The organism is Streptomyces sp. NPDC007088 (assembly GCF_042869355.1).
Classification (GTDB): domain Bacteria; phylum Actinomycetota; class Actinomycetes; order Streptomycetales; family Streptomycetaceae; genus Streptomyces.
The window spans coordinates 1-168744 of sequence record NZ_JBIAFO010000015.1 but is presented as its reverse complement, the minus strand read 5'-3'; the positions used below and the strand labels follow the sequence as shown (position 1 = coordinate 168744).

The window sequence follows — 168744 nt, the reverse complement described above, 5'->3', positions numbered from 1 at the left end:
TGGCGGGCGCGCGACGACAGCTGCGGCACCTCGCCGCGTTGCCGAAACGCCCGAATCGCTCCGCGATGAGGGCGCTCCGGTGCCTTGCGACGCACCACATCTGACGCCGCGCGCTGATCCACCGGGGATTACGGGGCAGCCCTTAGCCGCGCCCGCACGCGGACATGGTGTGGCAATGCGCATACCCTGCACGCACTCTGTTGTCCGGTTCCTCCGTGGCCAGGAGTGGCGGCGTACGCCAGGATCGTCGGCATGGACCTCCTGAACACGCTGGTGGGCAAGGGGCTGCGGCGCGAGCTGCCGACCCGTGAGGAAGCGCTCGCCGTGCTGGCCACGTCGGACGACGATCTGCTCGAAGTGGTGGCGGCGGCCGGCAGGGTGCGCCGTCAGTGGTTCGGGAGGCGGGTGAAGCTGAACTACCTCGTCAACCTCAAGTCCGGTCTGTGCCCCGAGGACTGCTCCTACTGCTCGCAGCGGCTGGGGTCGACGGCCGACATCCTGAAGTACACCTGGCTGAAGCCCGACGAGGCGTCGAGGGCGGCGGCCGCCGGGGTGGCGGGCGGGGCCAAGCGGGTCTGCCTGGTGGCGAGCGGGCGCGGGCCGAGCGACCGCGACGTCGACCGGGTCTCGCGGACCATCGAGGCGATCAAGGAGCAGAACGAGGGTGTCGAGGTGTGCGCCTGCCTCGGGCTGCTCCGCGGCGGCCAGGCCGAACGGCTCCGGTCGGCGGGCGCGGACGCCTACAACCACAACCTCAACACGTCCGAGGCCACTTACGGCCACATCACCACCACCCACACGTACGCGGACCGGGTGGAGACCGTGCACCAGGCGCGGACGGCGGGGCTCTCGGCGTGCTCCGGGCTGATCGCGGGCATGGGCGAGAGCGACGCCGATCTGGTCGACGTGGTCTTCTCGCTGCGCGACCTGGACCCGGACTCGGTGCCGGTCAACTTCCTCATCCCGTTCGAGGGGACGCCGCTCGCCAAGGAGTGGAACCTCACGCCGCAGCGCTGCCTGCGGATTCTGGCGATGGTCCGGTTCGTCTGCCCGGACGTGGAGGTGCGGCTGGCCGGCGGGCGGGAGGTCCATCTGCGCTCGATGCAGCCGCTCGCCCTGCATCTGGTCAACTCGATCTTCCTGGGCGACTACCTGACGAGTGAGGGACAGGCGGGGCAGGCCGACCTCGACATGATCGCGGACGCCGGTTTCGAGGTGGAGGGCGCGGGCACGCCGACGCTCCCCGCGCACCGGGCGGGCGCTCAGGACGCTCCGGACGCTCCGGCCGGTCCCGTTGTTCCGGACGCTCCGGCCGGTCCCGTTGCTCCCGACGCTTCGGCGGATGCGCGCGGTGCCTGCGGCTCGCCGGTCCGGGACGCCGGTGGCCCGGCCGCCACGGACGCTCCGGAGGGGGCGGCCGGGGCGCCGGGCCCCCGGACGGATCTGGTGGCGGTGCGCCGCCGCGGCGCGGGGACGGACCTCGCCCCCAATGCCTGAGCCGCTCTCCCCGGCAGAGCTGCTGGCCCTGGACCGGTCGCACGTCTGGCATCCGTACGGCCCCATGCCGGGCCGGCCGGAGCCGCTCCTCGTGGAGTCCGCCTCCGGGGTACGGCTCCGGCTCGCCGAACCGGCGCATGGACATCGCGAGTTGGTGGACGGCATGTCGTCCTGGTGGTCGGCGGTGCACGGCTACAACCACCCGGTGCTGAACGAGGCGGCGCGCGGTCAGCTCGACCGGATGAGCCATGTGATGTTCGGCGGGCTCACCCACGAGCCCGCCGTGCGCCTGGCGTCCCTGCTGGTCGGGATCACCCCGGAGCCGCTGCGCCACGTCTTCCTGGCCGACTCGGGTTCGGTGTCGGTCGAGGTCGCGGTGAAGATGTGCCTCCAGTACTGGCGTTCGGCCGGGCGGCCGGGCAAGCGACGGCTGATGACCTGGCGCGGCGGCTACCACGGGGACACCTGGCAGCCGATGTCGGTGTGCGATCCCGAGGGCGGGATGCACGAGCTGTGGTCGGGCGCCCTGCCCCGGCAGGTCTTCGCGGACGAGCCGCCCGCCGGTTTCGACGCGGAGCCGGACCCCCGTTACGTGGCCCACCTGTGGGATCTGGTCGAGCGGCACGCCGACGAGCTGGCCGCCGTGATCGTGGAGCCGGTGGTGCAGGGCGCGGGCGGGATGCGGTTCCACTCCCCGGCCCTTCTGCGGGTGCTGCGTGAGGCGTGCGACGCGCACGACGTGCTGCTGGTGTTCGACGAGATCGCCACCGGTTTCGGGCGTACGGGGGAGCTGTTCGCCGCCGGCCACGCCGGGGTCAGCCCCGATGTGATGTGCGTCGGCAAGGCGCTGACCGGCGGGTACCTGACGATGGCGGCGACCCTGTGCACCGGGCGGGTGGCCGGAGGGATCTCCCGGGGCGAGGTGCCGGTGCTGGCGCACGGGCCGACGTTCATGGGCAATCCGCTCGCCGCCGCGGTGGCGTGCGCCTCGATCGGCCTGCTGCTCGGCCAGGACTGGCGTCAGGAGGTCACGCGGATCGGCGCGGGGCTGCGCGCGGGCCTGGCGGCGGCCGCCGGAGAACCCGGGGTGCGGGACGTACGGGTGCTCGGGGCGATCGGCGTCGTCCAGCTCGACCACGAGGTGGACATGGCGGCGGCGACCCGGGCGGCGGTGCGCGAGGGCGTGTGGCTGCGGCCGTTCCGCGACCTCGTGTACACGATGCCGCCGTACGTGACCGGGGACGACGACGTGGAACGGATCTGCCGCGCGGTGCGCGCGGCGGCGCGGGAGGGCTGAGATGACGGTTCGGGTGGTGACCGGTACCGGTACGGAGATCGGCAAGACGGTGGTGACGGCGGCCGTCGCGGCGGCCACCACGGGCCGCCGGGTGGCGGTGCTCAAACCGGCGCAGACGGGGCTGGAGCCGGGCGAGCCCGGAGACGCGGCGGAGGTGGCCCGGCTGGCGGGCGGTCAGGTGACGGCCGTCGAACTGGCCCGCTACCCGGAGCCCCTGGCCCCTGCCACGGCCGCCCGGCGCGCGGGTCTGCCGCCGGTGCGCCCGTACGAGATCGCGGAGGCGGCGGGGAAGCTCGCGGCCGACCACGATCTGGTGCTCGTCGAGGGCGCGGGCGGACTGCTCGTACGGTTCGACGACGACGGCGCGACCCTCGCGGACGCCGCCCGGCTGCTGGCCGCGCCGGTCCTGGTGGTGGCGCCCGCGGGGCTCGGCACGCTGAACTCGACGGCGCTGACCTCGGAAGCCCTGGCCGCCCGGGGGCTGGCGTGCCTCGGTGTCGTGGTGGGCAGCATGCCCGCCGAGCCGGATCTCGCGGCGCGCTGCAACCTCGTCGATCTCCCGGTCGCGGCGGGTGCGCCCCTGCTGGGCGCGGTGCCCGCCGGGGCCGGGTCGCTCGCGCCCGCGGACTTCCGCGCGCGGGCCGGGGACTGGCTGGCGCCGGAGCTGGGCGGGCGATGGGCCGCCGGCCGGGCGGCTGGGACCGGAGGCTGAAAACGGGACGGCCGACGGTCCGCGCTCTGGGCGCAGGCCGTCGGCCGTCGTGAGCGGATGCGCGCCGGGACCCGAGGGGGGCGAGGTCCCGGCGGCACCCCGTCTGTGGGGGCACCCCGTCCGTGGGGTGGATGGCGCCGCGGTCACCGCCGGGCGCCGTCCGTGGCCGCCGTCCGAAGACGTGGCCGCCGCCGTCCGTGGCCGGCCTCTCGAAGGCGTATGCCGCCGACGGTGCCGTCCGTGGTCAGCGCTTGAAGGCGTCCTTCGCCTTCTCCTTCGACTGCTTCACGTCGCCCTTGGCGCGCTCGGCGCTGCCCTCGGCCTCCATGCGCTCGTTGCCGACCGCGCGGCCGACCGTCTCCTTGGTCGCGCCCTTGATCTGGTCGGCCTTGGCCGACGTCTTCTTCTCGGCGCCGTTCGTGTGCTTCGCGGTCATGGTCGCGCTCCTTCACTTCTCGCTCGTACCCCGGAGACCGTTGCCTCTGGGCTCCCGGAGGCGGTGCTTCCGGGGTCTCGCTGTGAGCCGTTTCCTTGACGACGATCGAGTGCCCGGACCCGTCGGCCTCACACGTCCCGTCCGCGAGAAAATCCGCCGCCCGGTGATCCCGGTCACTCACGGCGTCCGCCGTCGCCGTATCGGCCCGCCCGCCGGTCTGTTGTATCTATGCTGTACGCATGTCTGCCGCCGCTCTCAAGCAGCCCCCCGCTGCCGACCGTGTCTACCACCACGTCAAAGAACGCGTCCTGGACCGCACCTACGCCGGCGGGACGCTGCTGACCGAGGGAGAACTGGCCGAGGCCACGGGGGTGTCACGCACCCCGGTGCGCGAGGCGCTGCTGCGGCTGGAGGTCGAGGGGCTGCTGAAGCTGTATCCCAAGAAGGGCGTCATGGTGCTGCCGGTCTCCGCGCAGGAGATCGAGGACGTGGTGGAGACCCGGCTCCTCGTCGAACAGCACGCGGCCCGCCGTGCGGTGCCCGTCTCCCCGGCCCTGCTGGCCCGGCTGGAGGAGCTGATCGAGCAGCACCAGCGGCAGGCGGACGCGGGCGACTTCGGCGCGGCGGCGGCCAGCGACCGCTGCTTCCACGCCGAGATCGTGCGCAGCCTGGGCAACGAGATCCTGTCCCGCATCTACGACCAACTGCGCGACCGGCAACTGCGGATGGGCGTCGCCGTCATGTACTCCCATCCGGACCGCACCGCGAAGAGCATCGCCGAACACCGCGAGATCCTCGCCGCGCTGCGCGAGGGCGACGCGGAGCGCGCCGTCGCCGCCGTCGACCGGCACGTCGGCTGGTTCCACACCCTGGCCCGCGGGGAGGTGCGATGAGCTCCGCCGCCTCCTCCCCGTCCGCCGCCGCGCCTTCGCTGCCGGGGGACCCGCCGGGCGGCCGGCGCGCCGTGTTCGTGTGGGGCGTGGGTGTCTCCGTCTACTTCGTGGCGATCATCTTCCGCACCTCGCTCGGTGTGGCCGGACTCGACGCCGCCGACCGCTTCCACGTCAACGCCTCCGCGCTCTCCACCTTCTCCATCCTCCAGTTGCTCGTGTACGCGGGGATGCAGATACCCGTCGGCCTCATGGTCGACCGCCTCGGCACCAAGAAGGTGCTGACCCTGGGCGCCGTGCTGTTCACCCTCGGCCAGCTCGGCTTCGCCTTCTCCCCGTCGTACGGCACGGCGCTGCTCTCGCGCGCGCTGCTCGGCTGCGGGGACGCGATGACCTTCATCAGCGTGCTGCGGCTGGGCACCCGCTGGTTCCCGGCGCGGCGCGGCCCCTTCGTCGGCCAGATGGCCGGGCTCGTCGGCATGGCGGGCAACCTCGTCTCGACGCTCGTGATCGCCCGGCTGCTGCACGGCGTCGGCTGGACCGCGGCCTTCGCGGGCAGCGCCCTGGCCGGGGTGTTCGTCCTCGTCGTGATGCTCGTGTTCCTGAAGGACCACCCCGAGGGCCACGAGCCCCCGCCGCTGCCGGCCTCGCACCGGGGTGTCGCCTACGTGCGCGGGCAGATCGCCGAGACCTGGCGGGAACCGGGCAGCCGGCTCGGGATGTGGGTGCACTTCACGACGCAGTTCCCCGCGATGGTCTTCCTGCTGCTGTGGGGCATGCCCTTCCTCGTCGAGGCGCAGGGGCTCTCGCGCGGCACCGCCGGGGAGATCATGACGCTCGTCGTGCTCTCCAACATCGCGGTCGGGCTGGTCTACGGGCAGGTCATCGCCCGTCACCACGCGGCCCGTGTCCCGCTCGTGCTGGGCACCGTCCTGGTCACCGCGCTGATGTGGGGCCTGACGCTGTCCTGGCCCGGCGCGCACACGCCGATGCCGGTGCTGCTCGCCCTCGCCGTCGTCCTGGGCGCCTGCGGGCCCGCCTCCATGGTGGGCTTCGACTTCGCGCGGCCCGCCAACCCGCCCGCGCGGCAGGGCACCGCCTCCGGCATCGTCAACATGGGCGGCTTCACCGCCTCCATGACGGCGCTGTTCGCGGTCGGCGTCCTGCTCGACCTGACCGGCGACAACTACCGCGTCGCCTTCTGCGTGATCTTCGTGCTCCAGGCGCTCGGCGTCTCCCAGATCCTGCGCCTGCGCGCCCGCACCGTCCGCCGCGAACGCGAACGGCACGTCGCCAGCCATGTGAAGACGGTGCACGTGCCGGTGTGACGGTGCGACGGGGACGGCGCACGTGCCGTGCGCCGGGGAGGGGGTACGGGGCCGGGACGGGTACGGGGCCGTGCGGGGCCCGTACCGCCCGGCTCAGAGGGTGATCGCGAAGTGGGCCACGATGGCCTCGGCGAGATCCAGGTCGCCCTCGGTCTTGACCCGGTCCGCCGCCTGGGCCGCGCTGATCCGCCCGCAGGCCAGCCGGAAGTACGTGTCCCAGTCGGTGCTGATGGTGGCGACCGGGCCGAGCGAGGGCGAGCCGTCCACCGTGCCGCGCCCCTCCGCGTCGGTGCGGACGGTGCGCAGGAACTCCACCGGCCCGCTCACGTCGAAGACCACCGCCGAACCGGCGGGCGCCGAGGCCCGTTTGGCGACGACCTCCGGCAGCCCCTCCAGGAGCACGTCCCGGGCCACGTAGGCGCCGGGCGAGTCGAGGTTGCCGGGCGCGCGCAGCGCCGTACGCAGGTCCTGCTCGTGCACCCACACGTCGAAGGCCCGCTCCCGCATGGCCTCTTCGAGGGTCCACTCGGTGCCGAGCGGTCCGCGCAGCCTCGCCGAGGGCTCCCGGTTCTCGTTCCGCAACTGCCGGTTGCGCCGGATGACCGTGTACTCCAGCTCCGAGGTCATCTCCGGCCCCGTGTGGTGCCGGCGGACGTCGACCTGCATCTCCATGTACCGCTGGTGCTCGGTCTGCACGTGGTAGAGGTCGCGCGGCAGCGTGTGGATGGGGCGCGGATCGCCGAGCAGTTCGCAGTCCAGCCCGATCACATGGGAGACGACGTCGCGCACCGACCAGCTGGGGCAGGGCGTCACCCGGTTCCACTCCGCCTCGACGAGTGGCTGCACCAGCTCTGATATCGCTTCCACGGAGTCAGTCCAGGCATCGGCATAGGTCTGAAGGCTGGGATGGAGGCTCACGGGACCCCTCGTGCGGTCGGTACGTCGCGGCGGGCTGCCACGCTCGGACATCAGGACGGCTGGAACGGTCAGGGCGGCCGGTCGCACGGCGTCGGTCGGCGCGGAACGTGCTCCGGGGGCCGGGGAATCCCCGGAAGAGCACAGTACGCCGCCGGGTGTCGCCCTGGCAGTGCTTTCGAATGACGATGGTAGGCCCGAGTTGACGTCCTGAAAGCCAGGACGGTGGTACTGTGCGCGCCCACCGGCCGCCCCGCCTCTCGTGTCCGCGCCGTGAAGTGCGCGTCGGAGCGGGCCACTTCCCCGTCCGGTGCCTCTACTCTCGGTTGGCATGGTGCAGGTACTGAGCAGCAGGATTCTGCTGCGCCCCACGGACCCGGAACGTTCACGAGCCTTCTACGGCGAGACGCTGGGCCTCGCCGTCTACCGGGAGTTCGGCACAGGGCCCGAGCGCGGCACGGTGTACTTCCTCGGCGGCGGCTTCCTGGAGGTCTCCGGCCGCTCGGAGGAGGCCCCGTCCCCCGCGCTCGGGCTGTGGCTCCAGGTCCCCGACGCGGCGGCCGCCCACGAGGAGCTGCGCCGGGCCGGGGCCGAGATCCTGCGGGAGCCGAGGAAGGAGCCCTGGGGGCTCGTCGAGATGTGGGTCGCCGACCCGGACGGCGTGCGGATCGGGGTGATCGAGGTCCCGGAGGACCACCCGCTGCGGTACCGGCCGTGAGGTGCCGCGCCCGGTCCCGTCCACGCGACCGGCCAGCCGGCCGGTCAGTCCCCCTCCCGTTCCTTCTCCGCGAGGGTGATCACGCAGACGGCCACCGCGATGACGAGTGAGGGGTCCATGTCCTCACGGACGACGTCCACGCCGTAGGTGTCGCGGACGGTGAGCCAGCGGCGGGAGATCTGCGCCAGCAACTCCCCGTCGTAGTCGATCGCGAACTCGCGGTCGAGGATCTTGCCGCTCACGTCCAGCTCGGTCCCGTCGACGAGGCCGACCCGGTAGTGGTTGCGCAGCAGGGAGAGGCGCTTGCGCTTGACCCGGGCCAGTGGCTCGCCGTCCCGCTCGATGAGCATGGTGTCCCGCAGGCTCAGCATCTTCTCGCGGATGTCGACGAGGACGCGGCCCTGCGGGTCCTTCAACTCGAAGGTCTGGCGCAGCCGCATCGCCTTCCCGTCCACGAGGAAGACCTTGCGGCCCGTCTCGTCCTCGATCCAGTAGTCGTCACCGATGGCGAACATCCGCTCACGCACGAGGAATCTCATGGAAGGACTCGTACCCGGTTTCACGTGAAACGTCCGGCTCCCGGCCGCCTTTGTTTCACGCGGGACAACGCTCCGTGGTCGTGATGTTTCACGTGAAACAACGGGGCCGCTCGGTCGGGGCCGGCCCCCGCCGAAGTGGCACCCTTGATCCCATGAACGACGCAGCTCCCGTGAACGACGCGGGCCCCGTGAACGACGTGGCGCCCGCGCCCCGCAGCCGTGCCCGTGTCCGCGCCCCCGAACTCGTCGGCAAGGGCGGCTGGCTCAACACCGGCGACACCTCGTACACCCTGGCCGATCTGCGGGGACGCATCGTCGTCCTCGACTTCTGGACTTTCTGCTGCATCAACTGCCTGCACGTCCTGGACGAGCTGCGGGAGCTGGAGGAGCGGCACCGGGACACCCTCGTCATCATCGGCGTGCACTCCCCGAAGTTCGTCCACGAGGCGGAGCACGGGGCGGTCGTGGACGCCGTCGAGCGGTACGGAGTCGAGCACCCGGTGCTGGACGATCCCGAGCTGGCCACGTGGAAGCAGTACGCGGTCCGGGCCTGGCCCACGCTCGTCGTGATCGACCCCGAGGGCTATGTCGTCGCCCAGCACGCGGGCGAGGGCCACGCGCACGCCATCGAGGCCCTGGTGGAGGAGCTGGAGGCGGAGCACGAGGCCAAGGGGACGCTGCGGCGCGGGGACGGGCCCTATGTCGCCCCCGAGCCCGTCGCCACGGATCTGCGCTTCCCCGGCAAGGCGCTCCGGCTGCCCTCCGGCTCCTTCCTCGTCAGCGACACGACCCGGCACGCCCTGGTCGAGCTGGCGGCGGACGGCGAGAGCGTCCTACGGCGCGTCGGCAGCGGGGAACGGGGCCTCGTGGACGGCGGGCAGGCCCAGGCGCGCTTCAACGAGCCGCAGGGCCTCGCACTGCTGCCGGACGGTTCCGTGGTCGTGGCCGACACCGTGAACCACGCGCTGCGCCGCTTCGATCCGCGCAGCGGGGAGGTCACGACGCTCGCCGGGACCGGTGCGCAGTGGTGGCAGGGTCAGCCGGTCTCCGGGCCCGCCCGTGAGGTGGCGCTGTCCTCCCCGTGGGACGTGGCCGTGTTCGAGGGCCGGGTGTGGATCGCCATGGCCGGTGTCCACCAGCTGTGGACCTACGACCCGGCGTCGGGGACCGTGGCGGTCGCGGCGGGTACGACGAACGAGGGCCTGGTCGACGGGCCCGCCGCCGAGGCGTGGTTCGCGCAGCCCTCGGGGCTCGCCGTGAGCGCGGACGGGGAGCGGCTGTGGATCGCGGACGCCGAGACGAGCGCGGTGCGCTGGATCGACCGCGAGGGGACCGTGCGCACGGCGGTCGGCACCGGGCTGTTCGACTTCGGGCACCGGGACGGGGACGCCGGGCAGGCGCTGTTCCAGCACCCACTGGGGGTCACGGCGCTGCCCGACGGCTCGGTCGCCGTCTCGGACACGTACAACCACGCGCTGCGCCGTTTCGACCCGGAGAGCGGTCAGGTGACGACGCTCGCGACGGATCTGCGGGAGCCGAGCGCCGCCGTCGTGGACGGGGACGAGGTCGTGGTCGTCGAGTCGGCGCGGCACCGGCTGACGCGGCTGAGGCTGCCGGAGGAGGCGGTACGCGTCGAGTCCGTCGCACACCGCACGCGTCGCGCGGCGACCGAGGTCGCTCCGGGGAAGCTCCGGCTGGACGTGGTCTTCGAGGCGCCCGCCGGGCAGAAGCTCGACACGCGCTACGGCCCGTCGACCCGGCTGCTGGTGTCGGCGACGCCGCCGGAGCTGCTCGTGGCGGGGGAGGGCGCGGGCACGGATCTGGCGCGGGTCGTGGAGCTGGACCCGACCGTGCCCGAGGGCGTGCTGCACGTGTCGGCCATGGCGGCGTCCTGCGACGACGATCCGGCCAACCCCTACCCGGCCTGCCACGTGCATCAGCAGGACTGGGGGGTCCCGGTGGTTCTCTCGGGCGGTGGGACGGAGCGCCTGGCGCTGGTGCTGGCCGGGCTGGATGCCTGAGGCCGGGGTGCCGGGGGCCGGTTCGCCTGTCCTCAAGCCGCCGGACGGGCTGAACCTGCCGGCCGTCGTGGGCGGGGTGTGCGGGGTGTGCGGGCCGGGCCGGGGGCGTCGGACGCCGGAGTGGCGGTCCGACTCCCCCCGGTCAGTAGCCGCCGTGCTCGCGGCGGATGCGCTCTTCCTCGGTCTCGTACGTCGGCTGGGTGACCATGGGCTGTCCCATGGTCACCATGCGCCGTTTGCGGGCGATGCTCGTGAAGGTCGCCACCCCGATGATGCCGACGACCATGAGGATCACCCCGACGATGTCGAGGTTCACCCCCTGCATGTCCCAGTCCGTCGCGAAGGTGAGAATCGCTCCCGCCGCGATGAGGATGATGCATCCGCCCAGACCCATGATGACGCGCCTCCTGGTAGCCGTCCGTAGCGCTCGGGTACCCGGCGGACGCCCCGTCACACAAGGGCTCGGCGCGCTCAGCCCTCCAGGAAGGCGACCAGCGTGTTCGCGAGCATGTGGGGGTCGTCCACCCCGCACAGCTCCCGGGCGCTGTGCATCGAGAGGATCGCCACGCCGATGTCGACGGTGTGGATTCCGTGCCGGGCGGCGGTGATCGGGCCGATCGTCGTGCCGCAGGGCATCGAGTTGTTGGAGACGAAGGACTGGAAGGGCACCCCGGCCCGCTCGGCCGCCGCCGCGAACGCCGCGCGGCCCGCGCCGTCGGTCGCGTACCGGTTGTTCACGTTGACCTTGAGGATGGGGCCGCCGTTGACGCGCGGGTGGTGCGTCGGGTCGTGCCGTTCCGCGTAGTTGGGGTGCACGGCGTGGCCGGTGTCGGAGGACAGGCACACCGAGCCGGCCAGCGCGCGGGCCCGGTCCTCGAAGGAGCCGCCCCGGGCGTACACCGAGCGCTCCAGGACGGTGCCGAGCAGCGGCCCGTCGGCGCCGGTGTCGGACTGCGAGCCGGTCTCCTCGTGGTCGAAGGCGGCGAGGACGGGGATGTACGACAGGTGCGCGCCCCGCGCGGCGGCGATCAGCGCGGCCGTCGCGGAGTGCACCGACAGCAGGTTGTCCATACGGGGACCGGCCAGCAGCTCGCGGTCCTCGCCGAGGTAGGCCGGGGGCTCGACGGGGTGGGCCAGCAGGTCCCAGCCGGTGACCGACCCCTCGTCGAGGCCCGCCTCCCGCTCGGCGAAGCGGATCAGGTCCCCGTCGTGCACCTCGCCGAGGCCCCACACGGGCTGCAGGTGGCGCTGCTTGTCGAGCTTGAGGGCGTCGTTCGCGGAGCGGTCGAGGTGGATCGCGAGCTGCGGTACGCGCAGCAGGGGCCGGTCCACGCTCAGCAGCCGGGTCGAGCCGTCGCGCAGGCTCAGCCGGCCCGAGAGCCCGAGATCGCGGTCGAGCCACGAGTTCAGCAGCGCGCCGCCGTAGATCTCCACGGCTACCTGCCGCCAGCCCTGCGCGGAGAAGTCCGGTTGCGGTTTGACCCGCAGGCCCGGCGAGTCGGTGTGCGCCCCGACGACGCGGAAGGGGGTGTGCGCCTCGGCGCCCTCCGGAACGAACCACGCGATGAGGGCGCCCCCGCGCAGCACGTACTTGCCACCGCCGCTCGCGTCCCAGGCGTCCGTCTCGGCGACCTGCTGGAAACCCGCCTCCCGGAGGCGGCGGGCGGCCTGGTCCACGGCGTGGTACGGCGTGGGGGAGGCCGCGAGGAAGGACATCAGGTCGTCGGTGTGGCCGCGGTCGAAGCGGGCTGCGGTGCTGGTGGTCATGGCGGCCAGCCTAGCGAGGGCCTTTTCCGGCCGCCCTTCCCCGGTCGGGCCCCCAGAGCGCGGAGCGCGGGCACGCCGGAGGGCGGCACCCACGATCACGGGGTGCCGCCCTCCGGCGTACCGGTCCGGCGCGCTCGTACGGCCGGCGAGCCGGCCCGCCACGCCGACGGGCCCGGAGGCCCGAAGGCCCGAAGGCCCGAAGGCCCGAAGGGACCGTGCGGGTCAGACCATGCGGGTCAGACCGCGCGGGTCAGAACGCCTCCTCCGGGAGGTCCATCACCGAGAGGTCGACGTTCTCGGCGGCGACGCGCTCGACACCGACGCCCGGCAGGATGGTGGCGGCGAAGTACTTCGCGGCGGCGATCTTGCCCTCGTAGAACGCCTTGTCCCTGGTGGAGGCGCTCGGCAGCTTCTCGGCGGCGACGGCCGCGCCGCGCAGCAGCAGGTAGCCGACGACGACGTCCCCGGAGGCCAGCAGCAGGCGCGTGGTGTTCAGGCCGACCTTGTAGATCGCGCGGGCGTCCTCCTGGGTCGCGGCCAGGTCGGTCAGCATGGTGCCGACGATGGCCTCCAGGTCCACGGCGGCCTTCGCGAGCTGCTCGCGGGCGGCGGCCAGCTCCTCGCCACCGCTGCCCACGGCGATGAACTTCTTGATCTGCTCGGCGACCGAGTTCAGGGCCGCGCCCTGGTTGCGGACGATCTTGCGGAAGAAGAAGTCCTGGCCCTGGATGGCCGTCGTGCCCTCGTAGAGGGTGTCGATCTTGGCGTCCCGGATGTACTGCTCGATCGGGTACTCCTGGAGGTACCCGGAGCCGCCGAAGGTCTGGAGCGACTGGGCGAGCTGCTCGTAGGACTTCTCCGAGCCGTAGCCCTTCACGATGGGCAGCAGGAGGTCGTTGAGCGCGTGCGCCTCGCTCGCGTCCTCGCCGGCCGCCTCCTTCGCGGCGATCTCGTCCTGCACGACGGCGGTGTGCAGCACGAGGGCGCGCATGCCCTCGGCGTACGCCTTCTGCGTCATGAGCGAGCGGCGCACGTCGGGGTGGTGGGTGATGGTGACCTTCGGGGCGGTCTTGTCCATGAAGTTCGCGAGGTCCGGGCCCTGCACGCGCTCCTTGGCGTACTCCAGCGCGTTGAGGTAGCCGGTGGACAGCGTCGCGATGGCCTTCGTGCCGACCATCATGCGGGCGAACTCGATGATGCGGAACATCTGGCGGATGCCGTCGTGCTTGTCGCCGATCAGCCAGCCCTTGGCGGGGTGCTGGTCGCCGAAGGTCATCTCGCAGGTGTTGGACGCCTTGAGGCCCATCTTGTGCTCGACGTTGGTCGCGTACACGCCGTTGCGCTCGCCGAGCTCACCGGTCTCGCGGTCGAACTCGTACTTCGGGACGAGGAACAGCGACAGGCCCTTGGTGCCGGGCTTGCCGCCCTCGGGGCGCGCCAGGACGTAGTGGAGGATGTTCTCCGACATGTCGTGCTCACCCGAGGTGATGAACCGCTTCACCCCGGTGATGTGCCAGGAGCCGTCCTCCTGCTCGACGGCCTTGGTGCGGCCGGCGCCCACGTCCGAGCCGGCGTCCGGCTCGGTGAGGACCATGGTGGAGCCCCACTGCTTCTCGACGGCGATGGCGGCGGCCTTCTTCTGCCACTCGTTGCCCTCCTCGAAGAGGATGCCGGCGAAGGCGGGGCCGGAGGAGTACATCCAGACCGCCGGGTTGGCGCCGAGGATCAGCTCCGCGTACGCCCAGATCAGGGAGCGCGGGGCGGTCGTGCCGCCGATCTCCTCGGGCAGGCCCAGGCGCCAGTACTCGGACTCCATGAAGGCCGCGTAGGACTTCTTGAAGGTGTCGGGCACCGGCGCGGTGTTGGTCGCCGGGTCGAAGACCGGCGGGTTGCGGTCCGCGTCGGCGAAGGACTCGGCCAGCTCGTTCTCCGAGAGCCGGTTCAGCTCGCTCAGGATCGACTTCGCGGTGTCGACGTCCATCTCCGCGAAGGGCCCGCTGCCGTAGACCTTGTCCCGGCCCAGCACCTCGAAGAGGTTGAACTCGATGTCGCGGAGATTCGACTTGTAGTGCCCCATGGCGACGGCTCCCTTACGCGGAATCGGGGAGGCTGCCCTCCACCCACACGTTGATGTACCAGCTGGTAGTCCCGATGATGCTACCCGTCAGTAATAAGACGCAACCCCTGGCGGCCCGAAGGTGGTGAGGAAGCCGTCACCCGGGGCCGCTGAGGCCCCTGTGCCGCAGGTGGCCGGACCCCGTACGCGCGCGCCCGCCGCTCGGTACTCTTGCCCCCATGTACGGCTACGACCAGAACGCGGGCGGCCAGCAGCAGTACGCCCCGCCGCCGCCGCACGGCCAGGGCGGGTACGCGCAGCAGCCTCCGCTGTACCCGGAGCCCTCGCCGCCCTCGCTGGCCGACGCCGTGCGCGCCTTCACCACCGGCCAGCAGACCGCCGAGGACTTCCAGCAGGTCTTCGCGGGCTCCAAGGTGTACTGCCCGCGCGGGGACAACCCGGGTTTCCTCGCGCTGCACAACACCCAGCAGCCGGTCATCCCGATGTTCACCTCGCTCAAGGAGCTGCGCCGGTACGCCGGGAAGGACTCCAAGTACTTCGTGATCACCGGGGCCGAGGTGCTCGACCTGCTGCCCACCGGGTACGGCTTCGTGATCGACATGGAGGGCGAGCACCGCATCGTCTTCGACGCGAAGGCCGTCGAGGAGATGGTCGACTTCGCGATGCGGCGGATGTACGGCTGAGCCGTACGGGCACCGCCCCGGCCGCCGCGCGGCCCTCGCCCGCGGCCTGTGGGGCGTCCCGGGCCCGACGGCGCCCTACGCCTTTGGCGTGAACACGCAGAACTCGTTGCCCTCCGGGTCCGCCAGGACGTGCCAGGTCACGCCGTTCTCCGGGTCCGGCGCGCTCAGCCGCGTCGCGCCCAGGTCCAGCAGCGCCGCCACGTCCCCGTACACGTCCAGGTGCAGGCGGTTCTTCAGCGTCTTGGGCTCGGGGACGGGATTCAGCCAGATCAGCGGGCCTTCGCCCGCCGGGTCCGTGATCGGTACGGGCCAGTGCCTGGGGCGCCGGGGCGTCTCCTGTGCCGGCTCCCACGGGCCGCGTACGTAGCCGAGCGCCGCGCACCACCAGTCCGCGAGCCCCTGGTGGTCGAGCGCGTCCAGGGCCAGGTCCTTGAAGCGGGCGGGGGCGGTCTCCGTTCCGGGTTCCTTCGTCATGCCCGCAGTGAACCAGCGGGGTGGCGGGTGGCGGGCGGAATCGGGGAATGTCCGGCCGCCGCCCGTGGTTCGGTCTGGCAGAAAGTTCGAGATTCAACTAAACTCGGACTCACGAGGAGGTCCCGACATGCCCGCAGTGACCGTAGAGAACCCGCTGACCCTGCCCCGGGTGGTGGCGCCCGCCGAGGCGGCCCCGCGCCCCGTGCTCGCCGTGACGACCGCGCCCACCGGCTTCGAGGGCGAGGGCTTCCCGGTGCGCCGCGCCTTCGCCGGGATCAACTACCGCTACCTCGACCCGTTCATCATGATGGACCAGATGGGGGAGGTGGAGTACGGCGTCGGAGAGGCGAAGGGGACGCCCTGGCACCCCCACCGCGGCTTCGAGACCGTGACCTACATCATCGACGGCACCTTCGACCACTCCGACTCCCACGGCGGTGGCGGCACCATCACCAACGGCGACACGCAGTGGATGACGGCGGGCTCCGGCCTGCTGCACATCGAGGCGCCGCCGGAGTCCCTCGTCATGTCGGGCGGTGTCTTCCACGGCCTCCAGCTGTGGGTCAACCTCCCCGCCAGGGACAAGATGAAGGACCCCGCCTACCAGGACATCCGCGGTGGCCAGGTCCAGCTCCTCACGACGCACGACGGCGGCGCCCTGCTGCGCGTCATCGCCGGGGAACTCGACGGACACCAGGGGCCCGGCGCGACCCACACGCCGATCACGATGATCCACGCGACCATCCGGCCGGGCGCCGAGGCGACCCTCCCGTGGCGCCCGGACTTCAACGGCCTCGTCTACGTCCTCGCCGGTCACGGCACCGTCGGCACCGACCGCCGCCCCGTGCGCACCGGGCAGACCGCCGTCTTCGGCGACGGCTCCACGCTGACCGTGCGCGCCGACGAGAAGCAGGACAGCCACACCCCGGACCTGGAGGTCGTCCTCCTCGGCGGAGCGCCGATCCGCGAACCGATGGCCCACTACGGCCCCTTCGTCATGAACACACAGGCCGAACTCCAGCAGGCGTTCGAGGACTTCAAGGCCGGACGGCTCGGCAGCGTCCCCGCCGTGCACGGCATGTGAGCCGCGTCCACCGTGCCGGGCCGACGACCGGGTACGGTGGTTCGCAGGCGGGTACACGTATCCGCGGCCACCGAGCCGCGCCGGACGCGTTCCGCCCCCCTCAGCCGGAAGGCCGGGTGTTCCTCTCCCCCGTGGACACCCGGCCTTCCTCCTTTTCTTCCGGAGGCCCCGTTCCGCCTCCGGGGTGCCTGCCGGGGGTGTGGAGTGGCCGGTGGCCCACCCGCCGGGGGGTGCGCACCACGAGAGAGCCGGGTGGGCGAGTGCGCCGTGCGGCCCAACCCGTCGGCCACCGTCCGGTGGCCCTGCTCCCCGTCCGGCCTGTCGGGGCGGGAGCGGGCCGGGGGCGTGGTCGGCTGGGGGGATGCCCAAGCCCTTCGTCGCTCTCCTGCCCGAGCCCGCGCGCCGGGTGGCCGCGTGGTGTGTGCTCGCGCTCCTGGTGACCGCTGTCGCCGCCGTCGGGATCTGGCTGTGCGTGGAACTGAAGACGGCGGTCACCCCGATCCTGCTCGCCCTCCTCGGTACCGCCCTGCTGCGCCCCCTCTACCACCTGCTGGTCAGGGCGCACGTGCAGCGTTCCCTGGCCGCCGGGCTGACCTGCGTCGCGGTGGTCGCGGCGGTCGGCGGGGCCGGCTGGATCGTCACCAAGGCCATGATCGACAACGGGGACCAGATCCTGCGCTCGATCCGCAGCGCCGTCGACGACGTCGCCTCCTGGGCCGGCGCCGAGGACGCCTCGCTCGACGACATCGCCTCCAACGCCCGTGACCTGCTCGGCAAGTTCGGCGGTTCGGCCGCCTCCGGGGTACTCAACGGACTCAGCGTCCTCGGGCAGTTCGTGGCGGCGGCGGTACTCGCGCTGCTGCTCATGTTCTTCTTCCTGCGCGACGCGGACCGGGCCCTGCGCACCATCCGCTCGCTGTCCCCGGGAGACACCCCGGACTTCATGGAGGCCATCACCCGGCGCGGCTTCCAGGCCGTCGAGGGCTTCATGCACGGCACCACGATCATCGCCCTCATCGACGCGACCTTCATCACGGTGGGCCTGCTGGTCCTCGGGGTGCCCGGCGCGGTGGGGCTCGGCGCGCTGGTGTTCCTCGGGGCGTACATCCCCTACCTCGGGGCCTTCCTCTCCGGCGCGGTCGCGGTGCTCGTCGCGCTCGCCGACCGGGGCTTCGTCATCGCGCTGTGGGCCCTCGGCGTCGTGCTCGCCGTCCAGGTGCTCGAAGGCCATCTGCTCCAGCCGCTGATCCAGAGCCGCACCGTCCAGATGCACCCGGCCGTCGTCATGGTCACCATCACGGCGGGGGCCTCGCTCGCCGGCATCCTCGGCATGCTGCTCGCCGTCCCGCTGACCGCCGCCGCCTTCGGTGTCTTCCGCGAGGTCCGCGAACGGTACGGGAGCGGGGGCGCGGACGCGGGGAGCGCGGGCGGGAACGGGGACGCGGGCGGGAACGGGGGCGCGGGCGGCCGGGAGGGGAGCGGCGCCGGCCGGGTGTGAGGGGCGGAGCGCGCTCCTCAGCGCCTGCCCGGGGCCTCCCCGGTCCGCTCCCCGGGAGCCCCGCCCCGGGCGGGCGCCGTGCCGTCCGGTCCCGGCAGGTCGTCGAGACCGGGCAGGTCGTCCAGGTCGGGCAGGTCGTCGAGGTCGGGGACGGGGCCCACGGCCTCGGCGCCCGCGCCGCCCCCGGCGGGTCCCTTCTCCCCCTCGGGCCGCTCGCGCAGTTCGAACCAGATGGACTTGCCCTCGCCCCGGGGCTCCACGCCCCAGGCGTCGGCGAGCAGTTCCATGAGGACCAGCCCGCGCCCCGAGGACGCCAGTTCGCCGGGGTGGCGGCGGTGCGGGAGGTTGTCGTCGCTGTCGGTCACGTCGACCCGCATCCGGCGGGAGCCGGGCGGACCGTTCACCGAGGCGACGAGCAGGGCGTCCCCGTCGGTGTGCACGAGCACATTGGTGATCATCTCGGACACCAGCAGGGCCGCCGAGTCGACCTGATCGCGCTCCGGCCAGTCGTGCAGCAGCTCCCGCAGTTGCTGCCGGGCCCCGGCCACCCGCTCCGGTTCGGCCTGGGCGATGGTCAGGATCACGCGCCTGCCCTGCGGGTGCCGCAGCCGGGTCGAGGAGCCGATGAGCGCGCGGCGCAGCAGTACGACGGCGATGTCGTCCTCGTGCAGGGCGCGCAGCGGGCCGACCGCGTCGGCGGCGGCGGGCCCGTGCACGGCGTCCACGAGTTCGTCGGCGAGCGCCTCGATGTCGTCGTCGGGGTGCTGTTCCACGGCGTGCCGCAGCCGCTCCCAGCCGGTGTCCAGGTCGTGGCCGCCGGTCTCGATGAGCCCGTCGGTGCACAGGATCATCGTCTCGCCGGGCTCCAGCACGAGCCGGGTCGTGGGGTAGTCGGCGTCCGGGTCGATGCCGAGCGGCAGCCCGCCCCCGACGGGGCGGCGCAGGAAGGTCCCGTCGCTCATCCGGATCGCCGGTTCGGGGTGACCGGCGCGGGCGATGTCCAGGACCCCGCTGGAGGGGTCCACCTCGACGTACAGGCAGGTCGCGAAGCGCGGGTCGTCGTCGGCCTCGTCGGCCGCGCCCGCGGCGGTGCCGTAGAGCCGGGTCGAGGGCTGCTCCTCCTGGCCGGTGGGGGCGGCGGCGGTCGATCCGTACGTCGTGCGGTCGGTGATCCCGGCCAGGAAGCGGGTCGCGCGCGCGAGTACGGCGTCGGGCCGGTGGCCCTCGGAGGCGTAGGCGCGTACGGCGATCCGCAGCTGGCCCATGAGCCCGGCGGCCCGTACGTCGTGGCCCTGGACGTCGCCGATGACCAGGGCGATCCGGCCCGAGGGCAGCGGGATCATGTCGTACCAGTCGCCGCCGACCTGGAGCCCGCCGCCGGTCGGCACGTACCGCGCGGCCAGGGTCATCCCGGGGATCTTCGGGCCGAGCGTCGGCAGCATGGAGCGCTGGAGGCCCTCGGTCAGCTCGCGTTCCGACTCGGCGACCCCGGCGCGCGCGAGCGCCTGCGCGAGCATCCGCGCGACGGTGGTGAGTACGGAGCGCTCGTCGGGGGTGAAGGACACCGGGTAGGTGAACGCGGCGAGCCAGACGCCCATCGTGCGGCCGGCGACGGTCAGCGGCAGGAAGGCCCAGGAGTGGCGGTGGAAGTCGGCCACGACCGGCCAGACGGTCGGGTAGCGGTCGCGGTACTCGTCCGGGGAGGACAGGTAGATCGCGCGTCCCGTCCGGATGACCTCGGCGGCCGGGTAGTCGGTGTTCAGGGAGATGTCGGAGAAGGGGACGGCGGCGTCCCTGCGGTGCCCGTGGTGGCCGACGATCGTGAGGTGGTCGCCCTCGACCCCGAACACGGCCAGCCCGTCGGGGGAGAACCCGGGCATGGACAGCCCGGCGGCCACCCGCAGCACCTCGGTGGTGGACCTGGCCTCGGCCAGCGCCCGGCCCGCGTCCAGCAGGAACGCCTCCCGGGAGCGGCGCCAGTCGCCGGTCAGCGGGGTGCGCGCGGCGGTGTCGGGGGAGGGCTCGGTGACTTCCTGGAGGGTGCCCACGAGGACGAACCCGTAGCGGTCCACCAGCCGGGCGCTCGACGGCCCGGGGGCCTCGGTGTCGACGCCGACGACGGTGCGCGCGGCGTTCAGCGCCCGCTCGTCCGGGGCGCCTTCGGGGGGCTCGGGGGCCTGCGGGGCGTCCCCGGCGGGGCGTTGGGCGGCGCCTGCGGCGGGGTCTTCCGGGGCGTCCTGGGCGGTGCCGTCCGAGGGGGCGCCGGCGGCGCCTCCCGCGGCCGGGCCGGCGGCGTCCTTCGCGGCCGCTTCGGCGGGTGCGGAATTCCCGGTGGTAACGGGCGCCCCGGTGTTGACGGAGTCCGCTGCGCCCGCCTCGTCCGCACCCCTGTTCTCGCGGGCGGCGCGCTGCTCGGGGGTCTCGACGGGCCGGGAGCGGGTGCGTACGACGCGGACGACGTGGCCCTTGTCGTCCATGATCCGCATGCGGGCCTCGCCCACGGTGCCCTCGGCGGCGGCCAGGGTGATGATGCCCTGGACCTCGTTCCAGTCCGAGGGGTGGAAACAGGCCCGGACCCGGGACTCGGGCACGGTCGCCGCCTTCTCGGGCAGCCCGAGCAGCCGGGCCGCCTCGCGGTCCAGCGCCATCGTTCCCCGGCGGCTGTCCCAGCGCCACACCCCGGTGCCGACGGCGGCCAGTACCTCAGCGGCCGCCGGAACGCCGGACCACGCGCCGCGTTCCTCGTAGGTCACGTCCTCGGTGCCCATTGCCCCACTTCAAGAAGTATTCCCGCTGTGCTGCCACCGAGCGTAGCGGCCTGTCACGGGCGCCGCCGCCCGCCGCCCGGCTCCCGGACGGGCCGGGGCCCCTCCGCTATCCGCGAGAGGGGCCGGGGCCCCGGGCGGTAACCTGGGGGCTCCAGACATCCGGCGCCCCGCAAGGCCCCCGTCCTCGGACCGGGTCCCGGGCCCACACTCTCGCAAAGACTTGGATGAACGATGCATCGGTACAGGTCCCACACCTGCGGCGAGCTCCGCGCCTCTGACGTCGGTACCGACGTCCGGCTGAGTGGCTGGCTGCACAATCGCCGAGACCTGGGCGGCATCCTCTTCATCGATCTGCGCGACCACTACGGCATCACGCAGCTCGTGGCCCGTCCGGGCACGGCGGCCTTCGCGGCGCTCGACAAGCTCTCCAAGGAGACGGTGGTCCGCGTCGACGGCAAGGTCGTCTCGCGCGGCGAGGAGAACATCAACCCCGAGCTGCCCACCGGCGCGGTCGAGGTCGAGGCGGGCGAGGTCGAGGTGCTCGGCGAGGCCGGCCCGCTGCCCTTCACGATCAACGCGGAGGACGGGGTCAACGAGGAGCGGCGCCTGGAGTACCGCTTCCTCGACCTGCGCCGCGAGCGCATGCACCGCAACATCATGCTGCGCACCGCGGTCATCGCCGCGATGCGCCAGAAGATGACGGCGCTCGGCTTCAACGAGATGGCGACGCCGATCCTCACCGCGACCTCCCCCGAGGGCGCGCGCGACTTCGTCGTCCCCTCCCGCCTGAACCCGGGCCGCTTCTACGCGCTCCCGCAGGCCCCGCAGCAGTTCAAGCAGCTGCTCATGGTCTCCGGCTTCGACCGCTACTTCCAGATCGCGCCGTGCTTCCGCGACGAGGACGCCCGCGCGGACCGTTCGCCGGGCGAGTTCTACCAGCTCGACGTCGAGATGAGCTTCGTCGAGCAGGAGGACGTGTTCGGGCCCGTCGAGAAGCTCATGACGGAGCTGTTCACCGAGTTCGGCCAGGGCCGCCCGGTGACCTCGCCGTTCCCGCGCATCCCGTTCCGCGAGTCGATGCTGAAGTACGGCAACGACAAGCCGGACCTGCGCGCGAAGCTCGAACTGCACGACATCACCGACGTGTTCGCCGACTCGGGCTTCAAGGCGTTCGCGGGCAAGCACGTGCGGGCGCTGCCGGTGCCGGACACCGCCGGCCAGTCCCGCAAGTTCTTCGACGGCCTCGGCGACTACGCGGTCGAGCAGGGCGCCAAGGGCCTGGCCTGGGTCCGGGTCGGCGAGGACGGCGCGCTCAGCGGCCCGATCGCCAAGTTCCTCACCGAGGACGACGTGAAGGTCCTCACCGACCGCCTGGGCCTGGCCCCCGGGCACGCCGTGTTCTTCGGCGCCGGCGAGTTCGACGAGGTCTCGAAGATCATGTCGGCGGTCCGTGTCGAGGCCGCCAAGCGCGCCGGGCAGTTCGAGGAGGACGTGTTCCGGTTCTGCTGGATCGTGGACTTCCCGATGTTCGAGAAGGACGAGGAGACCGGGAAGATCGACTTCTCGCACAACCCGTTCTCGATGCCGCAGGGCGGTATGGAGGCCCTGGAGAACCAGGACCCGCTGTCCGTCCTGGCCTGGCAGTACGACATCGTGTGCAACGGCATCGAGCTGTCCTCCGGCGCGATCCGCAACCACGAGCCCGAGATCATGCTCCGGGCCTTCGAGATCGCCGGCTACGAGCGCGAGACGGTCGAGCAGGAGTTCGCGGGCATGCTGCGCGCCTTCCGCCTCGGCGCCCCGCCGCACGGCGGTATCGCCCCGGGCGTCGACCGCATCGTGATGCTCCTGGCCGACGAGCCGAACATCCGCGAGACGATCGCCTTCCCGCTCAACGGCAACGCCCAGGACCTCATGATGGGCGCGCCCACCGAGCTGGCGGAGACCCGCCTGCGCGAGCTGAACATCCAGCTCAGGAAGCCGGTCCAGAAGTAGTCCGGGAGGGGTCCCGGAGCACCACCCCCGAAGCGGCCCCGCAGCAGCGGGTCCAGCTAAGCGAGGACGGCGGCCCTCGGCCGGAACGCGATGTTCCGGCCGAGGGCCGCCGCCGTGCGCGCCGTGGGCTCAGGTGGCTGTCGCCGGGTCCGGGGCGGGCTCGCCCCGGACCGCCGGGACGCTGGGGGCCGGGCCCGTTCCCGCGTGGGGCCCGTGGTGGCGGCTGATGTTGCGGGCCAGCAGCTCGGTGGACTCGCGTACGCCGATCTCCGCGCCGCCGTCCGCCGCGGGCAGGCGGCCGTCGGCGGTCCGCAGCTCGGCGAGGGCGGTGTCCATGGCGCGGTGCGCGGCGAAGAGGCAGGGCGTGCTGTAGATGGCCACGTCCACGCCGAGTCCGGTCAGTTCGGTCAGCGAGAGGCGGGGTGACTTGCCGCCCGCGATCTGGTTGAACAGCAGCGGCTTGTCCCCGATGACGTCCCGTACCCGGCGAATCCACTCGACGCTGCGGACCCCGTCGACCAGTACGACGTCGGCGTCGGTCTCGGCGAGGGCCCGCGCGCGGACCAGGATGTCCTCTTCCTCGGTGGCGTCCGTGCGGGCGATGACGAGCAAGTCCTCCCGGCTCTCCAGGACCAGATTCAGCTTGTCGAGGTACTCGGCGAGCGGCAGGACCTGCTTCCCGTCCGCGTGCCCGCAGCGCCGGGGCCGCTTCTGGTCCTCCAGGATCACGCCGGAGGCCCCGATCCGCTCCAGCCGCTGGACGACGTGGCAGGCGACCTCGGGATCGACGTACCCGTCGTCGATGTCCACCAGGAGGTGCTGCCGGGGGAAGGCGCCGCGCAGCCGTGCCACGAAGTCGACCATGTCGGGCCAGGCGATGAACCCGATGTCGGGCAGCCCGTAGTGGGAGGCGGCGAAACCGAAGCCGGAGACGAAGAACCCGTCGTAGTGCCCGGCGGCGACGGACGCGGAGTACATGTCGTAGACGCCGATGAGGGGTGTCGTCCCGGGGGCCGCGATCTCGGCACGCAGAGCGTCCCCGTACCTCAGGTCTGACCTCACGTATGTCCTCCTTGGATGGGGCGGGAGCGCCGCTCGCCGAAGCCGAACGCCCTTGCGGGCAGGGCGAATCGCGACCACGGGACGGGTCGCCGCGAGCGCCGGGGCGCGACTAGGTGTACCAATCCCGGCGTGGCCGCGCGCACCGGAATCACCCGTTCTTCCCCGGGGTCCGGGTCCGGGGTCACTCTTGTGGCGGTAGGGGCGGGCGTGTAGCGCTGCCGCAGCGCCGCATTCCCTACGGTGGAGGGCATGGCTGCCGTGCGGATCCGGGATCTCGACGACGAGGCGTACGCGACACCGCGCCGTCGGGCCGCGGCCACCGGCAGATCCCTCCAGGAGTATCCGCGTGTGGAGGTCGAGGGTCTCGCTCGTCGCCCGACGCTGGACGAGGTCGTCGAAGGAATCCGGTCCCGCGCTGTGAGCGATCTCCCCATGGACGACATCGTCGCTCTCCAGCGGGAGGACAGGGAGCGGTGATCGTCGTGGACGACTCGGTCCTTGTCGCGCTCTTCCCCGACAGGGGACCGATGGGTCAGGCGTGCGCCGACCGCTCGCGGGGCGCGGGGCTGTACGCGCCCGCACTGATCGGCATCGAGGCGCTGGGTGCCGCGCGGGGCCTGGTGCGAGGCGGCAGGATCGGCCGGAGCGAAGCGGGGGAACTCGTGCGCGCGTTGCCGTTCTTCCCCTGCGGCGCATTCCGCACGAGGGGCGGCTTCCCCGCATGCGGGAACTCCGGGAGGACGCCACCGTGTACGACGCCGCCTACGTCGCCCTCGCGGAGCGGCTTGGTGCGCCGCCGCCGGCCCGTGTGAACGCGCGCGAAAGGCGGCCCCGGCACCGTCCGAAGGGTGCCGGGGCCGCCGTGGACCGCCGGAGGCTACTCCCCTCCGCCGAAGCGCTCCTTGAAGGCGTCGAGGTCGTCCTCGGTGAGCTTCGCGAAGAGGACCGGCGGGACGATGAACGGGGTGCCGGCCGGCACCGAGGACAGGGCGCGGGCCTCCTCGGCGCTGACCCAGGTCGCCGTGGTGTCCGGCAGCTTGAACGCCGTGCGCATCGCCTTCGCGGAGGTCGGGACGAACGGCTCGGAGACCACCGCGTACAGGTGGATGAGGTTCATCGCGGTGCGCAGGGTGAGCGCCGCGCCCTCCTGGTCGGTCTTGATCTCCAGCCAGGGTGCCTTCTCCTCCAGGTAGGAGTTGCCCGCCGACCACAGCGCGCGCAGCGCCGAGGCCGCCTTGCGGTACTGGAGGGCCTCCATCTGCTCCTCGTACTCCGCGAGCAGACGGGCGATCTCCTCACCGAGCCTCTCCTCCGCCGCACCGGCCGCCCCGCCCTCCGGCACCGCGTCCCCGAAGCGCTTGCGGGAGAAGGACAGGACGCGGTTGACGAAGTTGCCGAGGGTGTCGGCGAGGTCCTTGTTGACCGTGGCCTGGAAGTGCTCCCAGGTGAACGAGGAGTCGTCCGACTCGGGGGCGTTCGCGATCATGAAGTAACGCCAGTAGTCGGCCGGCAGCACCTCCAGCGCGTCGTTGGTGAAGACGCCCCGGTGCTGCGAGGTGGAGAACTTGCCGCCGTAGTAGTTCAGCCAGTTGAAGGACTTCAGCACGTCGACGCGCTTCCACGGCTCGCGCGTGCCCATCTGGGTGGCGGGGAACATCACGGAGTGGAAGGGCACGTTGTCCTTGCCCATGAACTCGGTGTACGTCACGTCCTCCGCGTCGTACCACCAGGACTTCCAGTCGCGGCTCTCTCCGTCCCCGGCGGCGTCCGCCCACTCCTTCGTACCGGCGATGTACTCGATCGGCGCGTCGAACCAGACGTAGAACACCTTGCCCTCGGCGGCCAGTTCGGGCCACACATCGGCCGGGACGGGGACGCCCCAGTCCAGGTCACGGGTGATCGCCCGGTCGTGCAGGCCCTCGGTCAGCCACTTGCGGGCGATGGACGAGGACAGCTGCGGCCAGTGGTCCCCGACCTGCTCGATCCACTTCTCCACCTCGCCCTGCAACTTCGACTGGAGCAGGAACAGGTGCTTGGTCTCGCGTACTTCGAGGTCGGTGGAGCCGCTGATCGCGGAGCGCGGGTTGATCAGGTCGGTCGGGTCGAGCACCCGCGTGCAGTTCTCGCACTGGTCGCCGCGCGCCTTGTCGTAGCCGCAGTGCGGGCAGGTGCCCTCGACGTAGCGGTCCGGGAGGAAGCGGCCGTCGACCGGCGAGTACACCTGCCGGATCGCGCGCTCCTCGATGAAGCCGTTCTCGTGGAGCCTGCGCGCGAAGTGCTGGGTGATCTCCCTGTTCTGCTGCGAGGAGCTGCGCCCGAAGTGGTCGAAGTCGAGCGAGAAGCCGTCGTAGACCGCCTTCTGCGCGTCGTGCGCCTCGGCGCAGAACTCGGCGACCGGGATGGAGCGGGCGGCGGCGGCCAGCTCGGCGGGGGTGCCGTGCTCGTCGGTCGCGCAGATGTACAGCACCTCGTGCCCGCGCTGGCGCAGGTACCTCGCGTACACGTCGGCCGGGAGCATGGACCCCACCATGTTGCCCAGGTGCTTGATTCCGTTGATGTACGGAAGGGCGCTGGTGATGAGGTGTCGAGCCATCGCGGGCTGCTCCCAAGTCGCTACGTGCGGTGAGGGACGGTGAGTACCGGCCGTCTTCTTCGAACCTTGAAATCGTAGCTGACGGCAAAGGGCCGCCCACGGGGGTTTTCCCCCGTGGACGGCCTGGTGCGCTTGCGCCGCGAGGCGCGTACGGAGGGTTACGCGGTGCCGGGTTCCGGGGGGTTCCCGGTGCCCTGCGGCCGCCAGGCGGCGAGCAGGCCCGTGTAGACCTCGGCGTCGGTCAGCTCGCGCGGTGCGGGGCCCGCGTGGAAGAAGCCGGCGTTCTCGGCCGTGAGCTTGCGCAGGTAGTCGAAGCCCTTCGCGTCGTGCTCGCCGAAGGCCACGAACTGCCAGAAGATCCCCGGGTCGGCCTCGGCGGCCGCCTTGAGCGCGTCCGTCGCGGCCGTGCGGACGTCGGGCGGACCGTCGGTCTGGAACACGACGAGGGCCGGCCGTGCGGGGTCGGCGCTCTTGGCGTGCACCGCTCTGACCTCCTCGATCGCCCGCTCGTAGTGGGTACGGCCCATGCGTCCGGCCGCCGCGTGCAGTGCGTCGACCCGGTTCTCGAAGGAGTCGAGGCTCAGCTCCCCGGTCCCGTCGATCTCCGTGGAGAAGAACACGAGCGGCACCCGGGCGTCGGCGTCGAGGTGCGCGGCCAGCGCGAGGACCTGCTCGCCGAGCGCCTGCGCGCTGCCGTCCTTGTAGTACGGCCGCATCGAACCGGACCGGTCGAGCACGAGGTACACGCTCGCCCGCACCCCGGACAGCCCCGCCTCGCGCAGCGCGGTCCCGGCGCTCTTGTACGCGGCGGAGAGCGCGGGCGCCTTGGACTTGACGCGGGTGGCGGGGACGGCGGGCCTCGCGGCGGTGGCCGGCTTGGCCTTCGGCTCCGGCTTGGCCTTCGGCTCCGGCTTGGGGGAGGCGGCGGCCGGCTTGGCCTTCGGCTCCGGCTTGGGGGCGGCCTCCGCCTTGGGCTCGGACTTGGGAGCGGTCTTGGCCTTGGGAGCGGTCTTGGCCTTGGGCCCGCCGGACTTGGGAGCCGCCTCGGACTTGGGCGCCGCCTCGGACTTGGAAGCGGTCTTGGACTGGGGAGCGGTCTTGGCGGGCTCGCTCTTGGCGGCCTCGCTCTTCGCGGGCTCGGCTTCCGGCTTCGGCTCGGCCTTGGGCTTGGCCTCGGCCTTGTCCTCGGCCTTGTCCTTGTCCTCGGGTTCCGGCTTGGCCTCGGTTCGGGGCGCGGCCTTGGCCTCCGGAGTGTCTTCAGCCTGCGGTTCGGCCTTGGAGTCCGGCTCCGTGGCGGCCTTCGCGGCCTTCCCGGCCTTCGTGCCCGCAGTGGTCTCGGGCTCGGGCGCGGGCTTCCGCTCCGGCTCCGGTACGGGCTTCGCCTCGGCGGCAGGCGTCTCGGCCTTCCCGGGTTTCTCACGTTCCTCGACCGGCTCCGACGGCTTCGGGACCGTGGGGGCGGCGTCGTCCTTGGCGCGGTCGAAGGCGGCGGCGACGAGGTCCTCGGCCGCGGAGGCGCGGCGGCGTTCGACGGGGTCGGTGCCCTGCGCGGGGACGGTCGGCGCGGCGGCCTCGGCGGTCGCGACGGTCGCGGAGTCCCGCTCCCCGGCCCCGGCCCCGGTTCCGGCCACGTCCTCCGTACGCGTCGCGGTGGCGCCCTCGTCCGCGCCGTCCGCCGCCTGGTTCTCCGCGTCGGCGGTGTCGGCCGCGGCGAGAGCGGTGTCCCCGTCCTGCTCCTGTCGTGCCTCCGGCACGCCGTCCGCATCTGACTTCCGGCGCCCGAACGCGTTCCGCAGAAGATTCAGAATGCCCATGCGCGCACCCCTTCGCGTGAGTTGATTCCCGGTAATCCCTGGCCAGGGCGGATACGTAAGGTTAGCCGCAGTAATACGTGATCATGGGCAGGGTGGTCTTGGTGCGTCCATTACCCGCACCGGGGAAGCTCATGTACTCCTCATCAATTGCCGAACATCCGCCGTACGGGCGGAGTTCACGCTTCCTCCATTCCGCTGCCGCCGCGCTTTTCCGGCCCCCTCCTGGCGTCAGCCCCGTCACGCACCGCACCGGTGAACGACGGACCCAGGAACGGACGGTGGAGACCGTGCGCCCACACCTCCCGCTGATCAGCTCGCACCAGGGCGGCAGATCGGCTTTGACCTGCCGTTTCCGTTGCGGGGACGCCTGCTTCCACGAAGCCCCCAACACGAGTGGCAACCCGTACTTCGGCGAGGTCCTGGCCGGTGCGCTGAGCCGCCGCGCGGTGCTCGGCACGGCCGCCGTGGTGACTCTGGCCTCGGCGGCGGGGGCGAGTGTCCTGCCTGCCCCGGAGGCGCGGGCGGCGGGCGGTGGTTCCGGGCACGGCACGCGCCCCGGGGACGGTGCGAAGGGCCTGCGTTTCACGCCCGTACCGCCCAACACGGCGGACCGCGTGACCGTTCCGCCCGGATATCGGCAGAACATCGTGATCCGCTGGGGCGAACCGATTCTCCGCGGGGCGCCCGCATTCGACGCGGAACGGCAGTCGGCGCGGGCGCAGGCGCGGCAGTTCGGTTACAACAACGATTTCCTGAGCCTGCTCCCGCTGGAGAGGGAACGGGGTGTCGCGGCCCGTCGGCAGATTCTGGTGGCGAACCACGAGTACACGGACGAGGTCCTCATGTTCCGTGGCTACGACCCGGACGCGCCGACCCGGGAGCAGGTCGAGATCGCGTGGGCCGCGCACGGCCTCTCGGTCGTCGTGGTCGAGGAGGACCGCGGGACGGGCGCGCTGACCCCGGTGCCCCGGCACGCGCTGAACCGGCGGCTGACGGCGACCAGCGAGTTCCTGCTCACGGGCCCGGCGGCGGGCAGCGAGCTGCTGCGCACCTCGGCCGACCGCACGGGCAGCCGGGTGCGCGGGACGCTCAACAACTGCGCGGGCGGGACGACGCCGTGGGGCACGACCCTGCACGGCGAGGAGAACTTCAACCAGTACTTCGCCCACGCCTCCTCGGCGACCGACAGGCGGTACGGCATCGGCACCGGGGCGAGCGAGCGCAAGTGGGAACGCTTCGACCCGCGCTTCGACGTGTCGCGGGAGCCGAACGAGCCGCACCGTTTCGGCTGGGTCGTGGAACTCGACCCGTACGACCCGGACTTCACCCCGCGCAAACGCACCGCGCTGGGCCGCTTCAAGCACGAGGCGGCGCAGCCGAGGCTGACCGCCGACGGCCGGGCCGTCGTCTACATGGGCGACGACGAGAAGTTCGACTACCTGTACAAGTTCGTGTCCTCGCGGCGGATGCGCGCGGGCGGCGGGCGCGCCGCCCGCGCGCACAACCGCACACTCCTGGACGAGGGCACGCTGTACGTGGCGAAGCTGACGGGGGACTCCCCGGCCGCCGAGATCGACGGGAGCGGGAAGCCTCCGGCCGACGGGGAGTTCGACGGTTCGGGCACCTGGGTTCCGCTCGCGACCGGTGACACCTCGCACGTGCCGGGGATGAGCGCCGAGGAGGTGTACGTCTTCACCCGGCTGGCCGGGGACAGGGTTGGCGCGACGAAGATGGACCGCCCCGAGGACGTCGAGCCCTCGCCGCGCACCGGCCGGGTGTACGTCGCGCTCACCAACAACACGGACCGGGGCGCGAGCGGCAAGGCCCCCGCCGACGAGGCCAACCCGCGCGCGGCGAACAAGCACGGTCACGTACTGGAGCTGGCCGAGTACGGGGACGACCCGGCGGCGGAGGGCTTCGCGTGGCGGCTGTTCCTGGTGGCGGGGGACCCGGAGGACCCGGCGACGTACTTCGCGGGCTTCCCGAAGGAACGGGTGAGCCCGGTCTCCTGCCCGGACAACGTGGCCTTCGACCCGCACGGCAACCTGTGGATCTCCACGGACGGTGCGCGACTGGGCTCGCACGACGGCCTGTTCGGGGTGGCGACGGCGGGGGAGCGGCGTGGGGAGCTCAAGCAGTTCCTGACGATGCCGAAGGGCGCGGAGACCTGCGGACCGGTGATCCAGGAGCGCCGGGTGCTGGTCGCGGTGCAGCACCCGGGCGAGGTCGACGGGGCGAGCGTGGAGAAACCGGCCTCGGTGTGGCCGGACGGCGAGGGCCGCGTCGTCCGGCCCTCGGTCGTCGCGGTGTGGCGCGAGGACGGCGGCGCGATCGGCGTGTGAGCCGGGCCGGGACGCGCTGGGCGTGCCGCGCGGGGAGTGCGCGTGACGCCTCCGGGGCCGGCGGCGGCGCCCACGGCCGTACCGGGGCGGGCGAGCAGGGGAACCGCGCGCGGGGTCGTGGGGGCGAGGTCTCCGGGGCTCCGCGCGCCGGGACGTCGCGGAGCCCCGGGACCGTCGCCGTGCCTGCGGTGTCCGGTGGCCGGGCCGCGTTAGCCTCCGGTCCAGAAGCCGTGGCGCTCCTGGACCGGAGGCGCGGGCGAGGCCGGGCAGGAGGGAGAGGGAGACGTGACCGTCCGGAGGTTCGGCCCGCGCAGGGCGGGTGACCGGCTCATGTACCACCGTGCCGTACGGGTGGACGCCCCGCGAAGCTGGCTGTTCGTCTCGGGCCACGAGGCACGCGACGACGACGGGGCCGTCGTCTGTCAGGGCGACATGGCGGGCCAGATCGGGCTGACGGTGCGGCGGCTGGAGGAGAGCGTCACGGAGGCGGGGATGACGATGGCGGACGTCGTGCAGATCCGCGTCTTCACCACCGACCTGTCCGCGTGCAAGGCCCACTACGACGTTCTCCTCGACGCGCTCGCCGCGCGGGACTGCGAGCCGGCCAGCCTCCTCGCCGAGGTCACCGCGCTGTCCGATCCCGGCATGCTCGTCGAGATCGAGGCGGTCGCGGTGCGCTGAGGCCGGCAGCCCCGCGCCCGCCCCCGGCTCAGGCCGCGAGGTCGTGGGCGGCGCGCCGGGCGAGGGCGGGGCGCAGGGCGAGGACGCCGGCGGAGCCGAGCAGGCCCGTGGCGAGCGCGGTCCACCACAGGACGGCGGGGCCGGCCGCCGTGTAGAGGGTGACGCCGAGGGTCAGGGAGAGGAACCGGGCGAGGCCCCAGAACCACTGGAAGGCGCCCTGGTAGCGGCCGCGTGCCTCGGCCGGGGCGAGGTCGGCGACGAGGGCGGCGTTGATGCCGGCCGCGAGTACCTCTCCCACCGACCACACGAAGACGGACACGACGAACAGGAACACGTTGTCGGCGAGCCCGGTGAGCGCGACCCCGGCGGCGATGAGGACCCCGGCGACGGCCTGGACCCGTACCCGGTCGACGTCCGCGAGCCAGTGCGTCGTGAGCGGCTGGAGGAGGACGACGAGGACGGCGTTGACGGCGGCGAGCGCCCCGTACACGGCCGGTCCGAGCCCGGCGTCGTCCACGGCGATCGGCAGCGCGGCCTCGGTGAGCGAGTACACGAACAGGTGGACGCCCAGGAGCGGGAGCAGCAGGAGGGCGAGCCGGTCGCGCAGCACGATGCCGTAGCCCCCGCCACCGCCCCCGCCCCCGCTCTTCGCGGGCGCGCGCCCGGCGGCGGGCGGCGGCGCGGGCAGCCGGGCCACGACGATCGCGGCGTAGCCGAGCATGGAGGCGGCGTCGACGGCGAACAGCAGCCAGTAGCCGTGCGCGGCGAGCAGTCCGCCCACGATCCCGGCGGCGGCGGTCCCGATGTTCACGCCCCAGCCGAACAGGGCGTAGGCGCGGCGCCGGGCGACCGGTGCGACGGCGTCGGCCATCAGGGCGTACGCGGCCGGGCTGACCGTCGCCCCGGTGGTGCTCAGCAGGAGGGCGGCGGCGGCCAGGGTGGCCAGGCCCGGCGCGAAGAACAGGGCGCCCTGCGCGAGGGACGCGCCGACGAGCCCGAACAGCATGGTGGGGCGCCGTCCGATCCGGTCGGCGAGGAAACCGCCGAGCGCCGGGCCGAGGAGGTTGCCCGCGCCGAGCGCGCCGAGCACCCAGGGCACTTGCGTCCCGGTGATCCCCCGGTCGGCGAGGAAGAAGACGAGGAACGGGGTGACGACGTAGCCGAAGCGGTTGACGACGGTCCCCGCGAACAGCGTCCACACGGTGGCCGGAAGCCCCCGGTAGGCGGCCGGGACGAGACCGGAGACGAGGGCACGGGCTGCGGGCGTGGCGGGCGTGGCGGGGGCGGCGGCGGACGGAGTGGCGGCGGCGGTGGGGGCGCTGGCGGCGTCGGAACGCTCGGGCTCGGTGGGCATGACGCGAGCCTGCGGCCGGCCCCGCCCGAGACGGCAATGATTAAGCTCAGGCTTAACCCACGCCGTGGGAGTCCGGGGGGAGCATCCGCGATGGACGTCGAACTTACCTTCAGTACCGCCGACTTGGCGCACAGCCGGTTCGCGGTCTCCCCGATGTGGGAGGTGGTCACGAGTTACCGGCTGCTGCGTTCGGCCGCCGGGAACGTGCCGCACCGCCACTGGCTCGCCGAGGTGCGGCCCCGCGTCTCGGCGCTGCGCCTGGACTCGGGTCCGCTGTCCGAGCTGATCCCGCGCGACGGCTACCTCGCCGACTTCCTGAACCCGACTCCGGCCCGCCCCTTCCCGGACCTGTCGGAGGAGCTGGCGGCGATCCGCGCGACCGGCCCGGAGCAGGTGCGGGCCGAACTGGACCTGCTCGCCGCGCGGCTGCCCTCCGGCCGGGAGGAGGGCCCCGGGGCGCGGGCCCTGCGCGCCGATCCGGTGGCGGGACTGGAGCGGGTGACGGCGGAGATCACGGCCTACTGGGAGGCGGCGGTCGCCCCGTACTGGGCGCGGGTGCGGAAGTTGCTGGAGGCGGACGTCTTCGGCCGGGCCCGCGAGGCCGCCGAGTACGGCACGGGCCACGTGATGGCCGGGCTGCACGAGACGATCCAGTGGGAGGAGGGCGCGCTGCGCCTGGCGCACCGGGTGTGCGCGCTGGAGCGCGGGACGAGCGGCCAGGGTGTGCTCCTCGTCCCCTCGGCCTTCGTGTGGCCGCGGGTGCTGACGCGCGCGGCGACCGGCGAGTCCCCGCAGATCGCCTATCCCGCGAGGGGGGTGGGCAACCTGTGGGCGGAGCGCAGGTCCTCGGCGAGCGAGGCGCTGGCGGCGGTCCTCGGCCGTTCCCGGGCCCGGCTGCTCGCCGAACTCGACAGCCCCGCCTCGACGACCCGCCTGGCCCGCCTCGCCGCGCTCTCCGCGCCCGGCGTCTCCCAGCACCTCACCGCGCTGCGCGACGCGGGCCTGGTGAGCGCGCACCGCTCGGGCCGCGAGGTCCTGTACGCGCGCACGGCGGTCGCGGAGGCGCTGCTCGGCTCGGCGGCGTAGCGCGCGCCTTCGCCCGGACGTCAGGGGTGGACTTCGTGGAAGAGGGGTGTGTCCGGTACGGCGTCCGGGTCGGCCCAGGAGTGCAGCGGGCACCCTTCGGCGGCGCGCACGCGGGAGACGTGGATGCCGTGGAGGCACGTGGCGCACCAGCAGCGCGCGTAGCCGACGCGGGTCACAGTGTCGCCGGCCACCACGCACTGGACGGTCCGCGAGCCGCACCGGGGGCAGGACGCCTCCTCCGGCCGGATTCCGGCCGAGACGATCCGCCCGGCCAGCACCGACCACCGGCTGAAGGCGCTCCCCGTCCTCGTCTCCGCCTCCGCCTCCGCCTCCGCCTCCGCCTTTGCCTTCGTCTTCGCCTTCTTCTTCATCGCCGCCGCTCCTTCCCCGTGGTCCCCGTGGTCCCGTGCCCGCGTGGCCCGACCCGCGGGCCGGTGAGGACGGCGCGCGGGCCGTGTCCGGCAGGCCGGGGAAGCGTACGGCGCTCGCGGTGCGACCCGGGCCGAGCGGCAGCCCGCCGCGGGGCGCGCCCACGAGTCGCGCGGCCGGGGCCCTCGTCCCCTAGGCGCCGTCCGGGGCGGCCGGACCCGCCCCGGCCCTCAGCCGTCGACGCGCCACAGCAGCCCTGCGAGGGCCGTGCCGAACTCGCCCGGCCGTTCCAGGTTCGGCAGGTGCCCGGCGCCCTCGATCACGTGCAGCTCGCTGTCCGGTACGAGCGCGCGCAGCGATTCGGCGTCCCGTACCGGCGTGTAGGTGTCGAGCCGTCCCACGACGACGAGGGTGGGCACGCGGACGGCGCGCAGCAGCGGCCGGTAGTCGGGGCGCAGCGCCCGGCCGCGCAGGGCGGCGGCGGCCCCTTCGGGCGGGGCGGCGCGCATCATGCGCAGGACGTGTGGGGTGGCCTCGGGACGCGGCCCGGCGGGCTCGACCATGCGCGTCAACACCTCGGCCGCGTACCCGTTCATTCCTTCGCGTGACAGCCGGTCGGCCATGGCGCGGCGGGCGCGTACGCCGTCCTCGGTCTCCGGTTCGGCGAAGGTGTCGGCGAGCAGCAGTCCGCGTATCCGCTGCCCGAACACCGGGAGGCACTCCATGGCGATCTGCCCGCCCATGGACAGCCCCCCGAGGACGAAGCGCTCCACGCCGAGGTGGTCGAGGAGCGCGCGCAGGTCCTCGGCGAACACGGAGAGCGGGGTGGTGCCGGGGACCACGGTCGTCTCGCCGTAGCCGCGCAGGTCCGGGACGATCACCCGCCGCCGCTCGCGGAAGGCGGTGCGCTGCGGGTCCCACATCGACCGGTCGAAGGGGTGCCCGTGGATCAGGACGAGGGGGGTCCCGGGGCGGGCGGTGGTGCTGCGCCGCCCGTCGTCCTCGTACGCGACGCGGATGCCGTTGACCTCGGCGGTGTCTGCCATGGTCAGAGGCTAGAAACGGACCGGTTCTCGGTGCAATGCTCTCCTTTGCACTCGGTGCAATAGGAGGCGGGGGGAGCGGGCGTGGAGGACTACCGGCGGCTCGCGGACGCGGTGGCGGCGCGGATCGCGGCGGGCCGGCTCCGGCCGGGGGACCGGCTGCCGACGCAGCGGGCGTTCGCACACCGGCACCGCGTCGCGCCGTCCACGGCGGGCCGGGTGTACGCGGAACTCGTCCGGCGCGGACTGGTGATGGGCGAGGTGGGCCGGGGCACCTTCGTGCGGGCCGTGGAACCGCCCAGCGGACGCCCGTTGACCCAGCCGGGCACGGGGGGCGCGGCGGTGCCGGTGAACCTGGAGCTGAACTACCCGGTCGTCCCGGGCCAGGCGGAGGCCCTGTCCGCGTCCCTCGCCCCGCTCCTGCGCCCCGACGTCCTGGCCGAGGCGACGGGCACGGTGTCGCCGCGCGGCACGGCGGCGGCCCGGCGCGCGGCGGCCGGGCTGTTCGGCCCGGACGCCGACCCGGACCGTGTCCTGTTCGCGGGCAACGGCAGGCAGGCCATCGCGGCGGCCCTGGTCCGCGCCGCCCCGCGCGGCGCCCGCCTCGGCGTCGAGCCCCTGACGTATCCGCTGGTCAAGGAGATCGCGGAACGCCTCGGCCGGCTCCTCGTCCCGCTCCCCACCGACGCGTACGGCATCGTCCCGGAGGCCGTACGCGCCGAGCGTCCCGCCGCGCTGTACGTCCAGCCGGTCCTGCACAACCCGACCTCCCGCACGACGCCGAGCGCGCGGCGCGCGGAACTGGCGGCCGTGGCGGCCGAGTTGGGCATCCCCGTGATCGAGGACCGGGTGTGGTCCTTCCTGCGGGAGGACGAGGCCCCCGCCCCCGGCGGCGACCGGACCCGCACGTACGTCGTGGACAGCCTCTCGAAGCGACTGGCGCCCGGCCTGACCGTGGGCCTGTTGTACGTCCCGAAGGGGGAGGCGGGCCGTACGGAGACGGCGCTGCGCACGGGCGGCTGGAGCGCGCCCCGCTTCGCGCTGGAGGCGGCGCGACGCTGGCTGGAGGACGGCACGGTAGCCCGCCTGAGCGAGGCGAAGAGACGCGACGCGGCGGCCCGACAGGCCCTGGTGGCACGCCACTTGGCGGGCGACTTCGTGATCGACACCGACCCGCACGGCTACTACGCCTGGTGGGAACTGCCGTCCCCGTGGCGCGCCGACACCTTCGTCGCGGCGGCGCGCGAACGGGGCGTCGCGGTGACCCCGGGCAGCGCGTTCGCGGTGCCGCCGTACACGGCACCGCGACGGGTCAGGCTGGGCCTGGCCTCTCCGGAACCGAGCGTGCTGGCCGGCGCGTTGGAGCGCCTGGCCGCCCTCGCGCGGTCCACCGAGAGCAGTGCTCTCAGTCCTTGAGGCCGTGCTTGGCGCGCCGGTGCCGGGCGAGCAGGACCCGGCAGTCGACGGCCTGGCTGTGGTCGTACACGGCGAGCGCCCTGCGCTCCTGGTCCATGAGCTTGGCGCAGGCGGAACAGAGCGGTGGCGCGTCCGGGCCGTCTTCTCCGGGGGGCGCGTCGGGGTTCTGGTGCGTCACAGGACTTCTCCTCGGCTACGGGCGTTGGCGCGGGCGGCCTCGGCCCGCAGTCGTTCGGCGGGACCGGCGATCCGCACGTCGGAGGGCGCGGCGCTCCACTCGCACCCGCCGCGCACCGGACGCAGCCACCAGCGGCCGCCCATCGCGGCCTGGAACCGGGCGAGTTGCTCACGGCGCGTGTCGACCACGATGGTCCCCGTCGCGGGCTGGGGCGGCGGCGGACCGGGTTCCGTGCGGGGATTACCGAGAGTGACTCCCGTGGCCTTGCCTCCGAGGACCTTGGCCAGCCGCACCGCGACCGCGCAGGGCAACGGGTCCACCTCCACGACGGGCCCCTCGGCCCCGAGGGCGCCTCTTATCGGAAGGTCGAACCCCCGTGCGAGTAGCGCCAGATGAAGCGCGGAGGCGATGTCCTGCGGAGCTGGAGAGGCATTCATCCCTTGCGGTCCCTTGTGTTGTGGTACATCACGATAAGAGAATCTTTTCTCGCTACGGAGTGTGAGTTCAGGTTCGCGCTGGGGTAGGCATCCGCGCAATGCGTGACACGTGCCAAGGGTCGGTGTCACACGGCTGAAGGGAAGTCAATGGGGCAGCGAAGGAACGGGGACAGGGCGGAGCTGCCTCAAGGGGGATCGGCCGAGACCTTCGGGCAGGTCTTACGTCACCTGCGGAAGCAAGCCGGTTACACACAGGCTGAGTTGGCGGCCGAGATGCACTGCGATCGCTCGCTGCTGGCGCGCTTCGAAGCCGGTACGCGCGTGCCGGACGAGAGGGCTGTGCGGTTGGCTGACGAGTTTCTGGGCGCCGGTGGTCTACTGGTGCTGTTGTGGGCGCGCACCGACTGGTATCCCGAGGTGCAGCATCCGGACTGGTTCAAGCGGCGTGCGCAGATGGACAGCAAGGCGACAGCGATCTTCGAGTATCAGAGTGTCGTGATGCCCGGACTGCTCCAGACCCACGGGTACGCCTTCGCTCAGTTCGCGCAAGTGAAGCCGCTGGACGAGGTGGAAGGCGCCGTGCGAGCGAGGCTGAGCCGTCAGGGCCGCTTCATCGCCCCGGGAGGCCCGCTTCTCGTGGTGGTACTGGATGAAAGCTGCATCACCAACGTGGTCGGAGACGCCCAAGTGATGAGCGAACAGTGCAACCACCTGCTGATCATGGGCGCTCTGCCCAACATTCGCATCCAGGTGGCACCGGCGGACGCGCCCCACATCGTCCGCCCGTTGCGCCCGATGTCGATCATCCATCATCCGGACGGCACCCGGTGTGTGTACTCGGAATCGCTGGACCAGGGCCACTTCGTCGATGAACCGGGAGCTGTCACCAGGCACGGTCAGACCTATGATGTGCTCAGGGCTGACGCTTTGTCTGCTTCTGAATCGGCGGCCATGATCCGAGCCGCGATGGAAGGGTACGACCAGCATGGTGAACCACGACCTCGGCGCGGCAACGTGGCTCAAGAGCAGTTACAGCGACAACAACGGCGGCAACTGCGTCGAAATCGCCTCCGGCCTCCCCGGCGTCGTGCCCGTCCGTGACAGCAAGGTGCGGCGTGGTCCCGTTCTCACGTTCGGCGCGGCCGAGTTCACCGCGTTCCTGGAGTACGCCAAGACGAAGTAGCCCGAAGGGGGCCGGTTCCGATGAGCGAACGTACCTGGCGCAAGAGCAGCTCCAGCGGCAATAATGGCGGCGAGTGCGTGGAGATCGCCGACCCGACCCCCTCCGGCACGGTCCCCGTCCGCGACAGCAAACGCGCGGACGGTCCCGTCCCCTTGATCGGCGCGACCGCGTACTCGCGGTGGATCAAGAGCAGCTACAGCGGGGCCAACGGCGGCGACTGCGTGGAAAGCGCGTTCGGTTTCCCCGGCCTCGTCCCCGTCCGTGACAGCAAGGTGCAGAACGGCCCCGTCCTCGTGGTCAGCGCGGCCGAGTTCACCGCGTTTCTGGAGTACGCCAAGACGAAGTAGCCCGAAGGAGGGCCGGTTCCGATGAGCGAACGTACCTGGCGCAAGAGCAGCTACAGCGGCAACAACGGCGGTAACTGCGTGGAGGTTGCCGATCCGATCTCCTCCGGCACGGTCCCCGTCCGCGACAGCAAACGCGCGGACGGCCCCGTCCCCTTGATCGGTGCGACCGCGTACTCGCGGTGGATCAAGAGCAGTCACAGCGGGAACAACGGCGGTGAGTGCCTGGAGATCGCGCCGGGCGTTCCCGGCCTCGTCCCCGTCCGCGACAGCAAGGTGCGGGGCGGACCGATTCTCGTGGTCGGCACGGCCTCGTTCCGCGCGTTCGTGGAGTACGCGAAGGCGGAGTAGCGGACCGGGCGGGACGAGCGCGGGAGCGGCGTCCGTGGTGAGGCGCGGGCCACCGGCGTGGACGCCTGGGCGGGCCCGCCCCGCTGTCCGCGCCGACGGCGCCGCGCGTCAGCGGCCGAACTTCGCGATCGCCTCCGGGGTCACCGGGGTGAAGAAGTTGACGAGGTTGCCGTCCGGGTCGCGGAACAGGAGGGACCGGTTGCCCCACGGCATGGTAGTGGGCTCGTTGACGAACTCGGTCACGAAACCGGTCAGGTTCTCGTGCACGCGGTCCACGTCGTCCACCAGGAACTCCAGGATCACGCTGTGGTTGTCGGCCGGGCGCGAGGAGCCGGGCGCGAACAACGGCACCGTACGGGTGCTCGCGATGGCGAGCGTGGCGCCGCCCGGTGTGCCGAGTTCGGCGAAGTCCTCGGTGGACCAGGCCGCCGGCAGCCCGGTGGCCCGCTCGTAGAACGCGACGAGGCGCGCGACGTCGCCGGTGATGACGCGGATCGAGACGAAGTTCACGGTGTTCTCCCGGGGGGTGAGTGATGGGGCGATGCTTGGTTCCTCGCGGTGCACGTTAGGACGAATAGCGGGCGGAACCGGTCCGGTATTCGCTCTAGGCTCGGACCATGTCCCGACCCACCGGCCGTGTGCTCACCCTGCTGGAGCTGTTGCAGTCGGGCGGTACCCGGACGACGGCCGAACTCGCCGGGCGGCTCGGCGTCGACGGGCGCACCGTGCGGCGGTACGTGGAACAGCTCATCGACCTGGACGTGCCGGTGGAGGCGGTGCGCGGCCGGTACGGCGGCTACCGGCTGGGCCCCGGTCACCGTCTGCCGCCGCTCATGCTCGGCGACGAGGAGGCGATCGCCGTCCTGCTCGGCCTGGTCGCGGGGCGCCGGGCGGGGCTGACGACGACGCTCACCGCGAGCGAGACGGCGGCGGCCAAGATCCGCCGGGTGCTGCCCCGGCCTCTCGCCCGCAGGCTCGACGCGGTCCTCGACTCCCTCGCCTTCACGGAACCCGCCGCCGCGTTCGAACCGCCGGACGCGGAGATCCTGCTCACCCTCGCCGACGCGGTACGCCACCGCCGTCCCGTCGCGGTCGCGTACACCGACCGGACCGGCCGCCGTGGCGGGCGCACGCTGCACCCGTACGGCGTCGTGTCGCACGCGGGCCGGTGGTACGTCACCGGCGCGGACCCCGGGATCGGGGAGGACCGCACCCTCCGGCTCGACCGCGTCACGGAGGCCCGCACCCTGCCCGGGTCGTTCGAGGCCCCCGACGCCCCGCCGGACCCGGCGCGGCGCGTCCTGTCCGGGTTCGCCACGGCCGCGTACCGGTACGAGGTGCGCCTGCGGATGTACGGGACGGCCGGGCAGGTCCGCGCCCGGCTCCCGGAGAGCGTCGCACGGGTGGAGGGGATGGAGGGGATGGACGGGGTGGAGGGGCGGTCGGGGGACGGGACGGAGCCCGGGACCGGGTCCTCCGGGGACGGGGACCCCGGTGGCGGCGTGCGGCGCTGGCTGCGCGTGGAACTGCGGGCGGAGCGGCTCGACTGGCTGCCTCCGGTACTCGCCTCGCTCGACCTGCCGTTCGTCATCGAAGCGCCCTCCGAACTGCGCCTGCTCGTCGCGGAGTTCGCTGAGCGCTTCGCGGCCCGCGCGCGCCGGGCGGCGGACGGGGAGCCGGGCGGGGAGCCGGACGCGGGCGGGGGTGGAGGGCCGGGGAGGGGGAGAAATGAAGGCGGCTGAGGCCGGGCGCCGGTTAGCCTTCGCTCCTATGACCTGGCTGCCCGGCGACTTCGTCCACCCCCTCCGCGTGCCCGTGCCCGGCACCGCGCTGCACCTGCGGCCGATCCGGGAGGCGGACACCGCGATCGACTACCCGGCGGTGACGGGCTCGCGGGAGCGTCTGTGGGAGATGTTCGGCCCGGTCTGGGGCTGGCCCGCCGAGACGATGACCTTCGAGGAGGACCGGGCCGACCTGCTGCGGCACGAACGGGAGATCGCCGCGCACCAGTCGTTCAACTACGCGCTGCTGGACGAGGGGGAGACGGCCGTCCTCGGCTGCGTCTACATCGACCCGCCCGAGCGCGCCGGTGCCGACGGGGAGATCTCCTGGTGGGTGGTGGACGAGCTGGCCGGCGGTGCGACGGAACGCGCGCTCGACGCGCTCGTACCGCGCTGGATCGACGCCGACTGGCCCTTCCGGCAACCCCGTTACCCGGGCCGCGACCTCTCCTGGCAGGACTGGCTGGCACTGCCGCCCGTCTTGTGACGCCGGACGGGTCCGGCGAGGGCCAGGGGCCGGGAGCGCGCGGGTGCTCCCGGCCGGGGTGGGCGGCCCGCTCGCTCAGATGTGGCCGAAGAACTGGTTGCCCGGTGCCTCGGGGGCGTCCGACAGGAAGTGCTCACGGATCGCGCGGAGGAACTCCTGGCGCGAGACCCTGCCGTCCCCGTCGGCGTCCAGCCCGCTGAACACGTCCACCGTCCCGGACGGGTCGCTCAGGCAGACGTCCCGCAGGAGGCGGTCGAACTCCTGCCGGTCGATCTCGTTGTCGCCGTCGACGTCGATGACGTCGAAGATCGCGTGAGCCCCGCCGTCGGTCAGGTTCTGCCGGCTGGTGTCGATGCTCGCGAGGCGCCTGGCCGTGACGAACTGGTCCTTCGAGAGCCGGTCGGCGTTCACCCCCGCGTGGCGCAGCAGCTCCAGCCAGTGCATCTGGAAGAAGGCGAGCAGGGCCCTGGACCGGCGGTCGTCCTTGTCGAGCCGGTAGGCCGACAGGTAACGACGGGCGAGGTTGTCGTAGTCCGCCCAGCTCAGGAAGCCGTCCTGGTCGGCGTCCAGGGCCTCGAAGGCGCGCTCCAGCTTGAGGATGGGGAAGCTTTCCGTGGCGGTGGTCATCGGCAGGATCTCCGAGGAGTCGGGTTACGCCGGGTGGCGTCGGGTTACGCCGGGTGACGTGGGGAGATCATCTTTCGGCGCCCGGGGGCCCGGCCGCATCCGAGTCGCCCCGGGTTCACCCCATCGGGTGTGCCGTCATCCTGCCGTCACCCCTGCCGTCACCCCTGCCGTCATCCGGAGACCTGATCCCGGGGCTCAGCCGCCCGGTGAGCGGGGTCAGGCCCCAGTCGGCGAGGAGCCTGGCGCGCGCCGTAGCCGTAGCCGTAGCCGCCGCCGTCGGCAGGGCGGGGGCGTGGTGGCCGGGGGCCACCAACTGGACCGGGGAGTAGCTCAGTTCGATGCCCAGAGGCTTCGAGGCGGCGTTTTCGCGGCCGGTCCGCCGGCCTCGGGCGGGGGCTCGCGGCGCCCTTTGGCGCCTCACCGGAGCGGCCTCCGGACCGGCGAGCGCAACGGACCCGCGTACCGTCCGGCGGCGGCAACAGGCGTCCGCGAAAACGGGGTTCAGCGGCCGGTGGATCAACTCGCCTGTCGGCGCGGGACCACGGCGTAGATTGCCGTCATGACCGACTACGTGACCCCGTCAGGTCCGGCGCCCTCGCGCGCGATAGACCAGTCCGTTCCGCACTCCGCCCGCATCTGGAACCACTGGCTGGGCGGCAAGGACAACTACCCGGTCGACGCCGAGGCCGGGGACGCCTACTCCTCCGTGTACCCCGGCATCACGACCATCGCCCGCAGCAGCCGGGCCTTCCTGGGCCGCACCATCCGGTACCTCGTCACCGAGGCGGGCGTACGGCAGTTCCTGGACGTCGGGACGGGACTGCCGACCGCCGACAACACGCACGAGGTCGCCCAGGCCCTCGACGCCGAGGCGCGGATCGTCTACACGGACAACGACCCGCTGGTCCTCACCCACGCCCGTGCGCTGCTGAACTCGACCGAACGGGGCGCCACTTCGTACGTCGAGGCGGACCTCTTCGAGCCGGAGAAGATCCTGGAGGCCGCCGCCGGGACGCTCGACCTTGAGCGGCCCGTCGGCCTGATCCTGAGCGGCATCCTCGGCCACGTCGCGGACCACGAGGAGGCCCGGTCGATCGTGCGCCGTCTGATGGCCGGTCTCCCGTCCGGGAGCCATCTGTCGGTCAACGACGGTTCGCGCGGCACCGACCCGGACTACGAACGCGCTCAGGACGCCTACAACGACACGGGCGCCGTCCCGTACTTCCTGCGGCCCGTCCCGCAGATCGAGGCGTACTTCGAGGGGCTCCACCTCGTCGATCCCGGCGTCGTCTCCGTACCGCTGTGGCGCCCGGACGGCACCGGCCCCGCCCCGGCCCCCATCGGCCAGCACGGGGGAGTGGGGCGGAAGGCGTAGGGGGGAGCAGGGTCCGGGCGGGGAGAGGCACGGGGCGTCCGTCGCCGACGGCCCGTCACCTCCGTCCCGTTCCGCCAAGAGGCGGGCGGCGGGCGCGTGGTGGGCCCTCACTCCGCCAGCAGGGCCTCCGCGAGCGCCGTCCGGGCGTACAGCACCCAGCGGCCCGCCCGGTGCGCGCTGACCAGGCGGGCGTCCCGCAGCGCCGTGAGGTACTGGGAGACGGCCGGGCGGGACAGCCCCGTACGGGCGGCGAGTTCGGTGGTGGAGGCCGGGGCGTCCAGCTCCGTCAGCAACAGGGCGCGCGAGCGGCCGAGGACGGCGGAGAGCGGGCCCGCCGCACTCGCCGGACGGGGCCGCCACAACTCGCCGGTCCCCCTGGCCGGATAGGCGAGTTGGGGAGGGTCCGGTGGCGACACCCGCGTGTACGGACCGGGGCCGGCGAAACACGAGGGGATCAGGACCAGTCCGGCACCCGCAGCGCCGCGCGGCAGCGCACGCCGCCGCAGGGCGAGCCGGAGCGCGTCGCCGCCCCAGCTCATCGACGGGTGCAGACCGCCGAACAGACGGCCCGTCCCGTACTCGGCGGCCTGCCGGGCCCGGTGCAGGACGTCGGCCTCCAGGACCGCGCGCAGCCGCGCCCAGTAGGGGGCCAGTGCCAGTTCCCAGTAGGCGGCGATCTCCCCGGTGAGGCGGGCCAGCCCGGCGGCCGGGTCCGCGTACAGGGCCCGGGAACGCGGCCCGAGGGCACGGTGGCCTTCGCGGCCTTCGCGGCCTCCGGTGCCGATGCCGGTTCCGGCACCGTGTCCGCCGTGTCCGCCGTGTCCGCCCTGTTCTCCGGCCAGGCGGTCCAGCTCTGTCCGCAGCCGTGGGGCGGGCGTCGCGGCTATCGCGGTCAGTTCCTCGTCCAGGGTGGGCGCCGCTCCGGCCGGGGCGGGGTTCAGGAAGTCCGGGACGTAACCGGTGGGCGGTACGAGTTCGCGCAGCGTCCCGATGTCCAGGCCGGCCCGCGCGATCCTCGGCCGGACCTGCCCGGCCCAGGCGCGGTGCACGGGGTGCGCGTGCCCCGAGGCCAGCAGCCGCAGGCTCGGCCCGACCTCCCACATCGGTGACACCGCGAACCGCACCTGTGCCAGATCACGCGCCGAGAAGGACAGTTCCGCCGGCACGGCCACCTCCGCCGACTCGGGGCCCGGACCGCGGATTCGCGGATGTGCGAATCCCTGGGCCGCAGCCTAGGGCGGCGGCCACCATCCCGGCATGACCTCCACCACTCCCACTTCCGCCCCCGCGCCCCGGACCGGCGCCCCCGGTACCGCGGGCGCACCCTCGGCGGCGGACTCCGGCACCTGGGTCCTCGGCGACCGTACCGTCCACCGGCTCGGCTTCGGCGCGATGCGGTTGCCGCAGACCGGCCGGGCCCTCGTGCCGGGCGCCGTACCGCGCGACCGCGAGCAGGCCGTGTCGGTGCTGCGCCGCGCCCGCGACCTGGGCGTCAACCACATCGACACCGCCGCGTTCTACTTCTCGCCGCTGCTCTCCGCCAACGAACTGATCAACCGGGCCCTCGCCCCGTACCCCGACGATCTCGTCCTGACCACGAAGGTCGGCCCCGGTCGTGATCCGTCCGGCCGCTGGCTGCCGCACGGCGCGCCCGGCGACCTGCGCGGTCAGGTCGAGGAGAACCTGCGGCAGCTCGGCCGCGACCACCTCGACGTCGTCAACCTGCGCGTCGTGGACGAGGGTTCGGTCGCCGAGCACTTCGGCGCGCTGGCCGCGCTGCGGGACGCCGGGCTCGTCCGTCACCTGGGGCTGTCCAACGTACGGGCCGAGCAGCTCGAAGAGGCCCGCTCCCTCGCCCCCGTCGTGTGCGTGCAGAACCCCTACGGGCTCGGAGCGGCCCCCGGACAGGACGCCCTGCTGCGCCTGTGCGGCGAGTACGGCATCGCGTTCGTGCCGTTCTACGCGATAGCGGGCCGGGGCCGGCAGAACGGGGCGGCCGGTCCCGGGCGGGAACACCTTCCGCCGGAGGCGGTGGGGTCCGGCGCGAGCGCCGCGCAGATCCGTCTCGCCTGGACGCTGAGCCGGGGGCCGCACGTCCTCGCCATCCCCGGGACGGGGGACCCCGCTCATGTGGACGCCAACGTGGCCGCCGGAGCGCTCCGGCTCGGCGCGCCCGCGCTCGCCGCCCTCGACACGCTCCACGTGCGGCTGGGCCGCGAACGAGCCGAGGAGGAGGCGCGGACCGGGCCCTCCGCGTCGGCGGACGGGCGCTGAACGCCGGGCCGCCCGTGGTGCCGGGACGCGCCGACGGGCGGCCCCGGCAGGTCGCCGGAGTCCGCCCGTCGTTCTTCGTACGTCACGCTCGTACGTCACGCGCCGTACGTCACGCGCCGTACGTCAGGCGTCCGCCGTCCGCGGCGCGCGCGGCCGGGCGGGACGCCGGGCCCGGAGGCCGTTTACCAGCGGCCGCCCTGGCGGTGGTCGTCGTCGCCGTAGCCGCCGTGGTCGCGGCCGTGGTCCCGGCCGCCCTTGTGGTCCCAGCCGCCCTTGTCGTGGCCGCGGCCGCTGCCGTTGGCGCAGCCGTTGCCGAGGGCCGGGTTGAGCAGGCCGACCACGTTGACGCTGTTGCCGCACGCGTTCACGGGGACGGAGACGGGCACCTGCACGACGTTCCCGGACAGGACGCCCGGGGAGAAGGCCGCGAAGCCCTCGGCGCCCGCGTCGGCGGACGCCGCGCCCGCGCCGCCGACGACCGCCATACCCACCGCGACGAGTACAGCCGCGCTCTTGGCCTTACCGAACATGGAGTTCTCCCTTTTTCCGACGGCCACACCGTTGCGGCCCTCATCCATGCTTCGCTGCCGGAGACCTGTCGGCTTGGGATGGTTGTCACTATTCGCCCGTTTGGCGGCAGTTGTGCGTACGAACGCGTGGGCCGCTTCCCCCGTCCGGCGGCGTACGGGAATCCGGTGCCGGCCACCGCACGCACGCGCCTCCCTGGAAGGGGCCGGGCCGGCTACCGCGAGAGGGGCTTCCGGGCCCGCCACCTCTGACCCCGCGCACCGGCGGGCGCGTCCTCGCCGTGCGCCGGTCCGGACGTCCGGCGCCCTCGCAGCGCGGTCAGGGCCAGCAGCCCGGCCCCCACCACGCCGCCCGCGCCGATCAGCCACCAGGCGCCCGTCGTCAGGGAATGCGTCAGGGCGTCGTAGCCGGCCCCGGCCGCGGGCCGCGCGATGTCGGAGGGCAGCCGGTCCATCGTCTCGGAGCGGCCGGCCATGACGACGACGCGCAGCACCACCCCGCCCAGCGCGAAACCGATCGCGGTCAGCCCGAGCGCCCGCAGCCGCCGGTGCGCGAGCAGCAGCCCGGCCGCCGCGAGGACCAGCGCCGCCACGGCCGGCCACGGGCCCGCCGTCTGGAAGGCGTGGAAGACCTCGCGCGCGGTGCCGAGTTCCCTCGACTCGACGAAGGTGATCTCCGTGTGCGCGACGGGGATGCGGTCCGCGTACGGGACGTGGTTGTCGACGAGTTTCTGTTTGACCTGTTCGGTGACCGGACCGAGGTCGACGGTGATGTCCCCGCCCGTCTCCTCGTCGTTGAGGGCCTTCAGGACCGCCGCGTGGGCGCCGTGGGTCGCCGCGTCCCACGCGTCGCGGAACGCCTCGGAACCGGTGAAGGACACCGCCGCGTCGTGCACGAAGTCCCTGGCCTGGTCGTTGAGCGGGCCCAGGTCGACTTGGTCCATGACCCCGTTGGTCACGGCGGTGGCGACGGCCTCGCGCACATCGCGGTCGGCGGCCAGCGGCGACACCGTGGACACGAACGAGCCGGTGTCCCCGATCTCGTACTTCGCCCAGACCGACAGCGCCCCCGCCGGGACGCACACGCACGCGACCACGACGAGGACCGCGGCGAGCACCGTGCGCAGCAGGCCCAGCGGACCGCGCCGGGGGCGGCCGGGCCGGGCCGGGCGCCGGGCAGAGCCGCCGGGCGACGCTCCCGCGCCGCCTTCGCCCGCTCCACCTCGTACGTCTCCCACGCCTCGCACGTACCCAGGCAACGCGGGAGTTCACCGCGCCGCCAGTCCTCGGCCGCGTACGGGTGAGGGAGGACACACGACGGGCGCGGCGGCCCCGGCGCGCGGGCCGCCGCACCGGGCGCACCCGCGCGCGCCCACCGTGTTCCGCGTTCCGCGCGCGGGTGCGCCCACCGTGTTCCGCGCGCGCCCACCGCGTTCAGTGGGCGCCCCCCGCGTTCAGTGCGCGTCGTCGTGCACTTCCTTGGTGAAGAAGTGGTACATCGCCATCGCGAAGGTGACGGCACCGACGATCAGCGCGAGGATCACGTCCCACAGGATGCCGGAGTTCGACAGGCTGTGCAGGAAGCCCACCGCGAGCGCCCAGAACACCGCCCAGGTCAGCGCCCTGCGCAGACGCGGGATCGCCGGGGCCACCGCGCGCACCACGGCGTACAGGACGCCGAACAGGATGCCGGTCACGAAGCCGAAGAACACGTTCCAGCCGGTGACCGGACCGGCGTACCGCGTGGTGACCGAGGCCCACAGGCCGTAGGCGGCCGCCATCCAGAACGGCGCCTGCGCGCCCGTGAACAGGTGGAGCGCGCGGGCCCGGTTGCCGCCGCCGCGCGCCCCTCGGGTCGAACCCGCGCTCTGCGCGGGTGCCGCGTGTGCCATGGCGCGGCCTCCTCTCGTACGCGTACGCCGCCAGCCGGCGCACTCCACTGCCTCGACGCCCCCGCCCCTCTCGGTGGCGGGCCGCGTCCGTGATCGACGTACTCCGTCCAGAGCACACCGCGCGGGCCCGCCCGGCAACTCGGGAGAACGGGCGTAAGCGGTGTGCCCCGGACGGACCCGGAGACGGCACGAAAGGTGCGCGAGCGCGCCCCGGACCTGCGGATGCGGGGCCCTCGCGCCCGTGTTTCGCTGAAGCGGTGACTCCCTGGAAGCAGGCGCGCGGGACGGTCTGGTCCCCGGTGCGCGCGGGACTTCTGCGGGTGCGCGGGCGCCGCGTCGGGTGGCTCGTGCCGCTCGTGCTGCTCGTCGTCGTGCCCACGGCCGACATCCTCACCGGTGTCGACTTCCGGGTGATCTCCTGGCTGGTCGTGGTGCCGGGTACGGCCGCCGCGCTGTGCGGGGTGCGGACGACGGTGCTGTTCTCGGTCCTGACCGTCGCCGTGTACTTCGCGCTGAACCGGGTGCTCGACGCCGACTACCGCACGGGGTGGCCCGATTTCGCGCTCGTCGTGGCGGGCAGTGCCCTCTCGGTCGCCGCCTGCGCGTTCCGGCTGCGCGACGCGCGCTACGTGAGCCACATGCAGGCCGTCGCCGAGACCACCCGCTCCACCGTGCTGCGCCCGCTGCCCGCGCACTGGGCCGGGATGGACCACGCGGCCGTCTACCTCGCCGCCGACTCCGAGGCCCGCGTCGGCGGCGACTTCTACGACATCCAGCCCTCTCCGTACGGCACCCGCGTCATCGTCGGCGACGTCCAGGGCAAGGGCCTCAACGCGGTGACGGCGGCCTCCGCGATCCTCGGCAGTTTCCGCGAATGGGGCTTCCACGAACGCGACCTCACCGTGGCCGCGCGCCACCTGGAGACGCGGATGCGGCGCTACCAGGAGTACGGCCGGGCGATGGGCCAGGACCAGGGCGACCGCTTCGCGACGGCCGCCCTCGTCGGGTTCCCGCCGCCCGGACACGAGCCGACCGATACCGTCGAACTCGTCGACTTCGGCCACGAACCGCCGCTCGCGGTCGGGCCCAGGGGTGTGCGGGAACTGACGACGGTGCCCGCCCTGCCGCTCGGCCTCGGCGCGCTGCTGGACGAGCCACCCGTCATGGTGCGCATCGAGCTGGCCCAGGACGAGACGCTGCTGCTGGTCACCGACGGGGTGACCGAGGCCAGGGACCGCTCCGGCGCCTTCTTCCCGCTGCGCGAACGGCTCGCCGAGGCCATGGCGCGCGATCCGCTGCTCGCGGCGCCCGGACTGCTCGTACGCCTCGTACGGGACCAGACGCTGCGGCACACGCACGGCAGGCTCACCGACGACACGACGGTCCTCGCCGTGCGCCGCGCCCTCGTACCCGAGCCGGGGGACCCGCCCGTGTACCCCGGCAACGCGACCGTGGAGGAGGACCTCGGCGGGAGACCCCCCGGCCCGGAGGAGCGGACTGGCGGGGAGGAGCGGGCGGGTGAGGAGCGGCGGACGGATGGTGAGGAGTGGCCCGGTCCGTCTGGGGCCGGTCCGCGTGGGGCTGATCTGCCGGAGTCCGGTCCGCCGGAGTCCGGTCCGCCCGAGCCCGGTCCGCCCGAGCCCGGTCCGCCCGAGCCCGGTCCGCCGGAGTCCGGCAGGTCGGTGCGGGACGCACCGAAACGCGATCCGTGAGCGCTCCGGCCGCCGCAAAGGGCCCGCACGCACCCGCTCCCCCCAGCCCCCAGCCCCAGAGTCACCAGCCCCAGAGTCAGGAGTGAAGGACATGCCGGACACGATGAAGGCGGTCCAGTACCGCACGGTGGGCGCCGCCCCCGAGGTCGTCGAGATCCCGAAGCCCAGCCCGAGGCCCGGCGAGATCCTGCTGAAGGTCACGGCGGCCGGGGTGTGCCACTCGGACATCGCGGTCATGAGCTGGACCGAGGACCAGCTGCCCTTCCCGCTGCCGCTCACCCTCGGGCACGAGGGCGCCGGGATCGTCGAGGAGGTCGGCGAGGGCGTCCAGCACGTCGAGGTCGGTGAGTCCGTCGTCGTGTACGGGCCCTGGGGCTGCGGCCGCTGCTCCAAGTGCGCGCAGGGCAAGGAGAACTACTGCCTGTACGCCGAGAGGCTCAACATCCGCCCGCCCGGCCTCGGCGCGCCCGGCGCGATCGCCGAGTACATGATCGTGGACGACGCGCGGCACCTGCTGCGGCTGCGCGGTCTCGACCCCGTCGCCACCGTGTCGCTCACCGACGCGGGACTCACCCCGTACCACGCCATCAAGCGCTCCCTGCCGAAGCTCGGGCCCGGCTCCACCGCCGTCGTCATCGGCACCGGCGGCCTCGGCCACATCGGCATCCAGCTGCTGCGCGCGCTGACCCCGGCGCGGGTGATCGCGCTCGACGTCAACGACGAGAAGCTGCGGCTCGCGCGGCAGGTCGGCGCGCACGAGGTGGTGATCTCCGACGAGCGGGCCGCCGGAAACGTCCGCCGGCTCACCCCCGAGGGGCGCGGCGCCGAGGCCGTCTTCGACTTCGTCGGCGTCCCGCCCACCGTCGAGACCGCGGGCGGCTGCGCCATGGTCGAGGGGGACGTGACCATCGTCGGCATCGGCGGCGGCTCCCTGGCGGTCGGCTTCGGCCTCCAGCCGTACGAGACCGTGGTCACCGCCCCGTACTGGGGCAGCCGCAGCGAACTCGGCGAGGTATTCGACCTCGCGCGCGCCGGCTCCATCGACGTGCACATCGAGAAGTACGGCATCGACGAGGCCCCGAAGGCGTACGAGCGGCTGCACGAGGGCAAGGTCCGGGGCCGCGCGGTGATCCTGCCCAACGGCTGAGCCCGGCCGCCGGGGCGGCGCCGCGGCCCTCGCCCTCCCGGCCCTCCCGGCCACCCGCACCGCCTCTACACCCGTGTAGAACCGTGGAGTCGGAACGTCCGGCCGGGGCAGGTGTTCTCTGGGCACCCGCCCCGGCCGACCTGTACCGAGACGGCCGACACCCACGTGCCGTGCCGTGCGCGGGACGTACGTACGACATGCGAGTGGAGGAGCCCGGTTGACCGAGATCCTGTATCTGGTGATCGCCTTCGCGCTCACCCTGGCCTGCGCGCTGTTCGTCGCGGCCGAGTTCTCCCTGACCACGGTCGAGCGCTCCGATCTGGAGCGGTCCGCGGACGCGGGGGAGCGCGGCGCGGAGAGCGCCCTGAAGGCCGTGCGGCACCTGACCTTCCAGCTGTCCGGCGCGCAGCTCGGCATCACCGTGACCTCGCTGGTCATCGGGATGCTCGCCGAGCCCGCCGTCGCGACGCTGCTGGGCGGCCCGCTGCGCGCCGTCGGCCTGGGCGAGGCGGTCGCCGGCACGGTCGGCTCGCTCCTGGGTGTCGTCCTGTCCACGGTGGTCCTCATGGTGGTCGGGGAGCTGGTCCCGAAGAACTGGGCGATCTCTCGGCCGGTGCCGGTGGCGCGGACGGTCGCGGGACCGCACCGCAGGTTCTCGGCCTTCTTCGGCTTCTTCATCCACAGCCTCAACGCGACCGCGAACTTCTTCGTGCGCCGCCTCGGCCTGGAACCCACGGAGGAACTGGAGTCGGTGCGCGGACCGGAGGAACTCGTCGCGCTCGCGCGGCACTCCGCCGCCGAGGGGGCCCTGGAGGCGGACGCCGCCGAGCTGTTCATCCGCACCCTGCACCTCGGCGAACTCACGGCGCAGAACGTCATGACCCCGCGCGTCGACGTCCAGGCCCTGGCCGCCGAGGCCAGCGCGACCGACGCCGCGAACCTCACCCACGCGACGGGGCTGTCCCGCTTCCCGGTCTTCCGCGACCACCTGGACGACGTCATCGGCACCGTCCACATCCGCGACGTCCTCGCCCTGGAGCCCGCGGTCCGCGCCCGCACCCCGGTCACCGAGATCGCCACGCCGCCGCTGCTGGTCCCCGACTCGCTGCCCGCCGACACGCTGCTGGAACGCATGCGGTCCGCGCACACCATGGCCGTCGTCATCGACGAGTACGGCGGCACGGCGGGCGTCGTGACGGTCGAGGACATCGTGGAGGAGGTCGTCGGCGAGGTGCGCGACGAGCACGACCCGGAGGAGACGGAGGATCTGGTGCCCGCGGGCACCACCTTCGACGGTCGCGCCACCTGGGAGGCGGACGGCGGTCTGCGCATCGACCAGCTGCGCCGCATCGGCCTGCGTGCCCCGGAGGGCCCGTACGAGACGGTCGCGGGCCTCCTCGCGACGGAGCTGGGCCGCATCCCCGAGGTGCACGACCGCGTGGAGAGTGAGGGCTGGGACCTGACGGTGCTCGCCGTGGAACACCACCGGGCCGAACGCGTCCTGGTGACCGAGCCGTTCCCCGGGGAGCACGGGACGCCGCCCGACGACGGGGGCGAGGAGGCCCGCCCGGCGAAGGGCGACCGGAACGCGAAGGACGACCGGAACGCGAAGGACGACCGGCACGCGAAGGGCGACCGGCACGCGAAGGGCACCCGTCCGACGAAGGGCTCGGGCCACAAGGAGCACGAGACCGGCCGGGAGACCGGCCCGGAGGGCGCGACCCCCTCCGCGTCCAGCCCCCGCCCCGAGACCGACAGCGACCCCGAACGCGCCCCGCGTCCGGAACGCGACCCGCGTCCCGAGACCGACCCCCGCCCCCAGGGGCCTGAGGGAGAGACCCGATGATCGTCCTCCAGCTCCTCATCGGCCTCCTGACGCTGGTGACCAACGCCTTCTTCGTCGGCGGCGAGTTCTCCCTCATCTCCGTACGCCGCAGCCAGATCGAGCCGCTGGCGGAGGCGGGCGACAAGCGGGCGGTCTCCACCCTCCGGGCCCTCGAACACATCTCGGCGATGCTCGCGACCGCGCAGCTCGGCATCACCGCCTCCTCGCTGGTGCTGGGCGCGGTGGCCGAACCGGCGATCGCGCATCTGCTGGAGCCGGTCTTCGAGTCGGTCAGCGTCCCGCACGGGCTGGTGCACCCGATCTCCTTCGTCATCGCGCTGACCCTCGCGACGTATCTGCACATGCTGGTCGGCGAGATGGTGCCGAAGAACATCGCGCTCGCCGAACCGGTGCGCACCGCGCTGCTGCTCGGCCCGCCGCTGGTCGCGCTCACCAAGGTGCTCAGGCCCGTCGTGTTCGGCATCAACTCCTTCGCCAACGGCCTGCTGCGGCTGCTGCGCGTCGAGCCGAAGAGCGAGGTCGAGTCGGCGTTCACCGACGACCAGCTGGCCCGCATGGTGGAGGACTCCAGCGAGGCCGGACTGCTGAGCGCCGCCGACCGCGACCGCCTGCGCGACGCCCTCGAACTCGGTACCCGCCCGGTCGGCGAGATCATCGTGCCCGGCGCGACGATGATCACCGTGGACCGGGGCGTGACCCCGGCCGGACTGGAGCGGGCCGCCGCCCGCGCGGGCTTCTCGCGCCTCCCGGTGACCGGGGAGGGCGGGGCGCTGCTGGGCTACCTGCACATCAAGGACACCCTCGGCGTCGCCGAACGCGATCAGCCGTTTCCGCGTACGGCCTTCCGGCCCCTCACCCGCGTCCGGGTCGACACCCCCCTCGACGACACGCTCACCGCGCTGCGCGCCGACGACAGCCACCTCGCCGCCGTCACGGGCGAGAACGGCACCGTACGCGGCTTCGTCACCATGGAGGACGTGCTGTCCGAACTCGTGGGACCCGGCAGCGAGGGACCGGCCCCCGCGCACGCGGACTGAGCGCCGCGTCGTGCGGGCGGCCACCCCCGTCCGGCGGGCGCGTGACGGCCCGGTGGAGAAGGAGGAGGCCGGCTGGAGGTCCTGGGAGCCCGCTGTGGAGCGGCTGGGAACGAGCTGTTGGCCGAAAGGGAACGGGTGGGATTGGCCACAGGCCCAGGGGTTGTGCGCGCCGCGGGGGAGGTGACTACCCTGCCCGTGATGCCTCCCACAGACATGATCCCCGCATTCTCGGTTAGACGCAGAAAAATCTGTCGGCGTTCCAACTGGGAGGGATTGTGAGTGATACCGAGCGCGGGCACGGGCGGGACGGGGCCGTGCCGCCCGGTGCGCGCACCCCTCCGCCCGCGGAACGCCACGGACGCCACGAGAGCCACGAGCGCTACGACGGCTACGAACGTCCCGGGCGCTACGAGAGCCACGAGGGCTACCAGCGTCCCGGCCGGCGCGAGAGCCACGAGGGCTACGAACGTCCCGGCCGGCGCGAGAGCCACGCGGGCTACGGACGTTCTGGGCGCGACGAGAGCCACGCGGGACCGTACGCACCGGTCAGCGGCCCCACGCCGCTGAACACGGGCGTCGACGGTCCCACGCTCGCGATGCGCCGGGAGCGGCTCCAGGGGTCGGTGGCGACCATGGAGCAGCCGGGCCGTACGGACCTGGCCGACCGGGGCTCCCCGGCGCCCGCCGCCCCGCCGAAGAAGAAGCGGGACCCGTTCTTCGACAACGCGAAGTACCTGGCGATCGTCCTGGTCGCCATGGGCCACGCGTGGGAGCCGCTGCGCGGGGACAGCCGGGCGGCCTCGGCGCTGTACATCACGGTGTACACGTTCCACATGCCGGCGTTCATCATCATCTCCGGCTACATGTCGCGCTCCTTCGACATGCGGCCGGACAAGCTGCGCCGGCTCATCACCGGGGTCGCCGTCCCCTACGTCCTGTTCGAAGTGGCGTACACGCTCTTCAAGCGGACAGCCGGCAGCGATCCCGACTACCCCTTCAGCCTGCTCGACCCCTGGTACCTGACGTGGTTCCTGATCGCCCTGTTCGTGTGGCGGCTGACCACGCCGATCTGGAAGGCCGTGCGCTGGCCGGTGCCGCTGTCCCTGGCGATCGCGATGCTCGCGGCGATCTCCCCGGACATCGGGGACGACCTCGACCTCCAGCGGGTCCTGCAGTTCCTCCCGTTCTTCGTCCTGGGCCTCAAGCTGAAGCCGGAGCACTTCCAGCTCGTACGGCGGCGCGAGGCGCGCGTCCTGGCGGTGCCGGTGATGGCGGGCGCCCTGCTGTTCGCGTACTGGGCGGCGCCCCGGATGAACGCGGCCTGGTTCTACCACCGCGACAGCGCCCAGGAACTGGGCTCCCCGGGCTGGACGGGCATCGTGATGACCCTCGCGATGTTCGGCTGCTCGCTGGTCCTGGTGGCCTGCTTCCTGGCCTGGGTGCCGCGCCGCCACATGTGGTTCACGGCGCTCGGCGCCGGGACGCTGTACGGCTACCTGCTGCACGGCTTCCTCGCGAAGGGCTCCCGCTTCTGGGACTGGTACGAGCACGACTGGGTGCACACCCCGGCCGGTGAGATCGCGCTGACGGTGATCGCGATGACCGTGATCACGACGCTGTGCACGCCGCCCGTGCAACGGCTGTTCAGGTTCGCGATGGAACCCGAGATGACGTGGGCGTTCCGCAGGGACGCGGAGGAACTGGCCAGGGGCCGCGGCAAGTAACCGCACCCGCCCCGCTCCTCCGGTCCTCCCCTCCGTTCCGTAGGAGGACCCGGCAGGACGGCCCGGAACGACGGCCCGGAACGACGGCCCGGCTTGGCGCACAAGCGCCGGGCCGGGCCGTCGCCTTTACGGGAGTGCGACGCCCCTTCGGGGGCACACCAGACACAGGGCCCCGCACACACGTCGGCCCCCTGTCGTCCCACAAGCCGCACGTCGTCCACCGTCAAGTCATCCCAGGCGAAGCAGAGTTCCCGAAGGGGCAGTCATGGAGATCTCGGGCATCATCAGTGCCATCGTCATCGGCATCATCATCGGTGCGCTGGGGCGGCTCGTCCTCCCGGGCCGCCAGCGCATCGGCATCCTCTGGACGATCGCCGTGGGTATCATCGCGGCCTTCGTCGGCGCGGCGATCGCCTCCGCCCTGGACGTCAAGGACACCAACGGCATCGACTGGATCGAGTGGCTCATCCAGATCGCCCTCGCGGTGGTCGGTGTGGCCGCCGTGTCCCGGGCCAAGGGCCGCCGCTGACCGACGCGACGGTTCAGGTCATGGCCGGGCCCGGGGTGTTTGCCCCGGGCCCGGTCATGAGCGATCGTCGGCGGGGAACGCGGAACCGGGGCAGCACAGGCCCCTTGTGACGAAGACGACGCGAAGGACGGAAGCAGACATGCCTCTGCACGGCGAGTACGAGCCGAGCCCCGAGAAGTGGGTTCGCGATCAGGTCGAGACCTACGAGGGTTCCGGCGGCACCGAGGGAACGACGATGCGCGGCCTGCCCGTCATCGTCCTGACCACCCTCGGCGCGAAGAGCGGCAAGCTCCGCAAGAACCCCCTGATGCGTGTCGAGCACGACGGCGAGTACGCCGCGGTGGCCTCCCTGGGCGGCGCCCCCAAGCACCCCACGTGGTACTTCAACGTCCTGGCCCACCCCGAGGTGGAACTCCAGGACGGTACGGTCCGCAAGGACTACACGGCCCGTGAGGTCACCGGCGAGGAGAAGGCCCTGTGGTGGGACCGCGCCGTCGCGGCCTTCCCCGACTACGCCGACTACCAGAAGAAGACCAGCCGCGAGATCCCGGTCTTCGTACTGACCCCGAAGGACTGACCCCGTAGGGCTGGCCTCGTAGGGCGGACCCCGTAGGGCTGGCCTCGTAGGGCTGAGCCCGCGGGGCCGGCTCCGCGGCGCCGGGCCCGCGAGGGCCCCGGCCCGGACGGCCGCGCGCACCGGTCCCCTCCCGCCCCGCGTGGGAGGGGACCGGTGCGCGCGTGTCCAGGCCCTGCCTCCCGGAGAGGGCAGGGGGCGAGCACGGCACCGGGACGGCCGAGGGCGCGAGGGGACCCCTCCCGCCCGCGCCCGCGTGCCCGTTCCGTCCCGGCCGCCCCCCTTCCTCCTCAGCCGCCCACCTTCCTCAGTTCCCGGCGCAGGGTGTCCACCGACTGGTAGGTCACGCCCAGCAGCGCCACGTGCTTCCAGCGGAGTACGCCCTCCGGGTCGATGAGGAAGACGGCGCGGCGCAGGCCGATCACCGGGGCCGTGATGCCGAGGCGGTGCGAGACGGCGCTGTCGGTGTCGGCCAGCAGGGGGAAGCGGAGGTCGCGGGTGCGGGCGAAGGACTCGTGGCTGTCGACGTCCTGCGTGCTGACGCCCCATACCTGGGCGTCCAGGTCCCCGAAGGTCTCCAGTCCGGCCGAGTACGCGCACAACTGCCGGGTGCAGACCGCCGTGTTGTCGCCCGGGTAGAAGGCCAGGACGAGGGAGTGGCCGCGCGCCGAGGACAGGGTGTAGTCGGAGCGGGTGAACTCGGGCTCCGGTTCCGGCCCCGGGTTCAGGATGCCGCCGGGGAGGGTGAAGTCGGGAAAGGGGGAACCTACGGCGGGGGTGGAGGGCATCGGGGCGGGTGCTCCTTCGGTTCGTCCGGGCGGGGAGGGGGTCCGCTCCGCGTGGCGCGCGACGCGGGGGCGCGCCGCGAGGCGGTACGGCGGCAGGCGGCCGGGACCGTACCCGTGGCCCCGGCCGCGGCCGCGTCCATGATCCGTCTTCCCGTCCGCCGGCCCCCGGGAACCGTACCGGTGCCTCGGCATTCCGTTCGGGGGAGCGTCCCTCAGCGCTCCCCGCCGCCCACCACCTCGCGTACGCGGGGGAAGTGGCAGGCCGCCGGGCTCCCCGGGCCCACCCGTGGCCGTACCGTCTCGCAGCGTTCGCGGTCCGGGGACGGCAGGGTCGCGTACAGCGGGCAGCGGGAGCGGAACCGGCAGCCGGTGGGGCGTTCCGTCGGGCTCGGCGGGTCGCCCGGGAGCAGGACGCGTTCCCGGGCGCGTTCGCGTACCGGGTCGGGGATCGGGACCGCCGACAACAGGGCCTGGGTGTACGGGTGGCGCGGGCGTTCGAAGACCTCGTCCACCGGGCCCGCCTCCACCGTGGCGCCCAGGTACATCACGCTGACCCGGTCCGCGACGTGCCGCACCACCGAGAGGTCGTGCGAGACGAAGAGGTAGGCGAGGTTCAGCCGGTGCCTGAGGTCCTGGAGCAGGTTGAGGACGCCGGCCTGGACGGAGACGTCCAGCGCGGACACCGGTTCGTCCAGCACCAGCAGGTCCGGGTTCACCGACAGGGCCCTCGCGATGCCGATGCGCTGGCGCTGGCCGCCGGAGAACTCGTGCGGGAAGCGGTCCGCGTCGCGGTCCGGCGACAGGCCCACGAGCGAGAGCAGCTCCGGCACCCGCGCCGCGATCCGCGAGGGCGCCGCCCCCTGCGCGCGCAGCGGCTCCGCCACCAGATCCGAGACCGGCATACGGGGGTCCAGGCTCGCCATCGGGTCCTGGAACACGATCTGCACGCCGGAGCGCAGACGCCGGGTCGCCGCCCGGTCCAGGTCCGCCACCGACTGGCCCAGCAGCTCGATCGTGCCGTTCTCCGGCGGGCGCAGGCCCAGGATCTCGTACAGCGTCGTGGACTTGCCCGAGCCCGACTCGCCCACCAGGCCCAGCGTCTGACCGGCCCGGACCTCCAGGTCCACGCCGTCCACCGCGTACACGCTTCCGGTACGACGCCGGAACACCGAGCCCTTGTACAGGGGGAAGGTCTTCGTCAGGTCGCGGACCCGCAGGACGACCGGCGCGGGGGAGCCCTGCGGAGCTTCCGCGAGCGTCCCCGCCTCCTCCTGCCTCCCCGCCTCCGCCTCCGTTCCCGCCGGTGCCGCCGCGTCACCGTCCACGAAGATCTCCCCCGGGGTGCGGCCGCTCACCCGCGCGACGCGTACGCAGGCCGCCCGGTGGTCGCCGGACGGCGAGGTCCACGCCGAGGGCCCCGGTTCCGCGCTCTCGCACTCGGGGGCCGCGAGCGGGCAGCGCGGGGCGAAGGGGCAGCCCGGGGGCAGCGCCTCGGGGGACGGCGGGCCGCCCGGCACGGGGGTCAGCCGCCCCCGGGGGCCGTCGAGTCTCGGCACCGCCCCGATCAGGCCCAGGGTGTACGGCATCCGGGGGCGGGCGAACAGTTCCCCGGCGGGGGCGGTCTCCACGACGCGGCCCGCGTACATCACGGCGACCCGGTCCGCGCTGCCCGCGATGACCCCCAGGTCGTGGCTGACCAGGACCATCGCGGCGCCCGTCGCCCGCTGGGCGGTGCGCAGGACGTCCAGGACCTGGGCCTGGATGGTGACGTCGAGCGCGGTGGTCGGCTCGTCGGCCAGGATCACCTCGGGGTCGTTCGCGACGGCCATGGCGATCATGGCCCGCTGCCGCATCCCGCCCGAGAACTCGTGCGGGAAGGCGGAGGCGCGCCGCCGCGGCTCCGGTATGCCCACCAGATCGAGGAGTTCGACGGCGCGGCGCGCCGCCTTCTCCCTCGACACGTCCTGGTGCGCGCGTACCGCCTCCGCGATCTGCTCGCCGACCCGGTAGACGGGGGTGAACGCCGACAGCGGGTCCTGGAAGACCATGGACACCCGGGCACCCCGTACGCCGTCGAGCAGGGACTCCGGGGCGCCCAGCAGCTCCGTACCCCCGAGCCGTACCGAACCGGAGGCGCGCGCGGCGGACGGCAGCAGGCCGAGCACCGCGAGCGAGGTCACCGACTTGCCCGAGCCCGACTCGCCGACGATGCCGAGGACTTCGCCGGGCGCCAGGTCGAAGGAGACCCCGCGCACGGCGGGCACACCCGCGAAGTCGACCTTCAGGTCGCGGACCTGGAGGAGGGGCGGCTCATGCGTCATGCGCGGTCGACCGTGCCTTTCGGGTGAGCGGGCGTCCCGGCCCGCGCGTGCGTCCGCCTCCGCGGCGCCGCGCGCCCCCGGGCCCGGAGGACGTCGGGTCGAAGGCGTCCCGCAGTCCGTCGCCGATCAGGTTGACGGCGAGGACGAACACCACGAGCAGGCCCGCGGGGAAGAAGAACATCCACGGGTAGGTGACGGCCGATCCCGTGTAGTCGGCGATCAGCGTGCCCAGGGACACGTCGGGGGACTGGATGCCGAAACCGAAGTAGGACAGGGCCGTCTCGCTCATCACCGCGCCGCCCACCGCGATCGTCGCGTCGATGACTAGGAAGGACGCGACGTTCGGCAGGATGTGGCGCCAGATGATCCGCAGCGGCCCCACGCCCGTGTAGCGGGCCGCGCGCACGAACTCGCGCTCGCGCAGCGACAGGGTCATCGCGCGCACCACGCGCGAGGTCACCATCCAGGCGAACAGCGCGAGCAGGCCCACGAACGCGAGCCAGCCGGCCGCCTTCAGCCGGGGTGCGACGATCGCGATGATCAGGAAGCCGGGGAAGACCAGCAGCAGGTCCACGAGGAACATCAGCGCCCGGTCCGTCCAGCCGCCGAAGTAGCCCGCGCAGGCGCCGACCACCGAGGCGAGAGCGGTCGCCACGACCCCCACCAGCAGGCCGACCAGCAGCGACTTCTGGAGGCCGCGCACGGTCTGCGCGAACACGTCCTGGCCGATGCGGTTGGTGCCGAACCAGTGCTCCGAGGAGGGCTTCGCGCGCAGCGCCGTGTAGTCGATGTCCGTGTACGACCAGTGCGTCACGTGGGGCCCGGCGAAGGCCAGGACGAACAGGAGGAGGACGACCAGCAGTCCGGCGAGCGCGCCGCGCCGCGTCAGGAAACGGCGCAGTACGACGCGGGCCCGCCCGGCGGGCGCGGCGCGCTCGGGGCGGTCCACCGGGTGCGGGGAGCGGTCCTCGGCGTCGGCCGCCGCGGCCACGGATTCGACGGTCACGGTGCCAGTCCCTTCTGCGGGTCCTGCGGCGGGGCCTGTGGCGGCGGGTACGTCGGCGTTCCCTTGGGCGAGCCCTCCGTGGGCCCCTCGTGGGTCCCGGGCCGCCCGTCCGGGAGGGGCCCCGGAGCGCTCGCGGCCCTCACGCGCGTACCCGGGGGTCGAGCGCCGCGTGCAGGACGTCGGCGAGGAAACCGGAGGCCAGGACCACGACGGCGGCGAAGCCCGAGACCGCGACCACCGAGTTGACGTCGTTCTTCGTGATCGACTCGACGAGCCACTCGCCCATCCCGTGCCAGCCGAAGATCATCTCGGTGAAGGTCGCCCCGGTGAACAGCGCGAGGAAGCCGTACGAGAAGTACGTCGCCATCGGGATGAGCGCCGTGCGCAGCCCGTGCCGCCACAGCGCGCGCCGCCGGCTGAGCCCCTTCGCGCGGGCCGTGCGCAGGTAGTCCGCGCCCAGCACGTCGAGCATCGTGTTGCGCTGGTAGCGGCTGTACGAGGCCGCCGTCACGAGCCCGATCGACAGGGTCGGCAGGAGCAGGTGAACGCCCCGGTCGCGCAGGGTGCCGAGCAGGCCCGCGCGCAGGTCCGGGTCCTTCTCGCCGGTGAACTGGACGAGGTCGGTGCCCAGGACGGAGTTGAGCTTGATCGCGCCGATCTTCAGCAGGACGGCGAGCAGGAAGGTGGGCGTTGACAGGAGCAGGAAGGACACGAGCGTCGCCACGCGGTCCGGCAGCCGGTACTGGCGTACCGCCGTCCACGCGCCCACCAGGATGCCGCCGGCCGTCCCGAGCACCGTGCCCGCGAGCAGCAGGCGCAGGCTCACGCCGAGCCGGCGGCCGAGTTCCGCGTCCACCGGGGTGTCGTCGATGGTGCGGCCGAGATCGCCGTGGAGCGCGCCCGTGAACCAGTGCCCCAGGCGGGACGGCAGCGGGGTCGAGTCGTCCAGGCCGAGCGAGCGCAGGTGGGCGGCGACCGCGTCGGGCGGCGGCGGTGGCCTGCGCCCCTCGAAGTAGGCGCGCGGGTCTAGGGCGACCGACGCGAGGAGGTAGGAGAGGCATACGGCGACGACCAGCAGCACGACGTAGTACCCCAGGCGCCTCGCCAGAAAAGCGGTCATGCGCCGGGTCCCTCCACGTACTCGTCCCGCACTGTGCCGTACCGGTCCCGCGGTCGTTCCGCGCACGGCCCGCGCCTGGCCCACTCGGACGGCCACCGGCGACCGCCGACGGTTTCGCCCGGGTCGCCCGGCGGCCCACCCGTCACCGATGAGCCATGAGCCATGAGCCATGAGCCACGACTCATGGGCCATGACTCATGAGCCATGAGCCACAGGTCGTGAGCGACCGGGTGAACGCGTCAACGACGCGTCCCCTTCTGATCGTTCCTGATCCTCGCCCCTCACTGTTGCACCAATATGAAGACAAGATGGCAATAGCACGAAAGTGCTTTCTGGGTCTCCCGCGCGGCTCTACGCTCCCCCTGGCACAGCCCCCGCCCAGGTCCGGCGTGCCCCTCGCCCCGTCCTGTGGAGGACTGTCACCATGACCGGAACGCGCGTAGCGCGCAGCGCCCTCACCGCCCGCCGTACCGCCGTCACGGCCGCCGCCCTGTGCTCCGCCCTGGTCCTGGCCGGGTGCGGCGGCCCGGACGACGGTGACGCGAAGGCGCCCAGGAAGGCGGCCCCGTTGCCGGCCGGGGCGCAGGAGGTGAACCCGCGCCCGGTCGCGGAGCTGCGGCAGGGCGGCACCGTCAAGTTCGGTATCCAGACCTGGATTCACCAGTACAACGCGTATCAGGTGGACGGGACGAACGGGGACGCCATGGCGATCCTCGAACAGGTCGAACCACTCCTGATGCCGCGTGACGCGAAGGGCGTGCCGCACCCGGACCCCCACTACCTGCTGTCGGCGAAGATCACCTCGACCGGCCCGCAGGTCGTCACCTACAAGCTCAACCCGAAGGCCAGGTGGTCGGACGGGAAGCGGCTGAGCTGGCGGGACTTCGCGGCGCTCACCAAGGCGCTCGACGGGAGCGACGACCGCTACCTCGTGGCGGACAGCAGCGGCTACGACCAGATCGCCAAGGTCGAGCGCGGCGCGGACGACCAGGAGGCGCGGGTCACCTTCAAGGCCGCGTACGCCGACTGGCCCCGGCTGTTCCGCACGCTGCTGCCCGCCTCCCAGATCGACACCCCCGAGAAGTTCAACAAGGGCTGGATCGAGCGGATACCGGTCACCTCGGCGGCCTGGAAGGTCGGGAACATCGACAAGACCGCGCAGACGGTCACCACGGTCCCCGACCCGGAGTGGTGGGGCGACAAGCCCCGGCTGTCCCGGATCACGTGGCGCGCGCTCCAGACCAGCGCGCTGACCGAGGCGTACCTCAACAAGGAGATCGACGACGCGCCCGCCATCCTCCCCGAGGACTACAAGCGGCTCGCCAAGGCGCCCGGTACGGACATCCGCGACGGGGCCCGCTGGGACGAGGTGCACATCACGCTCGGCGGACGCGGTCCGCTCAAGGACCTCAAGGTCCGCCAGGCGGTGGATCTCGGCATCGACCGCAAGGGCATCATCACCGCCTTCGCCAAGGACCTGGAAGCCCCGGTGAAGCCGCTCGACAACCACTTCTTCATGCCCAACCAGGCGGGGTACCGCTCCAACTCGGGGAAGTGGGGGAAGTTCGACCCCCAGGGCGCCGCGAAGCTGCTCGACGAGGCGGGGTGGAAGGACAACGGTCCGGACAGCCCGCGCACCAAGGGCGGCAAGAAGCTCCAGCTCACCTACGTACTGAGCGCGGGCAGCAGCTCCTCGTCCCTGGACCAGGCGCAGATCGTGCAGCAGCAGCTCGGGCAGATCGGCTTCAAGGTCTCGCTCCAGAAGGTGCCCGACGCCGACTACTTCGAGAAGTACGTCGACCGGGGCAACTTCGATCTGGTCAGCTTCCGCAACGTCGACCAGATCTTCCCCTCGCAGCTGTTCTCGACCTTCCAGCGGCCCCGGGGCAAGCAGTCCTATCTCAACTTCGGTGGCATCGGGACGGCCGGGATCGACGAGCTGATGACCAGGGCCGGGCACGCGACCGATCCCGCCGAGGCCCGCTCGCTCTACAACCAGGCGGACGCCAGGATCTGGGCCCAGGGCCACTCGATCGAGCTGTACCAGCGCCCGCAGATCAGGGCGGTGCGCGCCAAGCTCGCCAACTACGGCGCGAGCGGGCTCGGGGACATCGACTACGTCAAGATCGGCTGGGAGAAGTGAGGCCGGCGGGGGAGGGGCGCGACTGAGGGGGCGGTGGGCGGAGCACCGGGCGGGCCGGGGGCGCGGTACCGGGCGGGCCGGCCCGCGCTCCCCGGCCCGCGCTCCTCAGCCCGCGTTCCTCGTCCCCGCCCCGGCCCCGGACCCCGCCCCGGTCTCCACCGCGTCCGTGCCATCGGTGCCGGCCCTCCTGTCCGTTACGGCCGCCCCGGCCGCCCTCCCCGCCCCGGCCCGCGCGTGCGGTACGACCATCGGGGTGCCGGTTTGCGGGTCGGGGACGATGTCGCAGGGCAGGCCGAAGACCTCCTCGACCAGATTCGGGGTGAGGATCGCGGCCGGGGGGCCCTCGGCGACGACGCGGCCCGCGTTCATCACGACGAGGTGCGAGGCGAAGCGGGCCGCCTGGTTCAGGTCGTGCAGGACCATCACCACGGTCTTGCCCTCGCGGTGCAACTCGCCGCAGAACTCCAGGAGTTCGTACTGGTGGCCGATGTCGAGGAAGGTCGTCGGCTCGTCGAGCAGGAGCAGGTCGGTCTGCTGGGCGAGGACGGTGGCGATCCAGGCGCGCTGGCGCTGCCCGCCGGAGAGTTCACCGATCTGCGCCTCGGCCAGTCCGGTCAGCCCGGTCCGCTCCAGGGCCGAGGCGATCACCGTGTCGTCCTCGGGCGACCACTGCCGTAGCAGCGAGTGGTGCGGGTAGCGGCCCCGGCGGACGAGCCCGCGCACGCTGATGCCCTCCGGCGCGACCGGGTTCTGGGGCAGCAGCGCGACCTCCCGGGCCGACTCCTTGCCCCGGTAGCCGTGCAGGTCCCGGCCGTGCAGCAGCACCTGCCCCCGCTCCGGCCTGAGGACCCGGCCGAGCGCCTTGACCAGGGTCGACTTCCCGCAGCCGTTGGGGCCGATGACCGCCGTCAGCTCGCCGTGCGGCAGGTCCAGGCTCACCCCGCGTACGACCGGCTCCCTGCCGCCGTAGCCGAGGACGACGTCCCGTACGCACAGCCCCCGCTCGGGCACGGCCCCGGCCGCCGGGGAGCCGGCCGCCCCCGTCCCGGTGTCCGCGTTCCGGCGCCGGCCACGCTTCTCGGTGCTCACAGGCTTCCCTTTCTCCATTCGCGGACCAGCAGCCAGCCGAGGTAGAGCCCGCCGACGGCCAGGGTGTAGACGCCGACCGGCAGCGCCACCGGCAACGGCAACTGCTGGGCCGCGAGGTCGGCCACGACCAGCAGCAGCGAGCCGACGAGCGCCGACAGGACGAGCCGGGGGCCGGTGCCCCGGGTGAGACGGCGGGCGATCTGCGGGGCGGTGAGCGAGATGAACGCGACCGGGCCGGCCACGCTCACCGCGACGGCCGACAGCACGATCGACAGCAGCACCGCCCACACCCGGGTGGTACGCGGCCGGGCGCCGACCCCGGCCGCGAACTCGTCTCCCGTCTCGGCCATCGTCAGCCGGGGCGCGAGCAGCAGCAGCGCCGGGGAGAGTACGGCGAGCGCGATCCAGATCGTCGCCGCGTCGCTCCACGAGCGGGCCGCGACCGAGCCGTTGACGTACGCGGCGAGGGAACTCGCCTTGTCGCGCTCGACCGCGTACACGACGTACTGAGTGAAGGCGGTCGCCATCGCGTTGACGCCGATACCGGCCACGATCAGCCGCCCGGGGTGGCGGAAACCGCTGCCCGTCGACACGTACACGAGCACCATCGACAGCACCGCGCCCGCGAGCGCCCCGGCCGCGACCGGCACCGCGCCGCCCGGCACGAGCAGCGCCACGGCCGCCGCGCCCGCCCCCGCGCCCGCCGCGAGCCCGATCACGTCGGGGCTGCCGAGCGGGTTGCGGGTCACCGTCTGGAACAGGGCCCCGGACAGGCCGAGCGCCGCCCCGGTACCGGCCGCCACCGTCAGGCGCGGCCCCCGCATGCGTTCCAGGACGAACCGCTCCTTGACGCCCGTCCCGTGCAGGATCGCGCCCGGCAGATCGGGTACGGCGATACCGAGCCGGCCCATCGAGAGCGTCGCCGCGGCGGCGGCCACCAGGAGCAGCAGCACGACCAGGCCCGCGAGGACGGCCGGCGGGTGCACCGGCAGCGCCACCGTCCGCCCGATCCGCAGATAACGCGTGTCGCCACGCGCGCGGCCGGGGGCCCCGGGGCGCGTGGGGTCCTCACCGCGCCGGGGGCCCGAGCCGTCGCCCGGCCGGGTACGCGGGCCCGGCGTACGAGTCGCCTCGCTCCCCCGCGCTCGGTCCGTCGTGCGGCTCATGACGTCCCCCTCATCCTGCGTACGGCGAGCAGCAGCGCGGGCGCCCCGAGGAACGCGGTGACCACGCCGACCATCAGCTCCTGGGGGCTCATCACGACCCGGCCCACGACGTCGGCGAGCAGCAGCAGCGCCGGGCCGACGAGCGCGGAGAAGACGATCTGGGAGCGGAAGTCGACCCCCACCGCGGCCCGTACGACGTGCGGGACGGCCAGCCCCACGAAGGCGATCGGGCCGACCGCGGCCGTGGCCGCCGTCGACAGCAGGATCGCCGCGATCATCCCGCCCGAGCGGATCACCGCCGGGTTGGCGCCCAGCGAGCGGGCCGCCTCGTCGCCGAGCGCCATCGTGTTCAGCCCGGGGGCGAGCAGCAGCGCGAGCAGCAGCCCGGCCGCGGCGAAGGGCCACACCGACTGGAAGACGTTCCAGTCCCTGCCGCCGAGCGCGCCCACGACCCAGTAGCGGTAGCTGTCGAACACGGCCGGTTTGCTGAGCGACACGGCCTGGACGTAGGCGGTCAGGACGGCGGAGACGACGGCGCCCGCGAGGACGAGCCGTACGAGGCCCGAGCCGCCGCCCGCCGAACCGATCACCTGCACGAGCAGGCCCGCGAGCAGCGCGCCGGGCAGCGCCCACCACACCGTCGCGGACTGTCCCGAGACGCCGAGGAACGCGGTCGCCGTGACGATCGTCGCGGAGGCGCCGGAGGTGATGCCGAGCAGACCCGGGTCGGCGAGCGGGTTGCGGGTGATGCCCTGCATCAGCGTGCCCGCGACCGCGAGGCTCAGCCCCGCGAGCAGACCGAGCGCGGTGCGCGGGTAGCGGCTCTCGACGACCGTCGTGGTGTACGCGTCGGCGTGGCCGCGCAGCACGTCCCACACCGCGCCCGGCGAGGTCGGGTGGCTGCCGAACACGACGCTCGCCAGGAGCGCGGCGGCCAGCAGGAGGACCGCGCCGAGCAGCGCGAGCAGGGACCGGGCGGGCCCGGACCCGCGCGTGCGGGTCCGGGCCCCGGGGCCGACGGTGGTGGTCGTCATCGATCAACTGTCCCGTGAACGAGCTTCGGTGGCACGGCCGGGGTCACCCCTCGGGGGGTGGCGGGCCCGGCCGCTGTGCCCTTCCGGCTACTTGTCGAGCTTGGCGACGGCCTGGTCGATGAGCGCCGGGTACTTGTCGGCGACCCACGGCACGGTCAGCGGGTTGATGATCGAGGAGGCGGTCACGAAGGGGTTGTCGTCACTCGCGACGACGGCGCCCTTGTTCACCGCCGGGATCGCCTTGTAGAGCTTCTGGCCCTCGATCTCCTTGCGGTTCTTGGCGTCCGTGTAGAACGTGAAGACCAGATCGGAGTTCTTGAGCTTCTGCGCGTTCTCCAGGCCGATGAGCGCCGAGTCGGTGCCCTTGGTCTCCTTGAAGGTGTTGACCACGGGGTCGACCTTCAGGCCCATCAAGGAGACCATCTTGACGCGCTGCTCCTCGGGCTTGAAGACGCCGAGGGTGCCGGGGCCGCTGTTGTAGATGTACGAGAACGTCAGCTTCTTGTACTCGGGGTGCTCGTCGGCGACCGCCTTGAGCTCGTCCTCGATGGTCCCGATGAGCGTCTTCGCCTTCTGCGGCTCGCCGAGCGCCTTGGTGATGATCCTGATCTGCTGGTCCCAGTCCGTGGACCACGCGAGATCCGGGTACGCGACGGTGGGCGCGATGTCCTTCAGGATGTCGTACTGCTTCTGCGTGATGCCGGACCAGGGCGCGAGGATGACGTCGGGCTCCAGCTCGACGATCGCGTCGAAGTCGATGTCCTCGCCGCCGGTGAACTGCTTCGGCAGCTTCTCGCCCTTCTTCTCCAGCGCCTCGTGAATCCACGGCAGGTAACCGGACTTGTCGCTGCCCCACGGGTAGCTCTCCATGCCGACCGGGGTGGTGCCGAGCGCGATGGCGGTCTCGGCGGAGCCCTGGCCGAGCGTCACGACCCGCTTCGGCTTCTCCTTGATGGTCGCCTTGCCGAGCGCGCTGTCGATCGTCACGGGGAAGGCGCCGCCGGAAGCGGACGGCTTGTCCTTCGCCTTCGCGGAACCGCCGGAACCGGAGTCCTCGTCGGAACCACAGCCGGTGAGCACCAGAGCGGCGGCCACACCCGCCGCGGATATCGTGAGCGACGTACGGCGCGCCTTGGCGGGACGGAACGGCATGACGGTACCCCAGGGTTCGGTCGGCTCCGGCCGGCAACGACGGTACCCGCAGGGCTCGTCAGCTCGGTCTGGACGAGCTGGGCCCAGCGGAACCCGCGAGCCGCACAAGCCGGTCTACGGTGTTAGTTAGGTAAACCTAAGCTTATGACTCCCCTTTTTTCAACGTGACCCGGGTGGGCGCCTCCCCGGGCCGCGTCGGGGCCCCGTGCACCCCGCCCCGCGAACGCGTGTCACGACCTCGCCCCGGGCCATGCGTGCTCCCCGGCGGCGAACTCCTCCAGGGGCGGCCCGGAAGGCGCCAACCACTGTGTGCCGCCACCCACTTGGGAGGAGGATCAGGGCATGGTGACGAGCAGAGGGGCCGGGGGCCCGCTCCGGGGACTGGTGTGGGTGGTGCTCGCGGTGCTCGCGGTGCTCGCGGTGCTCGCGGTGGGATGCGGGGCGGAGCGGGCGGAGCCGGGGCGGGGGGCGGTGGCGAGGGCGAGTGGGGCATCCCCGGACTCTCCCTGCCCTGGGGAGAGCGCCACGCCCACCCCGTCGGCGTCCGGCGGTAAGCCCGCTCCGGGCGGGGCGCCCGGCGACCACTACGCGGAGAACCACGGCTTCATGGTGCCCTTCCCGCTGCGCGGCCGGCAGCGGTGCGCGGGGATCGCGGCGGTCGGCAAGGTGGAGAGGGCGCTCGCGCCCCTGCGTTACCGTTCGGACTTCGATCCGGCCGACGCACGGGCGACGCTCCTCCGGCTCGGCTACGAGGACGGGGACGTGTCGGCGTACCAGAACGGGGCGACCGGTGTCGGGTTCCTCATCGACACCTACCCCGTGTGCGTGAAGGGCACGATGAACCTCGACTCCGTCGAGGCGGAGGCCTTCGGGGGCTATCCCGATCACTCGGGGTGCGACCGGCCCTCCGGAGGGCACTGAGGCCCTGTACGCCGGCCCCCGGCCCAGGCGCGCCCTTGTCGGTCCCGCTCGTTACCGTCGGCTCATGAGCGCTGCGTGGTCGTGTGCCGGGGTCGGGTGGCGGGAGGGGCTGCCCGTGCTGCGGTGGGTGCGGTCGGGGGACGGGACCGGGGCGGGGCCCGCCCGGGTCGGGGAGCGGGAGAGTGTGCTGCGGGCCGGGGAGGTGGTCGGGTTCCGGGTGCTCGGGGAGCGGCGCTGTCTCGGGGTGTGGCGGGCCGGCCGCCGCCACGCGTGCCCCACGGCGGAGGTGATCCCCGGCGGCGGGACCCGCGCGCAGTGCGAGACCTGCGCGCGCCTGGACCGGGCCCGGTCGGTGGCCGCCGACACCTACGCCGACGATCCCCGGCCCTACCGGGTGTATCTCGCGTGGTTCGGTGACGGCCTGCTCAAGGTCGGGATCACGGGTGTGGCGCGGGGCGCGGCCCGGCTGCTCGAACAGGGCGCCGTCGCGTTCAGCTGGCTGGGGTCCGGGCCGCTCATGGCCGCGCGCCGCGCCGAGGAGGCCGTCCGGTCCGGGCTCGGCGTGCCGGACCGCGTCCCGTACGAGCGCAAGCGGACCGCCCGGCTGCGGACCGGCGCCGACGCCGGGGAGCGGGCCCGGGAGGTCGGGCGCGCGCACGCGCGGGCCCTCGCGCTGCCCGGCTGGCCCGAGACGCTGGAGCGGTCGCCGTGCCGGGTGGTGGACCACGCGGAGGTCTTCGGCCTGCCGCTCCCGGCCCCGGGGCCGCGCGGGGCCGGGGTCCTGGCCGGGCTCGCGGAGGGGGTGGCCGTGTCCGGGGAACTGCTCGGGGCCGCCGGGCCCGACCTTCATCTCCGGCTCGCGGCCGGCGCCGTGCGGCCGTCCTCCGAGGGACGTGCCGCGCCCTCGCCGCTGTTCGTCGACACGCGCGTGCTGGCCGGGTGGCCCCTCGTCCCCGCCGGGGTGGGGGAGGGCACCACGCCCGGCGCCGTACGGCCGTTGCGGGGCGCGGACGCGGGGGAGGGGGACGTGCAGGCCGGGTTGTTCTGAGCGGGGGCGCGGGCCTCGGGGGAGCCGTTGGCGCACGGTATTGATCATCGGGGCGTGCGCGGAGCACAGTGGTCCGCATGGCTGCTGACACCGAGGGGACGACGAGCGGGGCGGGCGGGGCGGAGACGGTGTCCGGGGCGAGCGAGGAGAGCCGGGCCGTGCGGGCGTTCACCCGGCGGATCGGGGCCGACGCGCTCGTCGACGTGCACACCCACTTCATGCCGGACCGGGTGCTGCGCAAGGTGTGGGCCTACTTCGACGCGGCGGGCCCGCTCGTCGGCCGGGAGTGGCCGATCACGTACCGCTTCGCCGAGGAGCAGCGCCTCGCCGTGCTCCGGGGGTTCGGGGTGCGGGCGTTCACCTCGATGCTGTACCCGCACAAACCGGGGATGGCGCGCTGGCTCAACGGCTGGTCGGCGGAGTTCGCGCGCCGCACGCCCGGCTGTCTGCACACCGCGACGCTGTTCCCCGAGCCCGGCGTCGGGACGTACGTGCGGGAGGCCGTCGAGGACGGGGCCCGGGTGTTCAAGGCCCATGTGCAGGTCGGCGCCTACGATCCGGCGGACCCGCTGCTCGACCCGGTGTGGGGGCTGCTCGCGGAGGCCGGGGTGCCGGTGGTGACGCACTGCGGTTCCGGCCCGGTCCCGGGGAAGTTCACCGGGCCGGGCCCGGTCGGCCGCGTGCTCGCGCGCCACCCCCGGCTGCGGCTGGTCGTCGCGCACCTGGGCATGCCGGAGTACGCGGAGTTCCTCGGCCTCGCGGACAGGTACCCGCAGGTGCGCCTCGACACGACCATGGCGTTCACGGACTTCGTGGAGGCCGACGCGCCCTTCCCGAGGGCCGAGCTGCCCCGGCTCACCGCCCTCGGGGACCGCGTCCTGCTCGGCACCGACTTCCCCAACACCCCGTATCCGTACGTCCACCAGCTCGAAGCGCTCGAACGACTCGGGCTGGGCGAGGACTGGCTGCGGGCGGTGTGCCACGACAACGGGGCCGCGCTGTTCGGGCTCGGCGGCGGGGGGCTCGCGCGCGGATGACGACCGGCGTGGATGAGGGCCGGCGCGGACGAAGTGCCGCGCGGGTGAGGCGCGGTGTGGGCGAAGTGCGGCGCGGACGCGCACGGCGCCGGCAGGATGACGGCATGGTCTTCGCGACCTTCGCGACCGGGACCGCGTACTTCGGGTCCCGTGCCCGGCAGACGATGCTCAACTTCCGGGTCCGCGACCTGGACGCGATGCTCGCCCGGCTGCGCGCGGCGGGCGCGGAGGTGTCCGGGGAGACCCAGGACCTGGAGGGCGTCGGCCGGTTCGGCTGGGTCACCGGTCCCGAGGGCAACCGGGTCGAGCTGTGGCAGACCGGCTGACGGGTCGACGGGTCGCTCACCGCGGCGGTGACCGGAGCCCGTCCCGGCTGTCGCGGCCCCGCAGGCGCCGTCCCCGCCGTCCGGGCCCCGCCGCCGTCCGCCGGGCCCCGCCGGGACGCCTCCTTTTTTTGCCGTACCCGGAACCGTTTCTCAGGGAAATCACAGACTTCCGCAAGGGCTCTTTCAGAGCGGCCGCACAGGCTGGACGCATGATGACGATCCCGCCCCAGGGGCATTCCGATCCGTCGAGGCCCGACGCGCGAGCCGTCCGGGTGCTCGTCGTCGACGACGAGACGTCCATCACCGAGCTGCTGTCGATGGCGCTGCGCTACGAGGGCTGGGAGATCCGCAGCGCCGCCGACGGGGCGAGCGCCGTACGGGTGGCGCGCGAGTTCCGGCCGGACGCCGTCGTCCTGGACATGATGCTGCCCGACATGGACGGGCTGTCGGTCCTCCAGCGGATGCGGCGCGAGCGGCCCGAGACGCCCGTGCTGTTCCTCACCGCCAAGGACGCCGTCGAGGACCGGATCGCCGGGCTCACGGCGGGCGGTGACGACTACGTGACGAAGCCGTTCAGCCTGGAGGAGGTCGTGGCGCGGCTGCGCGGGCTGATCCGGCGTTCCGGGGCGGCCGGAGCGGCGCGCAAGACGGGTTCCACGCTCGTCGTCGGCGACCTCGTACTCGACGAGGACAGCCACGACGTGTCGCGCGCGGGGCGCGACATCCACCTGACCGCCACCGAGTTCGAGCTGCTGCGGTACCTCATGCGCAACCCGCGCCGCGTGCTCAGCAAGGCGCAGATCCTCGACCGCGTGTGGAGCTACGACTTCGGCGGCCAGGCCAACGTGGTCGAGCTGTACATCTCGTACCTGCGGCGCAAGATCGACCGGGGGTACGCCCCGATGATCCACACGCGGCGCGGGGCCGGTTACCTGATCAAGCCCGCCGAGGTGCCTGTGGGGTCGTCGGCCGCGGCGCCGTGAGCGGGGCCGCCGTCCGCGTCCCGCGCCGGCGCCTGAGCCCGTCCTTCGCGTACCGCCCGTTCGGCGCGCGAGGGCGGCGCGGACCGCTGACGCTGCGCTCCCGCCTCGTGCTCTCCGCGGTGGCGCTCATCGCCGTCGTGTGCGCGGTGATCGGCACCGTCACGACGCTCGCGCTCCGCTCCCATCTGTACGCGCAGGTCGACGGGCGCCTCGGCGGCGTCGCCCAGCGCGCCGCCGACGGGCCGCCCGGCGGGCACCCGGCCGGACGGGGGCAGGACCCGCTGCTGTTCGTGACGACGGGGCCGCAGGACCTCGGCACGCTCGGGGCCGTCGTGGACGGGACGGGGAAGGTGGAACGGGCCGTCCTGAGCGAGGAGTCCGGTAAGGACGGCGGCGGCCGTTCCACGCGGGCCCGGGTCCTGGACGCGGGCGCCCGCGACGCGCTGGCCGCCGTGGCCCGTGACGGCTCGGCGCACAGCGTGGACCTGCCGGGGCTCGGCGGATACCGCGTGCGGTACGCCGAGGGGCCGGGCGGGGACTTCCTCGTGGGGACGCCGACCGCCGACGCCGACGCGACCGTGCGCACCCTCGTCGTGGTCGAGGTGTGCGTGACCGCCGCCGGTCTGCTCGCCGCCTCGATCGCCGGGGCCGCGCTGGTGACCGTCGCGCTGCGGCCCCTGCGCCGGGTCGCCGCGACCGCGACCCGCGTGTCCGAACTGCCCCTGCACCAGGGCGAGGTGGCGCTCGCCGAACGCGTCCCCGGGGCACAGGCCGACGCGCGCACCGAGGTCGGCCTGGTCGGCGCCGCGCTGAACCGGATGCTCGACCACGTGCACGGGGCGCTCGCCGCGCGCCAGGAGAGCGAGACGCGGGTACGGCGGTTCGTCGCCGACGCGAGCCACGAACTGCGCACCCCGCTCGCCTCGATCCTCGGGTACGCCGAACTCACCCGCAGGAGCGGCGAGGAGGCCGGGCCCGACACCCGGCACGCCCTGCGCCGGATCGAGTCGCAGGCCCGGCGGATGACCGGGCTGGTCGAGGATCTGCTGCTGCTCGCCCGGCTCGACGCGGGACGCCCGCTCGCGCGCGAGAGCACTGATCTCGTACCGCTCGTCGTGGACGCCGTGAGCGACGCGCGGGCCGCCGGGCCCGGCCACGTGTGGCGGCTCGCGCTGCCCGGGGAGCCGGTCCTCGTGGCGGGGGACCCGGCGCGGCTCCAGCAGGTCCTGGTCAACCTCCTCGCCAACGCGCGTACGCACACGCCGCCGGGCACCCGGGTGACGGCCCGCGTCCGCGCCGTGGGGGGCGAGGGCGCGGGAGCCGCCGGTACGGCCGTACTGGAGGTGGAGGACGAGGGGCCCGGAGTCCCCGCCGGTCTGCTGCCCTCCGTGTTCGAGCGGTTCGCGCGCGGCGACGCCTCACGGGCCCGCACGCCGGCGCCCGGGACCGGGAGCCCGGCGGCCCCCGGGAGCGGGTCCACCGGGCTCGGACTGGCCATCGTGCGCGCCGTCGTCACGGCCCACGGCGGGCGGGTGGACGTGCGCAGCGTGCCGGGCCGGACCGTGTTCACGGTGCGGTTGCCGCTCGGCGGACGGTGACACGGCTGGCCGGCGGACGGTGACACGGCCGGCCGGCGGGCGGCGCGGGCGTCCCCGGGAACGCGAAGCACAGGGAGCGGTCTGATCCACAGCCCGCCGACAGGCTCGGCACACGCTCCCAACAGGGCCTCGCGGCAGGGTCGTTGTCATGACAACACTCCCCACGCCAGGTCCGGTTCCGGGGGCCGTGCCGCCCGGACCGCCCGCCTCGGTGCTGCCGGCCCGGCGGGCGCTCACGCCGGTGGCGGACGGGACACCCGTCCTGGACGTCGTCGTGCCCGTCTTCAACGAACAGCGTGATCTGGAGCCCTCCGTACGGCGGCTGCACGCCTACCTCGGCGGGGCCTTCCCGTACGGCTTCCGGATCACCGTCGCCGACAACGCGAGCACCGACGCGACCCCGCGGGTCGCGCGGCGGCTGGCCGAGGCGCTGCCCGAGGTGCGCTGCGTACGGCTGGAGCGGAAGGGGCGCGGCCGCGCGCTGCGCCAGGTGTGGGCGGCCTCCGAGGCGCCCGTGCTCGCCTACATGGACGTCGATCTGTCCACCGACCTGAACGCCCTGCTGCCGCTCGTCGCGCCGCTGCTGTCGGGCCACTCCGACCTCGCGATCGGCTCGCGGCTGGCGGGCGGGGCGCGGGTGGTGCGCGGGCCCCGCCGGGAGTTCGTCTCGCGCGCCTACAACCTGATCCTGCGCGGTTCGCTCGCGGCGCGGTTCAGCGACGCGCAGTGCGGGTTCAAGGCGATCCGCGCGGACGTCGCGGCGGTGCTGCTGCCGCTCGTGGAGGACACCGGGTGGTTCTTCGACACCGAGCTGCTCGTCCTGGCCGAGCGCGCCGGGCTGCGCATCCACGAGGTCCCGGTGGACTGGGTGGACGATCCGCGCTCCTCCGTGCGCGTCGTGCGTACCGCCGTGGACGATCTGAAGGGCGTGTGGCGGGTGGGCAGGGCGCTGGCGAGCGGCAGGCTGCCGCTGGACCGGCTCGCCCGGCCCTTCGGCGACGATCCGCGCGACCGGGCGCTGAGCGGGGTCCCGCACGGGCTCGCGCGCCAGCTCGCCGGGTTCTGCGCGGTGGGCGTCGCCTCCACCCTGCTCTACCTCGCGCTCTACTCGCTGTGCCGTGGCTTCTCGGGGCCCCAAGTGGCCAACGCCCTGGCCCTGTTGCTCTCGGCTCTCGCCAACACGGCGGCGAACCGCCGGCTGACCTTCCGGGTGCGGGGACGCGAGCGCGCCGTACGCCAACAGGCGCAGGGACTCGTCGTGTTCGCGGTCGGGCTGGTCCTGACCAGCGGTTCGCTCGCCGCGCTGGACGCGGCGGCCGGTGAGCCCTCGCACGGCACCGAACTCGCGGTGCTCGTCGCGGCCAACCTCGCGGCGACCGTCGTGCGCTTCCTCCTGCTGCGCGCCTGGGTGTTCGCGGACGCCGCCACGGCCGGCCCGCGCACCCGGGAGGCCCGGGGGGACCGCTGTGAAGCCCCGCGAGACCGCGGTGAAGCCCAGGACGGCGTGGACGTGCTCCCCGCCGAGCCGCCCCTCCGTAAGGAAGCCTCATGACCGACGCCTTCGCCGGACCCGTTGCGGCCCAGGGGCCCCCGGACGCCGCCCCGACCGCCCCCTTCGGCGCGCTGCCGTCGAGTGACCCGCTGGAGCGGGTCGCGGACCGGCCGCGCTGGGAGCGGCCCGCCTTCTGGGCGCTGCTCGTGCTGACCGGCGCGCTGTACGCGGTGAACCTCAGCGCGTCCGGATACGCCAACTCCTTCTACTCGGCGGCCGTCCAGGCCGGGAGCGAGAGCTGGAAGGCGTTCTTCTTCGGTTCGCTCGACGCGGGCAACGCCATCACCGTCGACAAGCCGCCGGCCGCGCTGTGGCCGATGGCGCTGTCGGTACGGGTGTTCGGCCTCGGTTCGTGGGCGATCCTGCTGCCCGAGGTGCTCATGGGCGTCGCGACGGTCGCGGTGCTCCACGGTTCGGTACGCCGCCGCTCCGGCCCCGTCGCGGGGCTGATCGCGGGCGGGGTGCTCGCGCTGACCCCGGTCGCCGCGCTCATGTTCCGCTTCAACAACCCGGACGCGCTGCTGGCGCTGCTCATGACGGTGACGGTCGCGTGCGTGCTGCGGGCCCTCGAAGCGGGTGAGGCGGAAGCGGGCCCGTCCGGCGGGGCGCGCGGCAGTACGCGTTGGCTGCTCGCGGCGGGGGCGGCGGTCGGCCTCGGCTTCCTGACCAAGACGCTCCAGGCCTTCCTGGTGCTGCCGCCCCTCGCGGTCCTGTACGCGGTGTGCGCACCGGTGCGGCCGCGCCGCCGCTTCGGCCAACTCGCCCTGGCCGGCGCGGCGACGGTCGTGGTCGGTGGCTGGTGGGTCGCGCTCGTCGAACTGTGGCCGGCCGGTTCGCGGCCGTACGTCGGCGGCTCGCGGCACAACTCCTTCCTGGAGCTGACCTTCGGCTACAACGGGCTCGGCCGGATCAGCGGCGACGAGACCGGCAGCGTCGGCGGCGGCGCGGGAGGGCCCGGCGGCGGGGGCGGTGGCGGCTGGGGCGAGACCGGCCTCGGCCGCATGTTCAACGCCGAGGTGGGCGGCCAGATCGCGTGGCTGCTGCCCGCCGCGCTGCTCCTGCTCCTCGCCGGGCTCGTCGTGACGCGCCGGGCCGCCCGCACCGACGCGACCCGCGCCGCCTTCCTCGCGTGGGGCGGATCGCTGCTGGTCACCGGGCTGGTGTTCAGCTTCATGGCGGGCATCTTCCACCAGTACTACACGGTGGCGCTGGCCCCGTACGTCGCGGCGCTCACCAGCACGGGCGCGGTCCTGCTGTGGCGGAGGCGGCGGGAGGCGGTGGCCTCGGCCGCCCTCGCCCTCGTCGTCGTGGTGACCGCGTGGTGGGCGTACGTCCTGCTCGGCCGCACCGCCGGCTACCTCCCGTGGCTGCGCCCGGCCGTCCTGTCCGCCGGTCTGCTCGCGGCGCTCGGCCTGCTGTGCGCGGGACGGGCGGGACGGTACGTGAGCGGGGGCGCCGCCCTCCTCGCGGTGGCCGCCTGCCTGGCCGCCCCGACGGCGTACACGATCAGCACGGTGTCCGAGGGGCACCAGGGCTCGATCGTCACGGCGGGCCCGGCCGGCGCGAGCCGGGGCGGCGGTCCCGGCGGCGGACGCGGCGGCCCCGGTGGCGGCGGACAGCGGCCCCCGGGAGGTCAGCGGCCGCCGGGCGCGAACCAGGCCCCCGGCGGCCAGGCCCCGAACGGTCAGACCCCGAACGGTCAGACCCCGAACGGTCAGACCCCCGGTGGCCGGGGCCAGGCGCAGAACGGCCGGGCGCCCGGCGACGGGGGCCGTGGACCCGGGGGCGACGGTGGCGGTGGCGGCGGCATGGGCGGACTGCTCAACGGGACCACCGTCGGCGCCGAGGCGCGCAAGCTCGTCGAGAAGGACGCGGGGGACTACACCTGGCCCGCCGTCGCGATCGGCTCGCAGAACGCGGCGAGCTACCAACTGGCCACCGGCGTACCGGTCATGGCGATCGGCGGCTTCAACGGAAGCGACCCGTACCCGACGCTCGCGCAGCTCAAGCAGTACGTGGCCGAGGGCCGCGTGCACTACTTCGTCGCGAGCGGTGAGGGCATGGGCGGCGGGCCCGGCGGCGGGGGCACCTCGTCGGCGCTGACCTCGTGGGTCGAGAAGACCTTCACGAAGGTCACGGCGGGCGAGGCCACCTTCTACGACCTGACCGACCCGAAGGGGTAGAGCGGGTGCGAGCGGGGCGGCGGCGCGGGGCGGGGCCCCGGGCCCCCGCCCCGAGGGGTGCCCCCGGGGCGGGGCCGCCGCGCTCAGTACGTCACCGTGACGCGGCGCTGTACCCCGTCGACCCTGATCTCCCCGCCGTACGGGATGACCTGCTGCGGATCGGTGTGCCCGAGGTCCACGTCGAAGACGATGAGGGTGTCGGGCGCGTACTGCTCGAAGGCCCGCAGGACGGCCGCGCGCTGGGCCGTGCGGTAGGCGGTGCGCGCGGCCGGTTCCTGGCGGCGGTCCAGGGACCAGGCGCGGGCCCGGCCCATCAGGAGCGCGGGGAAGCGGCGCAGGAGGCCGCGTTCGCCCATGTTCCGCAGGATGCGGAACACCGCCTCGGCCGGGGGCAGTTCCTCCGACGTCTCCAGGAAGAGCACCCGGCCCTCGTACTCCTCGGGCGTGCCGATCTCGCGGTCGGCCATCAGCAGCCAGGACAGGATCTCCAGTTCACCGCCCCAGCTCCGCCCGGTCACGACGCGCTCGGGACCGTGCCAGGTCCAGCCCTCGGCGGGGACGCTCTCCGGTTCGGCGTCGAAGGTGCGCGGATCGGCCCAGTCGCCGCCGACCTCACTGAAGGCGGTGGCCGGCGTCAGTTCGAAGGGGCCGGAGGTGAACAGGGCGGCCCGCACGGAGGCCGCGGTGAGCGGGTGAAGGGCCCCCGGCCTGCCCAGCTCGGCCATGACGGTGCCGCCGTGGTAGCCGACGATGCCGCCGGGACCGGTGCGGTCGAGGAAGGCGAGCAGGTTGGTGCAGTCGCTGTACCCGAAGAAGGGCTTCGGGTGCTCGGCCATCAAGTCCCGGTCCAGGTGGGGAAGTACGGTGATCTGGTCGTCGCCCCCGATGCTGCTGATGACGGCTTTGATCTCCGGGTCGGCGAACGCGGCGTGCAGATCGGCGGCGCGTTCGCGCGGCGCGGAGTTCATCCGGCGGGTCGTCGGATACTCGACGGGCACCAGGCCGAAGTCCTCGCGCAGCCTGCGCAGTCCCAGCTCGTGGGGGAGCGGGAGAACCCCGGGCAGCCCGGAGGCCGGGGAGACGACCGCGACGCGGTCCCCGGGGACCGGTTTCGGCGGACGCAGCGGCGTGCCGGTCCGCGCGGCGGGGCTCTGTTCGGGGCGCATGGGCGGATCGTACGGCCGGCGCGTGCCGGGGCACGAGCGGGTTTCCACCCCCGGGAAGCCCGGAATAAGCGCAGGTGATGGGTGCGCGCTGAGCTCAGGTCCGCGCGCGAGGGCGCATCATGATGGGCGTGGGCCGCGCGGAGCGCCGCGTGGCCGCCGGACGGTGCCGGGAAGAGGACAGCGTGGTGAGTGCCAAGTGGTGAGGGCGGCGGACCGTGCGGGGCGGGCGGGCAGGGCGAGCGTGTGGCTGGCGGAGCGCGCGGGCGGCGGCACCGGCCCGGGAGCGTCCCCCGGACCGGCCGCCACGGGCGCCACGTCCGGTTCCGGGACCACCGCGAACCCCGGCCCGGGGCCCGGTACCGGTCCCCGGGCGCGGGCCCGGCGCAGCGACCAGCCCTCCGGCCTCGACCGGGAGCGCATCACGGCGGCGACGGTACGACTCCTCGACGAGGAGGGCCTGTCGAAGTTCTCGATGCGCCGCCTCGCCGCCGAACTCGACGTGACCGCCATGTCCGTCTACTGGTACGTCGACACCAAGGACGACCTGCTCGAACTGGCCCTCGACGCGGTGATGGCCGAACTGCTCACCGGCGGGCCGGAAGCGGAAGCGGAAGCGGAAGCGGAGGCGGAGACGGAGACGACGACCGTGTCCGGCGCTCAGGCCGCGTCCTGCGCTCAGGCCGCGTCCGGCGCGCCCGCCGGGGCGGCCCCTGTCCCCGGGCCCGGCACGCCCGCCGGGGCAATCTCGCCCGCCGGGGCCGACTGGCGGGTGCGGCTGCGCGCACTGGCCTCGGGCTACCGCTCGATGATCGTGCGGCACCCCTGGGTCTCCCCGCTCATGGGCAGTTTCCTCAACATCGGCCCGCACTCGCAGGCGTTCTCCCGCCGGCTGCGGGCCGTCCTGCGTGACACCGGTATGACCCCGGCCGAGCAACTGGGCGCCCTGTCGGCCGTGTTCCGCTTCGTGTACGGGTTCGGCACGATCGAGGGCCACTTCGTGCGCCGGTGCGCCTCGGCCGGCATGTCGCAGGACGAGTACTACCGGGACGCGCTCGGCTCGATGAGCCGGCGCCCCGAGTTCGTGGAGTCCTTCGGCAGCACGGAGGAGATCTTCGGCACGCAGGGCTTCGGCGGCGTCGAGGACCTGCGCGAGAGGGACTTCGCCTTCGCGCTGGACCTGCTGGTGGCCGGCATCGAGGCGCAGGCCGGGAAGGCGGCGCCCGCACGGGAGCCGGTCAGCGGGCGTACGGCCGACGGGGACCCGGCCCCCGCGCGGGGCTGAGGGGGCGGGGGCGGGCCGCCGTGCGCCCGGAGCCCGGCCCCGTGCGAGCCTCGGGCCCCGGCCCCGCGTGTCCCGGCTCCCGCCCCGCGTACGCCTCAGTCCTCTGCCCCCTGTCCTCAGTTGCCCTCCGTCCTCTGCCCTCTGTCCTCAGTCCTCGTCGCGCGTGAGCCGGGCCGGGAAACCGCCGGTCGCGAGCGGGCCCCAGCGGGTCGGGGTGACGCGGATGATCGACTTGCCCTGCTGGACCATCGCCGCCCGGTACTCGTCCCAGTCGGGGTGCTCCCCGGAGATGTTGCGGAAGTACTCCACGAGGGGTTCCACGGAGTCCGGGGCGTCGATGACCTCGGCGGTACCGTCGATCTGGACCCAGGGGCCGTTCCAGTCGTCGCTCAGCACGATGAGGCTGACCCGCGGGTCACGGCGCGCGTTGCGGGTCTTGGCGCGCTCGGGGTACGTCGAGACGACGACGCGCCCCGAGTCGTCCACGCCGCAGGTGAGCGGGGAGCCCTGCGGGGTGCCGTCGGAGCGGGTGGTCAGCAGGATCGCGCGGTGCCGGGGCCGGACGAAGTCCAGCAGTCCGGCCAGGTCCACCTTGGTGTTGGTCGCTGTAGTGGGTGCCATGGGGCGAGCCTACGCCCGGGTGCCGGGCCCGCCTCAGTCCTCCTCGGGGGACACGAGCAGCCGGGCGTAGTTGGCCATCGAGCGCTGGTACCTCGGCAGATGAGGGGCGAGCGCGGCGACCGCGACGGACACCGCCTCGCGTTCCCGTCCCGCGTCGGCGAGGCACAGCGCGAGGGTCGCGGCGAGCGCGTCGCTCAAGTGGTCCTGGCCGCGCTCCCGTTCGGCGGTGAGCAGTTCGACGCCCTCCCGCGCCTTCCCGAGGTTGCGCAGCGAACTCGACAGCTGGATCACCGCGCGCCGCCGGCGTTCGCCCGGCAGGGTGCCGCGCAGCGCCTCCCGGTAGAGGGGGACGGCCAGGTCGGAGTGGCCCAGGGAGTCGCGGGCGGCGGCCCGTTCGAAGAGGGCGACGGGGTGGGCCGGGCCGAGTTCCTCCGTCAGGACGTCCATGCGGGACAGGAACTCCTCCGGCTCCAGCGAGTCGAGCAGGGCCCACAGCGCGGCGTCCCTCTCCTCCCATGCGTCGGCGGCGGGATCTGCGGTGGCGGGTGTCGGCGTCATGGGGACGGGGCCCTTCGGGGAGACGGGGGCGGCGGCGGGCGCCGCGCGGTCCGCTCATGCTCGCGAGGGCGCTAAGGTGGCCGCCACTGTTTCGGCGGCCGCCGAAACACCTGCCCCCGGGGGTGGCCGTGACCGTGACGCTGCGCCTGGGGCCCGCCGACCCGCACCGCGTCCGCTTCGCGCGCTCCCCGCTGTTCGAGACGCTGGCCGCCGTCCGCGTCGCGACGGGCCCGCGGCCCCCCGGAGCGCACGCGCCCTGGCTCAGGGAGGTACGGCCCCGGCTGCGCGCCCTCGACCTGAGACCGCTCACGCTGCTCCAGCCCCGGCGCGGGTACTCGCCCGACTTCCTGTCCCCGCCGCCCGCCGGGCCCCGGGAGACCTTCGCGCAGGGGCTCGCCCGCCTCGCGGCGACCCCCGGCGCCCAGGTGCGGGAGGAGATCACGCGCTCCCTGGCCGAGACGCCGGGGGCCGCGGGGAGCGAGGCGGGCCGCGCGCTGCTCACCCCGCCGCCCGAGGCGGTACGCGCGTTCCTGGCCGCGTCGGTGCGCGCCGCGTGGGACGCGCTGCTGGCCCCGTACTGGGCGCGGGTCGAGGCGCTGCTCGAAGCGGACCTGGCGCTGCGCTCGCGGCGCCTCGCCGAGGGCGGCCTCGAAGCGCTCTTCTCGGACCTGCACCCGATGGTGCGCGGCCGCGGCGACCTCGTCGTACGGGAGAGCGGGTTCGGCGGGGACGAGCACCGGGACCTCGCCGGGGAGGGGCTGCTCCTGGTGCCGAGCGCGTTCAAGACGGACGAGGCGGTCGTCGTCCTCGACGCCCCGTGGCAGCCGACGCTGCTCTACCCGGCGCTCGGCCACGGCACCCTGTGGGAGCGGCGCGCCGGCCCCGCCCCGGACGCGGCGCTCGCCCGGCTGCTCGGCCGCACCCGCGCGCTGCTGCTCACGGCGCTCGGCGAACCGGCCTCGACGAGCCGGCTCTCGGCGGCCCACGGACTGGCCCTGGGCACCGTCTCGGAGCACCTCGGCGTGCTGCGCGCGGCCGGTCTCGTCGTACGGGAGCGCTGGCGGCACGAGGTGCGGTACCGGCGTACGGAGCTGGGCGAGTCGCTCGTACGGGGGGCGGGGCCCTGACCCGTGCGCGGGAACGGGCCGGGGCCCGGGAACGCCGGAGGGCGCGGGCGCCGGAAGCCAGTGGCTCCGGTGCCCGCGCCCTCACGCGGCCCGGTCCGGGCGCGGGCGCCCGGTCCGCGTCGTCACATCTGGGGGAGTTCCGCGCCCTGCACGGCCTGGATGTCCAGTTCGACGCGCAGGGTCGTGCCGATCGCGGCGATACCGGCCTGCACGACTTGGTTGTAGTTCATCTGGAAGTCCTCGCGGCGCAGCTCGGTCGTCGCGCGGAAGGCGGCGCGGGTGCCGCCCCACGGGTCGGCGCCGGTGCCGAGGTAGCTGAGGTCGAGGGCGACGGGGCGGGCCACGCCGCGCATCGTCAGCTCGCCCTGGACCGTCCACCGGTCCGGGCCCGCCGGGGTCACGCCGGTCGAACGGTAGGTGAGGGCCGGGAACTGCTCGACGTCGAGGAAGTCGGCGGACTTCAGGTGGCCGTCGCGCATCGCGTTGCCTGTGTCGATGGACGCGGCGTCGATGACCGCCTCGACGGTGGAGCGCTCGACGTCCTGGTCGATGTCGATGCGCCCGGAGAACTGGGTGAACCGGCCGTGCACGCTGGAGATGCCCAGGTGCTGCGCGACCGCGCCGACCGAGGAGTGCGCCGGGTCGATGGACCACGGTCCGGGCGGGGGCAGTTCCGCGCCGCCCTGCCGGGCCAGTACGACGGTGCCGACGTCGGCGCGGCCCGAGGCCGTGACGAGCGCCGTGGAGGCGACCGGGGCGTAGCCCACGGCCGTCACGATCACGGTGTAGGGACCGGACTTGAGGACGGAGGCGTCGTGCACCTGGCCCTCCTCGTCGGTCTCGGCGCGCAGCACCTGCGTGCCGGTCATGTCGGTCATGGTGACGACCGCGTGGGCCACGGCCCACCCGTCGCGGGTCCGGATACGAGCGCTGAGTCCCATCCCGTTTTTCTCCTTGCGTACATGCGTCGCGCTCCCTGTGGGGCGCCCGCACGAAGTGCGTGACCGCGCCGGTGGGCGCGGGAAAAGTACCGGCCCCGGGGCCGGTGGCGGTCCGGCCGTCCCCTGCCGTCCACCACCGGTTCCGGGGCCTCTTTCCGCGAGGGACCGGGGGCGCGTCTCCGCTGGGAACGCGCCCCCGGTCCCTGGGACCTGCTACTCGCCCGGGTGGGCGAGTTCGATGTCGTGGCCCTCGACCCCGGCCCCGTGGACCGTGAGCCCGGTGGCCACCGGCGGGTAGCCGGTCGCGATGACCGTGTACTCGCCGCCGTCCAGGTCGGCGAAGCCGTAGGCCCCGTCCTCCCCGGTGGTGGCGGTGCCGACCACGTTGCCCGCGGCGTCCACGAGCGTGACCCGGGCGTCCCGCAGCGGCCCGCCCGCGGCGCGGACGACCCCCTGCACCTGGGCGCCGGAGCGCAGCGGGATCTCGACGCGGGTGACGCCGGTGGAGCCGATCTCGACGGGCAGCGCCGCCGGACGGTGACCGGGGGCGTTGACCGCGAGGGTCACGGTGCCCGGCACGAGGTCGGTGAAGGCGAACTCGCCCTGCTCGGCCGTCTTGCCGGTGGCCAGGACGTCACCGCGCACGTCGGTCACGATGACCATCGCGTCGGGTACGCCCCGCTGGTCGTCGGCCGAGCGGACGACGCCGCTCAGACCGCTCGTCCCGCTCAGCACGATGTCGTACGTCAGCGGTTCGGCGCCGACCACGATCGTCGAGGCCTGCGGCTGGAAACCGTCGGCCGAGGCGATCAGCACGTAGCTGCCGGTGCCCGGGGCGTCCAGCGCGTAGGCGCCGTCCGGCTGGGCCACGGCCCGGCCGAGCTGCCGTCCGCCGAGGGAGATCAGCGTGACCGCGGCCTGGGCCAGCGGAGCGTTCTCGGCCCCGCGGACGAAGCCGCTGACGCCGATCCCGCCGGGGATCTCCGCGCCCGGCACCGTGCCGAGCGAGGCGGTCGCCGCGGTGGCCGAGCGCGCGGCCGGCTGGGCGGCGTCCGCACCGGTGGACGGCTCGGTCGCGGCGACCGCTCCGGCCATCGCGGGCACCGGGGCGGTGTCCTGCACGGACTGGGCGGCCTGGCCGGCCTGGGCGTCGGCGGGGACGGCGGACGCGGGGGCGCCCTCCGTCGCGGGCGCCGGGGCGGCCGAGACCGCGCTGGAGCGCAGCGGGATCTCCTTGATGAACCAGGTCAGGAGGAAGGCGAGGAACGCGCAGGGGGCGGCGAAGAGGAACACGTCCGCGACACCGCTGCCGTAGGCGCTCTCGACGATCGACTTGATCGGCTCGGGCAGGGCCTTGACGTCCGGGATGGCGCCCCCGCCGCCCAGGGCACCCTGGGCCGCGTGCGCGCCCTTCGCGCCGAGGCCGGCGATGCCGTCCTTGATGTGGTCGCTGACCCGGTTGCCCAGGATCGCGCCGAGCGCCGAGACACCGACCGCACCACCGAGGGAACGGAAGAAGGTGACCGTGGAGCTGGCGGAGCCGAGGTCCTGCGGGGACACCTGATTCTGGGTGCACAGCACGAGGTTCTGCATCATCATGCCGATGCCGAGACCCATCAGGGCCATGAAGATCGCGACGTGCCAGTACGGGGTGTCGTACTCGATGGTGCTCAGCAGGCCGAGCCCGCCGGTGACCAGCGCGCCACCCGCGACCAGCCAGACCTTCCAGCGGCCGGTACGGGTGATGACCTGCCCGGAGACCGTCGAGGAGACGAACAGCCCGGCGATCATCGGGATGGTGAGGACACCGGACATCGTCGGCGACTTGCCGCGCGCCAGCTGGAAGTACTGGCTGAAGAACACGGTGCCCGCGAACATCGCGATACCGACGAACAGCGAGGCGGCCGAGGCCAGCGTGATGGTGCGGTTGCGGAACAGCCGCAGCGGGATGATCGGCTCCTTGGCCTTCGACTCGACCAGGACGAAGATCAGTCCGAGGACGATCGCGCCGCCCACCATGGTCCAGGTCTGCCAGGAGATCCAGTCGTACTTGTCACCGGCGAAGGTGACCCACAGGAGCAGCAGGGACACCGCGGCGGCGATGAAGAAGGCGCCGCCCCAGTCCACCTTGACGTCCCGCTTGACGACCGGGAGCTTCAGCGTCTTCTGCAGGACGATGAGCGCGATGATCGCGAAGGGCACGCCGACGTAGAAGCACCAGCGCCAGCCGAGCCACGAGGTGTCGGTGATGACGCCGCCGAGCAGCGGTCCGCCGACGGTCGCGACGGCGAAGGTCGCGCCGAGGTAACCGGAGTAACGCCCACGCTCGCGGGGCGAGATCATCGCGGCCATGACGATCTGTGCGAGGGCGGACAGACCGCCCACGCCTATGCCCTGCACGACGCGGCAGATGATCAGGAAGCCGGCGCTCTGCGAGAGACCGGCCGCCGCCGAGCCGACGACGTAGACGACCAGGGCGATCTGGACCAGCAGCTTCTTGTTGAAGAGGTCCGAGAGCTTGCCCCACAGGGGGGTGGTGGCGGTCATCGCGAGCAGCGAGGCCGTGACGACCCAGGTGTAGGCGCTCTGTCCACCGCCGAGGTCGCCGACGATCTTCGGCAGTGCGTTGGAAACGATCGTCGAGGACAGGATCGCGACGAACATACCGAGCAGCAGCCCGGAGAGCGCCTCCATGATCTGCCGGTGGCTCATCTGCACGTCGCCGCCGGCGGGTGCTCCTGAGCCGTGCTTGGCATGGCTGCCCCGCACACCGGACGGTGTGGTTGTTGCCATGGACTTCCTTCTCTTACGAGGGTGTACCGGTGGTCTGTTCTATGGAGTCCGGGAGCCGGGCCCAGGCGGTCCGGCAGTCGCCGAAGCTGTCGCGCAGCCGCGCGAGCAGTCCGTTCAACTGGTCCACGTCGTCGTCGGACCAGTCCTCCAGGTAGTGCGCGAGCGCCGTGACGTGGCGCTCGGAGAGCTGGGTCAGCAGGGCTCCGCCCTCGGGCGTGAGCCGCAGGATGCGAGAACGCTTGTCGGTCGGGTCCGGGACTCGTTCGACCCACCCCCGGTCCGCGACATGGGCGACATGCCGGCTGGTCACCGACATGTCGACCGCCAGCAGCTCCGCGAGCTTGCTCATCCGCATCTCGCCGTACCTGCTGATCAGGTGCAGGACGGCGGCGGAACCACTGGGGCAATCAGGGGGAAGAATCCGTCCCAGGCCGCGTTTCACGGCACCGAACGCGCTGAGCTGACGGGCCAGCTCCTCATATTGAGGCTGCTCGGCCATGTCGTTCTCCTGTTTTGTTGCTTAGGGCAACCATAAAACCAGTTGGTTGCCCCAGGCAAACTAAAACGGACCAAGCCGTTCAAAGCTCTGGCAAAGGGTTGGGGTAGCGCTTGCAAAGGGAGGGGGTGGGTGGGGTAAGGGAGAGCGCCGGGGCGGGTGAGGCGTGGGGCGGGCGGTGGGGGCTGCCGGAGGGTGTGGGGGCGCGGTGCTCGGGTCTCGTCCGGTCCCGTCCGGGCCTCGTCCGGTCCGGTCCGGGCCCTGTCCCCTGTCCCCTGTCCCCTGTCCCCTGTCCCCTGTGCCGGCCCCGGGTGAATCGGTCGCCGAGGGCGCTTCCGTGGCCAAAAACCCTCGCCGGGTACCGGTTTTCAGCCCTCCTTCGCGCGCGGGGAGGCCGATCGGTGCCCGGTTAGGGCCGGAAGGTGATCTTCTGTTCCCCGGGGGGTTGGGCCGGGGCCGCAGTATTCGCTAGGGTCCTGGCCCATGGCACACAACCCGCACGCGCCCCAGGGACCCGAGGGCACCCCCGACCCGGCCGGCAGCACGCAGATGTTCCGCGCCTTCGTGGACGAGGAGGGCCCGCGCAGCCAGACCCAGCAGCCGCAGCGGTCCTCCGGACCGCGCGTCGGCCTGATCGTCGGCGTCGTCGTCGCCGTGGTGATCATCGTCGCCGTCGTCGCCCTGGCGGTCCTCTGACCTCCGGGCCCCAGCCCGTACGGGGGGCCGGTCACGGCCGGGCCCCCGCCCGCCTCCGGTACGGAGCCCGCCCGCCGGGCGCCTGTCCGCTTTCGACCGCGCGCCCGCGTACGCACGTGAGCGCGCGATAACACACGCGGCGCGGTGCTCCTCACGGAGTGTCCGCGCTGTACGTGTTCCGGCCTGCGCGTGTTCCGCGCCGTACGTGTTCCCGCGCGCCCTGTCCCGGGGCGCGGCGCCACGGCTCACCGGGCCACGGCTCACCGGGGCCGTGAGGAGCCGGGCGGGCCGCGTCCCCGGCCGCCCGGGGCCTCGATCCCCGTCCTCTTCCCGCCGCCACCCCTCGGTGACGTCCCGCCGTCGCCTCTCGGCGGCCTCGCGCGGGGTCAGTCCGCGATGAGCCCTTCCCTGAGCTGGGAGAGGGTGCGGGTCAGCAGCCGGGAGACGTGCATCTGGGAGATGCCGACCTCCTCGCCGATCTGGGACTGCGTCATGTTGGCGAAGAAGCGCAGCATGATGATCCGCCGCTCCCTGGGCGGGAGTTTGGCGAGCAGCGGCTTGAGCGACTCGCGGTACTCGACCCCTTCCAGCGCCGTGTCCTCGTAGCCGAGGCGGTCCGCGAGGGAGCCCTCGCCGCCGTCGTCCTCGGGGGCCGGGGAGTCGAGCGAGGAGGCCGTGTACGCGTTGCCGACGGCGAGACCGTCGACCACGTCCTCCTCCGACACCCCGAGCGCCACGGCGAGTTCGGGCACGGTGGGGGAGCGGTCGAGCTTCTGCGCCAGTTCGTCGCTGGTCTTGGTCAGCGCGAGCCGCAACTCCTGGAGTCTGCGCGGGACCCGCACCGACCAGCTGGTGTCGCGGAAGAAGCGCTTGATCTCACCGACGACGGTCGGCATCGCGAACGTCGGGAACTCCACCCCGCGTTCGCAGTCGAAGCGGTCGATCGCCTTGATCAGGCCGATCGTGCCGACCTGGACGATGTCCTCCATCGGCTCGTTGCGGCTGCGGAAGCGGGCCGCCGCGTACCGCACCAGGGGGAGGTTCAGCTCGATGAGGGTGTCCCGGACGTAGGCGCGCTCCGGGCTGTCCTCGGCGAGGTCGCCCAGGCGCAGGAAGAGCGCGCGGGAGAGCGTCCGGGTGTCGAAGCTGGCGTCCGAGATCCGGGGGGAGACGGGGGCCGCGGGAGCGTCGGCGGCGGGAAGCACTCCGGCCGGGGCTCCGGCGTCCGGGGCGGCGGAACCGGCGGGGCCGGTCACGGGCACCTCCACCGACTCCGTACGCGGCGCCGGAAGAGCGTAGTTGAGTGTGTCACCGACCGGCTCGGCGGACGGCAGCACTGCCACCCGGTCGAGCCCGTCGGGGGTGCTCTTGCTGAGCGTGAGCACCTTCGAGCTGCCCTGTTCTGCGGACATGCCACCCCCTTGAGGTCGCGGACGGTAGCGGCGGACGCTCCCGTCTGAGGAACGCAGCCTCCACCTGAATACCGGAGGCGAGGCTGCGGCAAACGCAGTTCCAGCAGAATGTCACATGTCGGCAACGCGCTGTAGCGGTATGTCGACAAACGAGTTCTGGAAAGGCGCTGGAAAAGGGGCTTCTGATGCGATTTCAGGCGGCTGGGGCGCTGGTCGGCCGAGGATGCGAAATGACCCGTTCCGGTTACGCCTCGATCCGGTTTGCGGATCTGAGGCGTGCAAAGCTGCGCGCGAGCAAACGGGACACGTGCATCTGTGACACACCGAGTTCGGCGCTGATCTGGGACTGCGTCAGGTTGCTGTAGTAGCGCAGCAGGAGAATGCGCTGCTCGCGCTCGGGGAGCTGGACGAGGAGGTGCCGCACGAGGTCGCGGTGTTCGACCCCGTCGAGGGCCGGGTCCTCGTAACCGAGCCGGTCGAGCAGTCCGGGCAGCCCGTCGCCCTCCTGGGCGGCTTCGAGGGAGGTCGCGTGGTAGGAGCGCCCGGCCTCGATGCAGGACAGCACCTCCTCCTCGCTGATCCGCAGGCGTTCGGCGATCTCCGCGGTGGTCGGGGAGCGCCCGTGAGCGGTCGTCAGGTCCTCGGCGGCGCTGTTGACCTGCACCCACAGCTCGTGCAGCCGGCGCGGTACGTGGACGGTGCGGACGTTGTCGCGGAAGTAGCGCTTGATCTCGCCGACGACGGTGGGCATCGCGAAGGTGGGGAACTGGACGCCGCGTTCGGGGTCGAAGCGGTCGATCGCGTTGATCAGGCCGATGGTGCCGACCTGGACGACGTCCTCCATGGGCTCGTTGCGGCTGCGGAAGCGGGCGGCGGCGTACCGCACGAGCGGCAGGTTGGCCTCGATGAGCGCGGCGCGCACCCGGGTGTGCTCGGGGGTGCCGGGGGTGAGGTCCTTGAGCCGGCCGAACAGCACCTGGGTCAGCGCTCGGGTGTCGGCGCCGCGGCTGCGGGGCGCAGTACTGGCCGGCACGGTCATCGCCATCCCTTTTCCGCCTCGGTTTCCGCCTCGGTCTGATCCTGGCCCGACCTGTTCACTCTTCCGTCAAAAGCGGTCATAGCATCACAAGACATGCGCACTGTGCGCAAGCACCGCATAACGCCGTGTTGGGGCCGGGAGGGACCCCTGCCGGAAGGTGGGGACGGGGCGCGGGCGGGGCGCCCCTAGGGAGGCCGCGGGGTGCGTACGGCCGCGTAGGGCCGTGTGAGGCCGCGGGCGGCCCGCGCGGAGACGCGGGGGGCCGGACGGGTGGCGCGGCGTGCGGGGTGTGGGGTGTGGGGTGTGGGACCGGGAGGTACAGGGGGCCTGCCGCTGGGGGCGCGTGCCGGCCGGGGCTGCGTGCTGTCCGGGGTCGCTTGCTGCCCGGGTCCGTGCACGGTCCGGGTTCGCGCGCTGTCCCGGTGCGCGTGCCGTCCGGGTCCGTCCCGGCATAAGTTCCCGCCCGGCTACGGGGGCACGGCTACGGCACCGCGGCTATTTTCCGCCGTTCGCTATCCAGGTCATGAAGTCGCCGACGGCCGAGGCTCCGTCGGAGACGCCCTCGAAGCCCATCTGGACGTAGTCGGCCGCCTTGGCGGGGTCGGTGATGATGACGTAGAGCACGAAGACTATGACCGCGAACAGCGCGATCTTCCTGGCTTGCGGCACCGCGGCCTCCCCTGTGCGTCCCTGCGTGCGCGCCCCTGCGTGCGCGACCTGCGGACGCGCCGCCCCGCGCGTCCCGCGCGCCGTGCGCACGGCGCTGGTGCGTACGGTACGCGCGGGGAGTCTAACCCGGCCCGATTCGCCCAAGATCGTCGGCGTGGAAGCAGGAGTGCCCGGGGCGCGGGGGCGAGGCCCGGCCTGTACCGGGACGCACAGGACTTTTCTACGAAGCGAGCCGAACCGGACCGAGCCGGACCGAACCGGCGCGGGTCCTCGCTCCCGCTTGAGGCCAGGGGCCCTCCTCCCTGAGGGCCGGGGCCGGGGCCGGGACGGGGCTGCCCGCCCCCGGCCCGCGTGCCCCGGCCCTGGCCACCCCGGGCGACCAAACCATCACGAATCGCACCTTTTGCTTTATGGCGCGTATGCAATTATTGTCGAGACATGTAAACGGCGGGCGCCGAATGAGTGTGTCCGTCGGCTCGATAAGAGAAGGGCCGCGTCATGCGTCTCACCACACTGCTTCCGGGCCGGCTCGGCTTCGGAACCGCCCCGCTCGGCAACATGTTCCGGGCGATCCCCGACAACGAGGTGCAGGAGACCCTCCAGGCCGCCTGGGACCAGGGTGTCCGGTACTACGACACCGCGCCGTTCTACGGGGCGGGCCTGTCGGAACTGCGCCTGGGCGAGATGCTCTCCCAGCAGCCCCGGGACTCGTACGTGCTGTCCACCAAGGTCGGCCGCGTGATCTACGACGAGGTCGAGGACCCGGCCACGCGTGAGCTGGGCGAGAAGGGCGGCCTCTTCGAGCACGGCCGGCCCAACAAGATGGTCAACGACTACACGGCCGACGCCACGCTGCGTTCCGTCGAGGACAGCCTGAAGCGGCTGCGGACCGACCGGCTGGACATCGTCTGGGTCCACGACATCGCCCAGGACTTCTACGGGGACGACTGGCTCCAGTACTACGAGTCGGCCCGCACCGGCGCCTTCCGGGCGCTGTCCCGGCTGCGCGACGAGGGCGTCATCAAGGCGTGGGGGCTCGGCGTCAACAAGGTCGAGCCGATCGAGCTGACCCTCGCCCTGGACGAGCCGCGGCCCGACGGCTTCCTCCTCGCCGGCCGCTACACCCTGCTCGACCACGAGCGCGCCCTTCAGCGCCTGCTGCCCGAGGCCGCCGAACTGGGCGTCGACATGGTCGTCGGCGGCCCCTACAGCTCCGGCGTCCTCGCCGGTGGCACGCACTTCGAGTACCAGGAGGCGTCGCCGGAGATCGTCCAGCGGGTGACCCGTGTCAAGGAGATCGCCGCGCGGCACGGCGTCAGCATCAAGGCCGCCGCCCTCCAGTTCTCCCTGGCCCACCCGGCCTCGGCGGCGGTGGTCCCCGGCGCGACGCGTCCCTCGCGTATCGCGGAGGACGTGGCGGCGCTGGAGGAGAGCGTCCCCACCGACTTCTGGGCGGAACTGCGCGCGGCCGGCCTGGTCAGCGCCGCCGCCCCGCTCCCCGCCGGGAACTGACCCCGAACCCCCGGCAGGCCCCCCGCAGGCACTCCACCCCCCACAGGAGAACCCCATGGCGTCCACATCCGTGAGCCGGGTCGTCCCGGCCACCCCCGAGCAGGTCTGGGAGCTGATCGGCGGCTTCCACTCCCTGCCCGACTGGCTCCCGTACATCCCCGAGAGCACGCCGCTCGAAGGCGGTCGCGCGCGCGAACTCCATAACGCCGACGGCGAGGTGATCGTCGAGCGCATGGAGGGCTTCAGCAACCGGGAGCGCCACTACACGTACTCGATCCTCCGGGCCCCGTTCCCGGTACGCGGCTACCTCTCGACCCTCCGGGTGCACGACGTTCCCTCAGAGCCCGGTGCCGCCGAGGTGGAGTGGACCGGCCGCTTCACGCCCGACGGGGTGAGCGACGAGGAGGCGGCCGAGCTGTTCACCGGCATCTACCGCGAGGGCCTGGAGGCCCTGCACCACACCCTCGCCGGGTGAGGACGCCGGACGGACCGGCGGCGGGGGCGCGTCCCACACGGGACGCGCCCCCGCCGCCGGTCGTGAGCCCCCGGTGTCCGTGACCGGGCGGCCACGGACACCGGGGGCCCGGACGGTCAGGAGAAGAGCAGGCGGTACGTCTGGAAGCCGGCGCAAGATAACCCGCGCTCGCCGGGGTGTCTCCCGGTGGGGCCGCTCGCGGGGCCGGGCGGGTGATCGTGGGGCCGTTCGTGTGAGTACCGGCGGGTCGCGTGGGATGAGTCGGGGGCGGGTGCTGTACAGCGCTCGCTTTCCGTTTTCCTCCCGGTCGGCCGCCCCCGGCCCGGACCGGGGGCGAAGGGAGTACGACGTGATACGTACGCGTGTGGTACCGACGGCCGCGCTCGCCGCGGCGCTGACCGCCCTGGCGGCCCCCCAGGCCCTCGCGGCACCCCAGGCCCCGGCGGCGGCCCAGCAGGTCAGCACCCAGGACGCGGCCTGGATGAGGGCGGCCCACCAGAGCAACCTCGCGGAGATCGCGGCGGGCAGGGACGCCCAGCGGCACGCGACGACCGACTGCGTGAAGAAGGTCGGCGCGGTGCTCGTGCGCGACCACGGCAAGCTCGACACGGACCTCAGGGCCCTCGCGGGCAAGCTCGGCGTGCGGCTGCCCGCCGGACCGAACGCCACACAGAAGCGGGACCTGGCCGCCCTCCAGCGCGAGGCCGGCACCCGGGCGTACGACACCGCGTGGCTGAAGACCGAGGAGACGGGGCACCGCAAGACGCTCGCCTCGATCGACAAGGAGCTGAAGACGGGCAGCGACGCCGAGGTCCTGGCCGCGGCCCGCAAGGCCCGCCCGGTCGTCGCCGGGCACCTCAAGATGGTCGAGGGCGGCACCTGCCGGCCCATGTGACCGCACCGCGCGGGCGCGGCCACGACGCACCACCGGTTCCGCGTACGCCGTGACCCGCTGCGCCCGGCGCGGGGCAACCGGCCCCGCCCCGCCTCCGGCCCGTTCCCACGGAGCCGGAGGCGGGGCGGGGTTCGTCGTCCGCGCGCGTCCCGGGTGCCCTACCGGACGAGGCGCGCGTAGACGACGACGTTGTCGCTGTAGTGATGGCCGTCCCGGCTGTACTCACCGCCGCAGGTGATCAGCCGCAACTGCGCGTCGGGGGTGTTGCCGTACACCTCCAGGCTGGGGAACCGGTCCTTCGGGTACTGGGTGATCCGGGTGACGCTGAAGACGGCCGTACCGCCGTCCGAACGGCGCACCTCCACGCGCTGACCGGTCCGCAGGCGGGCCAGGTCGAAGAAGACGGCCTTCTTCCCGTTCCAGGTGACGTGCCCGGCGATGACGGCCGGGCCCCGCGCCCCCGGCGCCGCGCCGCGCGCGTACCAGCCGGCCTCGTCCGGGTCCCGGGGCGTCCCCAGGACGTGGTTCTCGTCCAGGGCGAGCCGTTCCAGCGAGGTGGAGACCCGGAGGGAGGGGATCACCAGGCGGGTGGGCGGGGAGACGGGCGCCGTGGGACGCGGTGCCGCCGGGTCCTGCGCCGAGGCCGTCCCGCCGGACCCGGGGGCCCTCGGCGAGGACGGCGCGGACGGCGAGGCCGGGGCGCCGGGGGCCTGTCCCGCGGCCGACGCCGGGACCCGTGGCGGGGCGGGCTCCTGGCGCAGCAGGGCGGCACCCAGCGCCACCCCGCCGGCCAGGAGCAGGACGCACACGGCGGCGAGAAGCAGCCGCCTATGCCCCCGGCCCCGCGCGGCGGGCGCCGCCGGCGCGTCCCGCGGTTCCGGTGTGCTCACCCCGCCTCAGTTCCCGGCGGGGGCGGTGCGGTTGCCGCGCCGCCGCGCCGCGAACCCCAGCGTTCCCGCGCCCAGGAGGGCGGCCGCGCCTCCGGCGAGCAGTACGGGGCTCTCCACACCCTGCGTACCACCGGAGCCGGTCTCGACCCCGCCCACCGGCATCGAGCCGACCGCCGCGCCGGCCAGCATGCCGCACGAGGCCGGGGCGGTGGCCTCCTGGGGCAGCTTCGGGTCGAGTTCGCTCTTGCCCTTGCCGAAGTCGTACTTCCCGTTGCCGTTGGGGTCGATCCCGTGCTGCACCACGTGCAGGTCCTTGATGTGCTCGGCCACGGCCGGGGACACCGTGAGGGTGCGCTCGTAGGACAGCTTCCCGTCCTTGTCCGCCACCGGCATGCGGGTCACGTCCAGTCCGCTCTTCTTCGACGTGTCGCCCTTGGTGGTCAGCGAGATGTTGATGTCCCCGTACATCGGCAGGCCCTCGGCGGTGGTGACGATGCCGTCGTGGTTCTTGTCCGCGCTCGCGTCGGGACAGTGGAAGTCGTGACCGTCGGTGGAGCCGTGGATGTGCTGGGCGTGGGGCTGACCGGGTACCAGCCCGGACGCCTCTATCCGCACGGTGAGCCGGCGGCCGTCGAGCGTGAGCATCGCGGTCCCCTGTGCGCCGGAGTCGTTGAGCTGGTCCAGATCGACCTGATAGGAGTGCCCCTCCGCCATGGTGCCCGTGTGGTCCTCGTGCCCGGAGTGCGCCGCGGCCGGGAAGGCGGCGGAGAGCGTGAGCGCGGCCGGAACGGCCAGCAGGGCGGTGAGTCGAGCGGTGCGCCGAGACTTCACTGGAGATCAGAACCTTCCATTGCCCCGCCCCGGCGAGAGCCGGGGCGGGTACGCAGTCAGTGACACCAGTGATTCGGGGGCCTGGCCCCTCCGGATTGGTCCCGTGTGACGTGAACTCGTCGAGGGGGCAGGCAGGATGGGGACGAGCGGCCCGCGCCGGGGCATCCGCTCGCGAGGAGTCCGCAGGTGGGGACGGACGGCTCCGTCCTACTGGACGTCCTTGTCGCGCTGCCGCTGGATCTGCACCAGCAGGGCGAGTTCGTCGTAGACGCGCCACTCCTCGGCGATGAGCCCGTCCCGGATCAGGAAGTGGCTGATGCCGAGGACCCGTACGGGCTCGCCGGTGACGGGACCGTAGGCCGGCACCCCCCGGTAGGTTCCCTCCAACTGCCATACGGCGGCCACCCGTGTGCCCCGCCCGGGGCTCGTGGACACGGCGAGGTCGGCCACCTTGATCCGGGCGTCCGGGAAACTCGCGAGCAGGAAGATGATCGCGTCGCGGTACTGGTCCCGCCCCTGCGCGGTGCGCGCCCTCGTGTCGTGGCAGATGACGTCGTGGCTCACGAAGCGCTCCGTACGGTCCAGGAGGCACTCGTTCCACAGTTCGCCGAAGTACGAGAGCACCAGCTCGCACTCCTTCTGGTGGCTTGGGGGGCGCGGGCCCGAGACGCCCGCGGCCAGCAGGTCGCTCCCGGCGTCCTGCGGCTGCGGGGCGGCCGGGCCCGCGGACCGGGCCAGGCCGACGGCCACCTCGGCCGGGTCCAGACCGATGCCGCGGACCAGTTCGTACTCGTCGCGCACCAGCCATTCCTCGACGAACTCCCCCTCGCGCACCAGGCAGTGGGCGATGCCCCGCATCCGGAAGGGGCGGCCGGTGGGCGGGCCGTACGCGCTGAAACCCGTGCTGGTACCGGTGTGCAGGGCCCGGTGCGAGCTGATGAAGGCGTCCTCGCCGCGCGACTCCCAGATGATGTCCTCGGGGCCGCCGACGCGGTCCGGGAAGGAGGTGATGCGCTGCAAGGTGCCCTGCACCACGGGCTCCACACCCGTGACGGTGCCCTGCGCCCCGTGCACGACGACGTCCCGGGCGTAGCACTCCCGGATCAGCCCGATGCCGCGCTGCTGCCAGATGCGGTCGGTCCAGCCGTTGATGTACGTCTCGACACTCTCGTACGGGGCGTGAGCGGACCGGCCGGGGACGAGGGGGATGGTCATGGTCATCCTTTCTGCGGGGACGGGATCGGGGAGGGGGCCTCGTCCGTCCGGCCCGGACGGGAGGTGGCCAGGGCCGCCGGGGCGGGGCCGGTGTCCACCGCCCCGGCCGCGAGCGAGCCGTGCGCGGTCTCGCGCATGCCGAACAGGATGACGAGGAAGGAGATGACGGCCAGCCCGCCGAGGTACAGGCAGACCGAGTAGAGCGAACCGGTCCAGCCCACCAGCGCGGTGGCCACCAGGGGCGCGGTGCCGGAGAAGAGGGAGAACGGCACGTTGAAGCCCAGCGCCGTCGTGGTGACCCGTACCTCGGTGGGCACCATCTCGGGCAGCCAGGCCGCCAGCGGTACGGCGATGAAGAACTCGGGTACGAGATAGACGAGTTGGGCCAGGAGTGCGGAGCCGAAGGTCTGGCCGTGCGCGATCAGGAAGCTGAGCGGTACGAGGACGACGACGCAGACGCAGCCCGTCAGCAGCATCGGTTTGCGGCCGATCCGGTCGGACAGCCAGCCGGCCAGGACCAGGAACGGCAGGTAGACGGCGAGGGCGACCGCGTTGGAGGCGAAGGCCGCGCTGTGGCTCAGCCCGCCCTCGGAGTCCAGCCACTGGGGCAGGTAGGTGACCCAGACGTAGGACAGGACGGCGTTGGTCATCGCGCCGGCGGTGAACATCAGGAGCACCCGCCACTGCGTACGCAAGGTGTCCATGACCGGCGCGGTCTTCGCGATGCGCCCCTCCCGGCGCGAGGCCAGGAACTCCGGGGTGTCGTCGATGCCGGACCGCAGCAGCAGACCGAGCGCCGCCAGCGGGAGCGCGGTCAGGAACGGCAGCCGCCAGCCCCAGCCCGACATCTGCTCCTGGGTGAGCAGGGCCGAGGTGAGCGAGGACATGCCCGCGCCCACCAGGAGCCCGCCGAACACGCCCATCGAGGCGAAGCCGATGTACAACCCCCGCCGTCCGCGTCCCGCGTACTCGATGAGGAAGGTCAGGGCGCTGCCGTACTCACCGCCGTTGGCGACCCCCTGGAGCATGCGCAGCAGGAGGAGCAGGGCGGGAGCGGCGAGACCGATCGTCCCGTACCCGGGCAGCAGGCCGATGCAGGTGGTGCACACGCCCATGAGCACGATCGTAGTGATCAGCACGGTACGGCGGCCCACCCGGTCGCCGATGCGGCCGAAGATCAGGCCGCCCACCGGCTGCACCAGGAAACCGAGCGCGAAGACGCCGTACGTGCTCAGCAGCGACACCGTGTGGTTGTGGCTGGGGAAGAAGCTGTCGGCCATCACCGGGGCGAGATAGCCGTACAGGCCGACGTCGATGTGCTCGATGAAGTTGCCGACGCTCCCGGCGATGACGGTCCGGGTCGTCTTCGGGTCGGTCGGCGGCGGTGTTCCTTCGGCACTTGTCGCTGCCATCGCCATCTGGACCTCTCTCAAAGAAGTGTGGAGTGTCGCGCGCACCGCGCACGCAGCGGCGCCGGTGGAGCGGGGCGCCGGGTCGATGTGCCTACGGCTGTGTACTACGGGGCTGTCCAGACACAACCCTCTGAGGTGGGACGAAGCCGGAATCCGGCAGGGAGGAACTCGCGATCGTGCATACGAATGCACAGCGCACGGAAGGCTAGTGACGGTTCCTCGGCGAGGTCAAGGGATGCGGCACGGCCACTCCGCGAGCGGACCCCGCCCGCGCCGCGTCCCCGGCCGCGGTGAGCGAAGCGGGAACGGGCGGGCGCGGGGCGGGGGAGGTGACCGGCCCCCGGCTTCCCCCCGGGCGGGCGCAAAAAAACCGCCCCCGACCTGTTCTCCCAGGTCGGGGGCGGTTCTGCTGGCGGTAGCGGTGGGATTTGAACCCACGGTGACGGGTTACGCCACACTCGCTTTCGAGGCGAGCTCCTTCGGCCGCTCGGACACGCTACCGAGAGAGATCCTAGCCCATGGGTGGGCCCGAGCCGAAATCGGTTCCGGAGGGCGGCCGGGGGCGGTCAGCCGGTGCGGAAGAAGGCGGTGAGGGGGGCGGCGCACTCCTCGGCGAGGACGCCCTCCACGACCTCGGGCCGGTGGTTGAGGCGGCGGTCGCGCAGGACGTCCCACAGCGAGCCGGCCGCTCCGCCCTTCGCGTCGCGGGCGCCGTAGACGACGCGGTCGACGCGGGACTGGACGGCGGCGCCCGCGCACATCGTGCACGGCTCCAGGGTCACCACCAGGGTGCAGCCGGTCAGCCGCCACTCGCCGGCGGCGGCCGCCGCCCGGCGCAGCGCCAGGACCTCGGCGTGGGCGGTCGGATCACCGGTGGCCTCGCGCTCGTTGTGGCCCCGGCCCAGGACCGTGCCGTCCGGGGACAGCACGAGCGCGCCGACCGGGATCTCACCGGCCCCCGCCGCCGCGTCCGCCTCGGCGAGCGCGGCCCGCATCGACGCGCGCCACGGGTCGCGTACGGGATCGGGGGGCGGGAAGGCCGCGGGGCGGGCGGGGTCGGGGGCGGGGTTCTCGGGGCGGCCGGGGCCGGGGGCGGAGCTCGGGGGGCGGCCCGGGTCGGGGGCGGAGGTGGTCACGTCTCCACGCTCGCACAGGCGGAGGCACCGCTCCGCCCCCGAGGGTCCGGGCGGGGACTCAGCGCACGGCCTCCGCCACGTCGGACACCCCCAGGGCGTCGCCGATCGCGGTCAGGGGGTCGTTCTCGTCGACGGTCAGGAGATCCGCCCGGGACATGCCCAGGTCGGACAGGATGCCCGGGTCGCCGAGGGGGCCCGGCGGCACGGTGTCCTCGGAGGCGGGCGGGGAGTAGCCGGCCACGGTCTCCGGGTCCTCGGCCGCCTCCGGTTCCCCTTCCTCCGTGCCGTCGAGGTCGAGGGCGTCCAGGTCGGCGGCGAGGTCGGCGGCGCCCGGGTCGCGGCCGAGCAGTTCGTCGGTGAGCAGGATCTCCCCGTACGAGCTGCGGGAGGCCGCCGCCGCGTCGGAGACGTAGATACGCGGATCGTCCTCCCCGTCCACGCGCACGAGTCCGAACCAGGCACCCTCCTCCTGCTCGATGTAGACGAGGACGGTCTCGTCGTCGGCCCCGGTACGGTCCGCGAACTCCCGGGCCAGGTCGGTGAGGTCCGCTAGGGCCTCCACATCGTCGAGCTCCGTGTCGCTCGCTTCCCACCCGTCTTCGGTGCGCGCGAGCAGTGCGGCGAAGTACACCGTGACTCTCCCACTGGTATGAGGCGTGCCGGTGAGGTGTTCCCCGGCGGGGGTCGGGGCGGGGATGCGGTGCGAAGGTCCCCGTCCCATCGAATCGTGGCAGAAACGCGGGCGGCAGGTGAAGGGTTCCGACTCCTGTGTCCGTGTCCCGTCCGGCAAGAGTCTGCGCCGTGTCCCCTGGATCGCGGTAGGGGCCGCGCCGACGGGCGCGGCATTGGGGTGGTTGTGGAGCGGTACGTCCCGGCGGGCCGCCCGGCTGGGCGCGCGGCGGGCCGTCGTCGCCGGAGCCGTGCGCCCGGGGCGTACTCCCAGAAGTCGGGGCGGGGGCGGGGACGGCCGGGGCGTGCGTATCCCGGCGGGCGCGCGTCTCGGCGGCCTGTGCGGGTGTGCGTACGCGGGCGGCCGGGTCCCCGCGTGGGCGCGTACCCGGGCGGGCGCGCGCCTCCGCGGCCTCTGTACATGGGCGTACGTGGGCGGTCGTGTCGCCCGGCGGGCCCGTACCCGGGAGGGCGCGCGCGTCCTCACGGCCTCGGTGGTCGCGCGTCCTCTCGGTTCCCGCTGGTGTGCGTGCCCGGCGGGCGCGTCACCAGCGGAACGTGCGCATCCGCATCTGCTGGCGCATTCTCGCCGCTCGCGCGCGGCGCGGCTGGACGCGGTCCCGGAGTTCCTTCGCCTCGTTCAGCTCGCGCAGGAACTGGGCCCGGCGCCTCCTGCGGCCCGCGTCCTGCTCCCGCTCCCGGGTTGCTTCCTCGTCCCGCGGCCCGGGTTCCCGCCGCCGCGCCCCCGGTTCCTCCGGCACCTCGCCACCGCCTCGTCCCTGGCCGGACTGGTGTGTTCCCGGCGTCTTCCTGGCGGGCCCGGTGCCTTCCGTGGCCCCCGGCCGCGACCCTGTTCCGGTTCCGTTCCCTCGTAAGGCTGGTTTGATGCCGGTGAGAGCGTGTCCGGCCGCCGGTTACTGTGGAGAACATGCGGATTCACGTCGTCGACCACCCCCTGGTGGCGCACAAGCTCACTACGCTGCGCGACAAGCGCACCGATTCGGCCACCTTCCGGCGCCTCGCCGACGAGCTGGTCACCCTGCTCGCCTACGAGGCCACGCGGGACGTGCGCACCGATCAGGTCGACATCGAGACCCCCGTCGCCACCACGACGGGTGTCAAGCTCTCGTACCCGCGTCCGCTCGTCGTGCCGATCCTGCGTGCCGGGCTCGGGATGCTCGACGGAATGGTGCGGCTGCTGCCCACCGCCGAGGTCGGTTTCCTCGGCATGGTCCGCAACGAGGAGACGCTCCAGGCCTCCACCTACGCGACGCGGATGCCCGAGGACCTCTCCGGCCGGCAGGTCTACGTCCTCGACCCGATGCTGGCGACCGGCGGCACCCTCGTCGCCGCGATCAAGGAGCTGATCGCGCGCGGCGCCGACGACGTCACCGCCGTCGTCCTGCTCGCCGCGCCCGAGGGCGTTGAGATCATGGAGCGCGAACTGGCCGGTACGCCGGTGACCGTCGTGACGGCCTCCGTCGACGAGCGGCTCAACGAGAGCGGCTACATCGTGCCGGGCCTCGGCGACGCCGGGGACCGCATGTACGGGGCGGCGGAGTAACCACCCGCCGTCAGAGGGACCGGCGCGGGACCGGCGCGGGACCGGCGCGGGACCGGCGCGGGACCGGCGCGGGACCCGCGAGACCGGCGGGCCGGAGCGGTGCGGCGCCCGATGTGCCCCCCGCGCGCCCGGTCCGGTCCCGGCCTTCCGCTCAGTCCCGGCCCGCCCCGCTCAGCACTTCGGCGCGGGCGCCGGGGCCGGGGCGCGCAGGGTCGCGAGGGCCTTCGAGGCCGCCGCGGGCGTGGTGAGCTGCTTGAAGCCGTCGCCGATGATCAGGTCGACGTCCCCGCCCTTACGGGTGTCCGTGCGCGTCCCCGCCCCGGTCAGCTGGGTGCCGAGGACGTCGAAGGCGCCGCCGCTCGCGGTGGGCGCGCCGAGCAGGAGACCGGCGGCCTTGACCTTCTTGTCGTAGGTCTTCGGCGCGTTGCCGACCTCGCCGATCGTGAAGCCGCGCTTCTTCAGCTCGTCGGCGGTCTTCTTCGCCAGCCCCTCGCGCGGGGTCGCGTTCAGGACGTTGACCTTGATCTGGTCGGGGGCCGGCACCTTCTTGACCTGCGCGGGCCGCGCCGAGGGCCGGGGGCAGTGCTTCGGGCCGGAGGCCGCGTCGGCGGTGCCGCCGTCGACGAAGACGCCGATGAGCTGAAAGGTCCCCCAGCCGAGCAGGCCGAGGACGGCGGCGCTCGCGGCGAGGACGAGAGCGATCCGGCCGCGCCCGCGGGGCCGTCGGCGCATGTGGGGGAACTTGTCCCCCGTGATGCGGTACTTACCGCCCATGCCGGGGGGAGTGAGCATGCTCATAAGCGCAGCGTAGTGCCGCTGTGGAGCCATGCCTACTTAATGATCAACCACTTGGGCGCAGTGTGGGCGCAGACCTACCCGAACGGATCAAAAACGTTCACGGACGGCCGTACGGCCGTGAGCCGGGCTCCCTCGGCCGGTCAGCCGAGTTCGAGCACCCGCGCGTGCAGCACCTGGCGCTGCTGGAGCGCGGCCCGGACCGCGCGGTGCAGCCCGTCCTCCAGGTAGAGGTCCCCCTGCCACTTCACGACGTGCGCGAACAGATCGCCGTAGAACGTCGAGTCCTCGGCGAGCAGGGTCTCCAGATCGAGCTGCCCCTTGGTGGTGACGAGCTGATCGAGGCGGACCGGGCGCGGAGCGACGTCCGCCCACTGCCGGGTGCTTTCCCGGCCGTGGTCGGGGTACGGCCGGCCGTTTCCGATGCGCTTGAAGATCACACGGAAAGCCTACCGGGCCCCGCTCTCCGGGCGCAGCCATGCCCGGGGAGTGCGAGCCTGGAAAAGGCATGGCAAATCGGGGTACTTCGGCCCTGTCAGCTCCTGGCGCCTCCTGTCAGCGATCCTCCGATTGTTCCCCTTGTTCCCCTTGTTCCTCTTGACTCCCCTGGTCCGGTGGCCGGTCCTCCCGGCTGCCCCGGCCCTCTCGACTCACCGGAACGCAGGTGTCCCATGAACGACCGACCCGCTTCCGGGCCCGGTGCCCGCCATCTCAGTGCCGTACCCGATCCGGTGGCCGTCCCGGAGAGGGCCGCCGGCGCGCTGCCCCGCCCGGCCTTCGAGATCGCGGCGGGGCACGCCTTCGCGGGGCCCGCGCTGGATCTCGGGGCCCTGATGTGGGAGGGGCGCTGCCTGCCGGACGCGCAGGTCCTGCTTCCGCTGTCCTCGCTCACCCGGCACGGCCTGGTCGCGGGCGCCACCGGCACCGGGCGGACCAGGACGCTTCAGCTCCTGGCCGAGCAGCTCTCGGCGCAGGGCGTCCCGGTGCTGCTCACCGACGTGCGCGGCGACCTGTCGGGGATCGCGGAGCCCGGCGAGGCCGGTACGGGGGTGACGGGCCGGGCCACGGAGGTGGGCCAGCGGTGGACCGGGGCGGGACGGCCGACCGCGTTCTACGGGCTGGGCGCGGACGGGGCGGGGGTGCCCGTCCGCGCGACGGTGACGGGGCTCGGGCCGCTGCTGCTGGCGCGGCTGCTGGGGCTCGACGCGGTGGGGGAGGAGACGCTGGCCCGGGTCTTCCGGTACGCCGACGCCGAGGGCCTCGAACTCGTGGGCCTCGACGATCTGCGCGCCGTCCTCACGGACACCGGGACCGTCGGTGGTCCCGGCGGTCCGGGCGGGGTCCCGTCCGGGGCGGCCGGGGCGGTCCTGCGCGCCGTGTCGGCCTTCGAGGCGCGGGAGGCGGCGGGCGCCCTCTTCGGCGCCCCCGCGTGCGCTCCGGCGGACTTCCTGCGGCTCACGGCGGACGGCCAGGGCCTCGTCTCCGTCCTGGAACCCGGCTCCGCGCGGGACCACCCGCCCCTGTGGACGGCCTTCCTGATGTGGCTGCTCGCCGGGCTGTACGAGGCGCTGCCCGTGGTCGGTGACGTGGGCCGGCCCCGGCTGGTCCTGCTCGTGGACGAGGCGGAGCCGCTGTTCTCCGGGGCCTCGCCGGCCTTCTTGGAGGCGGTGACGCGGACGGTGCGGCTCATCCGCTCCAAGGGCGTGGGGATCTTCTTCGTGACCCGCGCCCCGCAGGACGTGCCCGCCGACGTGCTGGGGCAGCTGGGCAACCGGGTGCAGCACGCGCTGCGCGCCTTCTCCGCCGAGGACCGGGAGGCGCTGCGCGCGACGGTGCGGGACTTCCCGGAATCGGCGTACGACCTCGGGGAGCTGCTCACCGGGCTCGGCACCGGCGAGGCGGTCGTCACGGTGTGCGGCGAGCACGGCGCGCCGACCCCGCCGGCGGCCGTACGGCTGCGGGCCCCCGGCTCGCGCATGGGCCCGCTCGACCCGGCCGCGCTCAGGGCACACGCCGAGCGGTCCGCCCCCGCCCCGGCCCGCCCGCGCGGGGGCGGGGCCGGGAACGGGAACGGAACGCGAGCGGGGATCACGCGGTCGTTGTTCGGCACGGCGACGACGGGGCACCGGAACTGACGCGCCAGCAGCGGCACCGACGCGTGATCACCGGCATGGACGCGCGCCCACCGGCACTAACGCGCGTCCTACCGGCACTGACCAGGCGTCAGGTACCGGACGCGGGCCCGTTCGTCGTCACCTCTTACGCGCCCCGTCGGGCGACGTCTCCACGGCCTCCGCGCGGGACGCGGCGCCCTTCGCCGGTTCGAGGGAGCCGAGGTCGTGCGCGTAGGTGCCCACGGCGTGCGCGATGACGTCGATGTTGAGGTCGAAGGCCCGCATGTCGAGGTTCTTCAGGGTGTCGCAGGCCGCGTGGTAGCAGGGGTCGTAGGCGAGGCCCGCCGTGCCGCCGTACTTCTTCGCCTGCGCCTCCGTCTTGAGGCCCTCGGCGCCGGTGAAGGTGCCGCCGGACGGGATGCCCGCCTCGATGAACGGGCCGTAGTCGGAACGCCCGTCGAAGTCGGTGCCCTCGTGCGGGGAGCGGCGGCCGTCGAGGTAGCGGTTGATGTCGCGTTCGAGCTGCGCGGAGCCCTCGGGGCCCGGTCCCTCGCCCTCGTCGTCGGAGTTGTCGCCGTCGTACACGAACTGGACGGGGTTGGGCGAGGCGATCATGTCGAAGTTCAGGTACAGCGCGATCCGCTCGCGCTGGGCGGGGCTGAGCGACGCGACGTACGCCTCGGAGCCGAGCAGCCCGTTCTCCTCGGCGGACCACCACGCGAAGCGGACCTTGTTGCGCGGCTGGCCGGGGGTGCGGGCGAGGTCGAGGGCCACTTCGAGGAGTCCGGCCGAGCCGGAGCCGTTGTCGTTGATGCCGGGGCCCTCGGTGACCGAGTCGAGGTGCGCGCCGAGCATGACGGTGCGCCCGGCGGAACCGCCGCGTGTCTCGGCGAGGACGTTGCGGGTCGTGCGGGGCTCCTGGAGTTCGCGGACGTCGAAGCGGACGGTGACGGTCCCCTTCGCCGCCTCGGCGGCCAGCGCCTCCCCTTCGGCGCGGGTGAGACCGCCGGTCGGGATACGCGCGGCATCGGCGGAACCGAGGGTTCCGGAGAGTTCGCCGTCCTCGTTGTTGTAGATCACGGCACCGACCGCGCCCGCGTCGGCGGCCAGGGCCTGCTTGATCGCGAAGGAGCAGCCGCCGCGCCGGATCACCGCGATCCTCCCGGTGTACGCGCCGGACGTCCCGTAGTCGGCGGCCTCGCAGCCGCTCGTGGCGTCGGCGTCGACGGGCACGGTGGCGAGGGCCGCCTCGATCCCGCCCTCGGGCGTCGACTTGGTGTAGGACATCGCGCGCAGGTTCAGTTCGCGCGGACTGGGCGTGAGCACGGAGAGCTTCTGGGCGAGCGTCTCGGTGTAGACGAAGTCGAAGGTCTGGTAGCTGACCTTGTACCCGGCGCTCTTGAGCAGCGTCCCGACGTAGTCGGCCGAGCGCTCGTGCCCGGGGGAGCCGGCGGCGCGGTGGCCGTCGTGGCGGTCGGCGATCCCCTGGAGGGCGCGCAGGTGGCGGTAGGCGTCGTGGGCCGAGGACTTCCCGACCAGCTTCGCGGCCAGCCGCCGCGCGTCGTCGGCGGGCCGGTCGTGACGGTGCCCCTGGCCGGGGCGGTGCCCGGCGTCGGCGGTGGCGGCGGGGGCGCCGGCCAGCAGGAGGGGCAGGGCGAGGGAGGCGGCGGCGAGCAGCGCGCCGGTTCTCCGGGAGGTGGCGGTTCTTCGGGAGGTGACGTTCACAGGGGGCCTTTCGGGGGTGCCGATGCGAACGGGACGGGCCGGGACACGGAGCGGCGACGGGCGGTGCGTCGTACGGGCCTACGCGCACGGTCTGTGCGCCATCTGTGCGCCGTCTGTGCGCCGCCTGTGTGTCCCGGGGTTCGCAGGACCGTAGCGGGGGTGGGGCGGTACGGGAAGAGGGCCGTCCCTGTCGTGTCCAGGTCCGGCCCTCCGGCCGGCTGAGGCGGGGTCGGTTCCCCACCCCGCCTCCTACCCCGTGTGACCTCGGCCTTCCCGCTTCTCCCCCGGGCGGGTGCGTGGACACGGGCCCCGTATCACCCCAGACGCCCCTGCTCCCGCTCCTGGTGGTGGCGCTGCCCGGGGGCGGCGGACGGGACGGCGGGACGGCGGACGCGCAGCGGACGGGCCTGGCCGGATTCCACCGGTTCCCCGCCGCTCACCGCCTCGGGTTCGCGGAGTCGACGGGGCTCTTGAGGCTCGTGGGGCTTTTGAGGCTGATGGGGTTCGTGGGGCTGACGGGGCTCACCCGGCTCCACGCGGCTTTCCGGTGTCGCCGGGCTGGGCGCGGGCTCCGGGTTCTCGTCGCGGCGCCGGGCGCGGCTGGCCTCGGCGCGCAGGAGGGCGCGCAGGGCGGCGTAGGTGTCGAAGGGCATGACGGGGTCTCCCCTGGTGTTCCGTGTGATGCGCTACGGGCGCGCACGGCGCTGCCGTGCGAGGTGGGCGCGTCCGCCCGGGAAGGGCGGGACGCGGGAGGGACGCCTCGGACGCTCAGCAGCGGAGCACTACGCAACGAGGGGAGAGGATGCCGGGGACCCGGAGGGGCGGGGGCACGGAGGGCCGGAGGACGAGGTGCCGGGGGACCGCGAGGACCGGTGACCGCCTGAGGCCCCGTCGTGCCGTCGTCGGGGCGAGGACCCGGGGGTCCGCTCGGCCGGGGCGGTCGGGCCGGCCGGGTTCGTGCTCTCCCGGCCCGCCGTCCCCGGGCACGGGCTCCCCGGAGACCCGGTCGAGCACCCCGGCGGCCCCACCGGACGTCACGGCCCCGGACACCCCGGCCGTGACGAGGAACAACGCGACGAGCAGCGCGCACACCGGCCTCGACAGGTGTCGGAACGCGGGACGGCCACTCATGAGGCTTGCTATGCCCGCCCGTCGTCCTACTTCGTCCTGTACGGGCGGGTATACGCCCGTACGGGGGACGGGCGGGTCCTGGGAAGGGCGGCGGCCCCGCGCGCGGAGACGCCCGGGGAGGGCGCCGCGTCCGCGCGACGGGGCCGGTGGTGGTGCCCGCGCCGGGGCGGAGGATCAGCGGCGCGTGAGAATCGAGCTGAGGACCTCGTGGACGTACGTGTTGGGGTGCTTGCCGTTGAAGCGGTCCGAGGAGGGGCCGGTGGCGGTGACGGGGACGGCGACCGAGCTGTGCTGGCCGGTGGTCCAGTCCACGTAGAACTGCTTGTCGCTGCCGCGTACGGCGAAGGGGCCGTCCTCGGCGGAGACGCCGGTGCCGGACTCGTCGGTGTCGTCCTTCTCCTCGACGGCGAGGCCGCCGGTCTCGTGGTCGGCGGTGACGACGAGGAGGGTGTCGGGGTGCGTGGCGACGTACTGGCGGGCCACGGCGACGGCCTTCTCCAACTGCCGTACGGACTCGATGACCTTGCCCGCGTTGTTGGCGTGCGCGAACTCGTCGACGCCCTCCTCCTCGACCATGAGGAAGAAGCCGTCCTTGTTCTTCTTGCCGCCCTTGCCCTTGTCCAGGGTGTCGAGCGCCTTGGAGGTCATGGTCGCGAGGTCCACGACGGGGCTGTAGACGTCGCCCTGGCCCTCGGGCTTCTGCTGGAACATCTCCTCGTTCGCGAACAGCCCGAGCAGCTTGCCGCTCTTCGCCTTGGCCTTGCCGAGCTGCTTGGCGCTGCTCACGTACTCGTAGCCCTTGTCCTGGGCCTTCTCGATCAGGTTGCCCTTGGTGCCCTTGCTCGCCTCGGAGGGGTCCTCCTTCGGCTGGTCGGGGAAGGCGCCGGGCTTGCCCTTGGGCAGCCACCAGTCCTCGCCGCCGCCGAGGATCACGTCGGGCTTGCTGACCTGGAGGTACTGGCGGGCGATCTCGTCCTGCTGCCCCCGGTCGGGGGTGTTGGAGAAGAAGGCGGCCGGGGAGGCGTCGGTGACCTGCGCGGTCGTGACGAGACCGGTGCGCTTGCCGGCGGCCTTCGCCTGCGCGCCGAGCGTCGGCAGCGGGTTGCCGTCCACGTCCACGCTGATCGCGCCGTTGTACGTCTTCTCGCCGGTCGCCCAGGCGGTCGCGGCGGCGGCCGAGTCGGTGACGACGGCCTTCGGGTCGTGCGGGCTCGTCGTGAGCTGGCCGTCCACCGGCAGCTTGTCCATGGCCAGTTCACCGTCGAGCCCGGCGAGGCTGAGCCGCGCGGCCTCGCGGGCGGCGGCGCCCATGCCGTCGCCGTTGATGAAGATGACGTTGCGCGCCTTCGCCTTCGCGCTCGTGCTCGCCTTCGCCTTCGCCGGCTGCGGGGCGTCGGCGGAGGCGCCGAGCGTGGGGCTCACGACCATCGTGACGACGGCGGTCGCGGTGGCGACGCCGAGCGTGGTGGTCCAGGTGGCTCTGCGCATGTCGTTGACTCCCGTGGTGTGTGGCCGGACCCGTGCGGTGCGGTCGGACGTCAGGGACGTTAGGGACGGGAATCGGACTTCAGGTGAACGCCCGGCGTGCACCGGGCGCGCATAGGGTGACCGGATGAATGGCGACGGGGGGCCGGGGCGGGACGGTGCGGGCCCGCTCGCGGCGCGCAGGCGCTGGTGGGCCGTGCTCGCGGCGGTGCTCACGATCGCCCTGGCCCTCGGCGGCCGAGCCGTGGCACCGGGCAGCCCGGTGACCAAGTACGGGGGCGACGCGCTCTACACGGTGCTGCTGACGCTGCTCGTGGTGGCCGTGGCCCCACGGGTGGGCGACCGGGTGGCGGCACTGGTCGCGCTGGCGCTCAGCTGGGCCGTGGAGCTGCTGCAACTGGCCTCCTGGGTGGCCGGGTTGTCGGCGCGGAGTACGGCCGCCCGGCTGGTACTCGGCAGCACCTTCAACGCGCCGGACCTGTTCTGGTACGGGGTGGGGGCGGGCGTCGGCTGGTGCGTCTGCCGCGCGGGGCGCCGTATCGGGGCGGCGCGGCATAATCGGGCCGGGCGGCCCGCCGCACCGGCCGACGGCCGCCCCCTCGGACGCGGGGGGGGCGGGGGCCCCCCCGGGCGGGGGGGCCCCCCGGGGCGCCCCCCGGGGGGGGGGCCCCCGGGGGGCCGGGGGGGGGGGGCGGGGGCGGGCCCCCCCCCCCCCCCCCCCCCCCCCCCGGGGCCGGGGGGCCCCCCCGCCCCCCCGGGCCCCGCCCCCCCCGCTTCTCCGCTACGGGTGCGGGTTCACTCGGTGGCGCCGGGCGGCTCGTCCGGGCTCTGCCACCTCACCACCGCCCACACGAATTTCCCGAGCGGGCGGTGGCCCGTGCCCCAGGACTGGGCGAGAGCGTCCACGATCTCAAGTCCCCTTCCGCGCTGCCCTCGCGAGGGAGTGCGCCGGCGACGCGGGCGGCGACGACTCGGGTCGTGGATCTCGATCCTGACCTGGCCGGCACGCGAAGACAGGGCGAGGAGGACGGAGTCCCCCGGCTCGGTCCCGTACCGCACGGCGTTCGTCACCAGCTCCGAGACCAGGACGACGACGTCGTAAGCCTGTTCGTCCGGGCAGTCCGGCGCGAGGTGTTTCACGGTTTCCGCCGCGTACCGGCGGGCGAGAGTGACGGACTCGGGACTGCTCGCCATGACGAGCTGTGCCGAACGGGCCACCGGAGCGGCTAAGGGACGATGACTTCGCAGCATGACCATGCTGCCCCCTAATCGTGTGGGCGCTGATCTGAACCAGCGGACTGGGTGTCAGTATTGCCCACACGCAAGAGAATCGCAGGCGATGTGCAAAATCGCATATGCCTGCGGAGGGTGGTGCATCATGGTGATAGCGCAGGTGACAGGCCGTGTCCGGAGCGGGCAGACTGGTCGCGACCAACAGGGAGGGGGCGGCGTGAGCGTCCCGACGGTGCGCAGAAGGCGACTGGGCGGCAAACTCCGCGCCTTGCGAGCCGAGTTCACCTTGGAGGAGATCGCCGAGAAGTCCGGCGGACTCTTCAACGTCTCCAAGCTGTCCCGGATCGAGGGGGCGAAGACAGCCGCGAAGCCCGCCGACGTCAACGCGCTGCTCGACCTGTACGGAAGCCTGGGACGGCCGGTCGACGAGGATTTCCGCGCGGCCCTGATCGAACTGACGAGAGAGGGCGCGAAACGGGGCTGGTGGCAGTCGTATCGCGCGGTGCTCTCCCCGGTGTACGAGGATCTGATCAGCCTGGAGGACGAGGCCACGTCCTTCCGGACCTGGCAGATGGGCCTGATCCCGGGCCTCCTTCAGACCGGCGATTACGCCCGCGAGTTCATGACCAGGATCGGCATGTCCGACGCCATCGAGGAGCGGATCGACGCGCTCGTCGAGGTCCGGCTCGCGCGGCAGGCCGTGCTGACCCGCCGCGAGGACCCGATGACGCTGTGGGCGATCATCGGCGAGGAGGCCCTGCACACGCGGTGTGGCGAGGGCGTCATGCGCGATCAGCTCGCGCGCCTGCTTGCGATGGCCCGGCGGCCGAACGTGACGCTCCAGGTGCTCCCGTCGGGGGCCGGACCGCATGTGGGGCAGATGGGGTCGTACTCGGTGCTGGGTTTCGAAGGCCACCCCGACCTCGACGTCGTGCACGTGGAGAGCCTGACGTCAGCCCTCTATGTCGAGGACGCCGAGCAGGTTGACGTGTACGGCCAGGCGTTTGAGCAACTACGTGCTGCCGCGTTGTCGGTCGAACTCTCCGCCGAACGCATCGCAAAGATAAGGAACGAGCATGACCATGATCACTGACGCGTCCACGTTGTCCGTCACTTGGTGGAAGGCGGCGCGGTCCGGCACCCAGAGCGATTGCGTCGAGTGCGGGGTTGTCGACGCGGGGGAGCGGATGGTGGCGGTGCGGGACAGTAAGCGTCCGTGTGGCCCGGCTCTCGTGCTCTCGTTCGAGGCGCTCGGTGGGCTGGTCGGCGCGTTGCGGGCGGGCGGGCTGAAGTAGACGGTCGGCGCCGTTCCGCGCCGAGGGCACACAGAGACGAGGAGCAATCATGACCATGATCACTGACGCGTCCACATTGTCCGTCACTTGGTGGAAGGCTGCCGGGTCCGGCATCCAGGGCGATTGTGTCGAGTGCGGGGTTGTCGACGCGGGGGAGCGGGTGGTGGCGGTGCGGGACAGTAAGCGTCCGTGTGGCCCGGCTCTCGTGCTCTCGTTCGAGGCGCTCGGTGGGCTGGTCGGCGCGTTGCGTGCGGGTGGGCTGAAGTAACGGCCGGAAGCAGCTCCGGTGACGGGGCCCGGGTGCGGGGTGTGCCGGTTCCGGGTCTCGTGGGGTGGCGCGTGACAGTAGGGTGCGCGAGGTGAACGAAAACCAGTCCTCCTCGCGTCCCTTCCGCCTCCTCGTGACCGGGGGCGGTACCGGTGGCCACACGTATCCGGCCCTGACGGCCGTCCGTACCCTGCGGGCACGGCTGCTGGCGGAGGGGCGTTCCCTCGAAGTGCTCTGGATCGGGTCGCCCGAAGGGCTGGAGGCGCGGGTCGCGCCCGCCGAGGGGATTCCCTTCGCGACCGTCGTGACCGGCAAGATCCGCCGGTCCGCCAACCCGCTCAAGATGATCAGCCCGGCGAACGTCCGGGACATGGCCCGGGTGCCGCTCGGTGTCCTCCAGGCCCGCCGGATCGTCAAGAGGTTCGGGCCGGACGTCGTCCTCGCGACCGGCGGGTACGTCGCCGTACCGGCGGGGCTGGCCGCCCGCATGTGCCGTCGGCCGCTCGTGCTGCACGAGCAGACGGTGCGGCTGGGTCTGGCCAACCGGAAGCTCGCGGGCTCGGCGGCCGCCGTGGCGGTGTCGTCCGAGTCCTCGCTCCCGCTGCTGCCGGAGGCCGTCCGCGCCTCGGCGGTCGTGACGGGCAACCCGGTCCGCCCCGAGGTGCTGACGGGCCGGGCGGACAAGGCGGTGACCGCGCTCGGCCTGCACGGTTTCGAGCGGCGGCTGCCGACCGTGTACGTCACCGGGGGCGCGCAGGGCGCCCAGCAGATCAACAATCTGGTCGCCGAGGCGCTGCCGTGGCTGCTGGAGCGCGCCAACGTGATCCACCAGGCGGGTCCCGGCAACGTGGACGCCTTGCGGCAGCGTGCGGTGGCGCTGCCGCCGGGCCTGGCGGCGCGCTACCACCTCACCGGCTACGTCGGCCCGGAGCTGCCCGACGTCCTGGCTCTGGCCGACGTGGTGATCTCCCGCAGCGGCGCGGGCACCATCGCGGAGCTGACGGCCCTGGGCGTCCCGGCGGTCTTCGTGCCGCTCGCCTCTTCGGCCGGCAACGAACAGGCGCACAACGCGCGGCACTTGCAGGACGCGGGCGCGGCGATGTCCCTGTCCGGCGACGTCTCCCTCCCCGCCCTCCAGAACGCGCTGGGACCGCTGCTGACGGACCCGGCCCTCCGCACGGCGATGGCCGAACGGGCCCGCGCGCACGGGCGCCCGGACGCGGCGGAGCGACTGGTGGACGTGGTGCTGTCGGTGGCGGTGCGCTGAGGGGGAGGTCGTGACGGCCACCGGTCACCGGGGCGCGGGGCGCCGAGGCCACCGGTCACCGGGGACGCCGTGCGGGCCGGGCGCCACGATCCGCAGGACCTGAAGAAGGTGTGGCACTGCCTGGCCCGGTTCGGTGCGCCCGCGCCCGCCCCTGCCCCTGCGCCCGCGCCGTAACCTCCGCCCGCGCCTGCGCCTGCCCCCGCCCCCGCCCTCAGCCCAGCAGGTAGGCGCTCGCCGTCGCCGCGCCGAGGGCTCCGCCCGCGATCACCTGGCCGAGCGTGTGGTAGCCGAGGGCCACGCGGGACCAGCACACCGCCAGCGTCATCGCGTACCCGGCCAGCCACCACGGGGAGTGCGCGGCGGCGGCGAGCAGGGCCACGGCCGAGGAGGCCACCGCCGCGTCCACGGATATCTTCCACACCGTGTTGACCGCGAGGAGGACCACCGTCATCGCCCACAGCGCGAGCATCGCCACGAGGACGCCGTGCGGTGCGTGGCCGAGCACCATCACGAGGGAGCCCAGGCCGATCGACGCGAGGATCACGAAGAAGATCGGGGCGCGCTTGGTGCGGTCCACGACGTGGCGGTCGCCCCAGGTGCCGCGTCCGCGTTCCCACTCGATGTAGCCGGCCGGGACGATGCCCGCGCACAGCGCGCCGAGCAGGCCCCAGGGCAGGCCCGTCCAGTCGCCCGCCGCCGCGAGGCCGATCGCGGACATGCCGACGAGGAGGACGTTGCGGGGCTGGAAGACGTCCGTGACCGCGCGGGCCGTCCGGAGGGTCCTCGTCGGGTCGTCCACGGAGGGGGAGGAGGGGGAAGAGGGGGAGGGGGCCGGGGTGGTGTTCACTCTGTCCTTTCCAGGGGCGTGCGCGCGGTCTTCGGCTCGCGGGGCCGGCCGGCCGCGGGGGCCTTTCGGTACGCGGCCGACACCCGTACCAGCCAGGCTATTTCGTCGTCCTGGTCCGCGGAGGGCGGTGCGGGCGGGCCCTCGCTCAGGGGGCCGGGCGCGGCGCCCGCCCGCTTCGCGGACAGGGTCGCCCGCAGCCACAGGGCCGCTGCCGCCGCCTCGTCACCGGGCGCCTGTCGCCGTACGGCGGTGGCGAGGCCCGGTGGCGCGTAGTGCCGTAACTGCTCGACGGCGTCCGCGATGTCGGCCGCCCAGCGGTCGACGCGCAGGTCGGCGGGGGTGTCCACGCGCAGCAGTTCGCGCGGCAGCGAGGCGGGCGCGGCGAAGGGCTGCTCGGGGAAGGCCGTCATCAGGTCGCGCCACAGGGGGTGCAGCGCCGCCTGCGAGCGCCAGAGCCTGGCCCGGCGTACGCCCGTGCCGAAGGCCGGGACCGAGGCGCCCACCGCGAAGAACACGAACAGGACGACCTGCGCCGCCTCCGTCACCTCGTCGAAGCGCAGCGCGAAGCGCTCGCTCGGCTGGTCCGCGACGCTGATCCACAGGAACAGGGTCCGGCTGACCGTGTACCCCACGCCGATGACCATCGCGAAGGTCATCATGGCGAGTCCGGTCCGCAGGTGCCGCCCGCGCGCGTCGGCCGTCGCGAGGCCCCACTGGAACGCGCACACGGCGGAGGCGGCGCCCAAGTACACGTAGAACACCGTCATGTAGACCGTCGCGCCCCACTGTCCCGCGTGGTCGGAGACGAAGCGGTCCGAGGGGTGCGAGCGGTCGACGACGGTGAAGAACAGGACGGTGAGCAGGACCAGCGTCGCCACCGACGCCTTCGCCGCGATCCGCTGCACGGTGCGCGCGAACCGTACGTGGCGCGGGATGTTCCCCGCGTCCGGGTAGCGGCCGTAGACGGCCACGATGTAGCTGAGGACGGCGAGGATCGCGAGGGTCGCCGTGTAGTGCTTCACGAGGACCGCGAGGTCGGTGACCGCGCTGTCGTTGAGGGTGACGCGGACGTACTGGGTCTTCGTCCACAGGGCGGCGGCGAAACCCGCGTAGCAGCCCCACAGGGCGCGCCTGCGGCGGTCCTGTTCGTCACCCCACAGGGCGGCGGGCAGGCGCCACAGCGCGACGGCGGTCATGAGTCCGGCGACGACGTACCCGGCGAGGTCGAGGGGGGAGGGTGACACCCGGCGATCCTAGGGGGTGAGCCTTGGGGGAGGCCCGGGAAATCCGGTCGTCACTGGGGCGGGCGCGCTCCTCGCCCCAGGCCCTTCCCCGGCCGGGACAGCCGTGTATCGGGCCCTTCCCCGGTCGGGTCAGCCGTGTGTCAGGTCTTGTCCCGGCCCGGCCGGCCCCGTCTGCGGTGCGCCACGGGGCGGGCCAGGGAGCTGGTGAGGCGGCCGACCATGTCGTCGCTGCCCGCCTCGCGCGCCATCCGGGGCACGAGGGAGGCGCCGAGTTCCGCGACGCGCTCGTCGTGGGTGTCGTACTGCGCCCGCGCCTGCGCCGAACCACCCGCCCCCAGCACTCTCCTGACCAGCTCCGTGTCGAACACCGGGAGGAGGCGGGCCAGTTGGCCGGCGTCCGGGCTCGTGCCGTGGTCGAACCACTCGTGGCACAGCTCGTGCAGGACGACGTGCTGGGTCTGGTACGAGGTCGGGCGGCGGCGGTACAGGACGAGGCTGACCTCGGGGGTCGCCAGGCGCAGCCCGCACGCGCCGCCCGGACGGGCGAACCGTTCCGGCAGTTCGCGCAGGACGATACGGCGGCCCCGGGCCCTCTCCATCGCCGCGATCAGGCCCTCGATCGTGAACGGGGCCGGGATCGGCAGGTCCGCGAGCCCCTCCTCGCACTCCTTGCGAAGGTCGCGCATACCGAGCGGGTCCCAGCCGGTCCGCCCCCGCGAACCCCGGACGCGCGCCGCCCCCCGGCCGACGCGCTCGTTCCGGCCTTCGCGCTCGTTCCGGCCTTCGCGCTCGTTCCGGCCTTCGCGGTCTTCGCGGCCTTCCCGCCCGCGCATCGTGCTCAGCCGTCCGCGCGGTCGGGGATCGCGGGGGTGCCCTCCGGCGTCCCGTCCGCGTGCCCGCGAGCCGCCCCGGTTGCGTGCCCGCCCGGCGTCCCGGTCGCGTCCCGCTCCGCCGCCGTGCCCGGGTCCTTGTCCCTGGCCTCGGTCAGCAGGCCGATCGCGAACTCCAGGAGTTCCGGGGAGAGTCCGTCGCTCGCCCCGCGCGCGGCGATGCCCGTCACGTCCCAGGCCCTCCGGCGGGCCAGGAAGTGGAGGCCCGCCACGACGTCGTCGACGACCTCGGACTCCTCCTTGAAGAAGCGCCAGTCCACGCCGAATCCGAGGCCGAGGGCCTTCAGGATCTCCTCGGAGGGGTGGGTGACCTTCCCGGCGAGGATGTTGGAGAAGTAGCTGTGGGAGAGGGAGCCGCCGCGCTCCCGCACCCGTTCCGCGAAGAACCGGCCCGAGACCCGCTCCCCGGGAAAGGTTTTTTCGATCATGTATTCGACCTTGGCGCGCAGTGTGCTGAGCTGCGGCGCGGGCTCGTCCACGGCCACCCCGTTCCCCCTTCCCGCCCGCACCCCTGCGGGAACCGGCAGGCCCCGACCCCGGAATCGGGCTTGCGCAAACACTCTACGTCACTGTTAACTCGAAAAAACACGGGCAGGGGGCCGCGAGGGGAGTCCCCTGCCTGTGAAGGCCACGCGTGTCACGCGCCGCCGTGAGCGCGCTGTCCCGGCCGCTGTGAGCACGCTGTTCCCGCCGCCGTGCGGTGCGGTGTTCTCCGGTGTCCGTCCGGCTCGCACACCAATCCGCCCGCCTCCCGGCTCCGTATCCATCCCGTACCGGTGAGCAACCGGTCATGAACGGGGTGCCCAGGACGTCGTGGAGGATCGCCGCGTGAAAGAACCCGTGTACATCGGACCCCATCCGGCGGCGGCGCCGCGTCTGGAGGAGCTGATGCGGCAGGTCGCGCTCGGCGATCAGGACGCGTTCGCCTCCGTCTACGAGGCGGTCGCCGGGCCGGTGCTCGGCGTCGTGCGCAGCGTGCTGCGCGACCGGGCGCAGTCCGAGGAGGTCGCCCAGGAGGTGCTGGTCGAGATGTGGCGTACCGCCGCCCGTTTCCGCGAGGACCTCGGCTCCGCCATGAACTGGGTGCTGACGCTCGCGCACCGCCGCGCCGTCGACCGGGTCCGCTCGGTCGAGGCGTCCGCCGCGCGGGAGCGGCGGGCCGGACTGCTCGACCGCACGCGCGCCTACGACGAGGTGACCGAGCAGGTCGAGACCCGGCTCGAACAGGAGCAGGTGCGGCGCTGTCTGCGTACGCTCACCGAACGCCAGCGGGAGTCCGTGACCCTCGCCTACTACAGGGGCCTGACCTACCGGGAGGTCGCCGAGCTGCTCACGCTGCCGCTCGGGACCGTCAAGACCCGGCTGCGGGACGGTCTGATCCGCCTGCGCGACTGCCTTGGGGTGAGTGTGTGATGACCGCCGTCGACAGCCACGTCCTGACCGGGGCCTACGCCCTGCACGCCCTCGGCGACGAGGAGCGCGCCGAGTTCGAGCGCCACCTCGCGCACTGCGCGTCCTGTGCCGAGGAGGTGCGGGAGTTCACCGAGACCGCCGCGCGGCTCGGTCTGGCCGTCTCCGTCCCGCCGCCGCCCGCCCTCAGGGAGGCGGTGCTCGCCCGGATCGCCGACGTACGGCAGGAGGCCCCGCACACCGCGCGGGTGGGCCGGCCGCGCGGGACCCGGCAGGTACGGGGGCGCCGGCTCGGGCGCTGGGCGCTCGCCGCGTGCCTCGCCGCCGCCGCCGCTCTCGGCGGGACCGCCGTCTGGCAGCACCAGCGGGCGGACGAGGCGCGGCTGGAGGCCCGCGAGGCGCGGGACCTGAACGCGCGGCTGACCGCCGTGCTCTCCGCGCCCGACGCGAAGGCGAGGACCGCCGGGATCAAGGGCGGCGGCCGGGCCACCGTCGTCGTGTCGCGGAAGGCGGACGGGGCCGTGTTCGCGGCGGCCGGACTGCCGAAGCCGCCGCCGGGCAAGACGTACCAGCTGTGGTTCGACGTGGGCGGGACGATGCGCCCGGCCGGTCTGCTCGGCGCCGGACACGGCTCGGGGACGGTGCTCATGGACGGGTCCGTCGCCGGCGCCTCCGGGATGGGCGTGACCGTGGAGCCCGCCGGGGGGTCGAAGGCACCGACCTCCGACCCGGTCGCCCTGATGGCGCTGCCCGCCTGAGCGGGGCAGGGGCGGACCGGCCGGGTCAGGCCGGCCCGCCCCCTCTCAACTACCCTCCGGCGGCTCCCTTTTCGGCCACACTCCCGGTGGCCACGGGAGGAAGCCGCTCGTGCGGGAGGCGTAGTGGTCCCAGCCCTCGCGCCGGGACATGGAGCGTTCCAGCAGCGCCTTTCCGCTGCCGAAGACCAGCAGGTAGCTCATGAGGAGCGGGGCCACGAGGACCGCGCCCGCCGGGCCGGGAGCGGTGACCGTGAACAGGAACAGGCCCCACCACACGCAGAAGTCGCCGAAGTAGTTCGGGTGCCTGGTCCAGGCCCAAAGGCCCCGGTCCATCATCCGGCCCCGGTGCGCCGGGCCGGCCTTGAAGCGGGCCATCTGCGCGTCGCCGACCGCCTCGAAGGCCAGGCCGAGCGCCCACAGCGCGACGGCGCACCCGTCGGTGGCGCCGAGCGGGCCGCGTACGTACATCGCGGCCTGCACCGGCAGCGACACGAGCCACACCAGGGCGCCCTGCGGGAGGTAGACGACGCGCAGCGCGTACTGGTCGCGCGAGGTGCCCCGCGGGGCCCCGGACAGCATCTTCTCGTAGCGCGGGTCCTCGCCGCGGCCGCGTCCGCGCCGTCCGATGTGGACCGCGAGGCGCAGCCCCCACACGAGGGTGAGCGCGGCGGCCAGGGTCGCGCGGGCCGCGTCGCCCCGGGTGCCCAGGCCCGTGGACAGCGCCCAGGACACGAGGGCGACCGCCGCGAAGCCCGCGCCCCACGCGGAGTCCACGATCCGGTGCACGCCCTTGCGGCGCGCGATCTGGTACGTCACGCCCATCACGAGGGCCGCCGCGCCCGCCGCCGGGGCGAGGCCGCGCGCGAACTCCCCCCAGGGGAAGGCGTTCACGCGTCCGCGTCCGGTGCGGGGGTGGCGGCCGCCGCCGGTCCGGCGGGGCGTTCGCACAGGATCTGGTCGACGCCCATGCGGTTCTCCTCGAAGGCGAGCGCGCCGCCGACCAGATACAGGCGCCACACCCGCGCGGTCTCCTCGCCGACGAGCGCGGTGAACTCGCCCCAGCGCTCCTCCAGCGTCCGGCGCCAGGCGTCGACCGTGCGGACGTAGTGCTCGCGCAGGGCGTGTACGGAGCGGACCTCCAGTCCGGCGCCTGACAGCAGGTTCACCGTGTCACCGAGGGGCCGCATGTGCATGTCCGGGGCGATGTACGCCTCGATGAAGGCGCCGCCGCCCGGCGCCTTCGCACCGCGTGACATCTGCTGGACGAGGACCCGGCCGCCGGGGCGGACGAGGCGGTGCAGGCGGCGCGCGAAGGCCGGGTACTCGGCGTCCCCGACGTGCTCCCCCATCTCGATCGTGGACAGCGCGTCGTGGCCGCCATGCGGGCCGGGCTCGACGTCCCGGTAGTCCGCGCAGGCCACCGTCACCAGATCGCCGAGCCCGCGTACCCCGACCTGTTCCCGTACGTAGGCGGCCTGTTCGCGGGCGAGGGTGACGGCGGTGACGCGGGCGCCGTGCCGTTCGGCGGCGTACAGCGTGAGCGAGCCCCAGCCGCAGCCGATGTCCAGCAGGCGGGAGCCGGGACGCAGGGCCAGCTTGCGGCAGATCAGCTCCAGTTTCGCGTACTGCGATTCGGCCGGGGTCTGCTCCGGCCCGCCGTTCCAGTAGCCGCAGGAGTAGGCCATCGTCTCGTCGAGCAGCAGCCGGTAGAAGTCGTTCGACAGGTCGTAGTGGTGGCTGATCGCGGCCCGGTCCCGGGAGCGGCTGTGCAGCGCGCCGCGCAGCCTGGCCTGGCTCGCGGGCGGTGCGGGCCGGGGGCCGACCGCGCCGAGCCCGGCCGCGACGCCGACGGCGCGCAGCCGGTCGCGTACGCCGAACTCCGGCGCTTTCACGGTGTGTTCGCGGACGGCCGTCCACATGGCGCGCAGCGCCCCGGCGAGGTCGCCCTCGACGTCGATCTCGCCGGTGACGTACGCCTGCGCGAGGCCGAGTTCGCCGGGCTGCCACAACAGGCGGCGCAGCGCGCGGCGGGAGCGGATCACGACGAGCGGGGCGCCGGCCGGGCCCGTCGTCTCGCTGCCGTCCCACGCGCGCAGCCGCAGTGGCGGAGGACCGCCGAGGACGTCCTCGACGAGCCCGGCGAGACGGCCGGCCGCCCCGGTACGGCCGGCGGGGCTGAGCAGGGCGGGGCTGGGCGGGGTCATCGTGCGGAGTCTCCCTCGGCGGTGGTGGCGCGGTCGGCGGCGGACGGGGCGGCCTCGCGCGGGGCGCCGCCCGTGCGCCCCGCGTCCTTCGTGAACAGGTACTGCTGGACGTCGAGGTAGCCGGAGCGGAACCCGGCCTCGGAGTACGCGAGGTAGAAGGTCCACAGGCGGCGGAAGGTCGCGTCGAAGCCGAGGGCGCCGACGTGCGCGGAGCGGTCGGTGAAGCGTTCCCGCCACAGCCGCAGGGTCTCCGCGTAGTGCGCGCCGTAGCCGTCCCTGCGGGTCAGGCGCAGGGAGGTGTGGGAGGCGGTGACCGACTCGATGGCCCGCGTGGAGGGGATGAGGCCGCCGGGGAAGACGTACTTCTGTATCCACGTGAAGGTGTCGCGGCTCGCCCGCAGCCGGTCGTCCGGCATCGTGATGGCCTGGAGCGCGGCCCGGCCGCCCGGCGCGAGGCGCGCGTCGATCGTCTCGAAGTAGACGGGCCAGAACTCGGCGCCGACCGCCTCGATCATCTCGACGCTCAGCACCGCGTCGTACGTGCCGGCCGCCTCGCGGTAGTCGCGCAGTTCGACGCTGACCCGGTCGGTGAGGCCCGCCTCCGCGATACGTGCGCGGGCGAGGTCGCGCTGTTCGGCGGAGAGGGTCAGCGAGGTGACGTGGGCGCCGCGGGCGGCGGCGCGCAGGGCCAGTTCGCCCCAGCCGGTGCCGATCTCCAGGACCCGGGTGCCCTCGCCGACCCGGGCGAGGTCGAGCAGCCGGTCGATCTTGAGGCGCTGCGCCGGGGCCATCCGCTCCCAGTTCGCGGGCAGCGAACGGAAGACGGCCGAGGAGTACGTGAGCGTCTCGTCGAGGAACAGCGCGAACAGGTCGTTGGACAGGTCGTAGTGGGCGCCGATGTTCTCCCTGGCCCCGTCCGGGGTGCCGCGCTGCTCCTTGGGGTGCCTGGGCGCCCACAGTCCGCGCAGCGCCTGGAGCGGGGCGGGGACGAGGGCGGCGGCGTGTGAGGCGAGGACGGTGAGCGCGGCCACCAGATCGGGGGCGTCCCACTCGCCCGCCATGTAGGACTCGCCGAAGCCGATGAGCCCGGAGCGGCCGATCCTGCGGTGGAAGGCCACCGGATCGTGCACGTCGACGAGGGGCCCGCCGAGGCCGAGCCGGGTCCCGTCCGGGAAGCGGACCAGGAGCGGCAGCCGGTCCAGCGCGTGCCGCAGGACGCGCCGGGTGACCGCCGTGCGGGCGGCGGAGGCGTCGGGGACGGCCGCGACGTCCGGCCAGCGGTCCGCGTCGACCCGCTCGCGCACGTCGCGCGCGTACACCGGGTCGGGGCGTCCGGCGCGCGCGGAGAACGCGCGTTCCGCGCCGGTGGGGCCCGCCGGCGCGGGGACGGTCGCCCGGTACGGCCGGGCGCCGGCCGTGCTCGGCTCGGGCCGGGGCGGGGTGGTCGGGGCGGTCACTGCATTCCCTCCTGGGGGTGGTGGCGGGGCCGGCGCCGGACGGGCAGCCCCCGCAGGTACAGCCGGATGCCGTGCACCCGGATCGCGGCCGACACCGCGAGGGTCGGCCAGGGGTGGCGTACGGCGGCCCGGACGAGGGCCCGGGGCGTGGCCGGGACGCGGTGCCCCTGGACGGTCGCGGTGAACGGGCGGCCGCCCTCGCGCTCCAGGCGCACCGACAGCTCCAGCCGCTGCCCGGGTACCGGCAGCCGCATCCGGTAGTCGCCGTCCACCGGGAAGAACGGCGAGACGTAGAACTCCTTGGCGGTACGGGCCACTCCGGCCTCGTCGGGCCGCAACAGGTAGCTGTGGCGCTCCCCGTACGTGTTGTGGACCTCGGCGACGACACAGACCGGCGCGCCCGCGGGGTCGTGACACCAGTACAGGGTCAGCGGGTTGAAGACGTGGCCCAGGACGCGGGCGTGCGCGAGCATCACGACGCGGCCGCCCTCCAGGTCGACGCCGTGCGCGGCGAGGAAGCGGTCGAGGCCCGCGCGCAGGCCGGGGGCGGTCCCGCCGAAGTGGTCGCGCGCCTCGAAGCGGGCCAGCGGGCGCAGCGGGCGCGGCAGTACGGGCGGCCGGTCCGGGTCGATGAGCCACATGTAGGTGCGGTGCCGCAGCCCGTAGCGGAAGGGCCTGGTGCGGATGTGGCGGACGGTGCAGGGGTAGAGCGCGGGCGTCCGGGCCGGGCCCGCGCGTTCCGGGGCGCGGCGCCTCACCAGTCCGCTCCCTGGGCGCGCGCCGCCTCGACCCCGGCGCGGCAGCCGTCCTCGTGGAAGCCCCAGCCGTGGTAGGCCCCGGCGAAGGCGAGGCGCGGTCCGTTGAGCCGGGGCAGGAGGCGCTGGGCGGCGACCGACTCGGGGGTGAACACGGGGTGTTCGTAGACCATGCGGGCGTGGACGGTCGCGGGGTCGATCAGGTCCTCGCCGTTGAGGGTCACGAGGTAGGGGTCCCGGGTGCGCAGGCGTTGCAGCCGGTTCATGTCGTAGCTGATGCGGACCCGGTCGGCGGGCGCCGCGCACGAGGGCAGGAGGTAGTTCCAGGAGGCGCGGGCGCGCGGCGCGCGCGGCAGGAGCGAGGTGTCGCCGTGCAAGAGCGTCGGGTTGCGGGAGTACGTGAAGGCGCCGAGCGCCGCGCGTTCCGCGTCCGTCGGGTCGGTGAGCAGGCGCAGCGCCTGGTCGGGGTGGGTCGCGAGGACCACCGACCGGTACGTGCGCGTCGTGCCGTCCTCGGCGGTCACGTCGACGCCGTCGGCGTGCCGGCGCAGCGCGCGCACGGGCGTACCGGTGCGGACCCGGTCCACGCGTTTGGCGACGAGGTCGACGTACTCGCGCGAACCGCCGCTCACCGTGCGCCAGGTGGGCGCCCCGGTCACCGACAGCATCCCGTGGTGGTCGAGGAAGCGGAACAGGTAACGGGCCGGGTAGCGCAGCGCGGTGCGGCCGTCGCAGGACCACACGGCGGCGACCAGCGGCGTCATGAAGTGGGTGACGAAGTAACGGGAGAAGCGGTGGCGCGCCAGGAAGCGGCCGAGGGTCGTCTCCTCGCCGTCCGGCCCCGGGGCGGGTTCCGGGGCGGCCAGCAGGGCGCGGGCCGCGCGGTGGAAGGCGGGGACCTCGCGCAGCAGCCGCAGGTAGCCGGGGCGCAGCGCGTTGCCGGGCCGCGCGAACAGGCCCGGCAGGCCGCGCGCCCCCGCGTACTCCAGTCCGCAGCCCTCGCACCGCACCGACATGCTCATCTCCGACTCCTGCGTCTGCACGCCGAGTTCGGAGAAGAGGCGCAACAGGTTCGGGTAGGTGCGGCGGTTGTGGACGATGAAGCCGGAGTCCACGCGCAGCGGCAGCCCCGAGGAGTCCGTCACCTCGTGCGTGTGCGCGTGCCCGCCGAGCCGGTCCTGCGCCTCGTACAGGTCCACGGGACGGGACTTGGCGAGCAGGTGCGCGGCGGTGAGTCCCGCGACGCCGGCGCCGATCACGGCGGACGCTCGCGCCTCCCGGTGCCCGCCGTGCCCGCCGCCGGTCAAGTCGGCCTCGCGCACTGTCCGTTCTGTCCCGTCATGTCGCATCATGGGCTCCTCCCGCCGCAACCGTCATGAGGGATACGGAGCCGAACGGGCCGCGGATGGGTGGCCGGTGCGCTCTTCCGCCGGTTTTTCCACGGGTTTCCCACGAACGGGTGAGTCCGCGATCCGGGACCAATCCGCGACGGGCGTGACGCCGGATACCCCGCGTGACCCAGGAAACAGCCCACACCCGGAAGCAGGCGGCGCCCCGCCCCCCGCGCCGCCTGCCCCGCCGCCTGCCGCGGCTCGCGCTGGGGGCGCTGGGCGGCGTGCTGTCCGGCTACGCGGCGCTCGCGCTCGCGGAACTCGTCGCGGCGGCGGTACGGCCCCAGGCGGGTCCCGTCGTCGCGGTGGGCGGTGCCGCAGTCGACCGGACCCCGGTCGAGGTCAAGGACTGGGCGATCCGGCATTTCGGCACCAACGACAAACTGGTCCTCCAGCTCGGCATCCTCGCCGTGCTCACCCTGTTCGCCGTGGTCCTCGGCGCCTTCGCGACCCGCTTCCGGCGGACCGGGGCGGCCGGGGTCCTGCTGTTCGGCGTGGTGGGCGCGGCGGCGGCGCTGAGCCGCCCGGACTCGGAGGGCTTCACCGACACGCTGCCGTCCCTGGTGGGGGCGGTGGCGGGAGCGGTCCTGCTGTACGTACTGATGGGACCGCTCGGCCGGTGGCGCGCCCGGGGCGCCACCGCGCCCGCCGGTCCCCGGGGGAATGAGGATGCTCCCGGGGACCGGACGAACAGTGAGGGGCCGGAGGGGACGGACACGCCGGACGGGACGTACGGGACGGACGCGCCGGACGCGGGCGGGGGTCCCGCCGGGGCCCCCGCCTGGGACCGGCGCCGCTTCGTCCTCCTCGCGACCTCCGCCGCCGCCGTGTCCACGGGCGCCGGTGCGGCGGGCCGGGCGCTGAGCGGGGCGGGCAGCGCCGACGCGGTCGCCTCCCGCAAGGCCGTACGGCTGCCGCGTCCGCGGTCGGCGGCCCGGCCCGTCCCGGCCGGCGCCCGCCTGCGCGTGCCCGGACTCAGCCCCTTCACGACGCCCAACGCCGACTTCTACCGCGTGGACACCGCGCTCGTGGTGCCCAAGGTCAACGCGGACACCTGGCGGCTGCGGGTGCACGGCGAAGGGGTGCGCGGCCCGCTCACGCTGTCCTTCCAGGACCTGCTGCGGCGCGAGCTGATCGAACGGGACATCACGCTGACCTGCGTGTCCAACGAGGTCGGCGGGCCCTACGTCGGCAACGCCCGCTGGATCGGCGTACCGCTGGCCCCGATCCTGCGGGAGGCCGGGGTGCGGCCGCCCTCACGCGGCGGGAAGGCGGACCAGCTCGTGGCCCGCTCGGTGGACGGCATGACGCTCGGCTCGCCCGTCGAGACCGTCATGGACGGCCGGGACGCGATGCTCGCGCTCGGCATGAACGGCGAACCGCTGCCCTTCGCGCACGGGTTCCCGGTCCGCATGCTCGTCCCCGGCCTGTACGGCTACGTCTCGGCCTGCAAGTGGATCGAGGACCTGGAGCTGACGACCTTCGACTCCTACGACCCGTACTGGGTCAAGCGGAGCTGGGCGAAGCAGGCCCCGATCAAGACGCAGGCCAGGATCGACACCCCCAAGCCCTTCGGGCGGCCCAAGCGGGGCACCGTCGTGGTCGCCGGAGTGGCCTGGGCGCAGCACCGGGGCATCGAGAAGGTCGAGGTCCAGGTCGACGACGGTCCCTGGCGGCGCGCCGACCTCGCGGCCGAGGACACGAAGGACACGTGGCGCCAGTGGTCGTGGCCGTGGCGGGCGACCCCCGGCGGCCACACCCTCACGGTGCGCGCGACCGACGCGAGCGGCACCACCCAGACCACCAAGCGCACCGGGACCGTCCCGGACGGCGCGAGCGGACGCCACTCGGTGGTGGTCACCGTCGACTGACGCCCCCGCCACCACGGCCGTACCCCGGCCCTTCCTCACCACCCCCGAACACGTACGCACCTCCCACGGACACCGCGTTCCACTCCCTGGAGCCGGGTCCCCCCCATCGCACCACGTGCCGAATCGTCGCGCGTGGTCCGTCAACAGGAGCAGAAGACATGAACACCACCACCCGTAAGACCGTCCTGCGCGGCTCGGCCTTCCGCCGCACCGCGATCGCCGTGCTCGCCGCGACGGTTCTCCCGGTGGCGCTGACGGCCTGCTCGGACGACAGCGACAGCAACGCCTCGGCGTCGAAGTCCTCGTCGGCCGCGGAGAAGCCGGCCTCGGACATGCCGAAGGACGAGGCGAGCGGGAACAACGGCATGAACGCGGACGAGCCCTTCGGCCCGGCGTGTTCCTCGGTGCCGAAGAACGGCGCGGGCTCCTTCAACGGCATGCAGAAGGACCCGGTCGCGACGGCCGCCTCGAACAACCCGGCGCTGTCGACGCTGGTCACCGCCGTCAAGAAGGCCGGTCTGGTGGACACGCTGAACAACGCGAAGGACATCACCGTCTTCGCGCCCAGCAACGACGCCTTCGCCAAGGTCCCGAAGGCCGACCTCGACAAGCTCCTCGCCGACAAGGCGCAGCTCACCAAGGTCCTCACGTACCACGTGGTGGGCCAGAGGGTCACGCCCAAGCAGCTGGAGAACGGCTCCTTCGACACCCTGGAGAAGAGCAAGGTCATGACAAAGGGCTCGGGCGAGTCCTTCACGGTCAACGACTCCGCGAAGGTGGTCTGCGGCAACGTGAAGACGGCGAACGCCAACGTCTACATCGTCGACTCCGTGCTGATGCCGAAGAGCTGACGCCGAAGAGCTGACGCGCCGAAGTGCTGACGCCGAAGCGCTGAGCACTGGCGCCGAGGCGCTGATCGCGGCCGCCGGCGGGGTCTTGGCGGAGGCCCCGCGGTGGTGACGGGGCCCGGGAACGGTATCCAGTTTCCCGGGCCCCTCGTTTGCCACCTGGGTGCACGGCCGCCCCTGGAAGGCACCGGGTCAGGCTGAGACCGGCACGCTCTTCCGTTGAGCTACCGTGCCACGAGAGGCACGGACGGGATTCGAACCCACATCTGCCGGTGCGGGCCGGGCCTGGGCGGGCGGTGTGCGGTGGCGCATGCTGAGTCTGGAGCGAGAGTCTGAACTTGAGCGGCGGGTCCGGTGCGTCCGGCTCCACCTCGTCAGTTTCACGTTCTGATTCAGCTTTTCGCGCGCACTCGGCGCGCACCCTCCGCGCTCAAACGGAGGGCGTATTAGGGCCGTTCACGGTACGGCGGGACCGGTGCCCGGCGCCGCGGCGGGCGGGCCGGACGGGGCGCGGGCTCAGGAACCGGCGAGCAGGTAGCCGAACACGGCCTCGCCGACGCGCTGGTCGGTGACCTCGAAGGCGTTGGCCTCCTCGCGGGCGAACTTCACCGCTTCCTGGAGCCGTTCGACACGCTCCAGCAGCTCGTTGACCCGGCGGGCGGGCAGCGCCCCGGAGAACTTGACGGTCGTCCAGTAGCCGATCGCGATGTCCTCGTAGTACACCTCGACCTGCGCCGGGTGCTGCTCGGTGGCCTCCGCCTTCACGTGGTTGCGCGGCACCTTCTTCGTACGGACGGTGCGCACCGGCTCCGTCTTCCAGGTGTCCGTGGACGGGTCCTGGGACCAGGACTCGGCCGCGTCCAGCACCGGCAACCGGCGGACGAAGGCGTGCAGTTCGCCGAGCTGCTTCTCCAGGAACAGCAGGTACGGCACCGGGACACCGGCCAGCAGGGTACGGCCCTCGACCAACACGTCGGCGGTGGTGGCGGTGTTGGCCCAGTCCTTCGCGGCGGTCACGTCGAAGAGGCGGGTGAGGCTCGTGGCGGCGCTCCGCAGCAGGTCCTCGGCCTTGACCTGGACCCGGGCCGACTCGGGCGGGAACTGCTCGCCCTCCTCGTCCTTGGGCTGGTAGGTGCGGGACAGCCCGGCGAGCAGGACAGGCTTCTGGATCTCCTGCTGGGCCCGCGCCAGCTCCTGGGCGGACTTGGACTTGACGCCCTTTTCCACGGCGATGATCTGATTCAGCTTCGGCACGGGAGTGAAGCTAGCAGGAAGAACTCGCACGGGTGGGCGAATAAACGGGGCCCGGGTGAGGGCTCCGGAGGGCCCGCACGGAACGGAGGAGTGCCGCGGGGAAGGAGTGCCGCGGGGAAGGGGCCGCACGGAGAGCCACGGACGAGAAGGCGGAAGGTGACCGGGCCGTGGTGGGTGTCCAGGCTGTGGAAGGTATCCGTGTCGCGAGGGGTGCACGTGTCGCGACGAGCCTCCGTGCCGCGACGGTCTCCCGGCCGGAAACGGTTTCCCGGCCGGAACCGGAACGGTTTCCCGGCCGGAAAGGGACCGCGGGCGGAAAAAGGGGGTTGCGTTCCCGGCCGCCGGTGGCGCACGCTCGGTTCCATGACTGACGCGTTCTCCCGCACAACGCCCGCGCCCGGCGCGCCCGTTGTGCTGTACGGAAGGGCGGCCACCGCCTCCGTCCGTTGACCGGGCCCGCGGCCTCGCGCCGCGCGAGGGCCACCTCCGGCCCCGGCCCCGTCCCTCGTTCCGCGCCCGACTTCGACTCCCTCGCGGAGCTGCGCGAGGACTGGCTGCGCCACGCCCTGTCCACCGAGCCCGCCGACCGCGACCGGGCCGAGGCGGCCGTGCGGGGCCTGCACCGGCTGATCGGCGCCCCGCCGCCACGCTTCCGCTGGGTCGCCTCCCCCGCCGCGTTCGACGAGCAACTCGGCACCCGGGCGATCCCGTTCCGCGGCGCGCCGCGCGAGGAGGACTCGCGCCGCACCGTGCCCGCCCGGCTGGCCGACGCCGTGCACCGGTTGCGGTTCGGGCTGGAGAGCCGGCTGCGACCACTGTCCTGGGACCCCGGCTGGGGCCCGGTGGACGAGTTCCGCGCCCGCAACCTCGGCCCGGCCGCCGCCCGCGCGCTCGGCGTACCGCCGCACATCGTGGTGGAGTACGCCCTGACCGAACCCCTCACCCGGACCCTGCGGCACGCCGTGCTGGAGCCCCTGCGCTCCGCGCTGCTCCCCGCCGCCCACGGCCGGGGGGCCGGGCAGGTGTGGCACGGGCAGTACGACGCCTACTGGATCGCCGAACTGGAGGCGCACCACCGGTTCGGGCGCGGGTTCCGCCTGGACCGGGAGGAACAGCACCACCTCGGGCTGTGGGCGGAACTCGCCCGGTCCGCGTCGTGGTGGTGGCCCGGCCCCGAGGAGTGCGTGATGACCGAGCGGCCGGCCGTCCTGCACACCGAGAGCGTCCCGCTCGGCGCCCACCGCACCCTGCGCCCGCACCACGACACGGGCCCCGCCCTCGTCCACCGCGACGGTTCCTCGCTGTGCGCGGTCCACGGCACCGTCGTACCGCGCTGGGTGCTGGACGCGCCGAGTGTCGCCCGCATCCACGGGGAGAGCTGGGGCGAGGTGCGGCGCCTCGCGATCGAACGGCTCGGCTGGGAGAGGTACCTGGCCGAGACCGGGCTGCCGCCGCTCGCGGTCAGTCCCGACCCCGGCAACCCGGGCGGTGAACTGCGCCTTTACCATCTGCCCGCGCAGGTGCGGGGCCGTGCCGTCCGCGTCCTGACCGTCGTCAACGGCTCACCCGAACCGGACGGGACCCGGCGCGGCTACGGGCTGACCGTCCCGCCCCACTTCGACGATCCCGTGCGGGCCGCCGCCTGGACGTACGGGCTCGACGCCGAGGCGTACGCCACGCTCCGGCGCCGTACGTGAGGTACGCCGACGCCGCCCGCGGGCCCCCGGCACACCGGGCACTCTCCCGGCGCCCCCTCACGCGCACGTCTCTCAAGCCTGACGCACACGCACTCATCCACACGCACACGCACTCATCCACACGCACTCATCCACACGAAAGGTGATCTCATGACGTTTCCGGTCGCGGTTCCGTCCGGCCCCCGGTCCCCGAACGCTCCGTCCGCCGTCCGCGGCGCCCCTCCCGTGTCGCTCGCCGACCTCACCTCGCGCACCGGGCTGTCCGTCCTTGAGCACGTCGAGCGGGAGGTGACGATCCCCGTGCTGGACGCGCTCCAGGCGCAGGGGGACCTGCTGCTCGTGCCCGAGGCGCTCGTGCCGGGGCTCGACGTCCCCGAGGAGGCGCTGACCGAGGAGGTGCCCGCCGGGGGAGTGGAGCTGTTGCGCGGTACGGGCGGCGGTCATCCGCACACGCTCGTGGCCGACCCGGGGACCTGCCGGTGGACGGTCGGTGTCCACGATCCCGAGTGGCTCGCGCTCGGGCTGATCGAGAACACGGCGCCCGCCTACCTGATCCATCCCGAACACGGCGGTACGGGGCTGGCGCCCGGCCGCTGGCTCGTCCGCAGGCAGCGGGAACGCGACGGCTCGGCCCGCCCGTTCACGTCGGCGCTCACCCGCCTGATCGAGGACTGACCGCTCGCGGGCTCTGGCGGGTCCACGTGGACGGGGCCCGGGTGGAGCGCCTGCGACGGGAGGCGCGGGCCGCCCCTGGCCTGGTCCGGCCGGTGCGGCTCGTGCCCCGCGTCGCGGGCGTTTCCCCCGCCCCCCGGTCCCCCGTACGGCCCCGGTTCCCCCGTGCTTCCCCCGTGTTCCCCCGTGGGCCGATGTCCTGAGGATGCCCTGCGGGGGGCCCGGGGCGCATTGCCTGTATCCGGCAGTCTTCCGCGGCCCCGGTCTGCCGGTCCCGGTCCGGTCCGGCTCGTGCGCGGCTCTGTACGGATGCGCCCGCACTCTGATAGTAAAGCTTCCTAACAGAGGAGTCCCCCAACTCCTCGTGTCAGGAAGGGCGTTGATTCCCCCCATGCGACGCACCCCGGATACCTGCGGCAGCCCGCGGGACACCACTTCGGACACCACTTCGGGCACCACTTCGGGCACCACCTCCCCCACCGCCTCCGTACCCGTCCTCCGCCGCTCCGGGCGGCCCGGCCGTCTCGTGCCCCTCGCGCTCCTCGTCGCTCTCGCCGCCCTCCCCACGGCGGCGTACGCGACGACCACCACCTCCCCGTCCGGCTCCACCGCACCGGTCCTGAGGGCCGCCGCCCAGGAGGCACCCGCCGTGACGCCGGGACGGACGGTCCGCCCGGCCGCCGCGAGCGGGCTGGACGAGCCCGCCAAGAAGGAGATCGCGATGCAGCTGGTCTCCAGCGCGGAGAACTCCAGCCTCGACTGGAAGGACCAGTACCGCTACATCGAGGACATCGGGGACGGGCGCGGCTACACCGCCGGCATCATCGGCTTCTGCTCCGGCACCGGTGACATGCTCGAACTCGTCGAGCACTACGCGGATCTCGCGCCCGGCAACGGGCTCGAACGCTTCCTGCCCGCGCTGCGCGCCGTCAACGGCACGGACTCGCACGAGGGCCTGGGCGCGGCCTACGAGGACGCGTGGCGGGAGGCGGCGAAGGACCCGGTCTTCCAGCGGGCGCAGAACGAGGAACGGGACCGCGTCTACTTCGGCCCGGCCGTCGCCCAGGGCGTGTCGGATCAGGTCGGCACGCTCGGGCAGTTCATCTACTACGACGCGATCGTCATGCACGGCCCCGGCGAGGGCGGTACGAGTTTCGGCGGCATCCGGGCCCGTGCGCTGCGCACGGCGGTGCCGCCCGCGCGGGGCGGCGACGAGACGCGGTGGCTGAACGCCTTCCTCGACGCCAGGGTGTGGGCGATGAAGCAGGAGTCGGCGCACGAGGACACCAGCCGCGTCGACACCGCGCAGCGCGTGTTCCTCGACGCGGGCAACCTCAACCTGGACCCGCCGCTGGACTGGAAGGTGTACGGGGACAGTTACCACATCGGGTGAGGTGAGCACGGGGTCGTGGGCCGGGGGCCGGTGAGCCCGTGGGCCGGCGAGCCCGTGGGCCGGCGAGCCCGTGGGGCGGGGGGGGGGGCCGGGGGGCCCCCCCCCCCCCCACCCCCCCCCCACCACCCCCCGCGCGCCCCCCCCCCCGCCCCGCCGACGGCCCCGGGGGTTTTGTTTTAGATAGGGGTGGGGTGTGGCGCGTGTGGGGGGGGGGGCGGGGGGGCGTGGGGGGGGGGGGCGGGGGGCCCGGGGGTCCGGGGGGGGGGGGGGGGGGGGGGGGGGGGCGGGGGGGGGGGGGGGGGCGGGGGGGCGGGCGCGCGGGGGGGGGGGGGGGGGGCCGGTGGCCCCCCCCCCGGCCCTAACGAGCCACGAACTGCGTGAGGACGGCCTGCACCTCGTAGATGTCGACGCCCTTGGTGAAGGTCTTCTCGATCGGTGTGGAGTGGCCCGAGAGCCAGATCTTGAGTTCGGCGTCGAGGTCGAAGTGCCCGGCGGTCTCCACGGCGAAGTGCGTGATGCTGCGGTAGGGGACCGAGTGGTACTCGACCTTCTTCCCGGTGATGCCCTGCTTGTCGATGAGCAGCAGCCGCCGGTCGGTGAACAGGATCGTGTCGCGGATCAGCAGATAGGCGGCGTACACCTGCTCCCCCTGGCCGAGCAGCCGGGCGTAGTCGTGCTGCGCCCTGGCCGGGTCGACGGTGTGGGCGTTGCCGAACATCGCCATGGTCTGGCCTCCCGTTCGAGGTGGTGCGGACGGTGTCCGTACCGCGGCTCCACCGCCGAGCTTCACACGCCGGCCGGGGCGGAGGCCAGGGTTCCGGGGGCCGGGGCGGGTCGGCGAGCAGGCGGTAAGGTAAGCCTAATGTCGTCCTCGCACACCTCTTCGCCCGCCCCGGCCCCGGCCCCGCCGTCCGCTCCGGCCCCCGGCGCCGCCCCCTCCGCCCCGTCCGTGGACGGGACCGCGTACGCGCGCGCGTCCGCGGCGGCGTACGGGCCCTCGTCCGGCTACGTGCCGCTGGGCTCGGTGGAGGAGCTACAGGAGCGGCTGGGCGGGGAGCCGTGGCCGCTCGTGATCGAGAAGGTGCACGACCGCCTCGTGGCCGAGGACCTCGACCTGCTGTCCCGCAGCCCGTTCTGCGTCCTGTCGACCGCCGGCGCCGGGGGCGACTGCGACGCCTCCCCGCGCGGCGACCTGCCCGGTTTCACGCACGTGATCGACGCGGGCACGATCGCGCTGCCCGACCGGCTGGGCAACCGGCGCGGCGACAGCTTCCGCAACATCGTCGACAACCCGCACGTGGGCCTGCTGTACCTGATACCCGGCGCCATGGACGTCCTGCGGATCAACGGCCGCGCCCGCATCCTGACCGACGCGCCGTTCTTCGACGCCATGACGGTCAAGGGCCGCCGCCCCAAGCTCGCGCTGCTCGTGGAGATCGACGAGATCTTCCGCCACTGCCCCCAGTCGCTGCGCCGCGCGGGGCTGTGGGCCCCGGACTCCTGGGAGGGCGCGGAAGCCGCCCCCGGCAAGGGTGTCGCCCCGGCCGCCTGACCCGCGCGACGGCGGCTTGGCTATAGTCCGCCTGCCGTACGGCATCAGGGGGCGGGCTGTCCGGCCCGCGCCGGTCGACTCAGGGGGAGAGACACGTGCATCCGCTCGTCGTGGTGGACAGGTTCAGGTCGGGTTCCGAGCGTCTGCGGGCCTGGGGGGTGGCGCTGCTCGTCCTCGCCGGTCTGCTGTGGGTCTACGCGGCCTGGCAGATGTTCACGCCCTACACGGGGGAGTTCGGCAAGGTGGACTGCTCCGGACTGGCCTTCCAGGAGCGCGAGGACCTGTACCGCGAGGACCCGCACCGGAGTACGGACTCCGGGGACTGGGGCGTCTACAACGCCCAGTCCTGCGCCGTCGCCAGGGACTGGGCGGGTCCGCTCACCGCCCTGGTCCTGTCGACCCCGTTCGCCACGGTGGGCGGGATACTCGCGACGACGGGCACGGTGAGCGTCCGCGTCAGCGAGCACATCGAGCGGCGCGGGCGGGCCGAGAAGGACTGAACGCTCCCCGGCCCCGACGACGTCAGCGGGTCCTGGGCTCCCCGGCCCCCGTGCCGGCGGCCGTGGCCCGTGCGACCGGCTCCGCGCCGGCCGTCGCGGCCGTACCCGTCCCGGTCGAAGCCGCCGCCTCCGGGGCCGGGGTGCCGCCCGCGATCACGGCGGAGCGGGCGCCCCTCGCGTCCCCGCGGTCCATGAAGCCGCCGAGCAGGGCGAGGCCGAGGCCCGCCACCGCGAGGGCCGCGCCGACGAGCGCGGGGGAGGTCCAGCCCCAGCCGGCCGAGATGACGAGGCCGCCGAGCCAGGCGCCCCCGGCGTTGGCCAGGTTGAAGGCCGAGTGGTTGGAGGCCGCCGCCATCGTCGGGGCCTGTTCGGCCTTGGCCATCAGCAGCATCTGGACCGGCGTCGTGATGAGCGAGCCGACCGCGCCGATGACCAGGACGCACAGCAGCGCCGTCGCCGTGACGTGCACCGCGAAGGAGAACGCGAACAGGGTGACGGCGAGGACGATCAGGCCGCCGTACAGGGTCGGGCGCAGCGCCCGGTCGGTGAGCGGGCCCGCGACCAGCGTGCCCAGCGTCATGCCGATGCCGTACAGCGCGAGGACGAGGGTCGTCGAGGACTCGGCCATGCCGGTGACCTCGGTGAGCATCGGCACGAGGTAGCTGTACACGGCGAAGCAGCCGCCGAAACCGACGACGGCGGTCGCGAGGCCGATACCGACCTGCCGGTTGGCCATCGCGCGCAGCTCGCGGCGGATACCGGCGCCCTCGCCGCGCGGCTGGTGCGGGACGAGCACGGCGAGCGCCGCGAGGGACACCAGGCCGATCACGCCGACCGCGAGGTACGCGTACCGCCAGCCGAGATGCTGGCCGAGCGCGGTCCCCGCGGGGACGCCGACGATGTTGGCGACCGTCAGCCCGAGGAACATCGTGGACACCGCGCGGGCCGCCCGCTCCGGGGCGACGAGCCGGGAGGCGACGACCGCGCCGACCCCGAACAGCGCCCCGTGCGGCAGCCCGGCCAGCACCCGGGCCGCGAACAGCGAGCCGTAGCCGGGGGCGAGCGCCGAGGCCGTGTTGCCGACGACGAACAGCCCGGCGAGCAGGAGCAGCAGCCGCTTGTGCGGGACGCGGGCGCCGAGGCCGGTGAGCAGCGGGGCACCGATGACCACGCCGATCGCGTACGCGGAGACGAGGTGCCCGGCCTCGGGCACGGACACGCCGAGGCCGTCGGCTATCTGCGGAAGCAGCCCCATCGAGACGAACTCCGTCGTGCCGATCCCGAAGGCGACGACGGCGAGGGCGAGCAGAGCCAGGGGCATGGCGGGGAAACCTCCGGTGGGGACGGCAGGACTGTTCCGGGGGTCGTGCGTTCCGCGGCCCCCCGGTCCGGGCCCGCGCAGGGCCCCATCGCCCGGCGCACGCGAAAAGAGGGGCCGGGCAGGCGGCCCCCATCAGCGCAGCGACCCGGCCCCCCTCCCGCATTCCGGCCCGACGGAAATTTCCGGCATGAGGTACGTCACTCCCGGGGCGGTGTTCCCCGGGGCGGTGTTCCCTGGGGCGCGGTCTGCCGCGTGGCGTCCGGGGCCCGTCACGAACGACTCGTCGGAGGAGGCCAGTCCTCGAATCAGGAAACGAGAACGGGACCGAGACCGCGAGGGACTTCCGCATCCGCCCCACCGGCCCCACCGAGTACCAACCCCCCAGCGGCGCACGGCTGTTCCCGCCGCCCACCTCCCGCCCGCATTGCCGTTTCCCGGCGGTGTCCGGGGGGTGGAGGGTGCCGGGCGGGGCGCGGAGACGGGCGCAGGCGTAGCGCCTTCGGTACCCGGGCGCTCACCGGCCCGGCCGCCGGACCGGGGGAACGCCGGGCACGGCAGGGGCAGGAGGAGCACAATCACGTCGCATGACCATCGACTACCGCAAACGCCCTCGCCCGGACGCCGTCCCCGCCCCTCGTGTCGACTACCGCAAGCGTCCGGTTCCCGGCCGCGAGGTTCCGCCGTCCGGGGCGCGCACCGCCGCCATCAGCCTGGAGAAGGTCGCCGGCCGGGCCCCGGGACTGGTCAGCCTGTACAAGAGCGCGGCGGTGTCGCTGGCCAAGCACGAGGCCGGGGGGCAGCGTGCCGCCGTGTATCTGGTGCTCGACCGCTCCGGCAGCATGCGCCCCTTCTACCGTGACGGCACCGTGCAGCACCTCGCCGAGCGGACCCTCGCCCTCGCGGCCCACCTGGACGACGACGGGGTGGTGCCGGTCTTCTTCTTCTCCACGGACATCGACGGGACCGCCGAGATCAGCCTCGACGCCTACCGGGACCGGATAACCCCGCTCCACGAGTCCATGGGGCACATGGGCCGCACCAACTATCACGTGGCGATGCAGGCCGTCATCGACCACTACCTCGCCTGCGGAGCCCAGGACCCGGCGCTTGTGATCTTCCAGACGGACGGGGGCCCCACCTCCAAGGCGGCGGCCGAGCACGTCCTGTGCACGGCCGCGAGACTGCCGATCTTCTGGCAGTTCATCGGCTTCGGCCACGACGAGTTCCGCTTCCTGCGCAGACTCGACGACCTGCCGGTGCCCGCCCGCCGAGTGGTCGACAACGCGGGCTTCTTCGCCGCGGGCCCCGCCCCGAGGACCCTCTCGGACGCTCACCTCTACGATCAGCTGCTCCAGGAGTTCCCCCAGTGGCTGAGCACGGCACGGGCGCGGGGGATCGTCACGGCGTGAGGACGGGGCCCGGTACGCAGGACGCACGGGCGTGGCGGCGTCGCGGCGACGGAGACGCCCCCGCCCCGCCCTGTGGCACGCTGGACGGGTGACGACCCTGGAGGACCTCGTCCGTCTGCGCCGGGCGCGTGACCTCGTGGACCGCGAGTACGCCCGGCCCCTCGACGTACCCGCGCTGGCCCGCCTCGCCCACATGTCGGCGGGCCACTTCTCGCGTGCCTTCCGCGCGGCCTTCGGGGAGTCGCCGTACAGCTACCTCATGACGCGCCGCGTCGAGCGGGCCAAGGCCCTGCTGCGGCAGGGCGGGATGTCGGTGACGGAAGTCTGCTTCGCGGTCGGCTGCACCTCACTGGGCTCGTTCAGCTCGCGGTTCACCGAACTGGTCGGTGAGAGCCCGAGCGCGTACCGCGCCCGGGACCACGAGGAGGGCGCCGCCGTGCCGGCCTGCCTCGCGAAGATCCACACGCGTCCGGTCAGGAACGGAGAGGCGAAACGGGAGCCCCGCCCGTAGCGGGAACCGAGGGGCGGACGCGGGCCGGGCCGGGCACCCGGACGGTTCCTCTCGGCCGCTCAGCGCCTGGAGCGTCCCGTCCCACCCTGGAGGAAGCAGGCCGAGAGCCGGATACCCGACCGGGGGACGCCGCTCCTGACGGCGGCACCGCACAGGGCACCGCACTCCCATGCGGCGAGCCGACTCGCTGACCAGGAAGAGCCCTGTCAGTGCCCACTGCCAGACTTTCCTCCCGGCGCGCGTCTCCGGGACACAGGGAGGACAGGGATGGCGGGACTTCTGAGCACGCTCGTACGGGCGAGGCGTTCCGGCGGTACGCGACCGGGTGCGGTGGTGCCGTCCCGGAGTGGCCGGGGAGGGGACTCCGGGCTGCCGGGGCCGGACGCGGGGCCGTCCGACGGCGAGAGCGGACGGGGAGGCACCGCCTCCACCACCGCGACGCAGCGCGTCCGGCTGATCGTCGAGGGGGCCGACGACCCTGACGAGGTGGAGCGCGCGGTCGAGGCGCTCGGTGCCCAGCCGGGGTGGAAGGTGAGGCCCTCGCGGCGGCGCGACGGGCTGAGGCCGGCCGAGGGACGCGTCGTCCTGGTGGTGGACGCCCTCGCTTACGGCCAGCGGAAGACGGCGGTCGGCGCGGTGCGCACGCAGGCGGCCGGGCTGCTGAGCAGGCCCCCGGTCGGCTTCCGGATTCGCGAGGCCGAACTGGTGCGTCACGAGAAGGAGCGGGACACCGCTCTGGTGCGGGTGGTGCGGCGGACACCGCCGGACTCCGGAACGTTCCACCGCTGGCTGTGGCGCCACCTGGAAGCCCTGGGCGCCGCGGACACGGGCCACGTGCTGACCGTTCCGCTCGCCGCCGGAGAGAGCGGCGAACAGCTGAAGGCCAGGGTGAAGGAGGAATGGGCGGACCTGACGCACAGCGGAGCGGCCTTCGACGACGAACACCGCGACCTCCGTCTGACCGTCGGGCCCAGACCGCGGACGGAGACCGGTGGATCGTCGCCGGCACGCGCCCGTTTCCGGCGTTTCGAGGGGCCGGCGTGGTCGCTCCTCGGCGTACTCGTTCCCCTGGCGTGTGCCTGGACGCTTGCCGTGCCGTCCTCGCCGTGGCGGTTCCTGGCGCTGCTGGCACCTCTGGCGTCCTTCGGGCCGGTCGGCTACTGGATCACGGCGAACGAGTCGCGGCCCCGGCTGGTGCGCCTCGGGTGCGGTGCGTTCCTCGTGGGTGGTCTCACCGGGGTGTCCTACCAGTGGCTCGAGAACAGCCCCGACGGGTTCGGGGCCCAGGTCCGCGGGCTCCTCCTGGCACTACTGATCATGGTGACCGCCGTCGGCTGCTGGCACGCCTTCTCCCGCTCGTGGCTGAGCCGCAACCTGCTGATCCTCCTCCCCCTGCTCATCGCACCGCTTCCCTTCGTACTCCCCTGGGTCGGCTCCTTCCTCCACACCGCCTACCTCGAAGAGGTCATGGGCATCCCCGAGCCCGCCGTGCACATCGCCTTCTACTGGCGCTATTTCGTCGCCCTCGAACCAGTGGCGCTGACCCTCGCCATCACCCTGTTCTACGTATCCCTCTACGGGTGGGCCAAGTACTTCAACCTGCACGTCTCCCAGGGCGCCTACCTGAACGTGATCTTCTCCTTCCTGGTCCTGCTCGCCGTCCTCGCGGTGTCGGTCAGGACCATGAACGAGGCCGAGACCGCCGGAGAGCGCACGTACCGGGCGGCCATGAGAGGCGAGCGCCCACCGGAGTACTTCGGCATCAAGGGGCGGCTCGTGTGCCTCCGGCCAGTCGAACCGGGCAAACGGGTCTCCGTACAGCCGGGCCCGCTCCCGACGAGCCGGCCAGTCCTGACCTTCCCCAGGCAGGGCGACGACCTGTGGGTCTGGGACACCTCCCCCAAGCGCGGTCATCTCTCCACCGACCACGCCGTCCGCATGCGAGCCGAGGACGTCTCCCTCTACCCGGCGACCGGCACCACCTGTCCGTGATCCCCGGCCGGAACGGGCGCCCCGCGACAGACGCCGCCGCACCGATCCCCCGCACCGATCCCCCGCACCGATCCCCCCGCACCGATCTGGAAGCACGCGACCCGGTCTTCGAGGAGATCCGGACGCGGGTCGCGGCTCGGCCCCTTCGCCGTGCCGGTCGGCGTGGAGCGCACGAGGGCCGGCTCTCTCCCGGACTGCTCGCCCACCGCTCCGTCAGCGCAGCCCGGCGAAGAGATCGTTCTCGGGTACGGCGGCGCCGGTGGTGTCCCTGACGCGTACGAAGGTCTCCGTGCCCATCAGCTCACCGAACCTCTCCTTGCCCATCTTGAGGAAGAAGATGTTCTCGCCCTGGCTGGCGTGCGCGGCCAGGGCGTCGTACTTCTGGCCGCTGAAGGCGGTGGTGTCCACCCAGGTGGTGATCTCTTCGTCGGGAAGACCGATCTCGGGCATCGCGGCGGCCTCGGCGGGGTCCGGCTCCGGCAGGTCCGCGCCGAACTCGCGCATGACCTCCCCGAACCGCCGCATCCCCGAGCGGGGCACCGTCGTCCAGTACACCTTCGGCGTCAGCGAGATCGTCTCCAGCGCCGCCATCGTGATGCGGTGGGCCTGGATGTGGTCCGGGTGGCCGTAGAAGCCGTTCTCGTCGTAGGTGACGACCACGTCGGGCCGGTAGCGCCGCATGAGTTCCGCGAGACGGGCGGCGCCCTCCGCCACGGGGGTCTGCCAGAAGGCCCCGGGGGCGTCGTTGCCCGGCCAGCCCATCATCCCGGAGTCGGCGTAGTCCAGCGTCTCCAGATCGCTGATCCCCAGCACGTCACAGCTGGCTTCGAGCTCCCGGCGGCGCATCGCGACGACGGCCGCCGGATCGTGGCCGGGATCACCCGGCTTGACCCCTCCCGGCCCGTCCCCGCAACCGCCGTCGGTACAGGTCACGAGAACCGTACGGATGCCCTCGGCCGCGTACCGCGCGAGGATGCCCCCGGTTCCGGTGGCCTCGTCGTCGGGGTGGGCGTGCACTGCCATGAGCGTCAAAGGCTGGCCGGTCATGAGAAACAGTCCTCCTGCGGAACTACGTCGTGATCCGAGTACGCGGCGGGCACACCGCTGATCCTGGCCCGGAACGGGGTGGGACGGACGACCGGGCGGCCCCCGTGTCCCCTGCCCGCACAGCGCCGGTCCCCCGCTTGATGCAACCGCGCCACCCCGACCGGCTGTTCCCGGCGCGGGGGGCGGGCCTCACGGGCCTCGGTTACGGGGTCCGCACCGGAGATGTCCTCTGTCAGGCTCTGTCAGGGCGATACGACCAGGGATGCGGCCCGGTGGGGTTGGTGAGGCTGGTGCGGGCGGACTTCCTTCGTGGCTGGCTACCGCGACGGCAGGAGCCGCTACGGCGGCTTCACCGTGCGCCGGTGCGGACAACCGAGGGGCCCTACCACGTCGACCTCGGCCCAGCCGGGGTCGGCGGCGTCCTCACGGTGAACGTCGGTGGCAACGAGACCCTCAGCCACGGAACAGCCCGGGGCCGCTCGCGGACGTCTCCGCGCGGGGTCCGAGTACCGCCCGCGCGTCCCTACTCTCTTCGCGAGGTCCGGGCACCGTCCTCGCGACTGTCGAGCGGCGCCGCTGCCTACCCCCCGGCGCACGGACCGTGGCCGCGCCTCGTGGTGCCCGCCTCACCGGGTGCTCGTCGCCCGAGTCCCCGGATCGCGCCACAGCCGGGGAACTTCTCGCCGGAAAACCAGCCGGCGTGCGGCACACCGTGATCGTGCCGGGTGCCGCCCGTCATGGTTCGTCTGTCCGGTGTTCAGTCGGCGGCACCCTCCAGCCGGAGCGCGAACATGTCGGCGTAGATCTCCAGGCGCCCCCGTACCCATTCGGGCGTCTCGCCCACCGCCCGTGCACAGCGTTCCAGCCGGTCCCGCCCTACGCGACCGCTCAGCGCCGGGAGTTGCCCGTCGTGGCCCTCGGAGAGGATCGCCAGGTCCTGCCAGCCGGGGACGACGTCGGGTACGCCGGTGATCGGCGACGGAGTCTCCCACAGCGCGAGGTACGGCGTGACGCGCTGTAGCCAGGTGTGTCGTACCGACTCCCCGAGACGGCCCGCGACGCTGACCAGATCGAGCGGCAGCAACGGGGTGCCGGGCTCGGAGACGCGGTACGCCGGGTCGGCCGCCACGGCGTCGTGGGCGCTGGGCACCTCGTCCGGCAGGGCCGCCTCCGCCTCGGCGGTCAGCTCCGGCACGAGAGCGCCGATGGCCCGGAAAGGGGCGAGAGCCCGGTACGCCGCGCGGGCGCCGATGGTACGGGCGCGAGCGTAGTCCACCAGCCTCTGCGCGGTAAGCGGGCGCCAACGCGGCGTCTCGAACCACTCGCTGCCCGCGTCCTCGTGCGGGCCGGCCTCGACCAGTGCCGCGATCTCGTCCCATGTCGGGACGGACTTCCGCAGCTCCTTGGGCGGGCGCGGGGCCACCAGGCCGGGGCCCAGCCCCAGGTTCTGCGCCTCCCGCTGCGCGACGTCCCACAGGACGGACAGCTTCTGGCGCAGCCGCTGGCTTCCGGTGAACAACACCGCCGAGGTCGCCGGCACGGGATAGTCGGCGCCGTCCCAGCTGGGGTCCTCACCGGAGAACGCGTATCTGCTCGGCGTGGGCAGGTCGTCCCAGGCGCGCAGCAGGTTCGCCGCGTCCGGGAGATCCACCTCGGCCTGCCGCAACTCGTCCAGAAAGTAGGAGAGTTCATCGAAGGGTATGTCGTGCGGGCGGACGAAGGCGAGGTCCCGGAGCGACACGCCGTCCTCCAGCCGGACGCCCTCCTGGTGCAGCCACTGGACGAGGTGGCCCGTGTCGGGTGAGGGAACCGTGTCCCGCCCGGGGGAGCGCTTGGTGTAGCGCCGCCGCTGGACCACTCCGAGGCCGTCCGCCTCACGGGCGAGGACGCGCTCGGCCTCCCACACGGTCAGTTCGCACTCCGCGGCCAGTCCGACGGTGGCCGCCCAGGGCAGTTCGGGCCGGGCGCCCGCGACGGGGACGAGGTACTGGCGCAGGACGGCGGACACCTCCGGCGGGACGGCGGCCCACCGGGCGGCCAGGACCGGATCGGGCACGGGGCGGCCCAGCCACGCGAACTCGGCCGTACGCCGCTGCGCCTCGGCCACGTCCAGGCCGGTCGCGGCCGCCACGAGGGGGACGTCCCAGGGGTGCACGGCGGGCCGCCAGTCGTGCTTGCCCTCCTGGAGGTACAACAGCTTCAGCTCGGCGTCCGTGCACACGTGGTCGCGGTGGTGGTCCGGGACGGCGCCCAGCGGCTCGCCCACGAAGGGCGCGTACCGGGCACACGCCTGGGCCAGCTCACCGAGCGGCTGACGGGAGTGCGCGCTGGCCCGGACGAGACCGGAGAGATCCCCGGGCGGGTGCCGGTAGTAGATCTCGTGGGAGGCCCGGGGCCCGGGTGGCAGAGGGCGGCCCCAGACGGACACCTTGAGGCCGTCCAGCGGATCGGGTTCGCTGCCCAGTAGCCCCCGCATGACATACCAGTCGGTGAGCTCCGGCTTCCAGTCCAGGGCTCCGTCACCGGTCACGGCCGGGCCCGCCAGCCGTGGATGGGCGATGCGCAAGCCCCGGGTCGCCCGGAGTACCTCCGCCACGGTGACGCCCTGCGCGCGGGCCACCAGGACCGCGTTGCGCCAGTCACTCCCGACCTTCTCCGCCACGTCCGACCAGCCCGGCCGTGGAACCGGGTGGCCGGAGAGGGACCGGGGGACCGCTTCCCCGCGGGTGCGGTACTCGGGGCCGAGGGCGGCCAGCCGCCAGGGCCGGACCGCCTCCGAAAGCTTCTCCTCCTCCCGCCTCCCGCGGTTCTTCTTCAGGGAGGCGTCCATCCGGAACCAGCCCACCTCGTCGAGGTTCACCCGCCGGCCGGAGTCGTCCGCGGCGAGTACGCCTTGACCCCGCAGAGCCGCCCAGAGGGCGCGGGCCACGGAGGGCTCCCGGGACTCCACGCTCCACAGCCACTGAAGGCTCAACTCGGAGCTGTCCGCCAGCGCGCGGGCGCCCTCCTGGATGCGCCCGGCCGCCCACTGGGTGTCGTAGTACTCCAGCTTCTTCCGGTTGACGCTCAGTTCACCGGCCTGTGGACCCGACAGATTGAGCACGTACCCGAAGGTCCGCTTGTCCGTCGCGATCCCGTCGCACACGATCGCCCCGGCGCCCGAGACCCACCACAGCGTGCCCGGCACCGCCTCGACGGCGAATCTGGTCGAGAACGCTCCCCTCTGTTCTCCTGATTTGAGACGACCGGGCAGCCAGACCTCCTCCGTGCCGTCGCGGTCGCGCACCTCCAGCCGGAACTCGCTGATCAGCACCAGCGAACGCAGCACCGACACGGCGGAGTCCGCGGGCAGGACCTCCGCCCCGCGCAGACGCAGCCGGACGCGCGTGCCGCCCTCGGGCAGCGAGGCGCCCTCGCGCTCGTCCTCCTCCCGTACCCGGAAGAGACTGCCGCTGACGGGGATCTCGACGCGTAGGGCCCGCGCGGCAGGGCGGCCGTCCGGGCCGACCGGCCGGGTCACGATCGTCATCTCGTCGGCCAGCATGAAGTAGCTGAAGACACCGATGCCGAAACGGCTGTTGGGGTACAGCCGTAGCGAACTGTCGTGGCGGAGCCACGCGGCTTGCTCCCGGCGGAAGGAATGGGACTGGTCGAAGCGGCGGCCGGCCCGGGTGAAGGTGTTCTTCAGCTGGTCGGACGTCATGCCGACGCCGTTGTCCACACACTCGACGTAGGGGCCGTGGCCGTCCTCACCCACTTCGATGCGAATCCGGCCCGCCCAGGCACCCTGCTCGCGGCCCAGACCCCGCAGGTACCGGGAACGCATCTCCCGGTAGCGGCAGGTGTCCATGGCGTTCTGGTACAGCTCCCGGAGCGCGAGCTGGGGCTCGCCCTCGTACAGCTTCTCGCCCATCAGCAGCCGGCGGATCTCCGTCTGCGCCAGCGAGAACCGGGCGAGCGGGACGTCGTAGGCGTTCACGCCGTGCTCGCGGTCCGCCCGGAGCTGCTGGTCGGACAGGCGCGCGGGGAGGCCGCCCATCAGTACGGCCTCGTCCTGCGGAAGGCGACGGGCCGACTCTCGCAACTGCTGACCGAGGTCGTCGGCGTCCTCGACGACCGAGGCGAGCGCCGCGTGGATCGCGGGATGCGGGCAGACCGCGTCCAGACGCAGGTACGACCAGGCGCCCCCGTCCCGGTCGAGATGCCAGAAGGCGTCCCGGAGCACGGAGACCACCTCGCTCGGCACCACGGGGTCGGACACGGTGAGGTGCTCGGCGAGTACTTCCGGCAGGCACCGGGCGTCGAAGGCGAGCAGTCCCGCCAGCCGTAGCAGCGCGGCGAGAGGGCGCACGCGCAGGCGCCACGGCCTTCTGCGGACCACGTGCTGGTCCGGTGGCGGTAGCCGGTCGTCCGGGGGTGCACCGATGGCGACGCCCGCGGCGACCGCGCGCAGCACCGTGGACAGTGCCGCCGCCCGGCCGCCGAGCCGCTCGCCGGCCGCCGGCTGCGGCAGGTCGAGGAGCCGGGCGGCGAAGTGGTCGGCCGGCACCGTCGGTACGGCTTCCTCGTCGGTCGCGAACCGTTCCTCGATCCAGCGGTGGACGAGCCACAGGGTGACGGCGTGGCGGTCGTCCGCGGGGTCGGGCAGCCACTGGTACGCGTGCGCGAGTTTCTCGGTGATCTGGGGGTAGTGCTCGGTGATCTGCTCGTAGTGCCGCCGCTGGTCGTCCGCCCCGGTGCGACGCCGCACGAGCTGGGGAACCAGCTCGGCGGCCTGGCTCAGCCGCTCGGCCCAGGCCGTCTCGTGCAGCAGGACGCCGGCGATCAGCGCCGTGACCTCCAGGGCGGACAGCTCGGCGTCCTTGGGCAGGAGCTGGGGCAGGCGGTCGGTCAGCAAGCGGACCGGGAACTCGTCGTCCGTCCACGGGTCCGGCAGCCGCCGCTGCGCACGGTGGACCTGCCGGGCGGTCTGCGTGGCCAAGGAGGACAGACAGTCCTGGAAGTGGGCGACGGTCTCCGCGTCGCCCTCCGGGACCCGCTCCCAGAGGACAGGTGCGCGGACGGCGTCCTGCCAGGCTTCCAGCAGCCGCCTGCCCTCGGCGACCTCCACGGACTTGGTCCGCTCGGCCAGGTCGGTGCCGTAGTGGATCGTGATCCGCTGCGCACCCGCCTGCGCGCGCATCGACAGCGTCCGGGTGTCATGTTTGGTCTGCTCGTACACCTGCTCGACGGTGGCCGCCTCGGTCAGGGGATCGAAGGCGCGCGCGAGCGCCGAGGTGAAGAAGCTGCCCTTCTCCGCGAAGCCACTGGGCTCACCGGGCCCGCAGCTCGCCATCATGGCGAAGCCGCTGTGCGGCGGCCCCTTGACGACGCTGCTGCCGAAAGCGGGCCCCTCCGCCGCCCAACGGCAGGCGTCGATCAGCCACAGCACGGTGCCGGCCGCGCACGGGGCCAGGTATCGGCTGATGTCGGCTTCCAGGAGCGACTCCCGGATGTGCGGCTGCTCCCACCCGGCGGCGCTGTCACCGGCGGGGGCACGCGCGTCGGACGGCACCAAGTAGTCGGTGGTCCCGATACGGACGCCGTGGCCGGTGAAGTACAGGAGCAGCGTGCTGCCGGGCGGCGCGCTCGACGACAGGGCGGAGACGCGTCCGGCGATCGCGTTCCGGGTGGGGTTCAGCAGTGTCTCCACCGTGTAGCCGCTGCCCTCCAGGGCCTCGCCGAGCACGCGCAGATCGGTGGCGACCGTGTCCGCCAGGGAGGGGAGAAGGTGTTCCGCTTCCGGGTTCTCACCCACGCCGATGAGCAGGGCGATGCGTCTGTCGTCGTCCACTGGCCTTCTTCCCCTCACGGCTCGCCCGATGTTCTCACCCGGCGTCCCGGCCCCGGCGGGGCGGAGCGGTCGGGTGACTGGCGGACGGACCAGGAGGCACGTCCGGGTGTCCCTACGCCTGGGAGGAGCGTTCTCCTGAGCGCGTCCGCTGATGAAGTTCTGTTACTGCCGCCGCTTCTGCCGCTTCTGCCGCCGCTGCCCACTGGTGTCCGAGGGCCCTGATGCGCTGCCCTGCCGTGTGGACGCCGGCCGTGCAGCGGTAGAGCCGCTCAGAGCGCTGAAGTACACCGATCCGGGGAGAAGCCAGGAAGTCGAGGGCTTCCACGACCGTGCCCTCGTCGACGCGGTGTCCACGGGTGCGAAGCTCGCGTCGGATCGACGTGAGATCGAGCCAGCCCCCCTCCTCCAGGGGGTCCTCCGCCTCGGCGTTCAAGATGTCGACCAGGGCGTACTCGAGTCGGCTGCGCGTGTCCTGGGCCTCCCAGTGCCCGCGCACGGCCTCGCCGCGCTGAGCCGCCTTCAGGGCCGGGTCGACCAGCGGCGCCAGTTGCGCCGGGGTGAGCGGGGTCTGTTCCTGGCGACGGACGACTTCGGCCAGTAGCCCGGTGTCGATCACGGCGATGGCGGGATCCTCGTCGGCCTCCGTGAGCATGCGACGTCCGAAGCCCGGTCCGATGAGGAGGTGACCATGTGCCCCGACCCGCGCTCGGTGCTCCGCCAACCCGTACAAGGGCTGTTCCCTGACCGGACCGGTGGCCGAGGTCTTCGCCTCGACGGCCAGTACCCGCGCGTCCCGGCCGACACCGAATCGCACGTGGCCGTCCACTGCTCCGCGGCCGCCCACGTGCCGGCCCGGCATGCCCAGGTAGCCCAGCGCGACGACGGCGGCCTTCTCCAGGCGCTTGGGGTTCGCGCTGTCCCGTGCGGCGTCCTCCAGCTCCGCCGCGATGCGCGAACCCGGCGAGAGGGGTGGGTGAGTGGTGCCGGAAGGGCCGTCGTGGTGAAGGCTTCCGCCGGCCCCGTCGGACCGAGCGCGTCCCGCGGCGTCGCTGGGCCGGAAGCAGGGCAGCGAGTCCCTGAACGCTCGCCCGAGAGCCGTCGTACGGTAAGTGGTCTGCGAGAGCCGGGTGACGAGCCCACAGGCATCCAGCAGGTTCAGACGGGTGTTGACCGCGCTGCGGGACAGTGGTCTGCCGCGCTCGGGGAGGTACAGCGCACTGCGTTCCGTCAGCGTGCCGGTCGTGGGCCGCGCCGTGTGGTCGAGTTCTCCCAGCACCTCACCGAAGAACGCGATCGCGCAATGGACGGTGCGTGCGAGGTCCAGCGGTTCGCCCGACTCGACCCAGGAGAGGGCGGCCGGGGTGGCGGTCCAGCTCTCTGATGACGTCCGCTGGATCAGCCCGAGCGCTTTCAGGGTGTCCTTGGCCGTCCGTGCCGTGGCCTCGCTTCGGGCCCTGGGGAAGGTCCTCCGCACGAAGCGCGCGAAGTCCGCGTCACTGACCGACGGGATGGCCGCCTCGGTGAGCACCTGCAGCGCGTCCAGCGTCCCCCCGTCGGCAGCGGTGCCCGGAACGTAGAGATTCGCGCCGTCCGCCCTCCCCCTGAGGCCGGCCTCGTCGAGCTGTCCGACAAGCCGGGCGATCTCCCCGGTCGCGGGGGCGAACCGCACGACGGCCCCGGGCTCGTCGGGATCGGGCCCTCCCAGCTCGATGGTCGCCAGGACGCGTCGGCCTGCTTCCGTCAGGTGGACCCGGCGGTCGAAGAGGCCGACCATTCCCGTCACAGCGAGCCACCCCGTGCGGTCGCGCACGGGCGCCGCGGTGTCCCACCGCAGGCCGAATTCCTCGCGGGCCAGCTCCAGCAGTTGCTCATGTGTACGAGGCCCGGAGGACAAGGCGTCCATCGCTTCGCCCACGAACCTGACGTTGCGGTGGAGCGCTTCTACGAGCGCGGCGGGATCACCACTCCGACGCCAGGAGACGGCAGCCGCACTGGGCACGAGCGTCGCCCCCTCCTGAGAGAGCAGCCCGGCGCGGACGAGCCGCTGAAGCTGGTGCCGATGCAGTCCCCCGGCCCGAGGCGGCGCCACCTGACCGCTTGAGCCCGGCTCCCCGCGGGCGGACAACTCCTCAACCAGCGTGTGAAGTGTGCTGAGCCAGGTCGACCTCGCGCCTGGCAGCACCGGCATACCCGTTGATCGTTCCGCCCAGGCCCGGGGGCGTAAGAGGTTTCCCATGGCCATGCACGCTACGTCCATCGTGGCGGTGATGGAGCGGTCTTTGGAAAAATCCCTGACGGAGATGGCAGGAGTCATCACGCCCATCGGACCGACCCCGGCCTGCGCGGACTGGACCCCGCCGCTCATCGGACGATCGGCGGACCGCGGGGCCGTGGCCGGGCTCGGGCGGCTGAGTGGGAGAGCACCCTTCCTGCCTCCGCCCTCGCCCGGCTTCCTCGTGCCGCCCGACGTGCAGGCTGACGCGTGACGCCTGACGCACTGACGCACTGAGGGCTTGAGGGAACACGAGTGGCACGGCGACCCAGAAAGGTCTGCACACACAGAAGCCCCAGGCGACAAGCCCGGGGCCTTCCATCTGAGCGGGTGACGAGAACCGAACTCGCGCTCCGCGCTTGGGAATCACCCGGCACTTGAGCGATCAGATGGCCTCTGAACTGCGGAAAAGATGTCCGAGGGGGTGGTTCCGGCCGCCCTCGTCGGGTCCGCTACTGGCCGCTGTTCACCGCCCCTGCTGGCACGTTGTGGCACGGCCGCCCGACCGCCGGCGTCCACGATCGGCATCCCGCGGCGTGTCCTCGTCGGTCACCGGCTCAGTCGCCGATCCGTGTGAGGGCCCTCGGGCCGAGATGACCGGCGATGAGGCTCAGCGCGGCCTTGACCTCGTTCAGTCGTTCCGGGTCGTCCAGTGCGCGCGTCAGGACGTCGTCGATGTCCGCAGAGCGTACTTCGGCGACGCGGGGAGAGACGTCCGGGGCGGGGCTGATGAGGGTGCGGCGGCGGTCGGACGGGTCGGCGCGGGTCTCGACCGCCCCTGCCTCGCGCAGGCGTGCGACGCACGCCGAGACCTTGCTCTGGGGGAAGCCGGTCCGCGCGGCGACGTCCTTGACGGGTGTGGCCGGGTGTGCCTTGATGTCGGTCGCGACGATGATCACCGACTGCGCGCTCGTCCCGTGGGCGCCGATGCCCTCGGTGGGGATGGCGGCCTCGCCGAGCTTCATGAGTGTGCGGCCCAGCAGGGCCAGATCCATGCCGTTCACACAGACAAGGTACATCAGGGCCGATGCATCAAAATTGATGTATCAGTTCTGATGGGATAGCGTGGGCTCAACACCTGCCGAACGAAGGACTTCTCATGCTGACCGGCTCGCTGCACGTCGACGGCGCGACCGTCCACTTCGAGCAGCGCGGCGAAGGCCCGCTCCTGTTCATCTCGCAGAGCGGCGAGGGCGACGCCCGCCGCACCACCGATCTCGTCGACGCCCTGGCCGACGACTTCACGGTCCTGACCTACGACCGCCGCGGCCTGTCCCGCAGCGTGCTCAACGACCCCGAGCGGCCCGTCACCATGGCCGACCACGCCGACGACGCCCACCGGCTCCTCGCGCACGTCGCCGACGGCCCGGCACTCATGCTCGGATGCAGCTTCGGCGCCGTCATCGGCCTGCACCTGGCAGCCCATCACGGCGAGCAGCTCGACACCCTGATCGCTCACGAACCCGTCGCCCCCTGGCTGCTCGACTCGGAAGCCGACGCCCACCGTCGCGAACTGGCCGATCTGCAGGCCCTGTTCACCACGGGCGGCCTGGCCGCCGCCCTGCCGGCCATCGCGGCGTCCCTCGGCATCGACCCGGCCAACGCCGACACCGAACCCGATCTGACCCCGCAGCCGATGGACGAACAGCGCCGAGTCAACTTCGCCCACTTCATCACCACCGAGTTCACGGCCCTGCGCGCCGACCCCGGCTGCCGCGACCACCTCGCCACCACCACGACCCGCGTTCTGCCGGCCACCGGGCGCACCACACCGACGACGGTCTTCGACTACCAGGCCGCCCACCGCCTGGGCGACGTGCTCGGCCGGCCGGTCCTCACTTTTCCCGGCGGGCACAACGGCAACACCACCCACCCCCGTGCCTGGGCGACCCAGCTCCGTACCACTCTGCACACGCGCTGACCGGCGGTTCTCCCCGCCACGCTCGGGGCCGTATGTGGAACGCGCCCGACGGATTCAGGCCGGCACCCTCTCCGCGGGCAGGCCCTGGTTCTGCTTCGCCAAGTGCCGGTGGAGGTCACGGACGCCGGGTTCGAGCGCGAGCCGGGCAACGAGGTGTTCGAGCTCGGCGCCGGGCGCGCCGTCGAAAGTGGCCGTGTCGTCCGGACGGCGGCGGACGCGTACCCCGGTGAGCCCGGGGTCGGTGCTGCTCAGGAGCTGGATGAGGAGGGCCCGGATGTGGGGTTCCTCGTGCCGGTCGCGGCCTACGCGGACGACGGCGTGGTTACGGTGTCGGTGTCGCTCTGCGTGGCTCGGCCGATCAGGCGGCCGGCCGGGCGCAGGACGAGGTGGATCGTGAGGGCGCCGAGTGCGCCCAGGACCGCCAGGAGAAGCCGTCCGGAGGCCGCGAGGATGCCGACGTCGGCCGTGCACCCCAGCGTGATCGGGGATCCCAAGTCCCGAGCGGACAAGCGGGAGATCACGCTGCCCGGCTTCGTCCTCCTCGACGTCCGCCGGCATCTGGAGTGGTCCGCGCCGGCCAGTCCTCGGAGAAGGCTTCACGGTGCGGATGGCACGGATGGGGCGCGGGTGGCGGCGGCGCACCAGAACCTGCTGAGGTTCGTGCTCCGGGTGGCCTGGAGGTCAGAGAGGGATGATGCGGACCTGGCTGCCGCATAGCTTGGTCATGTCGTCGCTGTCGGAGGTCAGCAGGGCGACGGGTTTCGGCTGGCGGAGCGCGACCTCGGCGACTGTGGCGTCGATGGCGTACTTGTGCCCGTGCAGTCCGGCGCCTTTCAGAAGCTCAGCCGCCGCTTTCGCCGCCTGCTCGGTGACCGGCTCCACCTTGACGCGGGACAAGGTCCAGCTCAGGCGAGGCATGTTGGTACGGGAGTGGGTTACTTCCACGATGGTGTTCGCCCCGATCACCAGATCGGCTCCCATGTCGTGGAAGACCTGAAGCATGGCGAGGAGCTTGCGGTCCTGCGCGATCCAGGCGGAGAGCCCTTCCGAGTCCAGGACAACGGTTTCGATGCGCTCACTCACGCGGCGTCCGCGTCATGGGAGGAGCCGGCGGCACCGAAGATCTTCGAACGGGCGTCGGCGAGTTCCTCGTCGCTGAAGTGTCCGTGCTCTTCCTCGTGGCGGCGGAGGTCATCGCCCAGCAGCTGGTGCCGGATCTGCCGGGCCACAGCGTCCGCCACGTAGCCGGAGACGTTGTCCGTCAGCTTGCGGAGCTCCGCCACCTGATCGCTGGGGAGCGTGACGGTGATGCGAGTCGTAGAGGACATACGGCAAGCATACTGGAGTATGCGCGGAAGGGATCGCGGTCTACCCTTACCCTCCGCGGCCGAGGCCGCAGGACTCATTCGGCTTTTCGGTCGGCTCCCCCTGCGCCGCCTGGCGCCCGGCCTGACGTATCCGACGGAAGTGGTGGCACACGAATAGCGCGCCGCCTGGGAGAGGTCCACGCAACGACAAAGCCCCAGGCTGCTGACCTGGGGCTTTCCGGGAGCGGGTGACGAGAATCGAACTCGCGCTCTGAGCTTGGGGATCACCCGTACTTCGGGCTGTCCCAGGCTCCTGAGCTGCGGTGATAGCAGATCGTGTGGAACGCGTGGCTGCACGACGACACTGCGGTTGACCGCTGTTGACCGCTCCTACCGGCACGTTGTGGCACGGCTGCATTCCTGAGCGGGCTTCTACATGTGGTTGCTCGTGGGAGCGTGGGGCATTGGTGAGGAGTATTGCTCATAGCGTGCCATGGCTGACGGCCGAGTTGAGCAGGTCGGCCATCCTCTCCTGGGCGCCACTGCGCGTCTGGTTGAGGTGCCCAGGAGCATCGAAGCTCTTTGGGGGCCAGGTCGCTTGGCGGGGTCAACTTGCCAATTGAGCTTCTATGACTTCGGTCGCGGTCCCTCCCCACGGAGCGCCCTGTGACCTGTACTCCCGTGTGTCTACCGGCTCTGTTGTCGCCTCGGAGGCTGGCGAGGTTGCTGGGACGGGAGGCGGCGGCACCTAGTACCTCGGCCCGAGCCCATCAAGGTGTGCAGCGAAGCGATGACGCCCACCCCCACCGTGAGTGCCGCCCCGACGGCTGGGTGTTGCAGAGTGATGTAGGCGATGCCAGCCCCTGCGAGCAGCAGTACGACGGTGCGGATGTCGACTTGACGAAGCATGTGGAGGCACTCCGTGGATGGGGGCCGCACGCGGTTGCGTGTGGCGAAGACGGCTGGGGCGTCGAATGAGTCGACCCCGCAGATTATTTGCAGGGCGCGTGAATAATTGGCTAGCTACTAAAAATACAAACGGATTGCGTGATGTGAGGCTCGGGGGCATCTTTGAGGGTGACCATCCCCGTCGGGGGCTGCCTATTCAGGATTCTATCTCACCTTCAAGGTGGTGAGGCACAGGGGGAAAACAGCAAAGTGCAGGTTTGGCGCGTCTGTAAATATTGTGCGGCCAAGGGGGGTGTATGTTAAAAATATAATCCCCATACTTATGGGGAGCATTTGCGATTCTATGTAAAACCGCAAACTGCAGGGGCTCATCCGAACTATTTCGGGAAGCCATTGCCGCCCCGACTTTCTGTGAGAGGCCGGGGGGGGGGGGGGGGGCACGCCCCTCGCTGTCCATCCGTCTGTGTATCCCGCTAGGGCGGGAAGCATGGGGAAATCTTACGGCTACCCATGCCGTCCAGTGTGCGAGATGGCGGGGGTGCCTGAACGGGGGGCGTGAATCGGAAAGCTCGAATCTAGCAGACAATATGTGAGACTGTTCATTTCTGATAAAAATTGAAAAATTATGATCGTTTTGGGATATCGTGCAGACCCTCCGTCCGATTTCCTGTTCAATGATCGCCGTGCCCGATCACCTCAACTCGACTGCGTCGCCGCTCGGCGGTCGGCTGACCGGTGCCGTCCGTACCGTGTGGGCCAAGCACGACCGGGATACGGCGAAGTGGCTGCCGTTGTGGCGGCACATGGCGGACAGCGCTGCGGTCGCGGGGCTGCTGTGGGATCACTGGTTGCCGCGGAACATCAAGGACTTGATCGCGGAGCCGTTGCCCGGCGGGGCGGCTGACGCGCGGTCCTTGTGCGTGTGGTTGGCGGGAACGCACGACATCGGCAAGGCCACGCCCGCCTTCGCGTGCCAAGTCGACGAACTGGCCGGCGTGATGACCGCAGCCGGGCTTGACATGCGGACCAGCAAGCAGCTCGGTGAAGACCGCCGGATGGCCCCGCACGGGCTCGCGGGGCAGGTCTTGCTTCAGGAGTGGCTGGAGGAGCGGCGCGGCTGGACGCGCAGGGCGTCCGCACAGTTCGCCGTCATGGCGGGGGGGCATCATGGCGTCCCCCCGGACCACATGCAGCTCCACAACCTCGACGCGCATCCGGAACTCCTGCGTACCCAGGGTCCCGCCGAGCCACAGTGGAGGGCCGTGCAGGACGAGTTGCTCGACGCGTGTGCCCTCGCCTTCGGGGTGGAGGAGCGCCTCGACGCATGGCGGACGGTGAAGTTGCCGCAGACCGTTCAGGTGCTGCTCACCGCGACCGTCATCGTTTCCGACTGGATCGCGAGCAATCCGGATCTTTTCCCCTACTTCCCCGAGGATCATCCCCGCCCGGAGGCGGAGCGAGTGGCCGCCGCCTGGCGGGGCCTTCTGCTCCCGGCCCCCTGGGAACCCGCGGAACCGGCGGCTCCCGCCGCTGAGTTCTACGCCTCCCGCTTCGCGCTGCCGCCCGGTGCCGTCGTCCGGCCCGTACAGGAACAGGCCCTCGCCATGGCCCGGGACATGGAGCGGCCGGGGATGCTCATCATCGAGGCGCCGATGGGGGAGGGGAAGACCGAGGCCGCGCTCGCGGTCGCGGAGGTGTTCGCCGCGCGCTCGGGCGCGGGCGGCTGCTACGTGGCCCTGCCGACCATGGCGACGAGCAACGCGATGTTCCCCAGGCTGCTGCGGTGGCTCGACCGCCTCCCCCGCGCGGACGCGAGCGGCGGGCGTGATCACGAGCAGCGCTCCGTGCTGCTGGCCCACGCGAAGTCGGCGTTGCAGGAGGACTACGCCACGCTGATGCGCGAGAGCCACCGCACCATCGCCGCCGTCGATGCGTACGGCGACGGCAGCAGGCCCAGCAAGGGCCGCCGCCCGGCCACGGACGGCGCGCGAAGGAAAGCCCCCACGGAGCTCGTTGCGCACCAGTGGCTGCGCGGTCGGAAGAAGGGCTTGCTCGCCTCATTCGCGGTCGGCACGATCGATCAACTGCTGATGGCGGGCCTCAAGAGCAGGCACTTGGCACTGCGGCACCTCGCGATGGCCGGCAAGGTCGTCGTCATCGACGAAGTCCACGCCTATGACACGTACATGAACGCGTATCTAGATCGTGTGCTGGCGTGGCTGGGCGAGTACCGGGTCCCTGTTGTCGTGCTGTCGGCGACGCTCCCCGCGCGGCGACGCGCCGAACTGGCGGCCGCGTACACCGGGGAGGACGCGAAGACCCTCGCCGAAGCGACCGGCTATCCCCTCCTCACGGCGGTCGTCCCGGGCCGGGAAGCCCTGCAGTACGTCGCTGCCGCGTCCGGGCGCGGCAGCGACGTACTGCTGGAGAAGCTGGATGACGACGACGAAGCGCTCGCCGACAGGCTCGACACAGAACTGGCCGACGGTGGCTGCGCGTTGGTAGTACGGAACACCGTGGACCGGGTGATGGACACGGCCTCGGTCCTGCGTGAGCGGTTCGGGGCCGACCACGTAACCGTGGCCCACGCCCGCTTCGTGGACCTCGACCGCGCGCGCAAGGACGCCGATCTGCTCGCCCGCTTCGGCCCGCCCGACCCCGATGGCGGCTCCCCGCAACGCCCTCGGGACGCGCACATCGTGGTCGCCAGCCAAGTGGCCGAGCAGTCGCTCGATGTCGACTTCGACTTGCTCGTGAGCGATCTGTGTCCCGTGGACCTGCTGCTCCAGCGCATGGGCAGGCTGCACCGGCATCCGCGCGGTCAGGACCAGGAGAGGCGTCCCCCGCGACTGCGGCAAGCACGCTGCCTCGTCACCGGCGTCGACTGGGAGACGGGCCCCGCCCCCGAGCCTGCTCCCGGCTCTGCCGCGATCTACGGCTCGTACGCGCTGCTGCGCAGCCTCGCCGTACTCGCCCCGCACCTCGGGACAGCCGGAGCGGCGGGACGTCCTCTGCGCCTGCCCGAGGACATCAGTCCGCTCGTGCAGTGGGCGTACGGCGAGGAGGACCCGTGCCCGTCCGAGTGGGAGCCGGTGCTCGCACCCGCCCGGGACAAGTACCGCACAGCGCGCGAGCGCCAGAGCCAAAAAGCTGAGGTCTTTCGCCTCGACGAGGTGCGCAAGGCCGGACGTCCTCTCATCGGCTGGATCGACGCCGGTGTCGGAGACGCGGACGACACCCCCGTCGGCCGCGCACAGGTCCGGGACACCCAGGAAGGCCTGGAGGTCCTAGTGGTCGGGCGCCGCGCCGACGGCAGTTTGTGCACCCTGCCTTGGCTGGACGAGGGCAGGGGAGGTCTCGAACTGCCCGTCGACGCCGTGCCCTCGACGCTGGCCGCTCGCGCGGTCGCGGCGAGTGGCCTGCGACTGCCGTACCACTTCACGTCCTCCCCCCGGACGCTGGACCGGACGCTCGCCGAGTTGGAAGAGCTGTACGTCCCCGCCTGGCAGGAGAAGGAGAGCCACTGGATCGCCGGGGAACTGATCCTCGCGCTGGACGAGGAGGGTCGCGCGGCCCTCGCCGGCCATCAGCTCGTGTACCACCCCGAGGAAGGATTGCTCGTGACGAGCGCCGACGCGTGCGCGGACGGGAAGCCGGCCCGCGCGGCGGACGACGGGAAGGCGGCCTGCGCGGAGGGAGATCCGGGCCTTGCCACGGACGGCAAGCAGGCCCGTACGAGAGAGGCAGAGCTGCCTGCGGATCAGCGGACGCGCCAGCCTCCACGCGGCGGGCCGGAGCCCGCCCTACCCTCCTCCGCCCCGCCCCCAGCCCGCCCCTCCTTCGACCTCACCAGCCGGCCTTGGCTGCCCGTCCTCCTGAAGGACGGCTCCGAGCGTGAACTGTCCCTGCCGGAGGTGTTCGACCAGGCGCGGGACATCCGCCGGCTCGTCGGCGACCTGCCGACGCAGGACTTCGCGCTGACGCGGATGCTGCTCGCGTTCCTGTACGACGCCCTCTCCGAGTCGGGCGGGGACATGGCACCCGCCGACATGGACGCGTGGGAGGAGCTGTGGCTTTCGCAGTCCGCCTACGCCGCCCCCGTGGCCGCCTATCTGCACCGGTACCGCGAGCGCTTGGACCTGCTCCACCCCGAGTACCCGTTCTTCCAGACCCCGGGGCTCCGCACGGCGAAGGACGAGGTCTTCTCGCTCAACCGCCTCGTCGCCGACGTGCCGAACGGGGACCCCTTCTTCAGCATGCGCAGGCCCGGCGTCGACCGGCTCGGCTTCGCTGAGGCGGCCCGGTGGCTCGTCCACGCGCAGGCGTACGACACCTCCGGCATCAAAACCGGCGCGGTGGGCGACCCCCGGGTAAAGGCGGGCAAGGGGTATCCCCAGGGCCCGGCATGGGCGGGAAATCTGGGCGGTGTCCTGCTCGAAGGCGACAACCTCCACGAGACGCTGCTGCTCAACCTGATCGCGGCCGACACCTCGGGGGTGCACGCGGCCGAAGCCGACCGCCCCGCCTGGCGAGCGGATCCGAGCGGCCCCGCCCCGGCCCCGGACCTCGGCCAGCGCCCGTACGGCTTGCGCGACCTCTACACCTGGCAGTCCCGCCGCATCCGGCTGCACCACGACGCGGACGGCGTGCACGGCGTGGTCCTCGCGTACGGCGACAGCCTCGAACCGCACAACCGGCACGGGCACGAGCCGATGACGAGCTGGCGGCGCAGCCCGGCCCAGGAGAAGAAGCGCCAGGAGAGCCTCGTCTACCTGCCGAGGGAGCACGATCCATCGCGCATGGCGTGGCGCGGCATGGACGGGCTGCTCGCCGGCCGCGAGACCGGCAGCGCGCAAGGGCCGGACGGCGCGGACCGGCTGGCTCCGAAGGTGGTCCAGTGGGCCGCGCAACTCACCACCGAAGGGCTGCTCCCACGGGGCTACCTGATCCGGACTCGTGTCATCGGTGCGCGCTACGGGACACAGCAATCGGTGATCGACGAGGTCGTGGACGACGGAGTGCTGATGCCCGCCGTCCTGCTGCACGAGACGGACCGGCGCTACGGGGACAAGGCCGTGGACGCCCTGCACGACGCCGAGAAGGCGGTCGGCGCCCTCGCCCAGCTCGCCGCCGACCTCGCCCTCGCTGCCGGCACCGACCCGGAGCCGGGCAGGAACACCGCCCGTGACCTGGGGTTCGGGACCCTCGACACGCACTACCGCCGCTGGCTGCGCGAGCTGGGCGGCACCTCCGACCCGGAGGAACACCGCGACCGCTGGAAACAGGAGGTCCGCCGACTCGTCACGGAGCTGGGCGAGCGCCTGCTCGACGGGGCCGGGCCGGCGGCCTGGGAAGGGCGCCTCGTGGAGACCGGCAAGGGCACGCGCTGGCTCAACGACGCCGCCGCCGAGCTGCGCTTCCGTACCCGCCTCCGCGAGTTCCTGACCACCGTCCCCGACACACCCACCTCCCCCCAGCCCGCTCCCGTGGAGTCGCCCGCATGACCTCTTCGCCCCCCGCTACGTCCGCCGGCGCGCGCCCGGCTCCCCGTCTCAGTCCGGTGGGCAGCGCCGTGCACCAGCACATCAGGGCGCTGCAAAGCCGATACCTCCAGGACGAGAGCGACGCCGTGGCCGCCCTGGCCCGGCTCCGCCGGGGCGTGGGCCGGGCCCCCGGTGATGTGCCCGACCTGTGGGGCCTCACCGGCACCGAACCGCTCTACGAGCGCTACGCGCAGGGCGAGTTCAGCGAGGAGGAGTTCCTGCGTGCCGAGGAGGCGGCGCACACGGCCGTCACGCTGTGGTCGCTGCACCAGCAGTCCCACCACGTCTCGCGGATGCACCGCAGGCCCGGCCCCGAACTCGGTACGGCGGTACGGCGGCTCGCCCCCGCAGCGGCGATCGACGAGCCGACGCGCAGGCGTTTCGTCCGCGCGGGGACGTCCGCCACTCCGGTGGTGCTGGCCACGCGGCTGCGCGAACTCGTGCTGCTCCTGCGCCGGGAGGAAATCCCGCTCGACTACGGGCTGCTCGCCGACCAGCTCCACCAGTGGACGCTCCCGGGCGGCGCGCAGGGCGTGCGCCGCTCGTGGGGACGTTCCTACCTCGTACTCGCCAAGCCCGCGACGCCCGCGGCCAACGCCGGCGCGGACCACCAGCCGCTCGACCCGACCACGACGGAGGACGACACCCCGTGACCCGCACCATCATCGACGTACACGTGCTGCAAACGGTGCCGCCGAGTAACCTCAACCGCGACGACACCGGCGCTCCGAAAAGCGCTTTCTACGGTGGTGTGCGCCGCGCCCGGGTCAGCAGCCAGGCGTGGAAACGGGCGACGAGGCAAGCGTTCAACGCACTCCTCGACCCGCGGGAACTCGGCGTGCGCACCCGTCAGGTGCCGGGCCTGCTTGCCTCCCGCATCACGGCGCTGGACTCTTCGCTCAGTGAGGAGTCGGCAATGAGCCTGGCCGTGGAGACGCTGTCCGCCGCGACCGGCTCGAAGTTCCCGATCCCGCTCCGCAAGGCCGAGAAGGCGAAGAAGAACGATCTGCCGGAGCCGCAGCCGGAATCCACGTACCTGATGTTCCTCAGCCGACGGCAACTCGACGGGCTCGCGGAGCACGCGGTCAAGGGCGCCGCCGACATCAAGGCGTTCTTCAAGGTCAAGGCGAACAAGGAGATGGCGAAGAAGATCGCTGACACCCGGCACTCGGTGGACATCGCCCTGTTCGGCCGCATGGTCGCCGACTCCACGGACCTCAACGTCGACGCGGCGGCGCAGGTCGCCCACGCCCTCAGCGTGCACGCGGTGGAGAACGAATCGGACTACTTCACGGCGGTGGATGACGAGAACAAGGATGCGGAGGACTCCGGCGCGGGAATGATCGGCACCGTCGAGTTCAACTCGGCGACGCTCTACCGCTACGCCGCTGTCGACGTGGACCGGCTGCGGGAGAACCTCGGTACGGGCGTACGTCCCGACGAGGGCAAGGACCAGCCGGTCCACCGCGCCGTGGATGCCTTCCTGCGTGCCTTCGTCCAGTCCATGCCCACGGGCAAGTCCAACACCTTCGCCAACCAGACGCTCCCTGACGCGGTGATCGTCACCCTCCGCTCGGCCCGCCCCATCAGCTTCGTCGGCGCGTTCGAGGAGCCGGTCATCGCTCCCCTCGGCACCGGCGGACACCTGCGCGGCGCGTGCGCCCAACTGGGCGGCTACGTATCGGGCATCGAGAAGGCGTACGGGGTGAGCGGGGACCCGAGCTGGGTACTCAGGGCAGGCGCCGCCACCGAACCGCTCGCCGCGCTCGGGACCGCCGTGGGCCTGGAGGAACTGGTCCGCGAGGTGGGGGAGGCCGTCGCGGCGCGCCTGCCCGGCAGTACGCCCGAGGCCGACGTGCCGGAAGCCCGTACGCCCGAAGCCCGGACGGCTCCGGCGTGAACCGGCGTACGAGCGTCCTGACCCTGTGCCTCGCGGGCCCCCTCCAAGCGTGGGGAACCTCATCACGGTTCGTACGGCGTTCGACGGAGCGGGCCCCCACCAAGAGCGGTGTCATCGGACTCCTCGCCGCCGCCCAGGGCCGCGAGCGCGACGCAGACCTCTCCGATCTCGCCGCCCTCCGCTTTGCCGTCCGGCTCGACCAGCCGGGCACCCGCGTACGCGACTTCCAGACCGCGCGCCACATCGACACGGACGCGAGCATGCCGGTGTCGGAACGCTTCTACCTGTCCGACGCGGTCTTCGTCGCCGCCGTGCAAGGAGCCGCCGACCTCGTGGACGAATTGCTGGCGGCCGTCCGCGCGCCGGTGTTCCTGCCGTTCCTGGGCCGTCGCTCCTGCCCGCCGTCCCGGCCGGTCGATCTGCGCGTCCACCGTGGGGACCTCGCGGCGGCGCTGCGGTCCGAGCCCTGGCAGGCATCCCTCCGCTGGCAGCGGCGCTATCCGAGGGACCGCCGCGTCGAACTGGAGATGATCGGCGACCTCGCAGCGGACGGCGATCCCGGTGAGAGGCAGCGCGACCAGCCGCTCAGTTTCGATCCGCGCCACCGCAGGTACGGGCTGCGCGAGGTCCGTACGGCCGTGGTTTCCCTCCCCCACCCCCTGGGCTCCACGCGCCGCTCCTTCGTCCCGCCCTCCCATGACCCGATGAGCCTCCTGGAAGGATGACCGTGTACCTGACCCGCTTCCGCCTCAACCCCGCGCGCGTCGGCGCGCGGCGGCTCCTCGGATCGCCGCAAAGCCTGCACGCGGCGGTCCTGGCGTCCTTCGCGGAGCCGCCGCGGCAGCGGCCGGACGGTTCGCGGGTGCTGTGGCGGGTGGACCAGCAGGCGCGCAGCGAGGTGGTGCTCTACGTCGTCAGCCCGGACGAGCCCGACCTCACCCACCTCGTCGAGCAGGCGGGGTGGCCGACGACGGGGGGCTGGCAGACAAGGCCGTACGCCACGTTCCTCGACCGGATCACCGCCGACGACGTCTGGTCCTTCCGGCTCACCGCCAACCCCGTGCACAGCATCCGGCGCGTCCCCGCCGAGCCGACCAAGCGCACCGCACACGTGACCGCGCGCCATCAGGTGGAGTGGCTGCTCAACCGGCAGCAGGACGCGGGCTTCGCGGTCCTGGAGAAGCCGGAGCCGCGCGAGGACCTGCCCCCGACCGACGCCTACGAGGTCATCGCGCACAGCCGCAAGGACCTGATGTTCCAGAAACGCGGCGAGAAGGACACCCGCGCGCATCAGGTGAAACTGACCCGGGTCACCTTCGACGGCCGCCTTCGTGTACTCGACCCCGCGGTCTTCCGCCGCACCCTCACCTCGGGCTTGGGCAAGGCCAAGGCGTACGGCTGCGGGCTCATGACCCTGGCGCGAACGGAGTAGTTAATGGCCACTGTCAGCAAGCGTCCCGCCTCCGGTCCGCGACAGCTCACCCGCGTCGGTGAGCGGCTGTCCTTCGTCTACCTGGAACGCTGCACCGTCCACCGCGACGCCAACGCCCTCACCGCCGAGGACGCGGAGGGCGTACGCCACATCCCGTCCGCGACGATCGGTTGCCTGCTGCTCGGCCCCGGTACCCGGATCACCCACCAGGCCATGGCCGTTCTGGGGGAGTGCGGTGCCGTGGTGGTGTGGGTCGGTGAGCACGGCGTGCGCTTCTACGCCGGTGGGCGGGCGCTGAACCGTTCCTCGGCGCTCCTGGAGGCCCAGGCCAGCGCCTGGGCGAACCAGCGCACCCGACTCGATGTCGCCAGGGCCATGTATCGCCTCCGCTTCCCGGACGAGGACCCGGCCGGATGCACCCGCCGCCAGCTCCTCGGCCGGGAGGGGGACCGTGTGAAGCGGTGCTACGCAGAACAGGCGGCCCGGACCGGCGTCCCGTGGCACGGCCGGCGGTATACACCTGGGGACTTCAACTCCGGCGACGCGCCCAACCAGGCCGTGACCGCAGCCGCGCAGTGCATGTACGGCATCGCCCAGGCCGTCGTGACGGCCCTGGGGTGCACACCGGGTCTCGGCTTCGTCCACTCCGGCCACGAACTCTCCTTCGTACTGGACGTGGCCGACTTCTATAAGACGGACATCGGCATCCCTGTGGCCTTCGAGGTGGCCGCGGAGGGCCCCGAGGAGATCGGCTCCCGCACCCGACGAGCAACTGCGGGACCGCATCAACTCAACCCGACTGCTCGACCGCTGTGTACGGGACATCCAGGCACTCCTCGCGCCCGCGGGTACCGGTCATCCGGAGGGACGTGATCACGTCACCTTGCACTCCGACCGGGGCGCCGAGATGGCAGCCGGCCGCAACTACGGAGATCAGGTGGCAGCCGGAGACGCCACCTTCGGCGCGCAGGACGTCTGGGCGCAGGACGGCTTGGTGCGTGACGGAGTCATCTGGTGACCGTCATCGTCCTCACCCACTGCCCGGTAGGTCTGCGCGGCCTGCTCACCCGCTGGTTGCTGGAAATCTCGCCCGGCGTCTTCCTGGGCAACCCATCCGCCCGCATCCGCGACTTCCTGTGGGACGAGGTCCGGCAGTACGCCGGCCAAGGCCGCGCGCTGCTCGCTTACTCCACCGACTCCGAACAGGGCTACGCCTTCCGCACTCACGACCACAAGTGGCATCCGGTCGATCACGAGGGCCTGACCCTCATCTTCCGCCCTTCGGGTCGCTTTGTGCCTGCTCCAGCGTCCGTTTCCAAGGGGTGGAGCAAAGCGTCCAAGCGCCGTCGATTCGGCAACAAGACGTAGCTGACACAACCGATCACAACTCTTCGCCGGTGGCCACAGGCCCGAAGCATGCGCGCGGCAGCGCCTGATGGCATCGGAGGACCTGCGCGCCGCAACGGCCCGTGTATGGCACCTGGCGTCACGCCCACGTCGGGAGGAACGGAACGAGGCGTCAGTATCGGTGAGCGGAGTGCACCGGGCAGGTGGCTCGACGCGCGTGCCTCGCGTACGGCCGGTGGACATGCTCCGGGGCCCGAAAGTCCCGTTAGCTTCATATGTCCGTTTCTCTCATCCTTGCTCAACGAGGCACCGCACCTTGATAAAAGCCCAGCTCACAAAGACCGCTCCCCGCGCGTGCGGGGATGAGCCCAGGCGGGGGCGACGGCCGCCGAGTACGACAAGCCGCTCCCCGCGCGTGCGGGGATGAGCCCTGGAGCACCTTCAACCCGCAGCAGCAGGCGAACCGCTCCCCGCGCGTGCGGGGATGAGCCCGCGGCGGCCGCCTGGCCGGACCCGCTCGGCGTCCGCTCCCCGCGCGTGCGGGGATGAGCCCCTCTACCCGTGGTGGACCGGCGGCCGGGAGATCCGCTCCCCGCGCGTGCGGGGATGAGCCCCACCTGGACCCCGCGCTCCGGGAACTGCGGGCCCGCTCCCCGCGCGTGCGGGGATGAGCCAGCGCATAAGGCACACACGTCAGGGCTGACGGTCCGCTCCCCGCGCGTGCGGGGATGAGCCGGCCGCTCTGACCGACCAGTGGGGGCTGCCCGTCCGCTCCCCGCGCGTGCGGGGATGAGCCCTCGGAGCCGGTCCTTCAAGAGCCGGAAGCCGCCCGCTCCCCGCGCGTGCGGGGATGAGCCCCGCGGTGCTCTGTTCGGCGGCGCCCATCACGACCGCTCCCCGCGCGTGCGGGGATGAGCCCACCAACACCGACAAGAGCGTTGACCGGGGCCTCCGCTCCCCGCGCGTGCGGGGATGAGCCCCGTCGGAGTAGGCGCCGTCGGGTGATCCCGAACCGCTCCCCGCGCGTGCGGGGATGAGCCCGGATGGCGCGCCGAGATGCTCGACCGCGCCTCCCGCTCCCCGCGCGTGCGGGGATGAGCCCAGGGTTCCTGCACGTGGGCGGCTTCCTCGACGCCGCTCCCCGCGCGTGCGGGGATGAGCCCGGTGCGGCGGTGCGCGGCCAGGCCAGTGCCCCCCGCTCCCCGCGCGTGCGGGGATGAGCCACTCGGCGTCGGCCTGAGCCCCCTTGCGGGCAGCCGCTCCCCGCGCGTGCGGGGATGAGCCCAATGTGTATCTCGGCCCGCCCGGCTTTACTCTCCGCTCCCCGCGCGTGCGGGGATGAGCCCACCGCTCCCTAACCTGCGGGCAGACAGACGGACCGCTCCCCGCGCGTGCGGGGATGAGCCTCCGCGGGTGCTCGTATTGTGCTGCGTCTGCCGCCGCTCCCCGCGCGTGCGGGGATGAGCCCGATCTGGGCGTAGTGCTCCGCCGAGGCCACCGCCGCTCCCCGCGCGTGCGGGGATGAGCCCTTCATGCGCATTACCTCGGCCTGGTCGGCGAGCCGCTCCCCGCGCGTGCGGGGATGAGCCCCAGCACCCCGACCGTGAGCACGGTCGCGCTGACCGCTCCCCGCGCGTGCGGGGATGAGCCCGACACCGGCCTCCAGGCCGACCGGCACCGCATCCGCTCCCCGCGCGTGCGGGGATGAGCCCTGCCGATGCCGGGCGTCGCGATGCTCCGCAGCCCGCTCCCCGCGCGTGCGGGGATGAGCCCGATCTGCCCCCCGACGCCGTCCACACCGGGTGCCGCTCCCCGCGCGTGCGGGGATGAGCCCCCCAAGCCCTACACAGGCCCGCGCGCGATGCACCGCTCCCCGCGCGTGCGGGGATGAGCCCCCCTCCGCACCGGCCGGCCAGATCGAGGACCTCCGCTCCCCGCGCGTGCGGGGATGAGCCCAAGCTGGAGAAGGCCGGGAAGATCCACCGGATCCGCTCCCCGCGCGTGCGGGGATGAGCCCCTCATGCACTCTGCGTGGGGGAGGGGCGGTACCCGCTCCCCGCGCGTGCGGGGATGAGCCCACCGGCCCCGACAGCCGACGCTGGGCCGCCCGCCGCTCCCCGCGCGTGCGGGGATGAGCCCGCGGCCTGGAGCGCCCCGAGGCGCTGCCCGCGCGTGCGGGGATGAGCCCTCGACGACCTGCCCTTCCCCATCGACTGGGCGCCGCTCCCCGCGCGTGCGGGGATGAGCCCGAATTTCCGCGCGACGTCGAACGCCTGGTCATCCGCTCCCCGCGCGTGCGGGGATGAGCCCTCATGACGGCCGGGGGCACCCGGTGGGCAGAGCCGCTCCCCGCGCGTGCGGGGATGAGCCCACGCGAGAGGGGGTGAGGGTCTGCCGGATGCCCCGCTCCCCGCGCGTGCGGGGATGAGCCTCCTGGTCTCGACGGGCGACCTCGAGGCGACAACCACTCCCCGCGCGTGCGGGGATGAGCCCACTCGGCCTGGCAGGTGCCGAGCCCAGCGCGACCGCTCCCCGCGCGTGCGGGGATGAGCCCTTCGAGGTCGAGGACGGCGAGCCGATGGCCGCCCGCTCCCCGCGCGTGCGGGGATGAGCCCGTCACCACATGGTGCAGATCAGGGTCATGACGCCGCTCCCCGCGCCTGCGGGGATGAGCCCCTCGATCCAGTGAGCCACATCGACGGACTGCACCGCTCCCCGCGCCTGCGGGGATGAGCCCACGGCCACGATCGGGGTTGTGACCAGGGTGGGCCGCTCCCCGCGCCTGCGGGGATGAGCCCCCGAACGGCTACCTGCACAAGCTCTTGGGCAACCGCTCCCCGCGCCTGCGGGGATGAGCCCCAACTTGCATCACAACTACAAGTTGAACTGTGCCGCTCCCCGCGCGTGCGGGGATGAGCCCCGTAGCGCACTTCGGTTTTGGGGGGTAGTGTGCCGCTCCCCGCGCGTGCGGGGATGAGCCCGCCCCGAGTAACGGCGTTACGCGTAACGCGGACCGCTCCCCGCGCGTGCGGGGATGAGCCCCACCCCGACTACGACGAGTCCTGGCGGCCCTGCCGCTCCCCGCCGCGTGCGGGGTTGAGCCCGCGTCGTGGGAGTCGAACCTCAAGAAGATCGGCCGCTCCCCGCGCGTGCGGGGATGAGCCCTCCTTTCCGGGGACGGTGGCCAAGAGGGCGGCCCGCTCCCCGCGTGTGCGGGGATGAGCCCGAGATTGCCCCCTCCGCTTCTCGGCCTCGGCCTGTCCTGCAGGTGGCCCGCAGCGTTACAGCAGCGGTGGTGGCTCATCATTGAGTTGGCTGACGAGAAGTTGGCGCGCTGCATCGTGTCCGTCGAACAGCACGTGGTGCCGTTGTCTCTCTTCGTCTCGCGCTCCCGCTACTCGCCCGCAACTTCCTGCTGCCCCGCCCACTCCGGGTCGAGAGTACGGGTCGCGCCTTTCGGCCACGAGTCGAGGCTGGCTCCGACGAGGCGATCCACCCCGCTTTCCCTGCGGTACGCGATGCTCTGCCACTGCTCGGTGACCTCGTGCGCCGCGATTCTCTTGGCAGCGAACGGCGCGAGGAAGGGACGCCTGGCGATGTGGTGACGGCCAGGACGCAGCGACTGCACGTAGGCGTGACACGCCCAGCGGTCAAGCAGATGAAGCGCAGTGACGGCGATCAGCAGACGCGGCGCGACCAGTAATCCCTCCAGGACGGCCTCACGCAGGATCGGGAGATGTGGCTTGGCGAAACTCCAGAGGGCGAACAGAGCCGCAGCGAGAAGGAGAGCCGGGACGAGCCCGTTGGAGCCCCAGCGCAAAATCGTCCGGCAGACTCGCCCGGCGAAGAACTGGCACAGCAACACGGCGGCGAGAATCGCTGCCATCCCACTTGGGTGGGAGCCTCCGAGGTAGACCAGCGTTGCCAGCAGCAGCGTGCCCCGGAGACGACGCTGCCGTCGTGCCGCAACGCTGTGCGTGAGCACTGGCGCCAGGCTGAACCCGAAGGACGGTGCCGGCCGCTTGCGCGCGTACAGCACGTTCGTCAGGGCCCACTGCGCGAGGGTCTCGCCAGTGAACTCGTCCAGAGCCCGGATGGGACGCGGCGGCCTGCCTTGAATCTTGTCCTGCCAACGTCCCAGCCAGTCCTGCGCCTGCCGGATGCGGTTCACCCGCTCGTGCACAGAGCAAGCCATCCCTCGGATGACCGAGTTATTGCTCGGTGCGTCGTCACGTTTCGCGTACTCGGTCCGGGCGGCGCGTTGCCCGGGCACGTAAGCAATGGGCTTTCCGGTCCCGGTGTCCACAGGAATACCGGGGAAGGCGTCCGCTCTATGCGGGCCGCTGTGGTGCTCGCCGCTTCTGTGCGGCGCTACCGCTCACCACGACAGCAGCGGCATACGCAACCTCCCCCGAGGACGCTTCTTTCGAGAGCCACACCTTGAGGCATGTGGCCCCCGCTTTGCTGGCGCATGCTCCTGTCTGGCTCAGAAGCATCTCAGCGTCGGCCGACACGCGGCGATTCCTCGGCACCTTGAAAGTGGGCGGTGTACGTGCTCCCGCGTGCTGATGACATGGTTGGTTCGACGCAGTGGCCCGGTGTCGCGTGCGCTGCCTTTCGGAGCCCTACCCGGGGTGGCCTCCATGGGCCGAGAACGGCGCCGAGGCGTCCCTACGGCTGGAGATGGGGCACGCGGAGGGCACGCCGCCCATAAAGAGGTCTAGACAACAAGAAGGGCCCCGGTCGTTGACCTGGGCCCTCTTCGAAGAGCGGGTGACGAGAATCGAACTCGCGCTCTGAGCTTGGGAAGCTCATGTTCTACCATTAAACTACACCCGCATGATCGACACTCAGTGCGGCCGAGGAGGGTTGGCCGGTGACTGAGGTTCGTCGGAGGTTACTTTACCCCATCGTTCGCCCCCGGTGCTGCCGCCGGGGGTTTTGTGTGGGGTGGGTGGGGTGGTGCGGGCTGTGGGGGGCTGGGAGTTGGGGCGTAGGGTGCGGCCGTTGGGAGCGGGGGAGTGCCGCGTACGGAGCGCCCGGTGTGTGTCGTAATGTGGCTTTCGTCCGCAGCAGGTACGGCTCGTGGGAAGGGACCCGACGCTCGATGGAGCACACCGTCGTCCGATGTGCCGAGGGGCATGTTTTCAGTACCGCCTCGTTCCCGATGCAGCAGCTCGGGGTCGACCGGATCGGGCCCGGACGTCTTGTCCGCTGTCCTCGGTGTGCCCGGTTGCGGCACGCCGTGCCGGTGGAGTCCGGGAAGCGCTGAACCGTGGCGGCCCGTCCTCGGGGAGTGCCCGGATTCATGGGGCTCCCCGGGCGGGCCGTATCCTCGTCGGCGTGCTTCTCTCTGACAAGGACATCCGGGCCGAGATCGATGCCGGGCGCGTCCGCATCGAGCCCTATGACGAATCGATGGTGCAGCCATCGAGTATCGATGTGCGTCTCGACCGGTATTTCCGGGTGTTCGAGAACCATCGGTACCCCCACATCGACCCCTCCGTGGAACAAGCCGATCTGACCCGGCAGGTGTCGCCGGAGGGCGACGAGCCGTTCATTCTGCACCCCGGGGAATTCGTGCTGGCCTCGACTTTCGAGGTCGTGACGCTGCCCGACAATCTCGCCTCGCGGCTGGAGGGGAAGAGTTCGCTGGGCCGGCTCGGGCTGGTCACGCATTCCACCGCCGGGTTCATCGACCCCGGATTCTCCGGGCACGTCACTCTTGAGCTGTCGAATCTCGCGACGCTGCCGATCAAGCTGTGGCCGGGTATGAAGATCGGCCAGCTGTGCATGTTCCAGCTCAGCTCGCCCGCCGAGTTCCCCTACGGTTCGGACCGCTACGGGTCGCGCTACCAGGGCCAGCGCGGGCCGACCGCGTCCCGTTCCTATCTCAACTTCCACCGGACCGAGGTGTGATCCCCCGATGAGCGCGAAGCGGGAAGAGCTTTCCTACGAGCGGTTCGGTGTCGCTGTCAGGGAGTTGGCGCAGACCGTCGCCGACGACGGGTTCGAGCCGGACATAGTCCTCTCCATCGCGCGGGGCGGGGTGTTCGTGGCCGGCGGACTCGCCTACGCGCTCGACGTGAAGAACATTCACCTCGTCAACGTGGAGTTCTACACCGGAGTCGGTACGACGCTGGAGATGCCGGTCATGCTGGCGCCGGTGCCGAACGCCATCGATTTCTCCAACAAGAAGGTCCTCATCGCCGACGATGTCGCCGACACGGGGAAGACGCTGAAGCTCGTGCACGATTTCTGTGTCGAGCAGGTCGCCGACGTGCGCAGCGCCGTCATTTACGAGAAGTCGCAGTCGCTCGTGAAATGCGAGTACGTGTGGAAGCGCACCGACGACTGGATCAATTTCCCGTGGTCCGTGCAGCCGCCCGTCGTGCGGCGTGCGGGGCAGGTCCGCGACGCCTGAGCGCCTCGAGCCGGCCGCCTCTGCCCGAGGACCTGAGACGAACGGCGTGGGGGGGGGGCGGCGGGGGGGGCCCGGGGCCCCCCCCCCCGGGGGGGCGCCCCCCCGCGGGGGGGGGCCCCCGCCCCACCCCCCCCCACCGCCCCCCCCTCGTTTGAAAGGCTCCCGGGGAC

General features: G+C 73.0%; 142 protein-coding genes, 2 tRNA genes, 5 pseudogenes and 1 CRISPR repeat array. Of the genes and pseudogenes, 77 read left to right on the top strand and 72 right to left on the bottom strand.

The window, feature by feature from the left end; translation table 11 throughout:
• Positions 1-252: 252 nt before the first annotated feature.
• The 3 genes and pseudogenes from bioB to bioD all read left to right on the top strand — a co-directional run.
• Positions 253-1257: pseudogene (gene bioB / locus ACFYMP_RS23365) on the top strand (biotin synthase BioB); the annotation flags it as partial.
• Positions 1258-1489: 232 nt separating this feature from the next.
• Positions 1490-2794, top strand: a complete 1305-nt coding sequence (locus tag ACFYMP_RS23360; protein ID WP_388860913.1) for an adenosylmethionine--8-amino-7-oxononanoate transaminase — start codon at positions 1490-1492, stop codon at positions 2792-2794.
• A gap of 1 nt (position 2795) precedes the next feature.
• Positions 2796-3506 carry a dethiobiotin synthase gene (gene bioD / locus ACFYMP_RS23355; RefSeq protein ID WP_388860910.1) on the top strand — a complete coding sequence of 237 codons (711 nt, stop codon included), beginning with the start codon at positions 2796-2798 and terminating at the stop codon, positions 3504-3506.
• Between the two features lie 244 nt (positions 3507-3750).
• Here bioD and ACFYMP_RS23350 read toward each other — a convergent pair whose 3' ends face one another.
• On the bottom strand, positions 3751-3942 hold the full coding sequence (locus ACFYMP_RS23350) for a CsbD family protein (protein WP_388860907.1): 192 nt from the start codon (positions 3940-3942) through the stop codon (positions 3751-3753).
• A gap of 239 nt (positions 3943-4181) precedes the next feature.
• Here ACFYMP_RS23350 and ACFYMP_RS23345 point away from each other — a divergent pair, with 239 nt between their 5' ends.
• Positions 4182-4835, top strand: a complete 654-nt coding sequence (locus ACFYMP_RS23345) for a GntR family transcriptional regulator (protein WP_388860904.1) — start codon at positions 4182-4184, stop codon at positions 4833-4835.
• A complete protein-coding gene (locus ACFYMP_RS23340; protein WP_388860901.1) occupies positions 4832-6160 on the top strand; it encodes a nitrate/nitrite transporter in 1329 nt (442 codons plus the stop codon). Before ACFYMP_RS23345 ends, ACFYMP_RS23340 begins: the two co-directional genes overlap by 4 nt.
• A 93-nt stretch (positions 6161-6253) precedes the next feature.
• Here ACFYMP_RS23340 and ACFYMP_RS23335 read toward each other — a convergent pair whose 3' ends face one another.
• Positions 6254-7078, bottom strand: coding sequence for a maleylpyruvate isomerase family mycothiol-dependent enzyme (locus tag ACFYMP_RS23335; RefSeq protein WP_388860898.1), 825 nt, complete (start codon positions 7076-7078; stop codon positions 6254-6256).
• 328 nt (positions 7079-7406) lie between these two features.
• Between ACFYMP_RS23335 and ACFYMP_RS23330 the strand changes: the two genes are divergently transcribed.
• Complete coding sequence (locus ACFYMP_RS23330) at positions 7407-7793, top strand: VOC family protein (RefSeq protein ID WP_388860895.1); 387 nt, start codon at positions 7407-7409, stop codon at positions 7791-7793.
• 44 nt (positions 7794-7837) lie between these two features.
• Here the strand turns inward: ACFYMP_RS23330 and ACFYMP_RS23325 are convergent, their stop codons facing one another.
• Positions 7838-8332, bottom strand: coding sequence for an LURP-one-related/scramblase family protein (locus tag ACFYMP_RS23325; RefSeq protein WP_388860892.1), 495 nt, complete (start codon positions 8330-8332; stop codon positions 7838-7840).
• A 152-nt stretch (positions 8333-8484) separates the two neighbouring features.
• Between ACFYMP_RS23325 and ACFYMP_RS23320 the strand changes: the two genes are divergently transcribed.
• A complete protein-coding gene (locus tag ACFYMP_RS23320) occupies positions 8485-10353 on the top strand; it encodes an NHL domain-containing thioredoxin family protein (RefSeq protein WP_388860889.1) in 1869 nt (622 codons plus the stop codon).
• Between the two features lie 142 nt (positions 10354-10495).
• Here ACFYMP_RS23320 and ACFYMP_RS23315 read toward each other — a convergent pair whose 3' ends face one another.
• From ACFYMP_RS23315 to ACFYMP_RS23305, 3 genes are all read right to left on the bottom strand, one after another.
• Complete coding sequence (locus tag ACFYMP_RS23315; RefSeq protein ID WP_388860886.1) at positions 10496-10747, bottom strand: DUF6458 family protein; 252 nt, start codon at positions 10745-10747, stop codon at positions 10496-10498.
• A gap of 77 nt (positions 10748-10824) precedes the next feature.
• A complete protein-coding gene (locus ACFYMP_RS23310) occupies positions 10825-12120 on the bottom strand; it encodes a M18 family aminopeptidase (protein WP_388860883.1) in 1296 nt (431 codons plus the stop codon).
• A gap of 250 nt (positions 12121-12370) precedes the next feature.
• Complete coding sequence (locus ACFYMP_RS23305; protein WP_388860880.1) at positions 12371-14197, bottom strand: acyl-CoA dehydrogenase; 1827 nt, start codon at positions 14195-14197, stop codon at positions 12371-12373.
• A gap of 218 nt (positions 14198-14415) precedes the next feature.
• Here ACFYMP_RS23305 and ACFYMP_RS23300 point away from each other — a divergent pair, with 218 nt between their 5' ends.
• Positions 14416-14880, top strand: coding sequence for an SseB family protein (locus tag ACFYMP_RS23300; protein ID WP_388860878.1), 465 nt, complete (start codon positions 14416-14418; stop codon positions 14878-14880).
• Positions 14881-14955: 75 nt separating this feature from the next.
• Here ACFYMP_RS23300 and ACFYMP_RS23295 read toward each other — a convergent pair whose 3' ends face one another.
• Entirely contained in the window at positions 14956-15354 is a 399-nt protein-coding gene (locus ACFYMP_RS23295) for a VOC family protein (RefSeq protein ID WP_388860875.1), read from the bottom strand.
• Between the two features lie 127 nt (positions 15355-15481).
• Here ACFYMP_RS23295 and ACFYMP_RS23290 point away from each other — a divergent pair, with 127 nt between their 5' ends.
• Both ACFYMP_RS23290 and ACFYMP_RS23285 read left to right on the top strand, forming a co-directional pair.
• Positions 15482-16438, top strand: a complete 957-nt coding sequence (locus ACFYMP_RS23290; protein ID WP_388860872.1) for a pirin family protein — start codon at positions 15482-15484, stop codon at positions 16436-16438.
• A 361-nt stretch (positions 16439-16799) separates the two neighbouring features.
• Entirely contained in the window at positions 16800-17936 is a 1137-nt protein-coding gene (locus ACFYMP_RS23285) for an AI-2E family transporter (protein WP_388860869.1), read from the top strand.
• A 194-nt stretch (positions 17937-18130) separates the two neighbouring features.
• Here the strand turns inward: ACFYMP_RS23285 and ACFYMP_RS23280 are convergent.
• A pseudogene (locus tag ACFYMP_RS23280) lies at positions 18131-20704 on the bottom strand (SpoIIE family protein phosphatase); the annotation flags it as partial.
• A gap of 231 nt (positions 20705-20935) precedes the next feature.
• Here ACFYMP_RS23280 and aspS point away from each other — a divergent pair.
• Positions 20936-22699: an aspartate--tRNA ligase gene (gene aspS, locus ACFYMP_RS23275; protein ID WP_388860866.1), complete on the top strand. Its 1764-nt coding sequence runs from the start codon at positions 20936-20938 to the stop codon at positions 22697-22699.
• A 129-nt stretch (positions 22700-22828) separates the two neighbouring features.
• Here aspS and ACFYMP_RS23270 read toward each other — a convergent pair whose 3' ends face one another.
• Positions 22829-23749, bottom strand: coding sequence for an oxaloacetate decarboxylase (locus ACFYMP_RS23270; protein ID WP_388860957.1), 921 nt, complete (start codon positions 23747-23749; stop codon positions 22829-22831).
• A 261-nt stretch (positions 23750-24010) separates the two neighbouring features.
• On the opposite strand from ACFYMP_RS23270, the gene ACFYMP_RS23265 reads away from it, so the two are divergent.
• Positions 24011-24238 (top strand): hypothetical protein, encoded by a 228-nt coding sequence (locus ACFYMP_RS23265; protein ID WP_388860863.1) that lies wholly within the window; start codon positions 24011-24013, stop codon positions 24236-24238.
• 400 nt (positions 24239-24638) lie between these two features.
• Here the strand turns inward: ACFYMP_RS23265 and metG are convergent, their stop codons facing one another.
• Positions 24639-26354 (bottom strand): methionine--tRNA ligase, encoded by a 1716-nt coding sequence (metG, locus tag ACFYMP_RS23260; RefSeq protein WP_388860860.1) that lies wholly within the window; start codon positions 26352-26354, stop codon positions 24639-24641.
• Positions 26355-26512: 158 nt separating this feature from the next.
• Positions 26513-28108: a VWA domain-containing protein gene (locus ACFYMP_RS23255; protein WP_388860857.1), complete on the bottom strand. Its 1596-nt coding sequence runs from the start codon at positions 28106-28108 to the stop codon at positions 26513-26515.
• A gap of 347 nt (positions 28109-28455) precedes the next feature.
• Between ACFYMP_RS23255 and ACFYMP_RS23250 the strand changes: the two genes are divergently transcribed.
• Both ACFYMP_RS23250 and ACFYMP_RS23245 read left to right on the top strand, forming a co-directional pair.
• Positions 28456-30510, top strand: a complete 2055-nt coding sequence (locus ACFYMP_RS23250; protein ID WP_388860854.1) for a PhoX family protein — start codon at positions 28456-28458, stop codon at positions 30508-30510.
• Positions 30511-30840: 330 nt separating this feature from the next.
• Positions 30841-31191, top strand: a complete 351-nt coding sequence (locus ACFYMP_RS23245) for a Rid family hydrolase (RefSeq protein ID WP_388860954.1) — start codon at positions 30841-30843, stop codon at positions 31189-31191.
• A 28-nt stretch (positions 31192-31219) separates the two neighbouring features.
• Here ACFYMP_RS23245 and ACFYMP_RS23240 read toward each other — a convergent pair whose 3' ends face one another.
• Complete coding sequence (locus tag ACFYMP_RS23240) at positions 31220-32545, bottom strand: MFS transporter (protein WP_388860851.1); 1326 nt, start codon at positions 32543-32545, stop codon at positions 31220-31222.
• 90 nt (positions 32546-32635) lie between these two features.
• On the opposite strand from ACFYMP_RS23240, the gene ACFYMP_RS23235 reads away from it, so the two are divergent.
• Positions 32636-33631 (top strand): DUF5937 family protein, encoded by a 996-nt coding sequence (locus ACFYMP_RS23235; protein ID WP_388860848.1) that lies wholly within the window; start codon positions 32636-32638, stop codon positions 33629-33631.
• A 20-nt stretch (positions 33632-33651) separates the two neighbouring features.
• On the opposite strand, the gene ACFYMP_RS23230 is transcribed toward ACFYMP_RS23235, so the two are convergent.
• Positions 33652-34002 (bottom strand): hypothetical protein, encoded by a 351-nt coding sequence (locus ACFYMP_RS23230; protein ID WP_388860845.1) that lies wholly within the window; start codon positions 34000-34002, stop codon positions 33652-33654.
• 228 nt (positions 34003-34230) lie between these two features.
• Positions 34231-35046 carry an alpha/beta fold hydrolase gene (locus ACFYMP_RS23225; protein WP_388860842.1) on the bottom strand — a complete coding sequence of 272 codons (816 nt, stop codon included), beginning with the start codon at positions 35044-35046 and terminating at the stop codon, positions 34231-34233.
• A gap of 81 nt (positions 35047-35127) precedes the next feature.
• Here ACFYMP_RS23225 and ACFYMP_RS23220 point away from each other — a divergent pair, with 81 nt between their 5' ends.
• Positions 35128-36459 carry a PLP-dependent aminotransferase family protein gene (locus ACFYMP_RS23220; RefSeq protein WP_388860840.1) on the top strand — a complete coding sequence of 444 codons (1332 nt, stop codon included), beginning with the start codon at positions 35128-35130 and terminating at the stop codon, positions 36457-36459.
• Here the strand turns inward: ACFYMP_RS23220 and ACFYMP_RS23215 are convergent.
• The gene (locus ACFYMP_RS23215) at positions 36449-36637 is read right to left on the bottom strand and encodes a hypothetical protein (RefSeq protein WP_388860837.1); all 189 of its coding nucleotides are present in this window, start codon (positions 36635-36637) and stop codon (positions 36449-36451) included. The two genes, ACFYMP_RS23220 and ACFYMP_RS23215, sit on opposite strands and share 11 nt — an antisense overlap.
• Complete coding sequence (locus ACFYMP_RS23210; RefSeq protein WP_388860835.1) at positions 36634-37074, bottom strand: hypothetical protein; 441 nt, start codon at positions 37072-37074, stop codon at positions 36634-36636. The genes ACFYMP_RS23215 and ACFYMP_RS23210 overlap by 4 nt, the downstream gene beginning before the upstream one ends.
• A 147-nt stretch (positions 37075-37221) precedes the next feature.
• Here ACFYMP_RS23210 and ACFYMP_RS23205 point away from each other — a divergent pair, with 147 nt between their 5' ends.
• From ACFYMP_RS23205 to ACFYMP_RS23190, 4 genes are read left to right on the top strand one after another with little or no spacing between them, the layout of a single operon-like run.
• Positions 37222-38175: a Scr1 family TA system antitoxin-like transcriptional regulator gene (locus tag ACFYMP_RS23205; RefSeq protein WP_388860832.1), complete on the top strand. Its 954-nt coding sequence runs from the start codon at positions 37222-37224 to the stop codon at positions 38173-38175.
• Positions 38138-38257, top strand: a complete 120-nt coding sequence (locus ACFYMP_RS23200; protein WP_388860951.1) for a DUF397 domain-containing protein — start codon at positions 38138-38140, stop codon at positions 38255-38257. Before ACFYMP_RS23205 ends, ACFYMP_RS23200 begins: the two co-directional genes overlap by 38 nt.
• 20 nt (positions 38258-38277) lie before the next feature.
• Complete coding sequence (locus tag ACFYMP_RS23195; RefSeq protein WP_388860829.1) at positions 38278-38604, top strand: DUF397 domain-containing protein; 327 nt, start codon at positions 38278-38280, stop codon at positions 38602-38604.
• 21 nt (positions 38605-38625) lie between these two features.
• Positions 38626-38952, top strand: a complete 327-nt coding sequence (locus ACFYMP_RS23190; RefSeq protein WP_388860826.1) for a DUF397 domain-containing protein — start codon at positions 38626-38628, stop codon at positions 38950-38952.
• A gap of 108 nt (positions 38953-39060) precedes the next feature.
• Here the strand turns inward: ACFYMP_RS23190 and ACFYMP_RS23185 are convergent, their stop codons facing one another.
• Positions 39061-39462, bottom strand: a complete 402-nt coding sequence (locus ACFYMP_RS23185) for a VOC family protein (RefSeq protein ID WP_388860823.1) — start codon at positions 39460-39462, stop codon at positions 39061-39063.
• Positions 39463-39569: 107 nt separating this feature from the next.
• Between ACFYMP_RS23185 and ACFYMP_RS23180 the strand changes: the two genes are divergently transcribed.
• Together ACFYMP_RS23180 and ACFYMP_RS23175 are read left to right on the top strand one after the other, a co-directional pair.
• A complete protein-coding gene (locus tag ACFYMP_RS23180; RefSeq protein ID WP_388860820.1) occupies positions 39570-40694 on the top strand; it encodes a helix-turn-helix transcriptional regulator in 1125 nt (374 codons plus the stop codon).
• 28 nt (positions 40695-40722) lie between these two features.
• The gene (locus tag ACFYMP_RS23175; RefSeq protein ID WP_388860817.1) at positions 40723-41220 is read left to right on the top strand and encodes a GNAT family N-acetyltransferase; all 498 of its coding nucleotides are present in this window, start codon (positions 40723-40725) and stop codon (positions 41218-41220) included.
• A 75-nt stretch (positions 41221-41295) separates the two neighbouring features.
• Here the strand turns inward: ACFYMP_RS23175 and ACFYMP_RS23170 are convergent, their stop codons facing one another.
• Entirely contained in the window at positions 41296-41847 is a 552-nt protein-coding gene (locus ACFYMP_RS23170) for an EF-hand domain-containing protein (protein WP_388860814.1), read from the bottom strand.
• Between the two features lie 559 nt (positions 41848-42406).
• On the opposite strand from ACFYMP_RS23170, the gene ACFYMP_RS23165 reads away from it, so the two are divergent.
• Positions 42407-43222 carry an SAM-dependent methyltransferase gene (locus ACFYMP_RS23165; protein WP_388860811.1) on the top strand — a complete coding sequence of 272 codons (816 nt, stop codon included), beginning with the start codon at positions 42407-42409 and terminating at the stop codon, positions 43220-43222.
• 107 nt (positions 43223-43329) lie between these two features.
• Here the strand turns inward: ACFYMP_RS23165 and ACFYMP_RS23160 are convergent, their stop codons facing one another.
• Positions 43330-44388 (bottom strand): ArsR/SmtB family transcription factor, encoded by a 1059-nt coding sequence (locus ACFYMP_RS23160; RefSeq protein WP_388860808.1) that lies wholly within the window; start codon positions 44386-44388, stop codon positions 43330-43332.
• 91 nt (positions 44389-44479) lie between these two features.
• Here ACFYMP_RS23160 and ACFYMP_RS23155 point away from each other — a divergent pair, with 91 nt between their 5' ends.
• Positions 44480-45496 carry an aldo/keto reductase gene (locus ACFYMP_RS23155; protein WP_388860805.1) on the top strand — a complete coding sequence of 339 codons (1017 nt, stop codon included), beginning with the start codon at positions 44480-44482 and terminating at the stop codon, positions 45494-45496.
• Between the two features lie 182 nt (positions 45497-45678).
• Here the strand turns inward: ACFYMP_RS23155 and ACFYMP_RS23150 are convergent, their stop codons facing one another.
• The 3 genes from ACFYMP_RS23150 to ACFYMP_RS23140 form a co-directional block, all read right to left on the bottom strand.
• A complete protein-coding gene (locus ACFYMP_RS23150) occupies positions 45679-46026 on the bottom strand; it encodes a chaplin (RefSeq protein ID WP_388860802.1) in 348 nt (115 codons plus the stop codon).
• 212 nt (positions 46027-46238) lie between these two features.
• Positions 46239-47261, bottom strand: a complete 1023-nt coding sequence (locus ACFYMP_RS23145) for a hypothetical protein (RefSeq protein WP_388860799.1) — start codon at positions 47259-47261, stop codon at positions 46239-46241.
• A 216-nt stretch (positions 47262-47477) separates the two neighbouring features.
• Complete coding sequence (locus ACFYMP_RS23140) at positions 47478-47915, bottom strand: hypothetical protein (protein WP_388860796.1); 438 nt, start codon at positions 47913-47915, stop codon at positions 47478-47480.
• A gap of 257 nt (positions 47916-48172) precedes the next feature.
• Between ACFYMP_RS23140 and ACFYMP_RS23135 the strand changes: the two genes are divergently transcribed.
• The 7 genes from ACFYMP_RS23135 (at position 48173) to ACFYMP_RS23105 (ending at position 56487) form a co-directional block, all read left to right on the top strand.
• Positions 48173-49627 (top strand): PP2C family protein-serine/threonine phosphatase, encoded by a 1455-nt coding sequence (locus tag ACFYMP_RS23135; protein WP_388860793.1) that lies wholly within the window; start codon positions 48173-48175, stop codon positions 49625-49627.
• Positions 49628-49730: 103 nt separating this feature from the next.
• Entirely contained in the window at positions 49731-50774 is a 1044-nt protein-coding gene (locus tag ACFYMP_RS23130) for an NAD(P)-dependent alcohol dehydrogenase (protein WP_388860948.1), read from the top strand.
• 217 nt (positions 50775-50991) lie between these two features.
• Complete coding sequence (locus ACFYMP_RS23125) at positions 50992-52620, top strand: CNNM domain-containing protein (RefSeq protein ID WP_388860790.1); 1629 nt, start codon at positions 50992-50994, stop codon at positions 52618-52620.
• The gene (locus ACFYMP_RS23120) at positions 52617-53657 is read left to right on the top strand and encodes a hemolysin family protein (protein ID WP_388860787.1); all 1041 of its coding nucleotides are present in this window, start codon (positions 52617-52619) and stop codon (positions 53655-53657) included. Before ACFYMP_RS23125 ends, ACFYMP_RS23120 begins: the two co-directional genes overlap by 4 nt.
• 632 nt (positions 53658-54289) lie before the next feature.
• Positions 54290-55381, top strand: a complete 1092-nt coding sequence (locus tag ACFYMP_RS23115; RefSeq protein WP_388860945.1) for an acyltransferase family protein — start codon at positions 54290-54292, stop codon at positions 55379-55381.
• A gap of 265 nt (positions 55382-55646) precedes the next feature.
• Complete coding sequence (locus ACFYMP_RS23110; RefSeq protein ID WP_388860784.1) at positions 55647-55910, top strand: GlsB/YeaQ/YmgE family stress response membrane protein; 264 nt, start codon at positions 55647-55649, stop codon at positions 55908-55910.
• A gap of 139 nt (positions 55911-56049) precedes the next feature.
• The gene (locus tag ACFYMP_RS23105; protein ID WP_388860781.1) at positions 56050-56487 is read left to right on the top strand and encodes a nitroreductase family deazaflavin-dependent oxidoreductase; all 438 of its coding nucleotides are present in this window, start codon (positions 56050-56052) and stop codon (positions 56485-56487) included.
• 287 nt (positions 56488-56774) lie between these two features.
• Here the strand turns inward: ACFYMP_RS23105 and ACFYMP_RS23100 are convergent, their stop codons facing one another.
• The 4 genes from ACFYMP_RS23100 to ACFYMP_RS23085 form a co-directional block, all read right to left on the bottom strand.
• Complete coding sequence (locus ACFYMP_RS23100) at positions 56775-57272, bottom strand: peroxiredoxin family protein (protein WP_388860778.1); 498 nt, start codon at positions 57270-57272, stop codon at positions 56775-56777.
• A gap of 212 nt (positions 57273-57484) precedes the next feature.
• Positions 57485-59593, bottom strand: a complete 2109-nt coding sequence (locus ACFYMP_RS23095; protein WP_388860775.1) for a dipeptide ABC transporter ATP-binding protein — start codon at positions 59591-59593, stop codon at positions 57485-57487.
• Complete coding sequence (locus ACFYMP_RS23090; protein WP_388860942.1) at positions 59583-60542, bottom strand: ABC transporter permease; 960 nt, start codon at positions 60540-60542, stop codon at positions 59583-59585. The genes ACFYMP_RS23095 and ACFYMP_RS23090 overlap by 11 nt, the downstream gene beginning before the upstream one ends.
• A gap of 196 nt (positions 60543-60738) precedes the next feature.
• The gene (locus ACFYMP_RS23085; protein ID WP_388860772.1) at positions 60739-61719 is read right to left on the bottom strand and encodes an ABC transporter permease; all 981 of its coding nucleotides are present in this window, start codon (positions 61717-61719) and stop codon (positions 60739-60741) included.
• 424 nt (positions 61720-62143) lie between these two features.
• Between ACFYMP_RS23085 and ACFYMP_RS23080 the strand changes: the two genes are divergently transcribed.
• Positions 62144-63862 (top strand): ABC transporter family substrate-binding protein, encoded by a 1719-nt coding sequence (locus tag ACFYMP_RS23080; protein ID WP_388860769.1) that lies wholly within the window; start codon positions 62144-62146, stop codon positions 63860-63862.
• Between the two features lie 105 nt (positions 63863-63967).
• Here the strand turns inward: ACFYMP_RS23080 and ACFYMP_RS23075 are convergent, their stop codons facing one another.
• The 4 genes from ACFYMP_RS23075 to ACFYMP_RS23060 form a co-directional block, all read right to left on the bottom strand.
• Positions 63968-64951 carry an ABC transporter ATP-binding protein gene (locus ACFYMP_RS23075; protein WP_388860766.1) on the bottom strand — a complete coding sequence of 328 codons (984 nt, stop codon included), beginning with the start codon at positions 64949-64951 and terminating at the stop codon, positions 63968-63970.
• The gene (locus ACFYMP_RS23070; RefSeq protein WP_388860763.1) at positions 64948-66117 is read right to left on the bottom strand and encodes a FecCD family ABC transporter permease; all 1170 of its coding nucleotides are present in this window, start codon (positions 66115-66117) and stop codon (positions 64948-64950) included. Before ACFYMP_RS23070 ends, ACFYMP_RS23075 begins: the two co-directional genes overlap by 4 nt.
• Positions 66114-67151 (bottom strand): FecCD family ABC transporter permease, encoded by a 1038-nt coding sequence (locus ACFYMP_RS23065; protein ID WP_388860760.1) that lies wholly within the window; start codon positions 67149-67151, stop codon positions 66114-66116. The genes ACFYMP_RS23070 and ACFYMP_RS23065 overlap by 4 nt, the downstream gene beginning before the upstream one ends.
• Positions 67152-67238: 87 nt before the next feature.
• Positions 67239-68303 (bottom strand): iron-siderophore ABC transporter substrate-binding protein, encoded by a 1065-nt coding sequence (locus ACFYMP_RS23060; RefSeq protein ID WP_388860758.1) that lies wholly within the window; start codon positions 68301-68303, stop codon positions 67239-67241.
• A gap of 342 nt (positions 68304-68645) precedes the next feature.
• Between ACFYMP_RS23060 and ACFYMP_RS23055 the strand changes: the two genes are divergently transcribed.
• From ACFYMP_RS23055 to ACFYMP_RS23020, 8 genes and pseudogenes are all read left to right on the top strand, one after another.
• On the top strand, positions 68646-69224 hold the full coding sequence (locus ACFYMP_RS23055; RefSeq protein ID WP_388860755.1) for a hypothetical protein: 579 nt from the start codon (positions 68646-68648) through the stop codon (positions 69222-69224).
• A 64-nt stretch (positions 69225-69288) separates the two neighbouring features.
• Positions 69289-70272 carry a DUF2797 domain-containing protein gene (locus ACFYMP_RS23050; RefSeq protein WP_388860752.1) on the top strand — a complete coding sequence of 328 codons (984 nt, stop codon included), beginning with the start codon at positions 69289-69291 and terminating at the stop codon, positions 70270-70272.
• A 77-nt stretch (positions 70273-70349) separates the two neighbouring features.
• On the top strand, positions 70350-71309 hold the full coding sequence (locus ACFYMP_RS23045; protein WP_388860749.1) for an amidohydrolase family protein: 960 nt from the start codon (positions 70350-70352) through the stop codon (positions 71307-71309).
• A gap of 89 nt (positions 71310-71398) precedes the next feature.
• A pseudogene (locus ACFYMP_RS23040) lies at positions 71399-71635 on the top strand (VOC family protein); the annotation flags it as partial.
• Positions 71636-71844: 209 nt separating this feature from the next.
• Entirely contained in the window at positions 71845-72618 is a 774-nt protein-coding gene (locus ACFYMP_RS23035) for a response regulator transcription factor (protein WP_388860747.1), read from the top strand.
• A 32-nt stretch (positions 72619-72650) separates the two neighbouring features.
• Positions 72651-74216, top strand: a complete 1566-nt coding sequence (locus ACFYMP_RS23030) for a sensor histidine kinase (protein WP_388860939.1) — start codon at positions 72651-72653, stop codon at positions 74214-74216.
• Positions 74217-74364: 148 nt separating this feature from the next.
• Complete coding sequence (locus tag ACFYMP_RS23025) at positions 74365-75768, top strand: glycosyltransferase (RefSeq protein ID WP_388860744.1); 1404 nt, start codon at positions 74365-74367, stop codon at positions 75766-75768.
• Entirely contained in the window at positions 75765-77951 is a 2187-nt protein-coding gene (locus ACFYMP_RS23020) for an ArnT family glycosyltransferase (RefSeq protein ID WP_388860741.1), read from the top strand. The genes ACFYMP_RS23025 and ACFYMP_RS23020 overlap by 4 nt, the downstream gene beginning before the upstream one ends.
• An 83-nt stretch (positions 77952-78034) precedes the next feature.
• Here the strand turns inward: ACFYMP_RS23020 and ACFYMP_RS23015 are convergent, their stop codons facing one another.
• Positions 78035-79117, bottom strand: coding sequence for a S66 peptidase family protein (locus tag ACFYMP_RS23015; RefSeq protein ID WP_388860739.1), 1083 nt, complete (start codon positions 79115-79117; stop codon positions 78035-78037).
• A 196-nt stretch (positions 79118-79313) separates the two neighbouring features.
• Between ACFYMP_RS23015 and ACFYMP_RS23010 the strand changes: the two genes are divergently transcribed.
• On the top strand, positions 79314-80399 hold the full coding sequence (locus ACFYMP_RS23010) for a TetR/AcrR family transcriptional regulator (RefSeq protein WP_388860736.1): 1086 nt from the start codon (positions 79314-79316) through the stop codon (positions 80397-80399).
• 147 nt (positions 80400-80546) lie between these two features.
• Here the strand turns inward: ACFYMP_RS23010 and ACFYMP_RS23005 are convergent, their stop codons facing one another.
• Both ACFYMP_RS23005 and ACFYMP_RS23000 read right to left on the bottom strand, forming a co-directional pair.
• Positions 80547-81020: a PPOX class F420-dependent oxidoreductase gene (locus ACFYMP_RS23005; RefSeq protein WP_388860733.1), complete on the bottom strand. Its 474-nt coding sequence runs from the start codon at positions 81018-81020 to the stop codon at positions 80547-80549.
• A 33-nt stretch (positions 81021-81053) separates the two neighbouring features.
• Positions 81054-81578 carry a tetratricopeptide repeat protein gene (locus ACFYMP_RS23000; protein WP_388860730.1) on the bottom strand — a complete coding sequence of 175 codons (525 nt, stop codon included), beginning with the start codon at positions 81576-81578 and terminating at the stop codon, positions 81054-81056.
• Between the two features lie 134 nt (positions 81579-81712).
• On the opposite strand from ACFYMP_RS23000, the gene ACFYMP_RS22995 reads away from it, so the two are divergent.
• Positions 81713-82705, top strand: coding sequence for a DUF5937 family protein (locus ACFYMP_RS22995; RefSeq protein WP_388860728.1), 993 nt, complete (start codon positions 81713-81715; stop codon positions 82703-82705).
• Positions 82706-82827: 122 nt separating this feature from the next.
• Here the strand turns inward: ACFYMP_RS22995 and ACFYMP_RS22990 are convergent, their stop codons facing one another.
• The 3 genes from ACFYMP_RS22990 to ACFYMP_RS22980 all read right to left on the bottom strand — a co-directional run bounded on the left by ACFYMP_RS22990 (position 82828) and on the right by ACFYMP_RS22980 (position 86938).
• Positions 82828-83646 carry a YceI family protein gene (locus ACFYMP_RS22990; RefSeq protein WP_388860725.1) on the bottom strand — a complete coding sequence of 273 codons (819 nt, stop codon included), beginning with the start codon at positions 83644-83646 and terminating at the stop codon, positions 82828-82830.
• A gap of 213 nt (positions 83647-83859) precedes the next feature.
• Positions 83860-86439 (bottom strand): MFS transporter, encoded by a 2580-nt coding sequence (locus ACFYMP_RS22985; RefSeq protein ID WP_388860722.1) that lies wholly within the window; start codon positions 86437-86439, stop codon positions 83860-83862.
• A 13-nt stretch (positions 86440-86452) separates the two neighbouring features.
• The gene (locus tag ACFYMP_RS22980) at positions 86453-86938 is read right to left on the bottom strand and encodes a MarR family winged helix-turn-helix transcriptional regulator (RefSeq protein ID WP_388860719.1); all 486 of its coding nucleotides are present in this window, start codon (positions 86936-86938) and stop codon (positions 86453-86455) included.
• Positions 86939-87418: 480 nt separating this feature from the next.
• Here ACFYMP_RS22980 and ACFYMP_RS22975 point away from each other — a divergent pair, with 480 nt between their 5' ends.
• Positions 87419-87631: a hypothetical protein gene (locus ACFYMP_RS22975; protein WP_388860716.1), complete on the top strand. Its 213-nt coding sequence runs from the start codon at positions 87419-87421 to the stop codon at positions 87629-87631.
• Between the two features lie 386 nt (positions 87632-88017).
• On the opposite strand, the gene ACFYMP_RS22970 is transcribed toward ACFYMP_RS22975, so the two are convergent.
• The 3 genes from ACFYMP_RS22970 to ACFYMP_RS22960 form a co-directional block, all read right to left on the bottom strand.
• A complete protein-coding gene (locus tag ACFYMP_RS22970; RefSeq protein WP_388860714.1) occupies positions 88018-89043 on the bottom strand; it encodes an RNA polymerase sigma factor SigF in 1026 nt (341 codons plus the stop codon).
• A 244-nt stretch (positions 89044-89287) separates the two neighbouring features.
• Complete coding sequence (locus ACFYMP_RS22965) at positions 89288-90088, bottom strand: RNA polymerase sigma factor SigF (protein WP_388860711.1); 801 nt, start codon at positions 90086-90088, stop codon at positions 89288-89290.
• Between the two features lie 489 nt (positions 90089-90577).
• A complete protein-coding gene (locus ACFYMP_RS22960; protein ID WP_388860708.1) occupies positions 90578-90751 on the bottom strand; it encodes a hypothetical protein in 174 nt (57 codons plus the stop codon).
• A gap of 498 nt (positions 90752-91249) precedes the next feature.
• On the opposite strand from ACFYMP_RS22960, the gene ACFYMP_RS22955 reads away from it, so the two are divergent.
• The 3 genes from ACFYMP_RS22955 to ACFYMP_RS22945 all read left to right on the top strand — a co-directional run bounded on the left by ACFYMP_RS22955 (position 91250) and on the right by ACFYMP_RS22945 (position 93633).
• On the top strand, positions 91250-92263 hold the full coding sequence (locus ACFYMP_RS22955; protein ID WP_388860705.1) for an aldo/keto reductase: 1014 nt from the start codon (positions 91250-91252) through the stop codon (positions 92261-92263).
• Positions 92264-92318: 55 nt separating this feature from the next.
• Positions 92319-92738, top strand: coding sequence for an SRPBCC family protein (locus ACFYMP_RS22950; RefSeq protein WP_388860702.1), 420 nt, complete (start codon positions 92319-92321; stop codon positions 92736-92738).
• A 349-nt stretch (positions 92739-93087) separates the two neighbouring features.
• Positions 93088-93633 carry a DUF4142 domain-containing protein gene (locus ACFYMP_RS22945; RefSeq protein WP_388860699.1) on the top strand — a complete coding sequence of 182 codons (546 nt, stop codon included), beginning with the start codon at positions 93088-93090 and terminating at the stop codon, positions 93631-93633.
• 158 nt (positions 93634-93791) lie between these two features.
• Here ACFYMP_RS22945 and ACFYMP_RS22940 read toward each other — a convergent pair whose 3' ends face one another.
• The 8 genes from ACFYMP_RS22940 to ACFYMP_RS22905 form a co-directional block, all read right to left on the bottom strand.
• Entirely contained in the window at positions 93792-94457 is a 666-nt protein-coding gene (locus ACFYMP_RS22940; protein ID WP_388860936.1) for a class F sortase, read from the bottom strand.
• Positions 94458-94529: 72 nt separating this feature from the next.
• On the bottom strand, positions 94530-95354 hold the full coding sequence (locus ACFYMP_RS22935) for a hypothetical protein (RefSeq protein WP_388860696.1): 825 nt from the start codon (positions 95352-95354) through the stop codon (positions 94530-94532).
• A gap of 207 nt (positions 95355-95561) precedes the next feature.
• Positions 95562-96569 (bottom strand): ester cyclase, encoded by a 1008-nt coding sequence (locus tag ACFYMP_RS22930; protein ID WP_388860694.1) that lies wholly within the window; start codon positions 96567-96569, stop codon positions 95562-95564.
• Between the two features lie 2 nt (positions 96570-96571).
• Positions 96572-97981 (bottom strand): MFS transporter, encoded by a 1410-nt coding sequence (locus ACFYMP_RS22925; RefSeq protein WP_388860692.1) that lies wholly within the window; start codon positions 97979-97981, stop codon positions 96572-96574.
• 410 nt (positions 97982-98391) lie between these two features.
• Positions 98392-98482 (bottom strand) — tRNA-Ser (locus tag ACFYMP_RS22920).
• Between the two features lie 65 nt (positions 98483-98547).
• Entirely contained in the window at positions 98548-98976 is a 429-nt protein-coding gene (tadA, locus tag ACFYMP_RS22915; protein WP_388860933.1) for a tRNA adenosine(34) deaminase TadA, read from the bottom strand.
• Positions 98977-99175: 199 nt separating this feature from the next.
• Entirely contained in the window at positions 99176-99748 is a 573-nt protein-coding gene (locus tag ACFYMP_RS22910) for a hypothetical protein (RefSeq protein ID WP_388860689.1), read from the bottom strand.
• A 583-nt stretch (positions 99749-100331) separates the two neighbouring features.
• Entirely contained in the window at positions 100332-100547 is a 216-nt protein-coding gene (locus ACFYMP_RS22905) for a hypothetical protein (RefSeq protein ID WP_388860687.1), read from the bottom strand.
• Between the two features lie 167 nt (positions 100548-100714).
• Between ACFYMP_RS22905 and upp the strand changes: the two genes are divergently transcribed.
• Positions 100715-101350, top strand: coding sequence for a uracil phosphoribosyltransferase (gene upp, locus ACFYMP_RS22900; RefSeq protein ID WP_388860684.1), 636 nt, complete (start codon positions 100715-100717; stop codon positions 101348-101350).
• A gap of 171 nt (positions 101351-101521) precedes the next feature.
• Here upp and ACFYMP_RS22895 read toward each other — a convergent pair whose 3' ends face one another.
• Positions 101522-102148 carry a LytR C-terminal domain-containing protein gene (locus ACFYMP_RS22895; RefSeq protein ID WP_388860681.1) on the bottom strand — a complete coding sequence of 209 codons (627 nt, stop codon included), beginning with the start codon at positions 102146-102148 and terminating at the stop codon, positions 101522-101524.
• 140 nt (positions 102149-102288) lie between these two features.
• A complete protein-coding gene (locus ACFYMP_RS22890) occupies positions 102289-102585 on the bottom strand; it encodes a type II toxin-antitoxin system VapB family antitoxin (protein ID WP_003955420.1) in 297 nt (98 codons plus the stop codon).
• 231 nt (positions 102586-102816) lie between these two features.
• On the opposite strand from ACFYMP_RS22890, the gene ACFYMP_RS22885 reads away from it, so the two are divergent.
• Positions 102817-104280, top strand: coding sequence for a helicase HerA-like domain-containing protein (locus ACFYMP_RS22885; protein ID WP_388860678.1), 1464 nt, complete (start codon positions 102817-102819; stop codon positions 104278-104280).
• A gap of 117 nt (positions 104281-104397) precedes the next feature.
• On the opposite strand, the gene ACFYMP_RS22880 is transcribed toward ACFYMP_RS22885, so the two are convergent.
• On the bottom strand, positions 104398-105984 hold the full coding sequence (locus ACFYMP_RS22880) for a M28 family metallopeptidase (RefSeq protein ID WP_388860675.1): 1587 nt from the start codon (positions 105982-105984) through the stop codon (positions 104398-104400).
• 1305 nt (positions 105985-107289) lie between these two features.
• Positions 107290-108603 carry an alkaline phosphatase gene (locus ACFYMP_RS22875; protein ID WP_388860672.1) on the bottom strand — a complete coding sequence of 438 codons (1314 nt, stop codon included), beginning with the start codon at positions 108601-108603 and terminating at the stop codon, positions 107290-107292.
• Positions 108604-108727: 124 nt separating this feature from the next.
• Between ACFYMP_RS22875 and ACFYMP_RS22870 the strand changes: the two are divergent.
• Positions 108728-109042, top strand: a pseudogene (locus tag ACFYMP_RS22870) (DUF2809 domain-containing protein); the annotation flags it as partial.
• A 353-nt stretch (positions 109043-109395) separates the two neighbouring features.
• On the opposite strand, the gene ACFYMP_RS22865 reads toward ACFYMP_RS22870, so the two are convergent.
• A complete protein-coding gene (locus ACFYMP_RS22865; protein ID WP_388860669.1) occupies positions 109396-109818 on the bottom strand; it encodes an ATP-binding protein in 423 nt (140 codons plus the stop codon).
• Positions 109819-110050: 232 nt separating this feature from the next.
• Between ACFYMP_RS22865 and ACFYMP_RS22860 the strand changes: the two genes are divergently transcribed.
• From ACFYMP_RS22860 to ACFYMP_RS22845, 4 genes are all read left to right on the top strand, one after another.
• Positions 110051-110926: a DUF5753 domain-containing protein gene (locus ACFYMP_RS22860; protein ID WP_388860666.1), complete on the top strand. Its 876-nt coding sequence runs from the start codon at positions 110051-110053 to the stop codon at positions 110924-110926.
• Positions 110910-111128 (top strand): DUF397 domain-containing protein, encoded by a 219-nt coding sequence (locus ACFYMP_RS22855; protein ID WP_388860663.1) that lies wholly within the window; start codon positions 110910-110912, stop codon positions 111126-111128. Before ACFYMP_RS22860 ends, ACFYMP_RS22855 begins: the two co-directional genes overlap by 17 nt.
• Before the next feature lie 49 nt (positions 111129-111177).
• Entirely contained in the window at positions 111178-111396 is a 219-nt protein-coding gene (locus ACFYMP_RS22850; RefSeq protein WP_388860660.1) for a DUF397 domain-containing protein, read from the top strand.
• A 91-nt stretch (positions 111397-111487) separates the two neighbouring features.
• Positions 111488-112663, top strand: a complete 1176-nt coding sequence (locus ACFYMP_RS22845) for a glycosyltransferase (protein WP_388860657.1) — start codon at positions 111488-111490, stop codon at positions 112661-112663.
• A 211-nt stretch (positions 112664-112874) separates the two neighbouring features.
• On the opposite strand, the gene ACFYMP_RS22840 is transcribed toward ACFYMP_RS22845, so the two are convergent.
• The 4 genes from ACFYMP_RS22840 to ACFYMP_RS22825 form a co-directional block, all read right to left on the bottom strand.
• Positions 112875-113462 (bottom strand): hypothetical protein, encoded by a 588-nt coding sequence (locus tag ACFYMP_RS22840; protein ID WP_388860930.1) that lies wholly within the window; start codon positions 113460-113462, stop codon positions 112875-112877.
• Between the two features lie 44 nt (positions 113463-113506).
• A complete protein-coding gene (locus tag ACFYMP_RS22835) occupies positions 113507-114706 on the bottom strand; it encodes an MAB_1171c family putative transporter (RefSeq protein ID WP_388860927.1) in 1200 nt (399 codons plus the stop codon).
• 188 nt (positions 114707-114894) lie between these two features.
• Complete coding sequence (locus tag ACFYMP_RS22830; protein WP_388860654.1) at positions 114895-115440, bottom strand: toxin; 546 nt, start codon at positions 115438-115440, stop codon at positions 114895-114897.
• Positions 115441-115592: 152 nt separating this feature from the next.
• On the bottom strand, positions 115593-116072 hold the full coding sequence (locus ACFYMP_RS22825; RefSeq protein ID WP_388860924.1) for a hypothetical protein: 480 nt from the start codon (positions 116070-116072) through the stop codon (positions 115593-115595).
• Positions 116073-116472: 400 nt separating this feature from the next.
• On the opposite strand from ACFYMP_RS22825, the gene ACFYMP_RS22820 reads away from it, so the two are divergent.
• Together ACFYMP_RS22820 and ACFYMP_RS22815 are read left to right on the top strand one after the other, a co-directional pair.
• Entirely contained in the window at positions 116473-117057 is a 585-nt protein-coding gene (locus tag ACFYMP_RS22820; RefSeq protein ID WP_388860651.1) for a sigma-70 family RNA polymerase sigma factor, read from the top strand.
• Positions 117057-117812, top strand: a complete 756-nt coding sequence (locus ACFYMP_RS22815; RefSeq protein WP_388860649.1) for an anti-sigma factor domain-containing protein — start codon at positions 117057-117059, stop codon at positions 117810-117812. The genes ACFYMP_RS22820 and ACFYMP_RS22815 overlap by 1 nt, the downstream gene beginning before the upstream one ends.
• A gap of 45 nt (positions 117813-117857) precedes the next feature.
• Here the strand turns inward: ACFYMP_RS22815 and ACFYMP_RS22810 are convergent, their stop codons facing one another.
• The 5 genes from ACFYMP_RS22810 to ACFYMP_RS22790 all read right to left on the bottom strand — a co-directional run bounded on the left by ACFYMP_RS22810 (position 117858) and on the right by ACFYMP_RS22790 (position 123580).
• Positions 117858-118703 carry a DUF1295 domain-containing protein gene (locus tag ACFYMP_RS22810; protein WP_388860646.1) on the bottom strand — a complete coding sequence of 282 codons (846 nt, stop codon included), beginning with the start codon at positions 118701-118703 and terminating at the stop codon, positions 117858-117860.
• A complete protein-coding gene (locus ACFYMP_RS22805) occupies positions 118700-120016 on the bottom strand; it encodes a class I SAM-dependent methyltransferase (RefSeq protein ID WP_388860643.1) in 1317 nt (438 codons plus the stop codon). The genes ACFYMP_RS22810 and ACFYMP_RS22805 overlap by 4 nt, the downstream gene beginning before the upstream one ends.
• Positions 120013-121335 (bottom strand): class I SAM-dependent methyltransferase, encoded by a 1323-nt coding sequence (locus tag ACFYMP_RS22800; protein ID WP_388860921.1) that lies wholly within the window; start codon positions 121333-121335, stop codon positions 120013-120015. The genes ACFYMP_RS22805 and ACFYMP_RS22800 overlap by 4 nt, the downstream gene beginning before the upstream one ends.
• Positions 121336-121469: 134 nt before the next feature.
• Complete coding sequence (locus ACFYMP_RS22795; protein ID WP_388860640.1) at positions 121470-122231, bottom strand: DUF1365 domain-containing protein; 762 nt, start codon at positions 122229-122231, stop codon at positions 121470-121472.
• A complete protein-coding gene (locus ACFYMP_RS22790; protein ID WP_388860637.1) occupies positions 122228-123580 on the bottom strand; it encodes an NAD(P)/FAD-dependent oxidoreductase in 1353 nt (450 codons plus the stop codon). The genes ACFYMP_RS22795 and ACFYMP_RS22790 overlap by 4 nt, the downstream gene beginning before the upstream one ends.
• A gap of 218 nt (positions 123581-123798) precedes the next feature.
• On the opposite strand from ACFYMP_RS22790, the gene ACFYMP_RS22785 reads away from it, so the two are divergent.
• Positions 123799-125490 (top strand): molybdopterin-dependent oxidoreductase, encoded by a 1692-nt coding sequence (locus ACFYMP_RS22785; protein ID WP_388860918.1) that lies wholly within the window; start codon positions 123799-123801, stop codon positions 125488-125490.
• A 158-nt stretch (positions 125491-125648) separates the two neighbouring features.
• Entirely contained in the window at positions 125649-126341 is a 693-nt protein-coding gene (locus ACFYMP_RS22780; protein ID WP_388860634.1) for a fasciclin domain-containing protein, read from the top strand.
• A 513-nt stretch (positions 126342-126854) separates the two neighbouring features.
• Here the strand turns inward: ACFYMP_RS22780 and ACFYMP_RS22775 are convergent.
• The gene (locus tag ACFYMP_RS22775) at positions 126855-127592 is read right to left on the bottom strand and encodes a hypothetical protein (RefSeq protein ID WP_388860631.1); all 738 of its coding nucleotides are present in this window, start codon (positions 127590-127592) and stop codon (positions 126855-126857) included.
• 446 nt (positions 127593-128038) lie between these two features.
• Here ACFYMP_RS22775 and ACFYMP_RS22770 point away from each other — a divergent pair, with 446 nt between their 5' ends.
• The 3 genes from ACFYMP_RS22770 (at position 128039) to ACFYMP_RS22760 (ending at position 131354) form a co-directional block, all read left to right on the top strand.
• On the top strand, positions 128039-129289 hold the full coding sequence (locus ACFYMP_RS22770; protein ID WP_388860628.1) for a DUF6745 domain-containing protein: 1251 nt from the start codon (positions 128039-128041) through the stop codon (positions 129287-129289).
• Between the two features lie 150 nt (positions 129290-129439).
• Entirely contained in the window at positions 129440-129964 is a 525-nt protein-coding gene (locus ACFYMP_RS22765) for a hypothetical protein (RefSeq protein ID WP_388860626.1), read from the top strand.
• Positions 129965-130352: 388 nt separating this feature from the next.
• Complete coding sequence (locus ACFYMP_RS22760; RefSeq protein ID WP_388860623.1) at positions 130353-131354, top strand: chitosanase; 1002 nt, start codon at positions 130353-130355, stop codon at positions 131352-131354.
• Positions 131355-131712: 358 nt separating this feature from the next.
• On the opposite strand, the gene ACFYMP_RS22755 is transcribed toward ACFYMP_RS22760, so the two are convergent.
• Positions 131713-132078 carry a PH domain-containing protein gene (locus ACFYMP_RS22755; protein ID WP_388860620.1) on the bottom strand — a complete coding sequence of 122 codons (366 nt, stop codon included), beginning with the start codon at positions 132076-132078 and terminating at the stop codon, positions 131713-131715.
• A 138-nt stretch (positions 132079-132216) separates the two neighbouring features.
• On the opposite strand from ACFYMP_RS22755, the gene ACFYMP_RS22750 reads away from it, so the two are divergent.
• Together ACFYMP_RS22750 and ACFYMP_RS22745 are read left to right on the top strand one after the other, a co-directional pair.
• A complete protein-coding gene (locus ACFYMP_RS22750) occupies positions 132217-132906 on the top strand; it encodes an MSMEG_1061 family FMN-dependent PPOX-type flavoprotein (protein ID WP_388860617.1) in 690 nt (229 codons plus the stop codon).
• A gap of 95 nt (positions 132907-133001) precedes the next feature.
• Positions 133002-133406, top strand: a complete 405-nt coding sequence (locus tag ACFYMP_RS22745; RefSeq protein ID WP_388860614.1) for a hypothetical protein — start codon at positions 133002-133004, stop codon at positions 133404-133406.
• A gap of 22 nt (positions 133407-133428) precedes the next feature.
• On the opposite strand, the gene ACFYMP_RS22740 is transcribed toward ACFYMP_RS22745, so the two are convergent.
• A complete protein-coding gene (locus ACFYMP_RS22740) occupies positions 133429-134727 on the bottom strand; it encodes an MFS transporter (protein WP_388860611.1) in 1299 nt (432 codons plus the stop codon).
• Positions 134728-135311: 584 nt separating this feature from the next.
• Here ACFYMP_RS22740 and ACFYMP_RS22735 point away from each other — a divergent pair.
• The 3 genes from ACFYMP_RS22735 (at position 135312) to ACFYMP_RS22725 (ending at position 138639) form a co-directional block, all read left to right on the top strand.
• Positions 135312-136136, top strand: coding sequence for a vWA domain-containing protein (locus tag ACFYMP_RS22735; protein ID WP_388860608.1), 825 nt, complete (start codon positions 135312-135314; stop codon positions 136134-136136).
• Between the two features lie 88 nt (positions 136137-136224).
• A complete protein-coding gene (locus ACFYMP_RS22730; protein WP_388860605.1) occupies positions 136225-136647 on the top strand; it encodes a helix-turn-helix transcriptional regulator in 423 nt (140 codons plus the stop codon).
• A 267-nt stretch (positions 136648-136914) separates the two neighbouring features.
• A complete protein-coding gene (locus tag ACFYMP_RS22725; protein WP_388860602.1) occupies positions 136915-138639 on the top strand; it encodes a hypothetical protein in 1725 nt (574 codons plus the stop codon).
• A gap of 213 nt (positions 138640-138852) precedes the next feature.
• On the opposite strand, the gene ACFYMP_RS22720 is transcribed toward ACFYMP_RS22725, so the two are convergent.
• The 3 genes from ACFYMP_RS22720 to ACFYMP_RS22710 form a co-directional block, all read right to left on the bottom strand.
• Positions 138853-139686, bottom strand: coding sequence for a PIG-L family deacetylase (locus ACFYMP_RS22720; RefSeq protein WP_388860599.1), 834 nt, complete (start codon positions 139684-139686; stop codon positions 138853-138855).
• Between the two features lie 757 nt (positions 139687-140443).
• On the bottom strand, positions 140444-145519 hold the full coding sequence (locus ACFYMP_RS22715; protein ID WP_388860596.1) for a caspase family protein: 5076 nt from the start codon (positions 145517-145519) through the stop codon (positions 140444-140446).
• A 112-nt stretch (positions 145520-145631) separates the two neighbouring features.
• Complete coding sequence (locus tag ACFYMP_RS22710; RefSeq protein ID WP_388860593.1) at positions 145632-147434, bottom strand: hypothetical protein; 1803 nt, start codon at positions 147432-147434, stop codon at positions 145632-145634.
• A 319-nt stretch (positions 147435-147753) separates the two neighbouring features.
• Between ACFYMP_RS22710 and ACFYMP_RS22705 the strand changes: the two genes are divergently transcribed.
• On the top strand, positions 147754-148005 hold the full coding sequence (locus ACFYMP_RS22705; RefSeq protein WP_388860590.1) for a hypothetical protein: 252 nt from the start codon (positions 147754-147756) through the stop codon (positions 148003-148005).
• Positions 148006-148348: 343 nt separating this feature from the next.
• On the opposite strand, the gene ACFYMP_RS22700 is transcribed toward ACFYMP_RS22705, so the two are convergent.
• Entirely contained in the window at positions 148349-148786 is a 438-nt protein-coding gene (locus tag ACFYMP_RS22700; RefSeq protein WP_388860915.1) for a MarR family transcriptional regulator, read from the bottom strand.
• A gap of 104 nt (positions 148787-148890) precedes the next feature.
• Here ACFYMP_RS22700 and ACFYMP_RS22695 point away from each other — a divergent pair, with 104 nt between their 5' ends.
• Both ACFYMP_RS22695 and ACFYMP_RS22690 read left to right on the top strand, forming a co-directional pair.
• Positions 148891-149712: an alpha/beta fold hydrolase gene (locus ACFYMP_RS22695; protein ID WP_388860587.1), complete on the top strand. Its 822-nt coding sequence runs from the start codon at positions 148891-148893 to the stop codon at positions 149710-149712.
• 102 nt (positions 149713-149814) lie between these two features.
• Complete coding sequence (locus ACFYMP_RS22690) at positions 149815-150429, top strand: hypothetical protein (RefSeq protein ID WP_388860584.1); 615 nt, start codon at positions 149815-149817, stop codon at positions 150427-150429.
• On the opposite strand, the gene ACFYMP_RS22685 is transcribed toward ACFYMP_RS22690, so the two are convergent.
• Together ACFYMP_RS22685 and ACFYMP_RS22680 are read right to left on the bottom strand one after the other, a co-directional pair.
• The gene (locus ACFYMP_RS22685; RefSeq protein WP_388860581.1) at positions 150394-150795 is read right to left on the bottom strand and encodes a DNA-binding protein; all 402 of its coding nucleotides are present in this window, start codon (positions 150793-150795) and stop codon (positions 150394-150396) included. The two genes, ACFYMP_RS22690 and ACFYMP_RS22685, sit on opposite strands and share 36 nt — an antisense overlap.
• Entirely contained in the window at positions 150792-151040 is a 249-nt protein-coding gene (locus tag ACFYMP_RS22680; RefSeq protein WP_388860578.1) for a hypothetical protein, read from the bottom strand. Before ACFYMP_RS22680 ends, ACFYMP_RS22685 begins: the two co-directional genes overlap by 4 nt.
• Positions 151041-152611: 1571 nt before the next feature.
• Here ACFYMP_RS22680 and casA point away from each other — a divergent pair.
• The 7 genes and pseudogenes from casA to cas2e all read left to right on the top strand — a co-directional run bounded on the left by casA (position 152612) and on the right by cas2e (position 162171).
• Positions 152612-157432 carry a type I-E CRISPR-associated protein Cse1/CasA gene (casA, locus tag ACFYMP_RS22675; RefSeq protein WP_388860575.1) on the top strand — a complete coding sequence of 1607 codons (4821 nt, stop codon included), beginning with the start codon at positions 152612-152614 and terminating at the stop codon, positions 157430-157432.
• Positions 157429-158124 (top strand): type I-E CRISPR-associated protein Cse2/CasB, encoded by a 696-nt coding sequence (gene casB, locus ACFYMP_RS22670; RefSeq protein ID WP_388860572.1) that lies wholly within the window; start codon positions 157429-157431, stop codon positions 158122-158124. The genes casA and casB overlap by 4 nt, the downstream gene beginning before the upstream one ends.
• Positions 158121-159371 (top strand): type I-E CRISPR-associated protein Cas7/Cse4/CasC, encoded by a 1251-nt coding sequence (gene cas7e / locus ACFYMP_RS22665; RefSeq protein ID WP_388860569.1) that lies wholly within the window; start codon positions 158121-158123, stop codon positions 159369-159371. Before casB ends, cas7e begins: the two co-directional genes overlap by 4 nt.
• Positions 159368-160096, top strand: a complete 729-nt coding sequence (cas5e, locus tag ACFYMP_RS22660; RefSeq protein ID WP_388860566.1) for a type I-E CRISPR-associated protein Cas5/CasD — start codon at positions 159368-159370, stop codon at positions 160094-160096. Before cas7e ends, cas5e begins: the two co-directional genes overlap by 4 nt.
• Positions 160093-160803 carry a type I-E CRISPR-associated protein Cas6/Cse3/CasE gene (gene cas6e, locus ACFYMP_RS22655; RefSeq protein ID WP_388860563.1) on the top strand — a complete coding sequence of 237 codons (711 nt, stop codon included), beginning with the start codon at positions 160093-160095 and terminating at the stop codon, positions 160801-160803. The genes cas5e and cas6e overlap by 4 nt, the downstream gene beginning before the upstream one ends.
• A gap of 3 nt (positions 160804-160806) precedes the next feature.
• Positions 160807-161821, top strand: a pseudogene (cas1e, locus tag ACFYMP_RS22650) (type I-E CRISPR-associated endonuclease Cas1e).
• Positions 161818-162171, top strand: a complete 354-nt coding sequence (gene cas2e, locus ACFYMP_RS22645; RefSeq protein ID WP_388860560.1) for a type I-E CRISPR-associated endoribonuclease Cas2e — start codon at positions 161818-161820, stop codon at positions 162169-162171. The pseudogene cas1e and the gene cas2e overlap by 4 nt, the downstream one beginning before the upstream one ends.
• Positions 162172-162491: 320 nt before the next feature.
• Positions 162492-165376: a CRISPR direct-repeat array (repeat unit 29 nt; unit sequence CCGCTCCCCGCGCGTGCGGGGATGAGCCC).
• 168 nt (positions 165377-165544) lie between these two features.
• On the opposite strand, the gene ACFYMP_RS22640 is transcribed toward cas2e, so the two are convergent.
• On the bottom strand, positions 165545-166333 hold the full coding sequence (locus ACFYMP_RS22640) for a hypothetical protein (RefSeq protein WP_388860557.1): 789 nt from the start codon (positions 166331-166333) through the stop codon (positions 165545-165547).
• Positions 166334-166918: 585 nt separating this feature from the next.
• Positions 166919-166989 (bottom strand) — tRNA-Gly (locus ACFYMP_RS22635).
• Between the two features lie 504 nt (positions 166990-167493).
• Between ACFYMP_RS22635 and dcd the strand changes: the two genes are divergently transcribed.
• A complete protein-coding gene (dcd, locus tag ACFYMP_RS22630; protein WP_388860554.1) occupies positions 167494-168069 on the top strand; it encodes a dCTP deaminase in 576 nt (191 codons plus the stop codon).
• A 7-nt stretch (positions 168070-168076) separates the two neighbouring features.
• Positions 168077-168574 (top strand): phosphoribosyltransferase, encoded by a 498-nt coding sequence (locus tag ACFYMP_RS22625; RefSeq protein ID WP_388860551.1) that lies wholly within the window; start codon positions 168077-168079, stop codon positions 168572-168574.
• Positions 168575-168744 lie beyond the last annotated feature (170 nt).

What these genes read in the sequence shown, in the direction of transcription:
- ACFYMP_RS22755 (WP_388860620.1), bottom strand. Translation starts at nt 132,078, where the DNA reads ATGGCGATGTTCGGCAACGCCCACACCGTCGACCCGGCCAGGGCGCAG.
- ACFYMP_RS22705 (WP_388860590.1), top strand. Translation starts at nt 147,754, where the DNA reads ATGGCCATGCACGCTACGTCCATCGTGGCGGTGATGGAGCGGTCTTTG.
- ACFYMP_RS22850 (WP_388860660.1), top strand. Translation starts at nt 111,178, where the DNA reads ATGACCATGATCACTGACGCGTCCACATTGTCCGTCACTTGGTGGAAG.
- ACFYMP_RS22965 (WP_388860711.1), bottom strand. Translation starts at nt 90,088, where the DNA reads ATGGCGATGACCGTGCCGGCCAGTACTGCGCCCCGCAGCCGCGGCGCC.
- ACFYMP_RS23115 (WP_388860945.1), top strand. Translation starts at nt 54,290, where the DNA reads ATGGAGCAGCCGGGCCGTACGGACCTGGCCGACCGGGGCTCCCCGGCG.
- ACFYMP_RS23290 (WP_388860872.1), top strand. Translation starts at nt 15,482, where the DNA reads ATGCCCGCAGTGACCGTAGAGAACCCGCTGACCCTGCCCCGGGTGGTG.
- ACFYMP_RS23045 (WP_388860749.1), top strand. Translation starts at nt 70,350, where the DNA reads ATGGCTGCTGACACCGAGGGGACGACGAGCGGGGCGGGCGGGGCGGAG.
- ACFYMP_RS23225 (WP_388860842.1), bottom strand. Translation starts at nt 35,046, where the DNA reads ATGGCAGACACCGCCGAGGTCAACGGCATCCGCGTCGCGTACGAGGAC.
- ACFYMP_RS23130 (WP_388860948.1), top strand. Translation starts at nt 49,731, where the DNA reads ATGAAGGCGGTCCAGTACCGCACGGTGGGCGCCGCCCCCGAGGTCGTC.
- ACFYMP_RS23240 (WP_388860851.1), bottom strand. Translation starts at nt 32,545, where the DNA reads ATGCCCACCGAGCCCGAGCGTTCCGACGCCGCCAGCGCCCCCACCGCC.
- casB (WP_388860572.1), top strand. Translation starts at nt 157,429, where the DNA reads ATGACCTCTTCGCCCCCCGCTACGTCCGCCGGCGCGCGCCCGGCTCCC.
- ACFYMP_RS22790 (WP_388860637.1), bottom strand. Translation starts at nt 123,580, where the DNA reads ATGATGCGACATGACGGGACAGAACGGACAGTGCGCGAGGCCGACTTG.
- ACFYMP_RS22805 (WP_388860643.1), bottom strand. Translation starts at nt 120,016, where the DNA reads ATGACCCCGCCCAGCCCCGCCCTGCTCAGCCCCGCCGGCCGTACCGGG.
- ACFYMP_RS22925 (WP_388860692.1), bottom strand. Translation starts at nt 97,981, where the DNA reads ATGGCAGCGACAAGTGCCGAAGGAACACCGCCGCCGACCGACCCGAAG.
- ACFYMP_RS23140 (WP_388860796.1), bottom strand. Translation starts at nt 47,915, where the DNA reads ATGGCACACGCGGCACCCGCGCAGAGCGCGGGTTCGACCCGAGGGGCG.
- ACFYMP_RS22830 (WP_388860654.1), bottom strand. Translation starts at nt 115,440, where the DNA reads ATGCGCGACCTTCGCAAGGAGTGCGAGGAGGGGCTCGCGGACCTGCCG.
- ACFYMP_RS23080 (WP_388860769.1), top strand. Translation starts at nt 62,144, where the DNA reads ATGACCGGAACGCGCGTAGCGCGCAGCGCCCTCACCGCCCGCCGTACC.
- ACFYMP_RS22985 (WP_388860722.1), bottom strand. Translation starts at nt 86,439, where the DNA reads ATGGCAACAACCACACCGTCCGGTGTGCGGGGCAGCCATGCCAAGCAC.
- ACFYMP_RS22765 (WP_388860626.1), top strand. Translation starts at nt 129,440, where the DNA reads ATGACGTTTCCGGTCGCGGTTCCGTCCGGCCCCCGGTCCCCGAACGCT.
- ACFYMP_RS23070 (WP_388860763.1), bottom strand. Translation starts at nt 66,117, where the DNA reads ATGAGCCGCACGACGGACCGAGCGCGGGGGAGCGAGGCGACTCGTACG.
- ACFYMP_RS23100 (WP_388860778.1), bottom strand. Translation starts at nt 57,272, where the DNA reads ATGCCCTCCACCCCCGCCGTAGGTTCCCCCTTTCCCGACTTCACCCTC.
- ACFYMP_RS23050 (WP_388860752.1), top strand. Translation starts at nt 69,289, where the DNA reads ATGAGCGCTGCGTGGTCGTGTGCCGGGGTCGGGTGGCGGGAGGGGCTG.
- ACFYMP_RS23095 (WP_388860775.1), bottom strand. Translation starts at nt 59,593, where the DNA reads ATGACGCATGAGCCGCCCCTCCTCCAGGTCCGCGACCTGAAGGTCGAC.
- ACFYMP_RS23055 (WP_388860755.1), top strand. Translation starts at nt 68,646, where the DNA reads ATGGTGACGAGCAGAGGGGCCGGGGGCCCGCTCCGGGGACTGGTGTGG.
- ACFYMP_RS23345 (WP_388860904.1), top strand. Translation starts at nt 4,182, where the DNA reads ATGTCTGCCGCCGCTCTCAAGCAGCCCCCCGCTGCCGACCGTGTCTAC.
- tadA (WP_388860933.1), bottom strand. Translation starts at nt 98,976, where the DNA reads ATGCGGGCCGCGCTCGCCGAGGCGGACGCGGCGGCGGGGGCCGGTGAG.
- ACFYMP_RS22875 (WP_388860672.1), bottom strand. Translation starts at nt 108,603, where the DNA reads ATGCGCAGAGCCACCTGGACCACCACGCTCGGCGTCGCCACCGCGACC.
- metG (WP_388860860.1), bottom strand. Translation starts at nt 26,354, where the DNA reads ATGGCTCGACACCTCATCACCAGCGCCCTTCCGTACATCAACGGAATC.
- aspS (WP_388860866.1), top strand. Translation starts at nt 20,936, where the DNA reads ATGCATCGGTACAGGTCCCACACCTGCGGCGAGCTCCGCGCCTCTGAC.
- cas6e (WP_388860563.1), top strand. Translation starts at nt 160,093, where the DNA reads ATGACCGTGTACCTGACCCGCTTCCGCCTCAACCCCGCGCGCGTCGGC.
- ACFYMP_RS23120 (WP_388860787.1), top strand. Translation starts at nt 52,617, where the DNA reads ATGATCGTCCTCCAGCTCCTCATCGGCCTCCTGACGCTGGTGACCAAC.
- ACFYMP_RS23235 (WP_388860848.1), top strand. Translation starts at nt 32,636, where the DNA reads ATGGACGTCGAACTTACCTTCAGTACCGCCGACTTGGCGCACAGCCGG.
- ACFYMP_RS23285 (WP_388860869.1), top strand. Translation starts at nt 16,800, where the DNA reads ATGCCCAAGCCCTTCGTCGCTCTCCTGCCCGAGCCCGCGCGCCGGGTG.
- ACFYMP_RS22720 (WP_388860599.1), bottom strand. Translation starts at nt 139,686, where the DNA reads ATGACCGGCCAGCCTTTGACGCTCATGGCAGTGCACGCCCACCCCGAC.
- ACFYMP_RS23325 (WP_388860892.1), bottom strand. Translation starts at nt 8,332, where the DNA reads ATGAGATTCCTCGTGCGTGAGCGGATGTTCGCCATCGGTGACGACTAC.
- ACFYMP_RS22735 (WP_388860608.1), top strand. Translation starts at nt 135,312, where the DNA reads ATGACCATCGACTACCGCAAACGCCCTCGCCCGGACGCCGTCCCCGCC.
- ACFYMP_RS23015 (WP_388860739.1), bottom strand. Translation starts at nt 79,117, where the DNA reads ATGCGCCCCGAACAGAGCCCCGCCGCGCGGACCGGCACGCCGCTGCGT.
- ACFYMP_RS23150 (WP_388860802.1), bottom strand. Translation starts at nt 46,026, where the DNA reads ATGTTCGGTAAGGCCAAGAGCGCGGCTGTACTCGTCGCGGTGGGTATG.
- ACFYMP_RS23035 (WP_388860747.1), top strand. Translation starts at nt 71,845, where the DNA reads ATGATGACGATCCCGCCCCAGGGGCATTCCGATCCGTCGAGGCCCGAC.
- ACFYMP_RS23000 (WP_388860730.1), bottom strand. Translation starts at nt 81,578, where the DNA reads ATGACGCCGACACCCGCCACCGCAGATCCCGCCGCCGACGCATGGGAG.
- ACFYMP_RS22855 (WP_388860663.1), top strand. Translation starts at nt 110,910, where the DNA reads ATGACCATGATCACTGACGCGTCCACGTTGTCCGTCACTTGGTGGAAG.
- ACFYMP_RS22950 (WP_388860702.1), top strand. Translation starts at nt 92,319, where the DNA reads ATGGCGTCCACATCCGTGAGCCGGGTCGTCCCGGCCACCCCCGAGCAG.
- ACFYMP_RS23190 (WP_388860826.1), top strand. Translation starts at nt 38,626, where the DNA reads ATGAGCGAACGTACCTGGCGCAAGAGCAGCTACAGCGGCAACAACGGC.
- ACFYMP_RS22750 (WP_388860617.1), top strand. Translation starts at nt 132,217, where the DNA reads ATGTCGTCCTCGCACACCTCTTCGCCCGCCCCGGCCCCGGCCCCGCCG.
- ACFYMP_RS23025 (WP_388860744.1), top strand. Translation starts at nt 74,365, where the DNA reads ATGACAACACTCCCCACGCCAGGTCCGGTTCCGGGGGCCGTGCCGCCC.
- ACFYMP_RS23105 (WP_388860781.1), top strand. Translation starts at nt 56,050, where the DNA reads ATGCCTCTGCACGGCGAGTACGAGCCGAGCCCCGAGAAGTGGGTTCGC.
- ACFYMP_RS22725 (WP_388860602.1), top strand. Translation starts at nt 136,915, where the DNA reads ATGGCGGGACTTCTGAGCACGCTCGTACGGGCGAGGCGTTCCGGCGGT.
- ACFYMP_RS22930 (WP_388860694.1), bottom strand. Translation starts at nt 96,569, where the DNA reads ATGACCATCCCCCTCGTCCCCGGCCGGTCCGCTCACGCCCCGTACGAG.
- ACFYMP_RS23155 (WP_388860805.1), top strand. Translation starts at nt 44,480, where the DNA reads ATGACCTCCACCACTCCCACTTCCGCCCCCGCGCCCCGGACCGGCGCC.
- ACFYMP_RS22680 (WP_388860578.1), bottom strand. Translation starts at nt 151,040, where the DNA reads ATGTCCTCTACGACTCGCATCACCGTCACGCTCCCCAGCGATCAGGTG.
- ACFYMP_RS23060 (WP_388860758.1), bottom strand. Translation starts at nt 68,303, where the DNA reads ATGCCGTTCCGTCCCGCCAAGGCGCGCCGTACGTCGCTCACGATATCC.
- ACFYMP_RS23340 (WP_388860901.1), top strand. Translation starts at nt 4,832, where the DNA reads ATGAGCTCCGCCGCCTCCTCCCCGTCCGCCGCCGCGCCTTCGCTGCCG.
- ACFYMP_RS23005 (WP_388860733.1), bottom strand. Translation starts at nt 81,020, where the DNA reads ATGGCACCCACTACAGCGACCAACACCAAGGTGGACCTGGCCGGACTG.
- ACFYMP_RS23315 (WP_388860886.1), bottom strand. Translation starts at nt 10,747, where the DNA reads ATGGGTCTGGGCGGATGCATCATCCTCATCGCGGCGGGAGCGATTCTC.
- ACFYMP_RS22975 (WP_388860716.1), top strand. Translation starts at nt 87,419, where the DNA reads ATGGCACACAACCCGCACGCGCCCCAGGGACCCGAGGGCACCCCCGAC.
- ACFYMP_RS23065 (WP_388860760.1), bottom strand. Translation starts at nt 67,151, where the DNA reads ATGACGACCACCACCGTCGGCCCCGGGGCCCGGACCCGCACGCGCGGG.
- ACFYMP_RS23205 (WP_388860832.1), top strand. Translation starts at nt 37,222, where the DNA reads ATGGGGCAGCGAAGGAACGGGGACAGGGCGGAGCTGCCTCAAGGGGGA.
- ACFYMP_RS23310 (WP_388860883.1), bottom strand. Translation starts at nt 12,120, where the DNA reads ATGACCACCAGCACCGCAGCCCGCTTCGACCGCGGCCACACCGACGAC.
- ACFYMP_RS22980 (WP_388860719.1), bottom strand. Translation starts at nt 86,938, where the DNA reads ATGGCCGAGCAGCCTCAATATGAGGAGCTGGCCCGTCAGCTCAGCGCG.
- ACFYMP_RS22885 (WP_388860678.1), top strand. Translation starts at nt 102,817, where the DNA reads ATGAACGACCGACCCGCTTCCGGGCCCGGTGCCCGCCATCTCAGTGCC.
- ACFYMP_RS23180 (WP_388860820.1), top strand. Translation starts at nt 39,570, where the DNA reads ATGTCCCGACCCACCGGCCGTGTGCTCACCCTGCTGGAGCTGTTGCAG.
- ACFYMP_RS23245 (WP_388860954.1), top strand. Translation starts at nt 30,841, where the DNA reads ATGTACCACCGTGCCGTACGGGTGGACGCCCCGCGAAGCTGGCTGTTC.
- ACFYMP_RS22700 (WP_388860915.1), bottom strand. Translation starts at nt 148,786, where the DNA reads ATGGATCTGGCCCTGCTGGGCCGCACACTCATGAAGCTCGGCGAGGCC.
- ACFYMP_RS22835 (WP_388860927.1), bottom strand. Translation starts at nt 114,706, where the DNA reads ATGACCGCCGTCGCGCTGTGGCGCCTGCCCGCCGCCCTGTGGGGTGAC.
- ACFYMP_RS23320 (WP_388860889.1), top strand. Translation starts at nt 8,485, where the DNA reads ATGAACGACGCAGCTCCCGTGAACGACGCGGGCCCCGTGAACGACGTG.
- ACFYMP_RS23300 (WP_388860878.1), top strand. Translation starts at nt 14,416, where the DNA reads ATGTACGGCTACGACCAGAACGCGGGCGGCCAGCAGCAGTACGCCCCG.
- ACFYMP_RS23165 (WP_388860811.1), top strand. Translation starts at nt 42,407, where the DNA reads ATGACCGACTACGTGACCCCGTCAGGTCCGGCGCCCTCGCGCGCGATA.
- upp (WP_388860684.1), top strand. Translation starts at nt 100,715, where the DNA reads ATGCGGATTCACGTCGTCGACCACCCCCTGGTGGCGCACAAGCTCACT.
- ACFYMP_RS23020 (WP_388860741.1), top strand. Translation starts at nt 75,765, where the DNA reads ATGACCGACGCCTTCGCCGGACCCGTTGCGGCCCAGGGGCCCCCGGAC.
- ACFYMP_RS22825 (WP_388860924.1), bottom strand. Translation starts at nt 116,072, where the DNA reads ATGATCGAAAAAACCTTTCCCGGGGAGCGGGTCTCGGGCCGGTTCTTC.
- ACFYMP_RS23265 (WP_388860863.1), top strand. Translation starts at nt 24,011, where the DNA reads ATGGCTGCCGTGCGGATCCGGGATCTCGACGACGAGGCGTACGCGACA.
- ACFYMP_RS23330 (WP_388860895.1), top strand. Translation starts at nt 7,407, where the DNA reads ATGGTGCAGGTACTGAGCAGCAGGATTCTGCTGCGCCCCACGGACCCG.
- ACFYMP_RS23350 (WP_388860907.1), bottom strand. Translation starts at nt 3,942, where the DNA reads ATGACCGCGAAGCACACGAACGGCGCCGAGAAGAAGACGTCGGCCAAG.
- ACFYMP_RS22895 (WP_388860681.1), bottom strand. Translation starts at nt 102,148, where the DNA reads ATGAGCATGCTCACTCCCCCCGGCATGGGCGGTAAGTACCGCATCACG.
- ACFYMP_RS23085 (WP_388860772.1), bottom strand. Translation starts at nt 61,719, where the DNA reads ATGACCGCTTTTCTGGCGAGGCGCCTGGGGTACTACGTCGTGCTGCTG.
- ACFYMP_RS22695 (WP_388860587.1), top strand. Translation starts at nt 148,891, where the DNA reads ATGCTGACCGGCTCGCTGCACGTCGACGGCGCGACCGTCCACTTCGAG.
- ACFYMP_RS23360 (WP_388860913.1), top strand. Translation starts at nt 1,490, where the DNA reads ATGCCTGAGCCGCTCTCCCCGGCAGAGCTGCTGGCCCTGGACCGGTCG.
- ACFYMP_RS23175 (WP_388860817.1), top strand. Translation starts at nt 40,723, where the DNA reads ATGACCTGGCTGCCCGGCGACTTCGTCCACCCCCTCCGCGTGCCCGTG.
- ACFYMP_RS23305 (WP_388860880.1), bottom strand. Translation starts at nt 14,197, where the DNA reads ATGGGGCACTACAAGTCGAATCTCCGCGACATCGAGTTCAACCTCTTC.
- ACFYMP_RS22970 (WP_388860714.1), bottom strand. Translation starts at nt 89,043, where the DNA reads ATGTCCGCAGAACAGGGCAGCTCGAAGGTGCTCACGCTCAGCAAGAGC.
- ACFYMP_RS23195 (WP_388860829.1), top strand. Translation starts at nt 38,278, where the DNA reads ATGAGCGAACGTACCTGGCGCAAGAGCAGCTCCAGCGGCAATAATGGC.
- ACFYMP_RS23230 (WP_388860845.1), bottom strand. Translation starts at nt 34,002, where the DNA reads ATGAAGAAGAAGGCGAAGACGAAGGCAAAGGCGGAGGCGGAGGCGGAG.
- ACFYMP_RS22625 (WP_388860551.1), top strand. Translation starts at nt 168,077, where the DNA reads ATGAGCGCGAAGCGGGAAGAGCTTTCCTACGAGCGGTTCGGTGTCGCT.
- ACFYMP_RS22815 (WP_388860649.1), top strand. Translation starts at nt 117,057, where the DNA reads ATGACCGCCGTCGACAGCCACGTCCTGACCGGGGCCTACGCCCTGCAC.
- ACFYMP_RS22780 (WP_388860634.1), top strand. Translation starts at nt 125,649, where the DNA reads ATGAACACCACCACCCGTAAGACCGTCCTGCGCGGCTCGGCCTTCCGC.
- ACFYMP_RS23170 (WP_388860814.1), bottom strand. Translation starts at nt 41,847, where the DNA reads ATGACCACCGCCACGGAAAGCTTCCCCATCCTCAAGCTGGAGCGCGCC.
- ACFYMP_RS23210 (WP_388860835.1), bottom strand. Translation starts at nt 37,074, where the DNA reads ATGAATGCCTCTCCAGCTCCGCAGGACATCGCCTCCGCGCTTCATCTG.
- ACFYMP_RS22760 (WP_388860623.1), top strand. Translation starts at nt 130,353, where the DNA reads ATGCGACGCACCCCGGATACCTGCGGCAGCCCGCGGGACACCACTTCG.
- ACFYMP_RS23295 (WP_388860875.1), bottom strand. Translation starts at nt 15,354, where the DNA reads ATGACGAAGGAACCCGGAACGGAGACCGCCCCCGCCCGCTTCAAGGAC.
- ACFYMP_RS23110 (WP_388860784.1), top strand. Translation starts at nt 55,647, where the DNA reads ATGGAGATCTCGGGCATCATCAGTGCCATCGTCATCGGCATCATCATC.
- bioD (WP_388860910.1), top strand. Translation starts at nt 2,796, where the DNA reads ATGACGGTTCGGGTGGTGACCGGTACCGGTACGGAGATCGGCAAGACG.
- ACFYMP_RS22740 (WP_388860611.1), bottom strand. Translation starts at nt 134,727, where the DNA reads ATGCCCCTGGCTCTGCTCGCCCTCGCCGTCGTCGCCTTCGGGATCGGC.
- ACFYMP_RS22955 (WP_388860705.1), top strand. Translation starts at nt 91,250, where the DNA reads ATGCGTCTCACCACACTGCTTCCGGGCCGGCTCGGCTTCGGAACCGCC.
- ACFYMP_RS22990 (WP_388860725.1), bottom strand. Translation starts at nt 83,646, where the DNA reads ATGGGACTCAGCGCTCGTATCCGGACCCGCGACGGGTGGGCCGTGGCC.